The sequence below is a fragment of the Stenotrophomonas sp. FBCC-B152 genome, assembly GCF_059134105.1.
On record NZ_CP101442.1, the window covers coordinates 558,905 to 782,897 of the forward strand.

Genomic DNA, 223,993 nt, shown 5'->3' on the forward strand with positions numbered 1-223,993 from the left:
TACAGCCAGCGCGCAGCGATGCAGTGGATGGCGATGAAGCCGCAGATGGCCGCGAACGCGCCGCTGCCCAACGTCCAGCGCCGGTCCACCCACCACAAGGCAACCAGCCCGATCACGGTGAGGCTGCTGTGCAGCCCTTGTTCGAGCGGCCACAGGGGCTGGATCCAGGTCAGCACGAATACCGCGAGCACGCAGGCGAACGCGACCTTCTTGGCCGGCGCCATGCGCTGCGCACGGGCCACGCCGGACACGGGCAGGGCACTGCCGTCGCTCATGCCGCGACCGTACCGTCTGAAGCGCTGAAGCTGGCCACCACTTCCGGGCGCAACAGCACGATCAGGGCGTACACGCCCAGCGCGATGCCGAGCGCGCCGGCCAGGCAGGCCGCACCGGCGGCGATCTTGCACAGCTTGTGCGAACGGCGCTCGGCCATGCGCCGCGCGCCAAGGATGTTCAAGGTGCCCAGCCCGGCGAAGATCGCGCCGGCCCCGACCATGATCGCCGCCAGCAGGGCCGGTTGGGCGTTGGGATTGGCGCTGTTGCTTTCGCTGATGTAGCCACCGGCGGCACCCAGCACCAGGATCGGCACCAACAGCAGTTCCAGCACGCCCAGGATGTAGAACAGGATCTTCAGCGTATGCAGGTGCGAGGCGACCTGATGCGGTGTCCAGCCGCGCGGAAAGTCCAGCGGCGGGGGCGTGGAAGACATCGGTGAACCTCAGGAGTAGGGGGTGGGGGTGGGGGCGTCGAATGCGGCCTTGACCGCCGGTCGCAGCAGCACGATCAGGGTGAACACGCCCAGCACCGTGCCCAGCGGCATCAACATGCACGACAGCGCGGCCACCATCAGGCACAACCTATGCCGACGCTGGCGGGCCAGGCAGCGCCCGGCGTACGCCATGAACGCGGCCAATGTGAGCCCGCACACGATCATGATCGACCCGATCACGATGGCCAGCCAACCAAGCAGACGGGCTTCATCGGGGGATGCGGGCTGGCCGCCCACGTTCACCGGGACCGCCCCGTTCAGCGTGCCGATCCCCATCCCCACGTAAATCAGGGGGAATAGCGAGAACAGCGCGGTCAGACCGGCCACGACGTAATGGAAGATCGACAGCAGCCGTAGTTGCGAGGCGTCTTCAAGGGATAGGTCAAGGGCTGTCGGCTCAGGCGCTGTCATCAGACGTTCCGCTCGAAAGTAGCCTTGACCGGTGTACGGGTCAGCAGGATGACCGTCGGAATGGCCAGCACGAATGCCGGGCCACAGAAGATCGCCACGCAGGAGGCCACCATGCACAGCTTGAAGCTGCTACGCCGGACAAGACAAAAGCCCACGGTGGCCAGCACGGCGGCAAAAATCGCAGGCACGGCCGTCATGAACCAAAGGATGAGCATGGACCACGGCGCTTCCGGGCGCACCTCGATGGGCATGTCCATCATCATCCGGTTGACGATCCACCACGACGGAACGGTCCACAACAGCAGCAGTGCTGCGGCCGCGAAGTACAGTCGTGGCAACCAGCGCAGCATGCGTACGTCGCCCTGGCTGAGGCCAGGGCGAGAAGGTGGAAGGGGAATCGGTGCATCCATGCGCAACTCCTTCAGTGGAATGTCAGCCGATCCGCACGCGTTCGGTGCCGTCGGCCTGGGTGACCTTGCCGATGGTCCACTGCGCCAGGCCCTGGGCCTCGACGGCGGCGGCCACGCTGGCCACCTGGTCCGCGGCGACGATCAGCACGAAGCCGATGCCGCAGTTGAAGGTGCGCCACATTTCGCTGTCGGCCACCGCGCCTTCGCGCTGCAGCCACTGGAACACCGGCGGCAGGGTCCAGGACGACGCGTCGATGTCCAGGCCCAGGCCCTCGGGCACCACGCGGATGATGTTCTCGGTCAGGCCACCACCGGTGATGTGCGCCATGCCGTGGATGGCCGCGCCGTGGCTCTTGAGCAGGGCCAGGATCGGCTTCACGTACAGGCGGGTCGGCGCCATCAGCGCATCGACCAGCTTGACCCCGCCTTCCAGCTCCAGGTCGGCCGGGCGGCCGGCGCGGTCGTAGATGCGGCGGACCAGCGAATAGCCGTTGGAATGCGGGCCGGAGGAGGCGATGCCGATCAGCACGTCGCCTTCAGCGACGCTGGCGCCGTCCTTCAGTTCGCTCTTCTCCACGCCGGCCACGGTGAAGCCAGCCAGGTCGTACTCGCCCGGGGCATACATGTCGGGCATTTCAGCGGTTTCGCCGCCGATCAGCGCACAGCCGGCCTCGGTGCAGCCGTTGGCGATGCCGCCCACGACCGCCGCGGCGGTGTCGATGTCCAGCTTGCCGGTGGCGAAATAGTCCAGGAAGAACAGCGGCTCGGCGCCCTGCACCAGCACGTCGTTCACGCACATGGCGACCAGGTCGATGCCGATCGTGTCGTGGCGGCCCAGCTGTTGTGCCAGCTTCAGCTTCGTGCCAACGCCATCCGTACCCGACACCAGCACCGGCTCGCGGTACTTGCTGGACAGGTCGAACAGGGCCCCGAACCCGCCCAGGCCACCCATCACCTCGGGCCGGAAGCTGCGCTTCACCAGCGGTTTGATGCGCTCGACCAGTTCATTGCCCGCGTCGATGTCGACGCCGGCGTCGCGGTAGGTCAGGGGGGAGGGGTTGGACGGGGAATTGGTCACGGGCGTCGGCGCTGCGCTGGGGTGAAAGGGGGATTTTAACAGGCCACGTTGGCGCGCAGGCCCTATTCGGGCAACAATTCCCCCCGGATACGCTCAATGGAAGTCCTGATGCGCCGCAGCCTCTTTGTAATGATGTTCCTCGCGCTGTGCCTGCCGGTGGCCACGATGGCCCAGAGCGGCCTGCGTACCGAAGGCGACGTGGCCACGGCCAGCGGGGCCTACGAGGCCGAAGTGCCGGTCAACAGCCAGGGCGAGTCCGACCGCAACGGGGCCCTGGCCCGCGCGCTGGGCAACGTGCTGACCAAGCTGTCGGGCGACCGCAGCGTGCTGTCCCGCCCGGGCGTGATGCAGGCCCTGCGTGATGCGAAGAACTACGTGGCCAGCTATGACTACCGCCAGGACCAGAGCACCTCGGCCAGCGGCGCCCCCAGCTACCGCACCATGCTGGTGGCCCGGTTCCGCCAGGACGACGTGGACGGCCTGATTTCGGCGCTGGGCCTGCCGCTGTGGCCGCAGCCGCGGCCCAAGCCGGTGGTCTGGCTGGCCATTGATGACGGGACCGGCCCGCGGCTGGTCACCGTGCAGCAGGCCAATGCAGCCCGCCCGTTGCTGAACCGGGCCATTGAGCGCGGCTTCAAGCTCGGCCTGCCCACCGGCAGTGCCGCCGAGCAGGCCGTGGTCGGCTCGATCTGGCGCCAGGACACCGCCGCCGTGGCCCGCGCGTCCTCGCGCTATGCCCCGCCGATGCAGCTGGTCGGCAAGCTCTACCGTGATGCCACCGGCGGCTGGGTGGCCGACTGGGTGTTCGTGGATGGCGGCAAGGAGCTGAACAAGTGGACGGTCAAGGACAGCGATGCCCGCCGTGCGATGTCCAGCGGCGCCGACGGCGCGGCTGACGCGCTGGTCAAGCGCTACGCCAAGGCCGGTGCGGCCACCGGCGCGGCCGGCACCTACACCATCGCCGTGATCGGGATCGACAGCGCCGAGGACTACATGCGCCTGGCCGCCGGCCTGCGCGAGAACCCGGTGGTGCGCAACATCACCCCGCTGCGCGCCTCGGGCAACCGCCTGGAGCTGTCGCTGGAGATGACGGCCGGCCTGGCCGGGCTGAACCGCATGCTGGGCGACAACGGGGTGATCGTGCCGCTGGCCCCGCTGCCGGTGCCGATCGACGAGGATGCCGCGCCCGGCACCCCGCCGCCGCCTGCCAGCAACGAGTACCGCCTGCGATGATCCTCACCCCGGAAGCCGAAATCGCGCAGTTCCTGCGCCGCATCAAGTACATCCTGTTCGCGCTGGCGGTGGGCTGGGTGGTGTGGCTGCTGGCCCCGATCCTGACCCCGTTCGTGCTCGCCCTGGCGCTGGCCTGGCTGGGCGACCCGCTGGTGGACCGGATCGAGGCCAACGGCCGCTCGCGCAACACCGGCGTGGTGCTGGTGTTCGTGGCGATGGTGCTGGTGATCACCGCCGCGCTGCTAATCCTGGTGCCGATGATCGAACGCCAGATTTCCACCCTGATCGCGGCCATTCCGCAGGCCCAGCAGTGGCTGATGGAGAAGGCCATTCCGTGGTTCGAGCAGAAGACCGGCATGGAAATCATGCCGTGGCTGGAGCCGGACCGCCTGATCGACTGGGTGCGCAGCCATTGGGAACAGGCCGGTGGCTTCGCCAAGACCTTCTTCGGCTACGTGTCGCGCTCCGGCTTTGCGATGGTGACCTGGGTGGTCAACATCCTGCTGCTGCCGATCCTGGCGTTCTACTTCCTGCGCGACTGGGACAAGCTGGTCGAGCGCGTCGCCTCGACCATCCCGCGCAACCACGTGGGCACCATCACCAAGCTGGCGCGTGAATCCAACGAAGTACTGGGCGCGTTCATCCGCGGCCAGTTCCTGGTGATGGTCGCACTCGGGCTGATCTACGCCATCGGCCTGTCGCTGGTGGGCCTGAAGCTGGGCCTGCTGATCGGCCTGATCGCCGGCCTGATCAGCTTCATCCCGTACCTGGGCGCCACCACCGGCATCGTCATGGCGGTGCTGGCCGCGCTGGTGCAGGCGCAGGGCTTCGACCTGAAGCTGCTGATCCTGGTCGGCGTGGTGTTCACCGTGGGCCAGCTGCTGGAAAGCTACGTGCTCACCCCGCGCATCGTGGGCGACAAGATCGGCCTGCACCCGGTGGCGGTGATCTTCGCGGTGATGGCCGGTGGCCAGCTGTTCGGCTTCCTGGGCATGCTGCTGGCGCTGCCGGTGGCGGCGGTCAGCAATGTGCTGCTGCGCTATGCGCACCTGCGCTACCGCGAGAGCGAGCTGTATGCCGGCGAGAAGACCGCGATCGTGCTGGATTCGTACATCGACAAGCCGACCCTGATCGTCGATGCGCCGAAGGGCCCGGACCTGAAGTGAGCGTAGTGCCGCAGCTGCCGCTTGCCCTGCGCTACCCGCAGGACGAGCGGCTGGAAACCTTCATCGGCGCACCGGATGGTGCGCTGGCGCAGCTGCGCGCCATTGCCGTGGGCGAGGACCAGCACTGGGTGTACCTGGAAGGGGCGGCCGGCACCGGCAAGACCCACCAGGCGCTGGCGATGTGTTCGCTGGCCGAACAGGCCGGGCGGCAGCCGACCTACCTGCCGCTGAAGGCGGTGGTGGGGCGCACACGCGCGGCGCTGGAATCGCTGGAGGGCCGCGACCTGGTGGCGCTGGATGGGCTGGACGCGGTGGCCGGGAACCGCGACGACGAAGTGGCCTTGTTCGATTTCCATAACCGCGCGCGCAGTGCCGGCATCACCTTGATGTACACCGCGCAGCACGCGCCGGACCAGCTGGGCCTGGTGCTGCCCGACCTGCGCTCGCGCCTGCAGCAGTGCGTGCGCGTGGTGCTGCAGCCACTGGATGACGAAGGCCGCGCAGCGGTGCTGCGTGAGCGCGCGGCGCGGCGGGGGTTGTCGATTGATGAGGCCGCTATTGAGTGGCTGCTCACCCGCACCGGGCGGGAGCTGGGCAGCCTGGTGAGCCTGCTGGACTGGCTGGACCGGGAGTCGCTGGCCGCGCAGCGGCGCATTACCGTGCCGTTTCTGCGGCAGGTGGTGGAAGAGGGCTCTCACCGGTTGTAGAGCCAAGCAGGGCGTGGCTCTACGCCAGGGTTGCGTCCAACGCTGCCAGGCGTTCGGGTGTGCCTACGTCGGTCCACTTTCCTTGGTGGTGTTGCCCGGTTACCCGGCCGTTTGCCATCGCGTGGCGCATCAGTGGTGCGAGACCGAACTGCGGCGGGTTCGCTGAGGCGCCCTCCGTTGCGCCGATCACCTCGTGCCATCCGTCCAGGATCGACGGGCGATACACGCCCACACCGGCATACGTCAGCCGCGGTGCATCGCCTTCGTCACTGACCGTGCCATCCGCGTGCAGGATGAAATCCCCGCGCGGGTGCTGCACCGGGTTGTCGACCAGCACCAGGTGCGCATCGCCCTGCGGCTGCCCTGGCAACGTGCTGAAATCCACGTCGGTCCACACATCGCCGTTGACCACCAGGAACGGCGCATCGCAGAGCAGCGGCAACGCATTGAGGATGCCGCCGCCAGTCTCCAGCGGCACCGCGCCTTCGTCGATGAAGTGCAGGCGCAGGCCCCAGCGTCCGCCATCGCCCAGCGCGGGCTCGAACTGGTCGCCCAGCCACGAGGTGTTGATCACCACCTCGTTGAATCCGGCCGCCGCCAACCGTTCCAGGTGCCACACGATCAGCGGCTTGCCACCGGCCACCAGCAGCGGCTTGGGCGTGGTGAGCGTGAGCGGGCGCATGCGTTCGCCCTTGCCGGCACTGAAGATGATCGCCTTCATGCCCGGCTGGACACCGGCAACGCCAGCGCGGCCATCGCCGGCTTGATCCGTTCCTGCAGCAGGCTGTTCAACCCGGCCAGTTCCGGATGGCGCGGCAGCACTTCATCCAGGTAGCGGATGAAGCGCGGCGCGTCGGCGAAATAGTGGCCCTTGCCGTCGCGGTCGCGCAGGCGCACGAACAGGCCCAGGATCTTCAGGTGGCGCTGCACGCCCATCCAGTCGGCATCACGCAGGAACTGCGGCCACGGCCGCACGGGCAGTCCCGCCGCCTGCGCCTGCGCGTGGTAGCGCGCCAGCCAGGCATCCACGCGCTCCAGCGGCCAGCTCAGGAACGCATCCTTGAACAGGCTCACCGGGTCGTAGGCGATCGGGCCGCGCACCAGGTCCTGGAAATCCAGCACGGCCGGGCCCGGTTCGGTCGGCATCAGGTTGCGCGGCATGAAGTCGCGGTGGGTGAGCACCTGCGGCTGCTGAAGCGCGTTGTCCATCAGCCGGCGATGGGCGAGCTGCAGTGTTTCCAGTTCGCCGCAGTCCAGCTCCAGGCCCAGGTGGCGCTGCAGGAACCATTCGTCGAACAGTCCGGCATCGCGCTGCAGCAGGGCCTCGCCGAACGCACCCATGCCCTCGGGCACCGGGATCTGCTGCAGGCGGATCAGCTGCGCGAAGGCGGCATCGAACCACGCGTCGGCGTTGGCGTCATCGATATGCCGGGCCAGGGTCGGGCCGCCGAGATCTTCCAGCAGCAGGAAACCCTGTTCCTCGTCGCGGGCCAGCACGCGCGGAACGCGCACGCCGTTGGGTTCCAGCAGGTCATGCATGCGCAGCCACGGGCGCACGTCTTCCAGGCCGGGCGGCGAATCCATCACGATGTGGCTGCCGTGCACGCTGGTGGCGCGCCAGTAGCTGCGGAAGCCGGCGTCCACCGACGCGCGGTCCAGGTGCAGGTCGGGGTCGCCCAGCGCGGCGCAGGTCCACTGCCGGCGAAGCTCGGCGCGCAGCGGGTCGGAAGCAGGATCGTTCATGGACAGGTACGTCGAAGCGGCGCCCTGCGGCGCTCGGGAAGAAGGGGGGTAAGGGCGTTCAGCGCTTGCTGCTGAACAGGCGGAGCAGGGCCAGCACCGCGATGGCGCCCAGCAGCGCGCCGATGAAGCCGGCCGGTTCGCCGCGCGCATACCAGCCCATGTACTGGCCGAACCAGCCGGCCACCAGTGCGCCGACGATGCCGAGCACGATGGTCAGCAGGCAGCCCATGCGGTTGTTGCCCGGCATGAAAAAGCGCCCGAGCAGGCCGACCACGAAGCCGACCAGGATGATGTAGAGCCAGCTGGTGCTGCCGAACAGACCATTCATTGCGCTGTTTCCCGCAGAAGATTGACGCAGCCTACCAAGGGCAGGCTGCGTCCGTCATCGTCGCTATCAGCAGCAGCCGTGGCCGCCGTGGCGGGTGCCGCTGTCGGCGGCCACCGGCGAACCGCTGGTCTCACCGCGCAGGCTGGCCGCGTAGTGCTCGCTGATCACCTTGGACACGCACGAGGTGACGCGCTTGCCCATCGGGATGTGCAGGAACTCGTTCGGGCCGTGTGCGTTGGAATGCGGGCCGAGCACACCGGTGATCATGAACTGCGCGCCGGGGAACTTCTCGCCCAGCATGCCCATGAACGGAATCGAGCCACCTTCGCCCATGTACATCGCCGGCTTGCCGAAGAAGGTCTGGCTGGCTTCGTCGATGGCCTGGGTCAGCCACGGCGCCATCGCCGGGGCGTTCCAGCCCGAAGAGGCTTTTTCCAGGTCCAGCTTCACTTCCGCGCCGTTCGGCGGGTCGCGCAGCAGGGCTTCCTTCAGCAGTTCGCCGCAGGCCTTGCCGTCGGCGGTCGGCGGCAGGCGCAGCGACAGCTTCACCGCGGTATGCGGGCGCAGCACGTTGCCGGCCGACGCCAGCGGCGGCATGCCGTCCACGCCGGTCACCGAGAGGGCCGGGCGCCAGGTGCGGTTGAGCACCAGTTCGGTGAGGTCGTCATTCATCGGCGTGAGGCCGTCGACCATCGGGAATTTTTCGAAGATCTCGGTATCCACCACCTCGGCAGCGCGCTTGGCCTGGGTCTGGCGCTCTTCCGGGATCTCCACATGCATGCCGTCGAGCAGGATGCGGCCGGTGTTTTCGTCTTCGATGCGCGACAGCAGCTGGCGCAGCAGACGGAAGCTGGACGGCACCACGCCGGAGGCATCGCCCGAATGCACGCCTTCGTTGAGCACCTTCACCGAGAAGTTGCCGCCGGTCAGGCCGCGCAGCGAGGTGGTGCACCACAGCTGGTCGTAGTTGGCGCAGCCCGAATCCAGGCACACCACCAGCGACGGCTTGCCGATGCGGTCGGCCAGGTGGTCCACGTAGGCCGGCAGGTCGTAGCTGCCCGATTCCTCACAGGCTTCGATCAGCACCACGCAGCGGGCGTGCGGCAGGTTCTGTTCCTGCAGCGCCAGCACCGCGGCCAGCGAGCCGAAGATGGCGTAGCCGTCATCGGCGCCGCCGCGGCCGTACAGCTTGTCGCCGCGCAGCACCGGCACCCACGGGCCGAGGTCGTCGTCCCAGCCGGTCATTTCCGGCTGCTTGTCCAGGTGGCCGTACAGCAGCACGGTGTCGTCGCCGGTTTCGGCGCCGGTGGCGGGAATTTCCAGCAGCAGCAGCGGCGTGCGGCCTTCCAGGCGCACCACCTCGACCTTCAGGCCCGGCAGCTTCTGCGCCTTGGCCCAGGTTTCCATCAGGGTGACGGCCTGCTCCATGTAGCCGTTTTCGACCCAATTGGCGTCGAACATCGGCGATTTGTTGGGAATGCGGATGTATTCGACCAATTGCGGGACGATCTCGCTGTCCCACTTTTCACTGACGAATTGGCCGAGCTTGGCGCTGTCCATCTGGTACTCCGAATGCATGTGGCTGATCCCGCCATTCTACGCCTGCGCAGGGGGTAGGGATTTCCCTACATCACGTCAGGTATTTGGCTGGCTGTGTGAAGGTGATGTGGACGATAGGCTGTGTGTATGTGGCGAGGGACACTGACTGCTCCGACGGGATGCCGGCAGGAGTCGGTCCGACGTCACAGGGAGCTACACGGTGGGGCCTTGGTTTTCGTGGAAGGCGCTTGCGCTGGCACTGCTGTTGATCGGAACCGCCTCGGCGGCCGACCGCATCAACATCAATACGGCAGATGCGTCGACGCTGCAGCAGGGATTGACGAACGTGGGGCCCCACAAGGCCCAGGCGATCGTAGCGTACCGGCGACAACACGGACCTTTCCTCCGGGTCGAGGATCTGGCACGGGTGAAGGGGATAGGGACAGCAACGGTCGAACGGAATCGACGACGGATGACGGTGGGGGCCATGACGGCGCCCACGGTGGCACCGCCCAGGAGGGCAGTGCCGGCACCCGTACCAAGGCGCTGACACAACAGGATGGGTCGCGACCGGCATGACGCCGATCACGGTAGCCAGGCAGGAGCCGGCCACCTCGACAGCCGCAGGGACGGGGCACGCAGGGACGCAGCGCGGAAGGATTGGCGCGGATCCACCAGGACGGTGGCATCCATACCCGGGAAGGGGAGGGATGGCGGAACAACATACGGCCGAGTGCATGGAGCATGGCCGGCACCCACACTGGGCAGGACGCACAGGGGGAAGGCGGGATGCCGACAAGGACGTGACGATTGCCCGGTCCGCACAGGGATGTGTGACCGGGCAATTTTGTTTGGCACCTGCGGTGCCAGGCATGTTCTGATTTGACACGCATGGCGTGTCGCTACGACCTTCTACGTGCGCAGGACGATGGCGCTGGCCATCATGCGTAGCGACACGCCATGCGTGTCCTCGACCCACCCGAAGGAAGGCCACATGCTCACACGTCGCACGCTGTTGACCCACATCGCCGGTTCGCTTATCGCCGTCATGGCACTCCCGGCGTGGTCCGCGCCCGAGCCTGCCGGCCCCACCGATCTCAAGCCGGGCCAGTTCCTCTGGCATCCGGAAATCTCGCCGGCCGGGCCGATCGTGCTGGTGGTCAGCCTGGATGAGCAGCGCGCCTACGTGTACCGCAACGGCATCGCCATCGGCCTGAGCACGATCAGCTCGGGCAAGGCCGGGCATGAAACGCCGACCGGGGTGTTCACCATCCTGCAGAAGGACAAGGACCACAAATCCAACCTCTACAACAGCGCGCCCATGCCCTACATGCAGCGGCTGACCTGGGACGGCATCGCGCTGCACGGCGGCAACCTGCCAGGGCACCCGGCGTCGCACGGCTGCGTGCGCCTGCCGCAAGCCTTCGCGCAGAAGCTGTTCGGCGAAACCAAGCGTGGTGACACGGTGGTGGTGGCCGATGCCAAATCCGCGCCGATGACGCTGGCCTACCCGGCGGTACTGGCCCCGGTGAACAGCGTGGGCAAGACCCTGCTGGAGACCACCGACGCGCCGGACCAGTACTGGAATGACAGCGCCGCGCCGTCGGGCCAGGTGGGCATCCTGGTCAGCCTGCACGACCAGCGCCTGTACGTGCTGCGCGATGGCGTGCTGATCGGCGAATCGCGGCTGGAAGCCAAGGCGCTGCCGGCGTTCGAAGGCACCACGCTGTTCGTGATGCAGGATGGCTATTCGGACACCGCCAGCCCGCTGGATGCAACCCAGAAACTGCACAAGTGGACCGCCTACCCGCTGCTGGGGCAGAGCGCCGGCAACGCCAGCCCGGACCTGCTTGCCACGCCCAGCCTGCCGATGGCGCTACCGCCGTCCTTCGCCGCGCAGCTGTACAAGGCGCTGGTGCCGGGCACCACGCTGTTGGTGACCAGCCTGCCGGCGGTTCGCCCGGTGGCGGATGAACAGAACCTGCAGCCGGTCTTGGAATCCGACGCGGGCGGGGCCACCTTGTAGGGATGGCCCTGCCGGTACCGCGTTGATGCGTTCCATTCCCGTTTCGATTGCCACCGTTGCCCTGTGCGGGCTGGCGCTGACCGCGCCGGCTGGCAGCGCCTGTGCGGCGACCACGCCGCCACCCCGCACGCTGCCGCCGGCCCAGCTGGCCGACATGCTGGCGCGCGCCGCGCCCAATGCGGACCGCAAGGTGCTGCAGCTGGCCGCCAACGCGATGACCTGCGCCCTGCGCAGGCCGGAGCTGGGCGTGGATCCGGGCCGCTTGAGCGTGATCGATTACTCGCGTCCGTCCACCGAACAGCGCATGTGGGTGTTCGACCTGGCCCACCAGAAGCTGCTGTTCGAGGAGTGGGTGGCCCATGGCCGCAACAGCGGCGGCAACGCCACCGAACGCTTCTCCAACCGCGATGGCAGTTTCATGTCCAGCCTGGGCGCGTTCACCGCCAAGGAAACCTACATGGGCGGCAACGGCTATTCGCTGCGCCTGGAGGGGCTGGAACCGGGTTTCAACGACAAGGCGCGCGACCGCGCCATCGTCATCCACGGTGCGCCGTACGTGAACCCGACCATCGCCCGGCTGCAGGGCCGGCTCGGCCGCAGCCTGGGTTGCCCGGCGGTACGCCTGACCGTGGCGCGGCCGCTGATCGACAGCCTGCGCGGTGGGGCGATGGTATTCGCCTACTACCCGGACAAGGAGTGGCTGGCGCACTCGCAGCTGCTGGAAGCGGACTGCGGCGGCAAGCCCGGCTGAGGCACAATGGCGGCATGTCGACCGCCACCGCATTGAGCGCTGCCACGCGCGTCATTCCGAGCTTTGAATACCGCCGCGAACGCTGGCGGAATGGTCTTGGCTGGACGCGGGAAATCCTGCGCGTGCCGGACAACGACGCGTGGCAGGTTCGGTTGTCGATTGCCGAGATCGAGCAGGATGCGGCGTTCTCGTCGTTCCCCGGCATCGACCGCGAACTGGTGCTGCTGCGCGGCGAAGGCCTGCGCCTGCGCTTTGCCGATGGCGCGCTGCATACGTTGCTGCCACCGCACGATCGGCTGCGTTTTGCCGGCGAAGCGGAGATCCATGGCGAGCTGGTGGATGGGCTCACCCATGATTTCAACCTGATGTGGCGGCGTGACCAGCTCGATGCCGAACTGCTGCACCGCCCGCTGGTGGGCAACATGTTCTTCTTCACCGAGCCGGGAACGGCGTGGGCGATCCATCTGTTGGCGGGGCAGGCCGGGTTCGAGGGCGAGCCGGACCTGCCGCCGCTGCAGCAGGGCGATACCGCGTGGCTGGCGGCAGGACCGCGCCGGCGCTACGCATTGCGTGGTGGCGGCGAGCTGCTGGCGATCCGCCTGGACCAGCGCGGTCAATAAACGTCGCGGCGGTAACGGCCGGCGACGATCAGGGCTTCTTTTCCTTCGCGGCCCAGTGCCTGTTCGATCACCGCGTCCACTGCGGGGGCCATGCCCTGCAGGCTGCCGCAGACCAGGATGGTGGCGCCGTCGCGGACCCACTGGCGCAATGTGTCGAGCTGCGCGAGCAGGCGATCCTGCACGTAACGGTGCTCGCCGCCATCGCGGCTGAACACGGTATCCAGTCGCGCGATCATGCCCTCACCCTGCCAGCGCTGCAGGTCGTCCTTGAAGTAGAAATCATGCGCGGCGGTGCGTTCGCCGAACACCAACCAGTTGCGCCCCGCACCACGCTCGGCCCGTGCCCGCAGGTGCGCGCGCAGCCCGGCAATGCCGGTGCCGTTGCCGATCAGGATCAGCGGTGCGTCAAACGCCGGTGCGTGGAAGTTCGGATTGCTGCGGAAGCGCAGGTCGATGCGCCCGCCCAGCGCCGCGTGATCGCACAGCCAGCCGCTGCCCAGCCCCGGCGTGCCATCCGGGCGCAGCAACCGGCGCAGCAGCAACAGCACCTCGCCTTCGGTCGGCATGCTGGCAATGGAATACTCACGATGCGGCAACGGCTTGAGCGCGGCCACGAGCGCCGCTTCATCGGCCGGCACCGCATCGGGCAACACCGGCAGGTGCGAACGCGCCAGCCACTCGCGCAGCGGCTTCCCCTCGACCACGGCCGCGCCATCGCGTGCGTGCGTGGCCAGCCAGGCATCGACCTCGGCCGGGCTGTGCTGCGGCCCAATCTCCGCCACATCGCCGGCCTGCCACGCCGGCAGCACGCCATCAGCCGGCACCAGGCTCACCCGCCACGTCGCCGCGCCCGGGCTGCCGGGATTTTCCTGGCGGCGCGCGTGCAGCTGCCAGGGCTGGTACTGCGCCGGCGCCCAGTCGGGCAGCTCGGTGGCGTTCCCGCCCAGCTGGCCCAGCAGCTGCTGCCAGTGGCGCAGCGCGGCCGGGTCGGCGTTGTCCACTTCCACCGTATCGAACAGCGGATGCGCGCCGTGCTGGCGCAGCCACGCATCGAGCTGGTGGCCGAACGCGCAGAAGTGCCCGTAGCTGCGGTCGCCCAAGGCCAGCACGCCGTAGTGCAGCTGCGGCAGTGCCAGATCCTGCGGCATCACCCGGCGCAGGAAGGGCAGGGTGTGGTCGGGCGGATCGCCTTCCCCCGTGGTACTGGCAATCAGCAGTAACCGGGTGGTCTGCTGCAGCACTGCGGCATCCACCTGGTGCAGGCCGCGCACGCGCACCGGCAGGCCGGCCGCGCGCAGGACCTCGGCGCTGCGCTCGCACAGCTGTTGGGCGAACCCGGTCTGGCTGGCCCAGACCAGCAGCGTCGGTGCTTCGCCGGCGGCGTTGCCGGCATCGTCGCGGGTTCGGCCGCGCCACCACAGCAGCGTGCACAGCGCGGTGTAGGCGGCGAGGCTGCCTGCCGCCCAGCGCCAGTGCGAGGCAAGCGGCGCGCCCAGCCACCAGTCTTCCTGCAGGTGCAGGCGCAGCAACCACCACGCCAGCACGGCCAGCACGGCCAGCAGTGCCATCACCAGCCCATTGCCCACTACCGCGCGCGACGGGCCGCCTTTCATGCAGCGGCATCCTGTTCGGTGAGCAGCGCGGAAAACGCCGTGCTCAGGTGTTCCTCGACGCCCTGCGCGCCCCGGGTGATGAAGCGTGCCGCCAGTCCCTGCGCATTGGCGAACGCAAGCCCGGGCGCAACACCCATCACGGTCAACGCCGTGGCCCAGCCATCGGCCTGCATGGCATCGTGCGCGACCACCGTCACTGCTGCGGCCGCGCGTCCCACCGGTGCGCCCACGCGCGGATCCAGCGTGTGGCTGAACTGCGCACCGTCCTGGGTGAACTGATGCCAGCGGTCGCCCGACGTGGCCACGGCCAGGTTGTCGAGCGCCAGCACGCGCGGTGGATGCGCGAGTGCGGCTTCTTCTTCAGGGCCGGCTTCCACCAGCACGCGCCACGGCTGCCCATCGGGCTTGCGGCCTTGGCCGTGCAGCTCACCGCCTACTTCCACCAGTGCCGCATCAATCCCCTGGCCGCGCAGCCAGCGGCTCACCAGGTCCACCGCGAAGCCCTTGGCGATGGCCGAAAGATCCAGTTCCAGTCCGCCCGGCTGCAGCAGGCGGCCATCCTGCCAGTGCAGCCGCTGCCAACCGCAGCGTGCCCGCGTGGCGGCCAGCAGGGCCGCATCGGGAACGCGTTGCGCGTGTGCGTGCGCACCGAACCCCCACAGGGCGACCAGCGGGCCGACCGTGGGGTCGAACGCCCCTTCGCTGCGCCGGGCGATATCGAGCGCGCAATCGATCACCTCGGCGAACAGGCCGGGCAGCGGCAGCGATGTGCCGGCCGCTGCGCGGTTGAACGCGGTGATGTCGCTGGCCGCTTCCCAGGTGCTCATCTGCGCCACCACCGCATCCAGCTGCGCCTGGATGCCCGCATGCAGCGGGTGCAGGTCGCGGCCGGGCGCGGTGGTCAGTTTGACCTGCCAGGTGGTGCCCATGGTGTGGCCACCGAGGCTGGCGATGTCGTGCAGGCTGGACATGGTTACAGCGGCAGCACTTCCAGCGTGGCGACGTAGTTCAGGCGGCGCGTCTTGGCCTGCTTGAGCGTGGTCTTCTTGTCCTCGCTGCTGGTTTCCAGCCAGTACATGCCGGCTTCGGGCCAGGTGACGGAGAACTCGCCCTTCTTGTCGCTGGTCACCTTGATCTCTTCCTGGGCGTTGCGGTAACGCGTGCCGCCACGGGTGATCTCGAAGGCCAGGCCGGCGCGCGGCTTGCCGTCGACCAGCACGCGGAACTTCGCTTCTTCGCCGGCGGCCAGGTCGTTGGGGTGGCCCAAGGCGACCAGCTCGATGCCCGACTTGGTCGGTGCGAGTGCGGTGGCGTTCGGGGTGCCGTTGGTGACGAAGGTTTCGATGCGGTTGACCGACTGGCTCACCTGCAGCTTCTTGGCCTTCTTCGGCACTTCGGTGGCGAAGGTCGCCACGGTGCCTCGCCAGCGCTTGGGCTTGCCGTCTTCTTCCCAGCTGGCCGACAGGCCGTTGTTGACCGAGGCCAGACGGTAGGTGCCCTGCTGGGTCAGCTCGAGATCGAACACGCTGCGGAACTTGCCGGTGGAGGCGTTCTGCGGCTGCACGGTGGTGCCGTCCGGTGCGGTGATGACCAGGCTTTCCAGGCGCAGCGGCACGTGGTTGAAGTAGAACAGGTCGTTGGACACCGCCGCATCGACGGTGATCCACGGATGGTCACCGGCGATCACGGTCTGCGAGGGCTGCAGCCAGGCCTTGTGGGCCAGGGCGGAGAACGGAAGTGCGGCGGCCAGGGCGGCGGCTAGGACGAGCGAGCGCTTCATCAACAACTCCAGGTACAGGTTAAGGGTGCCCTCGACGGGGAGGGCAGTGGAACATCAGGGCTTGGACGACAGCGTGACCAGGCCCAGCTCGGTGCTGCCCTGGGCCTTGCCGCTCTGCGGCGCGGTGGCCGGCCAGGTGAAGGGAATCTTGACCAGCTCGCGGCCGCCGACTTCGCGTACCGCTTCCACCACCAGCGTGTAATTGCCCGGTGCCAGCGCCTTCAATGCCGGCTGCTTGTCGGTGAACGACAGCGCGTGGGTGCCGGCCGGCTTGGTCGGCCCGGTCACGCCGTCCACCGGCAGGTCAAGCGTGCGGCCGCTCTTGCGCCACCACTGGCGCAGGTCGGGCAGCCACTTGGTGCCGTGGCCTTCGCTGTTGCCGGTCTGCTGGTACCAGACCGCCAGGTTGGCGGCGACCTTCTGGTCGGCGCCTTCCAGCCACACCGCCACATACGGGCGGTGGTACTCGGCCACGTTGAGCTTGGGCACCTCGACGTTGATGTCCAGGGTGGTGGCATAGGCCGGCGAGGTGGCCAGCAGGCCGCTCAGGGCGATGGTGAGGGTGACGCGCATGGGTGCGGCTACGGGAAGGGGGAAGGCGAGGGAAGTCAGTGGATCAGGATCAGGGCGATCAGCAGCGGCACCATCAGGCCCAGCCCGACCAGCGGCCAGGTCATGCGGCGCTGGCGGGCATGCAGGTGCAGCAGGAACAGGCCGGTGATGCAGAACACCAGGCAGGCCACGGCGAACACATCCAGGAACCAGCCCCAGGCCGGGCCGGCATTGCGGCCCTTGTGCAGGTCGTTGAAGTAGGACACCCAGCCGCGCGAGGTGGCTTCGTATTCCACCGCGCCGCTTTCGCGGTCGATGCTCAACCAGGCGTCGCCGCCGGGGCTGGGCATGGAGAGATAGATTTCCTCGGCCGACCATTCGGCCGGGCGACGGCCGATGGAAATGCCCAGTTCGCGGTCCAGCCAGCGCACGGCCGGGCGGGGCACCGGGGCGTTGCCGTCGGTGCGGTCCCCCAGCTGGCCCAGCAGCTCGGCCGGCAGCTCCAGCTGGCGGTTGACCACCTGCGGCGTGGCCTCGATCTTCGCCGCATGGTTCAGCGTGATTCCGGTGGCGGCGAACAGCAGCATGCCGATCAGGCACACCGCCGAACTGATCCAGTGCCACTGGTGCAGGGTGCGCAGCCAGAAGCCACGGCTTTGCTGTTGCTGCACGGCAGAGGAGGGGGAAGGGGCGGCCACGGTCACGGAAGAGAGAGCGAATACCGAATTACACCATTGATGAGAATGGTTCGCAATTGTTGGTCGCGCGCCCGTCCGGTAGCGCCCGACCGTTGGTCGGGCGGCGGGCGGGCGTCAGAACTTCGCGTTCAAAGAAATCCAGTAGCTCCGCCGCTGGTCCTTGGTCGCGTAATCGTCCACGCAGTTGTATTCGCTGTCGCTGATCAACACGCACGACTGCGAGACGAAATCCTTGTCGAACAGGTTGTTCACCCGTGCGTTCACGGTCAGCCACGGGTTGATGTTCCAGCTGCCGCCCAGGTGGAAGATCGTGTAGTCGTCGTAATACCGCACCTGCGACGAGCTCACCCCACCCACGTTGGAAACCAGCGTGTCGCGGTACCGGTCGTACCGCCCTTCGCCGATCAGCGACAGGCTCACCGCCTCGCTGACCTGCCAGTTCAGGCTCGCATTGGCCATGTGCCTGGCCGGCGTGGTGGTTCCGCCCACCGGCTTGCCCTTGTCCACGCCGCTGGTCTGCTCGGACTTCGTATAGGTGTAGTTGCCACGCAGCTGCAGGCTGTCCAGCAGGTCCACGTACGCGGCCCCTTCCACGCCCCGCGTTTCAGCGGTATCGATGTTCACGCTCTGGCTGAAGGTGCTGTAGCCCAGCGCCGCCCAGCCCGGGCCCACATCCACGCAGTAGCCGCTGCCGGCCGGGGCCACTTCGCAGTTCGGGAAGGTGCCACCACTGGCGATCTTGTCGTCGAACGTGTTGAAGAACCCGGTGAGGTTGAAGCCCCAGCGCTCGCCCTCGTAGTAGCTGGCGATTTCATAGTTGGTGCTAGTTTCCGGCTGCAGGTTGGGCGACCCCACCAGCGGCAGCACGCCCTGGCCGCCGAAGCCGGTCACGCCGGGGAACAGCTGGTCCGGGCGCGGGGTCTTGTAGCCAGTGCTCACGCCGCCCTTGAAAGTCCACGCATCGCTGGCGTTCCACACCAGGTAGGCGCGCGGGCTGACGTGGCTGCCGAAGATGTTGTGGTCGTCGTAGCGCACGCCCACCGTGGCGGTCAGTGCATCGGTCAGCGCCCAGTTGTCTTCGGCGAACACCGACCACATGCGGTGCTTCTGCTTGACGTTGTCGCGGTACCCGGCGCCATCCATGCCGAACACCCCGTCCACCATGTCGGTGTCGGTGTACTGGCCGCCCACGGTCAGCTTGTGCGCGTCGAAGCTCATGTCCAGCATGGTGTCCAGCACGTAGCCTTCCAGCTCCATGGTGCGCAGCGGGCGTGGCAGGAAGGCTTCCAAGCGCGCCAGCTCGGTGGGGTTCAACGCGGTGAGTGCATTGGTGCGGCCGGCGGCACAGTTGCTGGCCGCGCCGGTGCGCAGGCAGACATCGTTCCACAGCGTCTGCAGGTCGGCGCGTTCGTCCAGGGTCAGCGGCAGCGAGCGGCCCAGGTTGTTGCTCTTGGTCTGGGTCAGCGTGGTCTGCCAGGTGCCGAACGAATAGCGCCCTTGGTGGCTCAGTGCCAGCTGGTCGCGCTCGTAGCGCTGGTAGGCGGTGTAGCCCACGCGCGGCTGCACCACGCGGCGGGTGAGGGTGCCGGTGCCGTTCGGATTCGGGATGGTGGCATTACCCACGCGCCACAGGCTGGCCAGGCTGTCCAGCGTGCCGGTCTGGCCTTCGCTGTTGTCGTACTTCTGCCGCGACACGTCGTAATCCAGCGACAGGTCATGGTCGTCATTGATCGTGAAGCCCAGGCGCACGCCGGTGTTCCAGTTGGTGTTGGCCACCGCCTTGCCGCCGCCGCCGAAGCCGATGCTGCGCGCCCACAGGGTGCCGTCGGGCAGCGGCAGGTCGTCCCATTCCGGGTTCGACGCCTTGGCATCGTAGTAGCTGCCGCGCACGGCCAGCGCCACGCGGTCCTTCACCAGCGGGCCGGTGAGGTATACATCGGTGGTGCGCGCATCGCCGAACTGGTCGTCCTGCTGCACGGTGAAGCCCTGGGTGACCGAGCCGTGCCAGCTGTCCTGGTTGCGCCGGGTGATGATGTTGATGACGCCTCCCATGGCGTCGGAGCCGTACAGCGTGGACATCGGGCCGCGCACCACTTCGATGCGCTCGATCGCATCCAGCGGCGGCAGGTAGGCGAACTGGCCGCCGCCGAAGTTGTTCGGGTACAGCTGGCCCACGTTGCTCTGGCGGCGGCCGTCGATCAGCACCAGCGTGTATTCGGACGGCATGCCGCGCATGGAAATGGTGGCGCGGCCGTTCTTGTCGGTGGTTTCCATGCCCACGTCGATGCCTTCCACGTCGCGCAGCGCATCCACCAGGCTGGTGTACGGGCGCTTGGCCAGTTCCTCGCGGCTGACCACGCTGATGCTGGCCGGGGCGTCGGTGATCTTCTGTTCGAAGCCCGAGGCGGTGACCACCACCTGGTCCAGGGTCTTGGGGTCGCCCGCGACATCGCCGGCGGCGAAGGCGGGGCCGCTGAGCGCGCCCAGCAGGGCAACGCTCAACGAGCAGCGGGACAGGGACGTGCGACGACGATGGCGCTGGGCCATGGGAAGTACCTCGAAAAGGGTGCGAACGCGGGAACGCCGTGGCCGGCGGCCGCAGCGGAATCTTGAAATCGTCAGGAGCCTGCGGGGCAGGTAGCAGCGGTGCGCTCAGCGACGGTCGTGCAGGTGCAGCGACGCGGACGCGGGCGGGATCAGCCCTGCGGAGGGGCCTGGCCGCGCTGGACGCGCAACCCGGGGGGCGCCGGCAACGGCGTGGCCGGGGCGGAATCGATGGTGGGCATCACCTGCGGCGGCAGCTCGGCCAGGGTGCCCAGCAGGGCATCCAGCGAATCGGTCAGCGGCGGCTGCGGCAGGCGCGGCGGCGTGGCCGCCGGGCGGGCACTGGCCATCCGGCGCGGCTTGGCCGGGGCTTCTTCCTGCAGGCGGTTGTCGCCGGGACGTTCTTCGGCTGGCTGCTGCAGCACCAGCGCGGCAGTGCCGGGCAGGCGTTGTTCCAGCAGCGGCAGGCTACCCAGCAGCATCGAGAGCAGGGCCAGCCACGCCAGTACCGTCGCCAACGCCGGGCGCTGCCCGCGCATGGCGGGGGCAAAGCTGCGGTGGCGGTGGGGGTGGCGCAAGACGGGATCCCTTCGACAGCGCACCAGCAGTCCTGGCGCGGCGGGGATTGTAGAGAGCGGTTGTAACAAACGCAAATAGGAATGATTTACAACGTCAGGTCTCGGTCCAGCGCCGCAACAGGTTGTGATACACCCCGGTCAACTGCAGCACCGCCCCCGGATCGCCGCCGGTCACGCGCAGCTTCTCGATCGCGCCATCCATCTCCAGCAGCATCCGCCGTGCACCATCGTCGCGGACCATGCTCTGCACCCAGAAGAACGAGGCCAGCCGCGCGCCCTGTGTGACCGGGTTGACCTTGTGCAGGCTGCTCGACGGGTATAGCACCAGGTCGCCGGCAGGCAGCTTCACCTCATGCTCGCCGTAGGTATCGCTGATGACCAGTTCGCCACCTTCGTAGTCCTCCGGCGCGTTGAGGAACAACGTGCATGACACGTCCGAGCGCAGGTGGCTGCGCACGCCCTGGCTGTCAGTGATCATCACCGCGCCATCCACATGGAAGCCATACTCGCCACCGCCCTGGTAGCGGTTGAAACGCGGGGGCAGGATACGCAGCGGCAGCGCGGCGGCGAAGAACAGCGGGTGCCGTTCCAGCGCCGCCAGCACGATCCTGCCCAGCTCGACCTTCAGCGGCGCGGCGTCAGGCAGCTGCTGGTTGCGCTTGACCTGCGCGCCCTGCACGCCCACGGTCTCGCGGCCGTCGGCCCAGTCCGCCGCCGCAAGCGCGCGCTGCAGGTGGGCCAGTTCGTCGGCAGTGAGGACATCGGGAACGTGCAGGAGCATGGCAGGGTCCTTGGTGGATCAGAAGCGGAAGTCCGCGCTGAACAGCACGCTGCGCGGGGCGCCCGGGGTGTAACGGTAGCCGCTCTTGTTGATCGCGGCCACATAGTCCTTGTCGAACAGGTTGTAGGCGTTCAAGCGCAGCACCAGGTGCTCGTTGATTTCATACGAGGCCACTGCGTCGTACACCGTGTACGACTTGGTGAACGCCGGGGTGCCCACCGCGCCGTCGGTACCGCGGTGCATGCGGCCGGCGTAACGCACGCCACCGCCCACGGTCAGCCCGAACGGGAAGGTGTAGCTGGTCCAGCTGGTGAAGGTCGCACCTGGCGTGTAGGTCAGGTTGCGGGTGCCATCGGCGGCCACGTTGGCGCCTTCCTCCACTTCGGTATCCAGGTGGCTGTAACCGGCCGACACCGACCAGTTGTCGGTGATGCGGCCCACGGTGGACACCTCGATGCCCTGGACCGACTTCTTGCCGGTCTGGGTCGGATTGCCGGCATCATCCAGCACCTGGGTGTTGATCTCGTTGCTGACTTCGGTCTTGAACAGGGCCACGTTGAAGGCCAGTGCATCGTCGAGGAAGGCCCACTTGGTGCCTACTTCAAGCGTCTTGGCCTTCTGCGGGTCCAGGCTGGGGTTGTCGGCGCTGCTGGCCGAGCTGCTCAGCTGGAAGTTGCTGCCGCCCGGGGGCTGCTGGGACAACGCGTAGTTGCCGTACAGGCTGACGATGTCGCCGACCTTGTACACCGCGCCCAGCTTCCAGTTGAGCAGGGTGTCGGAATGCTCCAGCGACGGATTGGGAATCACCGTGCCCACCGGATTGCTGCCGCACGCCGGGCCGCGCCCGCCGCACACCACCGCGCTCTGGTACTCGGTCTTGTAGTGGTCCGCGCGCAGACCGGCGGTGACCAGGAAGCTGTCGGTGAAGTTCAGCGTGTCGAACAGGTACACCGACGAGGTGGTGGTCTTGCCGCGGCTGTCGGCGCCGTTGTGCGCCCAGGTCAGGCCGGTGGCGTTCCAGTCCGGGTTGTACAGGTTGGCCGGCGACCAGGTGGTGCCGTTGGTGGCCGCCTGCCCGAAGGTCTTGAGCTCTTCACGGGTGAACTCCACGCCGGTGCTGAGGTTGTGCACGATGGCGCCGGTGCTGAAGTCCGCGCGCAGGTTGAGCTGGTCGGTGAGGATGGTGTTCTGCTGGTCCTTGAAGGTCGGCAGGCTGCGCGCGATGGTGTAGGTGTCCAGGTTGTTCGGGTCGGTGTAACGGATGTTGCCGCTGGGCGCGCCGTTGGCACCGCGCGTGCCGGTGCCCATGAAGGCCGTGAGCATGTAGTCCTGGTCGGTGCGGCCCCAGCGTGCGGTGTTGGTCAGGCGCACGTTGTCGTTGAAGTCGTGCTCGATGCGGAAGGTGGCCATCTTCGCGGTGACATCGTCATGGTCGGCGCGGGTGCCGTAGAAGTTCTCCGGGTTCACCGGATGGCCGGCCAGCTGTTCCAGCGTGGGCTGCGGGGTCCAGCCGGGCAGGCCCAGGGTCGGCACGCCGCCGTCGGGAACGTTCTGCTGGTCCACGTACAGCAGGTTGAGGATATAGCGGGTGCTGGTCCCCAGCCCGAACGCCAGCGATGGGGCGATGCCCCAGCGCGAGTTGTTTACGTGGTCACGGCCCGGCTGGTCGCTGTCCTGCCACATGGCATTCAGGCGCAGCGCGCTGGTCGCGCCGAGGGATTGGTTCCAGTCGGCCGACGCGCGCTGCTGGCTGTCGCTGCCGACCGACACGGTGCCGCTCACCGCGTCATGCAGGTTGGCCTGCTTGCTCACCATGTTGATCGAACCGGTGGGTGTGGAGCGGCCGTTGTCGGTGCCGGCCGGGCCCTTGGACACTTCCACCTGTTCGGTGTTGAACACATCGCGCGAGATCGAGCCGACATCGCGCACGCCGTCCACGAAGATGCTGCTGGAGGTATCGAACCCGCGCATGAAGATGCTGTCGCCGGTGTTGGTGTTGCCGTTCTCGCCGACATAGAACGTGCCCACGCCCGGGCTGTTGCGCAGCGCATCGGTCAGCGTGGTGGCGCCCTGCTGGGTGAACAGGTCGCGGCTGATGATCTGGATGGTCTGCGGGGTGTCCTGCAGGGACTGGGTGAACTTGGGCGAGGCGACCTTGTCGACCTTGAAGCCGCGGGCGGCCTGCACCTGCACCTGGTCCAGCGTGCGCGGGGTGTCACTGGCCGACTCGGCCTGGGCGGCCACCGGCAGCATGGCCAGGCTGAGGCCGGTGACGAGGCTGGCGGTGGCCAGGCTGGCGGCACTGCGGGTGGGGAAGGAATGCTTGCGGCTCTTGATCATGGTGGTGGTAGACCTGGAAACGGAATGAGGAATGCCGCCGGGCGCGCAGCGTGGGGCGCGCACGCAGGGGCGTGGACGGGAGATCGGGTACGGGGGTGCGACGTGCGGAAAAGCAGTCAGGAACTACGCGCGGGCCGGTGGGGCCTGGGACAGGTGCGAACGCAGCGTGCGCGCGGGGATGGGGGTTGAGCCCCACGGAGCAGGCGGTTGGGTGGCGGTCGGGTGTGCCGCCGTTGCTGACGCGGTGGCATGCGCGGGCGCCTTGCCCTGGCGACCGGCGTCGGGATCCTTTTCCACGAGCGCTGCGGCGTGCAGGCTGACGTCCAGCCGGTCGGGTCCCGGTTTTCCGGATTGCAGCGGCGAGCCTGCCGAGACCACGGGGCCGGGCGCCTGGGCAGGGTGGTTCGATCCGTGAGCGCCAAGCCAGCCGACGATGCCAACCAGCAGGCATGCCAGCAGCACCGCACTCAGCAGGAGCGGAAACGGGCGGGCAGCGGTGGCGTCACGGGCGATGGCCATGACAATAAATTAACATAAACGATAATGATTCGCATCCGCCGCCTGGTGCTAGGCGTCACAGAACCGGTCCCGGGCGTGGACCGGGTATTCAGTTCTGTGAAATCAGTCGCGGTCGTCGCGGGTCCACACGGCGTCGTGCTCCCGCTTCACCGGAAACTTCGGCACCGCCGTATAGGCCGGGGCACACAGGGCACGGCCATCGCGCACATCGAAGCGCGCGCTGTGCAGCACGCATTCGATGCTGCCTTCCTCCGTATCGAACGTGCCCGAGGACAGCTCGAATTCCTCGTGGGTGCACTGGTCTTCAAGGGCGTACAGCTCGCCGTCCAGGTTGAACACCACGATCGGCGTCCCGGTGACCTCGTCGAAGGTGCTCTTCATCTCGCCCGGCAGCAGCTCGGCCGTGGCGCAGACGAAGGTCCAGGTCTCGCTCATGCGTGGGCCGCCAGCGGCTTTTCCAGGATCTCGAAGCGCAGGTCGTCGCGCTTGGGAATGCCGAAGCGCTCATCCCCATACGGGAACGGCTTCTTGATGCCGGTACGCTGGTAGCCACGGCGTTCGTAGAACGCGATCAGCTCGTCGCGGATGTCGATCACCGTCATCTGCATCACCGGCACGCCCCATTCGCGCGCGGCGTGGGCTTCGGCGGCGTCCATCACCTGCTTGCCGATGCCGCCGCCCTGCTGGGCCGGGTCTACCGAAAACATGCCGAAGTAGCCCTTGCCGTGGTCATCGGCCACATGCGCGCAGGCCAGCAGCTGGCCGTCGCGTTCGGCCAGCAGGACGGTGCTGCGCGGGCGCTCGATATCGGCTTGCAGGCCGGTTGCGTCAATGCGCGCGCCGTCCAGCATGTCCGCTTCGGTGGTCCAGCCGGCGCGGCTGGCGTCGCCACGGTAGGCCGAGGTGACCAGGGTGATGAGGGCGGGAATGTCGGCCAGCGTGGCCGCACGGAAGGTCAGGGTGCTCATGCCGTCATTCTAGAGCGGGGCGCCGGTGGCGGGTAGCAGTGGCGCTGCCTATGCAATGCCGCTTTTTGATAGGAACGGTGTGTTGGCCGTGCGGGCCGGGCACTGTCAGGATCGTGCGGCTATGAAGTCCATTCTCCTGTCCTGCGTGTTTCTGTTGGCGCTGCCCGGCTGCGGTGAAGGCCCCCCGACGGACGACCGCTACCTGTCGCCCCGCCAGTTGGCCGTGGTGACCGCCGCCGCCAAGGATGACGACCTGGTGGCGATCAAGCGGCTGATCGCGCACTACGAAGCCACCCCCGGCAATGACGTGCCGGCCGCGCGCTGGCGGCAGCGTGCGCGCGACCTGGGCGATGTCCAGGAGCTCTACTACCAGGCGGCGTCGCGTTTCGCTTCCGCGCGGGTGGCGGAGAGTGCCGAGGCGCGCTTCCGTCTGCTGGCCGAAGCCCAGGACGCGGCCAAACGCGCCTATGAGCGCGAGCCGGTGCACGCCAACCTGCTGCTGGTCGAACAGATCGAGCGCGAGATGCGCACGGCGCTGACCGAATAGCACGCCTGCGCGGGCGCTCAGCGGATGAAGAACTCCACCGGGAACGACAATTCCACCGGTGCCGGCCGGTCATCCGGCACGGCCGGCAACGGTGCCGCCCGGCGGAAGGTATCCAGCGCGGCCTGGTCCAGCATCGCGTAGCCCGAGCTCTGCTCCACCGCCAGCGCCAGCAGCTGGCCGTCGCGGGCCAGGCTCACCCGCACCTGCACGATGCCCTCATGGCGGCGCGCCCGCGCGGCGTGGGGGTAGCGACGGAAGCGTTCCAGCCGCGCCATGACCCGGCCTTCCCAGCTGTCGCGTCCGGGCGTGGTCTCGCTCGGGCCGGGCGGCAGCGGTGGGCTGGGCGGCGAGGCGGCGACCGAGGCCTGCTGCTGCAGCGGCGCTGGCGAATCCGGCTTGGGCTGCGGCGGGGTCGGTGGCGGGATCACCCAGTGGGCCGTCTCGCGGGGCGGCGTCCGGGGCAGGTCGCGCGGGGGTTCCGGCTTTTGCTGCTGGAGCGTGGCGGCCGTGCTGGGGGTGGGCGCGATGATGTCTTCCAGCGGTACTTCCGGCGCGCGCGGGGGCAGCAGCACCAGCTGGGTGCGGTCGGCCGGCGGGGGCGGCAGCACCGGCGTGCTGGGAACGTGGGTCCAGAGCAGCAGCGCGATGGCGGCAGCATGGGCCAGCACGGTCAGGCTGCCAGCGAGCGTGCGCGCATGGCGTTCGGTGAACGAGGCGCGTGCCCGCGCATGGCCCGGCGGGGCCTGCAGGTATGCGTGCAGCGGTGAGGTGCTCGCGGCACTGGGGGCGACCGACGACATCCAGTGACATTAATGAGAAGGGTTCTCATTATGGCATACGCGCTTCGTCGTCTGCCTGGGAGGAGGGCAATCAACCTTCAGCATGTGACAGCGCGTTCTGCGCACTTGCGACCCTGACATCGCTCGGTAGCAAGATGGGAGCATCCCCGGGGGGGCGTCTAAACGAAAGAGGCGGCTGGCAAGCCCTGCAACGTCAGGCAGCCACTCTGAATGGCTGGATTGTCATGCACGATTGCATTCCAAGGACTCGTGATGAATGCAGTGAAGGTTGTGAAGGATGGAGAGAGGGAATCGCGCGTCCCCGACGCATGGCGCCCGACCCTGTCCTCCATTGTGGACGCGCTGGTCATCGGGAATGAGCCTCAGCTTCCTCGCGTTTCATTTCGCACACCAGATGCCTGGGGTCGTATCAAGTCAAACATTCAAGAATATGGTGCCCATCTGATTGGGTTGCCTGAAGCGTCATGGGATTCATCCGTATGCATCTGGGTCGGAGAATTCTGGGAGGTCTTGGTGGATCTTTACACTGGAGAGGAAGGACGGAGCGATCTTGTCCTTCAAGTGCATGTCCGGGAAGGCCAGGACGGGTACATGTACCAGGTTGTACTCGTCTATGTTCCTTAGGACTAAGGAGCTCGTCCGTTGTGATCAGCTCTTTACTCCACTGCACACCCTCGACCGGCGGCCTCTTGACCTCACCGGCCTAAGGGGCCATACAAACGGTCAGGGAGGGCGCCGGATGGGTCTCAAGACGCAACGCGGGGAAGGGAGAACGGCGTGGTGTCTCGGCGTCGTCGGGGTGCTGTTGTCGACCGTGCTGGGTGCTGAGTGCAGGAAGCCATGAGCAGGCTCCGCTGCTGGGCGGGTTCTCTGTGTCTGTTGCCGCTGGCTGGATGCGGGGGCGATAGTTCGGAGGGCCGGTACCTTCCCCCGTCAGCGCCGGAGGAATCACGCGCATTGTGGAATGACAATGACGCATTGTCGTTTGTACTTGCCGGGCCGAGCGCTGTCGAGGTCGCCGTAGTCACGCCCGACAAGCGGTTCGTGATGCTGGCATCGGCGGACTTCCTGTGCCAGGGAGTTTCAAGGGATGGCGGGCGTCTGAGGATCGATCCGTCCGAAGCGACGGGCTACTACTGGAATGCGGAAGGTCGGAAGGAAGAGGTAGTTGCGTTCGCGAAGGTGGGTGCGTACGAAGTTCTTGTGGCAGACAATCTGGAAACCGAGTTGGATGGCACCGAATCCGTGATGACCTATGCGAATGCCACGCCCAATGAGTCTTCGGCCAAGGGTACCTGCAACCCCCTAAGAGGTGCTGCAACGGATGACAACGTTGATGAAGTTCTCTGAGATTCCCGAGCTGGAGCGAGAGGCGATCATCAGGTATCTGATTGAGGCTGATGGCGTACCAGAAGAGCTGAGGGCTCAGATTGAGAGCGTCCGCACTGTCGCGCGATCGGAAAGTAGCGTGGGCGTGTATGTCGATTTCGATCTGGACGGGGAAGTGCCGTTGCCCGCCGGCGAGGCGGACTTTGAGATTGCGGGGCTATCGGCGACCGGGTCAGGGGGCGATGAAGTAGAGTTCATTCTGTTCGTGCGGGGTGGCCGTCTCTCTTGCCTGGAGGTCTATACGGTGCTTCCGAAGCTTCCGCCATACGCATCGCTCATGCTGACCCCTGGTTCCGACATGGGGATTCAGCGTTGATCGGTTTCACCTCATAGGGCAGTGGCGGTTCATCTACTCACTCTTCCATGCTTTGAACTGGCATCGAGGCCTCTTGTGTTGGCTGAAATATCGTCTGATTGGAAGGTCGGATCCGGCGGGCGATCAGGATTGCTTAAGGGAGGCAGCATTGGACGTAACGGGCGTTATCGCGTTTGGGTACTACGATGGAGTGACCGAAGGCGTCGCCAGGCAGGCGTTTGGCACTGACTACTGCTATTTCAAGGTAATCGCCTGGGATGGTGGTCAAGATGATCGCCTCCGTGCTGTCGTGGAGATATCGGCGGCGGCCTATCTGCGCATTGCTTCGCTTCTGGAAAGTGCGCTGGCTGTTCCCGATCTGCATGCCCGGCTCCCCGCATGGGATCTCCTCGCAGAAGCGGATCGAACTGAGCTCGAAGCGATCTTGAAGCGCTTGCAGGATGATCTGCTGCTGAAAGGTGCCCTGGTGTACTCGAGAGGGATTGGGCAGAGGGAGGCGTTGAGGGTTGCAATTGACGCCTCGAACGCAACGCGCGTGGGCGCGGCTCTCCTCGAAGACGCTCCGGGGGACATCGCACAATGGAAGCGCGAGTTGTAGCGGAACTCGGTATCGGCGGTGTCTTTGAGGTGACAACACTTCTGTTCGAGGGCGGAAAAAGTGGAGAACGATCGCTGGGATGAGGTGCGTAAGCGGCGAATGTTGCTGGCCGATGAGAGGGAGCGTGCGCATCTGCGGCTACGCCACGGCGCTGCTCTGGTCCAGGCTATCAATGAAGCAGCCTTCTGCAGCCTGCGTATCGAGGACTTCCGGGCCAGGTCATTCGAGGGGGACATTGTGTGGCCGCGGGATATTCGCGATGCCCCTGGCCTCGTTCGTGCCTATGTCGGCCTGGCCGAAGCGCTCAGGGTCATGCGCTGCGTAGAGCGCAGACTGGGTCCCCTTGAAGGCGAGATTGGCTTTCACGAGAAGGACTATCTTGGATTTGCGCCCGTGAGCGGGTTCACCGTCACCTCCATGGTGGCGGTTGCGGCCTTCACCGGGGACTCGGCCCTGTTCCACGCTGAAGCTGCCGGGGTCGTGATACTCGTGGACTGCTATGGAAACAATGCCGAAGAGCAGTTCAGCGTGGTGATCCAGGGGGCAGGGGTGCCGCCAGATCTTGACCTTGTCCCCAACGATGAGCGTGGACGAGATGGCTGATCATTCCCCGGAAGCCCTTGGGCAATCCCCGACGGCTGCTTGGCTGAACTTCATCGAGTCCATCGTATTGCCGACGATGCCCCCTGATCTGCCCTTCGCGATCCAGGGCTGGGCTGGAATGGCCTTTGACTGAACTTCCTATGAGGATCTGGCACCAGATAGCGTGTGGGAATGCTGGATGGCGGTGCACAACCAGGCGGCCGGGTATCCTTCGGGACTCGGTGCAGTCAGATACAGGAACGCCTCTGATCTGTTGAGCGGCGTCCACATCAAGCCGGATATGGAATCCATTCGCACGTACTGGGACGAGAATTACAGTTTCCTGCGCGACCACTACGTATTCTCTCTCGACCGGCAATGGATCATCCGGCTGGATCAGGATACAACGCTGTTCATGGGGGAATTGGACTTCATGCGATCCGTGGTGGAAAGGCTGGGCGGGGTGGCGGAAGTCAGGAAGGTGATGGACGACGATCTCATCGGTGGTTTCGACGATGTGGTCGTTCTTGGTGACTATATTGATGGGCTGCTCGCCCCGCTGTCTTAGCTCTGACGAAGCATGGGAACACGTGCATTGTGCTGGTCTCGAACTCCCTTCCCGATGGACCAATGGTGTGGCGTGATGAATGCAATCCTTCGCCCTTGCCTGCCTCTCTTCGTGCTCTTCGCGCTTGCCGGCTGTGACGGCATTCAAGGGGATGGGAATGCCAGCCAAGTGCCCAGTGCCTGCAAGATGCGCGGGAACGGGGATGGCCAACCGACGTGCGTGACGTCGCTCTCGAGTATTCTTGCGTCTCCGGATCGATTTGACGGGATGAAGGTGTCGGTTGGGGCGTGGGTGGATGAGGTGAACGACGTTGTTCTCCTTTTTCCGACCCTTGAAGCGATGAGGCTCAGGGATTCCGCCAGCTCCTTGGTCGTGTATCCGGGGAGGAATGTGGGCGGTGACAGGTTTTCACCGAAGGATCTGCCCGAGGACCTCAGATTCCTGCGGGTGACGGGGGTTTTCCATTGGATACGGGATGGCGTTGGAAGCCCTCACGCTGATCCGGTTGATTCGAACCGGATGGGGGTGCTGGAACGGGCCACCCTTGAACGTTGAACTGACTGGGTAGCGCCCAGACTCGGCACATCTCCGAGGCGAGATTGACAGGAGTTTTTCGGTCATGAGAAAGGTCCATCAGAACTTCAGGATCGGGGTTCGCCTCCTTGAAAAAGGGCAGGCGGCTCAGGCGCTTGCGCTTGCAGAGGAACTGATCAGATCCGAGGACGAGATGGATCGCCTTGACGGGTACTCGTGCCGCGGGATGGTCTTCGAAGACGGCGGTCAGGACGTCTCCGTTGATCTGGATAGATCAATTGACAGCTACCGAAGGGCTTCACTGATCGCCCCAAACGCCGTCACGTTCCTGCACTTGGCGCGCGTAACCCTGAAGAGGAAGGAGTTTTCCCAGTCCCTCAGGTTCCTTGAGATATCTGCGGGCTATGAGGAAACCCCGGAAATCCTGCTGGGCTTCGCACAATGGTTTGAAGAGTCCGATCCGCCAGATTACGGAATGGCAAAGTCCTACTACGCAAAGGCGGCTCTCAGAGGGCGGTTCGCAGGATTCTTCGGCTACTCACGGGTGGCACGCGCGGCCGGACAGCCCCTGCGTGCACTGGTCGTAGACATTGCGCGCAACCTGTCCGGGCCACTCATCGCGTTGGCCATCGGCACACGCGCACGCTTTCAGTTCTAGGAAAAGGAGGGCGTCAAGTGAAGCTTCTCTGCATGGTTGCCACGCTTTTGTTGACAGTCGCCGCTCTGGCGGCATGCAACGCCGGGAGTACGGCGCCAGGAATGAAGGAGGCCTTGCGTGGCGGACTTCAGTAAGTTGCTGGACAAGCTGTATGCGATTTCGGGCGTGCACACGGCGGATCCAGGCGCGGAGAACTACCTTTTGGTCTCCCGGGCATTTCATCATGTTGACGCCGAAGTCCGCGAACGCGCCATTTTCATCGGTGCCCTGCGATGGATGGATCGCACGATGCTCGGGTACACCTTCGCAGCGTTCCAACTCGAGCTTGAGCCGGTTGATGACAATCGCAGGCTCATGGTGGAGGCGCTTGTGTCTGCAGCGTTGCGCGGCGGGTTCGAATCAGGGGCATTGGAACTGGCGTTGGTCGAGCGCCTTGGTGGCTGTGACCCGTCCAGTCTTGAGGCTAAAGCGGCTTACGTGGGAATTCTTCGGTTGCGCGGGGAAGTCACCGTCGCAGAGTGGGCTGTGATGGACTACGAGAAGGTTGAGGTCAAGTAAAACGCCGCGGTTTCCCGCGGCGTTGGTCCTTGTGTCCATCGGTAGTTGCGAGGCGGCGCCCCGTATCAGCCCAGGAGCCTGCGAACCTTGTTCAGCGCTGCGATGAAGCGCTCGATCTCGGCGTGCGTGTTGTAGAACGCGAGAGACGCGCGGCAGGTGGCCGCCACGCCGTAGTACTGCAGCAGCGGGTGCGCGCAGTGCTGGCCGGAGCGGATGGCCACGCCTTCCAGATCCAACAGGGTGGCCAGGTCGTGTGCGTGCGCGCCTTCGATCAGGAAGGAGACCACCGCCGCCTTGTCCGGCGTGGTGCCGAAGATGCGCAGGCCGTCGATCTTGTTCAGTTCTTCGGTGAAGTGCGCCAGCAGCTCGCTTTCGCGCGCTTCCACATGCTCCAGGCCCAATGATTCGAGGTAGTCCACCGCCACGCCGAGGCCGATGAAGCCGGCGATGTTCGGGGTGCCGGCTTCGAACTTGTGTGGGGCATCGTTGAACACGGTGCCCTCGAAGCTGACTTCCTTGATCATCTCGCCGCCGCCCAGGAACGGCGGCATGGCATCCAGATGCTCGCGCTTGGCCCACAGTGCGCCGGTGCCGGTGGGGCCGCACATCTTGTGGCCGGTGATGGCGTAGAAATCGCAGCCGATGGCGGCAATGTCGACCTTGCGGTGCGGCACGGCCTGCGAGCCGTCCACCACGGTGATGATGCCGCGCTTGCGTGCTTCCCGGCAGATCTCGCGCACCGGGTTCACCGTGCCCAGCACGTTGGAGACGTGGGCTACGGCAAGCAGCTTGACCTCGGGGGTCATGGCCTTGCGCAGGGCATCCAGGTCCAGCGCACCTTCGGGGGTGATCTCGGCCACGCGGATGGTGGCGCCGGTACGCTGGGCCACCAGCTGCCACGGCACGATGTTGGCGTGGTGCTCCATGCGCGATACCAGGATGACATCGCCGGCCTTCAGCCGCGGCAGGGCCCACGAATAGGCCACCAGGTTGATGGCAAAGGTGGTGCCGCTGCACAGGATGAGTTCGCTGGCGCGCACGTTGAGGAAGCGCGCCAGCTTGCTGCGTGCGCCTTCGTAGGCGTCGGTGGCCTCGGTGCCCAGCGCGTGCACCGCACGGCTGACGTTGGCGTTGTAGCGGCGGTAGAACTCATCCACCGCGCCGATCACCTGCACCGGCTTCTGGCCGGTGTTGGCGTTGTCGAAGTACACCAGCGGCTTGCCGTGCACTTCCCGCATCAGCAGCGGGAAGTCCAGGCGCACGCGGTCCCAGTCGGGGGCGGCGACTGGGTCGGCCACCGGGCGCGGGGTGGAGAGGTTCATGCCACGCCTGCCTTGGCCAGCGCGAGGTCCAGCTGGCGGCGCAGCTGTTCGGTCAGTCGCGCGTCGAGCACGTTCAGCGGCTCGTGGCAGAACGCGGCGCTGAGCAGCTGCTGCGCCTGCTGGGCCGGCAGGCCGCGCGAGCGCAGGTAGAACAGGGCGTTGGCATCGAGCTGGCCGACGGTGGCGCCGTGTGCAGCCTTCACCTCGTCGGCGTCGATCACCAGCGTGGGCTGGGTATCGATTTCGGCGTCGGCCGAGAGCAGCAGGTTCTTGTTGGAGAGGTTGGCGTCGGTGCCATCGGCGCCGGCACGGATGTGGATGCCACCGTGGAAGACCACGCGGCTGCGGTTGGCGGCCACGCCGCGCCACACCATCTCCGAGGCGGTATCGCGCGCGATGTGTTCGATGCCCAGGCGGGTATCGACATGGCGGCGGCCGTTGCCGAGCAGCACGCCGTTGGCGGTCAGCTGGGCGTTGTCGCCTTCCAGGCGCACGTTGAGTTCGTGGCGGCTGAGCGCGGCGCCCAGCTCCAGGTCCACGCGGCGGTACTGCGCGTTGCGGGCCAGCACGGCATCGGTGCGCAGCAGCGCGGTGGCGCGGCTGCCATCGGCCTGCACGCGGGCGTGCGAGAGCACCGCGTCCTGGGCCAGGTGCACGTGCACCAGGGTGTTGCCCAGGTGCGCGGCATCGCCGGCATCCAGGTGATGCTCGACCACGCCCAGCGCGGCACCGGCCCGCAGTTCGATCAGGTGGCGGTGATGCCAGGCCAGGTCGCTGCCACCGGCGGCGCTGATGAAGACCAGCTGCAGCGGGGTTTCAACCTGCACGCCGTCGTCCACGCGCACCAGCACGCCTTCATCGGCGAGGGCGGCGTTGAGGCGGGCGAAGACTTCTTCGCTGCGCTCGAAGCGGCGGCCCAGGAAGCGCAGGGCTTCCTCACCGGCGGCCAGCGCCGAGGACAGCGTCTGCACCTGCACGCCGGCCGGCAACGCCGACACGTCACTGTGCGCGACGGACGGGCGGCCGTTGACGAACACCAGCCGCGGCGACGGAATGTCGGCCAGCAGGGCAGGGTCGATCTCGGGCGCGGCCAGCGGCGCAGGCTGGAACGTACGGCGTTCGAGCTGGCGCAGCGAGGTGTACTTCCAGGCTTCGCTGCGCGGGCCCGGCAGGCCGGCCTGCAGGGCGGCATCGAGCTCGGCGCGGCGGGCGTCGCTGCCGCAGAAGCCGGCGGCGAGGGAATCGAGCAGGGCGCTCATCAGACCGCTGCCTCCGGCACCACGCGGTCCTTCAGGAAGTGGTAGCCGTGGGCTTCCAGTTCCAGGGCCAGTTCGGGGCCGCCGCTCTGCACGATCTTGCCGTCAGCCAGCACGTGCACCACGTCCGGCTTGATGTAATCGAGCAGGCGCTGGTAGTGGGTGATGACCAGGAAGGAGCGGTCCGGCGAGCGCAGCGCGTTCACGCCGTCGGCCACGCTCTTGAGCGCGTCGATGTCCAGGCCGCTGTCGGTCTCGTCCAGGATCGCCAGCTTCGGCTCGAGCACGGCGAGCTGGAAGATCTCGTTGCGCTTCTTCTCGCCACCGGAGAAGCCTTCGTTGACGCCACGGTGCAGCAGCTCATCCTTCAGGTGCAGCACGGCCAGCTTCTGGCGCACCAGCTTGAGGAACTGCATGGAATCGAGTTCTTCCTCGCCACGCGCCTTGCGCTGGGCATTGAGCGCGGCGCGCAGGAAGTAGGTGTTGTTCACGCCGGGGATTTCCACCGGGTACTGGAAGGCAAGGAACAAGCCGGCGGCGGCGCGTTCTTCCGGCGCCAGCTCCAGCAGGTCGCGGCCTTCGAACTGCACGCCGCCTTCGCTGACGTCATAGCCTTCGCGGCCGGCCAGCACGTTGCCCAGCGTGGACTTGCCCGCGCCGTTGGGGCCCATGATGGCGTGCACCTGGCCCGGCTTCACGTCCAGCGACAGGCCCTTGAGGATTTCCTTGTCGCCGATGCGGGCGTGGAGGTTGTCAATCTTCAGCATGATACGAATCCAGTAGTGCCACGCCATGCGTGGCAAAAAAATCAAACGAAGGCGCGACCGGTCAGCCCACGGAACCTTCAAGGGAGACTTCCAACAGCTTCTTGGCTTCCACCGCGAACTCCATCGGCAGCTCGCGGAACACCTGCTTGCAGAAGCCATCCACGATCATCGAGACCGCGTTTTCCTGGTCGATGCCACGCGCGCGGCAATAGAACATCTGGTCATCGGAAATCTTCGACGTGGTGGCTTCGTGCTCCACCGTAGCGCTCGGGTTCTTCACCTCGATGTACGGGAAGGTGTGCGCGCCGGAGGTCTTGCCGATCAGCAGCGAATCGCACTGGGTGTAGTTGCGCGCGCCATCGGCATTGCGGTCCACCTTGACCAGGCCACGGTAGGTGTTCTGGCCACGGCCGGCGCTGATGCCCTTGCTGACGATCTTGCTCTTGGTGCGCTTGCCGATGTGGATCATCTTGGTGCCGGTGTCGGCCTGCTGGCGGTGGTGGGTCAGCGCCACGGAGTGGAACTCGCCCACGGAGTCATCGCCCAGCAGCACGCAGGACGGGTACTTCCAGGTGATCGCCGAACCGGTTTCGACCTGGGTCCAGGTGACCTTGCTGCGTGCGCCACGGCATTCGGCACGCTTGGTGACGAAGTTGTAGATGCCGCCCACGCCGTTCTCGTCACCGGGGTACCAGTTCTGCACGGTCGAATACTTGATCTCGGCATCTTCCAGCGCCACCAGCTCGACCACCGCGGCGTGCAGCTGGTTCTCATCGCGCATCGGCGCGGTGCAGCCTTCCAGGTAGGACACGTACGCCTTGTCCTCGCAGATGATCAGGGTGCGCTCGAACTGGCCGGTGTGGCCGGCGTTGATGCGGAAGTAGGTGCTCAGTTCCATCGGGCAGCGCACGCCCTTGGGGATGAACACGAAGCTGCCGTCGGAGAACACCGCCGAGTTCAGCGCGGCGAAGTAGTTGTCGCCCACCGGCACCACGCTGCCCAGGTACTGCTTGACCAGCGCCGGGTGTTCCTTGATGGCTTCGGACATGGAGCAGAAGATCACGCCCTTTTCGGCCAGTTCCTTGCGGAAGGTGGTGCCGACCGAGACCGAGTCGAACACCGCGTCCACCGCCACGCCGGCCAGCTTGGCGCGCTCGTGCAGCGGCACGCCCAGCTTGTCGTAGGTGTCCAGCAGTTCCTTGGGCACGTCATCCAGCGAGGCGTACTTCGGGCCCTTGGGCGCGGAGTAGTAGCTGAGCGCCTGCAGGTCGATCGCGGCGATCTGCAGCTTGGCCCAGTTCGGCATCGGCATGGTTAGGAAGTGGCGGTAGGCGTCCAGGCGCCACTGCGTCATCCATTCCGGCTCTTCCTTCTTGGCCGACAGGGCACGGATGGTGTCCTCGTCCAGGCCAGGCGGCAGCGAATCCGATTCGATGTCCGTGATGAAGCCGGCCGAGTACTTGCGGCCGAGCTGCTCGTGGATCTCGCGGTTGGGGGTGTCGCCGGGGGCGACGGTGTCGAGGGTATCGGTGGCCATGGGGGCTGCCTGTGGATCAGGAGACGACATCCGCCGCGATCACGCGGCGGGGGGCGTCAACAAGGGGAAGAGGGGGCAGGATCTGCGCCAGGGTGACCTTGCGCAGTGCGTCGGACACCACGTCGTTGATCATCCGCCAGCTGCTGCGCGCGCCGCACTGCAGCTCGCGTCCGCACTGGCTGTGGTCGTGCGCGCACTCGGTCAGGCCCAGCGGGCCCTCCATGGCTTCGACGATCTCGAACAGGCTGATCTGGTCGGGGCGGCGGGTCAGCCGGTAGCCGCCGCGCACGCCGCGCAGGCCTTCCACCAGGCCGGCCTGGGCCAGCGGCTTGAGCAGCTTGCTCACGGTGGGCGGCTCGAGGCTGGCAAATTCGGCCAGTTCGGTCGCGCTGAGTACCTCGCCCGGGCGAGCGGCAAGGACGGTCAGGACGACGGTGGCGTAATCGGTAAGCTTGGTGACGCGGAGCATGGGGAGGGCAGAGCCATAAAGCGGACTGAAATTGTACGCTTTTATCCCCGGGCGTCCAACCCGTCCTGTTCAGCTGGCCACGATCACGGCGATTAAGCGAGAATCGAGCATCCCAACGTAACGGCCAGCCAGATGCCCAAGAAGATCCAAGCCCGCAAGTCCACCATTCACGGCAATGGCGTGTTCGCGCTGGCGCCGCTCAAGAAGGGTGAGCGGGTCATCCAGTACAAGGGCCTGCTGCGCAGCCACGCCGACGTGGATGCCGATGATACCGGGGATGTGGAAAGCGGTCACACCTTCCTGTTCACCCTGAACGACGATTACGTGATCGATGCCAACTACAAGGGCAACGACGCCCGCTGGCTCAACCACAGCTGCGACCCCAACTGCGAGGCGGTGATCGAGGAAGCCGAGGGCGACAACCGCCGCGAGGACAAGGTGTTCATCGAGGCCATCAAGGACATCAAGCCGGGCGACGAACTGACCTACAACTACGGCATCACCCTGGCCGAGCGCCACACCGCGCGCCTGAAGAAGATCTGGGAGTGCCGCTGCGGCTCGAAGAAGTGCACCGGCACGATGCTGCAGCCGAAACGTTAATTGCCCAGCACGCCCGCCGGCACCAGCGCGTCCAGGTCCTGGTTGAAGGTGACCACCAGCTTGCCGTTCTGGACTTGGGCCGACTGCACCTGCAGCGCGCCCAGCAGGGCGGCCACGGTCGGGTCGATCTTGTAGATCGGCTCGCGGCGGGCGTAATCGACCAGGAACGTGTTGAGCAGGCCGCGCGTGCGCGAATCGAGCTTGCCGCCGTTGTTGGCCGGGACGAAGTCGTCCACCGTGGGCTGGTCCAGGTGGAAGCCCTGGGTCTGCGCGTCGTAGCGCAGGCCGCTGCTCAGCTTGACCTTGCCCAGCGGGGCCGGCGCGCTGCCGGCCGTGGCCAGCGCCACGTCAAAGCCCAGATCCAGGCGGTTGCCCTGCGGCAGGGTCAGCTTGGGGTGGCTCATGGTCATCGCGATCAGGCCGCCCAGGGCGTCCTGGGTGCGCGGGAAGCTGCCGTCCAGGTACTGCTGGACATCGGTGGCACCGACCGACAGTTCGCGGCCGGAAATGCTCGGCGCGGCCTGTGCGCCGACGGCGGCGGCAATCAGGACGGCACAGGCGGCAATGCGGGTGAACACGGGGCGTAGCTTCATGGTGGCCGGGCGCGGGAGGGAGACACCGACACGATAGCGCGTTGGCCTGAATCGGCGCTTCATGGCCGCAGCCACGCAGGGCGTGGCTCTACCAGCGGATTGCGCCGTAGAGCCACGCCCTGCGTGGCTGCGCCGCGCTCAATCGAGCGCGGGCTGCAGCGAGGCGCTGAGAATTTCCCAGCCGCTGCCGTCGGGGCGCGGTTGCAGGCGGTACCAGCCGGTGTAACGGAACGTGCCCTCGGCGGTGATGGCGCGGATGCGCACCGGTACTTCGCGCAGGCGCGACGGCTGGGCCGTGTCGCGGGCGATGGGGCTTTCGGTGTCCAGACGCAGGTTGCGCAGCTGCGGGATGCTGCGCAGCACGGCGTCGTCCGGGCGTGCGCTGGTGTGGCCGCCGCTCCAGAACGCATCGGAGCTTTTGCGGTCGCTGCCCAGCAGGGCGTAGATGTAGTTGCGGACGGTGATGGTTTCGCTCGGCGCATCCGGTGCCACCGCGCTCAATACCGGCGGGGCCATGGCGGCCAGGCCTTCGCCCTGCGCCGGAGCCGGTTCGGCGGATGCGGCGGCAGGGTCGGTCGCCGCCGTGCCTGCGGGGGTTTCCGCGGTCGACCGATCGGGCTGGCAGGAACATCCGGCAAACAGCAGCGGCAACAGGAACACGACTCGACGCATGGCACACCCTCCCCGGTGGAGGGGAGAGTGTAGCGGTGGTTCAGGGCGTGCGCTGGATCGCATCCAGGGCGCTGAGCACCTCGTCCAGTTTGGGCTGCAGCGCGGTCAGCGGGTGCGTGGGTTCGTCGGCATGGCGCTGGGCCAGGTCCTGCAGCAGCTGGGTGGCGACGATGGCCGCGGCGCGTTCGTCGCCGCTCAGTCCGGCCGGGCGGCGGGCCGCTTCCAGCAGCCGCATCCAGTCCTGCTGGGCGCGGTGTTCCAGTTCGATCGTGCAGCGTCCGCTGCACTGCAGCCCGTCCTTTTCGATCGGGGTAACGGTGATGCGATAGCGTTGCGAGGGGCTGGCCATGGCGGTGCACTGTGGGGGGATGGGCCCACCTTAGGCGTGGCGACGGGGCCGGGCGACAGGCGCGGCCGCACGCAGTGTTCCACCTTGTACGTTCCGGGTTTGCGCGTAGTGGCTGCGAGGGCCGTGGCAGCTGGGTCTGCGCGGGCGTACCCGGCGCAGGCAGGGTTTGGCAACGCTGTGTTTCGCTGCGCGTGCACTGCCCCAAAAGAGAACGGGACGGCCATGGCCGTCCCGTCCGGGTGCTGCAGGAAGCGCGCTGATTAGAGCGCAGCGTCCTTGAGCTTCTTGAGCGGACGCACCTTCAGCTTGGTGGTGGCCGGCTTGGCGGCGAACCACTGCTCTTCCTTGGTGAACGGGTTGATGCCCTTGCGCTTCGGCTTGGCCGCGACGCTGACGGTGGTGATCTTCAGCAGGCCCGGCAGGGTGAAGCTGCCCGCGCCCTTCTTGTGCACCGAGGAGGCCACTGCGGTTTCCAGCGAGGCCAGCACAGCGCGGACGTCCTTGGCGACAACGCCAGAGGCTTCGACGATGTGTGCAACCAGGCCGGACTTGGTCAGCACTTCCTTGATCGGCTTCGGAGCGGCCGGCTTTGCGGCGGCCTTCGTAGCGACTTTCTTCACTGCCTTCTTCGGGGCAGCCTTCTTAGCGGTCTTTGCCATGGTTTCCTGTTCCGTGATCGGTTGGTTGTGTGGTCGCGCCGAACCCATCGGCAAGCGAAATGTAGGGCAACAATGCGGCGCCGCCAATAGGCAAACGCATAAAAATTCGGCTTTTCTGCGTTTGCGGTTACTGCAGTGCATCAGGACATGCCCAAAAAAACGGTCCGTTCGGCGGGGTGGGAGCCGTTGGCCGGGCCAGGCGGGCGGGTAGGGATCGTGCGGAAATGCCTTGAAAACAGCACTTTGCAACACGGCGAGGGTGACGCGTGCCTGGCAAGGGGGTGGCCAGGTGCGGCCGCACGCCGCAGGCCGGCACGGCCAGACACGGTGCTAACGCCCGACGGTCTACGCTGGTGCTGCCATTCACCCACTAAGGATCCAACGATGGGCATTTCGCGTCACGCCACTGCGCACTGGGAAGGTGACCTCAAGACAGGCAAGGGACAATTGAGCACGCCGCAGAGCGGCCTGCTGGACAAGACCCGCTATGCCTTCAGCAGCCGCTTCGGCGATGAAAAGGGCACCAACCCGGAAGAACTGATCGCCGCCGCACATGCCGGCTGCTTCACCATGGCGCTGTCGGCCAAGCTCACCGAGGCCGGCTTCGTGCCCACCTCGCTGGACACCGAAGCCAAGGTCGACCTGTCGATGGAAGGCGGCCCGCAGCTGTCGCAGATCACCCTGAAGGTCAAAGCGGTGGTTCCCAACATCGACGCGACCCAGTTCCGCGCCATTGCCGATGATGCCAAACAGAACTGCCCGGTATCCAAGGCGCTGAGCGCGGTGCCGATCAGCCTGGAGGCCGAGCTGGCGGGCTGAAATGTTCAGGGTGCCGACGCCACGTCGGCACCTTTGGAGTTCCGCGTAGAGCCACGCCCTGCGTGGCTGCGCGCGGTGCCGTAACGACGTGCAGCCACGCAGGGCGTGGCTCTACGTCGCCGGGGTTTCACCAGTGGATCGTTCCTTCGATCACCGTCTGCACCTGGCCACCGGACCACACCTCGCCTTCGGCATCCACATGCAGGGTCAATCGCGCGTCGTGGCCGACTTCGCGGCCCTGGCTGACCACGTAACTGCCGTCCACGCCCGGCAGGGCACCGCGGCTGTCCAGCCACGCGGCCAGCACCGCATTGGCCGCGCCTGAAGCGGCATCCTCGAATCGCCGGCCGTTACCCACGAACGCGCGCACCGCCAGCTGGTAATCGCCGCCGGTGCTACGCGCATAGGCGAACACCCCCATGCTGTCGGTGCTTTCGGCCAGCGCGGCCACCGCGTCCCAGTCCGGTGACAGGGCGCGCAGCGTGGCTTCATCGGCCAGTTCCACCACCCACCAGCTGCGCCCGCCGGACATGCGTGCCGGCGGCAGTTCGCCCAGCGCCCAGCCGTCCAGTGCCGCCTGCAGGCGCGGATCGGCCGCCGTGGTCACTTCGGCCACCGCTGCGCGCGGGGTGCGGATGGCGATGCTGCGCGTGGCCCCTTCGCCCACCACCCGCAGCGGCAGCGCGCCGGCGATGCCGTCCTGGACCAGCACGCCGTCCACCGGTGCGGCCAGGCCGGCATCCAGCACCGCATGCGCGGTGCCCACGCTGGGGTGGCCGGCGAACGGCACTTCCTTCTGCGGGCTGAACATGCGGATGCGGTAGCTGGCGCCCGGCGCCTGCGGGGCGAAAACGAACGTGGTTTCCGGCAGGCGGGTCCAGCGGGCGATGGCCTGCATGCGCGCGTCGTCCAGGCCCTCCGCGTCCAGCACCACGGCCAGCGGATTGCCGGCACCGGGATAGGGGGAAAACACGTCAAGCTGCAGGAAACGGCGGGCGGTCATGGCGGATCGGTCTGGCGGAACGGTCTGGCAGCTTAACAAGCCCTGCCGGGGCGTGGCTTGGCATAGAATCAGAGGTTCGGCCCGGCGTGCCGGGTCGATCCCCCCACTACCTACCCATTCTTACCTCCATGTCAGCTTCCCCCCTTGTCGAACGCTGGATCGTACTGAAGTTCGGCGGCACCTCCGTGTCGCGTCGTCACCGTTGGGACACGATCGGGAAGCTGGCGAAAAAACGTGCGGAAGAAACCGGTGCGCGCGTGCTGGTGGTGGTGTCGGCCCTGTCCGGGGTCACCAATGAACTGACCGCGATCGCCGATGGCGCCGCCGACAGCCGCGCCCGCGTGGATGCGCTGGTGGCCCGCCACCGCGAATTCCTGGCCGAGCTCGAGCTCGACGCCAGCGCGCTGGATGTGCGCCTGGCCGCGCTGCAGGGCCTGCTGGACGAGCCGCGCGCTGCCGCGCGCCCGCTGGAATGGCAGGCCGACGTGCTGGGCCAGGGCGAGCTGCTGTCCTCCACCATCGGCGCGGCCTACCTGCGCGCCAGCGGCCTGGATTTCGGCTGGATGGACGCCCGTGAATGGCTGCAGGCGCTGCCGCCGCAGCCCAACCAGAGCGACTGGTCGCAGCGCCTGTCGGTGAACTGCCAGTGGCGTTCGGACGCCGAGTGGGCCGCCGGCTTCCGCGCCCAGCCGACCCGCATGCTGATCACCCAGGGCTTCATTTCGCGCCACGCCGATGGCGGCACCGCCATCCTCGGCCGCGGCGGCTCGGATACCTCGGCCGCGTACTTCGGTGCGCTGCTGGGTGCCAGCCGCGTGGAAATCTGGACCGACGTGCCGGGCATGTTCAGCGCCAACCCCAAGGACGTGCCCGACGCGCGCCTGCTGACCCGCCTGGACTATTACGAAGCCCAGGAAATCGCCACCACCGGCGCCAAGGTGCTGCACCCGCGTTCGATCAAGCCGTGCCGCGATGCCGGCGTGCCCATGGCGATCCTGGACACCGAACGCCCGGAACTGCCGGGCACCAGCATCGACGGCAACGCCGCGCCGGTGCCGGGGGTGAAGGCGATCAGCCGCCGCAACGGCATCGTGCTGGTGTCGATGGAAGGCATCGGCATGTGGCAGCAGGTCGGCTTCCTGGCCGACGTGTTCGGGCTGTTCAAGAAGCATGGGCTGTCGGTGGACCTGATCGGTTCGGCCGAAACCAACGTCACCGTGTCGCTGGATCCGTCCGAAAACCTGGTCAATACCGATGTGCTGGCCGCGCTGTCGGCCGACCTGTCGCAGATCTGCAAGGTCAAGATCATCGTGCCGTGCGCGGCGATCACCCTTGTCGGCCGTGGCATGCGTTCGCTGCTGCACAAGCTGTCGGACGTGTGGGCGACCTTTGGGCGCGAGCGCGTGCACATGATTTCGCAGTCGTCCAACGACCTCAACCTGACCTTCGTCATCGATGAAGCCGACGCCGACGGCCTGCTGCCGATCCTGCACGCCGAGCTGATCGACAGCGGCGCGATGCCGGTGGAAGAGGGCGAGGTGTTCGGCCCGCGCTGGCGCGAGATCGCCGGCACCATCCGCCCGCGCGAAACCGCCTGGTGGCGGGGCCAGCGCGAGCACCTGCTGCACCTGGCCCAGGCCGGTACGCCGCGCTATGTGTACAACCTGGCCACGGTGCGCGCCCGCGCCCGTGCGCTGGCAGCGATCAAGCCGATCGACCAGCGTTACTACGCGATCAAGGCCAACAGCCATCCGGCCATCCTGGAGCTGCTGGAGCAGGAAGGCTTCGGCCTGGAATGCGTGTCGCACGGCGAACTGAAGCACGTGTTCAACGTGCTGCCGACGCTGTCGCCGCGCCGGGTGCTGTTCACCCCCAGCTTCGCGCCGCGCACCGAATATGAAGCGGCGTTCGCGCTCGGCGTGACCGTCACCGTGGACAACGTGGAAGCGCTGCAGCGCTGGCCGGACCTGTTCCGCAACCGCGAGCTGTGGCTGCGCGTGGACCTGGGCCGTGGCGAAGGCCACCACGCCAAGGTCCGCACCGGCGGCAAGGATTCCAAGTTCGGCCTGCCGATCGCCCGCGTGGACGAGTTCGTGCGCCTGGCCGAAGACCTGGGCACCCGCGTGGTCGGCCTGCATGCGCATCTGGGCAGCGGCGTGGAAACGGCGCAGCACTGGCGCCTGATGTGCGACGAACTGGCCGGTTTCGCGCGCCGGATCGGCAGCGTGGAAACCATCGATATCGGCGGCGGGCTGCCCATTCCCTACAGCGATGACGATGAACCGTTCGACCTGGACGCCTGGGCCGTCGGCCTGGCCGAGGTCAAGGCGGTGCACCCGGCGTTCCGCCTGGCGATCGAACCGGGCCGCTACCTGGTGGCTGAATCGGGCGTGCTGCTCACCACCGCCACCCAGGTGGTGGAGAAGGACGGCGTGCGCCGGGTGGGCCTGGATGCGGGCATGAACACCCTGATGCGCCCGGCGCTGTACGACGCCTGGCATGACATCGAAAACCTGAGCCGCCTGGGCGGGTATGCCGAGGCACTGTTCGACGTGGTCGGGCCGATCTGCGAATCCAGCGATGTGTTCGGCAAGCGCCGCCGCCTTCCGGTGTCCACCGCGCCGGACGATGTGATGCTGATCGCCGATGCCGGCGCCTACGGGTACGTCATGGCCAACACCTACAACCAGCGCGAGCTGCCGCGCGAGGACATCATCGACGATGTGCCTTGAGCGCCTCCCGTTGGTTTCCCTTATTGCCTCACCGGATACGCCATGACTGCTTTCGATAAACACCAGGTTGCCTGCTTCCGCTTCGTCCGCTGCGATTTCGCCGCGGACACCGGCGTGGCGCAGCTGGTCTACGCCTTCGACAACGGCCCGGAGCTGGTCGAGACGGTCAGCATTCCCGGTGCGCCGTTCGTGCTGGACGGTGCCCGCGCCGAAGCCGTGCAGCGGGCGCTGCGCCTGCTGCACCTGTTCGCCGGCGTGAGCTATTACAAGGCCGCGGTGCCGGAGCAGGTGCGGATCGACAGCTACAGCATCGATGCCGATACCGCCGCGCTGGTGGAAACGGTGTACCTCAACGGGCTGGGCGAGTTCGCCTACCGCAACGGCCTGAACCTGCGCGGGCGGTTCCGCCTGCCGGTGGACGGCCAGGCGTTCGACGCGCCGGCCGTGGGCCTGCGCGAGCACGCGCTGGTGGCCATCGGCGGCGGCAAGGATTCGCTGGTCAGCATCGAAGCGCTGCGCACGCTGGGCATCGCCGAAACGGTGACCTGGATCGGCGGTTCGCAGCTGATCCGTGCCTGCGCCGAACGTACCGGCCTGCCGACGCTCAACATCGGCCGCACGCTGGCCCCCGAGCTGTTCGAGCTCAACCGCCAGGGCGCGTGGAACGGGCATATCCCGGTCACCGCGGTGAACTCGGCGATCATGGTGCTGGCCGCGCTGCTGCAGGGCGTGGACCAGGTGGTGTTCTCCAACGAGCGTTCGGCCAGCTACGGCAGCCAGATCCCCGGCACCGGTGAAGTGAACCACCAGTGGTCCAAAGGCTGGGCCTTCGAGCAGGCCTTCGGCGAACACCTTGAAAAGCATGTGGCGGCGGACCTGCACTACTACTCGCTGCTGCGCCCGCTGTCGGAGCTGGCGGTGGCACGCCAGTTCGCCAAAACCGATTTCTACGACGCGCATTTCTCCAGCTGCAACCGCAACTTCCACATCCTGGGCGAGCGCCCGGTGAACCGCTGGTGCGGCGTCTGCCCGAAGTGCCACTTCGTGTTCCTGGCGCTGGCCCCGTTCATGCCCAAGACCCGGCTGGTGCGCATCTTCGGCCGCAACCTGCTGGACGACATGGAGCAGGCCGGCGGCTTCGATGCGCTGCTGGAATTCCAGGACCACAAGCCGTTCGAATGCGTGGGCGAAGGCCGCGAATCGCGTGCGGCGATGGCCACCCTGGCGGCACGCCCGGAATGGAACGAGGACGCGCTGGTGAAGCGCTTCATCCAGGAGATCCAGCCGCAGCTGGACGGCGCCGAGCTGCAGATCGAACCGTTGCTGGTGCTGGAAGGCGAGCACCGGATTCCGGCGGCGATCTGGGAGCGCCTGCGTGCGAATTTCGCAGCTTGAAGGCAAGCACGTAGCGCTGTGGGGCTGGGGGCGTGAGGGGCGCGCGGCATTCGCCGTCCTGCGCCAGCGCCTGCCCGCGCTGGCCCTGACCCTGTTCTGCCCCGAGGCCGAGGCCGCCGCCGCGCGCGCCGAGGCCGGCGATGCGCTGCAGGTGCGTTCGGATGTCAGCGGCGATTCCCTGGCCGCCTTCGAGGTGGTGATCAAATCGCCGGGGATCAGCCCCTACGGCGACGCCGCCGTTGCGGCGGCCGCGCAGGGCACGCAGTTCATCGGCGGTACCTCGCTGTGGTTCGCCGAGCATGCCGATGCCGAGGGCACCGTGCGCGACACCGTGTGCGTGACCGGCACCAAGGGCAAGAGCACCACCACCTCGCTGCTGGCCCATCTGCTGCGCGCCTCGGGCGCGCGTACCGGGCTGGTGGGCAACATCGGCCTGCCGCTGCTGGAGGTGCTGGAGCCGCAGCCGGCGCCGGCGTACTGGGCGGTGGAGCTGTCCAGCTACCAGACCGGCGAAGTGGCGCGCAGTGGCGCGCACCCGCAGGTGGCGGTAGTGCTGAACCTGTTCCCCGAGCACTTGGACTGGCATGGCAGCGAAGCGCGCTACATCCAGGACAAGCTGGCGCTGGTGACCGGCGCGGCACCGCGCATCGCCGTGCTCAATGCCGCCGACCCGCACCTGGCCGCGCTGTCGCTGCCGGACAGCGAGGTGGTGTGGTTCAACCAGCCGCAGGGCTGGCACATGCGCGGCGAGTGGGTGTATCGCGGCGGGCAGCAGGTGTTCGATACCGCGAACACGCCGCTGCCGGGCCGGCACAACCGCGGCAACCTGTGCGCGGTGCTGGCGGCGATCGAGGCGCTGGGCCTGGATGCGGTGGCGCTGGCGCCGGCCGTGCAGGAGTTCCGGCCGTTGCCCAACCGCCTGCAGACCATCGGCAGCCGCGACGGGCTGCGCTTCGTCAATGATTCGATCAGCACCACCCCGCACGCCAGCCTGGCGGCGCTGGAATGCTTCGCCGGCCAGCGCATCGCGCTGCTGGTGGGCGGGCATGACCGGGGGCTGGACTGGCAGGATTTCGTGGACCACATGGCGCACGACGTGCCGCCGGTGGAGATCGTCACCATGGGCGCCAACGGCCCGCGCATCCACGCGCTGCTGCAGCCGCTGGCCGATGCCGGGCGGTTCGGCCTGCATGCGGCGGGGGACCTGGATGAGGCGGTCCGGCTGGCGCGTGCCGCGCTGGGCGGGCAGGGCGGGGTGGTGTTGATGTCGCCGGGCGCACCGAGCTATGGCGTGTACCGCGATTACGTGGCCCGCGGCCGCCATTTCGCCGAACTGGCCGGGTTCGACCCGGACCAGATCACCGCGATCCCGGGGATTGGGATCGCCTGACCCCACGCGGCGTCACACCCCCTGTGCTTTCATTAGGCACTTTCCACAGGAGGCAGGCGCATGAAGCAGCAATGGCAGTGGGGTGCGGCACTGGTACTCGGCCTGACGGCGTTGCCGGCGGTGGCGGCGATGCAGGCCAAGCCGGTGGAGTGGAAGCACGAAGGCACCACCTTCAGCGGGGTGCTGGTCTACGACGACGAAGACAACGACAAGCGCCCCGGCCTGGTGATGGTGCCGAACTGGAAGGGCGTGAACGAATCGGCCATCGCCAAGGCCAGGCAGTTGGCCGGCGACGATTACGTGGTGCTGGTGGCCGACGTGTATGGCAAGGGCGTGCGCCCGAAGACCGACGCCGAAGCCGGCCCGGTGGCGACCCAGCTGCGCAATGACCGCCCAGTGCTGCGCGCCCGCGCGCTGAAGGCGCTGGAGGTGCTCAAGGCCCAGGCCGGCAACGCGCCGCTGGATGCCTCGAAGATCGGTGCGGTCGGCTTCTGCTTCGGTGGCACCACGGTGCTGGGGCTGGCCCGTGCCGGTGCGCCGCTGGCCGGCGTGGTCAGCCTGCACGGCGGGCTGGGCTCGCCGTTGCCGGCCAAGGCCGGCGGTACCCATCCGTCTGTGCTGGTGCTCAATGGCGCCGACGACAAGGGCATCAGCAAGGACGACATTGCCAGCTTCGAGCAGGAAATGAACGCGGCCAAGGTCGATTGGGAGTTCACCAACTACAGCGGTGCGGTGCACTGCTTCGCCGAAGCCGATGCCAACAACCCGCCGGGCTGCCTGTACAACGAGCGGGCGGCGAAGCGGGCGTGGAAGTCGATGGACACCTTCTTTGAAGGGTTGTTCGAAAAGCGGTAACCGGAGAGCTGGAAATCGGTAGCGCCGGCCGTTGGCCGGCCCACGGATCGCCTGGGCCGGCCAACGGCCGGCGCTACCGGAATGTCACGGTCCCCGCGTTCCGGTCAATGCGAGCGCTGCACCGCGTAGCGGGCCAGGCCGCGCAGCGCGGCCACGGCATCGTTGTCGGCCAGGCCGTCGAGCGCGCGCTCGGCGGCGTCGGCGTATTCCTCGGCGCGGCGGCGGCTGTATTCCAGCCCGCCGGTGGCGTGGATGGCGGCCAGCACTTCCGGCATCGCATCCGCATCGCCGTCCTGCACGATCCCGCGCAGACGCTCACGGGTGGTGGCGTCGGAATGGGCCATGGCGTGGATCAGCGGCAGGGTCGCCTTGCCTTCGGCCAGGTCGTCGCCCAGGTTCTTGCCCAGCTCGTCGGCGTTGGCCGAGTAGTCCAGCACGTCGTCGGCGATCTGGAACGCGTAGCCCAGGTGCATGCCGTAGTCGTACAGGGCCTGCTGGGTGGCCGCGTCCACGCCGCTGGCCAGGGCGCCCAGGCGGGTGCCGGCGGCGAACAGCACCGCGGTCTTGCGCTCGATCACGCGCAGGTAGGCCGCTTCGTCGGTGTCCGGGTTGTGTACGTGCAGCAGCTGCAGCACTTCGCCTTCGGCGATGCGGTTGGTGGTGTCGGCCAGGATCTGCATGACCGGCATGCGGTCCAGTTCGACCATCAGCTGGAAGCTGCGCGAGTACAGGAAATCGCCGACCAGCACGCTGGGGGCGTTGCCCCACAGCGCATTGGCGGTGCTGCGGCCGCGCCGCAGGCTGGATTCGTCCACCACGTCGTCGTGCAGCAGGGTCGAGGTGTGGATGAACTCGATGATCGCCGCCAGCTGGTGGTGCTCCGGGCCGGCCTGGCCGACCGCGTGGCCGGCCAGCATGACCAGCATCGGCCGCAGGCGCTTGCCGCCGGCGGAGATGATGTGGTCGGCGATCTGGTTGATCAGCACGACATCCGAGGACAGTCGGCGGCGAATCAGCGCATCCACGGCGGCCATGTCGGGCGCGGCGAGCGACTGGATCTGGGGCAGGCCCAGCGCGGGGCGGGTGTCTTCGGTGATGGTCATGCGGTCTGACTTTCAGGCTTGGGCGGAATTATAGGCGGTGCGGACGTATTCCGCCCGCGAAGGCGTTCCGGGGGGCGGGCAGGGCGTGAATACGTATGCAAGCGGCGCCACCGCCGAGGGTGCCCCGCTAAGCTTGTCGGGTACGTTCTGGCGCCCTGGGAGGGCGCCCTGGAAGCCCGGAGGGGGGCCCTCGATGACGCAGACTCCATGGTGGCGCGGTGCCGTCATCTATCAGATTTACCCGCGCAGTTTCCTCGATGCCAACGGTGATGGCGTGGGCGACCTGCCCGGCATCATCGAGCGCCTGGACTACGTAGCCTCGCTGGGCGTGGACGCGATCTGGATTTCGCCGTTCTTCACCTCGCCCATGGCCGACTTCGGCTACGACATCGCCGACCACCGCGATGTGGACCCGCTGTTCGGCACCCTGGCCGATTTCGACCGGTTGCTGGCCAAGGCGCACGCGCTGGGCCTGAAGGTGATGATCGACCAGGTGTTCAGCCACACCTCGATCGAGCACGCCTGGTTCCGCGAGAGCCGCCAGGACCGCACCAATCCCAAGGCGGACTGGTACGTGTGGGCCGACCCGCGCGAGGACGGCACCCCGCCCAACAACTGGATGTCCATCTTCGGGGGCGTGGCCTGGCAGTGGGAGCCGCGCCGCGAGCAGTACTTCCTGCACAACTTCCTGGCCGACCAGCCGGACCTGGATTTCCACAATCCGGCCGTGCAGCAGGCCACCCTGGACTACGTGCGTTTCTGGCTGGACCGCGGCGTGGATGGCTTCCGCCTGGATTCGATCAACTTCTGCTTCCACGACAAGCAGCTGCGCGACAACCCGGCCAAGCCGCTGGAAAAGCGCCTGGGCCGGGGCTTCAGCACCGACAACCCGTACGCCTACCAGTACCACTACTACAACAACACCCAGCCGGAGAACCTGCCGTTCATCGAGCGCCTGCGCGGGCTGCTGGACGAGTACCCGGGCGCGGTCAGCCTGGGCGAGATCTCCGCCGAGGATTCGCTGGCGACCACGGCCGAATACACCGCGCCGGGCCGCCTGCACATGGGCTACAGCTTCGAACTGCTGGTCAAGGATTACAGCGCGGCCTACATCCGCGACACCGTGTCGCGGCTGGAAGCGACCATGACCGAAGGCTGGCCGTGCTGGGCGATCTCCAACCACGACGTGGAGCGCGCGGTGACCCGTTGGGGCGGGCACCCGGCGCAGCCGCGGCTGGCGCGCCTGCTGGTGGCGGTGCTGTGCTCGCTGCGCGGTTCGATCTGCCTGTACCAGGGCGAAGAGCTGGGCCTGGGCGAAGCGGACGTGCCGTTCGAGGCGCTGCAGGACCCGTATGGCATCACCTTCTGGCCGAACTTCAAGGGCCGCGACGGCTGCCGCACGCCGATGCCGTGGCTGGATGCGCCGCTGGCCGGGTTCACCCGTGGTGAGCCTTGGCTGCCGATTCCGCAGGAGCACCAGGCCAGCGCGGTCGCCGTGCAGGAGCACGACCCGCATTCGGTGTTGAACGCGTTCCGCCAGTTCCTGGCCTGGCGCCGCACGATGCCGACCCTGCTGCTGGGCGACATCCGGTTCCTGGACACGGCCGAGCCGGTGCTGATGTTCGAACGCGTGCATGCGGGCGAGACGCTGCTGCTGGCATTCAACCTGTCGGCCGAGGCGGCGCAGGTGGCGTTGCCGGCAGGGCAGTGGCACGCGCTGCATGTGCCCGGCCCGGATGCAGGCCAGGCCGACGGTGGCGTGTTGCACCTGCCGGCGCAGGCGATGTACTGCGCACGCCGCGCCTGATACGAGATTTCCGGTGGTTTTGATGGGCGGAGCCGAAAGGTTCCGCCCTTTTTTTTGGTTCATCGCGAGCGTTGAGAGCCCCGCCGCGGCCGGCAGGCCCCTGTGCAAATGTCCCCCGGCGGTCGCCCTGCGGCGACGGCCTCCTCCTTTACTTTGCCAGGAGCCTGCCGGCCGCGACGGGGCAAGGCTCGCGGTTCGCGATGGAAAAGCAGAAGGCGGGGTGCAACGCCGGTGGATCGAGTGCCGGGGCGGCATACCCTTGGAGGCGAAGTAAAGGAGGAGGTGTCGGCCTCTGGCCGACGCCGGGGGACATTCGCCGGAAAGGGTATGCCGCCCCGGCGCTCGATTCACCGGCAGCCGCGTTTGATTCACAACGAACCCACAACAAAAAACCCGCTGCTCGCGCAGCGGGTTCTTCGTTCGTGCTTCTACACTGGGATCAGAACTTGTAGTTCACGCCCAGCATGTAGGTACGGCCCCACTCGATGTATTCCAGCGGGCGATCCTTGGTGCCGGCGTACGTGCGGTACGGCTCGTTGGTCAGGTTGCTTCCCTGCAGCAACAGGGTCAGGCCGTGCAGCGCGCTGTCGTCGGCGAAGGTGTAGCTCACCTGCGCGTCGGTCACGTTCTCGCCCACCACGTAACGCAGCGTGCGGTTGCCGTTGAAGTTGCCGATTTCACCGATGAAGTCCGAACGACGACGCTGGCTCACGCGCGCTTCAAACCCATTGCGCTCGTAGTAGGCGGTGAAGTTGTACACGCGCTTGGACAGGCCCGGCAGGCTGATCGGATCGGTACCCACGCTGGAGGCGCTTTCCGGGTCCATGATCTTGATGTCGCTGTCGTTGAACGTCGCGCTGGCCTGCACGCCGAAGCCCAGCAGCGGGTCGGCCAGCATTTCCAGCGGGAACGAGGCGGTCAGTTCCAGGCCACGCAGGGTGCCGCCCTCGCCGTTCTGCGGCGCCGAGAAGGTGCCGGTGGTCTGCACCGGCACGATCATGCCCGGCGGCGGCACGTAGCTGGCCAGCAGGTTGCTGAAGTCGTAGTCGTCCACCGACTGGGTGTAGACGTAGCTCTTCAGGTCCTTGTAGAACACCGCCGCCGCCACGTACGCCTTCTCGCCGAAGTACTTCTCGTACGACAGGTCGATGGCATTGGCGCGCCACGGATCCAGCAGCGGGTTGCCGCCGCTGCCGCCCGGCTTCCCGGTGGCCGTATCCACGCCGAACTCCAGGCCGGCGCGCATCTGGTCCACGCGCGGGCGCGCGACCTGCTTGGCCACCGCGAAGCGCAGGGTCTGCTGGTACGGGAAGGTGAAGGCCAGGTTCAAGCTCGGCAGCCAATCGGTGTACTTCTTGCCTTCATCGATCGGCAGTACTTCCTGGCCGGCCGGACGCGAGCGGTCGAAGTAGTTCGACTGCGAGCTCTGGTCGGTGGTGATCATCTGCACGCCGATGTTGCCGCGCACGCGCACGTCACCGATGTCGGTGTTGATGTTGGCGCGCACCCAGGCGGTGGTGGTCTTTTCCTGCACCACCCACGACTTGGGAATCAGGTAGTCCAGGTTGGTGACCGGGTTGAACGTCATGTAGCGGTCCACCGCGGCCGGTACGTTCCAGGCCGGGATGTAGCCGATGCCGGCAAAGCCCAGGTTGACCGGGGCGTACTGCAGGTCGCCGGCGACGTTGGCATCGCCCTGCGCGCCGAGCAGGATGTTGCCTTCGGCCTGGGTCTTTTCCTTGCGGCGGTCGGCGTAATTCACGCCCACGTCCACGTCCTGGAACCACGACAGCGCTTCGGGCATGTTGAACGTGCCCTGCAGGCGCCCGCCCTTCAGGCGGTCTTCCACCTGCGGCACCTTGCCGTAGCCGGAGCCGTAGATGGTGTTGGTCAGGTACAGCGCTTCGGGGTTGGAGTAGTCCAGGCCCGGGCGGATCTGCGAGAAGCCATCCGGGTTGATGGTCAGCCCGATGGTGTCCAGCTGCGGCATCGGGGTGAGCTGCAGGTTGTTCTCCAGGTTCAGCTCATCGCGGGTGGCCTTGGAGTAGTTCACATCGGCGGTGAGCTTGAAGCTGTCGAAGGTCAGCTCGTTGTTCCAGCCGAACGCGTCGATCTTGTCTTCGCGCTTGTTGTACATGCCGCGCACCAGCGGGTACACGCCGCTGGCGGTGCCGCCGGTGAAGGTGCCGTTGCCGTTCACCTGCGGATTGGTGATCAGCAGGCCCGGGGTGTAACCGCCGTTGTAGTTGCTGAGGTTGACCTCGAACTGGTTGGCGGTGTCAATTTGCTCGGCTTTGGTGTGGAACATGTCCAGCGTGCTGGTCCACACGTTCGACGGGCGGAACTGCACGGTGGCCATGTAGCCGTCACGCTTGGCGTTGCCGGTACGGCGCAGCGCCTTGATGCCGTCGGAGAACGCGGTGCCCGGTGCCACGCCGGGGCGGTTGCCCTGGTCGGTCTGCTCGGTGGTCCACGGCTCGTACAGGCCGACCTGGTTTTCCTGGATCGGGTTGTCGCTGTGCGCGTAGCCCAGCGCGATGCCCCAGGTGTCTTCGGCGAACTGGTCGATGTAGCTGGCGCTGAAGCGGTTGCCGAACGCGTCCACGTTGGCGGCCTTGCCCAGCGAGTTCTTCGAATAGCGGCCGCTGAGCGCGATCACGCGCTCGCCGAACGCCAGCGGGCGCACGGTCTGCATGTCGATGGTGCCCGACAGGCCCTGGCCGACCAGCGCCGCATCCGGGGTCTTGTACACGGTCACGCCGTTGACCAGCTCGGACGGGTACTGGTCGAACTCCACGCTGCGGTTGTCGCCCGTGCTGACCAGTTCACGCCCGTTGAGCAGGGTGGTGGCGAAGTCGGGCGACAGGCCGCGCACGCTGATCACCTGCGCACGGCCGGCCACGCGCTGTGCGGCCAGGCCGGGCAGGCGGGCCAGCGATTCGGCAATGCTCACATCCGGGAGCTTGCCGATGTCTTCCGCCGAGATCACTTCGACCACCGAGGTGGCGTCCTGCTTGATCGCAATGGCGTTTTCAATGCCGCGGCGAATGCCGGTCACCTGGATGGTATCCAGGTCGGTGGCGGCGGTACCGGCCGGCGGGGTGGTGCCCGGATCGGTGGTGGTGGACTGCGCCAACGCCAATGACGGCGTCAGGGCGACGGCCAGCGCGATACTCAGCGCGCTGCGCTTGCGATTCAACATTTTCCCCTCCCAGGCAATGTTGCCAAACTGAATTGTGGTTGCCCGGATCACCCGGGCGCGTCTTGGCGCGGTGGCCGTTGACTGCGTGGCTATGGTAGGCAGCGGCTTCGCGCGGCGAATCACCCTGCATACGTATTCAATGCAGATGCCGACCGTGGAATCGATTACATCATCAGCACGACCAACGGTCGTGCCCTACCGCGGTAGGTAACGACCGTTGGTCGTTACGCATTTACATCGGGGTAAACCGAATGGCCTGCCCACCGCCCGGTGCCAGCACGATGTTCATGGTGTCCGAACTGGTGACCTCGCGGGTTTCGCGCTTGAACGCGAACGGGTTGCGCTGGTAATCGGCACCGTCTCCGTCGCGGTAGATCTCGGCGCGGTAACGCACGCCGGGCTCGAGGAACGACAGCGGCACCGGCAGCGAACGGCCGTGCTCATCGGTGATGCTGCCCAGGAACCAGTCGCGGCTGTGGCGGTCCTTGCGCGCGATGGTCACGTAGTCGCCCACCTCGCCATCGAGCACGCGGGTGTCATCCCAGTCCACGGCGACATCCTCGATGAAGCGGAACGCCTCGCGGTGCTGTTCATAATGCTCGGGCAGGTCGGCGGCCATCTGGATCGGGCTGTAGATCACCACGTACAACGCCAGCTGGCGGGCCAGCGTGCTGGGAATCGCCTGGCCGTGGCGGCCCTTCAGGCTGAGGATGCCGGGGGTGTAATCCATCGGCCCGGACAGCAGCCGGGTGAACACCAGGTTGACCTCGTGTTCGGGCGGGTTCGGCGGCTGGCCCCAGGCGTTGTACTCCATGCCGCGTGCGCCTTCGCGCGAGATCCAGTTGGGGTAGGTGCGGCGCAGCCCGGTGTCCTTGATCGGCTCGTGCGGATTCACCGCGATGTGCCGTTTGGCTGCTTCCTGCACCACCTTCAGGTGATGGCGGGCCATGAACTGGCCGTCGTGCCACTCGCGCCACAACGGGCCGCCGGCCGGATTGCGCCGGTCCACCTGGCCGTCATCGCAGACATAGCCGCTCTTGAACGAATCCACGCCCAGCCGCGCATACAGGTCCAAGGCTGCGCCCAGCTGGTCTTCGTAGTGCTCGATCGCGCAACCGGTTTCGTGGTGGCCGATGAGGTGCACGCCTTTTTTCGCGCCGTAGGCCGACAGCGCCTCGATGTCGAAGTCCGGGGTGGCGCGGGTGAAATCGAAGTCGTAGCCGTTGCCGACCCAGTTGCCATCCCAGCCCGGGTTCCAGCCTTCCACCAGCACGCCGCGGAAGCCGTGCCTGGCGGCGAAGTCGATCACCTTCTTCGTCTTTGCCGTGGTCGCCGCATGCTTCGGGCCGGTGGCCCAGCTTTCTTCATCCAGGTGCATCGACCACCACACGCCCAGGTACTTGGACGGCTTCACCCAGCTCACATCGCCCAGTGCGTTGGGTTCGTTGAGGTTGAGGATCAGGTTGGATTCCACCAGCCCGCCGGCGGTGTCGCTGATCTGCAGCGTGCGCCAGGGCGTATCGAAGGGCAGGGTGCGGCGCACCTTCCAGCCTTCGGCTGACGGCGACAGCTGGGCGCGAAGGCGCTGGCCCTCCGTGCGCCGCAGCCACATGCCGGCGTAATCGACCAGTGCCGCCTCGTGGATCGCCACGTGCAGGCCGTCGCGGCTGCGCAGGGTGAGCGGGGTATGTGCCAGCGGCACCTGGTCCAGCGGCGTGCGCTGGTACAGGTATTCGTAATGGATCGGCTCGCCGGCCGGGATCCACCAGGCGGTGGATTGCGGGGCAATGGCGAACTCGGTCAGTTCGTCATCGATGATCGCTTCGCGCAGGCCAGGCTGCTGCGGGAAGTGGTAGCGGAAGCCCAGGCCGTCGTCGTAGACGCGGAACACCACGTCCAGGCGGCGCTTGGCACCGCCGCGCTCGGCCAGGTGCACGGTGACTTCGTTGTAGTGGTTGCGCACGCTGCGGCGCTCGCCCCAGGGCTGTTCCCAGGTGTCATCGACTTTGCGCGTGTCCTGCCCGAGCACCGCCAGGTCGCGGTCCAGGCGGCCGTCGCGCAGCTGGAAGCCCAGTTTCGATTCAGCCACCACGGTCTGGCCCAGGCGCTCGACCCGATAGCTGGGGTTGCCGCCATCCAGCTGCAGCGAGACCTTCAGGATGTCGCCGGGTGAGCTGGCGCTGGCCACCGTGACCGGTTCAGCGTGTGCGGCGGTGGTGCAGACCAGCAACGACAGTGCCAGCCAGGCCAGCGGGCGGGGCGCGGCAACCGCGCGCAACAACGGCAAATCCAGTGGCATTTCCCCTCCCAGGGCAGTGCATGTCTGCCCCGGACTATATCCACGCGTGCCACGGCCTCACCGCGCCACGCCATGAATACGTATGCAAGCGGGCACCGATGTCATCTGTGCAGTGCGACGGGCGACGGTCGTCGCCTACCATGCAGGCAGGCACCCTGGGAGGGGGCCGCGACGACAGCGCCCCGGCGCTGGCGAACCATACCGCGTGCAAGAAGGGAGGAAGGCCGACGGGCGCAAGCCGGTCCGCCGCTTTTCGATGCTGAAAACGATCTGCCTGACCGCTGCCCTCGGGGCGGCGCTGGTATCCACCGCTGCGGCGGAGGACCTGACATTCGATGGCCGCACGGCGCGCGCCATCGCCGCTGCCGACGGCAGCTTCCAGCTGCTGGCCCATGGCAAGCCGGTGGCGATTGCCGCCCAGCCGATGCGCAGCCGCACCGACAGCGTGATGTTCGATGCGCTGTTCGCGCTGGCCCAGCAGGACATGGCGGCCGACCGCGTGGACGCGATCCGCGACCCGGCCTTCAACTTCGGCAACCCGGTGGACTGCGAGTGCTTCCAGACCGGCGAGCGCTGGCCCTATGTGTGGACGCGCGATGTAAGTTTCGCCGCCGACCTGGCGCTGGCCCGGCTGGAGCCAATCCGCGTCCGCAATTCGCTGCAGTTCAAGCTGTCCAAGGCGCGCGACGGCATCACCCCCGGGCTGTTCGTGGCCCAGGACACCGGTTCCGGCGGCAGCTGGCCGATCAGCAGCGACCGCGTGGTGTGGTTCCTGGCGGCGCGCGACCTGCACGACAGTTCCAGCTTCATGACCGAGACCTGGCAGGCCCTGCAGGCCACGCTGGCGCAGGACCGGGCAATGGTGTTCGATCCGCGCACCGGGCTGTACCGCGGCGAGACCTCGTTCCTGGACTGGCGCGAACAGACCTGCCCGGACTGGACCCGCAACGACGTGCGCTTCATCGGCGACTCCTTCGCGCTGTCCACCAACGTGCTGCACTACCAGGCGCTGCGCCTGGCCGAGAAGTATGCGCGTGAGCTCGGCGACGGCCGCGCCACCGAGTACGCGGCCTGGGCCGACGCGCTGGCCACGCAGATCGACGCCCGTTTCTGGCGCGAAGACGCCGGCATGTACATGAGCTACATCGGCGAAGCCGCGCACCCGGTGCCCTACGCCAAGTACGACCTGCTGGGCATCTCGCTGGGCGTGTTGGCCGATGTGTTCCCGGCCGAGCGCGCCCGACGTTCGCTGGCCAACTACCCGTACGTGGAGGGTGGCAGTCCGGTGGTGTGGCCGCAGGAAGCGCAGCAGCCGATCTACCACAACCGCGCGGTGTGGCCGTTCGTCAGCGCCTATTCGCTGCGTGCGGCGCGCAAGGTGGATGATGCCACCCGCATCCAGCGCGAGATCGAATCGCTGATGCGCGGCAGCGCGCTGGCCGGTTCGAACATGGAGAACTATGAGATGCGCACGCTGGCCGTGCACGTCGACGAAGGCCCGTTGAGCGGCCCGGTGGTCAACTCGCCGCGCCAGCTGTGGTCGGTGGCCGGGTACCTGTCGATGGTGCTCGAAGGCGTGTTCGGGGTGGAGGCGGACGGCACGGTGGCGCCCAAGCTGCCGGTGGCACTGGTCCCGCAGCTGTTCGGCACGCGCGACAGCATCGAGCTTGACGACGGCACCACCCGCTACATCCTCAAGCGCCCGCGCACCCTCGACGGCGACCTGCTCGCAGCAAAGACAATCGAGCGCAAGGGCAACACCGTAACCGTCCAGCTCGCGCCGCGTAGGGACACGCCACGCGTGTCCGCTTTCCGCGCAGACCCGGCAAACCCCAACGCCTTCGCTCCCGCCACCCCCGCCGCCCCGAAACCGCAGAAGCGCGGCAACACCTGGACGATCGCCGTCCCCGCCAACCACCAGCTCTGGCAGGACGGCATCGCGGTGGGCAGCTCGGCCACCCACACCGTCACCAACGACGGCCACCAGCACTGCCTCAGCTTCACCCGTCGCGAAGGCGCCCTCGAATCGCTGCACAGCCCGATGACCTGCATCGGCCCGCAGCAACGCCTTCCCGGCGCAACCCACTGGACGTGGACCGCCGGCACGCCCACCCGCGTGCGCATCCGCCTGCACTACGACAACCCCAACGGCCCGATCAACACCGGCGTCACCGCTGCGGTGAAGCAGCTGGCCGTGCACTGCGCGGGGCAACCGGTCCAGCGCGCCACGATCGTGATGCCGCACAGCGTTGGCCCGCAGGATTCCACCGCCGCCGAATTCGACCTGCCCAAGGGCGGCTGCCGCTTCACCCTGGAGCCGGGTTTCAACATGAGCGCACTGGAACACTTCGCCCAGTACAACGGCGGCAAGGGCGGGCGCGACGGCGTGCTCAACGCGGCCACCGTCAGCGCGCTGCTGGTCGCACCGGTAGCCGGCGACGCGGAGGCCACCCGATGAGCCGCACCGCCAAGCCGACCCTGTCGTTCTGGCAGATCTGGAACATGTGCTTCGGCTTCCTCGGCATCCAGTTCGGGTTTGCCCTGCAGAACGCCAACGCCAGCCGCATCTTCGAAACGCTGGGCGCGCCGATGGATGCCGTGCCCGGGCTGTGGATCGCCGCACCGCTGACCGGCCTGCTGGTGCAGCCGATCATCGGCTACCTGTCCGACCGCACCTGGACCCGCTGGGGCCGGCGCCGGCCGTACTTCATGATCGGCGCGGTGTTCACCACGCTGGCGCTGCTGGTGATGCCGAACTCGCCCACGCTGTGGATCGCCGCTGGCACGCTGTGGGTGCTGGATGCCTCCATCAACGTCTCGATGGAGCCGTTCCGCGCGTTTGTCGGCGACAAGCTGGCCCCGCGCCAGCGCCCGACCGGCTACGCGATGCAGAGCTTCTTCATCGGCGTGGGCGCCATCGTGGCCAGCTTCCTGCCGTTCATCCTGGCCCACTTCGGCGTGGCCAACACGGCTCCGGCCGGTGAAGTGCCGCCCACGGTGCGCTATGCGTTTTACTTCGGCGCCGTGGTGCTGTTGGCCTCGATCGCCTGGACGGTGTTCAGCACCCGCGAATACTCCCCGGGCGAGCTGGCCAGCTTCGACGACGCCGAACCGCCGGCCGTGCACCAGGCCGCGCCTGTCGCCGGGCCACCGCCGATGCTGCAGATCGGCGGCTGGATCGCGCTCGGCTTGGCGCTGGCTGCGGCCATCGCCTGGCGCAACGGCGACAAGATGCTCTACGTGCTGGCCGGGCTGTGCGTCGCCTACGGTCTGCTGCTTGGCGTGGCGCGGGTGCTGCCGGGCCCGCACATGCTGGCCACCATCGTCGATGACCTGCGCAGCATGCCGCGCACCATGCGCCGGCTGGCCTGGGTGCAGTTCTTCTCGTGGTTCGCGCTGTTCGCGATGTGGATCTACACCACCGCCGCGGTGGCCGGTACCCACTTCGGTTCCACCGATCCGGGCTCGGCCGCCTATAACGAGGGCGCCAACTGGGTGGGCGTGCTGTTCGGTGCGTACAACGGCTTTGCCGCACTCGCCGCGCTGTTGATCCCGCTGATGGTGCGCCTGATGGGCCTGCGCATGAGCCACCTGGTGAACCTGTGGCTGGGCGGCCTCGGGTTGATCTCGCTGATGCTGATCGACGACCCGAAGTGGCTGCTGCTGTCGATGGTCGGGGTCGGCTTTGCCTGGGCCTCGATCCTGTCGCTGCCGTATGCCCTGCTGTCCGACAGCGTGCCGGCGGCCAAGATGGGCGTGTACATGGGCCTGTTCAATTTCTTCATCGTCATCCCGCAGCTGGTCGCGGCCAGCGCCCTGGGCTTCATGCTGCGCCTGTGGCTGGGCGGCAACCCGATGCACGTGCTGGCGCTGGGTGGCGTCAGCCTGTTGCTCGCCGGGTTGTGCGTGCTGCGGGTACCGTCCCACCAGGAGGTTGTCTGATGCTGTCTCGTTCGCGTTTGTGGCTGGGCCTTTCGTTCGCACTGCTGGCCGGTAATGCCGTTGCTGCCCCGGGCCCCGATTACGTGGGCACGCTGGAGCCGTTCGCCAGCGATGCGGTGTACTTCGTGGTCACCGACCGTTTCGTCAACGGCGACCCGTCCAACGACCACCGCGACCAGGGCGGCAAGCACCGCACCTTCGACATTCCGGTGCCGTGCCCGGACAAGGTCGACGGCAACATCGGCTACCTCGGCGGCGACTTCAAGGGCGTGCTCGACAATGCCGACTACATCCGCAACCTCGGTTTCGGCGCGGTGTGGATCACCCCGATCATCGACAACCCGGATGAAGCCTTCACCGGCAGCAAGCCGATCAGCTGCACCAGCACCCTGACCGACCGCGGCAAGACCGGGTACCACGGCTACTGGGGCATCAATTTCTACAAGCTCGACGAGCACCTGCCCAGCGCGGACCTGGACTTCGCCGGGCTCACCCGCGGCCTGCACGATGCCAAACTGAAGGTCGTGCTGGACATCGTCGGCAACCACGGTTCGCCGGCCTGGACCATGCCGGTCAAGCAGCCGCAGTTCGGGCAGATCTTCGACAAGGACGGCAAGCTCATCGCCGACCACCAGAACCTGCCGCCGCAGCAGCTGGACCCGAAGCACAACCCGCTGCATGCGTTCTACAACAACATCGGCCCGGTCGATGCGGGCAAGGGCTCGATCTTCGACGGCAACCTGGCCGAGCTGGGCGACTTCAACCAGGACAATCCGGCGGTGATGGAGTACCTGGTGGGCGCCTACCTGCAGTGGACCGCACAGGGCGTGGATGCGCTGCGCATCGATACCATCGGCTGGCTGCCGCACCCGTGGTGGCATGAGTTCGTCAACCGCATCCGCGCCGAGCACCCGGGCATGTTCATGTTCGGCGAGGCGTTCGACTATGACGCCGGCAAGATCGCCGAGCACACCTGGCCGACCAACGCCAACGTGAGCGTGCTGGACTTCCCGCTGCGTGGCGCGATGTCCAGCGTGTTCGGAAAGGAGCAGAAGGGCTTCGAAGCGCTGGCCGAGCCGTTGCACCTGGTGGGTGGGCCGTACGCCAACCCGTACGAGCTGATGAGCTTCTACGACAACCACGACATGGCGCGGCTGGATGCCACCGACAACGGCTTCATCGACGCGCACAACTGGCTGTTCACCGCGCGCGGCATTCCGGTGCTGTATTACGGCTCGGAAACCGGCTTCATGCGCAGCCGCGCCGAACATGCCGGCAACCGTGCGTACTTCGGCCAGCCGCGCGTGGACGCCGCCCCGCAGAGCCCGATCTTCGGGCCCCTGCAGCGGATCGCCAAACTGCGCGAGGCCACCCCGGCCCTGCAGCGCGGGCTGCAGGTCAACGAACGGCTGCAGGGCGACCAGGCGGTGTTCTATCGCGTCCTGCAGCACGGCGACACCGCGCAGACCGCGCTGGTGCTGCTCAACAAGGGCGACACCGCCAGCACGTTCGAGGTCAGCCGCTACCTGCAGCCGGGCACCTGGCGTGATGCGCTGGGCGGCAGCAGCCAGACGGTCAACCGCAGCCTGAAGGCCGACGTCCCCGCGCACGGGGTGAAGGTGTACCTGCTGGATGCGGCGATGAACCAGAAGGAACTGCAGGCCGAACTGGCGAAGGCGGTGGCGGACCAGCAGGCCAGGACGGAGCGTCTCTCCCGGTAGGTACCGACCGTTGGTCGGTACACCACGGCCACCGACCAACGGTCGGTGGCTACCATCGGGGTAGAATTGCCCCATGACCGAGCTCGCCCCGCAGACCCCCATTGAGATCCTTCTCCAATCCGCCATGGACGGGAAGACCCCGATCGGTGCCTTCATGAAGGCCTTCGTCGCCTCGGACGTGGTGCTGCTCACCGGCAGCCTGGTCACCCCCGACGGCAGCGGCTTCGACCCGCTGCTGTTCGACAAGCAGGGCACGCTGCACGTGGCGGTGTTCACCCACATGGAGCGGGTGGGCTTCCACAGCCAGCAGGCGCCGCACACGATCCGCATGCAGATGCTGGAGGTGCTCAAACGTGTGCCGGGCGGTTACGGTGTCGTGGTCAATCCCGGCACGTCGCTGGGTCTGGAACTGTCCCCGGCGGGCATCGGCGAGATCCTGAAGGATTTCGCCTGATTCACCGGCCGTGATGCACGCGCTGCACGCAGTTTGCACATTGCTGAAGTGGACTTAATGTAGAGACGGTGGTCACACAATCTCTACACATTGCCGGTTGCTAGACTCCGCCGTCAAAACAGGGGTCTTGCATGCAGACAGAGTCTTCGCGCGTCACCACCGGTGTACAGGGCCTGGACACCATTCTTAGCGGCGGCTTGCCGCAAGGGCGCCTGTACCTGCTGGAAGGGCCACCCGGTTCGGGCAAGACCACGCTCTCACTGCAGTTCCTGCTGCAGGGCCTCAAACAGGGCGAGCGCTGCCTGTACGTGACCCTTTCGGAAACGGCGGAGGAGCTGCGCGAGGTTGCCAGCGCGCATGGCTGGTCGCTCGAGGGCCTGCACCTGTTCGAGCTCGGTTCGGCGGAAGATGCGCTGGGCAACGGACGCCTCCAGTCCGTGCTGCATTCGTGGGAAGTGGAGCTGGATGAAACGGTCAACCTGATCCTGGGCGAAGTGGACCGCATCCGGCCCAGCCGCGTGGTGTTCGATTCGCTGTCCGAGCTGCGGCTGCTGGCCCAGGATTCGCTTCGCTATCGCCGCCAGATCCTGGCACTGAAGCAGTACTTCGCGCCACAGAGCGCCACTGTCATCCTTGTCGACGACCTGACCGCGGGTGCGGACGACCGCGACGGCCAGCTGCACAGCCTCTGCCACGGCGTGATCTCGCTGGAGCGGCTGACCCTGGATTTCGGTCCGGCGCGGCGGCGGCTGCAGGTGCAGAAGCTGCGCGGCGTCAACTTCGTCGCGGGCTACCATGACATGGTCATCCGTAGCGGCGGCCTGGATGTGTTTCCGCGCCTGATCGCGTCCCAGCACCATGAACAGTTCGGCGTGGAAACCATCGGAAGTGGTGTTCCCGAGATCGACAACCTGCTGGGTGGGGGACCCCTGCGCGGGACCAGCACCCTGCTGACCGGTCCTGCGGGCAGCGGCAAGACCAATGTCGCGCTGCAATACGTGTGGGCCGCGTGCGAACGGGGCGAGAGGTGCTGCATCTTCGAGTTCGACGAACGCGTGGGCACGCTGCTCACCCGGGCCAAGGCACTGGACATCGACCTGCAGTCGCATATCGAGGCCGGTCTGCTGGAAATCATGCAGATCGACCCGGCCGAGATCTCGCCGGGCGAGTTCTCCTGGAACGTGCAGAAGGCGGTCGAGCAGCGCGGCTGCAGCGTGCTGGTGATCGACAGCCTCAACGGCTACGTGGCGGCCATGCCACAGGAAAAGCAGCTGATGCTGCAGCTGCACGAGATGCTCTCCTACCTCAACCACAAGGGCGTGGCTACTTTCCTGGTGAACCCGCAGCATGGGCTGGTGGGCAGCATGTCGACCGGCAACCTCAATGTCTCCTACATCGCCGATGCCGTCATCCTGTTCCGCTTCTTCGAAGCGCAGGGGAGGATCCGCAAGGCGATCTCGGTGATCAAGAATCGCGGCGGTGCGCACGAGGACACCATCCGCGAGCTGAAAATCAACGGCAAGGGGCTGGCGCTCAGCGGGCCGTTGAAAGAGTTCAAGGGCATCCTGACCGGTACCCCGGAGTTCGTCGGCGACTCGGCATCCTTGCTGAGCCACCCCTATGCAGGATGACGGCAGCGGGGGCGTGGTCCATGTCGTCGCGCCCTTCGGGCGTGATGCGGCCAGCATCGCCGCGGTGCTGGCGACGGCGGGCTTGAATACCCGTGTTGCCTCTACGTTGAGCGAGCTGGCCGGTATCCTTGACGACCAGGCCGGCGTCGCACTGATCACTGAAGAAGCGGTGGCCTGCGGGACCGAAGCGCTGTTGGCCACCTTGACGGGCCAGCCCACCTGGTCAGACCTGCCGGTGATCCTGCTGCGCTCCCCGCGCGCCCATCGGCGCTCGCCCTTCGAGAGCCTGCTGCCACGCTCGGTGAACGTGGTGGAGCTCGACCGGCCGCTGGGCAGCATTTCGCTGCTCAGCGCAGTGCAGGGCGCCCTGCGCGCCCGCGCAAAGCAGTTCCTGGTGCGCGACCAGATGCGCGCGCTGGCCGACAGCCGCAGTGCGCTGGAACGCAGCGCGAAGGAAGCACTGGAAGCCAGCCGCCAGCACGCACTGGAGCTTGAACGGGTGGTTGCCGAGCGCACCCTGGAGCTGAAGGCACAGATGGCTGCGCGCGAGGCCAGCGAAGCCGCGCTGCGCCAGTCGCAGAAGATGGAAGCCATCGGCCAGCTCACCGGCGGCATCGCCCATGACTTCAACAACATGCTCACCGGCATCCTGTCGGCATTGGACATCGTTCGGCTGCGCCTCGAGATGGGCAGGGTGGACGACCTGGAGCGTTTCCTGGACACCGCGACAGCGTCCAGCCAGCGCGCCGCCGCGCTGACACAGCGCCTGCTGGCCTTCTCAAGGCGCCAATCACTGGACGCGCGTCCGGTGGAAATCAACGCACTGGTGGGTTCGATGCAGCACCTGCTACGCAGCACGCTGGGTGAAGCAGTGCGCATCCGCACCGAAGTAGCCGATGGCCCGTTGCATGGGGCGCTCGACATCAACCAGTTCGAAAGTGCGCTGCTCAACCTGGCCATCAACGCCCGTGATGCGATGCCCAACGGCGGTGAGCTGGCGCTGCGGACCTTCCCGCTGCGGCTGGCCGACGGCGAGCGCGCCAGCGTGCCTGCAGGCGATTACGCCGTAGTGGCGGTGTCCGACACCGGCACCGGCCTGCCGCCGGAAGTGGTGGAACGCGCCTTCGAGCCGTTCTTCACCACCAAGCCGATCGGCAAGGGCACCGGCCTGGGCATGTCGATGGTGTATGGCTTCATGCAGCAGTCCGGGGGCCATATCGCCATCGATTCAACGCCGGGGCAGGGCACCACGATCTCATTGTTCATTCCGCAGGTGGAGGCGGACGCCGACCCGGAGCCGGCCGCACACGCGGCGCCGGTGGCATTGGGGGCGGGACAATCGATCCTGGTGGTCGAGGATGACCCGCAGGTGCGCATGCTGGTGACCGTGGTGCTGGAAGACCTGGGCTATGCGGTGGAGGTGGTCGGTGATGCCGATGGTGCGTTGCCGGTGCTGGCATCCTCGCGGCGCTTCGACCTGTTGGTCACCGATGTGGGCCTGCCCGGCATGAACGGTCGGCAGCTGGCCGAGATCGCCCGCCAGTCGCGGCCCGAGCTGCCCATTCTGTTCATGACCGGCTATGCGGAGAAGGCACAGGAGCGCTCGGCCTTCCTCGAGCCCGGCATGAGCATGATCGCCAAACCGTTCCTGCTCGAGGCCTTCAGCGACGCGGTGCGCGGCGCGCTGGCCGATGCCGTCAGTGACGCCAGCGCCTGAGGCCCTGACCAACGGCACCCTGACCACCGTCACGCGTCGGCGGGGCCCATAGTGACCCACACTGCCTGCATCGACGGATTGAGGGTGCTGGCATGCAACGCAGGTTATGGATCACAACGCTGTTGGCTTCCGCCTTCCCATCGCTGGCCGCCGTGCCGGTCGATCTGGCCACGCTCGACCGGGAAATGACCGGCCCGCGCACCCAGGTACTGGTGCTGGGCAGTGTTCACCTGAGCGAAGTGGAAGGCGGCATCCAGCCCGGTGCGCTCGATCCCCTGCTGGAGAAGCTGGCCGCCTTCAAGCCGGACATCATCACCGTGGAAGCCATCAGCGGTGAGCAGTGCGATCTTGCCGAGCGCCATGCCAGCGTCTACGGGCCGGACTACTGCGCGAGCACCGACGTGGCACGCACGGCCACCGGCCTGCAGATCCCGGCTGCGATAGAGAAGATGAACGCCGCCCTGGACACGTGGCCGAAGGCACCCACGCCCGCCCAGCGCCGCCAGTTGGCGGCATGGATGCTGGCCGCCAACGAGCGGGCCTCGGCCCACACCCAATGGCTGCAGCTGCCCCCGGCGGAGCGGCGCGCCGGCGATGGATTGGATGCCACCCTGGTTGCCCTGCTGAACACCATTGCCACCCGCCAGAACGAGAACTACCTGATCGCCGCGCAGCTGGCCGCGCGAATGGGCCTGCCGCGCGTGTACGCCATCGACGACCACACCGGCGACAACATCCAGGTCAAGGATCGCAAGGCGTTTGGCACCTCGCTGGAACAGGCGTGGAACGCTGGCAAGGCAGAGCTGGACAAGAACACCGCCATCGAAGACACGATGGCGAAAGCGCGCGACCTGCTGCCGCTGTACCGCTTCATCAATGCGCCCGAACGGCTCAACGTACTGACCGATGTCAACGTCGGCGCCACCCTGCGTGCGACATCAGCCGAGCATTACCCGCAGATCTGGGTCAGCGGCTGGGAGATCCGCAACCTGCGCATGGTGGCCAACATCCAGCAGACGTTCCGCGAACGCCCGGGCGTGCGCGTGCTGTCGGTGGTCGGTGTCTCGCACAAGCCGTGGTTCGACCAGTGGCTGGGCCAGATGCAGGGAGTGGACATCGTGGACGCGGAGCAGGCGCTCCGGTAACGGGCTCAGCGCCGCGCCAGCGACGATTCCCGCAGCACCAGCTTCACTGGAATGGTCTGGCTTTCCACCGCCTCGCCCTGGATCAGCGCGAGCAGACGCTCCACCAGCAGCTGGCCGGCCTGCTTGGTGTCCTGCTGCACGGTGGACAGGGTGGGCGACACCGATGCCGCCAGCGGAATGTCGTCGAACCCGGCCAGCGCCACGTCCTGCGGAATGCGCAGGCCGTGCTCGCGCAGCGCACGCATCGCGCCGATGGCGATCAGGTCGCTGGCCGCGAACACCGCATCGATGGCCTGCCCATCGGCCAGCAGCGCCTGGCAGGCGTCGTAGCCGGACAGCTCGGTGGTGATCGCATCGAACTGCAATGCCGGGTCGACCGGTACGCCGCGCTCGGCCATCGCCGCCACATAGCCGCGATAGCGTTCCTCGAACTCCGGGTAATGGCTGGACGCATGACCAACGAACGCGATGCGCCGGCAGCCCTGGTCGAGCAGGTGGGCGGTGATGTCGAAGCCGCCCTGGAAGTTGTCGCAGCCAATCGACACCCCGGGCTGGTCCGGCAGGGCCGCGCCCCAGCGCACGAAATGGGTGCCTTGCTCCACCAGCCGCTGCAGCCGCTCGCGTGACTCGTGGTAGTCGCCGTAGCCGAGCAGGATGATGCCGTCGGCCTTGTTGCTGTCTTCGTAATCGGCCTGCCAGTCGGTGGACAGCTGCTGGAACGACACCAGCAGGTCGTAGCCGCGCAGCGCGCAGGCGCGGGTGATCGAGCCCAGCATGGCGTGGAAGAACGGGTTGATCAGCGAATCGTCGTTGGTGGGGTCTTCGAAGAACAGCAGGGCCAGCGTGCCGGCATTGCGCAGGCGCAGGCTGGAGGCGTTCTTGTCCACCTTGTAGTTCAGCTCCCGGGCGATCTTCAGGATCCGCTCGCGGGTTTCCTGGTTCACCATCGGGCTGCCACGCAGCGCCCGCGACACCGTGGGCTGGGAAACCCCGGCCAGGTGGGCGATGTCCAGGGAAGTGGCTTTGCCGCGGATGGTCATGGAGGGCAGGGCTGTGACGACGGAAGCCATGATGCCATGGGACGCGGGACCGTGGTTTTACCCCCGGTTTTCGGCCAGCATGTTGCAGAACAACGCACCCTGTTCAATCGCATCATCCAGCGCCACGTGGGTATGCGGCAGCCGGTCGAACCAGCGCTTGGGCATGCTCCGCTTGGTAACGCTGCGGTAGTCCTTCTTCAGCATCGCCATCGCAAAGGTCTTGATATCCAGCGCTGAATGCGAAAACGGGCTCTCCGCGGCAAACCGCATCAGGTACCAGTACACGAACAGGAAGTCATACCCGGCCGGATACCCCACGAACACCGGCTTGCCCGGCAGCGCCTTCAGCCAGGCGAGGTAGCGGCGCATTGCCGCCTCCGGCGCCTCGCAATCGCGCCGGCAGGCCGCCCACGCCACCGGTTGGGTCGCCCACCAGGCCATCGTGTCGGGATGGCCCTGCGCGTCGGGGAGCGTGTCCAGATTGGCCGAAAAGGTCGCGACGAGGGTCTTGTCGGCCAGATAGGCGGCGGACCCGAAGCTCAGCATGGAATGCGGGCCGGGGATGGGGCCATCTGCCTCCACATCGGTACTGACGTAGATTTCCTGCCTGTTGGCGCGGGGTGGAGTTCGTGGTAACTGGTTCATCGGTGCTCACGGACGAACGAGGGAGATGGCATGAATCTGCCGATCAGGGTAACGCTGCTGGCGGTCGCATTGGGCTACAGCGCCAACGCAATGGCCGACGCCCGCCTGCAGGCCGAGATCCTCCCGGTGAGCGATGGGCGCGGGACGTCGATCGAACTGAAACTTGTCAATCTGGGTGACCGGGCTGCAGTGGTGTGGGGTCCCTCTCTTCCGCAGCCCAATGCCCGGGGAATGCTGCTGGACGATTTCTTCGTGGTGACGCAGCCGGATGGAGGCGAAGCCGAGTACGTCGGGATCCTGTCGGACACCTTGCCAGTCGCCCCCACCCTTGTTCCCCTCCCTGCCGGTGGCACGTTCCGAGTGCAATTAGCGCTGGACAGGAGCTATCGCCTCGCGCCAGGAGCGGGTTACAGGGTCGCCTTGCGTACCCCTGTCGGCTATCGCAGCGATGAAGCGCCGGACGGCGCGTGGACACCCGTTTCTCCCGTCCCCCTGCTGATCGTGGTGCCGAAAGGAGCTCCAGGCACGCGGTAAGGCCGATGACCGGCTGGACCCGCGCCGTGGTTGCCCAGACGAGGGCGCTGACGGGTACAAGCCCAATCCTTACAAGGGCTTGGCAGGAATCCGACCTCCAGCGGGGGCGATCCTGACGGGGGCGGGGCGGGCAGGGATGGTAGAATGCCCCGTTCTGCAATCCTACCCAGATCACACGCAGGGCAGCCCCCGTATCGGCACCGAACAGAGTGTGATATCTGTCGGGCCTGCCCTCGGACAACGGAAGAGCAACCCTATGGCGCGCGGCATCAATAAAGTCATCCTGGTCGGCAACCTCGGCAACGACCCGGACGTGAAGTACACCCAAGGCGGCATGGCGATCACCCGCATCAGCCTGGCCACCACCAGCGTCCGCAAGGACAAGGATGGCAACCAGCAGGAGCGCACCGAATGGCACCGCGTGGTGTTCTTCGGCAAGCTCGGCGAAATTGCCGGCGAATACCTGCGCAAGGGCAGCTCGGTCTACGTCGAAGGCAGCCTGCGCTACGACAAGTACACCGGCCAGGATGGCGTGGAGAAGTACTCCACCGACATCATCGCCGACGAAATGCAGATGCTGGGTGGCCGCGGTGAAGGTGGCGGCGGTGGTGGCGGTGGCGGTGGCAATTACGGCGGCGGCGAACGTCCGCAGCGCCAGCAGGCCCCGCGCCAGGAATACGGCGGCGGTGGTGGTGGTGGTGGCGGTCAGCGCGGTGGCGGTGGCGGTGGCTACGGCCAGCAGCAGCGCCCGCAGCAGCAGCCGCAGCAGTCGGCTCCGCCGATGGACGACTTCGCGGACGACGATATTCCGTTCTAGACAACACCTATTTACAAGTGTTGATAAAGATCTTCACAAAGCCCCGCCTAGCGGGGCTTTTTCTTTCTTGAAGAGTTGTTGTGTAATTAAAAAAGCTCGTTATAGTCATGCACACGTAGATTCAGGTGAGCAATGGTTGATGCCCAGGCTATCGGTCCATGTGCTAGGCGAGGGCGAGCGTGTCCCGATGCTCCATGACGAGCGGGGGCTGCCGCTTTTCTACCCGACCCTGTTCGCCACCGCCCAGCTCCGCAACGCCGGGGCCGCTGTCAATACGATCCGCAACAAGATGGCTGATCTCGTGGTGCTCCTGCGGTGGGAGCAGGTTCATGGACGCGACTTGATTTCAGAGTTCCGCAGCGGACGCTTTCTCACTGTCGCCGATGTGGTTTCGCTGCGGGATTTCGCCAAGCTCGACATGCGGGATCTGAAGTCTGCCAGGGAGAGGACAAAGGAGCGGAGCGATGGAGTCGTGGATTTCCTAGAGGCGAGAGTTGCCTTGATCCCGGCCCGGGCGGCCATCGGCGGGCAGCAGCACTTCAATCGCATCAGCACGTTCGCCGACTACCTGGAATTTACGGCGTCTGTCGTGACTCAGTACCAAAACTCGCCCCAGGCCTCCCATGAGATCGCACGGATGGCAGGGACTCTCCGAAAGCATCGGCCGCGTGGGTTGGCAAAGCTGTGGGACAATGATCGGGATCTGCGCTCACCGCCTTCGGAGTTGGTTGAGCGCTTCGTAGCGACCGGTGCCGAAGGTGACGCGCGGAATCCTTTTCGACACCCGGATGTCCAGCTCCGAAACGCTATCATCTTTGGGCTACTGCGATATACCGGGATCCGGCGCGGGGAGCTGTTGAGCCTGCGCCTCGATCAGTTTGATTTGGGGCATGAGCCGCACGTCTGGATTCGGCGCAACCAAGACGACAAGCATGACTCGCGGCGCTACCAGCCGGTCGCCAAGACCAAGGAGCGCCCCCTGCCACTGCCCGACTCGCTCGCCGGCCAGATCAACCGTTACATCCTAAAGGTGCGATCCAGCATCGGCCCCGCCAAGCGTCACCCTTACCTGCTCGTGTCGCACCGGAAGGGGAGCACGTGGGGCAAGCCGCTGTCGGTGTCTGCCCTCAACAGCCAGATTTTCGCCCGAATGCGCGCAGCGGACCCCGCCTTCGAAGCCATCCATCCTCACGCCTTTCGGCACCACTTCAATTACGAGCTTTCTGTCAGCATTGATAAGCACAATGCGAAGGCGCGGAAAAGCACTGACGGCACGCATACTTCGCCGATAAGCGAAGCTCGGGAACTGGATGTTCGGGCCTTTCTGAACGGACATCGTAGTAAGGCCTCGGGAGCAGCTTACAACCTGCGCCACCTCCGCGAAGCCAGCGATAAGGCCATTCGCCAGGTGCAAGCGGGTCTCCACCGTAGTGAAGACGGAAAGGACGACGGCGATGAGCAGCGTTAAGTCCAAGCAGCTCGATGTCGAGAGGAAGCCCGCAGTTCCGGCTGTGTCCAAGGACGGCTATCCGATTGATTCTTCGGGTGACCATTGGCGCCTGAACAAGGACGTGCAGATCGCAGTAGCCCTTCCGAGGGCTATTGACCCAATAACTGAAACAGGTTTTCGCTTGGCGTTGTTGCGGTATGCGGAAGAAGCGTCTGCGCGACACACCGAAAACATGGCTACGCGATTCAGGCGATACCTGCGGGACACCGGAGCGTCGCAGGTAACGGTGGCAGACCTCATCAACTGGCGCGCCAGCCTTGGGCCAGCCGACCAATGGCAGTTGGGCGGGTTGAAGGGCTTTCTGCTGGCTTGGCACGACTACGGGTTTGACGGGGTGTCCGAAGAGATCGTCGAGCTGCTGCAAGGTTGGCGAATCCAAGGGAACGAAAAGGGAGTGGCCGTCTCAAGTGGCTGCACTGAGAGCGGGCCTCTAACCGATCTGGAAGTGGGGGCACTGCTGGATTGGGCGAACCTGGCAGTAGCACGCAAAGACATCGTCTTCGAGGACTATGCTTACCTTCTTACCTTGGTGATGACGGCGCGGCGCCCGGTCCAGATCGCAGCGCTCAGGGGGCGGGACCTCGTTAAAGAGCCTGGGGAGGGGCCGCCTCTGTTCAGACTTAGCATCCCGCGTGCCAAGCAGCGCGGCCAGGGGTTTCGAAGCGCGTTCCGAACGCTGGCCATCATTGAAGACCTCCATCTGGTACTTCAGCAGCAACATCGACGATCTGTGGCTGCAGCATGCGAGGTGATCGGGCAGGAGCTGGATCCAGAACTGGCCGGTGAAATCCCAATCTTTCTCAATCGGGAGCGGATTGTGGGCATCGGCCATGCCGACGAACTCACAGACCTCCTGTTGGGAAGGGCGCCTGACCGATTGCACGCAACGACTGCCGCCCTGAGATCCGCCTTGACTCGTTGCGCGAGAGCCTCTACAGCGCGCTCGGAGCGTACCGGTGAATTCATTCGCCTCTCGGCCATGCGATTTAGGCATACCCGTGGTACCAAACTCCGACGCGAAGGCTTCGGCGCCTTCATCATTGCCGAGTTGCTGGATCATTCAGACATCCAGAACGTGGCGTGCTACACCGAAAACACAGCCCAGGAGGCGGTGGTCATTAACGATCTGGTGGGTGCCCAGTTAGCCCCTTTTGCTCAAGCCTGCCTTGGCAGATTGGTTCACTCAGAGCGCGAGGCTATCAGAGGCGACGACCCGCGCAGCCGCGTGCCGAACAACCGGCAGGCGGCGGTGGGGACCTGCGGAAACTATGGTTTTTGCGCTAGTGGCTACCGAGCTTGTTACACCTGTTATCACTTCCAACCATGGGTCGACGGCCCGCACGGAGAAGTGCTGGCGGATCTTTACGCCGAGAAGGAGCGTGCCCGAGCGGCAGGCTGCGCGGATGTTGTGGTGAATGCCAATGACCACTTGATCCTCGCCGTTGAGCACTGTGTCTCGATGTGTGAGGGTGCCGGGGCGCGGGTGCCTGAAACGGGACTCCTAGAGACGAACCGTCATGGGTGAGGTCATCCAATTCGTACCTCGCACCGGACACAATGCCGGCAAGAATCTCGCCGATTTCATTCGCCTCGCGAAGGAGGACCTAACTGCCTTCGGCAGCGGCGGTGCTTGGGACAGCGATAAGTGGCAGCACGACGAAACGGTGGTTGTCTTCGCTACCAAGACGGCGCCGCTTGACGCCTACTCCTTTACGCCCATGGATGAGCCGTTCAAACAGTTCGCGAAGGCGTATGTCCGGTACAGATACAGTCACAAGCCGGTCAAGAGTTTGGCGATGATGGTTCAAGCGCTTCGGTGCGTGGAGGCGGGGCTGCTGGCCGCCTGTGGCCGCGCAGAAATTGGGCTGCTGAGCGGGGCGGCGATGGATGTTACCGCTGGCAAGTGCAGGGAGTTCTATTCCAGCGAGGATGTGCACCACAAAACGGGGCTTCAACTACAAGCGATCTTCGACTTCGTACGTGAGAAACGCCTGGTTCCATCGCTTCCGACCTGGAAGTCACCCTTCAAGAAGCAGACCGTCCTGACCGAGCATCTGGGCGACGCGGGGGACGCACACCGTCAAGCAAAGCTTCCCTCGAATGAAAACATGCTGGCAATCGCCGATCTTTTCGCGCAGGCGGATGATCCCAAAAGCAAATTCTACTCTTCGATTTTCATACTCTTGATGGCTGCCCCGGGCCGCGTTTCCGAAGTCTTGCGACTTCCCATCGATTGCATTCAATGGGAGGGAGATGGCGCTGGGAAGTCCCAAATGTTTCTGCGCTGGCATGCTGCCAAGGGCAAAGGAGCAATGAAAAAGTGGGTCGTGCCCGTCATGCATGATGTCGTACAAGAGGCGGTGCGACGGTTGGTCGAGATTGGCGGGCCGGCACGAGAGGCAGCACGAAACGCGTTCGACTGCTCGCCTGGATCGGCAGGAGGGGGCGGCGCATCCGCCCTCATCGAAAAGTTTGGGGGACTTTACTGGCCCTTCATTGACAACAAGAAAGCGGTGAAAGCTTGGGATGCGCTATGTCTCCATCGGGAGAACGAGTTCAGTGGGCAGAGGGCCACCCGGACGAACACATGGCGGATTCCCAATGCGAGCGAAGTGAATGTTCGTCTCGGTGCTAAGACACCTTCGTCGCTCTTCGAGCGCGCTGGCATGCGAAATGGTAACGGAACTCGCATAAAGCTGACCTCCCACCAGCTCCGTCACTGGCTCAGTACGATGTCCGAGCGCGCGGGTATGGACGACTACACCTTGGCGCAATGGGCAGGACGCGCACGAGTTGCTGACAATCACCATTATGACCATCGCTCTCCTGAGGAGCGCTTGGAGACGGCAAGAGAGCTGCTTCCAATCCAGCCGGCGCCGTTACTTGAGCGTATAAAGCACCGCCAGCCGGTGACGTATGAGGAGCTTGGGGTAAATCGGCTCGGAACGGCTAAAGCTACACTCTATGGTATGTGCGTTCATGACTACGCTATGGCGCCCTGCCAGAAGCAGCGCGAATGCATGACCTGCAAGGAACACGTCTGTATCAAGGGCGATCACATCACGCTCGAACGTATTCGCCTGCTGGAGGAGCAGACCGAAGACCTGCTCCAGAAGGCCCGGGAAGCCCATGCGGATGGCGATTTCGGTGCTGATCGCTGGATCGACAATCACAAGTGGAAGCTCGCTCACGTGAGAGCCATGCGAATAGCTTTGGAGCATCCGGATGTCCCAGTGGGCTCCGCCCTCAGTATTCCCGACGGGCACGACCCCTCCCCTGTTCGCTGTGCGCTTATGGGCCTCGGCATGGTGGAAGAGGCCTCCACGCAGGCGCTCGGCCCGCGGGTTGTTCCCTCGACGCAGACATAAATTGCCATGCCTAAGAAGATCATCACCAAAGCCACACTACCCAAGGTCATGCGTGAACTGGATCGTTGGGAAGGCAAGCTCACCTGGCCGCTTTTTTGCGATCGTGTTGCCAAGGTGCTGAATGTTCCCTCTATCTCGAAGCACACGATGTACCTATACCCCGCCATCAAAGTGCGGTTTCAGCAGCGCCAGAAGGATCTGCGGGAAACCCGAGACGCTCTTCCCAGAGACTTCACGATGGACGCTGCAAATCGTCGCGTCTCCGACCTTGAAGCGCAGGTAAAGCGACTCGAGGAGTCAAACAGCCTCTTGCTTGATCAGTTTCGCCGCTGGCAATACAACGCGTATTCGAACAATGTCCGTATGGACATCCTCGCTTGGGACAAGCCCTTACCGGAAGTCAATCGATCTGGCAGAACTCGCTCACTGAAGAAAAGTTCGGCCGGGCGCAAGTAGAGTTGTGGCCGTCTCGATCTGTGTCCGGTTAGGCCAGAATGTCCTGCCACTCATAAGCCCCCAGATACCCGATTCTCTCCAGTCGAGCTCGCACCTGACGCGTCGGCGCCTTGGTGAGAAAAATTCGGCGGTGGCCTATCACCAGGCCAAGACCTTACAAGTGGCCGGGCTGGAGCCAAGCGGCTGCCAACACCGGTAGTTGGAGGCTGAGCGCCGGCTAAGTAGTGTCGCTTCGACCTCCGAACGCTGGCGCCCGCCTACGCCGGCGGCAGGCTGTCAGAGTACGCCAGCCAACCTATTCGTAGCGCCTTAGCATCCACCAGCGCGTGATGCCGCATTTCCTGGTGCTCGGCATGGCTAGAAAACCACCCCTCAACGGCCATCCTGAGACCAAGGTCGTCTGCCAATTGGGTCTCGAAGTCCGGCAACGGGCCGCACGCGTCGACCTGTTCGTCTGGTAGCTCGAATCCAGCAAGCACGAACTGCAACAATGCGATGTCGTTGAAGTAGTCAGCAATTACACGGGGTGATTCTGCATCAGCGAGAAAGGCTCGCAAGGCCGTCGTCATTTCCCTGTCGGACATTAGACATGCGCCGCCTTCCAATAGCGGGAAAACAACATGGCGCACGAAGTCGCTTGTGGTCTGGGGCCGCGGGTCGCGCTCTGCGTAGAACTGTTTCGATCCATCCTCACTAATCAAGCCGATGCTGATCAGATCGGCGCCGAGTACATCGGCCCATTCGGTGTCCAGGAAGAATCTCATGTGCGCAACCTTGCTTCCTCTGCATGCAAAAATGCGTGCAGGCCGATCTGCTGCAGAACGTTGTGCACGTCACTGGGCTCCTTCGGGAGATGTTCAATCTTGCGCGACCCTAACGGACAGGGTTCATTGCAGGTTGTTAAGGTTGAACCTAACCCACGGTCGAAAATCTCACGACCGCACAGTTGTGCGCTGGCGTGGTGCCCCTGGCCGGGCTCGAACCGGCACTTGCCGCTTATCTGGCGCTGACGGGATATAAATCCGCTGCTCTACCCATTGAGCTACAGGGGCGTGATCATTCTTGGGCGATCACGCCGGTATTCGGGCAGGCGACAGGTGCAGGAAATTCATAGTGTCACCGTAGCACAATCAATTCGGCTGTGAGCCCCGCTTTATGGGGCGTCGTACTCGTAGCGAGTCACGAAGAAGCGCAATGTCCCGGCGTCGAGCAAGGCAGCCTTTGGGATGGCGACTCCTTCACTACGGACGATGCGCAGCGCACTACGCAGATCAGTAATGCGCAGATTCCGCGGGCAGTCGTCAGACAGGATGTCTCGCATGAGGGCATCAAGAATGTCCTGGACCGCCTGACGGTGCACTGCGTCAGCCAGGCCACTCTCGACCTCTACTTGGCGCGACAGGAGGCTGGGGTAAGCCTCATCAGATAGGGGTAGCTCAATGCTTGGACTCATTGGGGCGGTTGGCCGGGCGGGTACCTCGAGCCAGTATTCCATTTTGGACTATTTCAGCGCTGACTCTAGCTTACCGGCATCCAACCGGCAAGTAAGATGTCAGGTTTCAGCGAACGCCATCCCTATTCGGTGCTGCTTACTCACTTGCGCCGCATGCGACTCGAGTCCGGGCTGACGCAAGTCGAGCTGGCGAAGGTCTGGGGCACTTCGCAAGCGGTGACCTCCAAGATTGAACGCGGCGAGCGGCGTTTGGACCTAGTGGAGTTCATTTCGCTCTGTAGAGCTATGGGGTTACCGGAGCAGGAACAGTTGTCGCAGCTGCTAGTCGACTTTGACGCGCTTCCGGCGCGGTCCTGGCTGCTACTGCGCGGGATCAGCTCGGAACCAGAGTAGTGTCCAGATAAAGTTCATGAGGCTCGGGCTCACCTCTTGCCGATTGCAGGGCGACCAAATCCGTGATCCGTTAGGGCGGGAGGTTGCTGCGCCTCGGGCTTCGATTTAGACGTGCGTCAACAGAGCGGTCAAGTAGCCGGCGACATTGTCGCAGTCACCAGTTCGCTCCCGCACTCCAAGATGAAAAGTCCTGCTTGGCTGCCTCTAGGACGCGATCAGGGTCTTCAGCTAGCATCTTGGAGGGAGTGGCTCCGCCCAACAGCGCATGCGGAGCGATTAGCCACTCAACTTCCTCCCAACCGGATGTCGCGTGGCCTTGTGCGACACCATATGAGCCGCGCAGAAGCGAAAGAAGGTAGGCAAACCCAGGCAGAGGTTTCCTCGAAGGACTCAGTTGCCATTGTGGATAGAGATAGCCTCCCTGCTCTGGAATCCATACGCCAAGGATCCTGCCCGATTGCCTAAATTGGCTAAGCGTTTGCCCTTCAAGGGTATCTGGGGTCAGAAAGGCTTCGAACGTCTCGGCATCGAGCCACCCTGCCGATACCGTCGCTCTCGCTCGAACAGACGACGGGCTGTCCGGAGGGAAATATTTACTCATAGGTCGCGTGCCATGTGTGCTACTTAACTTAGGACTGCAACAGGAAGTCTGTTACACCAAACTGCGGGCTGAACTTCCGCGATCTGGGCTTAGGGCGCAGTTAGAGTCTGATTCGCCAAGCGGGAGAGGGAAAAGTCTCATGTCCACAGCACGGACGCCGACTCGCGGCATCCGTCGGGGTGCAGGATCTCGTTCCTCAGGCATAGGATAGTGATTCGGATCCTAATGAGACAGTGTGGACCGGCCAAGCTGCAGGACTATCCCAATCCGCCCTTGCTGCGACGTTGGGTTGGCCGCAGCAGCGCCTCTCGGTTATTGAGGCCGGGGCCCGCAGCCTGGAGGTCATGGAGTTCCCGCACCTCACGGGGCGCTCGTCCTGTCCCCGCAGGCGGCCGTCCAATTGGTAGTTCCCGAGGCCCGTCGACGAGATCGCGCCAAGTCCGGAAGAGGGGCTGATTCGGGTCTGATCCTAATGGGTGCGACTGCCTTGCTTTAGCGTGCTGCTCCTGGCGTCGGACGGTTGATCGCCTCCTATTGCGGTGTACGCTCAAAATGCAGTACATTGGCAGTACATTTCGGCTTTGGGGATGCCGCATGAAGCGTCTGAAGAACGAGACCCTGTCGATCCGTACATCGACGGAGATCAAGGATCTGCTCCGGCTGGCCGCCGAGCGTGAGCGCCGTTCGGCCGCTTCGATGATCGAATCCCTGATCCTTGAGTATGCGCAGGAGCACGGGATTACCCAAGCCAAGCCGGCCGCCAAGGGCAAAGCGGGGACGGCGTGAACAAGAAGGCCCTGTCCGAGCGGGACATCTGTACCAAGTTCATCACCCCGGCCCTTGAAAAGGCGAACTGGGACATCGCAACCCAGATCAGGGAGGAGTTCCCGCTGACCAAGGGGCGCGTGATCGTGCGCGGGCAAATGCATACCCGTGCCCAGCCCAAGCGCGCCGACTACGCGTTGTTCCATAAGCCTGGCCAGCCGATTGCAGTGATCGAGGCCAAAGACAACAAGCACAGCTTGGGCGATGGTATGCAGCAAGCGCTGGCCTATGCCGAGATGCTGCAAGTCCCCTTCGTGTTCAGCAGCAATGGTGATGGCTTCCTGTTCCATAACCGCATCGCCAAGGATGGGGTAATCGAACGCGAACTGGCCCTGCACGAATTCCCCAGCCCGCAAGTCTTGTGGCAGCTCTGGGCGGAGCACCAGGGCCTGACTGAGGCCCAGAAGCAGGTTGTCACCCAGGACTACTACAGCGACGGCAGCAACAAGACCCCGCGCTACTACCAGCTGTTGGCAATCAACAAGACCATCGAGGCCATCGCCAAAGGGCAACAGCGCCTGTTGTTGGTCATGGCCACCGGCACCGGCAAGACCTATACCGCCTTCCAGATCATCTGGCGCTTGTGGAAGTCGCGAGCCAAGAAGCGAATCCTGTTCCTGGCCGATCGCAACATCCTGGTCGATCAGACCATGACCAACGACTTCAAACCATTTGGTCCGGCGATGACCAAGATCGTCAAGCGCCAGGCGAACAAGTCCTATGAGATCTATCTCTCCTTGTACCAAGCGGTGACTGGCACCGAGGAAGAGAGGAACATCTACAAGCAGTTCAGCCCGGACTTCTTCGACCTGATCGTGATCGATGAATGCCACCGCGGCAGTGCAGCCGCGGATTCCGCCTGGCGCGAGATCCTCGAATACTTCTCCAATGCCACCCAGATTGGCCTGACCGCCACGCCGAAGGAAACTAAGGACGCTTCCAACACCGATTACTTCGGAGAGCCGGTTTACAGCTATTCCCTACGACAAGGCATCGAAGATGGCTTCCTCGCGCCATACAAGGTGGTGCGCATCGATATCGACAAGGACCTGACCGGCTGGCGGCCGGACAAGGGCATGTTGGACAAGCACGGCAATGAGATCGAGGACCGCATCTACAACCAGCGGGACTTCGACCGAAATCTCGTGTTGGAACAGCGCACCCGGCTTGTGGCGAAGAAGATAACCGATTACCTCAAAGCCAGTAGCCGTTTCGACAAGACCATCGTGTTCTGCGACAACATCGACCACGCGGAACGCATGCGTCAGGCGCTAGTGAACGAGAATGCCGACCTGGTCGCGTTGAATTCAAAGTACGTGATGCGCATCACCGGCGACAACGAGGAAGGCAAGCAGGAGCTGGATAATTTTATTTTCCCCGAGAGCAAGTATCCGGTTATCGCCACCACCTCCAAGCTCATGACCACCGGGGTAGACGCGCAGACCTGCAAGTTGGTAGTGCTGGATCAGCGCATACAGTCCATGACCGAGTTCAAGCAAATCATTGGCCGTGGCACCCGTATTAACGAGGACTACGGCAAGTACTGGTTCACCATTCTCGATTTCAAGAAAGCCACTGAGCTTTTCGCTGACCCGGCCTTCGATGGCGACCCTGTGCAGATCTACGAACCCAAAGGGGACGACCCCATCGTGCCGCCGGAGTCCACGCCTATCGACGGCGCCAACACGGCAGACCCCAGTCTCGATCCCGATGGCAGCTACCCGCAAGGCTTCAGCTACAATCCCCAGCCTGTTAGCGACGGCGACGAACACGACAAGCCACGACGCTATGTGGTCGCCAACGTCGAGGTCAACGTTTTGGCTGAACGTGTGCAGTACTTCGACGCCAACGGTAGGCTGATCACCGAGTCGCTGAAGGACTACACGCGCAAGACCGTCGGCAAGGAATTCGCTAGCCTCGGTGACTTCCTCAAGCGCTGGAATGGTGCACAGAAGAAGCAAGTGGTGATCGATGAGCTGGCCGAGCAGGGTGTGTTCTTCGATGCCCTTGCCGAGGAGGTAGGGCAAGTCGGCAAGAGCTACGACCCTTTCGATCTGCTCTGCCATGTGGCTTGGGGCCAGCCCCCGCTAACACGCCTTGAGCGCGCCGAGAACGTGAAGAAGCGGAATTACTTCGGCAAGTACGGCGAACGGGCTCGGAGCGTGCTCGAGGCCCTGCTGGATAAGTACGCCGACGAAGGCGTCGGGCCAATTGAAGAGTCGCAAATCCTCAGCATTGCCCCGATCAATCAGCTCGGTACACCAATCGAGCTAATTCGTGCTTTCGGCGGCAAAGAAAAATACCAACTGGCCTTGGCTGAGTTGGAACAAGTCCTTTATAGCGCCTGATGCGCTGACTCATTCAAAAAGACCCACGCAACATGACCATTACCACGCTTATCAAGTCCATCCAGGACATCATGCGCAAGGATACGGGCGTCGACGGCGACGCCCAGCGTATCAGTCAGATCTGCTGGCTACTGTTCCTGAAGATCTTTGACGACAAGGAGCAGGAATGGGATGCCATCCAACCCAACTATCGTTCCCCGCTGCCGAGCCGCTTCCGTTGGAGCAACTGGGCCAAAGATCCAGAAGGCATCACGGGCGAGGAGCTGATCGACTTTGTTAACAACGACTTGTTTCCTTCACTGAAGGCGCTGGCTACGCGTGCTGGGGTGTCCCGCCAGGGCAAGGTTGTAGGCGCGGTGTTCGAGGATGCCTACAACTACATGAAGTCGGGCACCCTGCTTCGGCAGGTCGTCAACACGATCGAAGAGGACGTGGACTTCAACTCGTCCAGCGACCGCCATCTGTTCAATGACATCTACGAGAAAATCCTCGCCGACCTGCAATCGGCGGGAAACGCCGGTGAGTACTACACCCCACGCGCCGTCACCCAGTTCATGGTGGACGTGCTAAACCCACAACTGGGTGAAAGCATTCTGGACCCAGCATGTGGCACCGGGGGCTTCCTCACTTGTGCCATCGAGCATTTGAAGAAGCAGGTGAAGACTCCTGACGATCAGGAGCGCCTTCAGGACAACCTCCACGGCGTGGAGAAGAAACCCCTGCCGCACATGCTGGCCATGACCAACATGATGCTGCACGGCGTCGACGTGCCAACCAATATCCGACACGACAACACTTTGAGTCGACCTTACAAGGATTATTCCCCGCGCGAGCGGCTGGACATCATCATCACCAATCCACCGTTTGGCGGGATGGAAGAAGACGGCATCGAGAAGAACTTTCTGGCCAAGCACCAAACCCGCGAGACCGCCGACCTGTTCATGGCGCTGATCATGCACCTGCTCAAGCACGATACGGGTCGCGCGGCGGTAGTTCTGCCTGATGGCTTTCTATTCGGCGAAGGGGTGAAGACCACGCTCAAACGCGAACTGCTGCAGGACTTCAACCTGCACACCATCTTGCGTCTACCCAAGGGTGTGTTCGCCCCCTATACCAGCATCGCTACCAATATTCTGTTCTTCGACAAGGGCGGCCCAACGAAAGATGTGTGGTTCTTCGAGCATCCCTATCCGCCGGGATACAAGAGCTATTCGCGCAGCAAGCCGTTGACAATCGCCGAGTTCGACCTGGAAAAGAAGTGGTGGGGTGGATCGACGCGCAAAGGCCGAAAGACCACCGAGCAAGCGTGGAGGCTGAGTGCGGCTGAGATTGAGGCGCGGAACTACAATCTGGATTGCAAGAACCCGCACCAAGTCGATGTGATCCACGCCGAGCCGGAAGACTTGCTGGCCGAATACCAGCAACTCTCGGTCCAAGTGCAGGCTGCTCAGCAAGCCCTAAAGGCGACCTTGCTGGCGGCATTGGAGCGCGGCGCATGAATGCAGTGCTGGCCGAAGCCGGCGGCCGCGGTGCGTGGCTGGAGCCCTTATTCGACGTGGCTTTCACCGCGCCGAACGGAGTGGCGCGTTTGCGTCAGCTGATTCTGACGCTGGCGATGCAGGGTAAGTTGGTGCCGCAAGATCCCACGGATATGCCGGCGGCGGAATTGCTCGAGCAGATCGCGGCGGAGAAAGCCACGTTGGTGAAAGCCGGGAAGATCCGTGCTCCCAAACCACTGGAGCCGATTGCGGAGGCCGAAAAACCTTATGGGATTCCGGCGGGCTGGGAGTGGGTGCGGCTGGGTGAAATCGGCGTTTGGAAATCTGGCACAACACCAAGTCGTACGAACAGCAAGTATTACGGAGAAAAAATTCCTTGGGTGAAGTCAGGTGAGGTGAAGCAAGGTCGCATCATTGCAACGGAAGAAAGCATCACGCCACTTGCATTGCAGAAATGTTCGTTACATCTGAATCCAAAAGGTTCCGTCTTGGTTGCTATGTACGGTGCAAACATCGGCGAAGTTGGGATTCTGGACATAGAGGCAACAACGAATCAGGCGGTTTGTGCTTGTCAAACCTTCACGAAGATCGATGAGCGATACCTTCTTAACCTGATTTCGTCATTGAAGCCGCATTTCATCGCACAAGGTGCGGGTGCTGCACAGCCCAATATCTCCCGAGAAAAAATTATTGCCACGGTAGTTCCATTGCCGCCGTTGGCAGAGCAGAGGCGCATTGTCGCTCGCATCGACGAGCTGATGTCTCGCTGCGACAAACTCGAATCTCTGCGCTCAGCCCAAGATTCCAAACGCCGCGGAGCCGGCGCAGCCGCCGTGCGCCAGTGGCTGGCCGGCGACGATGCCGCTGCCGTGCTATTGGGCGAACACTTCGCCACACTAATCAGCACTCGCGAAGACGTTGCCGAACTCCGCAAAGCAATTCTGCAATCGGCAGTGATGGGCAAGCTGGTGTCGCAAGATGCGAGCGATGTGCCGGCATCAGAGCTGCTGAAACAGATTGCGGCAAAGAAGGCCGCGCTGGTGAAAGCCGGGAGGATTCGCACACCAAAGCCGCTGAAATCGATTGAGAATGCCGAAAAGCCTTACGCGATTCCGGCAGGATGGGAGTGGGTGCGGTTTGGTGAGCTCGTCGAAGTGTTGAACGGTCGTGCCTATAAGCAGAACGAGCTGCTGGATAAGGGAACCCCAGTGCTTCGCGTCGGGAATTTGTTTACATCGAAGCACTGGTACTACTCGAATATTGAGCTCGAAGATGACAAGTACATCGATCGCGGCGATTTGATCTACGCATGGTCGGCTTCGTTCGGGCCGTTCATTTGGGATGGTGAGCGCGTCATCTACCACTACCACATCTGGAAGTTGCGATTCTTTGTTGAAGGCTCGCCGGTCAAACGATTTCTCTATAACTTCTTGATGAATGAAACTGAGGCAATCAAAAGCTCCGGTAATGGCATCGCCATGCTTCACATGACCAAAGAGCGCATGGAAAAATTGTCGGTTCCGTTGCCGCCACTAGCGGAGCAGAAGCGCATCGTCACTCGCATCGACACCTTGATGCACCTCTGTGACACGCTGGAACAGGGCATTGATACCGCCCAAGGCAAGCAAACCGAGCTTCTTGGTGCAGTGATGGCGAGAGTGTATTAAGCGGAGGATCTACACCAATCGCGGCGAGGCACGAGCCGACGTCTTCCATTACATCGAGTTGGTCTACAACCCAAAACGCCGGCGCAGTTTCAACGACGGGCTGTCCCGGGTGGAGTTCGAGAAGGAGTGCGCACTAAACGACTTACGACTATCCACAAAACCCTGTGCGATTCACCTCGAAACAAGTGCCTTTCAATGATGAGGTTGCTTAGAGCAAAGAGGGAGTCAGCCCCCAAAGCGCACAGGGCGCGTGGCTATTGTGGAGTGGGATGGCCGCCACTTGGCATCGAGCGAGTAATTAGATTAGATGAAGCGTGTGGTGCAGACGGGCTTGAAGGCCAAATCGTTCGGCAGCTCAAGCCGCTTTTGATTGGAGGGAAAGTGGTATGCTAAGTCATGTGCTTTTGTTCCAAACAGAGGTTTTATGAAAGAAATTACCTTGGTGATGTTTGATAAAAAGGTTAACTCGCAAAATATTCAATTTGTTATGGATATTGCGACGTACGCCGAGCTTGCTGCGAATATAATAAACAACAACCCGTATCAGCGAAACAGGGTGAGTAAGAGTGGCAGTATATATAATCTTCTGAAGGAGGATCTGCTCAAAGAGTGCATAATCCCTCCCATTGTTCTGGCGTCCACGTCAGAGTTGGATCCGGAAAGATCGCCGCAGGATCGATTGGAAGAGGTTTTGGCTGATCATGGTAACTTGAAGATTTTGGATGGGTTGCAAAGGTCGCTATCCATAATGGATGTTTATGCCAACAACCAGGCGCACTTTGATGCCCTTCAGAATAAGTATCTTATAAGGGTTGAGGTTTATCTTTCAATCAGCGATACAGGAATCTTGTATCGAATGCTAACGTTGAATACTGGGCAAACGCCTATGACCCTCCGCCATCAACTGGAGATACTTTTCTCAAAGTATGCAGAAGGTGGGATGGATGGTGTTCAGATTCTGCGAGAAGTTGATGAGGCGTCTGTGCGCTCTATCGACATGTATAGGTTCTCGGACCTAATCGAGGGCTACACATCATTCCTGGAAAAGAATGAGCTCCCTATTGACAGGTTTGACATTCTCCAGACGGTAAGAACTATTAAGTTCATTTCCGACGAGGGCTCTGAGAAGATTGAATTCTCTGACTTTCTGAAGTCATATCGATCTTTGTCTCTTGCCTTTGAAAATCGCTTCCCGGGCTGGAGTTATCCTGCTGAAGTAGACGATGACATGCGTACGGCGGCTAACCCCTTTGGTCGCGAGGTTTACAAGATTTTCAACAAGAGTCAACCGTTGACTGGGTTTGGTGCCGCCGTTGCAGAGCTAATTGCGGCTGGATCTTTTGCAGGGCTTGGTGATATTGAAGGCATCGTCCCTGATCTGCAATTTGCAGACGATGATCTACTTCGTATAAATAAGTTCTTGGATGACATTCGCGGTGAGTCTAAGAAGATTGGTAACGGGCAGCGGATCTTCTTCAAGCTGTTCTTCAAGTATCTATTTGATCGTGATGGTAGTTCATTTTTAGTGGTTTCCGATTCTTTGGAGAGGGCTAAAAATCGCGCCATGGCTGAGGTCTGATGTCATGGTTGAGCTAGTAAGGATTTCGAATGAAAGCGTTCCTTCGGCCTACAGGGTGGACTCGCTTCCAGAAGTGCAGGCGGAGTACGGTGTGAGGTTGTACACCAAATCTGTTCCTGATGAAAAGGAGATTTCGCAAGTCTTTGTACGCGCGCAGTCGGATTTGCGGATTGGATGGCTTATCCCCGTCATTTCCATGATTTCCTCAGAGCACGAGTATTTCGAGGATAAGTACTTCAGGAAACACGTTTATGAGGCGATGAAGTTCCTGGAGGGTAAGGAGCTTCACGAGAGCATCTATGTTCTGGTTTACAGTAAACGCCTTCTTGTTGAGGCGGGCATCAAATCCGACGGAGAGCTATCTTTATCTTTCATGCTGTATGGGCTGTATCCATACTTTGGGCGTCATTCTGTAGTGGGCGTCGAAAACAAGATGCATTTGGAGCCCAATCTGAAAGTTTCTGGAGGCTTTGATTTCGATTGCTCCGTGGGCTTCTTTAAGGCTCTAGTACATGATCTACTACCGGCTGAGCGCAACGGATACGCTAGATTCATGTTCTTCTATCAGGTATATGAACTTGCAATGGAGATGGTCTTCTATAAGAAGGTCAACGATCTGAAGATATCTAGGAGCCATCTTGGAATCATCAGGAAGAAGATTGAAGACTATTCTTCCGAGGGGAAGCTGATTGGGGTTCTGTATGCTGAGATGGGCAGGGATCAGAATGATTCCTCGTTGGCTGCGGTGTCAAGGAGTATATTTGAAGACTTGAAAGACGAAGATTATTATCTTGCCACAAATAAGTCGGCTATGCTCTATGATATTAGAAACACCTTGGTTCATAGTTATTATAGATACAGCGTTGAAGGTAATATTTCCTATCTGGCTTCATATATAGAGGATGAGGCTTTTCATGTTTTGAAATACATCCATTCTATTCAAGGCATGAGGGAAGAGGTGGAAGGGAAGTACTTTATCGATCGACATTGAATGCGTCGACTGATTTGCGTACCTATGAATCGCTCAGGGTTCCGTAGACACCTTGCAGCCATAAACTATGGCTTAGGCGGGGGTGGTTATGAGCACGAAGCGGTACACCGATGAGTTCAAGATCGAGGCGGTCCGGCAGATCGTTGAGTACGGCCGTCCGGTAGCGGAGGTTGCCTAGCGGCTGGGCGTGTCGATCCACAGTCTTTACGGCTGGAAGCGGCAACATGGCAAAGGCGATGTTGGCCGGCGTGTCGAGCAGGACCAGAACGCGGAAGTGCGCCGCCTCAAAGCTGAGCTACGCCGGGTCACTGAAGAGCGAGACATCCTAAAAGAAGGTTCTTCTCCCATCTGAGGGGAGAGGCTCACGGCCGACACGCTAGATTGTGGTTGTCGAGACTACAAACTGGGGCCGGCCGTGGCCAAGCTGGATTGTATGCCGTTGTTGGGGGGGGGGAGGGGGCTGGGCGGGGTATCGACTGGATGATTGGAGACGCGAGATTCGTGGTGGAGTCTCGTGGCTGGTGCTTTCGCTGCTCCCCGACGGACGCCGTAGGCGCCGCTGCAGCGGTTGTTCCAAGTGGGTCATCCCTATCCATGACCATGTGATCCGGCGCGTCCGTGATCTGCCCGTATTCGACGAGCCGGTCGAGTTGGAGGTGCAGCGGCGGCGCGCGGCCTGTCCTCGTTGCGGGCCAAAGCTGGAACACTTGGACTGGCTGGATCGGCACTCCCGGGTCACGCAACGACTCGCAAAGAGCGTTGCACAGATGTGCGCAACCACTTCGATCCATGCCACAGCCAAATGGCACGGGCTGGACTGGAAAACCGTCAAAGCGCTTGATTTCAGGCACTTGCAGCAGACGCTGGGACCGGTTGACCTTTCCGGAGTCCGTATTCTTGCAATGGACGAATTCGCGATCCAGAAGGGCCATCGCTACGCCACGGTGATAGTAGAGCCGTCGAGTGCCGTACCGCTGACGCCAGAAGCTCTACTTTAGAAATGTCTGCTTGACGGGGGAGCTTACGATCGCAGCGGCTACTACGCCTGGCTCAAAGAGCCGGCAAGCGATCGCGACAAGGACGATCAGCGATTGCTTGGGCTGATCAAGCACAGCTGGCTGGAAAGCGGCTCGGTGTATGACCACCGCAAAGTGACTACAGATCTGCGCGAGCTTGGCGAGACGTGTAGTCGGCATCGCGTGGCGATTAAGCAGAGGAGCGGATTGACCTTTTATGAGCGCGTTCAGCAGTGCGTGCAACCTCTAGCGGCTCATCGGATCTAGGTAGAGGATGGGTAAAACGGTGGTGAACTCAACGATTCAGGTCATTGCTTGGCCTTCTGCTGCTCCGGGCGGGCGTTAGAGATAGCACGCGGGCGTCTGACACGGGACTGTCGATCCTAAAGCTGGTTGGCGCAGACGGGTTTGGCTGTCGCATCTTGGGTTCTCAACCTTTTCACCGTTGGTGGTTGAGATCAGTGCTTGGTCGTCGGCCACAAGTGACCTTCCTGTGCGGGTTTCCGACATGGGAGCCAAAGCGTTGGCTTCCGAATAGTGTGCACAACCCTTCTGAGTCGCACTGCACCGCGTTGGATCAGAAAGGCCCGCTTTTCAGCGGGCCTTTTTTGTTTCTGAGGTCACATGCGATCTGTTGCCTGATAGGCAACAGTTGTCGCCTGATGAGCAACACTTCGCCAATGGTGTGCATTGGGTTCCGACCACCCGCGATTCATCTATGCCGTCTGGCATTGCAAACACGGTGCGGCAGCGGGGCGCGGCATCCAAGCGCGTCGGTTGCCTTTGTGCCCTGCAGCATTGATTTTCGTGCACTGCGTCTTGCAAAAAAACGATTTCCTCCCCTATGGTGCAATCGATTGCATTTCCGTAAATCGTTGCGTTTGATACCGGTTGGGAGGCCGGCAAGCGGATGTCCATCCACCCGATTGGATCGATCCAAGGCGTGCGCCTTACGCGGCGTGATGCGCTGCGCATGGCAGTCGCCGGAAGCATTGGCCTGGGCGCCGCAGGCGTGCTGCCCGCGATGGCCGCCACCGCGCCGCTCAAGGGCAACATGAAGCATTCGGTCGCCCGCTGGACCTTCCCCCAGTTATCGGTGGCCCAGCTCTGCCAGACGGTAAAGGGCATCGGGTTTGCCGCCATCGACCTGGTGGGGCCGGAGGACTGGCCCACGCTGAAGGCGCATGGTGTCTACAGCTCGATGTGCAACGGCGCGGAGCTGGGCCTGACCAAGGGCTTTGCCGGCCGCGAGTTCCACGACCCGCTGGTGGAACGCTACACCCGGCACATCGACCTGGTCGCCGATGCCGGCTACCGCAATCTCATCTGTTTCTCCGGCAACCGCAACGGCATGGACCCGCAGCAGGGCCTGGCCAACGCCGAAGCCGGACTCAAGCGCATCCTGGGGCATGCCGAGAAGCGCGGCGTGGTGCTGGTGATGGAGCTGCTGAACTCCCGGGTCGATCATCCTGACTACCTGTGCGACCACTCGGCGTGGGGCGTGGAGCTGTGCCAACGGCTCGGCTCGGATCACTTCGGCCTGCTCTACGACATCTACCACATGCAGATCATGGAGGGCGACATCATCGCCACCATCGGCAGGCATCACGCGCATTTCAAGCATTACCACACCGCGGGCGTGCCGGGCCGGCACGAGATCGGAGACCAGCAGGAACTCCAGTATCCCGCCATCTGTCGCGCGATCCGCGACACCGGTTTCGATGGGTATCTGGCGCAGGAATTCATGCCTGCGGCACCCGACCCCATCGGTTCGCTGCGCGAGGCGATCCGCCTCTGCGACGTCTGAAATTGATATCCACCCAGGTGAAGTAGAACCCATGGCAGACAATCATTACGACGCAATCGTCGTCGGCTCCGGCATCAGTGGCGGTTGGGCGGCGAAGGAACTGACCGAGAAAGGCCTCAAGGTCCTCATGCTCGAACGCGGACGCAACATCGAACACGTGAAGGACTACGTCAATGCGATGAAGGAACCGTGGGACTTCCCACACCGCAACCGGCCCACCCAGGCGATGAAGGCCGCCTTTCCGGTACTGATGCGCGACTACGCGCTGGCCGAGAACCTCGAAGGAATGTGGGCCGACGAACAGGAATCGCCCTACATCGAGACCAAGCGCTTCGACTGGTTCCGTGGGTATCATGTCGGCGGTCGCTCGTTGATGTGGGGGCGGCAGAGCTATCGCCTGTCGGACCTGGATTTCCAGGCCAACCTCAAGGACGGCATCGCCACCGATTGGCCGATCCGTTACGCCGACATCGCGCCCTGGTACGACCACGTGGAAAAGTTCGCCGGCATCGCCGGTACTCGCGAGGGGCTGGACGTGCTGCCCGATGGCGAGTTCCTGCCGCCGATCCCGCTGAACATCGTTGAAAAGGACGTGGCCGCGCGGATCAAGCAGGCCTTCGGTGGCACCCGGCACATGATCCATTCGCGCACCGCCAACATCACCCAGCCCAAGCCCGAGCAGGGGCGCGTCAACTGCCAGTACCGCAACAAGTGCATCCTGGGCTGTCCGTTCGGCGCCTACTTCTCGACCCAGTCGGCGACGCTGCCTGCCGCCATGAAGACGGGCAACCTCACCCTGCGGCCGTTCTCGATCGTCAAGGAAGTGCTCTACGACAAGGACCGCAAGCGCGCACGCGGCGTGGAGGTGATCGATGCCGAGACCGGGCAGACCTACACGTACACGGCCAAGGTCATCTTCCTCAACGCCTCCTCCTTCAACTCCACCTGGCTGCTGATGAACTCGGCCACCGACGTGTGGGAAGGCGGGCTGGGGTCGTCGTCCGGCGAGCTGGGGCACAACGTGATGGACCATCACTTCGGCGCCGGTGCCTCCGGCCGGGTAGAGGGCTACGACGACAAGTACTACTTCGGCCGGCGTCCCTGTGGCTTCTACATTCCGCGTTTCCGCAACGTGGCCGCCGACAAACGCGGCTACCTGCGTGGCTTTGGCTACCAGGGCGGCGCCAGCCGCAACGGGTGGTCGCGCGAGATCGCCGAGCTCAACATCGGTGCCGACCTGAAGGAGGCGTTGACCGTGCCGGGCGACTGGCGCATCGGCATGACCGGCTTCGGCGAAATGCTGCCGCACCACGACAACACGATCCGCCTGGACCCGGACCGCAAGGACAAATGGGGGCTGCCGGTGTTGGCGATGGACGTCTCCATGCGCGCGAACGAGAAGGCCATGCGCAAGGACATGGCCGCCGATGCCGCCGAGATGCTGGAGGCCGCCGGGGTCAAGGACGTGGAGATGCACGACAACGACTACGCGCCGGGCAAGGGCATCCACGAAATGGGCACCGCACGCATGGGCCGTGACCGGAAGAATTCGGTGCTGAACCAGCACAACCAGGTCTGGGATGCGCCCAACGTGTACGTGACCGACGGTGCCTGCATGACCTCCAGCGCCTGCGTGAATCCCTCGCTGACCTACATGGCGCTGACCGCACGCGCGGCCGACCATGCGGTGCGCGAGCTGAAAGCGGGGAACCTGTGATGGAACGTCGCGACCTGTTGAAGATGATTGTCGCCGCCACGGGTGCGGCCCTGGTCGGCCTGCCTGCACTCGCCAGCGGCCCGGTGCCGGCGGCGGGGGCGAAGACCGCCTTCTCCGCCGCCGATATCGGCACGCTGGGCGAGATCGCAGAATCCATCCTGCCGCGCACGAAAACGCCGGGCGCGAAGGACGCCGGCACCGGTGCGTTCATGGCGAGGTTCGTCACCGACTGCTACACCGCCCAGCAGCAGGCGGCCTTCCATGCCGGCCTGGCCGACATCGACAAACGTGCCGGTGGAAGCTTCGTGGCGCTCTCGCCGCAGGCCCGCACCGAGCTGCTGCGCACGCTGGATGCGCAGGCCCGGAAACGCGCCACCGAAGTGAGCGAGACCGGTACCGCCGAAGGCGGCGAAGCGACGCCACACTACTTCACGATGATCAAGCAGCTGGCCATCTTCGGCTTCTTCACCTCGAAGGTGGGGGCAACGGAAACGCTGCAGTACGTCGCCGTGCCGGGTCGCTACGACGGCGACCTGGCCTATGTCCCCGGTACCCCTGCGTGGGGCACCAGCTGATGAGGAACCCGATGAGCAAGCCCTTGCTGATGGCGGCCTGCGTGCTGGCTGCAGCGCCTGCGTTCGCGCAGGCCGATGACCCCGCGCGCGATCCGACGAAGACCGAAGTGTGGAAGCCGGTGCCCGCAACCGTGGCCACGCCCGCGAACGCCGCGCCGTCCGACGCGATCGTGCTGTTCAATGGCAAAGACGTTTCCGCGTGGGAGTCGGAGCAGGGCGGACCCGTGCCCTGGAGCGTTGCCAACGGCGCGCTGACCGTGGTGCCGGGCAGCAAGGGCATTCGCACCAAGCAGGATTTCTGCGACATCCAGCTGCATGTCGAGTGGCGCGCACCCACTGCGACCAAAGGCTTCGACGGCCAGCATCGCGGCAACAGCGGCATCTTCCTGCAGGAAGTGTATGAGCTGCAGGTGCTCGACAGTTACAACAACCCCACCTATGCCAATGGCCAGGCCGGCTCGCTCTACAAGCAGGCTATTCCGCTGGTGAACGCCTCGCGCAAGCCGGGCGAATGGCAGGCCTACGACATCATCTGGAAGGCGCCGCGCTTCTCACCGGGCGGCGGGCTCGCGTCACCGGCCCGCATCACCGTGCTGCACAACGGCGTGCTGGTACAGAACGACACGGTGCTGTCGGGCAAGACCGAGTACATCGGCGCGCCCTCGTATGCACCGCATGGGTGCGCGCCGCTGTACCTGCAGGAGCATGATTCCAAAGTCAGCTACCGCAACATCTGGGTGCGGAAGCTGTAGTGGGATCCTATTTCGCCAGGTAGCTGGCGAGGTTGCCGATGTCCTGTTCGGAGAGCTGGGAGAAGGGCGGCATCAAGCCGCCGCCCTTCTTGATCTTTTCCTTGATCTGCGCCGAGTCCAGCCGCTTGGCGACATCGGTGAGCGCGGGGAACGTCGGCGGAACGCCGGCCCGGTTCGCGCCATGGCAGGCAACGCAGTGCGTCGTGTAGAGCTGAGCTCCGGCGGCGGGGTCGTCCTTGGACCACGCCGCACTCGCAAACGTGGTCCCACACAGAACCACGGCCATTGTCAGGATCGTTTTCAAGCAGGGCTCCTTGGCTGGCTAGCGCTGTGCGCTGGCGGGCAGGCGGGCGGTGAGGTGGTGGCGCAGGTAGTCCGCGCCGGTCTTGATGACGGTGGCCGGATCGCGCGGCTGGTCGTGTTCGACGATGTACCACTGCACCCCGGCAGCGGCCGCAGCAGGCAGGATCGCGTTCCAGTCCAGCACGCCCTGGCCGACGGCGGCGAAGCCGCCCTCGTCTTCGGCCTGGCCCTTGGGGGCATTGTCCTTGGCGTGCACCGCGAACACGTGGCCGCGGAACTTGCCCAGCATCACCACCGGGTCATGGCCGGCACGTGCCACCCAGGCCAGGTCCAGTTCGGTCTGCAGGTCGGGGCCGGCCGCGGCGAACAGCAGTTCCAGGCCGGTCTTGCCGTCGAAGTCGACCAGCTCGAAGTCATGGTTGTGGTAGGCCAGGTGCATGCCCTGGGCTTTCGCCTGCGCCGCGATCCGGCCCAGTTCCTCGCCCAGCGCGGTCCAGCCGGCGGCATCGGTCGGCCGATCCTTCTTGTCCAGGTACGGCACCACCAGCGTGGTGTTGCCGATCGCGCGGTTGAACGCCACCACGCCCACCAGGTCATTGCGCAGATCGGCCAGCTGCACGTGCGACGAAACGGCCTTGATCGAATAGCGGTCCAGCAGCTGCTTGAGTTCGGCGGCGCTGACGTTCTGGGTGCCGACCGTTTCCACCGCGCCCACGCCCGCGTCATGCACGATCTTCAACTGCTGGTCGAGCGTGCCGGCGTTGCGCAGCGTGTACATCTGCACCGCGATGGGCGGCTGCGGGCCGGCCGCGTCGCCGGCGAAGGCGGGCAGGGCGGCGAGCAGCAGCAATGCGAGGGTGGTGGTCCTGCGTGCAGCGATTTTCATCAACACATCCTCCCGAAGTTCAACCGATGGTGGTCCAGGCGCGCGACCTGGCCGATGCAATGACGCGGTCGACAATCAGCGCCGAACGCAGGCCGTCCTCGAAGGTGGGCAGGCCCTGTGGCCGCTCGCCGTCGATGGCGTGATAGGTGTCGGCGACGAACGCCTCGAAGCACTGGGCGTAGCCCTGCGCGTGGCCGGGCGGCAGCACCGCCAGCCGGCGTTGTTCGGGACTGCCGGCGCCCGGGCCGCGCACGAAGGTTTCCTCGCGCTGGTCGGGCCGGCCGATCCACAACCGCTCCGGGTCTTCCTGGTTGAACGAAACGCTGGCCTGGGCGCCGTCGATCTCGAACCAGAGGCGGTTGTGGCGCCCTGCCGAGACCTGGCTGACCGTCAACGAGGCCAGCGTACCTGCGCCGGTCTTGAACATCGCCGCGGCCACGTCCTCGCTGGTTACCGCCTGCATCGCGCCACCCGCCGCCGGCGTGCTGAAGCTCTGCGCGCCCACGGCGCCGCGCTCGGCCACCACGGTGGCGAACACCGCGCTGACATCAATGAAGCGCTCGCCGCTGACCCATTCCACCAGGTCGCACCAGTGCGAGCCGATGTCGGCGAACACGCGCGAGGCACCGCCCAGTGCCGGGTCCACCCGCCAGTTGTTGCTGGCCGGGTCGAGCAGCCAGTCCTGCAGGTAGCTGCCGTGGATCAGGTGCAGTGGCCCCAGCTCGCCCTGCGCGATGCGGGCGCGGGCCTCGCGCACCACCGGGTGGTAGCGGTAGACGAACGGCACCGTGGCGACCAGCCCGGTCGAGGCGGCCAATGCTGCCAAGGCCTGGGCGTCTTCCAGCGTGGTGGCCAGCGGCTTCTCGCAGATCACATGCTTGCCGGCTTCCAGCGCCGCCTGCGCCATGGCGCGGTGCAGGTGGTTGGGGGTGCACACGTGCACCACCTGCACCTGCGGATCGGCGACCACCTCGTCGATGTCTCGATAGCCGCGCGGAACATTCCATAAGCGCGCCACGTCCTCTGCGCGTTGCGGCGACGAGGCGACCACGCCGCGGATCTCGGCGCCGGCCAGCAGCGCCGCGCGACGGTGCACGGCGCCGATCATGCCCGTGCCCACAATGGCGATTCCAAGCTTGCGCATCGGGTCGATTCCTCAGTGCGTGGTGGGCGCGGCGGCAAGCGCCGGCCGGTCGCGGAACAACAACAGGAAGGCGACCAGCACCACCAGCGCCACGCCGGCCGGGAACAGCCAGATCCGCTGCCAGTCCGGGCCCGCCGCCGTGGTGTAGTGCTCCACCACCGCGCCGGACAGGAACGTACCGATCAGCATGCCCACGCCGTACGTGGCCAGGGTGATGAAGCCCTGCGCACTGCTGCGCGCGGCCGGACCGGCATGTGCGTCGGTGTAGATCTGGCCGGTGACGAAGAAGAAGTCGTAGCAGATGCCATGCAGCACGATGCCGATCACCAGCAGGGAGAAGCCGCCGCCCGCATCGCCGAAGGCGAACATGACATAGCGCACCACCCACGCGGCCATGCCCACCGCCAGCATGGTCTTGACCCCCAGCCGCACGAACAGGAACGGCATGGCCAGCATCAGCAGCACTTCGGAGACCTGGCCCAGCGATTGCAGCCCGGCCGCGCCGCGCACGCCCAGGTCGTTGAGGTAGGGGTTGGTGAAGTTGTAGTAGAACGCCAGCGGAATGCAGATGGCGATGGAGGCCAGGAAGAACACCAGGTAGGAGCGCGACTTCAGCAGCCGCAGCGAATCCAGCCCCAGCACCTGGCCCAGCCCGGCGTCGCGCTGCTGCGCCAGCGGCGGCGTGTGCGGCAGGGTGAACGCATACAGGCCCAAGGCCAGCGATGCCATCGCCGCCATCCGGAAGGTCAGTTCAAGCGTATGCGCCTGTTCCCAGCCCAGCCAGCCGATCAGCACGCCGGCCACGATCCAGCCGACGCTGCCGGCCACGCGCACGGGCGGGAACTGCTTCTCCGGCGATTGCATGTGCCGCATCGCCACGCTGTTGGCCAGCGCCAGCGTCGGCATGAACAGCAGCATGTAACCCATCACGCAGGCGAAGAACGTGTTGAAGTCCGTCGCCGTGGATGCCAGCCACATCATTACCGCACCGGCCAGGTGCAGCACGCCGAGAATGCGCTGCGCCGCGAAGTAGCGGTCCGCGATCAGCCCGACCAGGAACGGCGCCACGATGGCGCCGATGGACTGGCTGAGGAAGGCCGTGGCCACCTGGCTGGCGCTGGCTTGCAGCGGGCCCTGCACCAGGTACGTGCCCAGGGTCACGAACCATGCGCCCCAGATGAAGAACTGCAGAAACATCATCGCGCCCAAGCGCGACATGGCGTGCCTCATGGCTTGCCCTCCCAGGCGGTAATGGCTCAGATACCCAGCATGCGGCGCAGCGATGCACGATCCGCACCGCTGTCGGCAAAGTCGTCGAAGGAACGTTCGGTCACGCGGATGATGTGGTCGCGGATGATGGCGGCGCCCTCGCGCGCGCCGTCTTCCGGGTGCTTCAGGCAGCACTCCCACTCCAGCACCGCCCAGCCCGGGAAATCGTACTGCGCGAACTTCGAGAAGATCGCCTTGAAGTCGATCTGGCCGTCGCCGAGCGAACGGAAGCGCCCGGGACGATCGATCCAGTCCTGGTAGCCGCCGTACACGCCACTGCTCGCACTGGGGCGGAACTCCGCGTCCTTGACGTGGAAAATGCCGATGCGCGGGTGGTAGCGGTCGATGAAGCCCAGGTAGTCGATCTGCTGCAGCAGCAGGTGGCTGGGGTCGTACAGCATCTTCGCGCGGGGATGGTGGTCGACCACGTCGAGGAAGCGCTCGAAGGTCGCGCCGTCGTGCAGGTCTTCGCCCGGGTGGATCTCGAAGCACAGGTCCACGCCGCAGGCGTCGAAGGCATCCAGGATCGGGCGCCAGCGGCGGCCAAGTTCGGCGAAGGCTTCTTCCACCAGGCCCGGCGGGCGCTGCGGCCAAGGGTAGAAGTACGGCCAGGCCACCGCGCCGGAGAAGGTGGCATGCGCGGTCAGCCCCAGGCGCTGGCTGGCCTTGGCGGCCAGCAGCAGCTGCTCCACGGCCCAGGCCTGGCGAGCGGCAGGGTCGCCGCGCTTGTCCGCGGGCGCGAAGCCGTCGAACAGGGTGTCGTAGGCGGGGTGGACCGCCACCAGCTGCCCCTGCAGGTGGGTGGACAGCTCGGTGATCTGCACACCATGCCCGGCCAGCATGCCGGCGATGTCGTCGCAGTACGCCTGGCTGCGCGCGGCCTCGGCCAGGTCGAACAGGTGCGGCGCGCTGGTGGGCACCTGTACGCCAGAATAGCCCAGGCCCGCGGCCCATCCGGCCAGCGTGTCCAGCCGGTTGAAAGGCGGTGTGTCACCGATGAACTGCGCCAGGAACAGCGCCGGACCCTTGAGCGTCTTCAACGTGATTCACCCTGATGCAATCGATTGCATTACCCTAGCAGGACGTTCCGCAAAACCTGTTGTGCACTGCACAGCGAAAACAAGAACCCAGTAACCATGGCAACCATCTACGACATCGCAAAGCACGTCGGCGTTTCCGCAGGGACGGTGTCCCGTGCGCTGTCGCGGCCGGACAAAGTCCTGCCGGCCACCCGTACGCGCATCGAGCAGGCCGCCGCCGCGCTGGGCTATGTGCCCAATACGGTGGCCAGGACGCTCAAGACCCAGCGCAGCGGCAAGCTCCTGGTGACCGTGCCGGACATCGCCAACCCGTTCTTCGCCCAGATCCTGCAGGGCGCGGAAGAGGCAGCGCAGGCGGTGGGCTACGCGGTACTGCTGGGCGATACCCAGCATCGCCCCGAGCGCGAAGAGCGCTATGCGCAGATGCTCCGCCGCAACGAGGCCGACGGCATGATCGTGCTGGGGCATCGCCTGCCGCCGACGGCGCGCGAGATCGTGCAGCAGCAGGGCGCCACCGCGCCGGTGGTCAATGGCTGCGAATTCGACCCTGCGCTGGGCATCCCCAGCGTGCACATCGACAACGCCGCCGCCGCGCACGCGGTGATGGAGCACCTGTACGGCTTGGGCCATGAGCGGATCGCCGTGGTCGGCGGGCCGCCCGACAATCCCCTGCATGAGCAGCGGCTGGAAGGGGTGCGGGCTGCCGGCAAGGCGCGCGGTCGCCTGCGCAGCCTGAGCGTGGTACCGGGGGATTTCTCCGTGGAATCCGGTCATGCGGCGGCAATGGCGCTGTTGGCCGGCGCGACCGTGCCTACCGCCATCTTCTGCTTCAGCGACCAGATGGCGCTGGGCGTGCTGGCGGCGTGCCGCGATCTGGGCATCCGCGTGCCCGATGCGCTGTCCGTGGTCGGCTTCGACGACCTGGCATCGTCCCGCTACCTCACGCCCGCGCTCACCACCATCCGGCAACCGATGCGCGAGATCGGCGAGCGCGCGGTCAACCTGCTGCTGGCCATCATCGAAGGCGTGGATGTGCCGCTGCAGCAGACGCTGGAATTCAGCCTGATGGTGCGGGGCTCCACCGGGGCACCCAGGTAGAGCCACGCAGGAACGGCTCTACCGGCGAACGCAGCTTGCTCCCGATTTGCCCAGGCTGGGTTCGAACTCCAGACCCACGCGAGTGTCTTCGTTTTCTCTGTAGATCAGCGACCTGCAGCGTTCGCCCTCGGCCTCGAAGTCCTGGTAATAGCGGGCGCCGGCCTCCGGCGCAACACTGACTGCTGCGCTGCAACTGATGGTGACGTAGCCGTTGCTGGATACGAAGTTGCTGCCGATCGTCACGCGTTCCCCCGCAGGTATGCTCGCCCGCCCGTCCCGGGCGGGACGCAGGATCTGCGGCGCGCTGTTGGCGCAGATCCACGTCACGCCACCGGGGGCCACGCGCAGCGATGCGGCGGGCTTGCCCTGGGGCAGGCGGTAAGTGCCCATGCAGCCAGTGGCAAGCAGCATGAGCACGGCCGGCCCGAAGAAGCGCAGGGTTGCGTTCAAGACGACTTCTCCTGCGCTTGGCCGGGCTTGACCAATGGCCCGAGTCGCGCGATGAGTTCAGCGCTGGACAACGCCGAGGGTTCGCCCGCCGCTACGGGCAGAATGTAGGCAAACGTTGCCGGCTTGCCGAAGGTGGACTTCACCGTTCGGCCGCTGCTGCGTTTGTCGGCGACTGCGTCGGGAAGGGTGGCGTACAGCACGAAGTGACTGGCGCCCTCGCGCTTGGCTACCTCTGCGCAACGGTACAGCAGGAAATTCTCGACCATTTCGTTTCTGCTGAAGCTGTTGGCCGAGAATCCCACCTTGATCAAGCGGCCCGGGCCCGGTTCGTCCCAGTAACCGCCGGCAAAGCCCAGGATCGGGTTGCGCGCATCGTGATAACCGGTCGCGCACCCGCACAACGCCACGGCGATCATCGCCGCCGCGATCAGATTTCCTTTCACTGGTTGTCCCCTGTACGCGCTTGCGCGGCGGAAGGCCGGCCCCTGCGCAGGCCAGATTATCTGCACGTCGCAGGCTGGCCCGCAAGAGGGACGTGGCGCTCACCAGTCAACGCGGCTCAGTAGGGATGCGCTTTCCCGCAGGCCAGCACGTGGTTGTAATCGCTGGACATGCACTGGTAAAAGGCGCGTTTGTTGCCTTCGGCCGCTTCGCAGTCGGCAGTGGTGAGCTGCGGCAGCAACGCACGCAATGGCGCGGCGGAGGCGTTGAACTGCTCCGCCTCCAGGTAACCGCCGCGCACGTTCTTTTCGCCCACTTCCAGCATGGTTTCCACGCCGTACCGCGCGTTCTCAACAGCCTTGGCGCAGTTCAGTTCGTTCTCGCCGTCGCGCACCTCCAGAAGCTGTTGCGCAATCTGGTCTGCATCGGCCACTGCGCGGTCGCGGGCGCTGGGCGCGGCGGTAGTGGCATCGGCGGCAGACACCATCGGGCCCAGCGCCAGCAGCAGGAATACCGCCGCCGCGCGGCCGGTCCAGCGGGTCGAATGGTTGGGCATGCGGTGACTCCAGGGCGGGAACGCGCGATGATACCGCGCCCCTGTGCTGGGGTATCTCGTTCGCAGTTTCTCCTGCCAACCTCTGGAATCCACCATGATGCGATTCGTCTTGTGCGTACTTTCGCTGTTTGCGTTCGTTGCCCCCGTCGGGGCCCGGGATTTCGTCAAGAAAAGTGCCACGCAGTCGGTTTCCCTCCCGGAGCCCGACAAGGCGCAGCTGATCTTCCTGCGCCCGTCCTCGCTGTTTGGCGGCATGTACACAATGTTGAGCGAGGTAACCCCCGACGGCGACCGTTTCATCTCGGCCATCGGCGGCAAGGACAAGGTGGTGTACTCCACGGCCCCCGGCAGGAAGATGTTTGTCTCCAACGATGGCATGCGCGTGCATTTCATGGACGCCGACCTGGAGGCAGGCCGGCGCTACTACGTGCTGGTCCGTCCCGTGTATGGCAATGGCTACCAGCTGCGGCCGATCCGCCGTGATGCGGGCAGCGACTACAGCATGGACAACCCGGATTTTATCAACTGGGTCCGGCAGAGCCGGCGCGTGGAAGCATTGGGCAGCGAGCCGCCGATGCCGGCGCGGGCCTTGCCGCAGCTGGCAAAGGCCCGTGAGCCGGGCTGGGCCAGCTGGCTGGCCAAGACGCCGGCCGAGCATGCCGAGCTGACCCTGGAGCGCGCCGACGCTGTTGATCGTTGATCACCCAATGGGTCATCGCCAGCCTGCCCGTGAACGGGTAGGCTGCGCGGGACAGATTCCAAGGGAGTGGAGCGTATGTGGCGACAGATGGCAGCGGTGCTGGTGGTGATGGGGCTGGTGACCGGGATCACCCATTTCTTCAGGGTTTCCTTCGTCGCCAAGGCCTCGTTCGCCTTCGAGGCCGGTGATGTGATGGCGGCCATGGTTGGGATGTGGATGGCGCTGCTGGGTGGGCTCATCTCACGCCGCTACGGGTTCGCCCTTGCCGTTGCGGGCATGTATCTTTTGATGTGCTGCCTGGCAGTGCACTTCGTCAGCCGGTTCATGGACGACGGCTTTGCGGGTGCCTTCCTCTTGAACGGCTGGAACATCGCGGCCTACGTTTTCAGCGGCATGCTGGGTGCCTGCGTCGGCGTGTTCATCGGTAGTGGCAGGCGACGCGCCCGTGGGCGCGTCCTGCCCGGCGCCTGAGCAAGGCAGGCTCCACTCAGCGCGTGCTGCCCGCCACGACGCCGCTGCCTTCGCTTTCCGTCGCCGCCAGCGCACGCCACCACGGTGTGCCCGCATGCGGCGCGGAAAGATCCATGCGTTCGCCCATTTCCGGCGTGGACAGCGCGATGCCACGGTCCTTGGCCAGCGCGCTGACCCGCTCGAACGGTTCTTCCCACCGGTGCATGGCCAGGTCGAAGGTGCCGTTGTGGATCGGCACCAACCACTTGCCGCGCAGGTCCTGGTGCGCCTGCACGGTCTGTTCCGGCTGCATGTGCACGAACGGCCACTTGGCGTCGTAGGCACCGGTTTCAACGAAGGCGACATCGAACGGCCCATAGCGTTCGCCGATGCGCTTGAAGCCGTTGAAGTAGCCGGTATCGCCACTGAAGAACACGCGCAGGTCACTGTCCAGGATCACCCACGAGGCCCACAGCGTGCGGTTGCCATCGCGCAGCCCGCGGCCGGAGAAATGCTGGGCCGGGGTGGCGGCGAAGCGCACGCCATCGACCTGGGTTTCTTCCCACCAGTCCAGCTGCACCACGCGGTCCTGCGGTACGCCCCAGTCGATCAGGCGGTCGCCCACGCCCAGCGGCGCCAGGAACACCTGCGCACGCGTAGCCAGGTACTTGATGGTCGCGCGGTCCAGGTGGTCGTAATGGTCATGCGAGAGCAGCACGCCACGGATCGGCGGCAGGTCCTGCAGCGCGATCGGCGGGGCGTGGAAACGCTTCGGGCCCATCCATTGCACGGGCGAGGCGCGCTCGGAGAACACCGGGTCGGTCAGCCACCAGCCACCGCGCAGCTTGATCAGCAGGGTGGAATGGCCCAGCCGGTACATGCTGCGGTCCGGCGCTTCGGCCAGCGCCTGCGCGGTGAGCGCGCGCACCGGTGGCGCCTTGGGCGGGGTGGTGCCCGGCGGGCGGTTGAACATGAACTCCCAGAACAGCTTGAGCGTGGCGCCGAAGGATTCCTTCGGCTTGGCGGCCACGTTGGTGAACTGGTCGTCGGCGCGTTGCGGCGAGGTGTCGTAAGAGGCGATAGGCACGGTGAAGGTCATCCCGATCAGAACGGTGAGGGCGAAGGCGGCAGCGAGTACAGGCAGGATGCGCATGCGTCTCCTTTATGGTGAGTGCGTACGCACTCATTTAATGGGTACGAAGAATCAACGTTGAATGCCCTTCCAGAACAGGTCGAAACCGGCCTGCTGCAGGGTGTCGCGTTGGTCGGGCTGGGCGGCCATGGCCTCCAGGGTGGTTTCAAGCAGGCTGATCAGCACCCGGCCCAGGTAGAACGGAATGCGATCCGGGTCGATGTGGCGGGCCAGGCTGGCTTCCAGCGTCTGCAGCGTGGTGCCGAACAGCCCGGCGCAATGGGTGCGGGTGCAGTCGGTGATGCGTTCGGACACCTTCAGCTGGCGCAGTGCCATGCGGTCGATCGGATGCGCCGCGCCCCACACCAGCAGCGCGTTCCAGACATGCTGCAGCTGGTCGCGGACCTCGGCATGGGCCGGGAAGGTGCCACCCACCGCCAGCGCCAGGCGCTCTTCAAGGCGCACGAACAGCGCATTGAGCAGCGCGTCCTTGGTCTCGAAGTAGGTGAACACCGTGCCCTCGGCGACCTTGGCCGCCTTGGCGATCTGCGCGGTGGACGCGCCCACGCCCTGTGCCGCCACCAGTTGGGCGGCAGCCGCCAGGATCGCATCGCGTTTCGCTTCGCTGAGGGGGCGGGCCATGACGGAATATAAGTGAGTGACCACTCATTTATAGGGCGCCGGCCGCCGGGATGCAAGGGGGCAGCGCACAGGACGGGGCGAGCGTTCAGCTCGCCCCTCGGCCCGTGGCGGCCCATCAGTTGGTGCGCAGGGTCTCCAGTTCCTTCAACCGCTTCATCGCATCCTGCGCCTGCAGCAGGCTGTAGTTGATGCCGCTCGGGTTGAGCGTGCTGCCGGGCTGGTACGGGTAGCTGGCGAAGTCGGAGAAGAACGACTTGATCAGCCCCTGGATGGGCACCAGCAGCCACATCTGCTGGCCAATGAAGCCCATCGCGCCGCCGCCTTCCTCCAGCCCGCGCTCGTAGGGATCCATGCGCAGGTTGGTGATGGTCGCCCACGCGGTGACCTCGCGCTTGGCGGTGGCGATGTTGCCGTGGCTGGCCACCGCGAAGCTCACCTTCCAGTCGGCATAGCGCACCGCGTTGAGGTTGCCGCCCTGGTCGAAGTAGTACAGCGCCTGCCGTGGGCCGGCATCCACCTTGCCGTGGAAGTACGGGCCGAAGTCATAGCCATCCAGGTGTACCTTGAAGGTCTTCTTCTTTGTCTTGAAGCCCTTCTTCATCTTGCCCACTACATCGTCCACGCCGGCGGCCGCACACAGGGTGGGGAACCAGTCGATCAGCGAAATGATGTCGTTGTAGGCGGTACCCGGTTCGATCACGCCCGGCCAGCGCACCATCATCGGGATGCGCATACCGCCTTCCCAGGTAGTGCCTTTCTCGCCTCGGAACGGCGTCATCGCGCCGTCCGGCCACAAGGCGATTTCCGCGCCGTTGTCGGTGGTGTACAGCACGATGGTGTTGTCGGCGACGCCCAGCTCGTCCAGGTGGTCAAGCAACTGGCCGACGTGACCGTCGTGCTCCACCATGCCATCGGCATGCAGGCCCTTGCCGCTGAGCCCTTCGGATTCCGGCTTGAGGTGGGTAAAGATATGCATGCGCGTGGTGTTGAACCAGACGAAGAACGGCTCATCGTTCTCCACCGCATCGCCAATGAAGCTCTGCGCGGCGTCCAGGAATTCTTCATCCACGGTGGGCATGCGCGCCTTGTTGAGCGGGCCGGTGTCCTGGATCTTGCCGCCGGCATGCGAGTGGATCACCCCGCGCGGGCCGTACTTCTTCTTGAACGCCGGATCCTTGGGGTAGAAGTAGCCCTCCGGTTCTTCTTCCGCATTGAGGTGGTACAGGTTGCCGAAGAACTCATCGAAGCCATGGTTGGTGGGCAGGTGCTGGTCCTGGTCGCCCAGGTGGTTCTTGCCGAACTGGCCAGTGGCATAGCCTTCGGTCTTGAGCACATCGGCAATGGTCGGCATCCACTCGGCAATGCCGTGCGGGTCGCCCGGCATGCCGATGGTGAGCAGGCCGGTGCGGAACGGCTCCTGCCCGAGGATGAAGGACGCGCGCCCGGCGGTGCAGCTCTGCTGGCCATACGAATCGGTGAACAAGGCACCTTCGTTGGCGATGCGGTCGATGTTGGGCGTCTGGTAGCCCATCAGGCCGCGCGTATAGGCGCTGATCTGCGGAATGCCGATGTCGTCACCGAAGATGACCAGGATGTTGGGCTTCTTCGCCTTGGTCGCCTTGAGTGCCTTGGACGCCTTCTTGGGTGCCTTGGATGCCTTCGTAGCCATGGTGTCTGCGCCTGCGGTGGGTGTGCGGGAGGAGGGTTGATCGTGGCCCGGGTGGCATGTCTGCTGCATCGGTAATCTCCCGCAAACGGCTCAGTACTTTTGCGGTGCCCGCCACTGCCATCACGTTGCTGACTCTGCGGCGAACCGGCTATAACGCGCCCAGGCACCTGTATGGGCATCGATGTGGCAACTACCCGACGCAAGGCCGTTCCCGCCCCACCTACCGGAACCCCGCGCCTGCTGGCCGGCGGCAACCCGCAGATTCCCAAAGGCGAGGGCGATGCCCCCGTGCAGGCGTGGATCGCGGCAATACCCGACTGGAAGCGCGACGCGGCCCGGCAGCTCGATGCGCTGGTCGTGGCGGCGGTGCCGGGCGTGCGCAAGGCGGTAAAATGGAACTCGCCCCTCTATGCAGCTGGCGATGACGGCTGGTTCCTGAGCATGCATTGCTACGCGCGCTACATCAAAGTGGCGTTCTTTCGTGGCAAGGCGCTGGATCCGGTGCCGCCGGAGGCTTCCAAAAGCCAGGACACGCGCTACCTGCACGTTGTCGAGGACGCGCCGCTGGATGTGAAACAGTTCACCCGCTGGGTGAAGCAGGCCAGCCGGCTTCCCGGCGAACGGATGTAACCAATCCCTTTCTTTCAACGTTGATCAGGACCCGGTCATGCCCCGTGCCAGCACCCGCAGCAAGCCGATCGCCACCGCCACCGCCGCACCGGAAGACGCCGCGCAGCAGATCGATGCAAAGATCGCCGCGCTCGACGACTGGCGCGGCAAAACCCTCGCGCAGCTGCGCAGCATCATCCACAAGGCCGATCCCGACGTGGTAGAGACCGTGAAGTGGCGCGGGGTGCCGGTCTGGGAGCACGACGGCATCCTCTGTACCGGCGAAACCTACAAGGCTGCCGTGAAGATGACCTTCGCCCACGGGGCCAAGCTGGACGATCCGAAGGGGCTGTTCAATTCCAGCCTGGAAGGCAACACCCGGCGTGCCATCGACGTGCATGAAGGCGAGAAGATCAACGAGGCGGCGCTGAAGGCCCTGGTCCGGGCGGCGGTGGCCTTCAATACGGCCAAGGCAAAAGCGAAGGAATCACCCTCTCGCTGATCGCGGCGCGCTGCGCCGCCGCCCTACCAACGGTAGGGCGCTACCGCCGTGGCTGCCACGGTAGGTACCCACCGTTGGTGGGTACGGATCCTGGAGGTGGCACCTGTCGTCAACTTCGGCAAAGATGGTGCACTGCACGATCGCCGCGCGCGCCCGTGCATCCCCCATGGAACCTGGAATAGCCTGTGCTGAGTGTTGTTGGAGTAGTGCTTGCGTTGTACGTGGTGTGGCGCTTGATCTGGCCGCTGAAGGTGCCGGTGTCGGTGCGTGGCCCGCTGGGGTTGCTGGTGCTGGCGCTGGCGCTGCACCACCGGATCGTGGCGCGGTTCGCCGGCACGATGGCCTCGCCGGAGATTCCCAAGGCGGCCCTGGTGGTGCTGGCCAGCGGCTTCACCGCCCTGCTGCTGGTGGCGGTGTTCCTGCTGGTGCTGGATGCGCTGCTGCTCGGTGCGCGCCTGCTGCGGCTGCCGCGCGCTGCCGACGCATTACGCCGCGGCTGGCTGCGCCCGGTCGCCGGTGGGCTGGCGCTGGTGCTGGGCATCTGGGGCGTGCAGCAGGGCATTGCCGTGCCGCAGACCCGCCAGATCGACGTGACCATTGCCGGCCTTCCGCAAGCGTTCGATGGGTATCGCGTGCTGCAGCTCACCGACATCCACGCCAGCCGCCTGCTCACTGGCGACTGGGTGGCCAAGGTGGTGGCCGAAAGCAACGCGCTGAAGCCGGACCTGGTGGTCATCACCGGTGACCTGGTCGATGGCAGCGTGAGCGCCCGTGCCAACGATGTGCGAAGCCTGGGCCAGCTGCAGGCGCCGGACGGGGTCATCGCCATCACCGGCAACCACGAGTACTACGGCCAATACGCGCAGTGGATGCAGGCGTTCCGCGGGCTGGGCATGCAGGTGCTGGAGAACAGCCACACCCAGGTAACGCGCGATGGCGCGGTGCTGACCATCGCCGGCGTCACCGACCCGGTGGCGGCGCGCTACGGCCTGCCGATGCCGGATCTGGCCGCGGCGCTGGCGGGCGCGGATCCTGCCGCACCGGTGATCCTGCTCGACCACCGCCCGGGCGAGGCCCAGGCCAACGCGGCCAAGGGGGTGAAGCTGCAGTTGTCCGGGCATACCCATGGCGGCCATATCGTCGGCATGGACCAGCTGGTAAAGCGGGCAAACGGCGGCTATGTGTCCGGGCGCTACGAGGTCAGCGGGATGACCCTGTATGTCAGCAACGGCGCCGGCTTGTGGCCGGGGTTTGCCGCCCGCATCGGCGTGCCGTCGGAGATCACCTTGGTGACGTTGCGGGCGCGCTAGACAGCGTGCCGACCAACGGTCGGCCCCTACCGAGCATGGTGGCCTGCACCAGCTCCGGTGCCAGCGCGTGGGCCACGGCCATGCGCAGCATTGCCGGGCTGATATGCCGGCGGTGCACGTGGTCGATGGCGGCCATGTACAGGCGACCGAAACGGTTATGGGTGCGCACCCGCGTGCCCAGCGCGATCACTGCCGCGCCATCGTCCAGCAGCTGCACCCGCACGCAGGAACGGAACCGCAGGTGGCGGTCGTCGGCGCCCAGCAGCACTTCGGCGCTGCGGTCGCCAGCGTCCACGCGCTGCGCATGCACCGGGAAGCGCCCGGCGAACAGCGTGCTGCGATCAGTGGACAGCAGCGAGGAGACCGGGCAGCCCAGCGGTGAGGTACGCAGCTGCAGCGGGGCCACCAGCACGTTGCGCAGCGCCATCAGGCGCCCCACGCTGGGCGGCGGATTGAGCAGGAAACCGTCCAGCACCGCTTCCAGCACCGCGCTGGCCGAGCGGCTGGCCACGCTGTGCGCGGGTAGGGTAAGCGTGTTGTAGTCCTGGTGGTCGTTGCCTTCCACCAGCGCCTGCTGCAACAGCGAGTCGGCCGGCGGAGCGGGCAGCGCCTGCACCGGATGCGGCGCCGCGCGGCGCCCGATGTAGCCGTGCGCCGGGCGCAGCCGGCCCAGCAGCACCCGCAGTGGGCCGACCAGGTCACGGGTGCGCGCGCACAGCCCGGCCAGCATCGACCGCGAGGGCGCCCGCAACGACAGGCTCACCACCGGCACGCGGGACAGGTCCGCCTGCGCCAGCAGCTGCTGCAGCGCGGGCGGCAGCGTATCGGTGAGGCTGGGGATGTCGGCGTTGTCGGCATCGATCTGCGCGCGCTGCGCCTCGGTCAACGCACCGCTGCGTTCGTTGGCATGGCACGACAGCGCGAACAGCGCCGGGTGGCGCGGGTGGCGCGAGACGAACTGGTGCCAGGTGCCGCTGCCGAAGCGCACCGTGAACAGGCAATCGGGCGGGATGTCCACGCAGCGCAGCGCATGCAGGAACGCGGCGGGGTCGCGCTGCAGCTGCGCATCGGACGCGGTGGAAAAGCGCAGCTGCGCACCGCCGCTGCCGGCGATGGCGGTGAACATGCGCGGCCCGGCATGGCGGTGGAATGGATGCCCCTGGCGCCCGACCGAGAACGAATACAGCGACGAGGCATCGTCATGGGCCAGGTGCATGCCGCCCAGCCGTGCGGACGGCTCGTCCAATGCGTCCACGAAGGCCGGGTGCGCGGCCTGGCGCAGCCCGGCATCGCGCAGCAGCTGGTCGCCAGCCCCGATCCCGAGCTGGGTGATCAGGGCCACTTCAACCGGGCTGCCATCGCCGTAAGAAGGCAGGCTGATGCTGGGGAACGAACGACTCACGCGGTGGGTGTCCAGCATGCCGGTCTCCTGGTGGCAGGGCTCAGGTCGAAGGGGTGGGTTTGCGTTTGGCGCGCGCGCGGCTTTCGCGCTGCAGCGGGCCGCCGACCGGGCAGACTTCGGCGGCCCAGGCGAACAACGTGTTGGTCAGGCGGTCGGGCACCTGGCGGAAATACACGAACTGGCCGCGCTTCTCGCGTTCGATCAGCCCGGCATCCTCGAGGATGCGCAGGTGGCTGGACAGCGCCGGCTTGCTGAAATCGAAGCGTTCGCCCAGTTCGCCCGCAGTCAACTCGCCACCGTTGAGGTAGGCCAGGATCTGCCGGCGCGCGGTGGAGGCCAGGGCCTCGAAGATGCGGTCCATTCGGATAGTTAATTAATTCGTTAACTAATCCTGCGCCGCCGCGCGCGGGCCTGTCAAGTGCCTGGGCCAGCGCCGCACCGTCACCAGCGCGTAATACGCAGCGCTTACCTTGCGCCGCACTTCAGGGGTTGGGGCGGCACAGTGGCCGAGCAGGCAAGAGGGCGGCTGGCGCGGATGTTCGTGGAACACGCGCCGGTGCTTCGGGGGTTCTTCGTGCGCCGGGGGGCGCGACAGGACGCCGAAGACCTGGTGCAGGAGACGTACCTGCGTCTGCTGCGTGCGCACGCGGGGCCGGGCGAGTCCATCGCCAACCCCGAGGCGTATCTGTTCACCGTAGCGCTGAACCTGGCGCGTGAGCAGGCCAGCCGCAGGCGCTGGTCGACCCTGCCGATAGAGGACATCGAACAGCTGGGCCAGGGCCTGGCCAGCGGGGAATGCGTGGAAGATGCCGCCGAACGCGAACAACGCAGCCAGCGCCTGCAGGCGCTGCTGGCCACGCTGCCCGAACACACCCGCGCCGTGCTGGTGATGCAGTACCGCGATGGGCTGAGCTACAAGCAGATCGCCGAACGCCTGGGCGTCTCCTCGCACATGGTGAAGAAGCACGTCGTGCGCGGGCTTGCCGTGTGCCGGCGTGCGATGGCTGAGCGCGAGGTGGCGCGATGAGCGAACCGTCGCTGCACCCCTCCGCCTTGACCCAGGCGGCCGCGCAGTGGCATGCGCTGCAACGCCAGGGCGATGTACCGCCCGCGCAGCAGCGCGCCTTCATGGACTGGCTGCTGGTATCGCCCGAGCACCTGCGCGAATACCTGGTGATCAGCGAAACCGCAGGCGCGCTGGGGGAGGCGCTGCGCGCGATGCCGATCGACCTGGATGCGCTGCTGGCGGCACCGGCAGCGCAGGGCACGGGCGACAACGTCGTGCAGCTGCCGGCGCGTCCGTCGCGCGCGGCAGCGCCTGCGCCGGCCCGACGTCGGCGGCTTCCTGGTATCGCTGCCGCGGCCGCGCTGTTGCTCGCGGTGGGCGTCGGCACGCCGCTGGCGTGGCCGCATACCACCCGCTATGTGGCCGCCCATGGCGCGCCGCGCCAGATCGAGCTGTCCGACCACAGTGTGCTTCATCTCAACGCCGAGAGCGAAGTCTCGGTGCGGATGAGCCTGTTCGGTCGCCGCGTTGAACTGGAACGCGGCCAGGCCAGCTTCGTGGTCGCGCCGGACCGGCGACCGTTCGCCGTGCACGCCGGCGGCCTGCAGGTGACCGACATCGGCACTACCTTCGATGTCTCGCTGCTGCGCGAACAGGCGCGCATCGCGGTGAGCGAGGGTCGCGTGCAGGTGCATGGCGATGGCGGGCACGGTCGCCTGCTGGCCGATCTGCCGGCCGGCAAGGTGGCCCAGGTCGACTACCGCGACCAGCGCGTGCAGCTGCGCGATGAGGACGCCGCCAGCATGACCGCGTGGTGGCAGGGCCGCATCGTGTTCCGCGACGAGCCCCTGCGCGAAGTGGCCGATCGCTTCAACCGCAGCAACGTCCTGCGCCTGCGCGTCAGCGATGACGCCGGCGCGCTGCGCCTCACCGGCAACCTGCGCGCCGATGACCTGGGTTCGCTGCGCGCGTTCCTGGACCAGCAGCCGGCGCTGGTCATCCAGCAGCGTGCCGATGGCATCCACGTACGCATGCGCGGCGTGGCCGACGGCGCTGTCAAAAAAAATTCATCGAATTAGCGGTGCCCGATCCACGCCTTGCCGCGTCGTAGTTGGGGAACGCCACCGCCATTCCCTTACTGGATCCCACGATGCGCTGCACTCTGTTCCTTTCGATCGCCCTTGCCCTGCAGGTCACCGCGACGGCCACCGCTGCAGAACCGGCCCGTCTTGCCGCCGATGCCATCGCCTCGCAGCCGCTGGACATGGCACTCAACGCACTGTCGCGCCAGACCGGCCTGCAGTTCGTCTACAACGCGCAGGTGGCCGGCAACCCGCGCACCCCGGCAGTGCCGGCGGGCCTGAGCGCGGAGGCGGCCCTTGACCGCCTGCTGGCCGGCACCGGGCTGCGCTACCGCTACCTCAATGCAGGTACGGTCACCATTGAAGCCGCCACGGCGGGCAACGAGCCCACCTCCGGGGTCATCGCGCCGATGGCCGTGGCCGATGCCGGGGCGGCGCCGCTGCAGGCCTCGGCGGGTGACGTCGCCGCGCCGGGCGCGCAGAACCTGGAAACCATCCAGGTGACCGGCAGCTACAGCCGCAGCCTGGAACAGGCGGTGGACCTGAAGCGCAACAACATCGGCTTTTCCGATTCGATCGTGGCCACCGACGTGGCCGACTTTCCGGAACAGAACCTGGCCGAAGCACTGCAGCGCGTTCCCGGCGTGACCATCGAGCGCAGCAAGGGCCTGGGCACCAAGGTCAACGTGCGTGGCCTGCCGTCGGAATACACGTACGTGTCGATCAACGACCTCGCCACCGCCTCCGGCAGTGGTGGGCGCGATGTGGAGTTCGACATGTTCGCCTCGGAGATCATCCAGCAGGTCACGGTGCAGAAGTCGCCCACCGCTGCCGATGAAGAGGGTGGCATCGCCGGCTCGGTGAAGATCACCACCGCGCGCCCGTTCGATTACAACGAGCGCAAGCTGGTGCTGTCGGCCGAAGGCGCGCACAACAGCATTTCCGAAGAAGTGGACCCGCGCTTCGCGTTCCTGGCCGCCGATACCTGGGGCGACTGGGGCGGCCTGGTGTCGTACTCGCAGTCCAAGCGCACCAACCGTACCGATTCCACCTCGGGCATCAACTTCCGCCCGATGTCGCGTTTCCTTGGTGCGTCCGGCACGCGCGGTACCCAGGCCCAGGCCGTGCTGGCCCGCGATGCCGGTGTGAACATCGTCAACCGCACCGACACCGATGAAACCAACCTGGTGGTGTTCCAGGACAAGGTCGGCGACCGCGTCTACCTCAACGAGCAGGACAAGTGGGGCGCCACCGCGTCGTTGCAGTACAAGCCGAGCAGCAGCTTCAGCCTGACCTTCGATGCGATGCTGGGCGGCTACGATTCGACCGAAGACGAGTACGACGCGGCCGCCTATTCGGCGTCCAGCCGCAGCACCCTCGACACCATCCACGAATACGATGCCAGCACCCTGTCCGAGTACGGCATGGTGGTGCTGCGCGATGTGTCCTACACCGCCACCCAGCACGAAATGCTGAGCAAGGAGCGGATCAACAAGACCGATTACAGCCAGTACAGCGTGGCCCTCGACTGGAAGGGGCAGGACTGGTACATCGACGCCATGGCCGGCTACTCCGGTGCGGAGAAGACCTCGGACTTCTCCAACCTCAAGCACGTTGCCTACGCACCCTCGCGCACCCGCTGGACCGGCCGCAGCGGTGAAACCATCCCCAGCACCCCGGGCGGTTTCGACATGTACAACGCCTCGGACAAGTACCTGTTCGAAGCCTATGAAACCACGCTGGAGAAGGTGGACGACGACAAGTACGCCGCCCAGGTCAACGTGACCCGCATGCTGGACCTGGCCTTCCTGCCGGCACTGCGTGACGTGAAGTTCGGTGCGCGCTACACCGACCGTTCCAAACAGCGCCAGTACGGCGAACTCAAGATCACCGGGCCGACCGCCGGCAGCAGCGCCTGGGTGAACACCCGTACCCTGGCCGACAGCCCGCTGCAGTGGATCGGCGACATTGTTCCCGGTGGCGACTACACCATCAAGGATCTGGACTGGCAGCAGGTGTCCAACGATTACGCGCGCCGTGCCTTCCGCTACGACGGCTTCTACACTCCGTTCGACGCTGGCCAGTTCTACCAGGTCGATGAGAAGGTGACGAGCGTGTACGCGATGGCGGACTTCGCCTTCGATATCGGCCACGTACCGGTCAACATCAACGCAGGCGCGCGTTACGTCGATACCAGCGTCACCTCGTTCGGCTACCACCCCATCCAGCGGCCCGATGGCAGCACCGGCTACACCGATACCCCGGTGTCCAAGGATGGCAGCTACGACGACCTGCTGCCCAGCTTCAACATGACCGCCGAACTGGCCCAGGGCCTGCTGCTGCGCGCGGCCGCGTCCAAGACCATGATGCGCCCGGCGCTGACCGACATCGCCTACAAGCGCACCGCCAGCTGGAGCTCGTACCGCTTCACCGATGGCAACCCGGAGCTCAAGCCCACCTACGCCAAGCAGTGGGAAGTGGGCCTGGAGAAGTACCTGGACAACGGCGCGCTGTTTGCCGCCTCCTACTTCCGCAAGAACATCGACGGCGTGGTGATCAACTCGCTCACCGGCGTGGTCGAGGATGTGGCGGTGTACAACGCCAACGGCACCCTCAACGGCATCTTCGATTTCGACGTGTACCAGCCGGTCAACGCCAAGGGCTCCTACCAGGTGGACGGCGTGGAGCTGGTTGCGCAGCTGCCGCTGGGCATGTTCCACCCGGTGCTGGAAGGCTTCGGCGTGAACGCCAACTACACCGTGCTGGACAGCTCGCTGGCCGGTGAATCCGACCTGGGCATCCGTACCCCGATGCCCGGCCTGGCCGAGAAGACCTGGAACCTCACCGCGTACTATGAGAATGACCGGTTCGATGCCCGCGTGTCCTACAACCATAAGGACGAGTACGTGGAATCGATCGGCTACGACATGTACCCGATCTGGCGCGATGCCTACGGCCAGATGGATGTGTCGATCGGCTACCGGATCACCGACAACATCAAGGTCAGCCTGAAGGGCATCAACCTGACCAACGAGATCACCAGCGGCTACACCATGGATCCGTCGTTCCCGACCATGTACGAAGCCTCGGGCCGCCGCATCAGCCTGGGCCTGCGCGCGGACTTCTGATCATGCAAACCCTTCTTCTGCTGGCGCTGCTTGCGGCGCCGGCCACGGCATCGCCTGCCGATCCTGATGCCGGCCGCGATTGGCAGCCCGGCGACCACCACGTGCACAGCGAATGGAGCGTGGACTGGGACCGCAGCACCACGCCGCCCACGCCCATCCGTGGCGGCGACTCGACCTACACCCGCAGCCACAACGCCGGGCGCGCGCGCCATTTCGGGCTGCGCTGGATGGTGCATACCGACCACGGCGGCCCCGGCCACTCGGCGGTGACCCGCGACCATGCCTATCCGGCGCTGCTGCAGGCCCGGCAGGACGTGCCTGAGGTCATCCAGTTCAACGGCATGGAATTCGATGTGCCGGCCGGTGAGCACGCCTCGCTGATCATCGCGCCGGGCGCGCGCGAAGCCGAACAGCTGGTGACGATCGAACGCGACTACAGCCGTGGTGAGCCGCTGCAGGAGGGCAGTCGTGATACCCACCAGCACATGCTGGATGCCTTGGCCCACATGCGCGGGTTGAGTCCGTTGCCGCTGATGCTGATCAACCATCCCTCGCGAACCACCACCGGGGTAGGGCAGTGGGGTGAAGTTGAGCCGGCTGAGCTGAAGGCCTGGCACGCCGCTGCGCCGCAGGTGCTTGTGGGCATGGAGGGTGCCCCTGGGCACCAGGCCACCCGCACCGAGCGCGGCCTGTACCGGAATGCGGCGGCACCGACATTCGGCGGCTTCGACCAGATGACCACGCAGGTGGGTGGCGTATGGGACCAGATGCTGGCCGATGGCACCCGCTTCTGGATCACCGCCAGTTCCGATTCGCACGTGAACCAGCGCGATGGGGGCAGTGACTTCGATCCGGGTGAGTACAGCAAGACGTATGTGTGGGCGCGTCCGGAGGCCGATGACATTCTCGGTGGCGTGCGCGGCGGCCGCATGTTCGCGGTGACCGGGGACCTGATCGATGCGTTGGAGCTGACCGTGCAGGCGGCCGATGGCAGCGGTGGGGTGGGGCGCATGGGCGAAAGCGTGGCAGTGGCAGCAGGCACACCGATGCGCGTGCAGTTGCGGGTGCGAACGCCCGAGCGCGCCAATGCAATCGGGCAGCATCCAGCGCTGCGTCAGCTGCAGTTGATCGTCGGCAGCGGCAGCGGACAATCGCCGCAGATGCAGACCCGGCGTTTCACCGCGAAGGACTGGAAGCAGGAAGGCCAGTGGTACGAAGTGACGTGGACACTGCCGGCACCGCTCGGCGGCGGATTCGTACGTGCACGCGGCAGCAACACGGATGAGCCGACGCCTCTGGCCGACATCAAAGGCGAAGATCCCTGGCAGGACCTGTGGTTCCATTCCAACCCGGTGTTCATCGGCAACACCGCACTGCCGTGAACGCCACGGCAGGGCCCGTGCACGATCCGGTCACGGGGCCCGGCCGAGGCTGGGAGCACCCGAATCCTGCACGGACCCTGCCATGACCACCCTCACCCTGCACGACCTGGCCAAGAAAATGGCTGGCATCGACTTCACCATGCTGCAGACTTTCGCCGACAACGGCGAGATCTCCGGCCGCCCGATGAGCAACAACGGCGATGTCGATTACGACGGTGACAGCTGGTTCTTCGCGCTCGATAGCACCGACATGGTGCGGGAGCTGCAGGCCGAACCCAAGGTCGCGCTCAGCTTCACCGGCAGCAAGGGCCTGCTCGGCAAGCCGCCGCTGTTCGTGTTCGTGCAGGGCAAGGGCCGCATCATCCGCGACAAGGAAGTGATGCGCGAACACTGGCAGAAGAGCCTGGAACGCTGGTTCGAACAGGGCGTGGACACCCCCGGGCTGGTCCTGATCCACGTCCACGCACACCGCATCCATTACTGGGACGGCGAAGACCAGGGCGAGATCCAGGCCTGAGGAACGACGGACATGCACGCCTCCTCCGGCCCGCTGGTCGGCTGCGCGGGCTGGTCCATTCCAGGTCACTACGCCGATCTGTTCGGCCCAGGGGAGAGCATGCTCGCGCGCTACGCCACCCGGTTCCCGGTGGTGGAGATCAATTCCTCGTTCCATCGGCCCCACAAGCCCGGTACCTACGAGCGCTGGGCGGCCAGCGTGCCGCCCGCGTTCCGTTTCTCGGTCAAGATCCCGCGCACGATCTCCCACGATTCGGCATTGGTCGGCGTGGGACCGTTGCTTGACCGCTTCCTGGACGAGTCCAGCGCGCTGGGCACCAAGCTCGGTGGACTGCTGCTGCAGCTGCCGCCCTCATTGGCGTTGGACACCCGCCGCGCCTCAAGCTTCTTCCGTGCGCTGCGCAGGCGCAGCGAGGCGCCGCTGGCGTGCGAGCCGCGCCATGCCAGCTGGTTCACCGACGCGGCCGACGCGTTGCTGCTGCGGCACGGCGTCTCGCGGCTGGGCGCCGATCCAGCGCGTGTGCCGGCGGCTGCGCAGCCGGGCGGTGCATCGACATGGCGCTATTGGCGCTGGCACGGCGCACCGCGCATGTACTACAGCGATTACGACGATGCGGCGTTGGACGCGCTGGCAGGCCAGGTGCGCCAGGCACGTGGACCCCGCTGGGTCATCTTCGACAACACCGCGCACGGCTTCGCCGTTGCCAACGCCGCGCGCCTGCAGGAGCGGTTGAATGCCTGAAGGTCCCTCGATCGTCATCCTGCGCGAGGCGGCGGCGAAGTTCCGTGGCAAGACCGTGCGGCGCGCGCTCGGTAACAGCGCCTTGGACCTCACCCGCATGGAGGGCCGGCGCGTGGTCGCGCTGCGCAGCTGGGGCAAGCATTTCCTGGTCGAGTTCAGCGGCTTCAGCCTGCGCGTGCACATGCTGATGTTCGGCAGCTACCGCATCGACGAACGCAAGCCGTCGCCCCCCCGGGTTTCGCTGCAGTTCGACAACGGCGAGCTGAACATCTATGCCTCGTCGCTGAAGTACATCGAAGGCAGGCTGGACGAAACCTACGATTGGCGCACCGACGTGATGAACGATGCGTGGGACCCCCGGCTGGCCCGGCGCCGGCTGAAGCAGCAGCCAGAGATGCTGGTCTGCGATGCACTGCTGGACCAGGAGCTGTTCGCCGGCGTCGGCAACATCATCAAGAACGAAGTGCTGTTCCGCCAGCGGGTGCACCCGGAAAGCACGGTGGGAGCGCTGCCGCCGCGGGTACTCGGCAGGGTCATTGCCGACGCCCGCGCCTACAGCTTCCTGTTCCTGGAATGGAAGCGCGCCTTCGAGCTGAAGAAGCACTGGCAGATCCATACCAAGCGGATCTGCCCGACCTGCGGCGGCCCGGTTTCCAAGACCTACCCCGGCAAAAGCCGGCGGCGCACCTTCTTCTGTCCAAATTGCCAGATCCGATACTGAGTGAAGGGCGGAAACCGCCCGTCCTGTAGGATGGCTGCGTCCCACGCCGTTTCGCGCGTCCTGCGCGGCCACTACGGTCGCCCGCTTCGCTCCCCATTTGAGCCGTCCCATGGAGCGCACATGCCGGGCTATACCACCCGCATTCTCACTATTGCCGTCAATGGCCACGAGTTCCGTATTCGTGCCCTGAGCGACCTGCAGCAGTTCGCCGATCCCACCGGCCGCGCCGAACGCGCCGGCATCCATTCCTCGCTGTGGAGCCTGTTCGGCCAGATCTGGCCCGCCGGCCGGGTGCTGGCCGAGACCATGAGCCAGTACGAGGTGGCAGGCAAACGGATCCTGGAGCTGGGCTGCGGGTTGGGTCTGTCCAGCCTGGTGCTGGCCCATCGTGGCGCCAACGTGGTGGCCAGTGACCACCATCCGCTGGCCGAATCGTTCCTGGCCTACAACGCCGGGCTCAACGACCTGCCGGCCGTGCATTACCGCGACCTGCCCTGGGAGATGCCGGATACGTCACTGGGTCGTTTCGATCTGATCATCGGCAGCGACGTGCTGTATGAGCGCGGCCATGGCGTACAGATTGCCGCGATGATGGAACGCCACGCCAAGCCCACCGCCGAACTGCTGCTGACCGATCCCGGTCGGGGCAACATCGGCGGCTTCTCGCGCGCCATGGCCCTGCAGGGGTATGAAGCCACCGAACAAGGCGGCTTCGGCGAAGACGAAAGCAGCTCGCCAGGGCGCGGCCGCCTGTTGCGCTACGCCCGTACCGCGTAGAGCCACGCCCTGCGTGGCTGCAGGGTGTCCGACGAAGCGCAGCCACGCAGGGCGTGGCTCTACGACGACACGGTCTGCAGATCGTTTGTCGTAGGCTCCGAACCCATGACCAGCCCACCCCCGGCCACACCCACCCGCTCCATGATCGTCGCCGGCCTCTCCACCGTGGTCGAGTGGTACGACTTCACCCTGTACCTCTACCTGGCCACCGTGCTGTCGCGGGTGTTCTTTGGCGGCGGCGACAACGCCCTGCTGGCCACCCTGGCCGGATTCGCGGTGAGTTACCTCATGCGTCCCCTCGGCGCGCTCTGCTTCGGCCACCTCGGTGACCGCTTCGGCCGGCGCTACATGCTGCTGGCCTCCATGGCCCTGATGACCGTGGCGATGCTGGCCACCGCGCTGCTGCCCACCTTCGACAGCATCGGCGCCACCGCCGGCGTGCTGTTGCTGCTGCTCCGCTGCGTCATGGCGTTCTCGGTAGGCGGCGAATACACCGGCGTGGTGGCCTACCTGCTCGAAAGCGCACCCCTGCGCCGGCGCGGACTGGTCACCTCGCTGGCCTCCGCCGCGAGCGAAGTGGGCGCCCTGCTTGCCGTGGCACTCTCGGCACTGACCGTGGCGCTGCTCAGCAGCGCCCAGCTCGATGGCTGGGGCTGGCGCATTCCCTTCTTCATCGGCGCCGCCCTGGCTGGCGCGATCCTGCTCGCGCGCTCGACCATGCACGAATCGCCCGAGTTCGAACGCCAGGTGGCCGCCGGCACCGTACCCACCTCGCCGATCCGCGACACCTGGCGCTTCCACCGCGGCGCGGTCGCGCGCACCTTCGCCATCTCCGCCCTGGGCTCCATCACCTACTACGTAGGCATCACCTACGTGCCCGCGTTCCTCGGCTCGGCCAGCGACATCGGCGAATCCAAGGCACTGTGGCTGTCCACCATCGCCGCCGTCGCCGTGATCGGCGTGACCCCGCTGGCCGGCGCATTGTCCGACAAGGTCGGGCGCCGACCGGTGCTGATCGGCCTGGCGCTGCTCTCTGCGTTGCTGCCGCTGACCATGTTCGGCCTGATGGCCACCGGTAGCGCCGTCCAGATCGCCTTGGCCGCCGTCGTGCTGGCCTGCCTGGCCGGCGGCGTCAGCGCCGTCGCCGCACCGGCCACCGCCGAACAGTTCCCCGGCGAAGGCCGGCTCAGCGGCCTGGCGCTGGGCGTGACCATGGCCACCGCCTTCTTCGGCGGCGCCACCCCGTTGCTGGCCGAACTGCTCGTACGCCACACCGGCTGGGCGGCCGCACCCGGCGCGATGATCGCCGCCGTCGCGCTGCTGGTATTGCCCGTGCTGTGGGGCCTGCGCGAAACACGCCCGACGTAACGCGGGGTTACGTGCCGCCTTGCGTGGGTAACGGGGCGGGGACGTTCAACAATCCCCCGGCTGCCACATACGCGGCCAACGCCTGGCCCTGGCTCAGCAGGTGCCGTTCCATCGTGCGCTCGGCCGCCTCCGCATCGCGCCGGCGGAAACATTCCATCAACTCGCGATGCTCCGCCAGCGACTGCGCCGTACGCCCCGGCGTCAACAACTGCCGGCCGCGATGCATCTTCAGAATGCGGTGCAGATCATGCGTGATCCGGATCAACCACGGATTACCGGCGTAGTGCTGCACCGTCTCATGGATCAGATAATTGTTGCGGTAGTAGTCAGCGATGTTGCCTTCCGCCGCCGCCGCCTCCATCGCCGCATGCAGCGCCTCCAACTGCTGCACCCCCGCATCATCGATGTGCTTCACCGCCTCATGCGCGCAGCGCCCCTCCAGCATCGCCATCACCGGAAACAGCTGGTTCAGATCCTCCAGCGTCAGCCGCGTCACCCGCGCCCCACGCCCCGCATCGATCTGCACCAGCCCCTCCGCCGCCAGCAGCTTCAGCGCCTCACGCAACGGCGTACGGCTGATGCCCAGCTCCTCGCAAAGCCCCGGCTCATCAATCCACTCACCCGGAGGCAAGCGATAGTCATAAATGCGCTCACGCACATGCTCGGCAACCTCTTCATAAAGAGGCGCGCGCTTCTTGGGCGAACGAGGAGCAGGAGCAATAGCCATGATCGAATTGTATTCGCTCTTCCCTAGGGCCACCAAAACACCGTCAAAGGCGGGTCGGGGCGGGTTTGCGGGGGTGTGAGCCGCATGGATGCGGCGACCAAGCCCCCATGGACGGGTTCACGGCGTCCCCCGCAAACCCGCACCGTCCCGCCAAGCCGCGGAGGCCTTGGCAATGGGCTTTTGCCGTTGCTGTTGCTTTCGAAGTTGCTTCAGCTCTACATCCAGCCAGGAACAACAAACAGCAGCCATGCCAACAGCGGCCCAAACACCACCACCAGCCCGCTGTACACCAGGAACCGGCGGAACAGCGACTCGCGCTCTTCCTTGGCCGCCGACGCCACCACCAGCGCACCGTTGGTCGAGAACGGACTCACATCCACGATCGTCGACGACACCGCCAGCGCGCAGATCACGCCCGCCGCGCCCAGATGCCCCTGCAGCAGGAACGGCACCGCCAACGGAATCGTCGCGCCCAATACCGCCGCCGACGACGCAAAGGCCGACACGATCCCGCCCACATAACAGACCAGCAGCGCCCCCAGCAGCGGAATACCGATGTTCGACACCCCGTTGCCGATGAAGTCCACCGAACCGGCCTTCTCCAGCACCCCCACATACGTCACCACACCGCAGATCAACAGCACCGTCGACCAGCTGATCCCATCCACCGCACCCTTCTGGCTGGCCGGCGACAACAGCGCCAACACCACCGCCACCGTGATCGACACCAGCCCCACATTGAGGTTGTAGATCAACGCCGCCACGCCCAACCCGACCAGCCCCACCAGCGTGAACAGCCGCTCGCGCGTGATGCCCACCGCCTCCAGCGCATCCGGATCGTTCGACAACGTCCCGCCGCCCGCCGACACCAGCGCCCCGTGGCCCTCGATCGCGAACTGGCGCGACGACGCCTGCGGCCCACCGGCCAACGCCAGCTCACCGCCGCCCATCGCCACCGCACCGCGCCGCATCAACGCTACCCCGCCGAACGCGAAGAAACAGATCGTCGCCATCATGAAGTTGAAGCCCAGGCTGGTCAGGAACACCGCCATCTCCGTCACTTCCAACCCCGCCTTCTGCACCACCCCGTTGGTGATGCTGCCGTACACACTGATCGGCGAGAACCCACCCGCCTGCGCGCCATGGATCACCAGCAGGCCCATCATCAGCGGGTTGATCTTGTATTGCTTCGCAAACCGCAGCGCCACCGGCCCGATGATCGCCACCGCCGCCGGACCCAGCGCACCGAACGCCGTCAGTACCGCCGTGACCACGAACATCACCCACGGAATGGCCACGATCCGCCCGCGCACCGCCCGAACCGCCCAGTGCACCAGCAGATCGATCGTCCCGTTCTTCTGCGCGATCGCAAACAGATACGTAATGCCGACCAGGGTCAGGAACAGATCGCCAGGGAAGCCGCCCAGCACCTCCTTGCCTTCCATCCCCACGAAGATGCCGCCGATGATGAAGGCCAGCGCAAACGCTACCGCACCCATGTTGATCGGCAGGGCAGTGGCGATGATGAACATGATCACCAGACCGATGATCGTTGCAATTTGTGGACTCATGCGCCCTCCCAGACACGTGATTCGCGTACCGCACGGATGGGAACCCGCCATCCACGGGGTGTGGCGTGCTACAGGTGGAGCCAACCGCTCATTGCAGGCGACCGAGTGCGCGTTGCACCCAGTCCGCCGCACCGTCCAGGTGCTGGAATTCTTCGGCCGCGCGGACCTCGCAGCACGGATACGCGCTGGCTACCATGCGCGCCAGCGCGGTGCCCGGGCCCAGTTGCAGGAACACCCGCGCACCGCGCTCGAACAGCTGGCGCATCACCTGCGCCCATTCGATGGTCCGCGCCAGCTGTGCCGACAACGTGTGCACGCTGCCGGCGTGGTCGCGCACCACGCGCCCATCGATGCCTGCCAGCACCGGCAGGCCCGGCGGCTGCCACGCCACCGCCTCCAGTGCAGCGGCGAAGCGCGGAACCGCCGCCTGCAGCAAGGGTGTATGCGAGGGCACGTGGACCGGCAACGGGCGAATCTCGGCGCCAACCGCGCGCGCTTCGGCGGCCAGCGCGTCCAGCCCAGCCAGCGCACCCCCCACGATGAAATGATCATGGCCGTTGACGATGGCGATATACGCGCCATGCACCGCGCACAGCGACTGCACCCGCGCGCGGTCCAGTCCCAGCACGGCCTGCATGCCTGCACCGGCCGGGCTGGCGGCATCCATGTACCGCGCACGCTGCGCCGCCAAGGCCAGGCAGGCGCGTGTATCGAAACTGCCGGCAATGGCATGTGCCGCCAGCTCACCAATGCTGTAACCGGCCACCATGCCCGGCACCGGCAGCCCAGTGCGAAGCGCCTGCCAGTGCGCCAGGCTCGCCGCACACAGCAGCGGCTGCGCCAGCGCGTTATCAAAACGCGCCTCCGCGCCTGCCGCCGCGAACACGTCCTGGCCCAGCAGCTCACTTGCGCCGTCAAGCACCTCACGCGCCGCCGCGTTGTCGCGCACCCGGTCGAACATCGCCGGGTGCTGCGCGCCTTGGCCGGGGCAGAGCAGTGCGAGGCTCATACCGCCTCCTGCTGCAGCAGGAAAACGCTGCACGCGAGCAGGTCGGCACTGCCCCCCGGGCTCAGCCGGCGGGCCACGAACGCCTCGCCCAGCTGCTGCAGGCGCGGGCGCCAACCGGCGGCGAACGCACCGCCATCGGCCATGAACGTGGCCGCATGGGTGCGGGCCCAGTGCAGGCCATCGGCACCGCCACGATGCAGCAGGTTGATGTCATCCAGTTCGGCCACCAACGCCATCAGCGTGTGGCACAGCGCGGCCTCGCGTGGAAGACCGGCCGCCAGCGCTTCGCGCAGGGTCGGCAGCGCCAACGTGCGCAGCATCGGATACCCCGCGGCCGCCTGTTCGCGCACCCCGGCAATGCCATGCCGGGCGCGCACGCGCTGGCCCGGGCTGTGCGGATCCAGCGGCGCGGCCAGCAGCTCAGGCGACCAGTGCCGGACGCCCAGGCAGACCTGCTCGGCCGACACCGGCAGCCCCATGCTGCGGCAACGCGCAGCCGCCGCCACCAGCAGCCCAAGACTGAAGATCGCACCCCGGTGCGTATTGATTCCCCCGGTGGCGCGCAGCATCGCCGCCTCGGCCTGGATGCCCAGCGCGCGCAGCGCAGGGAACGGCGCATCCTCCGCACCGGCCAGCGCGATATCGCGGAAGTAGTGGCGCAACGCAAACAGGCTGCGCAGGAAGGTACCGGCATCCATGTCGTCATGGCTGCCCGGATCGAACGGCGTCACCAGCCCCGGCTTCGGCGCCAATGCCAGCTCCGCATGCAGGCTGCCCACCGCCAGCCGCCCCAACCGCGCCGAATCGACGCAAGGCCGCAGGATGTTCATGACCGCGCTCACGAGGCGACCCCGTAGTGCCACGCCCTGCGTGGCAACCCCACACACCCAAACAGGTTCGACCGCAACTCCAACCCGGCCCCATCCACCCGCTTCACCAGCACCTGCCGCGACCCACCGCCATACTCGCGCCAGTTCACCGCCCCGCCATCGGGCAGGCTCAGCTCACCATCCACGCGCCGGCCAAAGCGCAGCTCCCACGCTTGCAGGGCAGCGACCAGCGCGTCGGCATCCGGCGCGGTTTCGACATCCCACAGCAGGTCGATATCCGACCGCGCATGCACGTACTCCACTCCGGTCAGCACCTGCCAGGCAAACGCGCCGAACACCCGGGCGGGCGCCAACCTGTCCAGCGCCGCCAGCGCGGCGTGCCACGCCTCCGGCACGCCCGCGTGCACCCGCACCTCCGCCAGTTCCAGCGGCGCCTGCTGGCGCACGATGTCGCCCAGCGGTACCCGCAGGCCCAATCGCTGCTTGCCCTCGGCGGGGGGGAGGGGAACACCGAGGCGCACGCGGGGATCGGGATCATCGGCAGCGCGGCGCGCCACCACGGCGGGCCAGCCCTGGGCAAACCACGCCGCCAGGCGCGCGTCATGCGCGGCCACGTCAGCCCGCCAATCGGCCTGCGCCGACAGCCAGACCAGCGCGTGGCGGGCAGGCCGGTCAGGCATCGCCAGCGGCCACCTGTGCAGCCACGCGCGCGGCCAGGGTACGGCCACCACGCTCGGCACCGCGCTGCGCGCGGCGGTCGCCGTCGGCCGGCGTGCGCAGTGCGTCCAGCAAGGCCTGGGAAAGTTCGCCGTGCCACACCGACTGCACCGCGCCCATTGCAACGTAGTTCTCCACGCCCGGCGCGAATACCGGCGAGCTCTGGCTCAGCGCCTGCAGTTTCTCCAGCGGCTGCTTGGTCACCCGCGCCATCGCGCGCAGGTCCATCACCCGCACCTGCGCATCGGGCAGGGCATGGATGTGGTCGGCCATCAGCCCGAACGACAGGAAACCACCGCTGACCGATTCGCCGTACACCAGCGTGACCAGGCGCGCGCCACGGCGACGGGCCAGGTCGAGGCTTTGCGCCAAGTGCGCGAAGTAACCATTGATGCCCAGCAGTTCATCGCGGCGCGCCAGTCGCTGGCCGGCGGTATCGACCAGCATCACGATCGGGCGCTGCGGATGCGCGGCGGTGCTCGCCAATACGGTTTCGGCCAGCACCAGCGCGTGATCCACGCCCACCTCGATCTTGTCGGTGGTGCCGATCACCGTCACCTCGCCGTCGTCGGTGGTGGCGGTGCCGGTGCCGGTCAGTACCGAATCGGTGACAGTGATGGCGTGCCCGCGCGGAAACAGCGTGTCGAGCAGGGCATTGAGTGGCGCGGTCATGGCAGGCTCCGGTCAGCGGTGGCGGCCAGGAAGTCATCGGTATCCAGCAGCGGCAGCCGCTGCGGCGCGTCGATACCGAGCCGTGCCCAGATCTCCAGCCCATCGCGGCAATCGCCCCAGGCCTGCGCGCGCGCCTTGAGGGCGGCGTGGCGGGCCTGCAGCGCGGCAAGGGCGGTATCGGTGCCGGTGCTGGCGGTATCCGGCTGCAGGGCATCCCATGCCGCCTGCGCGAACGCCTCGATCGCATCGGGTACCAGCACCTGGGCCTGGTCGATCAGGTAGCGGTGCTTGCCGCCGGTGACCCGCCAGACCAGGGCGCGGTCGCGCGCATCGAACTCTTCCACGCCGCGCACCGTTTCGATCACCTCCGGGCCGGACAGCGAGAGCCGGCCTTCCTCGGACATGACCACCGTGGTGCAGCAGCGGGCCACGATGCCCATGCCACCGAACGCGCCGTTGCCGCTGCCGATCAGCGCCAGCACCGGTACCCCGGCGGCGCGCGTGGCCAGCACCGCGCGCATGATTTCGGAAATGGCGATCAGCCCGGCGTTGGCCTCATGCAGGCGCACGCCGCCGGTATCGAGCAGCAGCAGCACGCCCTCGGGGCGGGTCTGCACCGCGCGTTGCAGCAGGCCGGTGAGCTTGGCGCCGTGCACTTCGCCCACGCCGCCGCCCATGAACTGGCCCTGCTGCGCGGCTACCAGCACGCGCCGGCCGCGCAGTTGGCCCTCGCCCACCACGATGCCGTCGTCGAACGCGGCGGGCTGGTCCAGCTGGGCCAGGTGCGGACTGATCGCGCGCTGCGCAGGCCCCAGCAGTTCCTTGAACGAGCCGCTATCCAGCAGGCCGGCGATACGCTCGCGCGCGTCGGCTTCGTAATAGCTGTGGCGGTGGGCCAGGCTCATGCGCTGTCTCCGGCGTGCAGGGTTTCCACTGCCTGGTCCAGCCGCAGGCTGACCACGGCGGGGGTGGCGCCGGCGTCGTTGATCGACACCTGCACATCGCGCAGCGGGTGGCGGCGGGCGAAATCGGTGATCACCGCTTCCCAGATCGCGCCGAAACCGCGCGCGGCGGTGATGATGCGCACCGCCATCGCGCCGTCCAGCGCGGCCGGTTCCAGCAGGATTTCCAGGTTGCCCGAGGCCAGCACGCCGACCAGCACCGCATCGGTGGGGAAGTGCACGGCCTGGGTGCCGGTGAAGCGATAGTCGAGGGTTTCCATGGCAGGTTCCCTTACCAGTTGCGGAAGCGCTTGGGCGGGTCATACAGGCCGCCGGACCAGCGCACGAGGTCTTTCACCGAGCGCGCGGCCAGCAGGTCGCGGCTGGCATCGCGCACGTGGATGCCCAGGTCGGCCGGGCGCTGGATCACGCCCCGGTCGCGCAGGTTCTCGACCATGGCGCGGTCGCGGCCCAGGCCCACGGCGGTGTAGCCGGCCACGCCGCGGATCGCCTGTTCGCGTTCCTCCGGGGTGCGGCACAGGAGCAGGTTGGCGATGCCCTCTTCGGTAAGCACGTGGCTGACGTCGTCGCCGTAGATCATCACCGGCGGCAGCGGCATGGCCGCGCGTTCGGCAAGCTCCCAGGCATCCAGCCGATCCACGAAGGCCGGGGCCATGTGTTCGCGGAAGGTTTCCACCATCTGCACCACCAGCTTGCGTCCACGCGGCATTTCACCGGGCCGCGCGGCCTGCTGGCCTGCTTTCAGCCAGGCGTCGCTGGCATGGCGGCGGCCGCGCGCGTCCGAGCCCATGTTGGGCGCGCCACCGAAGCCGGCGATGCGGTCGCGGGTGGCGGTGGAGCTGTTGCCCTGCAGGTCGATCTGCAGGGTGGAACCGATGAACATGTCGCAGGCATACAGCCCGGCGGTCTGTGAGAACGCGCGGTTGGAGCGCATCGAACCATCGGCGCCGGTGAAGAACACATCCCCGCGCGCGGCGATGTACTTCTCCATGCCCAGCTCGGAGCCGAAGGAGTGCACGGATTTGACGAAGCCCGATTCGATCGCCGGGATCAGCGCCGGGTGCGGGTTGAGCGCCCAGTGCTGGCAGATCTTTCCCTTCAGCCCGAGCGATTCGGCGTAGGTGGGCAGCAGCAGTTCAATGGCGGCGGTATCGAAACCGATGCCGTGGTTGAGCCGGTTGACCCCGTATTCGGCGTAGATGCCCTTGATGGCCATCATCGCCATCAGCACCTGGATCTCCGAGATCTGCGCGGGGTCGCGGGTGAACAGCGGTTCGATGTGGTTCGGACGCGGCGCCTGCACCACGAAGTTGACCCAGTCGGCGGGAATGTCGATGCGGGGCAGGGTGTCGACGATCTCGTTGACCTGGGCGATGACGATGCCGCCGCCGAACGCGGTGGCTTCGACGATCACCGGGGTGTCTTCGGTGTTGGGGCCGGTGTAGAGGTTGCCGTGGCGGTCGGCGGCCTGGGCGGCAACGAGCGCGACGCGCGGGGTGAGGTCGATGAAGTAGCGGCCGAACAGTTCCAGGTAGGTGTGGATGGCGCCGATCTGGATGCGCCCGTCGGCGACCAGGTTGGCCAGCCGCACCGACTGCGGGCCGGAGAAGGAGAAGTCGAGCTTGGAGGCGATGCCGCGTTCGAACACATCCAGGTGCGAGGGCAGCGACAGCACCGACTGCACCATGTGCAGGTCGTGGACCCGGGCCGGGTCGAGGTCGGCCAGGCACTGGGCGAGGAAATCAGCCTGTTTCTGGTTGTTGCCCTCCAGGCAGACCTTGTCGCCCGGCTCCAGCAGCGCGTGCAGCAGGGCGATGGCATCGTCGGCGGCGACGTTGCGGCCACGCGCCCAGGGGGCGGCGCGTTCAAGCCGGGCCTGGCGGCCGCGCTCCAAGGTGTCCCAACTGGGGTTCATCGACGGGCATCCGAATGGCGTTTCGGTAATTACGCCATAATTACGGACAGCGGTGCAACCCGCAGCGCAGCAAAAAAAAAGGGCCGCGCCCCAGTAACCCGGCGGCAACTGTTCAGATGAACGCGTCGCCACGCGCCAGCGACCCAGAGGCGCCCATGAAAAAGGGCCCGCCAATGGCGGGCCCTCGGCGTCGGACTGTTTCCGACGTTCGGTGCGTTACGAGATCAGTATTTCCAGCGCAGGCTCGCGGAAATGAAGCGCGGTTCGCCGTAGTTGTTGTAGTCCAGGTTGGCCCAGTAGGTCTTGTCCAGCGCGTTGCGCACGCTCAGGGTGGCGGTCCAGCTGTCGCTGATCTGGTAGTTGGCGTGCAGGTTGACCAGCATGTAGGCCGGCTGGCGCACGGTGCGGGTGCCGCCCAGCGGGTAGGGGATGTTGTAGCCCTCCACTTCGCTCTGCCAGGAGAAGCCACCGCCCACGGTCAGGCGGTCCAGCATGCCGGGCAGGCGCACGCTGGTGCTGAGCTGCAGGAAATCCTCGGGCAGGTTGGCGTAGATCAGGTCGGTGGCCGCGCGGGTCACCTTGACGTGGGTGTAGCCGGCATTGACGGTCCAGCCAGGGCGGATCTCGCCGTTGATGTCCATTTCCCAGCCGCGCGACTTGGTGCCGTTGACGCCGATGTAGGCCGAGCTGCCATCGCTGAGCGAGCCATCCGGCAGGCTCATGTCGCGCACGGCGTAGTTGTCCTGCTTGGCTTCGAAGATGGCGGCGTTGGCGGTCAGGCGGCCGTCGAACCACTGCGACTTGATGCCGGCCTCCAGGTTGGAGCCTTCCACCGGGGCGAGCAGGTTCTCGTTGCGGTCTTTGTAGTTCTGCGGGTTGAAGATTTCGGTGTAGCTGGCGTACACCGAGAAGTCGGGCACGATGTCGTAGACCAGGCCGACGTAGGGGGTGACTTCGTCGGTGACCTTGTACTGGCCGCTGGTGCCGGTATAGGTGCCGGCGGCGTTGTAGGCGCGGGTCAGGGTTTCCCAGCGGCTCAGGCGCGCGCCGGCGATCAGCGAGAGCGGGTCGGCCGGGCGCAGGCGGGTGGAGGCGTACACGCCGCTCTGCCGGGTGCGGGCGATGCGGCGGGCGCCGGTGCGGCTGGCGGTCAGCTCGGGAATGTCGCCGTTCCAGTTGCGGATGTCGGGGATGTTGTAGCGCCAGTTGGCCACCGAGGTGAGGGTCCAGGTGGTGGCTTCGAGGTCGGACCAGCTTCCACCGACGACGACATCATGTTCGCGGCCGAAGGCGGGGAAGGTGCCGGACAGGAACAGGTCGGCGCCCTTGCGGGTGTCTTCGGCGTCGCCGGCACCGGCGAGCAGGTAGGTGCCAGCACCGGTGACGGGATCGGGGTAGCCGCTGCCGTAGACGCGCACGTTCTGGACGTTGCCGCGGGTGTAGGCGGTGTTGAGCTTGAGCAGCCAGTTTTCACCGAAGCGCTGTTCGAGGTTGGCGAAGGCGGTGCTGGTTTCGCGCTGCCAGTAGCTCCACTTGGGGGCCATGTTGGTTTCGCGCGGGAGGTGGGCGAAGGTGCCGTCGCTGTTGAAGAAGGGCACGGTGCCCCAGGTGGAGCCGACCGGGTTGTTGTCCTGGCGCTGGTAGCCGACGGTGACGGTGGTGGAATCGGTCAGGTCGCCTTCGAGCACGGCCATGCCGGCCATCTTGTCTTCTTTGTAGCGGTCGTAATACAACTCGCGATCGGTGTAGGCGGCAACGACGCGGCTGCGGAAGCGGCCGTCGCTGGTCAGGGGGGCGTTGACGTCGGCTTCCATGCGGCGGAAGTCCCAGCTGCCGGCGCTGATGGCGAAGGAGGCGTCGAATTCCTTGCCGGGGCGCTTGCGCAGCAGGTTGACGGTGGCCGAGGGAATGCCGGCGCCGCTGAGCAGGCCGTTGGCGCCGCGGATGACTTCGATGCGGTCGTAGAAGGCGGTGTCGTATTCCTGGTTGGTGGAGCCGCTGTAGGTGGGCAGGCTGTCGACCTGGAAGTCGGTGATGGTGAAGCCGCGCGCGTAGTACAGGGGGCGCTGGGTGTCGTAGAAGGAGACGTTGACGCCGGTGATGTTGCGCATGACGTCGTTGATGGAGAACAGCGATTCGTTCTGGATGCGGTCGAGGGCGAGGACGCTGGTGGACTGCGGGGTTTCCTGCAGGGTGATGGGCAGGCGGTTGGTGCTGGACGGCGCGCGCTGGGTGCCGACGACGTTCACCTGTTCCAGGGTCTTGGCGTCGGCGGCGCCACCGGCATCGACGGTGTCAGCCAGGGCCAGGGGCGAGGCCAGCGACAGCACGGAGAGCAGGGCCAGGCCCAGCGGGGCGTGGCGGAACGAAGCGGACGGCAGGTTGCGGAAGGACATGCGGGGTCTCGGCGGAGGCGGTGGGGGTGCACAACGGGACGCAAATGTAAATCGTTCGCATTCTAATTACAATAATTTAACGAGCCGACCCCTACCGCCCCGCGCCCCCGATGATTCCGGGTGGCGGTTGACAGAGGCAAATGCAAAAAAAAACCGGCCCGCGAGGGCCGGTTGTAGGGACACGCCATGCGTGTCTACGCGGTGCCGGAACAGGCTTACAACGCCTGCAGTTCCTCGTTGGCGTTGCGCTTTTCCTTTGCCGGGGCTGCCGGCACTGCCGGGGTCACCGGCGGCGGGGTGAGCATCACGGCCGGGCTGGTCTCCACCGGCACGTCCAGGTACGGCAGGCGCAGGGTGTCGCTGGTCTGGCGGCGGATCTCGTTGGTCAGGGCCGGGCTGTCGTTGAGCTTGCGCCCGTACGACGGCACGATCTGGGCCAGGCGGGCTTCCCAGCCGGCGGCCATCTGCTCGGGGAAGGCCTTCTTGAGCAGGTCCAGCATGATCGGCGGGGAGGTGGAGGCACCCGGGGAGGCGCCGAGCAGGGCGGCCAGGGTGTGGTCCTTGTCGGTCACGATCTCGGTGCCGAACTGGAGCACGGCGCCCTTTTCGGGGTCGTGCTTGATGATCTGCACGCGCTGGCCGGCGGTAACCAGTTCCCAGTCTTCGCGCTTGGCGTTGGGGAAGTACTTGACCAGTTCGGCCTGGCGGTCGTCGTCGTTGAGGCGGGCCTGGCCCATCAGGTACTTCACCAGGTCCAGGTTCTCCGCGCCCACGTCGAGCATGCCGGCCACGTTGTTGTGGTTGACCGAGGAGTAGAGGTCGAACCACGAGCCGTGCTTGAGGAACTTGGTGCTGTACAGGGCGAACGGGCCGAACAGGACCACCGGCTTGCCATCGAGCTTGCGCGAATCCAGGTGCGGCACGGACATCGGCGGCGAGCCGGTTTCGGCCATGCCGTAGGCCTTGACGCTGTGGCGGCCGGCGATGGCCGGGGACTTGAAGGCCAGGAACTGGCCGCCGACCGGGAAGCCGGCGTAGTTCTTCGATTCGGGAATGCCCGACAGCTGCAGCAGCTTGAGCGCGGCGCCGCCGGCGCCGATGAACACGAAGCGCGACTTGAGGGTGGACTCGGTGCCGGCGTTGAGGTCCTTGACCGTGACGTTCCAGGTCTTGTCGTCGTTCTGGCGCAGGGCGCGGACTTCATGTTCCAGGTGCAGGCTGAAGTTCGGGTTGCGCTGCAGGCCGGCGGTGAGCTGGCGGGTGATCACGCCGAAGTTGACGTCGGTGCCCAGCGGCATCCAGGTGGCGGCGACCTTCTGGTTCGGGTCGCGGCCTTCCATCAGCAGCGGGGCCCAGGCCTTGATCTGCGCCGGGTCTTCGGAGTACTGCATGCCGTAGAACAGCGGGTTCCTGACCAGCGCCTGCTGGCGCTTGTGCAGGTAGGCGATGTTGTCATCGCCCCACACGAAGCTCATGTGCGGGGTGGGGTTGATGAAGTCGGACGGCTGGCTGAGCCGGCCTTCCTTGACCTGGTGCGACCAGAACTGGCGCGAGATCTCGAACTGCTCGGCGATGCCGACCGCGCGCTTGGTCTCGATGCTGCCATCGGGCAGTTCAGGCGTGTAGTTCAGTTCGGCGAAGGCCGAATGCCCGGTGCCGGCGTTGTTCCAGCCATCGGAGCTTTCCAGGGCCACGCCGTCGAGGCGCTCGAACACCTGGATGTTCCAGTCTGGCTGCAGTTCCTGCAGGAAGGTGGCCAGGGTGATGCTCATGATGCCGCCGCCGACCAGCACGACGTCGACCGGCTTGTCGTTGCCCGCGGCCGGAACCGAACGCTGGTGGAGGGGCCAGTAGAGGAAAACGGCCGCTGCGATCAGCAACAGCACGAGCAGGCCGAGGACGACCTTCGCTAACTTTTTCATGGATATCTCATATGGGGAGATGAGGGCAGGATGACGGCGCTTCGTGGAAGAAGCGTGAAGAAACAAGCTCTTGGCGCATCCAGAGCGCAATTTTAGCCCGAAACGGTACGGATTTGGTGCAACGCAGCATCACGCCCATCGTTCCGAGGGATTGCACCGCCCGACCCACATCACGTAGAGCCACGCCCTGCGTGGCTGTGCCACCGGAGCCGATCAATCCGACCCCAACGTGAAATATTCAGCAAGGAAATAACCGCACTGGTAAACAAGCGCTCCCACGGCCAGCCCCAGGTGCACCCGCCGCGAACTGCTGGCAATGCCCACCCCGGCAATCACCAGCATGATCCCCGTATGCACCGGATATGCCTCGCCCAGCATCTGCCAGCGGCTGTGGCCCTTGATCGCCGTGTCGCCCAGGTCCAGCAGGGTCACCAGCGCCAGCATCCCGAAGAAGCCCGCGCGCCGTTCCAGCAGGTACTTCTCGTAACTGCCGAACTCGCGCAGGTCATCGGGCAGCAGCAGCACGCACAGCATGTACCAGCTGGCGCAGTAGCCGATCACGAACAGATACAGCCCGAACGTCCACTGGCGCACCCCGGCCAGCCGGAACTCCCACCACCAGAACGTCACCACCGACACCAGCGTCCACAGCAGCCAGCACAGATGGATGCCCGACCACCCGCCACGCCGGGCCGGGTGCTCGATGATCGACGCCAACCCCTTCACCAGCGTGGTGATGCTCAACCCCAGGATGATGCTCAGCACCACCCGGATATGCAGATAGACCGGATCCGATTCCATCGCCGTTCCCCGCAGTGGATGCATGATCGTGCCGTCACAGACGTCATCAAGGCGTGGAGTTGGTTTTTCCGCTTTCCGTTGGCAGCCGACCAGGTATCGGAGGCGCGGCGGGGGTGCGGTAGCGGGACCGTAGAGCGCCATGGATGGCGCGAACGAGCCCCCATGGACGGGTTCACGGCGTGTCCCGCTACCCCACCCCCGTCGCGCCACCACGCAGGAAGCCAACCGCCGCCGCTTTGGACGTTGGGCCTTGGCCTTTGATCAGCGGCGCTTTCGGATCAAGGTTGCCGACGCCGTCAGCACCGCCTTGGTCAGCAGCGCCATCGTCTGCACATCGCCCTTCCAGTGCTGCCAGTACAGCGGCACGTCTTCCCACGCGCGCGGCTTCATCAGCACCAGCCGCCCGGCATCAAGATGGCGCTTGACCAGCGGCAGCGGATTCATCGTCCAGCCCAGCCCGCCCACGTTGGCCTGCACGAACGCCCGCGTCGACGGCACCCACCAGGTGGGCGCCGTCATCGGCAGGTCGTCGCCCGCCAGCCGCCGCGCGAACCGCGCCTGCATGTCGTCCTTGCGGTTGAACACCAGCACCGGCGCCTGCGCCAGCGACTGCGCGTTCACCCCCTTTGCAAAGTAGCGGTCGTGGAACGCCTGCGTGCACGTGGCCGCATAGCGGATGCTGCCCAGCGCGTGGATCTGGCAGCCCTGCACCGGCTCGTCCAGCGTGGTCACCGCGCCCAGCACCGCGCCCTGGCGCAGCAGTGCCACCGTGTGGTCCTGGTCTTCCGAACGCAGGTCCAGCGTCGTCCCCGTCTGCCGCGCGAAACTCAGCGCCGCCTCCGGGAACCAGGTTTCCAGGCTGTCGTGGTTCACCGCCACCGGAATGCTCGCGTGCGGCAGGTCCTCGTCGGCAATGCCCATCCGGTGCAGCGCATCGTGCTCCAGCAGCGCCGTCTGCTCGGCCAGCTGCACCAGCACCTGGCCTTCCGGCGTGGCCACCGCCGGCGAAGAGCGCTTCACCAGCAGCCGCCCGACCCGGTCCTCCAGCGCCTTCACCCGCTGCGACACCGCCGAGGCCGTCACGTTGAGCGACTGCGCCGCCCGCTCGAAACTGCCTTCGCGGATCACCGCCGCCAGGGCGCGGAGCTGGGCATGGTCAATGCGCATCGTATTAAGTTCCGCTAAAGATGGTTAAGTAAGTTTAGCTCTACTTTTCCATGTTGCGGCGCGACAATACGCGCCATCACGGTGCTGTACGCCTTGGCGAGGCACCGCCCCCCAGCAAGACAGGTGGTATCCCATGTTCTCCTTCATTTCCGGCGGCCCCGGTCTGGCCGCGTGGCTCAGTGGTGCCGCAGCCGGCATCGGCCTGTTCGCCGTGGTCGGGGCCCAGAGTGCCTTCATCCTGCGCCAGGGCATCCTGCGCAAGCACATCGTGCCGGTCGTGGCGACCTGCGCCGCGATCGATGCCGTCTTCATTTTCGCCAGCGTGGCTGGCCTGCGCACCCTGACCCAGGCGCTGCCGTGGCTCACCACCGTGGTCCTGTGGGGCGGCGTGGCCTTCCTCAGCTGGTACGCCTGGCAGTCCGCCCGACGCGCGCTGGCCGGTGGCGGCGGCATGCAGGTCGATGACGGCGACAACACCTCGCGCCGCGCCGTGCTGACCGCCGCGGTCGGCTTCTCGCTGATCAACCCGCACTTCTGGCTGGACATGATGGTGATCGGCTCCATCGCCGAAAACTTCGGCAATGCCCGCATGGCCTTCGCCGCCGGCGTGGTCACCGCCAGCTGCCTCTGGCTGACCGCCCAGGGCCTCGGTGCCCGCCTGCTGGCCCCGTTGTTCACCAAACCCCGTACCTGGCGGATCCTCGACGGCACCATCGCCGTGATCCTGTCCATCCTGGCCCTGAGCCTGGCGTTCCGCGGCGTGCATTGATCTCTCTCTCTCCGTCAATGCTCGTCTAAATGGCACCGTTCGCGGTGCCATTTTTCTTTCCGGGCCGCAAGCGCCCGGGAGCGTCGCCACTGGCCTGTCCCACGTCGAACTGTCTAGAATCGCCGATCACGGACAAGGTGTCTGGTTGGAGGGGGAAGGATGAAGTACTCGACATGGGCGGCCCTGGCCGTCGTGGCCCTGCTGTTCGGGCCGGTGGGGCAGGGTTCCGCTGCGGACCTGGACCTTGAGCGCTATCTCAAGCGCGACACGTTCACCGACATCAAGCTGTCCCCGGGCGGGGACTACTACGCGGCCACCGTGCCGATGGAAGACCGCACCGCACTGGCGATCCTCAGCCGCGCCACCGGCAAGGTCACCGGCTCGTTCGTGCCGCCGCGCAACAACCACGCCACCAGTTTCTACTGGGTCAACAACGAGCGCGTGCTGATCGGCCTGGCCGAAAAGTTCGGCAGCCTCGACCAGCCCCAGCTCACCGGTGAGCTGTATGCCATGAATGCCAATGGCGGCCGTGGCGAACTGCTGGTCGGCTACCGGGTGGAGGGCAAGGGACCCGGCACCCGTATCCAGCCCAAGAAGGTAGAGGCCGTGGCCGCCTTCCTGATCGATTCGATGCCGCAGGACGAGCGCAACGTACTGGTCACCGTGTGGCCGTTCTCCGAAGATCCCTTCACCCGTGTCGATCGCATGGATATCGCCAGTGGCCGTCGCGTCACCGTGGCCCGGTCGCCGGTGCGCCGCGCCGATTTCACCAGCGACCCGAGCGGGCAGATCCGCTTCGCCCATGGTGCCGGCACCGACAACGTCAACAAGCTCTACTACCGCGATGCCATCGGCGATACCTGGAAGCTGGTCAACGATGAAGCCGATACCGGCCGCATCGAAACCGCGCTCGGTTTCTCCGAAGACGGCAAGACCGCCTACCTGCAGGTGCAGCACGCCAACGGCCCCGATGCCATCGTGACCTGGGACCCGGCCACCGGCACCCGCAACCCGCTGCTGCGTGACCCGGTGGTGGACCCGGACCGGCTGATCTACCGCCCCGGCACCCGCGTTCCGGTGGGTGCGCTCTACCTGGGCGACAAGCCGCGCACCCGCTTCTTCGACGAAACCTCGGCCGACGCCCGCCTGTACCGCAGCCTGGAAGCAGCGTTCGGCGGCGATGCGGTGTTCATCGCCTCCAGCACGCGCGATGGCCGCAGCGTGCTGGTGGAAACCTGGTCGGGAAGCAATCCGGGTGACTTCTACATCTTCGACACCGTCGCCAAGAAGGCCGAGCACCTGATCAGCCGCGGCGCCTGGGTCGACCCGGACACCGCCGCCAAGGTCCAGCCGTATGCCTTCAAGGCGCGCGACGGCATGGAGCTGCACGGCTACCTCACCCTGCCGGCCGCGTCGGCAGGGGCGAAGCCGCCGATGGTGGTGATGCCGCACGGCGGCCCCTTCGGCATCTTCGACGACGGCAGCTATGACGCGGAAGCGCAGATGCTGGCCGGGGCCGGTTACGCGGTGCTGCAGGTCAACTTCCGGGGTTCGGGCAACTTCGGCCGCGCCTACCAGCATGCCGGCGCCAAGCAGTGGGGTGCCGCCATGCAGGATGACGTGACCGATGCGACCCGCTGGGCGATCAGCCAGGGCCACGCCGATCCCGCCCGGGTCTGCATCTATGGCGCCAGCTACGGCGCATACGCGGCGATGATGGGCGCGGCCCGCGAACCGGGCATGTACCGCTGCGCCGCCGGCTATGTCGGCGTGTACGACCTGCCGATGATGCACACCACCGGCGATGTCCAGCGCAGCGGCTCGGGCAGCACCTACCTGAAGGAATGGCTGGGCAGCCCCAACGACGTGGCCGCCGTTTCGCCGGTCAACCTTGCCGACCGCATCAAGGTGCCGGTGTTCCTGGCGGCGGGCGGCGAAGACGAGCGCGCCCCGATCCAGCACACCAAGCGCATGGAAGCGGCGCTGCAGAAGGCCGGCGTGCCGGTGGAATCGCTGTACTACTCCACCGAAGGCCATGGCTTCTATACCGACCCGCACCGCCGCGAGTACTACGGCAAGCTGCTGGCATTCCTGTCGCGCAGCCTGGGTGGCAAGACCGCGGGCGCGGCGGCCGCCGCCTCGCCCTGAGCGCATCCACGATGACGCACGAACGGCACCTGCGGGTGCCGTTCGTGTTTCTGGCCGTGGGCGGATGGCGCCGCACGCGCGGTTCTGTCTAGAATCTGCGACCCGGACAGGGGGTCCGGACCAAGGGGGAAGGATGCGCAAGACACTGATGGCCGCGCTGCTGGGCGCCGGCTGTGCGTTGCTGTCGGCGGGGGCCGGCGCGGTCGACCTGGAGCGCTACCTGCGCGACGATGCGTTCACCAACATCAAGATTTCGCCGGACGGCACCTATGTCGCCGCCAGCGTGCCGCTCCAGGACGCGACCGCCATCGCGATCCTGCGCACGTCCGACATGGCGATGGTCGGCTCGTTCCGCCCGCCGCGCGACAACCACGCCGGCAGCTTCGACTGGGTCAGCAACCAGCGCCTGGTGATCGGCCTGGCGCAGAAGTGGGGCCGCCTGGACAAACCCCGCCCGACCGGCGAGCTGTACGGCATCAACGCCGATGGCAAGAGCGGCGAGCTGCTGGTCGGCTATCGGGTCGGTGGGCTCAACGACAGCCAGGTGTCGGCCTTCCTGACCGACGATCTCGTCGATGACGAGCGCAACGTGCTGATTGCCGTGTGGCCGTTCGCCGAAAATCCCTACACCCGCATCGAACGCATGGACGCGATCACCGGGCGACGGATCGTGGTGGCGCGCTCACCCGTCCAAGGCGCGTACTTCACCACCGACAACAGCGGTGAAGTGCGGTTCGCACTGGGTTCGGGCTCGGACAACGTGCAGAAGCTGTACTACCGCGTGCAGCGCGGCGACGACTGGGTGCTGCTCAACGATGAAGCGGTCAGCCGGCGCGTCGAGAAGCCGTTGGGCTTCTCCGCCGACGGCAGCCTGGCCTACCTGTGGATCGAGCAGACCGAGGGCCCCGATGCCATCGTCAGCTGGAACCCGCAGACCAACGAGCGCCACACCCTGCTGCGCGACGAGGTGGTGGACCCGGGCCTGGTGATCTACCAGCCGGGCACCCGCATTCCGGTGGGCGCGCTCTACTACGGCGACGTGCCGAAGGCGCGCTTCTTCGACGACACCTCCAGCACCGCGCGGCTGTACCGCAGCCTGCAGGCGGCGCTGCGCAGCCCGGTGTACATCACCTCCAGCACCCGCGACGGGCGCATCGTGCTGGCGCAGACCTGGTCGGGCAGCAACCCGGGCGACTTCTACCGCTACGACACGGTGGAGAAGAAGGCCACGCTGCTGGCCAGCCGCAGCAGCTGGATCGATCCGTCACAGAGCGCACAGGTGCGCCCGGTGGCATTGAAGGCGCGCGATGGCCTGCCGTTGCATGGCTTCCTGACCGTGCCCAATGGCAGGGACGCGCGCCGGCTGCCGATGGTGGTGGTGCCGCATGGTGGGCCGATCGGCGTGTTCGACGAAGGCGGCTATGAGCATGAAACCCAGCTGCTCGCGGCGGCCGGGTATGCAGTGCTGCAGATCAACTTCCGCGGCTCGTCCAACTATGGGCGCGCGCACACCGCTGCGGCCAAGCACCAGTGGGGCCTGCGCATGCAGGACGACGTGACCGATGCCACGCGCTGGGCGATCGAGCAGGGCATTGCCGATGAAAAGCGCATCTGCATCTACGGCGCCAGCTACGGGGCCTATTCGGCGTTGATGGGCACCGTGCGCGAGCCGGGGCTGTACCAGTGTGCGGCCGGCTACGTGGGCATCTACGACCTTCCGCTGATGTTCGAGCGCGGCGACATCCAGAGCGACCGTTCCGGCATGACCTACCTGCGCGACTGGCTGGGCGCGCCGGAAGCGTTGGGCGAGCGTTCGCCGGTGAACCTGGCCGCGCAGGTGAAAGTGCCGGTGTTCCTGGCCGCCGGCGGCGAAGACAAGCGCGCCCCGATCCAGCACACCAAGAAGATGGAAGCGGCGCTGCGCAAGGCAGGCAGTCCGGTCGAAGCCCTGTACTACAAGAGCGAAGGCCACGGCTTCTACACCCCGGAGCACCAGCGCGAGTACTACACCCGCCTGCTGGCCTTCCTGGCGCGCAGCCTCGGCGGCCAGACCGCTTCAGCCGCCCAACCCTAGGGTTGGGCGGCCACGCGCCGCATCAGAACGCCATGCGCACCTGCATCTGCGCCTGCACATCGCGAACGCCCATCAACCGCTCCGCCATCACCGCGCCGCCAAAATCGGCGCGCAGGTAACGATAGTCGGCGCCCAGCATCACCCGGTAATCCATGCCTGAAGGTGCCAGCCCCGGCACCGCGAACGCCTGCCCGCCTGCACCGTGCAGCGTTGCGCTGCGCACATCGGCGCGATAGGCCATCGAACGGAACATCGCGGCATCACCCCGCACCGACCAGCCGTGGCCCAGGCGACCACGGAAGGCGCTGCCCAGCTCCAGCTGCACACCGCTGCGCGTTCCCGCGCCCACCGACAACCCGAAGGCGTCGGCACCGTACTCATGGAAGGCCGCTTCGCGGGCGTGATACGCCGTTGCGCCCAGCCGCGGCTGCCAGCGCAGCCCACCGGCCGCCAATTCCGTGCTCAGCGTGCTGCCCAGCCGGGTGCGCGACAGCGCGCGCTGGCTGTGTGCGCTCATGCGCGTGCTGCCCCAGTGCAGCTGGCGCTGGCCATCGGTCTGGTGCCATTCGTTGCCCAGCGTGTGCTGCAGGGTGAACGCGCCCAGCGGCTGGGCCATGCCAATGCCGGCAAACCGCGACTGCGAGCGGGCTTGGCCGCCATCGGTGGAGAAGTCCGAGCCGAGCAGGCCGGTACTCAGCTGCAGCTGCCGCCCACCTCCCAACGCCAGCGCCACCTGCATGCCGGTGCCGGTGCCCTGCACGCCGGAGGCCGTGGCCGACCCGGGCCCGAACGCCACCACGCCGGTGCCGGTGCCCGGCGTGGCGCGGGCCAGGCTCGACCAGAACGCGTCGCCATTGGCGGTCAGGCGCATCCCGGCCGCCGCCAGGCCGCTGCCGGACAGCTGCCGCAGCGCGTGGTTGAATTCGGCGGCGCTGGCCACTTCCAGGCTGTGGTACAGCGCGTTGTTGGCGTAGCCCGATTCCAGCGCGGCGGCGATGTCCTGCGTGCCGGTCCCGGCGATGTCGCGATAGTCATTGCGGGTCATCACCACGTCGACATTGCCGGCCTCGTCGCGCTCGGCCTGTGCCTGCCAGACCACGGTGGCGCTGGTGATGTTCTGTTCGCCGCCGTCCGCGCCTACGAATACCTTTTCCAGGCGGACCTGCGAGGCGTCGGTGCCGCGGGTGAATCCGGTATCCACGTTCACGTCGGACAGTTCGCCCCCTTCATGCAATACCATCTGCCCGGCACTGCCGTCGGCGTTGGTGCCTACCGTGTAGCCCGAAACGCCGCGTGGTGGCTGCCAGCCCAGGTCCGGGGCAGGGCGATCGGCGTCATGGCTCGCCTGGTCGGCGTGTACGCCGCTGCCACGGCCATACACATTGACCTGCCCGTTGTTGACCAGGCGGCCGCCGCCACCGGCGCCCATCTGGAAGGCGTGCGAGTTGTCGGCATGGATGTTGATCAGCCCGCCGCGGCGGTTGTTGAGCGTGGCCGAGCCGTCGGACTGCATGGCCACCATGTTCTGGCCGTTGTTGCCGCCGGCCACGCCGAGGTTGATCACCCCGTCGTTGATCAGCGTGGCGCCGCGCGCGCCGGACATCGCCACCGCGCCGTCACCGGTGACGGTCAGCGTGCCCTGGTTGAGCAGGGTCGCCTGCGCGCCTTCGGCGTGCAGCGCCGACTGTCGCTGGGCGTGGCTGATGATCTGCGCGCCGGCGCGGTTGATGCCGGCGCTGGCATGGCTGTCGGCAATGAGGGTCAGCACGCGCGCATTGCCCTGCAGCGTGACCAGGCCATGGTTGTCGAACGCTTCGATGAGGTCGCGCTCGTTGCCGACGCGTGCGGTCACCGCATGCACCAGCGAACCCTGGTTGAGCGTGCCGCTGGCGTTGACGGTGCCGTGGTTCTTGAACTCGGCCATGCCGGTGAGCGCGAAGCCGCCGCCCTGTACGCTGAGCGTGGCGTTGCGGCGGCGTTCGCCGTTGTCGAATTCGCTTTCGCCACTGAGCGTGACCCGCGTGTCGCGCAGCTGCATGTCGCCGAGATTCTCGAGCTCGGCATCGCCTTCCAGCTGGATCGTTGCATCCTGCGCCAGCAGGGTGCCGTGGTTTTCCAGGCTGCCATCGCGGCGCAGCTGCAGCCGGCCGTGGATTTCCAGCGTGCCATGGTTGTCCAGGTCGCCATCGTTCTCCACCACCAGGCTGGCCGCCTGGCCGATGCGCAGGCTGCCGGTGTTGCGCAGGTGGCCGTCATTGCGCACGCTGAGGGTGCCGGCGTTGATGCGCAGGCTGCCTTCGTTGCGCGCCGCGCCGGTGACGCGGGTTTCCACGTTGCGGTCCCAGCTGATGTCGCCGCCCGGTCCGGCCAGGAACTGGTTGCCGCCGTACTGGCCGCCTTCCGAGCCCGGCGGGACGCCGCCTCCACCGCCGCCGCCGTCACTGCCCCCACCGCCGCCCCCACCCCCTGCCGCCGCTGCGGCCGCACCTGCCAGCGCGACGCCGCCAATCAGCCACGGGGTGGTGCTGGACGATGCGTCGTCCTGTGCCTCACACGCGCTGTGGTCAGGATCGATGTCGCAATCGACAGCTTCTGCATCGGCGTTGCCCGCAAATGCGGGCAACGAAAGCGAGGTGCACAGTGCCAGCGCGATGAGTACGGCGAGCGGGCGGTGGGGCGGAGCAGCGTGACGCATTGGGAAAGTTCCATGAACGCAGGGAGCGCCATGGTGGGGAGCGATGGAAAACGTGTATCTACAACTTGCTTCAACGCGGCCGGACTGTGACCGGATCGAATGGTGTTAGGAAGTGTTTATGTGCATGGGGTGCGGCGGCTTACTTGACCCCGTGCATCATCCGCTTCAGCAGGGGCGAGCCGGCGAACGCCACGGCGGCACAGCCCAGGCCGATCCACATCAGCAGCCAGAACAGGTGTTCGTAGCTGGCGGCGGCCGCGGCGATGTTCATGGTTTCGCCTTCGGGCACTTCAATGGCGGCAAGCTTGCCGAACAGCGCGGCGAGGGTTTCGGAGAACGCGGTGGCCAGGAACCAGGTGCCCATCATCAGGCTCACCACGCGCGGGGCGGCGAGCTGGGTGACGGCGGACAGGCCCACCGGCGAGAGGCACATTTCACCGATCTCCAGCACCAGGTAGGCGAGCACCAGCCACCACACGCTGGCCATCTGGCCGGTGCTGCCGACCTGCTGGGCCGCGAGGGCGAGCGGGATGAAGGAAAGTGCGGCAAACACCAGGCCGAGCGAGGATTTGACCGGCTTGGAGGGATCCAGGCGGCGCTTGTCGAGCCATGCCCACAGCACGGCGAACAGGGGGGCGAGCACGACCAGGAACAGGCCGCCCAGGTAGGTGAGGGAACCGGCGGTCTGCGGAATCACCAGGCAGTCGCGGATCAGCAGCACCAGCATCAGGGCGACGATGGCGATGAACAGGGTGCGCGGTGCGGTGGACCCGGGGCGGCGTTCGGACAGGCGTGCGGCGACCACGAAGCCGAGCGGCGCCAGCAGCAGGGAGGCGATCGACCACGGGATCGGGGTGCCGCCCTGGATCACCAGCGCGGGAACGAGGTCCTTGGTGAGCATGCGGTCGGTGAAGGTGACCCAGGAGCCGTAGGTCTGCTCGTAGAGGGTGAAGAACACCAGGGCCATGAAGATGAGGGCCATAAGGGCAATCATCTGCTGGCGCTGCACGGGGGTGCAGCGGGTGCCGGTGAACCAGGCGAACCAGAGCAGCACGCCGCCAAGCACGACGACCATGAGCAGCAGGGCGAGGCTGATTTCGCCGCCGATGGCGAAGGCGCCGTTGGCGGCGGACCACATGAGGGCGGCGACGGGAAGGACGCCGAGCACGGCGATGCCGTAGATCAGCCATTCGCGGGGGATGCCGGCAATGCGCTGGCGCAGGGCGGCGACGTTGGTGGGTTCGGCGTGGCCCTGCAGGTACTTCTGGCCCCAGAGGAACATGGCCAGGCCGATGACCATGCCGATGCAGGCGGCGCCGAAGCCGTATTTCCAGCCATAGGCTTCGCCGAGGAAGCCACAGACGAGGGAGGCGAACAGGGCGCCGAGGTTGATGCCGGCGTAGAACAGGGAGAAGCCGGAATCGCGGCGGGGGTCGCCTTCGGGGTAGAGCTTGCCGACGATGGTGGAGATGTTGGGCTTGAGGAAGCCGACGCCCATGATGATGAGGGCAAGGGAGAGGTAGGTGATGCCGAGGGCGGCATCGTCGCGCACGACCTGGCCGTCGATGCGGGTGGCGGCGTGGCCTTCGAAGGCCATGCCGAGGTGGCCGAGGACGAGCAGGATGCCGCCGAACACGACGGCTTTGCGCATGCCCAGCCAGCGGTCGGCGAGCAGGCCGCCGAACACGGGAATGCAGTAGACCAGGCCGCCGTAGGCGCCGAGCAGGTCAAGGCCGGCCTTGTCGCCGAACAGGTGGTACTTGGTGAGGTACAGCAGCAGCAGCGCCTTCATGCCGTAGAACGAGAAGCGCTCCCACATCTCGGTGAAGAAGCAGACGTAAACGCCTTTGGGGTGGCCAAGGAAGTCGTCGGAAGCAGGCAGGGCGGTGGCGGTCATCGGGCGATATGCGACAAAACAGGTCGCGATTATCACCCAGAGGGTCCGCGCCAAGAGCGCGGCGTTTCGGTTGTTACGGCGCGGGCCGAGGGCGGGGGCACCCTGGCCGGACGCGCGTGAACCCATCCATGGGGCTCATCGCAGCATCCATGCTGCTCAAGGTCCGGCCAGGGTGCCCCCGCCCTCGACCCCTCAGACTCTCACGCAGGCGGACCGGTAGAGCCACGCCCTGCGTGGCTTACAGGTACCGCAACCAGGCCAGGTCTTTGCGGCGCGCCTTCAGGCGCGCGAACGCGCGCGTCGGCCCATACAGGGCCAGCGCCAGCGCGGCGGTGACCAGCCACAGCATCCACATGTGGTCCACGGCGAAATAGGCGCCGTGGGTCTGGCCCCAACGCGCTTCGGCGGCGACGTACAGCAGCTTCAGCACATACAGGTGCAGCAGGTAGAAGAACATCGGGGCGGCGCCGATGTTGGCCAGCGGGGCCAGGGCGCGGGCGATGCGGGGCTGTTCGTAGAGGCGCAGGAGCAGCAGGCCGATGCCGAGGGTGAGCAGCAGGAACAGCAGGGACGGGGGGTACTTGGTGACGTTGAAGACGCTCATCAGGGTCTGGCCGGTGCTGGCCATGGCCTGCCAGGGGGCGTCGCCGTAGACGTTGGCGGCACGTAGCAGGGCGAAGCCGAGCAGGGCGCCGCCGCCGGCCCACAGCAGGCGGCGTTGGCGTTGGGCGGGGTCGCCATTACGGGCGAACCAGGGGCCGAGGGTGTAGCCGAGGGCGATGACGGCGATCCAGGGCAGCACGGGGTAGGAGGTGCGCAGGCGCAGGGCATCGCCCAAGGCGATCCAGTCGCGCTGGTGCAGGATTTTCCAGAGCACGGCGAGCGGGCCGTCGCCGCTGGCGTGGATGCCGTCGAGCAGGTTGTGGCCGGCAATCACCACCAGGGCCAGGGCGGCGAGGGCGGGGCGGGGCAGCCAGAGCAGGCCGGCCAGGGCGACCATGCTGATGCCGATCGCCCAGATCACCTGCAGGTAGAGCACGCTGGGCGGGAACTGCAGGGTCCAGGCGAAGTTCACCACCAGCAGTTCCAGCAGGATCAGGAACAGGCCGCGCTTGAGCAGGAAGGCGGAGGCGGCGCGGCGGGGGTTGGCCTGGCCGCTGCCGTACAGCCACGCGGACAGGCCGGTGAGCAGCACGAACACGGGAGCGCACAGGTGGGCGAGCAGGCGGCTGACGAACAGGGCGGGCTCGACCTGGTCCACGACCATCGGGTCGGGTACCTGCTGGTGCAGGTAGAAGGTTTCGCGCACGTGGTCCAGCAGCATCAGCACGATCACGGTGCCGCGCAGCTGGTCGATGGAGGTCAGGCGGGGAGAGGCTGGGGCCACGGGTGCGCCGGTCGGTGGCGTGACAGGATATAACATTACAAAACAGGTTGCGCGGCCATTTCCCGGGGTTTACCGATTACGGCGACCGGCGCTACCCGCCTTGCGTTACCACTGCATGAAGGCTAGGTTTGACAGGATTTTTTGCCAGCAGGGGCTTCCATGAACAACGACGACGCTGCGCCCAAACAGCTCACATTCCGCGCGGTGGTGCTTGCCATCGTGCTGGCGGTGATCCTGTCGGCGGCCAACGCCTACCTGGGTCTGTTCGCAGGCCTGACCATCGCCACGGCCATTCCGGCGGCGGTGATTTCCATGGGGGTGCTGCGCCTGCTGGGCGGCGGCACGATCCTGGAAAACAACATCGTGCAGACCGGCGCTTCGGCCGGTTCGTCGATCGCCGCCGGTGTGATCTTCACGATCCCGGCGCTGGTGATCATGGGCTACTGGCCGGACTTCAAGTACTGGTGGGTGCTGGGCATCGCCGGCCTGGGCGGCCTGCTGGGCGTGCTGTTCTCGGTGCCGCTGCGGCGTTCGATGATCGTCGAAGACCCGCTTCCGTTCCCGGAAGGCAAGGCCGCGGCCGAAGTGCTCAAGGCCGGTGAAAATCCGGGCCCGGGCCTGAAGATCCTGGGCCTGTCGGCGGTGATCGGCGCGGTGGTCAAGCTGGCCGCGGAAAGCGGCATGCGCCTGATTCCCGATGCCTGGGCCACCTCGGCCTACGTGGGCAGCTCCAAGATCACCGCCTTCATCGGCACCAACCTGTCGCCGGCGCTGCTGGGCGTGGGCTACATCGTCGGCCTCAACGTCGGCATCGTGGTGGTGTCCGGCTCGATCCTGACCTGGCACATCGCCATTCCGCTGTACCAGGCGTTCTTCATGAACACCGACCCGGCCCTGGCCGCGTCGATCGCCACCGCCTCGTCCACCGAGGCGGCGTTCGCCATCTGGGGCGCGAAGATGCGCTACCTGGGCGTGGGCGCGATGCTGATCGGCGGCGTGTGGACCCTGATCTCGCTGCGCAAGTCGCTGCTCAACGGCGTCAAGAGCGGCTTCGCCGCCGCGCGCAAGAGCAGCGGCCCGGCGCTGGCGCACACCGAACGCGACCTGCCGATGAAGTGGATGCTGGTGGCGCTGGTGGCCTTCACCCTGCCGCTGCTGGCGCTGTACCAGGCCATCGTGGGCCAGTGGCACGTGTCGATCCCGATGACCCTCATCATGATCGTCGCCGGCTTCCTGTTCGTCTCGGTCTCGGCCTACCTGGCCGGCCTGATCGGTTCGTCCAACAACCCGGTCTCGGGCATCACCATCTCCACCATCCTGTTCGCCTCGGCCGTGCTGGTGGTGCTGCTGGGCAAGGACGGGCTGACCCCGGTCGGCGTCGGTGGTGCACCGCTGGGTGCGGTGGCCGCGATCATGATCGGCGCGGTGGTGTGCTGTGCCGCCGCTGTCGGCGGTGACAACCTGCAGGACCTCAAGGCCGGCTACATCGTCGGTGCCACGCCGTGGAAGCAGCAGCTGATGCTGGGCATCGGTGCGTTCTCCTGTGCGCTGATCATGGCGCCGGTGCTGAACCTGCTGGCTACCGCGTACGGCATCGGCGTCAAGTCCGAGCTGCACCCGAACGCGCTGGCCGCACCGCAGGCCAACCTGATGGCCTCGGTGGCCAAGGGCCTGTTCGGTGGCGAACTGCCGTGGACCTTCATCGGCATCGGTGCCGTGGTGGGTGCGGCGATCATCGCCTTCGACAGCTGGCTGAAGTCGCGCAACGCCCGCTTCCGCGTGCCGGTGCTGGCCGCCGCCATCGGTATCTACCTGCCGCTGGAACTGATGGTGCCGATCTTCCTGGGCGGCCTGATCGCCTACCTGGTGGAGCGTTTCCACAAGGTGCGCGCCGACGATGAAGAAGGCCGCGACCGCGTGCACAAGCCGGGCGTGCTGTTCGCCGCCGGCCTGATCACCGGCGAAGCGCTGATGGGCATCGCCATCGCCGTGCCGATCGTGGTCAGCAGCCGTGCCGACGTGCTGGCCGTGCCGTTCCACCTGCCGGCCGCGCAGTGGATCGGCCTGGCGGTGCTGTTCGTGGTGGGCTGGCTGATCTACCGCACGGGCAAGAAGGCCACCGCGGTCTGATTGCGCGCCAATCTGAACGTGAAAAACCCCGCCTCGGCGGGGTTTTTCGTTTCCATGACGTGTGGCCTTTGCTTCACGGGGATGACAGGGCCTACCATCGGCGTTTTGCCGTTCCGCGGAGAACCCGATGAAGCTTCGTTACGCCCTGTTGCCGTTGTGCCTGCTGACCGCGCTGCCGTCGCTGGCTGCCACGCGTGGCCTGGATGTGCGCGACATGATCGCGCTGGATCGGGTTTCGGCCCCGCTGCTGACCGCCGATGGCGGCAACGTGGTGTTCGCCAAGCGCGTGCTCGGCAGTGACAGCAAGGCCAGCACCGGCCTGTTCATCCGCAACCTGCGCACCCGCGATGCAGCCGCGCCCAAGCCGCTCACCCCGGCCGGCTGGAACGTCAACTCGGCCGCGCTGTCGGCCGATGGCCAGACCGTGTACTTCCTCAGCGCCAAGGGCGGCAGCCAGCAGCTGTACGCGATGCCGCTGGCCGGCGGCACCCCGCGCCAGCTGACCGATTTCGCGGTGGACGTGGACAGCTTCCAGATCTCGCCGCAGGGCGACCGCGTGGCCTTCAGCGCCGGCGTGTTCCAGGACTGCGGTTCGGACCTGGCCTGCACCAGCAAGAAGCTGGACGCGCACAAGGCGCGCAAGAACACCGGTGAAGTGTTCGACAGCCTGTTCGTGCGCCATTGGGACACCTGGAACGACGGCCGCCGCAACACCCTGTTCGTGGCCCCGCTGCCGGCCGGCAAGGCCGCTGCGGTCAAGGGCGCTTCGGCGATCAGCGCCACGCTGGCCGGCGATGCGCCGTCCAAACCGTTCGGCGGCAATGACGATTTCACCTGGGCGCCGGACGGCAAGAGCGTGGTGGCCAGCATCCGCGTGGCCGGCCGCGAAGAAGCGTGGTCGACCAACTTCGACCTGTACCGCCTGGATGCCGAGGGCAAGCAGGCGCCGGTCAACCTGACCGCCGCCAACCCGGCTTGGGATGCCGGCCCGGTGTTCAGCGCCGACGGCAACACCCTGTACTACCGCGCGATGAAGCGCCCGGGCTTCGAGGCGGACCGTTTCGGCGTGATCGCGCTCGACCTGGCCTCGGGAAAGACCCGCGAAATCGCCCCGGACTGGGACCGTTCGGCCGGTGAAGTGGTGCTGTCGCAGGACGAAAAGAGCTTCTACACCGCCGCCGATGACCTGGGCGAGCACCGCCTGTTCAACATCGACATCGCCACCGGCAAGGCCACGGTCGTCGCCGAAGGCGGAAGCATCGGCTCGCCGGTGATCGCCGCCGGCACGCTGGCCTACACGAAGAACAGCCTGAAGAGCGGCGACCAGATCGTGGTGGCCCAGGCCGACGGCAGCAGCCCGCGCGAGATCACCCCGAGCGCCGGCCAGATGCTGCCCGACGTGGCCTTCGGCGATTACGAGCAGTTCCAGTTCAAGGGCTGGAACAACGAAACCGTGCACGGTTACGTGGTCAAGCCGTACAACTACCAGGAAGGCAAGACCTACCCGGTGGCCTTCCTGATCCACGGCGGCCCGCAGGGCAGCTTCGGCAATGGCTGGAGCTACCGCTGGAACCCGCAGACCTACGCGGGCCAGGGCTACGCGGTGGTGATGATCGATTTCCACGGTTCCACCGGCTACGGCCAGGCGTTCACCGATGCGATCAGCCAGCACTGGGGCGACCGCCCGCTGGAAGACCTGCAAAAGGGCTGGGCGGCGGCGCAGAAGCAGTACCCGTTCCTCAACGGCGACAAGGCCTGTGCGCTGGGCGCCAGCTACGGCGGCTTCATGGTCAACTGGATCGCCGGCAACTGGAACGAGCCGTGGAAGTGCCTGGTCAACCATGACGGCGTGTTCGACCAGCGCATGATGGGCTATGCCACCGAAGAGCTGTGGTTCACGGAGTGGGAGCAGGGCGGCACGCCGTTCGACAAGCCGCAGAACTACGAGAAGTTCAACCCGGTCAACCACGTGGCGGACTGGAAGAAGCCGATCCTGGTCATCCACGGCCAGCTCGACTTCCGCATCCCGGTCGAACAGGGCCTGGGCGCGTTCACGGCGGCGCAGCGCCAGGGCATCGAGTCGAAGTTCCTGTACTTCCCGGACGAGAACCACTGGGTGCTCAAGCCGCAGAACAGCGTGCAGTGGCACGACACGGTAAACGGCTGGCTGAAGCAGCACATCGGCGAGTGATGTGGAAAGCGCCGCCGAAAGGCGGCGCTTTCATATGTGGTTACCCAACGCGCACGCGCGCACCCCATTCCAGGCGCTCCATTCCGTGAAAGCACCCGCTCTGATCCAGAACGACATCGTAGTTTTCGGCCTGATCGCCGCCACCCTGGGTGCCGTGTTCTGGACCGCCTCACGCGAGACGGGGCTGTGGAAACGCTTCTACACCTTCGTGCCGGCGCTGCTGCTGTGCTACATGATTCCCGGCATCTACAACACGGTGGGCCTGATCGACGGGCAGAACACCAGCCTGTACAACCCGATCGCGCGCGACATCCTGCTGCCGGCCGCGCTGGTCCTGCTGACGCTGGCGGTGGACATCAAGGGTATCCTGCGGCTGGGCCCGAAGCTGATCGTGATGTACCTGGGCGCGTCCTTCAGCATCATGATCGGCGCGGTGGTGGCCTTCATGCTGATGAAGTGGGCACACCCGGAGACGGTCGCCGGCGATACCTGGGCGGGCATGGCCGCGTTGGCCGGCAGCTGGATCGGCGGCGGCGCGAACATGCTGGCCATGCGCGAGGTCTTCGACGTCAACGCCACCACCTTCGGCCAGTTCGCGGTAGTAGACGTGGGCGTAGGGTACGTGTGGATGGCGGTGCTGATCTTCATGGCCGGCCGCGCGGCGAAAATCGATGCGCGCACCGGCGCGGACACGTCGGCGATCGATGAACTGAAACTGCGCATCGAAAAATTCCAGGCCGAACACGAGCGCGTGGCGAGCCTGACCGACCTGATGCTGATCGTGGCGGTAGCGTTCGGCACGGTGGGCCTGTCGCACGCCATCGCCGGCCCGGTATCGGCGTGGTTCAAGGGCCACGTGGCCTGGGCCTCGCAGTTCAGCCTGGACGCGCCGTTCGTATGGGTAGTGGTGATCTCCACCACCTGCGGCCTGGCGCTGAGCTTCACCCGCGCACGCAACCTGGAGGGCGCGGGCGCCTCGAAGCTGGGCTCGCTGCTGCTGTACTTCCTGATCGCCTGCATCGGCATGCAGATGGACCTGCTGGCGCTGCTCGAACGCCCGTGGCTGTTCGCACTGGGCCTGATCTGGATCGCCGTGCACATCGTGCTGCTGCTCGCACTGGCCATGGCGCTCAAGGTGCCGTTCTTCTACTTCGCCATCGGCTCGCAATCCAACATCGGCGGGCCGGCTTCTGCGCCTGTGGTTGCGGCTGCCTTCCATCCGTCCCTTGCCCCCGTTGGCGTGCTGCTCGGGACCATGGGTTATGCGACTGGTACGTATCTCGCCTACATCGTTGGCATCACGCTGCGGGCTTTGGCAGGCGGCTGAGTTCTCCCGCGTAGAAGCGCTGGCGTTTTCATTCTCTGCGCGCGGGGGCGCGGGGGTGGAGGGGATAGCGGGGCACGCGTGAACCCATCCATGGGGCTTATCGCAGCATCCATGCTGCTCAAAGCCCCGCTACCCCCTCCACCCCGCTCCCCCAGACGGTCATGCGTCAGCGGACGGGAAATCAAAGGCAGTTGGCATATGGTCGAGCGACTTGTTGCGCCGTAGAGCCACGCCATGCGTGGCTGAGCGGCAGCGCGAATGTGCTTGGCGGAGACGCTCTTGATTTCGTATCCGGTCGTCGCAGAGAACTGAGGGGGCGAGGGCGGGGATGCCCTGGCCGGACTTTGAGCGGCATGGATGCCGCGATAAGCCCCATGGATGGGTTCACGCGTGTCCGGCCAGGGCATCCCCGTCCTCGCCCCGCGCGGGAAGAACCGAACAGCCAACGCTCTACGCGAGGACAAGAAACCGCCAAGAGCGTTTCTTCGCCGAGGTGCAATGCGTCGCCGTGCGGATCGTTCGTAACGGCAGTCGTCTGACGACCGACCCTACCGTGCGCTCGTACAACGTTTCAGGCGGCGAGTAGTCCGCGCTCGATCAACCAGGCTTTCGCATCTTCCGCATCCTGTTCGAACCAGGCGCGCGTGGAGCCGAGGCGATAGGTGTAACCCCAGGCATCCATGTCGGCCATCAGCTGCGCGCTGCCTACGCCCGGCAGCTGCCCGGCCAGCACGATCTGCAGGTAACAGGTGGCGTCTTCTTCGGGAACCGAATCGGTTGCGTCGGTGTGCACCAGCGCGCGGCGTTCGGGGGGCAGCACGATCAGGTGGCAGGCCTCGTGCAGCATCGAGTGCACGGGCGTGTCGTTACGTACATAGACGTCGCTGGCGATGATGCCCGCTTCGGGCTCGCCCCAGTAACTGCCGGGAATCGGCGCGCCATCGGCCACGTGGTGCAGCTGCAGCGCGTGGCGGGCCAGCAGGGCCGCCGCATCCTCGAAGGCGATGTCGCCCACCCGGGTGACCTGTGGTTCTGCTTCGGCGGCGGCGGTGTTCATGGCGTGTGCGTCCTGCGCCCCTTCCCGGTGGGGAAGGGGCCTTTGCGATCAGGGCTGCTGCGGGCCTTCCGGCAGCGCCACCGAAATGTCCAGCACGTCGTGCTCGCCGTCCTTGACCAGGTCAACCTTGACCGCGTCCGCGTCGATGTTCACGTACTTCTTGATCACTTCCAGCAGCTCGCGCTGCAGCAGCGGCAGGTAATCCGGGCCGCCACGGTGGCTGCGTTCCTGCGCGATGATGATCTGCAGGCGGTTCTTGGCCGTTTCGGCGGTGGTCTTCTTCGTCTTGAGGAAATCGAACAGGCCCATGCTTACCCTCCGAACAGCTTGCTGAAGAAGCCCTTCTTCTCAACAACGGTGAAGCGCATCGGGCGCTCTTCGCCGAGGATGCGGGCCACCGCATCATCGTATGCCTGGCCTGCGGGCGACTCTGCATCCAGGATCACCGGCTCGCCCTTGTTGGACGCGTTCAGCACGTCACCCGATTCCGGGATCACGCCGATCGCCTTCAGCCCCAGCACCTCTTCCACGTCCGTGATGCTCAGCATCTCGCCCGACTCAACCCGGACCGGGCTGTAGCGGGTCAACAGCAGGAAGGCCGGCACGTTCTGGCCCGATTCGGCCTTGTGCGTCTTCGAATCCAGCAGGCCGATGATGCGGTCCGAGTCGCGTACCGACGACACTTCCGGGTTCACCACCACCACCGCGCGGTCGGCGAAGTACATCGCCAGGAACGCACCCTTCTCGATGCCCGCCGGCGAATCGCAGATGATGTAATCGAAGCCGTCCGCCGCCAGGTCCTTCAGCACCTTGCCCACGCCTTCCTGGGTCAGCGCATCCTTGTCGCGCGTCTGCGATGCCGCCAGCACGTACAGGTTGTCGAAACGCTTGTCCTTGATCAGGGCCTGCTTGAGCGTGGCCTCGCCGTGCACGACATTCACGAAGTCGTACACCACGCGCCGCTCGCAGCCCATGATCAGGTCGAGGTTGCGCAGGCCGACGTCGAAGTCGATCACCGCCACCTTCTTGCCCCTGCGCGCAAGGCCGCAGGCAAGGCTTGCGCTGGAAGTGGTCTTGCCGACGCCGCCCTTGCCAGAGGTGACTACGATGATTTCAGCCAAAGGACTTCTCCTGATGATTCTGTTGGGTTGCCGCGTCAGTCCAGCGCAGCGATCTTGATCTGGTCCTGTTCCAGCCACACCTGCACGGCCTTGCCGCGCAGGTTGTCCGGGACATCGTCCAGTACCTTGTAATGGCCGGCAATGGCGACCAGTTCAGCGTGGAAGTCACGGCAGAAAATGCGCGCCGTGGTGTTGCCCTGGGCACCTGCCAGGGCACGGCCCCGCAGCGTACCGTAAATATGGATGCTGCCATCGGCGATCACCTCGGCGCCCGCGCCGACCGTGGCCATCACCGTCAGGTCGCAGTTCTCCGCATACAGCTGCTGGCCCGAACGCACGTTGCTGGTCTGCATGCGGCCCGGCTTGGGCGCATTGCCCGCATCCACCGCCGCGGCCGGGGCCGGGGCGGCCGCACGCGCGCGGCGTGCCGGTTCCGGGGCCGGTGCGGCTGCAACGGGCGCAGGTGCCGGCTCGGCCTCGGCACGCTCGTACTGGGCGCGGAACTTGGCCAGCAGCGGCAGCCCCAGCTGCTGCGAGAGCAGGTCCGTTTCGTTGCTGCCGTAAGCCAGCGCCACCGGCAGCACGCCGGCACTGCGCAGGCCATCCAGCAGGGCCTGGGCCGTGGCCACGTCGGGCATCTGGCTCAGGCCGCCGAAGTCCAGGATCACCGCCGCGCGGCCGAACAGCTTCGGCGCGCGGGCCACGCGGTCGTGCATTTCGCGGGTAAGGCGTTCCACATCGAGGGTGCGGATGCGCAGGTTGGCGATGCCCACCTGGCCGATCTTCAGTTCACCGGCCTGTTCAAAATCCATGTTCGCCGCCACCTCAGGTCCCCGTCGGTCGATGCGCGCGCAGCGGCTCGCGACGATGGCCCACCCAGGGCACGTCCGGCAGCGCGTCGCCGTAGGTGTCGTGCACCCACTGGTAACTGCACAGGTCCTTGAGCAGCATGCTGGCCCGCACATCCACGTGCGGCATGTTGTTCTGCCCGACCTCGCGGAAGCCGAAGCTGCCGTGGAACAGCAGCGCCGCATCGGCGCCGTGGTCCAGGAACACCTCGCAGGTCAGCTGCGGGTAGCGCAGCTCGGCGTAGCTCTGGGCATCGGCGTAGAACGCGCGGCCCACGCCACCGCCACGGCGGCGGCTGGCCACCACGATGCGGTCGATGTAGAAGAATTTGCTGGTCAGGTGCTGCTGGAACCAGGCGAAGTTGCTGCTGTCGTGCTGGCTGTCGCTGCCGAAACCGATCAGGAAGCCGGCCAGGTTGCCGTCGCGCTCGGCGACGCGGAAATATTCAGCGGTTTCATAGAACAGGCGCAGGCGGGCGGCATCCAGCGGAAGGATGGCCAGGCCGGCGTTGTTGTTCAGGGCCAGGACGGAATCGAGCTCGTGCTCGCGCACGTCGCGGATGACAATCGACATTGTGACTCCGTGGGGTAACGCGGTTGGCCCGTCTAGGGGCCCTGCCGGTGATTATTGCATGGGTGGCCGGGCAGGGCACAGGCCAGCCATTACTTATGTCCGGGTGCAGCGGCGCAGGTTCAGCCTAAGATGCGTCCATGTTGGGATACCTCAGCCAAACCCGAGTACTGCGACTGGCCGGCCTGTTCACCTGGGTCATGCTTGGCTTGCCGCTGGTCTATTCCCAGTACGAAGCGGTCCGCCGCAGCGGCGGCATCGACGTGCCGCCCCTGCTGCTGTTCGTGTCCTACCTGGCCTTCGGTGGCGGCTACCTGTGGCTCACCCGCGGCCTGCGCAACGGCGGCCATTCGGCCTGGTACGACCGCGCCATCCTGGTCCTGCTGACCATTTCGGCCCTGGCCGTGAGCTTCCTGAGCGGCTCGGGCCTGGGCAGCATCCTGATGATGGTGGCCGCCGGGGTCATCCCGTGGATGCTGCCGGCGCGGGTCGGGGTGATCTGGCTGCTGGTCAGCCAGCTGGCGGTGGCCCCGGTCTATTACCTGTTCCTGCCGTTTTCGCTGTTCGAGGCGGTCATGCAGTCGCTGCTGTACGGCGGCTTCTCCATGTTCATCTTCGTGACCAGCCTGGTCGCCCGCCAGCAGACCGATGCCCGCGAAGAGCAGCGCCGGCTCAACACCGAGCTGCGCGCCACCCGCGTGCTGCTGGCCGAAAGCGCCCGGGTCAACGAGCGCACCCGGATCTCTCGCGAGCTGCATGACCTGCTCGGCCACCACCTCACCGCCCTCAGCCTGAACCTGGAAGTGGCCGGCCACATCACCGAGGGCCAGGCCCAAGAGCATGTGCACCAGGCCCATACCCTGGCCAAGCTGCTGCTCACCGACGTGCGCGAAGCGGTCAGCCAGCTGCGCGACAGCGGCGCCATCGATTTGGCCGCCGCGCTGCGCCCGCTGACCGAACAGGTGCCCTCGCTGGCCATCCACCTGGACATCGAAGAACCGCTGAGCGTGGAAGACCCCGAACAGGCCCACGTGCTGCTGCGCTGCACCCAGGAGATCATCACCAACGCGGTGCGCCATGCCCGGGCCCGCAACCTGTGGATCGAGGTGTTCCGCGAGCCGCCGGGGCAGGTGGTGGTGCAGGCGCACGACGACGGCGTGGGTGCCGATGGCATCGTGATCGGAAATGGCTTGCGTGGCATGCGCGAACGCCTGCAACAATGCGGCGGTGAGCTGCAGATTGAAACCCACCGGGGTCAGGGCTTCCGCCTGCGCGCCTCGGTTCCCGGCGTGCCAGTGCTGATGCTGGGTGCCATCCTGGAAGGAGTGCGTTGATGATTCGCGTCTGCCTGGTCGACGACCAAACCCTGGTGCGGCAGGGAATCCGCTCGCTGCTCGCCCTGGATGACGGGATCGAAGTGGTGGCCGAAGCCGCCGATGGCCGCCAGGCCGTCGAGGTGGTGCCGCAGACCCGCCCCGACGTGGTGCTGATGGACATGCGCATGCCGGTGATGTCCGGGCTTGAGGCGCTGCAGTCGCTGTCGCGGCTGGGCCAGCTGCCGCCGACCATCATCCTCACCACATTTGACGACGACCAGCTGGTGCTGGCCGGGCTGAAGGCCGGCGCCAAGGGCTACCTGCTCAAGGACGTGACCCTGGAACAGCTGGTCGGTGCCATCCGCACCGTGGCCGATGGCGGTTCGCTGGTGCAGCCGGCCGTCACCCAGCGCCTGCTGTCGGGGCTGGAGCACATGCGCAACGAGTTCGTGAGCCTGGACCGGCCCGACCCGCTCACCGACCGCGAGACCGAGATCCTGCGGCTGATGGCCAGCGGGTTCTCCAACAAGGAGATCGCCAATTCGCTGGGCGTGGCCGAAGGCACCATCAAGAACCACGTCTCCAACATCCTGTCCAAGCTGGGCGTGCGCGACCGCACCCGGGCCGTGCTGAAGGCATTCGAGCTGCAACTGGTGTGAACATGAACGCCAGTTGAAAGCCTTGTGTGGCAAGGCCTGCGGCGGTCGTCGCAGGCCACCTTGCCGAAACCGGCAAATAAATATGGCCAACGGCCACATGCTGGCCCGCGCGATGCGCTATCTTTCCGCTCCTTGTCTATTCAAAACCGCTGCCGGTATGGAAACCGGTGCGCCAATCCTGATCAACAACACCCGCGAAGCCTGCTAGGATTGGCGCTTCGCTTCAATCAACCCGGCCGTGGGATCGGCCCCGGAGACTCCTGAATGACCCGTATTATCGAGTTCCTGATCGCCTTGGGGATCGTGGCTGGCCTGTTCGTCATCATTGGCGTTGTGCTGCCGGGCGAGCGTCACATTACCGAAAGCATCGAGACCAACCGCAAGATGACGATCGTGTACGACACGGTCAACAGCCTGCGCCGCTTCAAGGACTGGAACCCGCTTGTCCTGCGCGATCCCGCCATTGAACTGAAGCATTCCGGCCCCGCCTCCGGCGTGGGTGCACGCCTGGACTATTCCTCCAAGGAATCGTCGCTGGGCCAGGGCAGCTGGGAAATCACCGAGTCCGAGCCGAACAAGCGCGTGGCCATCGCCATCGAGGACCCGACCAAGGGCCACGACAAGAAGACCAGCTTCACGCTTGAGCCGACCGGCAAGGGTGGCCGCAACGTCAAGATCACCCAGGACTACAGCATCAAGTACGGCTGGAACCTGTTTGGTCGTTACGCGGGCCTGTACGTCAGCCGTCACGTCGGTGACGACCTGAAGCTGGGTCTGTCGCGCATGGCCAACATGCTGGCCACCGTGCCGAACATCGACTACCGCACCGCCGAAGCCCCGCTGGTCGACCTGGCCATCATCGATGCCCCGGCCGAAGACCTGCTGGTCGTCACCGCCGGTAACGTCGATCGCGGCGAAGCGACCATCACCAAGTCCATCAAGGACAACCAGGAGTGGATCAAGCGCGTGATGGAGGCCAATGACCTCGAAGCCGCCGGTCCGTTCCGCATCATCACCACTGACTTCGGTCAGGAAAAGTACGCCTTCGACGTGGCCCAGCCGGTCAAGAAGAAGGGTACCGAAGGCGCTTCGGCTGAAGCCCTGACGGTGAAGATCGATGGTGGCGCTCCGGTCAAGTACGTGCACGTTGCCCCGCACCGTACCGCCCACGCCAAGTACACCGGCCACATGGCTGGCCTGGACATCGCCCGCAACGCACTGCGTGCCTGGGCTGTGACGGGCGGCAACGAAGTGATCGATCGTCCGTACGAAACCTGGAACGGCGGCTTGGAAAAGTCGTTCACCCAGGACGGTACGTACGACATCTACTGGGCCGTCAAGTAAACCGACGGTTGCCACGGATGTAACGTAGAACAGAAAACGCGCCGCTTCCTGCGGCGCGTTTTTTTTTGGAGGATGCAGCCATGCTCAACCTGGAACGACGCGCGCGTAAACCTTCGCTGCTGGCCTGCCTGGGCGGCCTGCTGGCGGCCACGGCCGTAGGCCTGTCGGCCTACGCCTCGCACGGCATCGCCGAACCGCTGGCGCAGTCGCACGTGAACACCGCCGCGCTGTTCGCGTTCGGGCATGGCGTGGCGCTGGCGGTGCTGGGCCCCACCCAGCAGAACAGCGTGGGCAAGCTCGCGCTGTACGTGCTGCTGCTGGGCACGCTGCTGTTCTCGGGCAGCCTGGTGGCCGGCGCGTTGTGGCAGTTCCGCACCGGGCTGGCCCCGGTGGGCGGCACGGCATTGATGGTCGGTTGGGTGGTGTACGGGCTCAACGCCCTGAGGCGCTGAGATGCCGCGCTTCCGCCGCGGCTTCGATGTACAGGAGGCGCACGACTGGCTGTCGCGGCGCGACCGCCGGCTGGGCACCTGGATGAAGCGGCTTGGGCCGGTGGAGGCGCCGCCCGGGTGGGCGCGCAGCTTCGACCCGGTCGATGCGCTGGCCCGCGCGATCCTGTTCCAGCAGCTCAGCGGCAAGGCCGCCTCCACCATCGTGGGCCGGGTGGAGGCCGCCATCGGCAGCACCCGCCTGCACGCCGACACCCTGGCGCGGATCGACGCCCCCGGCCTGCGCACCTGCGGCGTCTCCGGCAACAAGGCGCTGGCCCTGCGTGACCTGGCCCGGCGCGAGGCGGCCGGCGAGATTCCCGACCTGCGGCGGATGTCGGTGATGCCGCATGACGCGATCATCGACGCACTGGTGCCGATCCGCGGCATCGGCCGCTGGACCGTGGAAATGATGCTGATGTTCCGGCTCGGTCGCCCCGACATCCTGCCCATCGACGATCTGGGCGTGCGCAAGGGCGCCCAGCGGGTGGACAAGGCCGAGCTGATGCCGACCCCGAAGGAGCTGGCCGCCCGCGGCGAAAAGTGGGGCCCGTTCCGGACCTACGCCAGCCTGTACCTGTGGCGCATCGCCGATTTCACCGAAAGCCCGAAGGCCACTACCAACCGCTCGCAGGACTGAGCCACGCAAGGCGTGGCTCTACGGTTGGGGTCTGGCCCAGCACCAATGCCAAGGCTCGTACACGATGCCGTGGGGGTTATCGCGCGGATAACTCAGGTGGAAGCCGTAGCTCCCCGCGTGCTCCAGCAGCCACGCGAACGCAGCGGTGGCCTCGAAGCTCTCCTCCGCGGCCGGTTCCCCCGGGCTGCTGATATCCAGCGCACGCCCGCTGTGGTGTTCGCTGTACCCCGGCGCGGCGTTGACCTGCAGGATCGCGTCCACGTCCAGCCCGCGCGCGCGTTTGCGCGCGAAGATGCCCAGCTGGTAATCGTGGCTGCGGTAGCCCGAAATGGCCTCCAGCACGATGCCCTCGCGCGCGGCCTGCTGCTGCATGCGCTGCCAGGCGCGCGAGGCGCCCTGCTGCAGCCACAGCGGCCGGCGGTAACGGTCGAAGCCGGCCAGTGCCAGCCGTTCCGGTTCGGCTTCCAGCGCCAGCGCGGTGTCCTGCTCATAGCGCGTTGCATCGATGCCCAGCTGTTCCAGCCGATCCTGCAGCCCGCTCAGCGGCAGCAGGGCATCGGCCGCATGCGCGCGCTGCGTGCCATGCAGCGCCAGGTCCATGGCATCGAGTGCTTCCTCGATCCCCGGCTCGCGCATCAGGTGCGGCACCAGCGGCAACAGGCCGTGCGCGGTGGCGGCGGCCAGGTACTGCCCGTCACGCTTGCGCCGCAGCACCCAGCGGGCCCGCGCCAGCGCCCGTGCATCGGCGTTGCTGCGCGCACGCAGCAGGCCGCCGGGCCACAGTTCGATGTCGGCGGTATTGATCAGCAGGGCAGGGTAGCGGCGCATGCCCCCAGCTTAGCGCGTGGCCTGCGCGTTCAGCGCATCCAGCAGGGCCCGGGGCTGTTCCGGGCTGAGCAGCAGCACGCTGTCATCGCGCAGCGGCAGGTACAGCACGCGGCTGGCGTCGGTGATCAGGCAGAACGCCTTGCGCCGGCCGCCCATGCGGTAGTGGCCGGACTGGAAACCGGGCATGCCATAGCCGTTGATCTTCAAGCCGGGCTTGAATTCGGTGTGCTCGGCCAGGTCCACGATGCGCGCCTTGTCCAGCTGCAGCGAGGCTACCGCGGTGCGGCGGCGGTAGAACGTGGAGGTGACCACCAGTTCGCCGTGCTGCAGCTGGATGCGGCGGCGGAAGAAGCCCCAGCTCAGCACGGCGGTGACCAGCAGCAGGAACGGCACCGTGTAGCCGAGTTCCATCGGCGTGCGCTGTTCGTGCTGCAGCGTGGTGCTCACGATCAGCACGGCGATGCCCAACATCGGCACCCACAACCACAGAAGGCGCCAGATCGGCGCAGGCGCGACGGCGAACTCGGTGGGCGTGGCCGCCATCTCACAGCTCCTTTTTGAAGAACAGCAGTGCCGAACCCATCTGCAGGGTCAGCACCACGTTGACCAGTTCCCAGCCAAGCTGGCCGTGGCGGTTCATCTCGGCCTGCATTTCGTCGGGTTTCAGGCCGGTCCAGCCCGGCTTGATCTCAACGGTCAGATAGCTCCAGCGCTTGCTCATTCCTTGCTCTCCGGGTCCTGTTTGGGTTTGGGAAGGCGTCCCGCCTTGCGCAGTGCGTCGCGCAGCACGTACTCGATCTGCGCGTTGAGGCTGCGCAGCTCGTCGTCGGCCCAGCGCTGCGCCGCTGCCAGCACGTCGGCATTGATACGCAGCGGGTAGGCTTTCTTTTCACTCATGCTCAGTACAACGAGCCGGCGTTGACGATCGGCTGGGTGCCCCGATCCGAGCACAGCACGGTGAGCAGATTGCCCACCATCTGCGCCTTGCGCTCCTCATCCAGCTGCACCACGTTGTTCTTCTGCAGTTCGGCCAGCGCCATTTCGACCATGCCCACCGCACCGGCCACGATCCGCGTGCGCGCGGCGATCACCGCGTTGGCCTGCTGGCGCTGCAGCATCGCCTGGGCGATTTCCGGGGCGTAGGCCAGGTGGCTGATGCGCGCGTCGAGCACCTGCACGCCGGCATCGGCCAGGCGTTCGGCCAGTTCGTCCTTGAGGTGCTGGGAGATCTCAGCGGCGTGGCTGCGCAGCGACAGCTGGCCGTCCTCGTGCTGGTCGTAGGGGTAGCTGGTGGCCATCGCGCGCAGCGCCGATTCGGACTGGATGTGCACGAAGCTTTCGTAGTCGTCCACGTTGTAGACCGCCTCGGAGGCGTCCACCACCTGCCAGACGATCACCGCGGCGATCTCGATCGGGCTGCCATCGAGCTCATTGACCTTGAGCTTGCCGCTTTCGAAGTTGCGCACGCGCTGGCTGACCTTCTTCTTGCTGAAGAAGGGGTTGTTCCAGCGCAGGCCGTTGTCCTTGACGGTGCCGATGTACTTGCCGAACAGGCTCAGTACGGCGGCCTGGTTGGGCTGCACGGTGTACAGGCCGGTCAGGCTGAACAGGGCCACCAGGCCCAGCAGCAGGCCGCCCAGCACCAGCCCCAGGTTCACGTTGCCGCGCTCCACGCCTGAGAAGAACAGCCACGCCGCCACGGCCAGCAGGACGAGGACGCCCAGCAGGAAGGGCAGGCCGGAGAGCGAGCGGACGGGCTTTTCTTTCATGGTGGGCATCCTTTGCGGGTGGGTTTTTAATATTGATATCAAAGTGATATCACATCCGTAAGGCCCCCATCCCATAAAATGGCGGCCCCGCCTCTGATGTCCGGAATATCGCCATGATCACGCTCGGCACGCCGCTGTCCCCCTCCGCCACCCGCGTCCTGCTGCTGGGCTCGGGCGAACTGGGCAAGGAGGTCGCCATCGAGCTGCAGCGGCTGGGGGTGGAGGTGATCGCCGCCGACCGCTATGCCAATGCCCCGGCCATGCAGGTGGCGCACCGGTCGCACGTGATCGACATGCTCGATGCGATGGCGCTGCGCGCGCTGATCGCCGAGGAGAAACCGCACCTGATCGTGCCCGAGATCGAAGCCATCCACACCGAAACCCTGGTCCAGCTGGAGCAGGAAACCGGGCAGCGGGTGGTGCCCACGGCGCGCGCCGCGCGCCTGACCATGGACCGTGAAGGCATCCGCCGCCTGGCCGCCGAAACCCTGGGCCTGCCGACCTCGCCGTACCGCTTCGTGGACACCGAGGCCGAGTACCGCGCGGCCGTGGCGGCGATCGGGCTGCCGTGCGTGGTCAAGCCGGTGATGTCCTCCTCGGGCAAGGGACAGAGCACGCTGCGCAGCGAGGCCGACATCGCAGCGGCCTGGGAATACGCGCAGACCGGCGGCCGTGCCGGTGCCGGCCGCTGCATCGTGGAAGGCTTCATCGATTTCGATTACGAGATCACCCTGCTGACCGTGCGGCATGCCGGTGGCACTTCGTTCTGCGCGCCGATCGGGCATTGGCAGAAGGACGGCGATTATCGCGAAAGCTGGCAGCCGCAGCCGATGTCGCCGGCCGCGCTGGCGCGTGCGGAAGAGATCTCGCAGGCGATCACTGATGATCTGGGCGGCTGGGGCCTGTTCGGGGTGGAGCTGTTCGTGAAGGGCGACGAGGTGTGGTTCAGCGAAGTCTCGCCGCGCCCGCATGACACCGGCCTGGTCACGCTGGCATCGCAGGAACTGAGCGAATTCGCGCTGCACGCGCGCGCCATCCTGGGCCTGCCGATCCCGCTGATCCGCCAGAGCGGCCCGTCGGCATCGTGCGCGATGCTGGCGCACGGCGAAGGCGTGCCGGTCTTCAGCAACGTCGACGCTGCGCTGGTACATCCGGACACGGCGCTGCGCCTGTTCGGCAAGCCCAGCGTGCACGGCCACCGCCGCGTCGGGGTCACCCTGGCGCGCGGCGAAGACATCGACCAGGCGCGGAAGATCGCGCGCGAGGCGGCAGAGGCTATTTCGATCGAGTTGCGCGCGTAAAGCACGGCGCTTTGGTTGTTACGTGCTGGGGCGACCGTCGGGTAGCCCCGCTCCGGGACACGCCGTGAACCCATCCATGGGGGCTGCTAGAAAACATCCATGTTTTCTAGCGTCCCTCCGGGGGCTACCCGCCGGTCGCCCCCGATGGATCGCGCAGTGCGGACGGAAGAGCGTTACTTCACGTCCACCCACACCAGGTGGTGGTCGCTGCCGTCGGCGATCTTTGCTTCCGGCGTTTCATTCGCCGGCCAGAACACGCCGCTGCCGATGTAGCTGAAGCCGACCGACGGCAGCACGTAATCCAGCCGCATGGTGCCGGATTTCGGGCCGAAATCACCGGTGGCGTGGAACGGGGCGCCACGGCGCACGATGCCCTTTTCGGCGTAGGCCTTGCTGGTCTGCTCGGCGCCCACGCTGCGCGGGGTCGGGTAGCGCAGCACGCGGGCGTTTTCGATCAGTTCCACGATGGCATCGTGGCGGCCATCGCCATCCACCGGGTCGTTGTTGAGGTCGCCCAGGATCACGAAGCGCGCGTCCTGTGCCAGGCCGCCGCAGGTGCCCTTGTCATCGCACAGCCACGGCTTGTCGCCGGCCGCCAGGTATTCCTGCCACAGCCGCAGTTCGTCGTGGTTGCGGGCCGCGTTGCGCTTTTCCGGGCCGTCGAACACCGGCGGGGTGGGGTGCGAGACCAGCGCATGCACCACGCCGTTGGGCGTGGTTACCGGCACGTCCCAATGCGACTTGGACGACAGCCGCAGCTGCGACCACACGTGGTCGTTGTAGAACGATTTGCCGCTGCGCGGGTCGATCGGGCGCAGCGCGCCGGGCAGGGTGCTCCACTTCAGCAGTTGGAAGCTGCGCACCTTGGCCTCGTCGATCGGGTAACGCGACAGCACCAGCATGCCGTACTGGCCCGGGTGCAGGCCGTAGCCCCAGGCATCGTTGCCGCGGTTGCGGCCGTCGCCGCCGATCTGGCCGTTGTTGTCCAGGTCCAGCCCGCTCTGCACGCCGGTGTTGACCGGGGCCAGGTAGCGGTAGGCGAAGTGCAGCGGCTCGCCGCCGCCCGGCTGGGCCACTTCCAGGTAACGCTGCTGGAACAGGTCGGCGGCGCGGTGGGCGTCGTCGTAGTCGAATTCGTTGAGCAGCACCAGGTCCGGGCGGACCTGCTGCAGCACGGCGGCGATCTTGCGCGCGTGCGCGCTGTCGCCTTCCAGTTCGGCGATCAGCCCGCCGGTCTCGTCGCTGTACAGCGAGGTGTTGTAGGTGGCGATCCGCAGCGGCGCGGGCGTGGACTCCGGCATGGCGGCGGTCTTGGTCGGGGTTTGGGCGCAGGCGCCGCAGAGCAGGGCCAGGGCGAGGATCAGGGGATGGGCTTTCATCCCACTATTTTGCACGGGCGGGCATTGCAATGGCGGGTCAGATGCCGTCCAGCGCCTCGTCGAACTCGTGCCAGCGGCGGCCGTCGTAGGCCTCCAGCGGCCGGAAGCGGCGCTTGTAGTCCATCTTGCGGTGGCCGCGGATCCAGTAGCCCAGGTACAGGTGCGGCAGCTGCTCGCGCCGGGCCCAGGCGATCTGCTGCAGGATCGCGAAGGTGCCCAGCCCACGCTTGGCGTGGTCCGGGTCGAAGAAGGTATAGACCGCCGACAGCCCCTGCGGGGTGACATCGGTGACCGCCACCGCCAGCAGCGGGCCACGATGGCCATCCTCGGACGGCCCGCGGATTTCCAGGAAGCGGCCCTGCGACCACTGCCCGATCAGGAACTGGTCGAACTCGTGCGGGCCGTGTTCGTCCATGCCGCCCTGGGCGTGGCGATGGGTCAGGTAGCGGTGGTACAGCGCGAACTGCTCATCGGTCTGCTCGGCGGCCACGATGCGCACTTCCAGGTCGTCGTTGCGCGCCAGGCAGCGGCGCTGGCTGCGGTCGGGTGCGAAACGGGCCACCGGCACCCGCACCGACACGCAGGCATGGCAGTTGGCGCAGTGCGGGCGGTAGACCAGGTCGCCGGAGCGGCGGAAGCCCCAGCTGAGCGCCATCGGGTACAGCGTGCCCAGCCGCTGGTCGTGCGGGTCCAGCACCAGGTCGCGCGCAGCCCGCTCCGGCCAGTAGCCACAGGGATGGTCCCCGGTCTGGAACAGGCGCAGCTCGTCGTCGCGGTCGGTGTGGATCGCCATGCCCACAGCATAGCGCCGGGGCGTCGCAGGCGCCGCGACTGTCTGGCGAATGAACACGGCCGGCGGCGCTGTCAACGCGGCCGGCGCCCGCGCGTTTTCTCTCCCGTGGGTGCCGACGCACCACACGAAGCATCCCCCAAACACCGGAGTGACCCATGCGCAACCGCAAACCCCTTCTGCTGCTGGCCCTGCTGATGACCACCGGCGCTGCCGGCCTGGCGGTGGCCGCCGATACCCCGGCCACGCCCACCAAGCCGGCCCGCGCGACGCTGGACACCAATGGCGACGGTTTCGTCGACCGTGCAGAGGCCGCCAAGGCACCGCGCCTGGCCGAAAAGTTCGACAGCCTGGACACCAACAAGGATGGCAAGCTGTCCCGCGAGGAAATGCCGCGCTGGCACGGCAAGCGCCACGGTCGTGGCCCGGGTGGCGGCCATGAGCGCCTGGAAAAGCTGGACGCGAACAAGGATGGCCGGATCAGCCGCGACGAAGCCAAGGCCGACCCGAAGCTGGCCGCGCGCTTCGACCAGATGGACCTCAACAAGGACGGTTACCTGGACAAGGCCGACCGCGAGCTGGGCATGAAGCAGCACCGTGATGCGTGGTTCGCTGCGGCCGATACCAACAAGGACGGCCAGCTCAGCAAGGCCGAGTTCGACGCGGCCAAGGGCCCGTTCGGTGGCCCGCGCGGCGAACACCGCGGCGACAAGCCGCCGATGCCGCCGAAGGCAAAGTAACGTAGTGCCGGGCCCTGCCCGGCAACCCCAAAAGCGCCGGTCACCGACCGGCGCTTTTTCATGCGTCAGATCAACCCGCGCTCGCGGGCCACGGTCAGGATCAGGCCGACGACCACCAGGTTGGTGACCAGCAACGCAGGTCGTCCGTACATCGACTGGTACACCCAGCTGGGTCCCGCGCGTCCCTTGCGTGCGGCATCACGCGCGATCATCGGCGCCATGATCCGTTGCAGCGGCACCAGGATCTGGTAGTTCACCAGCGCCGTGCCCAACACCATCGCGGCCAGCGACAGATACACCGGTGCATCCAGCACCGTCAGCGCCAGCACCGCCGCGCAGACCAGCATCGCGGTGAACGTGCTGTAGTGCACGAAGCGATGCACCGCCGCGCGCTCGGCCAGTGTCTGGGTGTAGCAGAGCAGGTAGCGGCCACCGAGGTAGCTGCCGATCACGCCGCCGGCCATCGCCGCGATGGCGATGCTCCAGTTGAACTCCGGGCCGAGCAGGTGGCTCTGGCTGGCCGCCGCACCCAGCGAGCCCATCGCCGCACCACCGGACAGGCTGGCACCGCCCAGGCCGAGCTTGCTGCTGCCCACGCCCACGCTGGTGCCCAGCAGGATCGCCGCGCTCGCCGTGCCCGGTGCGGCCACCATCACCATCGACACCACCGCAGTGGCGAAGGCCGCGCTGGGCGCGCTGCCGCGCGCGAACTCGCCGAAGCGGCGCAGCATTTCCTCGCGCACGCTGGCGCGTGCCCGCGACAGGCGCTTGCGCACGGCGGCGTCGCTCAACCCCAGCAGGTTGGCCACCTGCTGCGAGCTCTGGCCTTCGCGGTAATACAGCAGCAGCGTTTCGCGGCTGTCCTCGGGCAACGCGGAGATGATCTCTTCGGCAGCCACTTCCTCCTCCACCCGCTGCAGGTATTCCGGCGCGGAGGGGCTCGGGTCGGCGGCCATGCTGATGGCGATCTCGGCGGCCTCGCCCGACAGCGGCCGGCCGCGGTTGGCGCGCAGCCAGTCGCGGGCCAGGTTGCGGGTGATCTGGCGCAGCCAGGGCAGGAAGCTGGCGTGGTTGTGCAGCTGGTTGAGCTGCTGCCAGCCCTTGATGAAGGCTTCCTGCGCGATGTCCTCGCTGGCCTGCACGTCGCGGGTGATCGCCAGCGCGATCGCGGTCACGGTGTTCTGGCAGGCCAGCACGATGCGCCCGTACGACTGCTGGCAGCCGCCGGCGGCGGCAGGCAGTTCGCGGTCCAGCGTGTCGGTCAGCGGCAGCGTGGTCATGGCGTCGGTCCCTGGGGATGGTGACATCATGACGGGGTGGGGCGGGGAATGTGACCGGGGCTTACGGTTGGTTCGTCGGAGGCGTGATCCGGACGCGGACCTCTTCCTCTTCCGGCGCCGGTTGGGTGGCCGGGGCCTGCGGTTGGGCCTGCTGCACCGGTGCCGGCGCAACGGTGGGCGCGGCGCGGTGGCGCATCACCACCACCATTGCCACGGCGGCGATGATCAGCAGCAGGCCGATGCGGATGCGCCAGGCCCAGTTGCGGCGCGGGGCCACGTCGGCGGCCTGGTCGCGGAAAGCGAATTCGGCGGTGGGGTGGTCGCGCCGGGTGGTTTCCAGCAGGCGGGCATCGCGCAGGATTTCGCGCGCGCGCGGCTGGTCGTTGGCATGCACCACCCACAGGGTGGGGTGGGTGGTGGCCTTGCTGGTGTCCAGGTAACTGAACTGGCTGCCGCGCTTGCTGTGGTACGAGCGCCCGTTGGTGATGCGCACCTCGATGCCGGCATCGCGCAGCAGTTTGGCCACGCCTTCCACGGTTTCCACGCGCTGGCTGGTGAAGATCTGACGCATATCGAATTATTCCTTGGCCGGTACGGCAGCGGCCGCGGCACTGTCATCCACCACGCGGATCAAGCCTTCCTGCGCGGTGCTGGCAACGAGTATGCCGTTGCGGGTGAAGAACTGGCCACGGGCCAGCCCGCGCGAATCCTGTGCGCTGGGGCTGTCCAGCGAATACAGCAGCCAATCGTCGGCGCGGAACGGGCGGTGGAACCAGATCGCATGGTCCAGCGAGGCCATCTGCACATGCGGCTGGTAATAGCTGATGCCGTGCGGGAAGGTTGCGGTGCCCAACAGGTGGAAGTCCGACGCATAGGCCAGCAGCGCCTGGTGCAGTTCGGGTGCATCGCCCACGGTTTCATTCAGGCGCAGCCACACCTGGTGGTAGGGCGGGCGCTTGGGCGGGTGCAGTTCATCGCGCGGGTACACGTGGCGGAACTCGAACGGGCCGCCGCGCGAGAGCCAGCGCTGCACCTTGATCGGCAGGCGCTCCAGCACGTCGGGCGGCAGCGGGCGGTTCGGTTCGATGTCTTCCGGCTGCGGCACTTCGGGCATCTTGTGCTGGTGCTCGGCCCCGCTTTCGGCCTGCTGGAACGAGGCAGCGCAGAAGAAGATCACCTTGCCGTGCTGGATCGCGGTGACCCGGCGCACGGAGAAGCTGCCGCCATCGCGGGTGCGGTCCACGTCGTACACGATCGGGTGGTCGATGTTGCCGGCGCGCAGGAAATAGGCGTGCAGCGAATGCACATGCCGGCCGTTCTCGACCGTGGCCTGCGCCGCCGACAGCGCCTGGCCCAGCACCTGGCCGCCGAACACGTACTTGGTGCCGATGTCACGGCTCTGGCCCCGGAACAGGTTGTCTTCCAGGCGCTCGAGCGTGAGCAGGTCGATCAGCTCGGAAACGACGGGTTCTTGCGGCTGGGACAAGGAAATAGCCTGGCAGTCTGCGAAACGCAATTATAGCGGGCGTGGGCCGGCCAACGGCCGGGAGAACCGGAACGCCTCTGGAGGGAATGCCCCCTGAGTCAGGGGGCTGCCGCGAAGCGGCGGGGGTGTGGGTGGTGGTAAGAGGGGCCCGCAGTTTGCGAAGCGAACTGTGGGGCGGCAGCGCGCATGCGTTGACGAGTACCTCAGGCCTTCCCCAACCGTGCCACCAAGGTCTGCAACGCCTGCTGGGCGTCGGGGGCATACCAGGCCTCGACGAAGCGGTCCAGCCGGATCAGGTCGGCATGCAGCGCTTCATGCAGGTCTTCGCGGGCAATCGCGCGGGTGAGCAGCATCGGCTGGCGCGGCAGCTTCAGCAGGCGGCCCAGCCAGGCCACCGCGCGCGGCACCACATCGGCCGGGGCGGCCAACTCATCCACCAGCCCGATCTCCAGGGCGCGTTCGGCCGGCACCATCTCACCGCCGATCAGCAGCTGCGAGGCGCGGTGGTGGCCCACCACCCGGCGCATCAGGCGCTGGATGCCTTCCGGCGCCACCAGCCCCACCTGCACCTCGTTCAGGCCGATCACCGTGGGCTGGGCCGGGTCCGGGCTGCGCGCCAGGATCCGGTAATCGCAGCACAGCGCCAGCACGCAGCCGCCGGCCGGCGCGTGGCCGGTCAGCGCCGCCACCACCGGCACGCGGCTTTCGGCCAGGGTGCGCACCGCGCCGAAGAACGCCTGCCAGCTGTCCAGCAGCTTGTGCCGGTCCTCGCCGTGGCTGAGCAGGTGCGGCACGTCCATGCCGGCGCTGAAGATGCGCTCGCTGCCCGACAGCACAATGCCGTGTACGTCATCGGCCATGGCCTGGTTGATGTCGTGGATCAGCTGGCGGCACAGCTCGGTGTCCAGTGCATTGACCGGCGGGCGGGCCAGCCGCAGCTCGCGGATGGGGCCATGGTTGATCACCTCGGTAAGCGTCGTCATGCTGCGATCTCGTTGCGGGCAGGGAACTGAGGCGATGATAACCAAACCATTCGTGTGCGTATTGTTGGCGATGTGTGCGGCCGCAGCATCGGCCGGGGCGGCCGAACCGTCGTGTGTGACAGTGCGCGAGGGCTGGGTGCGGCTGCCGCCGGGCAGTGCGCCGATGGCGGCCGGCTACGGCGTGATCCACAACGGCTGCAAGGCGCCGGTGACGGTGGTGGCAGCGGGCAGCAAGGCGTTCGGCGAGGTGTCGCTGCACGAAACCACGCTGGTCGACGGCGTGAGCCGCATGCGTGCGGTGGAACGGTTGCCGATCGCGCCCAATGCGAGCGTGGCGCTCAAGCCCGGCGGCCTGCACCTGATGTTGATGCAGCCGGAAGTGCCCCTCGCGAAGGGCGGCCAGGTGCCGCTGCGTCTAAGCCTGGAAGACGGCCGCAAAGTGGATGGCACCCTGCAGGTCCGGTAACACAGCTCCCTGAACGAAACAGGCCGCCCATGGGGCGGCCTGTTCGATGTCACACCAACAACGCGCGATCAGCTTGAAGCGCTGCGGATCGCGTCCGGCAGCGGGGCGCTCCTGCCGGTCTGGGTGTCCATCCACACCACCACCACGTTGCCGTCCGAATACAGCGTGCTGTCGTTCTTCTGGTCCACGATGCGGTGGCCGATGGTCACGCTGCTGTTGCCCAGGCGTTCGACGAACAGCTCCACCACGATGTCGTTGGGCCACACGATCGGCAGGCGGTAGTTGACGTTGGTCGCCGCCACCACCGGGGCGATGCGGTCGGTCATTGAAACGCCTTCCACGCCCAGCATCCAGCGCACGCGCGCCTCTTCCAAGTAGGAAATGTACTTGGCGTTGTTGACGTGGCCCATGCTGTCCATGTCGCGCCAGCGCACGCTGATCGGTACGCGGGCCAGGATCTTGTGTTCGCTGCTCATTACTTCTTCTTCGCCTTCGTGGTCTTGGCAGGGCTGGTCTTGCTCGGGGTTGCCGCACGCTTGGCGGCCACCGCCTTCTTGGCCACCTTGGCCGGCTTCTCCGGCTTGGCCTTGCGCGGCGGGCGGGCGTCGGGCTTGTTGGCCACCGCCGCCGGGCGTTCCGGGCGCGCGCTGACCGAGGGCAGCATCTTGGCCAGGAACTGGCCGGTGTACGAAGTGGGGCAGGCCGCCACGTCTTCCGGCGTGCCGGTGACCAGGATGGTGCCGCCGCGGTGGCCACCTTCCGGCCCCAGGTCGACGATCCAGTCCGCGGTCTTGATCACGTCCAGGTTGTGCTCGATCACCACCACCGTGTTGCCTTCGTCGCGCAGCTTGTGCAGCACGCCCAGCAGCGCTTCGATGTCGTGGAAATGCAGGCCGGTGGTCGGCTCGTCCAGGATGTACAGCGTGCGCCCGGTATCGCGGCGCGACAGTTCCTTGGACAGCTTCACGCGCTGCGCTTCACCACCGGACAGCGTGGTCGCGCTCTGGCCCAGCTTGATGTAGCTCAGGCCCACGTCCACCAGCGTTTCCAGCTTGCGCGCGATGCTCGGCACTGGTTCGAACAGCTTCAGCGCATCTTCGACGGTCATCTGCAGCACGTCGTTGATGTTGTAGCCCTTGTACAGGATCTCCAGCGTTTCGCGGTTGTAGCGCTTGCCGTGGCACACATCGCAGGGCACGTACACGTCCGGCAGGAAGTGCATCTCCACCTTGATCAGGCCATCGCCCTGGCACGCTTCGCAGCGGCCGCCGCGCACGTTGAAGCTGAAACGGCCCGGCGAATAGCCGCGCGCGCGTGCTTCCGGTACCTGCGCATACAGCTCGCGCAGCGGGGTGAACAGGCCGGTGTAGGTGGCCGGGTTCGAACGCGGGGTGCGGCCGATCGGCGACTGGTCGATGTCCACCACCTTGTCGAACAGGTCCAGCCCTTCCACGTCCTTGTAGGGTGCGATCGGGTGCGAGGAGCCGTTGATCTCGTTGGCGGCCAGCGAGAACAGGGTGTCGTTGATCAGGGTCGACTTGCCCGAACCGGACACGCCGGTGATGCAGGTCAGCAGGCCCGACGGAATGTCCAGGTCCACGCCCTTGAGGTTGTTGCCGCTGGCACCGCGCAGGTGCAGCGTCATCTTCGGGTTCGGCTTGTGCCGGCGCGCGGGAATCTCGATCGCGCGCTTGCCCGACAGGTACTGGCCGGTGAGCGAACGCGGCGCGTCCAGGATGTCCTGCAGCGTGCCCTGGCCGACGATCTCGCCGCCGTGCACGCCCGCGCCCGGACCGATGTCCAGCACGTAGTCGGCCAGGCGGATCGCGTCTTCGTCATGCTCGACCACGATCACCGTGTTGCCCAGGTCACGCAGGCGGGTGAGGGTGCCCAGCAGGCGCTCGTTGTCGCGCTGGTGCAGGCCGATGGACGGCTCGTCGAGCACGTACATCACCCCGACCAGGCCGGCGCCGATCTGGCTGGCCAGGCGGATGCGCTGGGCCTCGCCACCGGACAGGGTGTCGGCCTTGCGCTCCAGGGTGAGGTAATCCAGGCCCACGTCGACCAGGAAGCCCAGGCGCTCGCCGATTTCCTTGACGATCTTGCCGGCGATCTCGCCGCGCCAGCCGGGCAGGGTCATGCCGCTGAAGAACTTCAGTGCCTCATCGATCGGCAGCACCACCAGTTCCGGCAGCGCACGGTCGGCCACGAACACGTTGCGCGCGGCACGGTTCAGGCGCTGGCCCTGGCATTCGGGGCAGTTGCGTTCGCTGATGTACTTGGCCAGCTCTTCGCGCACCGCCGCCGATTCGGTTTCCTTGTAGCGGCGTTCCAGGTTCGGAATGATGCCCTCGAAGCGGTGCTTGCGCTGGGTGCGGCCACCGGCTTCGGTGAAGTAGGTGAAGGTGATGGTTTCATCGCCGCTGCCGTACAGCACCGCCTGGCGCACATCCTCGCCCAGGCTCTGCCACGGCGCGTCCACGTCGAACTTGTAGTGCTTGGCCAGCGAGGCGATCAGCTGGAAGTAGTACGCATTGCGGCGGTCCCAACCGCGCACGGCACCGGCCGACAGCGACAGCTCCGGGTGCACCACCACGCGCGAGGGATCGAAGAACTCGGCCATGCCCAGGCCATCGCAGCCCGGGCAGGCGCCCACCGGCGAATTGAACGAGAACAGGCGCGGTTCCAGCTCCGGCAGCGAGTAATCGCAGACCGGGCAGCTGTACTTGGACGAGAACAGGTGGGCCGGGGCGTCTTCCACATCCAGCGACTGCACCGAGACCATGCCGTCGCCCAGCTTCAGCGCGGTTTCAAAGCTTTCGGCCAGGCGCTGCTTGATGTCTTCACGCGGGCGGAACCGGTCGATCACCGCTTCGATGGTGTGCTTCTGGCGCAGCGCCAGCGGCGGCACCGCATCGATTTCATGCAGCGCACCGTCCACCCGCACGCGCACGAAGCCCTGCGCGCGCAGCTGGTCGAACACCTGGGCATGCTCGCCCTTGCGCTCGCGGATCACCGGGGCCAGCAGCATGTAGCGCTGTTCCGGGTCCAGGGTCAGCACATGGTCCACCATCTGGCTCACGGTCTGCGCTTCCAGCGGGTAGCCGTGGTCGGGGCAGCGCGGGCTGCCCACGCGGGCGTACAGCAGGCGCAGGTAGTCGTAGATCTCGGTGATGGTGCCCACGGTCGAACGCGGGTTGTGCGAGGTCGACTTCTGCTCGATGGAGATCGCCGGCGACAGGCCTTCGATATGGTCCAGGTCCGGCTTTTCCATCACGCTCAGGAACTGGCGGGCATAGGCCGACAGCGACTCCACGTAGCGGCGCTGGCCTTCGGCGTAGATCGTGTCGAACGCCAGCGAGGACTTGCCCGAGCCGGACAGGCCGGTGATGACAATGAGCTTGTCGCGGGGCAGGTCGAGATCGATGTTCTTGAGGTTGTGCGTCCGCGCGCCGCGGATGCGGATGAAATCCATCGCCATGGGGGATCCGTTGAAAGTGGGGCAAGCGGAGACGGCAATCGGTCAGCCTACCGAGCTTGGGATTTGGGGGCAATCGGCGACATTGCCAGCCCCTTGTCTCATCTATTGAGACCGCCACCCCCTGAACCTGAACGGGGTTCAGGGGGTGGCGGTCAAAAGCAGGGGGTGGGTTGACCCGGGCCGGGGTGAGTCATTAAAATCCCGCTTCTGTCCGCCCTCGATGGCGGCAGTCCATAGACCACAATAACTACAGAGGAAGTCTGGTCATGTACGCAGTACTGGTAACCGGCGGTAAGCAATACCGCGTGGCGCAGGGCGAAACGCTCCGCGTTGAAAAGCTCGAAGTCGAAGTCGGCAACGAGATCAAGTTCGAAGAAATCCTGATGCTGGGTGACAGCGATGGCATCAAGCTGGGCGACGCTCTGAGCGGCGCTTCGGTCACCGCCAAGGTCGTGTCGCAGGGTCGTGCTGACAAGGTCCGGATCATCAAGTTCCGTCGCCGTAAGCACCACATGAAGCGCCAGGGTCACCGTCAGTACTACACCGAAATCGAGATCACCGGCATCGCCGGTGGCAGCAAGTAATAAGGAGAAGCAGTCATGGCACATAAAAAGGGCGTAGGCTCATCGCGCAACGGTCGCGACTCCAACCCGAAGTACCTCGGCGTCAAGATCTTCGGTGGCCAGGCCATCGATGCCGGCAACATCATCGTGCGTCAGCGCGGCACCCAGTTCCACCCGGGTACCGGCGTCGGCCTCGGCCGTGACCACACCCTGTTCGCGCTCGTCGACGGCAAGGTGGAGTTCTCGGTGAAGGGCCCGAAGAAGCGTCGTACCGTCAGCGTCGTCGCCGAAGCCTGATCTTCGCGATACGCAGGCGCCCCCGCCCCGGCGTGGGGCCGCTGACGAAAGCCCCGCTTCGGCGGGGTTTTTGTTTTTCACGTTAGACTCTGCGGTCGGGCGCACCCGTTGCCCACCGCCTCCAGTTGGCATCCAGAATCATGAAACTTGTAGACGAAGCAGAAATCCAGGTTACCGCCGGCAATGGCGGCAACGGCTGCGTCGGTTTCCGTCGCGAGAAGTTCATTCCGCTGGGCGGCCCGGACGGCGGCGACGGCGGCAATGGCGGCAGCGTGTACATCCGCGCCGACGAAAACCTCAACACCCTGGTCGATTTCCGCCACGAGCGCATTTTCAAGGCGCAGCGCGGCGAGAACGGCATGGGCCGCCAGGCCTATGGCAAGGGCGGCGAAGACCTGGTCATCACCGTGCCGGTCGGCACCGTGGTGATGAACGTGGCCACCGACGAAGTGATCGGTGACCTGACCCAGCACGACGACATCCTGCTGGTGGCCAAGGGCGGCAAGGGCGGCCTGGGCAACATGCACTTCAAGAGCTCCACCAACCGTTCGCCGCGCCAGTCGCTGCCGGGCGAGGAGGGCGAAGAGCGCCTGCTCAAGCTGGAGCTGAAGCTGCTGGCCGACGTGGGCCTGCTGGGCTTCCCCAATGCCGGCAAGAGCACCCTGATCCGCGCCGTGTCCGCTGCCACCCCCAAGGTGGCCGATTACCCGTTCACCACCCTCTACCCCAACCTGGGCGTGGTGCGCGTGGAGAACTACCGCAGCTTCGTGATCGCCGACATTCCCGGCCTGATCGAAGGGGCCGCCGATGGTGCCGGCCTGGGCGCGCAGTTCCTGCGCCACCTGCAGCGCACCCGCCTGCTGCTGCACCTGGTGGATATCTCCCCCATGGAAGGCGGCGTGGAGATCTCGCCGATCGAGCAGGTCCGTGCGATCGAGCGCGAGCTGGCCAAGCATGACCCGGAGCTGCTGGAAAAGCCGCGCTGGCTGGTGCTGAACAAGGCCGACCTGATGTTCGAGGACGAGGCCAAGGCCGCGGCTGAGAAGATCATCGCCGAGCTTGGCTGGACCCAGCCGTGGTACCTGGTCTCGGCGCTGGGCCGTGAAGGCACCTGGCCGATCATGACCAACATCATGGCCTTCTTCGACCGCCAGAAGGAAGACGAAGCGGATGCGCGCAACGCGCTCTGACGCTGACGTTGCTTCCTCGGGAAACCCGGCTTCGGCCGGGTTTTTCCGTTGCGTAGTGCCACGCCATGCGTGGCTGCCATTTGTCCGCAAGCACGGAAAAACGCGGGGCAACGCAAAAAACCCGGCCTGGGCCGGGTTCTTGTACCGCACGCCGCGCCAGGCGCGGCGTTGCGCCGTATCAGGCGGCCTTGAGGGCCTTGATGCGCGCGGTCAGGCGGCTCTTATGGCGAGCAGCCTTGTTCTTGTGGATCAGACCACGCGAGCTGAAACGGTCGAGGATCGGCTGGGCGACGGCAAAGGCTGCCTCGGCGCCGGCGGCATCGTTGGCGTCGAGCGCCTTGATCACCTTCTTGACAGCGGTGCGCAGCATCGAACGCTGAGCCGTATTGCGCGCGTTGCGCACGACGGTCTGCTTGGCGCGCTTCTTGGCGGACTTGATATTGGCCACAGTGGTGGTTTCCTGAAAAATCGGTGTAATGGGAACAGCAAGCTGGAAAGTATGATGGCTCGAAAAATGTACGTCAAGTCAATTGTCAAGAGGAAACACGGGTGAGTTCACCAAGGATGTTGCGCGGGCTGCTGTCTTTCAGCAGCATGACCATGATTTCGCGGGTGCTGGGGCTGGTCCGCGACCTGGCCGTCACCACCACGTTCGGCACCAACGCGGTGACCGACGCCTTCTGGGTCGCCTTCCGGGTGCCCAACTTCCTGCGCCGCCTGTTCGCGGAGGGCTCGTTCGCCACCGCCTTCGTGCCGGTGTTCACGGAGGTGAAGGAAACCCGTTCACATGAGGAGCTGCGCGAGCTGATGTCGCGCGTGGCCGGCACCCTGGGCGCGGTGCTGCTGCTGGTCACCGCGCTGGCGCTGATCTTCGCCCCGCAGCTGGCTACCCTGTTCTCCAGCGGGGTCGACACCGACCCGGCCAAGCACGGCCTGCTGGTGGACCTGTTCCGGCTGACCTTCCCGTTCCTGCTGTTCGTGTCGCTCACCGCGCTGGCCGGTGGCGCGCTCAACAGCTTCCAGCGCTTCGCCATGCCCGCGCTGACCCCGGTGATCCTCAACCTGTGCATGATCGCCGGCGCGCTGTGGCTGGCGCCGCGGCTGGGCGGCACCCCGGAAAAGCAGATCCTGGCGCTGGGCTGGGCCGTGCTGGCCGCTGGCGTGCTGCAGCTGCTGTTCCAGCTGCCGTCGCTGAAGGGCATCAACCTGCTCACCCTGCCGCGCTGGGGCTGGAAACACCCGGGCGTGCGCAAGGTGCTGACCCTGATGGTGCCGACCCTGTTCGGCTCCTCGGTGGCCCAGATCAACCTGCTGCTGGATACCGTGATCGCGGCCAAGCTGACCGACGGCTCGCAGTCCTGGCTGTCGCTGGCCGACCGCTTCCTGGAACTGCCGTTGGGCGTGTTCGGGGTGGCGCTGGGCACGGTGATCCTGCCGGCGCTGGCCCGCCACCATGTCAGTACCGACAAGGCCGGCTTCTCCAGCGCGCTGGACTGGGGCCTGCGTACCACGCTGCTGATCGCCGTGCCGGCCATGCTGGGCCTGATGCTGCTGGCCGAGCCGCTGATCGCCACGATCTTCCAGCACGGCCAGTTCACCGCCTTCGATACCCGCATGACCGCGCTGTCGGTGTACGGCCTGAGCTTCGCGCTGCCGGCCTTCGCCCTGCTCAAGGTGGTGCTGCCGGCGTTCTACGCCCGCCAGGACACCCGCACCCCGGTGCGGGCCGGCCTGGTCGCGCTGGTGGCCAACATGGTCTTCAACTTCGTCCTGCTGGCCGTGCTGTACCACGTGATGGTGCCCGAAGCGCTGAAGGCGCAGGGCGTGTGGGTGGCGCTGGGCAAGCAGCCGGGCCTGCACCTGGCGCTGGGCATTGCTAGCGCGCTGTCCAGTTACCTGAATCTTGGCCTGCTCTGGTACTGGCTGGGCAAGACCGACGTGTACCAGCCCAAGGCCGGCTGGGGCGGCTACGTGACCCGCCTGGGCCTGGCCTGCGCGGCCATGGTGGCGGTGCTGCTGGGCCTGCTGCAGCTGATGACCGACTTCACCGACATGGACAAATGGCACCGGATCGGCAACCTCGCGCTGCTGGTCGGCGGCGGCGGCCTGACCTACCTGCTGGCCCTGGTCGCCATGGGCTTCCGCCCGCGTCACCTGCGCGAGCATTGATCCAAGCCCCAGCCATCACCATCTCGGGCAAAGCGGGTAGAGCCACGCCCTGCGTGGCTGCCCCGGACACCCGGCTATACTTGCCGGTCATGCATTGCAACAGATGGGCCCGGGTGGGCCGGATTCCGATCAGATGACCAGGTTGTTCAGAAGCATCGAAGGCGGGCCTTTGTTCCCGCACGGAAGCGTGGTCTGCATCGGCGCATTCGACGGCCTGCACCTTGGCCATCGTGCGCTGGTGCGGCATGCGGCGGCGCGTGCCCGCGCGCTGGGCGTGCCCGCCGTGGCGGTCGCGTTCGAACCGCTGCCGCGCGAATACTTCGCCCAGGGCGAGCCGCCGCCGCGGCTGACCCTGGCCCGCGACAAGGTCACGATCCTGCGCGATTTCGGCGTGGATGCCATCGGCCTGCTGCGTTTCGATGCGGCCATGGCCGCCATGCCGGCCGAAGCCTTCGTCGAACAGCTGCTGGTCAACCGGCTGGGCGCGCGCGAAGTGTGGATTGGGCCGGAATTCTGCTTCGGCAACCGCCGTCGCGGTGACCTGGCCCTGCTGCAGGCCATGGGCGCCGAACGCGGCTTCACCGCCGGCGAAATCGACCCGGTGGATTTCCACGGCGAGCGCATCTCCGCCACCCGCATCCGCCAGCTGCTGCGCGAAGGCGATTTCGCCCATGCCGCAGACCTGCTCGGCCGCCCGTATGCGATCGGGGGCAGGGTAGTGCGCGGGCGCCAGCTCGGCCGCACCCTCGGCTTCCCCACCGCCAACCTGCGTTTCCCGAAAACGCCGGCGCTGGCGGGCATCTATGCCACCTGGGTGCACGGCGTGTTCGACCAGCCGTGGCCGTCGGTATCCAGCTTCGGCACCCGTCCCACCGTGGACGGGGTGGAGCCGCTGCTGGAAGCGCACCTGTTCGATTTCCAGGGCGACCTGTACGGTCGGCATATCCAGGTTGAGTTCGTCGCCAAGCTGCGCGACGAAGAGAAGTTCCATGATCTGGCGGCATTGACCGACCAGATGCACCGTGACGCCGATCAGGCCCGTCACATCCTTTCCGAACACAGATTGCGAGCCACTGCGTGAGCCAGGACTACAAAGCCACCCTTCATCTGCCGGCAACCGAATTCCCGATGCGCGGCGACCTGCCCAAGCGCGAGCCGGGCATTCTGTCGCGCTGGGAAGACGAGGGCCTGTACGCCCGCCTGCGCGAAAACGCGCAGGGTCGCCCGCTGTTCGTGCTGCACGACGGCCCGCCGTACGCCAATGGCCAGATCCACCTGGGCCATGCGGTCAACAAGATCCTCAAGGACATCATCGTCAAGTCGCGCTACCTGGCCGGCTTCGATGCGCCCTACGTGCCCGGCTGGGATTGCCACGGCCTGCCGATCGAAATCGCGGTCGAAAAGAAGTGGGGCAAGGTGGGCGTCAAGCTCGATGCCGTCGCGTTCCGCCAGAAGTGCCGCGAATACGCCGAAGAGCAGATCGAACTGCAGCGCCGCGACTTCAAGCGCCTGGGCGTGATCGGCGATTGGGACAACCCGTACAAGACGTTGAGTTTCGATTTCGAAGCCAATGAAATCCGCGCGCTGTCCAAGATCTTCGCCAATGGCCACATCGTGCGCGGCGCCAAGCCGGTGCACTGGTGCTTCGACTGCGGCTCGGCGCTGGCCGAAGCGGAAATCGAGTACCAGGACAAGACCTCGCCGGCCATCGACGTGGCCTACGTGGCGCGCGATTCGGCGCAGCTGGCCGCGCGCTTCGGCGTGAGCCTGCCGGCCGATGTCGAGGTCGCCGTGCCGATCTGGACCACCACCCCGTGGACGCTGCCGGCCTCGCTGGCGGTGTCGCTGGGCGCGGATATCCAGTACGCCCTTGTCGAAGGCCCGGCCCACGCCGGCAAGCGCCGCTGGCTGGTGATCGCCGCCAGCCTGGCCGAGCGCGCCCTGCGCCGCTATGGCGTGGAAGACGTCGTGGCGCATGGCCATGCCGCCGGTGCCGCGCTGGAAAACCTGCTGCTGGCCCATCCGTTCTACCCGCAGCGCGATATCCCGCTGCTCAACGGCGCGCACGTGTCCGATGAAGACGGTACCGGTGCGGTGCACACCGCTCCCGGCCACGGCCAGGAAGATTTCGTGGTCAGCCAGCAGTACGGGCTGATGGACAACTACACCGCCGCCCAGATCAACCCGGTCGACGGCCGTGGCGTGTACCTGCCGTCCACCCCGCCCGCGGGCGAAGTGGTGCTGGCTGGCGTGCACCTGTGGAAGGCGCAGCCGCTGATCGTGGACGTGCTGCGCGATTCCGGCGCGCTGCTGTCGTTCGTGGAAATCGTGCACAGCTACCCGCATTGCTGGCGCCACAAGACCCCGGTGGTGTTCCGCGCCACCCCGCAGTGGTTCATCTCGATGGACAAGGCCAACCTGCGCAGCGATGCCATGGCCGCCATCGACAACGTCGGCTGGTTCCCGAGCTGGGGCAAGGCACGCATCGGCAGCATGGTCGATGGTCGCCCGGACTGGTGCATCAGCCGCCAGCGCACCTGGGGCGTGCCGATCGCACTGTTCACCCACCGCGAAACCGGCGAACCGCACCCGCGCACCGTCGAGTTGATGCAGCAGGTGGCCGACCGCGTGCAGGTTGGCGGCATCGACGTCTGGTACGCGCTGGACGCGGCCGAACTGCTGGGCGATGAAGCGGCGCATTACGAGAAGGTCACCGACATCCTCGATGTCTGGTTCGACTCGGGCGTCACCCATGAAGGCGTGCTGCTGGAGCGTGGCTTCGGCAAGCCGGCCGACCTGTACCTGGAAGGTTCCGACCAGCACCGCGGCTGGTTCCAGTCCTCGCTGCTCACCGGCGTGGCCATCGACAAGCACGCGCCCTACAAGCAGTGCCTCACCCACGGCTTCACCGTGGATGAGAAGGGCCGCAAGATGTCCAAGTCGCTGGGCAACGGCATCGAGCCGCAGGACATCATGAAGACCCTGGGCGCGGACATCCTGCGCCTGTGGATCGCCTCGGCTGACTACAGCAACGAAATGTCGCTGTCGCAGGAAATCCTCAAGCGCAACGCGGACGCCTACCGGCGCCTGCGCAACACCGCGCGCTTCCTGCTCGGCAACCTGGACGGCTTCGACCCGGCCCAGCACCTGGTGGCCCCGGCCGACATGGTCGCGCTGGACCGCTGGATCGTGCACCGCGCCTGGGAAGTGCAGGAGAAGATCAAGGCGGCGTACACCGGCTACAACATGGCCGAGATCGTGCAGCTGCTGCTGAACTTCTGCAGCGTGGACCTCGGCTCGCTGTACCTGGACGTCACCAAGGACCGGCTGTACACCATGCCGACCGACTCGCGCGGCCGCCGTTCGGCGCAGAGCGCGATGTACCACATCGCCGAAGCGTTCACCCGCTGGATCGCCCCGATCCTGACCTTCACCGCCGATGAGCTGTGGGGCTACCTGCCGGGCGAGCGCAAGGAAAACGTGCTGTTCGCCACCTGGTACGAAGGTCTGGTGCCGCTGCCGGCCGATGCCGCGATCAACGCCGCCGACTTCGACCAGCTGCTGGCCCTGCGCGAGCAGGTGGCCAAGGTGCTTGAGCCGATGCGCGCCAACGGTGCCATCGGTGCCGCGCTGGAAGCGGAGATCACCGTCGCCGCCAACGAGGAAACCGCTGCGCGTTGGCAGCCGCTGGCCGAGGAACTGCGCTTCCTGTTCATCAGTGGCGATGTCAGCGTGCGCCCGGCGACCACCGACGAGGTGTTCGTCAGCGCCCAGCCGACCACCAAGCAGAAGTGCGTGCGCTGCTGGCACTACCGTGCCGACATCGGCAGCGTGGCCGCCCACCCGGAACTGTGCGGCCGTTGCGCAAGCAACGTCGACGGTGCCGGCGAAGACAGGAAGTGGTTCTGATGGCCGCCGTACGTCCGCGTCCCAACGCACTGGTCTGGCTGCTGCTGTCGGCCGCCATCATCGGCCTGGACCAGTGGAGCAAGGCCTGGGTGCTTTCCAGCCTGCCCGAGTACCAGCCGGTGGCCGTCATCGACGGCTTCTGGAACTGGTACCGCACCTACAACACCGGCGCAGCGTTCAGTTTCCTGAGCGACGCCGGTGGCTGGCAGCTGTGGTTCTTCACCGCACTGGCGGTGGGCATCAGCGGCCTGATGGCCTTCTGGCTGTCGCGCACCCCGCGTGCCCACTGGCGCAGCGCCGTGCCGTACGCCCTGGTGATCGGCGGGGCCATCGGCAACGTCATCGACCGCCAGGTGCACGGCCACGTGGTCGATTTCATCCAGTGGTACGTGGGTGAGCACTACTGGCCCTCGTTCAACATCGCCGATGCGGCGATCGTGGTCGGCGCCGTGGGTATTGCGGTGTTTGGCCTGTTCGACGGCAAGACCGAGAAAAAAGCGGGATAATTCCCTCCAGTTCCCTGTATCAACCGGCCCCGGCCGGCCGGAGTATCTGACCGATGGATGTGTTGCTCGCCAATCCGCGTGGTTTCTGTGCCGGTGTCGATCGTGCGATCGAGATCGTCAAGCGCGCGATCGAGACCCTGGGTGCGCCGATCTACGTGCGCCACGAGGTCGTGCACAACCGTTTCGTGGTCGATGACCTCAAGCGCCGGGGCGCCATCTTCGTTGAAGAACTCGACGAAGTGCCCGATGGCAACACCGTCATCTTCAGCGCCCACGGCGTTTCCCAGGCCGTGCGCCAGGAAGCCGAGCGGCGCGGGCTGAAGGTGTTCGACGCCACCTGCCCGCTGGTGACCAAGGTCCACCTGGAAGTGGCGCGGCACTGCCGTGCCGGCCGCGACGTGGTGCTGATCGGCCACGCCGGGCACCCGGAAGTGGAGGGCACCATGGGCCAGTGGAGCCGCGAACGCGGCACCGGCACCATCTACCTGGTGGAAGACGTCGAGGACGTTGCCACCCTGGTGCTGGACCAGCCGGAAAACTTCGCCTACACCACCCAGACCACGCTGTCGGTGGATGACACCCGCGGCATCATCGAAGCCCTGCGCACCCGCTTCCCGGCCATGCAGGGCCCGAAGAACGACGACATCTGCTACGCCACCCAGAACCGCCAGGATGCCGTGCGCGACCTGGCCAAGCGCTGCGACCTGGTACTGGTGGTGGGCTCGCCGAACAGCTCCAACTCCAACCGCCTCAGCGAACTGGCACGCCGCGATGGCGTGGAGTCGTACCTGATCGACGGCGCCGACGAGATCGACCCGGCCTGGGTGCTGGGCAAGAAGCACATCGGCCTCACCGCCGGCGCCTCCGCGCCGCAGGTGCTGGTGGATGGCGTGATCGAGCGGCTGAAGGAGTTGGGTGCCACCGGCGTCGGCGAACTCGAAGGCGAACCCGAATCGATGGTGTTCGCACTGCCCAAGGAGCTGAGGCTGCGCCTCATCTCCTGACCTACCCGGTAGGGTCGCATCCCAATCGACCGCCGATAACAACGCCTCGCGCGACGAAGGCATGACCTTTGGCCATGGGGCTGTGCATCTTCGAGGTCTAGCATCGATCAATTCGAATGCCGGAATCCCCCTCGATGAAACTGCGTGCCGCCGTCCTCTCCGTGCTTCTCGCCGCCACCGCCACCGGTGCCCAAGCGCAGACGCCACCGCCGCAGGACGTCGCCTTCCCGGGCACCCTGCGCATCGACGTGGACGCACGCGACATCGGCCGCCGCATCTTCAAGGTCAAGGCCACCGTGCCGGCCCAGCCGGGCCCGCTGACCCTGCTGTACCCGCAATGGCTGCCCGGCGCGCATTCCCCCAGCGGCCCCATCGATAAACTCGCCGGCCTCGTCGTCACCGCCAACGGTAAACCGCTGGCCTGGAAGCGCGACCCGTACAACGTCTACGCCTTCACCGTGGACGTCCCGCAAGGCGCCAGTGAGGTCGTCGCCAACTTCAACTTCCTCTCCTCGCAGGGCGCAGGGCAGGGCCGGGTGGTCATGACCCCGGAAATGCTCAACCTGCAGTGGAACGCCAACTCGCTGTACCCGGCCGGCGTGATCACCCGCAACATCCAGGCCCAGGCCAGCGTCACCCTGCCGCCGGGCTGGGCCTACGCCACCGCGCTGGACACCGAGCGCCGCGACGGCGACACCGTGGTATTCAAGCCGATCAGCTACGACCACCTGGTGGATTCGCCGCTGTTCGCCGGCCGCCACTACCAGCAGTTCGACCTCGACCCCGGCGCCAAGGTGCCCGTGCACCTCAACGTCTTCGCCGACGATGCCAAATCGCTGGTGGCCAAGCCCGAACAGCTGCAGGCGCACCGCGCGCTCGTGCAGCAGATGTACAAGCTCTACGGCGCGCGTCACTTCGACCGCTACGAATTCCTGCTCGCGCTCACCAGCAAGCTCGGCGGCATCGGCCTGGAGCACCAGCGCTCCAGCGAGAACAGCGGCGACACCGGCTACTTCACCGACTGGGACAAGACCTGGCTCGGCCGCGACCTGCTGCCGCACGAATTCAACCACTCCTGGAACGGCAAGTACCGCCGTGGCGCCGACCTGACCACCGCCAACTTCAACGTGCCCATGGGCGACAGCCTGCTGTGGCTGTACGAAGGCCAGACCCAGTTCTGGGGCCACGTGCTGGCCGCGCGCTCGGGCCTGTGGAGCACCGACCAGACCCGCGACATGCTGGCGAATGTCGCCGCCACCTATGACCGCGGGCGCCCCGGCCTGGCCTGGCGCAGCCTGCAGGACACCACCAACGACCCCACCATCGCCCAGCGCCGCGCCCTCGCGTTCCGCAACTACCAGATGAGCGAGGACTACTACTCCGGTGGGCAGATGGTGTGGCTGGACGTGGAAGGCAAACTGCGCGCCTTGACCGGCAACAAGCGCAGCATCGATGATTTCGCCAAGGCCTTCTTCGGCATGCACGACGGCGACTGGAACGTGAACCCGTATACGTTCGATGAAGTGGTCAGCACCTTGAACGGCATCGCCCCGTACGACTGGGCGGGCTTCCTGCGCGAGCGCCTGGACGGCCACGGCCCGCTCACCGGCGGGCTGGAAGCAGCGGGCTGGAAGCTGGTCTACACCGACACCCCGAACGATGCCTACAAGGCGCAGGAAACCCGCGCCAAGAACACCAACCTGCTGTACTCGCTGGGCGTGGCCGTCACCGACGGCGGCGCCATCACCGACGTGCTGTGGGACAGCCCCGCCTTCAACGCCGGCCTGGCCCCGGGCATGAGCGTGCTGGCGCTCAACGGCCGCGTGTTCAAGGGCGAAGACCTGAAGGACGCCGTGGCCGCCGCCAAGACCGACAAGGCGCCGCTCACCCTGCTGGTGCGCAACTTCGACCGCATCGACACCATCAAGCTCGATTATCACGGCGGCCTGCAGTACCCCTCGCTGCAGCGCATCGCCGGCAAGCCCGACCGCCTGGCCGAGCTGTGGAAGGCGCGATGAACCCGCGCCGCGACGTGCCGATTCTGCTGGCGGCGGTGGCCGCCATCATCGGCGCGTCGCTGGATGGCGACGGCCGCTGGCTGCACTGGATCGCCAAGCCGCTGGCCACGCTGCTCATCGCCGCCATCGTCTGGCGCGCCGATGCCGCACCGCCGGGTTACCGCCGCGCGATCCTGCTCGGCATGGCGTTTTCCTGCATCGGCGACATCGCCCTGATGCTCCCGTTCGACGCCTTCGTGCCGGGGCTGATCGCCTTCCTGCTCGCACACCTCTGCTACATCGTCGCCTTCCGCGCAGGCTTCAGGGCAGGGCGCGGCCTGCTGATCGCAGCCGCATTGCTCGCAGTATTCGCCGGCATCAACCTGGCCGGCCTGTGGCCGCTGCTCCCCAACGACCTGCGCATCCCGGTAGTGGTTTACGTAGTGGTGCTCGCGCTGATGGCCACACTCGCCCTGGCGCGCGCGTGGACGAAGAACGCGGCAACCCCCTCCGCAGGCACAAGCGCCCGCTGGGCCGCCATCGGCGCAGTCCTGTTCGTCATCAGCGACTCCGTACTAGCCTGGGACCGCTTCGGCGGCGGCCTCCCAGCCGCAACCCTGTGCGTACTAAGCACCTACTACGCAGCGCAATACTGCATAGCCCGCTCGGTGCGGTAACCGCGTCGGCGGCGCGGCTCACTGCCCAACATCCCCCGCCGACTCACACCGCTTCCCTTCCGCACACAACCGATCCAACAACGCCAACGCCACCCCATTGCTCCACCCAAACCCATCCTGCAACGGATACTCACCACCGCCGCCTCCGCCGGCCGACCCATCCACCACATACTTCTCCACCAACTTCCCCTCACGGTCATACACCGTCTGCACCGTCCGCAGGAACCGCACGCCAATCTGCCGCGCCAACGCATCCTGCCGATACCGCTGCAACCCATCCACCGCCACCCACTGCAACGGCGCCCACCCATTCGGCGCATCCCATTGCTGCCCGGTGTTCTCGGTGGTGGTCAACAACCCACCCGCACGCACCAACTGCGTCTCCACCGCCTCCGCAGTACGCCGCGCCTGCACCGGGCTCGCCACCTCCAACCACAACGGAAACAGCGCCGCAGCCGTAAGCGCAGGGCGGGGCGTACCACGCTCCAGATCCCGATCCGCATACCACCCCTGCCGCTCATCCCACAGCAGCGCGTTGATCGCCTGCTTGCGCTGCTCCGCCTGCCGCGCGAAATCCCGCGCCGCCGAACGCTCCCCGGCCGCACGACTCGCCCGCGCAATCGTCGTCTCCAGATGGAACAGCAGGCTGTTCAGATCCACCGGCACGATCTCCGTGGTGTGGATGCTTCCCAGCTCCGCCGGATGCACCAGCCACCGCGAACTGAAATCCCATCCCGATTCCGCCCCGGCTCGCAGATCGCGATACACCTGCGACGGCGCCCGATCCGGCACCGTGGCGGCCGTCGCCAGATCATCCGTCCACGACTCGGTACGCGGCACCGCCCGCGCATCCCAGTAGCGGTTGAGCAGGCTGCCATCATTCATCCGCACCACACGCTCACTGGCCGCCCCAGGCGCCAGCCCTTCCGCCCCACGCATCCAGAACGCATGTTCCGTGCGCAGCTGCGGCAGATACCGGCGATACGCCTCATCCCCCTCATGCGTAGCCAGCAGATCCACCATCAAGCTGAAGAACGGCGGCTGCGACCGGCTCAGGTAATAGCTGCGGTTGCCATTGGGAATGTGCCCGTACTGGTCCAGCTGCCAGGCAAAGTTGTCCACCATGTCGCGCACCTGCTGCCAGCGCCCGCTGGAGGCCAGGCCGAGCAAAGTGAAGTAGCTGTCCCAGTAGTACACCTCGCGGAAGCGCCCGCCCGGCACCACATACGGCTTGGGCAGCGGCAGCAGCGAACCGCGCGGGTCCACGGTGTCGGTGGTCCGGGTCAGCACCGGCCACAGCCCCTCGATATGCGCGCGCAGGGTTTCCCCGGCAGGTGGCACGTAAGCGGCTGACTCCGTGGGGACGGTGAAGTGCGTGGCCACGAAGGCGGGCAGGGCGTAGTCCGGTTGGGCCTGGGCCTGCCCCCATTCCGCCAGCAGCGCGTCGGCATCCGACTTCGGCACCGCATCGGCGAAGGTCTTCTGATCCTTGAACAGGCGGGCCCGCTGCACCTGCTGGAACAGGGGCTGCCACTGCTGGTCCGGCGGCTGTGGGGCTTGGACGGGCGCCTGGGCACCGGCGGAGGCGGAATAGAGCAGCGACGCCAGCAGTAGGCCGGCCAAGCGGGGGCATGGGTTCATGGGCGGTTTCCAGACGGCAACAGCCCGACTGTAGGGGCGGGAGCGTCAACAAAGGGTGCGCCGGGGCCGCCAATTGACCCGCCCGGCCGCTCCCCTTAGAATTGCCTGCTCAGCCGGAATAGCTCAGTTGGTAGAGCGGCGCATTCGTAATGCGTAGGTCGTAGGTTCGATTCCTATTTCCGGCACCAGTTCCAGCAAAAGCCCCGGCCTTGGTCGGGGCTTTTTGTTTTCCAGGATCCCTGGGTCACCTGCGCTCCCCGGGGGACATGGTCACGCCGGGATCGCCCCGATATTTTTTCTGGGTGCTAGCATCCCACGCATGACGCCATCCAGGTGTTTAGTTGCGTGTCTACGGCGAACTGGGGCGCGGTGCGTGTCGAAATGCACGAGGTAGGGTTTATGCCGGGGAAATTGCCATGATGCTTATGATCATCTTTTCAGTAGCATTCGTATCTGTCGTCAGTTATCTGATTCTGTTCTTTCGGTTCAGTAGTCGATTTCCCCGGATGTATCCCGAGTTGTGGAAAGACCTGGGCTGCCCTGAATCGCTGGGATTGAGTGGCCAGTCAACTTACCTTGCCGTCGTGCTGGGGATGGAGAGCAGGGCGCCGTTACACGCGTTGCAGAAAGTTCGCAGCGAGATGCTGCTCATACGCGTTCTATTGGGGCTGACCGTCGCAGCTTTCGTTGCGGCCGCGTTTATGACCGCATAGTTCATGGCACACCAGTTCAAGGTGAAGTTATCAATGCACGATTGGACGCTCTTGGATATGAGGGTTGATTGGGGTAGCAGCGAGGTCGAGCTTGGCGTGCTCGATGGATCGTCTTCGCATCGATCGATAGTGTTCAAGGGTCTGCGCGAGCTGTCGGTAGACAGGCGTGAACACTGGGGTCCAAGTCGCTCGGTCAATGACGCTTCCTGGATCAGTGCGGAAAGCGAAGATGGCATCTCAATGAAGTTTGAAATGCAGACCGGCGGGATCATCAGCATCTCCGCGGCCTCATGCGAAGTGGATGGTATGCCCCACACGGGCGTCTTCCGGGAGTGATTGGATGGCGAAACGTATCCGAATCCTCGTTTGGGGTCAGGCGCGAGCGATGGGCAGGACTCTGGCCGTCGTGGTGCTGTGCATGGCCACGGGTGCGTGCGTGGGCCCCACCCGTTACGCAGCGCCGGGCAGCTTCAGTCTTTCGGTAACGGACAATCCGGCAGACAAGCAATTCGACCTGGTCCTGAACTCCGCCGCCAATGCGCCCCTTTGTCTTGCGAAGGAAACGTGGCCGGCAGAATCCGGCGTACCATTGGGCTTCGATGGCGCGGTTCTGCAGGCGCCTTCCGGTTCAAGGTCCCTACAGTCCACCGGCAGCGCTTACTGCCCGGGCGGATGCGGCGAGCTGCGGATCGAGCCGGGCCGGCCCTTGCGTGGGGTGGTGCCGTATCGGCTCTTTGGGGATGAAGGGGCTATCGGTGCGGAAGCGCAGCGCACGCTTCGGTTTGAAGTTCACCCCTGGCTCTGCGGGCGCTGAGCCTTCACGCCCGCCGCGCAGCCCGGTACCATCCAAATACACCGCATGGCGCTGGGGAGCGGCCTGCGTTGATCCGTTCTGCAGTTGCCCAAAGGAGTGGCATCCATGGAAGCACCGTGTCGCGCAATCATCACTGCGGTCCTGTCGCTCGGCCTGTGCGCATCGTCGGCCGCACTGGCAGACGTGGCGCCATCAGCGTCCGCGAAAGCGGAAGGCACGCTGGATGTGGCCACCGTGCTCCGCCAGACCCGCGAGCTGGAACGCGCACCGGCCAGTGCTGATGCGGAGCAGAAGCGCATGGTGCTGGCCCGCTGGTTGCAGGATACAAAGGATTACGAGGTCCTGGTCTGCGAAATACTCCCGTTGCCACAGGCCGAGAACGGTGCACCAAGCCCGATCGGCGCGGAACTTATCGTGCAGATGATGCTGGGCAACGCTGCCTACCAGATAGAGCACGGCACCGGCACTGACGAGTTTCCCCGTCAGGTGGCCGGGGTGAAGAGCCTGCTGCGAGCCTACAGCGCTTATCTGGCAAACGATCCAGCATTGCGTTTGTCGGCGCTGGACCGGCTCGTCGAAATCCAGAAGGCCGGCAATCTGGAGGGGGCGCTCAAGCCCGCGTACGAGGCGAGCTGCGCGAAGGGCAAGGAAACGCCGTTCCTTGGCGGCTATCTGCGTGAATCCCATGTGGTGTACCCGCTCGGTATCGGCGCCTGGAAGATGGTCGGCGAGCGGCGGTATGACGAACCCGAGGCGGGTGCTTCGGTACGCTATCAGCGGGACGGGGACACTTCGGGCTGGATCGACGTGTTCTTCTATCCGGTAGGCGCGATTTCCGCCGAGCAGGTCGCACAGGTCGCAGCGTCCGAGCGTGCGGGGCTATTGGAATCCTGGGCCAAGGAACTCGGTGGCAAGCCAATGACGTCGTTGTCTACCTTCACCATGCCGTTGGCCAAGGGCGAGGTGAGCGCCACCCAATCGCCGCGCCCGGCGAACGTCACCGCGCGTGCAGTGGACTTTACCTATACGCGCAAGGACATCACCTACGGTTCCGCGATGGTGTTCCTGGTGGATCGCCTGTACGCCATCAAGTTTCGCTACAGCGCCGATGCGTCTGCCATCCCGCGCAAACAGGTGCGCCGTGATCTTGAGGCATTCTCGCGGCAGCTGGTTGCCGGCCTGGACATCAGCAGTACAGGTGCCTGCGGACAGCCAGCGATGTTCGACAACGGGAAGCGTGCGGATGGCTGTGTGGGGGTGGATGCGATCCAGCCGGTGGTGAATGAGGGCTGGCGCGAGCTGCGGTTCGAGTACGGCAGCAGGTAACAGGCTTGGCCCGCTTTATCGACGATTGCCCAGTCGGCCAAACAGCAGTTGCCTGAGGTAGCCGCCCATGAAGCCTGCCACGGCGGCCCCGGCCCCAAGGCGGATGATGCGTAGTGGCCCCGCCGCGTGCGCCCGCAGCCATGGCAGCACGGCCACCAGTTGCGCGCCCAGCAGCAGCGCCAGGACGTCCAGCCCGATGGTATCCAGCAACAGTGCCAGCGGCAGCAGCTCAAGATTGCAGGCGAGCAGCAGCACTACCACTGTGGTGGCGGCGGCCAGCAGCTTGGCTCTGGAGATCTTCGACATCGGGGGCTTCCCAAGGGCGGTGATATTGCAGTGGGGGCAGGTGGGGGCGCTTCAATGTCCGGTTTGATGCTACGCCAGCCATCGGGTTACTGTCTGGGCGTACCCGCAGAGGCTCCCCCATGAAAACCGCCGTCTTCAGCGCTCGTCCTTACGACCGCCGCTTCCTTGAGGAGGCCAATGCGCGCGACCATTCGGGGCAGGGCTTCGAGTTCGCCTATTTCGATGTGGCGCTGGACGCCTCCACGGTGGGGCTGGCCCAGGGCTTCGATGCGGTCTGCGTGTTCGTCAACGACCGGCTGGACGCGCCGGTACTGAATGCCCTGCACGCGCTTGGCGTGCGCGCGGTGCTGCTGCGCTGCGCCGGCTTCAACAACGTGGATATCGCCACTGCCGGGAAGCTGGGGTTGTTCGTCGCCCGCGTACCGGCTTATTCGCCCGAGGCCGTGGCCGAGCACGCGCTGGCGCTGATCATGACGCTCAACCGGCAGACCCACCGCGCCTACAACCGGGTGCGCGAGGGCAACTTCATGCTCGATGGGCTGCTGGGCCGCACGCTGCATGGCAAGACGGCGGGCATCGTGGGCACCGGCAAGATCGGGCTGGCCACGGCGCGCATCCTGCATGGCATGGGCTGCACGGTGCTGGGCTTCGATCCGTACCCGTCGCCGGCATTCGATGCCTTCGGTGAAAGCGTATCGCTGGAAACGTTGCTGGCCCGCTCGGATATCGTCTCCCTGCATTGCCCGCTCACCCCGCAGACCCATCACCTCATCAACGAGGAATCGCTGGGGCTGATGAAGCCCGGCGCGATGCTGGTCAATACGTCGCGCGGCGCCTTGGTCAACACCGATGCGGTGGTGCGCGCGCTGAAGTCGCGGCATCTTGGCCACCTGGCCATTGATGTGTACGAGCAGGAAAGCGCGCTGTTCTTCCAGGATCTGTCCGGCGAGATCATCGATGATGATCTCTTCCAGCGCCTGATGACCTTCCCGAATGTGCTGGTCACCGGGCACCAGGGCTTCTTTACCGTTGAAGCGCTGCAGGAGATCTGCGGCATCACCCTGCGCAACCTGTGCGATTTCGCCAACGGGGCGGAATGCCAGAACAGGGTGGTGGCTGCCTAGGCTGGCCCTGCAGGGCTCAGGCCAGCTTGTCGGGACACGTAGCAACCATCGTCGCGCTGTTCTGCACCGGTACCCAGGAGCGTGAACTGCCGTTTTGCGTGGTTTCCATGTACTTCTCCGTTACCTGGTAGACGCGGAGGTAGCCACTGCTCTTTCCGCACCACTGGCTTACCCGGGTAGATCCCGGCTGCCACCGCGCATCCGTGGTTTTCGGCGGGTAGGAGAACTGCTCGATAAGGCCAGTAATGCCCGGCTGCTTGATGGCGTCCAGGTACTGGATGCCTGCGGCACGTGCCTCGGTGGATTCCGAGGCGGCCATCGTCTGGAAGGTCGTGGTAAGCCGTTCGACAAAGGACGCCTTGTCGACGTCCGTTGAAACCTGCGTTGCTGCGAGCGAGGTTTGTTCAACCGGTGCGGCTGCGGTGGCTGCCCCCGGGATTGAGGCCAGCAAAATCGTTCCAATCAATAGTGAGTTGCCAATCAACGTTACGTTCATTGAGACTTCCTGGTGTCTGGACGCGGGAACGGCAGCTCGGACGCTAGGTCAGTATCCGGGGGGCTGTCAAATGATCCCCGGTTATCGATCTTCCACTTCGACATAGCGCACGACGGGCTTCTCGACATTCTCACGGACGGGCGGGTCGTCGTTCCACAGCGGGCGCAGGAGAATCTGGCCGGGAGTGGCTTCAATTCTTACGTGCACGCCCACCTCGAAGCCGAACTTGCGCAGCCAGGCGCCGCGCAGGGTAACCATGGGGTAGGGGCCGAAGTGGTCGCGGTCGTCCTCACCCAGTTGAGGCACGGCGCGTACGTTGTGGTGATAGCTGGGGGTGTAGCTGGGTGCGCAGCGGGGTAACAGCAGGATGACTTCTTCTTCGTCTTCGGGCCACTGGACGGGTTTGGGTTTCATCTTCGCTCCTCCAACAGGGAATGGCCCTCGCCGGTCAGGGCGAGGGCGTCGGGAGGTCAAAACCGTGCAAGCCAGACGGCGGGTGTATTCCCCCGTGAGGGGTCTTGTATTAGCCACCCTCCCGACATGGGACATCCTCAATTTTGGCTCACCGGAGTTTTGAGCTCCGGGGAGAACCTTGCCCGCGGACGTCGAAGAAGCGAAATCGATTGTGTCTCTTGGGTTTGCGATTTCAGTAGGCTGTATCTACTGGTTGTCGGGTGTGGCACGGAAATGCGGGAAATGCGGTGTTTGTGTGTGAGCCAGGGCACAAAAAATGTTGTTCGCCGGCGTGCATCATTTGGTTTGGAGGGTGTTTCGGGGCGTCGTAATCGGTCCGGTGGGCGCGAGTGGCGCGTGGGGTGGGTGAGATCAAGAGCAGTTTTGATCGGGGTTCATGCGTTACCGGGTGTGGGTGGTGCGAGGGCAGTCGTTTGGGAACCGACCCTACGGCGCCTCGGGGTCCGACGGCCTTGTGCCCGGCCCGGCAGTCCGGTGTTCGTTCGCGGTGTACCCGGTTGCGCGCGCGAGGGCGGGTTGGGGTGGTCTGGCGGCCGGGCAGGGTCGGTGGCACCGATCGCCGGCGTGAACGATTCATGTCTATACATGACGGCCAAGGTGTGCCGATCCGGGCAGTCTGCGCGCAGTGCGACAACGTGTCGCAGCCGTTTCCGGGCCTTTCCTGCGCCAGATCATTGTCAATGCCTTTCTTAAATGGTGCGTGACGGCATAAAATTAGGGGGCTGACATGAACGTCCTCCGTGCCGCCCCCTTGGGACCGGTACACCCGGCTTTGGCCGGAGGGGCGCGCTTGAGAAGGCATTCCCTACGCAATTGGATCGACCGATGATTCCGTTGAAATCCCTTGGGCGCTGGCTGCGCCCGGGCCTGCTGTTCGCGTTGTCCGTGTTCATGACGGGCTGCAGCTCGGCCATTCTGGCCCCGAAGGGCCAGGTCGGCCACGATCAGAAGACCCTTCTGATCACGGCCACCGTGCTGATGCTGCTGGTCGTCGTGCCGGTCATCATCATGACCCTCGCCTTCGCCTGGAAGTACCGTGCCTCCAACACCAAGGCCCGTTACGAGCCGAAGTGGTCGCACTCCACCGCGATCGAAGTGGTCGTCTGGTCGATCCCCTGCATGATCGTGCTGGTGCTGGCCGTGCTGACCTGGCGGTCTTCGCACTCGCTGGATCCGTACCGTCCGCTGGAGTCCGATACCAAGCCGGTGGTGATTGAAGCCATTTCGCTGGACTGGAAGTGGTTGTTCATCTACCCGGAAGAGAACATCGCGACGGTCAACGAAATCACCTTCCCGGTGAACACCCCGCTGAACTTCAAGATCACGTCCGATTCGGTGATGAATGCCTTCTTCATCCCGCACCTGGGCAGCATGATCTACTCGATGACCGGCATGGAGACCAAGCTCCATCTGATCGCCAACGAGACCGGCACCTTCCCGGGCATGTCCTCGCACTACAGCGGCGCGGGCTTCAGCAAGATGCATTTCGACGCCAACTCGGTGACCGAAGCCGAATACCAGGCATGGCTGGCCAAGGTGCGTGCGCAGAGCACCCCGATGGACCAGGCCGCCTTTGGCGCGCTGGTGGCCGACAAGAACCACGACTGGCACCCGGTGACCTACTTCGGTACCACCGAAACCGGTCTGTTCGACTGGGTCGTTGCCCGCCACATGGGTGACAACCAGCACTACGGCATGGACCACAAGGCCATGGATCACAAGGGCATGTCGCACGGCGCCGAGGGCGAAAGCCACGAAGGCCACGAGATGCCGGCCGGTGCCCATGACATGCCGGCCGACCATGCCGAACACACTGCAGACGAGCACGCCGCCGCCGGTCACGCCGGCCACGCAGGCTCGGGAGAATAAGCATGAATCCGTTGGGCAAACTGACATTCGCTGACATCCCGCACGACCCGATCATCATCTCCACGCTGGTTGGCGCGGGGATCGGTGGCCTGCTCGTGCTGGCCCTGATCACCAAGTTCAAGCTGTGGGGCTATCTCTGGAAAGAGTGGTTCACCTCGGTTGACCACAAGAAGATCGGCGCGATGTACCTCATCGTCGCCTTCGTCATGCTGCTGCGCGGCTTTGCCGACGCCATCATGATGCGTACCCAGCAGGCCATCGCCGCCAACGGCGCCGAAGGCTTCCTGCCGCCGCACCACTACGACCAGATCTTCACCGCCCACGGCGTGATCATGATCTTCTTCGTGGCGATGCCGCTGATCACCGGCCTGATGAACGTCGTGGTGCCGTTGCAGATCGGCGCGCGCGACGTGGCCTTCCCATTCGTCAACTCGCTCAGCTTCTGGCTGTTCGTGGCGGGCGCGGGCCTGGTGATGATCTCGCTGGGCGTGGGTGAATTCGCGCAGACCGGCTGGCTGGCCTTCCCGCCCTTGTCGGGCAAGGAGTTCAGTCCAGGGGTAGGTGTCGATTACTACATCTGGGGCCTGCAGGTAGCAGGTCTAGGCACCACACTGAGCGGTATCAACTTCTTCATCACCATCCTGAAGATGCGTACCCCGGGCATGAAGCTGATGCACATGCCGGTGTTCACCTGGACCGCGCTGGTCACCAACGTGCTGATCATCGCCGCCTTCCCGGTGCTGACCGTCACCCTGGTGCTGCTGACCCTGGACCGTTACCTGGGCACGCACTTCTTCACCAATGACGGTGGCGGCAACGCCATGCTGTACATCAACCTGATCTGGATCTGGGGTCACCCGGAAGTCTATATCCTGGTGCTGCCGGCCTTCGGCGTGTTCTCCGAAGTGATCGCCACGTTCTCGCGCAAGGCGCTGTTCGGCTACAAGGGCATGGTGTACGCCACCGCCTGCATCGGCGTGCTGTCGTTCATCGTGTGGCTGCACCACTTCTTCACCATGGGTTCGGGTGCCAACGTCAATGCCTTCTTCGGCATCACGACGATGATCATCTCCATTCCCACCGGCGTGAAGATCTTCAACTGGCTGTTCACCATGTTCCGCGGCCGCGTGCAGTTCACCAGCCCGGTGCTGTGGACGATCGGCTTCATGGTCACCTTCACCATCGGCGGCATGACCGGCGTGATGCTGGCGATCCCGGCCATCGACTTCGTGCTGCACAACAGCCTGTTCCTGATCGCCCACTTCCATAACGTCATCATCGGCGGCGTGGTGTTCGGCATGTTCGCCGGTATCACCTACTGGTGGCCGAAGATGTTCGGCTTCCGCCTCAACGAGGCCTGGGGCAAGCGCGCGTTCTGGTGCTGGTTCATCGGCTTCTACGTGGCCTTCATGCCGCTGTACATCCTGGGCTTCATGGGCATGACCCGCCGCATGCAGAGCTACCCGAACCCGGAATACCAGCCGCTGCTGGTCATTGCGATGGTCGGTGCGTTCATCATCGGTGCCGGCATCCTGTGCCAGATCATCCAGGTGGCCGTGTCCATCCGCGACCGCAAGAAGACCGCCGACCTGACCGGCGATCCGTGGGATGCCCGTACGCTGGAGTGGGAAACCTCTTCGCCGCCGTCGTTCTACAACTTCGGTTCGCTGCCCAAGGTCACCGAGCTGGACGACTTCTGGGAGCGCAAGCAGCGTGGTGAGGCGTGGGAACGCCCGGCCAAGTACACCGACATCCACATGCCGCGCAACACCGGTACCGGTGTGGTGATTGGTGCCTTCAGCCTGGTCTTCGGCTTCGCGATGATCTGGCACATCTGGTGGCTGGCCATCGTTGGCCTGGTCGGCATGATCGGCACCTTCATCTGGCGCACCTTCGACAAGGACGTGGATTACTACGTGCCGGCTGCCGAAGTGGAGCGGATCGAAAATGAGCACCGCCGTCACCTGCAGGCGCAGGGTCTGGTGAAATCGGAGTTGCAGGCATGAGCAGCACTATCGCCAACAACGTGAACCACGGGCACGCCGCACACGCGGCGGCCCATGGCCATGATGACCACGAGCACCACGACACCGGCGAGAACACCGTCTTCGGTTTCTGGGTGTACCTGATGAGCGACTGCCTCATCTTCGCCAGCCTGTTCGCGACCTACATCGTGCTGGCCGGCGGCACCAACGGTGGCCCGGGTCCGAAGGACCTGTTCGACCTGACCTTCGTAGCGTGGGAAACCACGCTGCTGCTGGTGTCCTCGCTGACCTTCGGCCTGGGCATGATCGCGCTGCACAAGCACAAGGTTGGCCAGATGTACCTGTGGCTGGGCCTGACCTGGCTGCTGGGCTTCGGCTTCATGGTCATGGAAGTGTGGGAGTTCAACCACCTCATCCATGAGGGCTTCGGTCCGGACCACAGTGCGTTCCTGTCGGCGTTCTTCGCGCTGGTGGGCACCCACGGCCTGCACGTGAGTGCCGGCCTGCTGTGGCTGCTGATCATGTTCATCCAGATCAAGCAGAACGGCCTGACCCCGACCAACAAGACCCGCATGGCGTGCCTGAGCCTGTTCTGGCACTTCCTGGACCTGATCTGGATCGGCGTGTTCTCCGTCGTCTACCTGAAGGGAGCGCTGTAATGGCCGCACATGACAATCACGCACACGACCACGGTCATGGCGCCGCCGGCGAAAGCCACGGCAGCGTCAAGTCCTACCTGGTTGGTTTCCTGTTGGCCGCGGTGCTCACCATCATTCCCTTCTGGGCGGTGATGAAGGGCGGCCTGCCGGTCTTCACCACGGGCGTCATCATCGTGGTGGCGGCCATCCTGCAGATCTTCGTGCACCTGATCTTCTTCCTGCACCTGAACCGCTCGTCGGAACAGCGCTGGAACGTCAGTGCGGCGGCCTTCACCGTCGTGGTGATCGGCATCATCGTCGCCGGCACGCTGTGGGTGATGCACAACATGAACGTGCACATGATGCATTGAGGTCCACCGACCGCATGCATGCAGAAAGGCCGCCCCAAGGGGCGGCCTTTTTGTTTGGGTCGGCGTTGGGTTGCGGGGTTACGCGGCGTTGCGCAGGAACTCGTCGGCGGCCACCGGCTTGCCCAGGTGGTAGCCCTGAAGGAGGTCGCAGCCCAGTGCGTTGAGGTAATCGCGCTGGCCGGCCGTTTCCACGCCTTCGGCCACGATCTGCAGCTGCAGTGAACGCCCCAGCGCGATGATCGAGGACACAATCGCGGCATCTTCAGCGTTGTCTTCCAGATCGCGCACGAACGCACGGTCGATCTTCAGTTCGGTGGCCGGCATGCGCTTGAGGTACAGCAGGCTGGAATAGCCGGTGCCGAAATCATCGATGGAGATGTTCACCCCCATCGCGGTCAGCCCGTGCAGGATCTGCAGGCTGGCTTCCACATCCTGCATGGCCGTGGTTTCCGTCACTTCCAGGGTGAGGTGGTGCGGGGCCAGGCCGTGCCTTTCCAGCGTGCGCTTCACCGTTTCCAGCAGCGTGGTCGAGGCGAACTGCAGCGGCGAGAGGTTCACCGCCATTGACCACGTCACGTGCCCGGCGTCATGCCACTGCCGCAGCTGCGCGCAGGCCTGGTCCAGCACCCAGTCGCCCAGCGGCAGGATCAACCCGCTGCGTTCGGCAATGGGAATGAAAGTGTCCGGGCCCAGCAGGCCCAGTTCGGGGTGCTGCCAGCGCACCAGCGCCTCGGCACCGATCAGCCCGCCGCCATCGGCCCGGAACTTGGGCTGGTAATGCAGCACCATTTCATCGCGCTGCACCGCGCGGCGCAGTTCCTGCAGCAGCTTGAGCTGGCGGTTGGCGCTGACGTGCATCGACTCGGTGAAGAACGTATAGCCGTTCCGCCCGGAATCCTTGGTGTGGTACATGGCCGCATCGGCGTGCGCCATCAGTTCGCGTTCGGTGGTGGCATCGGTGGGGTACATCGCGATGCCCAGGCTGGAGGTGACGTGCAGGTCATGCCCATCGATCTCGAACGGCTCGCCCACGCAGGCGATGATGCGCTCGGCCACCACGGCGGCATCCTCGGGCACATCCAGCTGGAACACGATGACGAACTCATCGCCGCCCAACCGCGCGAAGGTGTCGTGCCCGCGCAGCAAGCCGCTGACGCGCTGGCTCACTTCGATCAGCAGCTTGTCGCCCAGCTGGTGGCCGTAGGCATCGTTGATGGCCTTGAAGCCGTCCAGGTCGCAGAACATCACCGCGAAGCTGAAGTTGCGGCGCTTGGCCTTCTCAATGGTCTGTTCGATGCGGTCCTGCAGCAGCATGCGGTTGGGCAGCTGGGTGAGCGGGTCGTGCAGCGCGGCCTGCAGCAGCTTCTCGTTGGCCTGGGCCAGCGAATCGGCCAGCAGGCCGGTGCGGGTACGCATCTGGCGGTCGAACAGCGAGGCGATCAGCGCGATGCCCAGCGTGGCCAGGGTGGTGACGATGACCAGCACCGCCAGCCACTTGGTATCCAGGCCGTTGGCGTACACCGCGCCGCAGATGCTGCCTTCCGGGAAGTTGGCGGCGGCCATGCCGGTGTAATGCATGCCTACGATGGCCAGGCCCATGACCAGCGAGGCCAGCCCGCGCAGCAGCCCGGTATGGCGCTGCTGGCTGCGCAGCCGGAAGGCGATCCACAAGGCGGCACCGGCGGCGACGATGGCAATGAGCAGCGAAGCGGTGAACCACAGCGGGTCGTAGTCGATGCCGGGCTCCATCCGCATCGCGGCCATGCCCAGGTAATGCATGCAGGCGATGCCCAGGCCCATCAGCACCGCGCCGGCCACCAGGCGCGGCCACGGCAGTTCCGGGCGCGACACCAGCCACAACGCATATGCCGATGCGCCGACCGACGCGGCCAGCGAGTACAGGGTAATGGCGAGGTCGTAACCGACCGGGATCGGCAGGTGGAAGGCGAGCATGCCCACGAAGTGCATGGACCAGATGCCCAGGCCCATGGCGGCAGCGCCACCGGCCAGCCACCAGCGGGCCACACGGCCTTCGGTACTGGCCAGCCGGCCGGCCATGTCCAACGCGGTGTACGAGGCGAGGATGGCAACCAGCAGCGAGAAAACGACGAGACTCTGGCTGTAGGTGCCGGTCATGGAAAAGCCTGGGGGTACATGGGGAAGGGAAAGGCGCGGGCGCCCGCCACGGTATCGGCCGGGGCGGGGCAAGGTTGAGCGGGGGCGTTCAGCCGGCGGTTGGGCGCGCGTCTCGGTTGCTGCGACGCGGCTCGGCTATCCTGCCCGACAGACGATGAATTGGATTTGACATGGCCAAGCGGCTCACCGCCTACGTGTGCACCGAATGCGGCGCGGAATACAGCAAGTGGCAGGGGCAGTGCACCGAGTGTGGCGCCTGGAACGTGCTGAGCGAGATCACGCTGGAAAGCGCTGCGGCTACCAAGTCGCCGGCCGCGCGCCGCTCGGGCTGGGCCGGCAAGGTCGATGCGCCGAAGATCATGGCGCTCAAGGACGTGCAGCAGACCGAGCACCTGCGGGTAAGCACCGGCATCGGCGAATTCGATCGCGTGCTGGGGGGCGGCCTGGTCGAAGGCGCGGTGGTGCTGGTGGGCGGTGACCCGGGCATCGGCAAATCGACCCTGCTGCTGCAGGCGGTGGCGAAGATGGCCGCCACGCTGCCGGTGCTGTACATCACCGGCGAGGAATCGCTGTCGCAGGTGGCCGGCCGCGCGGTGCGGCTGGACCTGCCGCTGGACAACGTCAACGCGCTGGCCGAAACCCAGGTGGAAGCGATCCTGCAGCACGCCAGCGCGGCGCGGCCGAAGCTGATCGTGGCCGATTCGGTGCAGACGCTGTGGACGGAATCGCTGACCGCCGCCCCGGGCTCGGTCAGCCAGGTGCGCGAGAGCGCGGCGCGGCTGGTGCGCTTTGCCAAGGAAACCGGCACGGCCGTGTTCCTGGTGGGGCATGTAACCAAGGAGGGCGGCATCGCCGGCCCGCGCGTGCTCGAGCACATGGTGGATGCGGTGCTGTATTTCGAAGGCGAGAGCGGCAGCCGCTTCCGCCTGCTGCGCGCGTTCAAGAACCGCTTCGGTGCGGTGAACGAGCTGGGCGTGTTCGCGATGGGCGAGAAGGGGCTGAAGGAAGTCTCCAACCCCTCCGCGATCTTCCTGTCCGGTGGCAGCACCCGCCAGCCGGGCAGCTGCGTGATGGTCACCCGCGAAGGCACCCGGCCGCTGCTGGTGGAAGTGCAGGCGCTGGTGGATGCCTCACCGCTGTCGAACCCCCGCCGGGTGGCGGTGGGCCTGGAGCAGAACCGTCTGGCGATGCTGCTGGCGGTGCTGCACCGTCACGGCGGGGTGCTGGTGGGCGACCAGGACGTGTTCGTGAACGTGGTGGGCGGTATCCGCGTGCAGGAAACCGCCGTGGACCTGCCGGTGCTGCTGGCGGTGTTGTCCTCGCTGCAGGACCGGCCGCTGGCGGAGAAGACGATTGCCTTTGGCGAAGTCGGCCTGTCCGGCGAGATCCGCCCGGTGCCGAACGGCGAGGACCGCCTGCGCGAAGCGGCCACCCACGGCTTCAAACGCGCCATCGTGCCCAAGGCAAACGCGCCCAAGACGGGCAGCGTGAAGGGCATGGAAGTCATCGCCGTAGAGCGCCTGTCAGAAGCCATCGACGCGATCTAGCGGAATCGGCAGGTGCCGACCGTTGGTCGGTACGCGCTTACCGGGTATGCCCGAATACCAGTTCGATCACGAACTGGCTGCCGAAGAACGCCAGCAGCAGCAGCGCCATCGCGGTCAGCGTCCAATGCACCGCCTTGGCGCCGCGCCAGCCATACCGGCGGCGGCCGATCAGCAACGTGCCGAACACGATCCACGACAGCACGCTCAGCACGGTCTTGTGCACCAGCTTCTGCGCCAGCAGGTCGTCCACGAACAGCACCCCGGTCACCAGGGTCAGGGTGAGCAGGGCAAAACCCACCGCGATCACCCGGAACAACAGCGATTCCAGGTCCGCCAGCGGCGGCAGGGCACGCAGCCACGGGCGGAAATCGCGGCGGCGCAGGGCGCGTTCCTGCAGCCACAGCATGATCGCCAGCAGCGCGGCCACGCTCAGGGTGGCGTAGGCCAGCAGCGCCATCCAGGCGTGGGTGGCCAGCTGCCAGCCCAGCGGCCGGCTCGGTGCATGCCCGTAGCCGTGGTAGACGCACAGCACCGCTGCGGCCATCGGGAACACCAGCACGCCCAGCGCGGCCATGCGCCCGCGCGCGGCCACCAGCGAGGTCAGCCAGGCCATGCCCAGCCCGACCAGCGACAGCGCCGCGAAGAAGTGCATGTCCGGCCCGCCGCTGGTGTGCAGGGCCACCAGTGCGTGGTAGCTGCCGTGCAGGACCATCGCCGGCACCGCCGGCCACAGCCAGGTGGGCGAGCGGTTGGCGTCATCGCGCACCACCGCGCGCACCAGCAGGGCGGTGGCAGCCAGGTACAGGAGGGTCGCGATGAGAACGATTGTCATCGTGTCAGTTTCGCATACCCCCGGGCCGTCGGGGGAGTGCGGCGGACCCGCTATACTGTGCGTCTCTTTGTCTTTCGTTCTGAACAGGTTGCCTCCATGTTCGAGTCCCTGACCCAGCGCCTCTCCGGCACCATCGAGCGGCTGCGTGGCCGCGGTCGCCTCACCGAGGAAAACATCCGCGAGGCCACCCGCGAAGTCCGCATCGCGCTGCTGGAAGCCGACGTCGCCCTGCCGGTCGTGCAGGCCCTGGTCGAGCGCATCAAGGTGCGCGCGGTTGGCCAGGAAGTGCTCAAGTCGCTGACCCCGGGCCAGGCGCTGATCAAAGTCGTGCGCGACGAGCTGACCGCTGTGATGGGCTCGGCCGCCTCCGACCTGAACCTCAACGTGCCGGCCCCGGCCATCATCCTGATGGCGGGCCTGCAGGGTGCGGGCAAGACCACCACGGTGGGCAAGCTGGCCAAGCACCTGAAGGAAAAGCGCAAGAAGAAGGTGATGGTGGTGTCGGCCGACGTCTATCGTCCGGCTGCGATCGAGCAGCTGAAGACCCTGGCCGACCAGGTGGGCGTGCTGTTCTTCCCGTCCAGCGCCGACCAGAAGCCGGAAGCCATCGTGCGCGCGGCCATCGATGATGCGCGCAAGTCGTTCGTGGACGTGCTGCTGGTCGATACGGCCGGCCGCCTGGCCATCGACGAAGCGATGATGGCCGAGATCAAGGCCCTGCACGCGGCGGTGAACCCGGCTGAAACCCTGTTCGTGGTCGATGCCATGACCGGCCAGGACGCGGCCAACACCGCCAAGGCCTTCGGCGAAGCACTCCCGCTGACCGGCGTGGTGCTGACCAAGACCGACGGTGACGCCCGTGGTGGTGCCGCGCTGAGCGTGCGCTACATCACCGGCAAGCCGATCAAGTTCGTCGGCGTCAGCGAAAAGCCGGACGGCCTGGACGTGTTCCACCCGGACCGTATCGCCAGCCGCATCCTGGACATGGGCGACGTGCTGTCGCTGGTGGAGCAGGTCGAGCAGCAGGTCGACAAGGACAAGGCACAGAAGCTGGCCGAGAAGGTCGCCAAGGGCAAGAAGTTCGACCTGAACGACATGCGCGACCAGCTCGAGCAGATGCAGAACATGGGCGGCATCGGCGGCCTGATGGACAAGCTGCCGGGCCTGGGCCAGATCCCCGAGCACCTCAAGCAGCAGGTCAGCCAGGGCAAGGAAGTGCCGCGCATGATCGCCATCATTAATTCGATGACCAAGAAGGAACGCCGCAACCCGGGCCTGCTCAACGGCTCGCGCCGTGCCCGCATCGCGCGCGGTTCCGGCCTGACCCCGGCCGACGTCAACAAGCTGATGAAGCAGTATCAGCAGATGGAAAAGATGATGAGCAAGATGGCCGGCGGCGGCATGAAGGGCATGATGCGCAGCATGAAGGGCATGATGGGTGCCATGGGCGGCCGCGGCGGCCTCCCGTTCCGCTGAGCCCGCGCCATGCGGCGATCATGCGTAGGGACACGCCATGCGTGTCCACGGGACACCCGGCGTAGACTGTAAAGGTCGACCCCCAAGGTGCGCCCCGCATGACCGACCCGCGAATCCTCGAACGCGCCGACAACTTCTGTCGGCGTTTTTTATTGCAGTCCCCGATCCTGCTGGCCCCCATGGCGGGCGCTTGCCCGGTGACGTTGTCGGCCGTACTGGCCAACCACGGCAGCATGGGCGCCATGGGCGCGGTCCTCTCGCAGCCGCAGGACATCGTGGCGTGGATGGACGCCTTCCGCTCCCAGTCCACTGGCCCGGCACAGGTCAACGTGTGGATTCCGGACGCTGCGCCCGAGCGCGATGCCAGCGCCGAAGCAGCCACCCGCACCTTCCTCGCGCAATGGGGCCCGGAAGTCCCGGCAGACGCCGCCGACGCCGGCCCGGCCGATTTCGACGCGCAGTTCGACGCACTGATCGCCGCGAAACCTGCAGTCGCCTCCACCATCATGGGCGTCTTCAGCGCCGCCCAGGTGCAGCGCCTGAAAGACGCCGACATCGCCTGGTTCGCGTGCGCCACCACCTTGGCCGAAGCGCTGGCCGCCGAAGCAGCCGGTGCCGATGCGGTAGTGGCGCAGGGCTTCGAGGCCGGCGGCCATCGCGGCGCGTTCGACCCGGCGGCTGCCGAGCGCCAGCTGGTGGGCCTGTTCGCCCTGGTGCCGCGCCTGGCCGACCGCCTGCAGGTGCCGGTGATCGCCGCAGGCGGCATCGCCGACGGGCGCGGCATCGCTGCCGCGCTGATGCTGGGGGCCAGCGCGGTGCAGATCGGTACCGCGTTCCTGCGCACGCCCGAATGCGCGATCGACCCGGCCTGGTCGCAGGCGCTGGCCACCGCCGAACCCGAAGACACCTGGCCGACCCGTGCCTTCAGCGGCCGGCTTGGCCGTGGCCTGGCGACGCCTTATGTGCGTGCAGCCGCTGATCCAACCGCGCCGCCGCCGCGCCCGTACCCGGTGCAGCGCGGCCTGACCGCGCCGATGCGTGCCCAGGCCAACCGCGAACACCGCATCGACGCGATGCAGGCGTGGGCCGGGCAATCGGCCTGGATGGCTGCCGACAAGCCGGCGGCCGAAGTGCTGCGCACATTGTGGGCTGACGCGCGCGGATTGCTGGGATGAGCGTGTACTGCAACGGCCACCGCGCCAGCGCCGACGAACTGGCCGGCGCGCTGGTCAACTACGGTCACTTCACCTCGCTGCAGGTGCGTGGCGGTGCGGTGCAGGGGCTGGACCTGCACCTGCGGCGCTTGCGCCAGGGCACGGCGGAACTGTTTGGCAGCACGCTGGACGGCACCCAGGTGCAGGCCTGGATGCAGGCGGCGCTGCAGGCTGAAGGCGTGGCCGACGCCTCGCTGCGGGTGACGGTGTTTTCCCGCGCGTTCGATTTCCGCCAGCCGCTGCAGCCGGTACCGGTGGATGTGCTGGTCGCGGTGGCGCCGCCGGCATCGGCACCTTCATCACCGCGACGCGTGTGCAGCGTGCACTACCAGCGCGAGCTGCCGCACCTGAAACACGTTGGCACCTTCGCGCTGTTCCAGCAGCGCCGCCAGGCGCTGCAGGCCGGTTTCGACGACGCGCTGTTCGTGGATGCGCACGGGCTGGTCAGCGAAGGCACCACCTGGAACGTGGCCTTCGCACGCAACGGCGAGGTGGTCTGGCCGCAGGCACCGGCACTGCGCGGCACCCATGAGCGCCTGCTGCAGGCGGGGTGGGGCGGGGCACCGACACTTGAAGCGGTGGGCCTGGAGCAGCTGGGCGGGTTCGACGCGGCGATAGGCCTCAACGCCACCGGCGTCTGGCCGATTGCGGGCATTGATGGGTACCGGTTTGCCGAGTCCGAGGCGCTGGCGAGGCGCGCAGGCGAAATCCTTGCCGCCCAAGCGTGGACGGCCCTGTAGAGACACGCCATGCGTGTCCCGCACGATCCCGAACTGAGCCGGTTTTCCGTGGGACACGCATGGCGTGTCGCTACGCGGGGTCCCATTCAGGTTCAGCATCCTCCTCGGGCTTGGAATGCCCCGGACCCGCCGCTATAATCGCCGGCTTACCGCGCCATCCTGGCGACTGGGCAATAGAGGAAGCAACACCATGGTCAAGATCCGACTGACCCGCGGCGGCGCCAAGAAGCGTCCGTTCTACCACATCATCGTGACCGACTCGCGCAGCGCGCGTGACGGCCGCAACATCGAGCGCGTGGGTTACTACAACCCGGTTGCCCAGGGCGCCGAAGCCCGCATCGTGCTGGATATCCCGAAGGTCGACGCATGGGTTGCCAATGGCGCCCAGCTGACCGACAAGGTTCGCAACCTGTACAAGGAAGCGACCAAGGCCCAGGCCGCTGCGGCCTGATCCTGAAGGGCCGCGCCTGGCGCGGCCCGTCGGCATATACAGATGAAAGATACCGAGCGCCGCATCCTGCTGGGCAGGATTGTCGGCGCTTTTGGTGTGCGAGGCGAGATAAAGCTCGAGTCCTGGACCGAGCCGCGTACCGCCATCTTCAACTATCAGCCCTGGATCCTGCGCTCGCCCGCCGGCCAGGAGAGCACCCTCAAGGGCGCGCGCGGACGTCAGTCCGGCAAGCACCTGGTAGCGGTGTTTCCCGATATCACCGACCGCGATGTGGTCGAGTCGATGTACGGAACCGAAGTCTATGTAGCACGCAGCGCACTGCCGCCGCCGAAGGCCGACGAGTATTACTGGGTCGACCTGGAAGGCCTGCAGGTGCGTACCGTTGATGGCGTCGAACTGGGGCGGGTCTCGCACCTGTTCTCGACCGGCTCCAACGACGTGGTGGTGGTGCAGGGCGACCGTGAGCGGATGATTCCGTTCGTGCAGCCGGACTTCGTGAAATCGGTGGATTTCGAGGCCAACCTGGTCATCGTTGATTGGGACCCGGAGTTCTGACCGGTGCGCATTGACGTCATCACCTTGTTCCCGGAATTCATGGCGCAGTCGGCCGCGCTGGGCGTGGTCGGCCGTGCAGCCGAGCGCGGCCTGCTGGACCTGCATGGCTGGAATCCGCGTGACTACGCCGAGGGCAACTACCGCCGGGTGGACGACCGTCCGTTCGGGGGTGGCCCGGGCATGGTGATGCTGATCGAGCCGCTGCGCGCCTGCCTGGCGGCGGCCAAGGCGGCCGACCCGGCGCCGGCCCCGGTGATCTACCTGAGTCCGCAGGGCAAGCCGCTGACCCAGGCCAAGGTCCGGGAACTGGCGGCACTGCCGCGCATGATCCTGCTGTGCGGGCGCTATGAGGGCGTGGACGAGCGCTTCCTGGCGGCCGAGGTCACCGAGGAAATCTCGATTGGCGATTACGTCCTGTCCGGCGGTGAGCTGGGCGCGGCGGTGATCGTGGATGCCGTCACCCGGCTGCAGGAAGGCGCCTTGAACGACGCCGAGTCTGCCGCCCAGGACAGTTTCGAAGGCCCGCAGGGGCTGCTGGACTGCCCGCATTTCAGCCAGCCGGCACAACATGAATGGGGCAATGTCCCGGACGTGCTGCGCTCGGGCAACCACGCGGCCATCGCCCGCTGGCGTCGCCAGCAGTCGCTGCTGCGGACCTGGCTGCGGCGCCCGGACCTGCTTGACGAGGCCAGCCTGTCCAAGGCCGACCGGATCCTGCTGGACCAGGCCAAGGCCGAACTGCCGTAACGCCTGGCCGGGGTGGTAACCGCCCCCAGATGTGGTTAGAATTGCGGATTCCCATCAGGCCTTTCACGCCTGACGGTGGAAACCCTACAAAAAACGTGCAGCACAGTCCGGTGACTGCATGAGCCTACGTTGTCGAAATGACACGCCCACCCGAACGAACACAATCGGTGCACCCATGAGCAAGCTGAACAAATCCATCCTCTCGGACTTCGAATCCGCCCAGATCACCCGCGAGCTGCCGAAGTTCAGCCAGGGCGACACCATTGTCGTGAACGTGAAGGTGAAGGAAGGCAACCGCGAGCGCGTCCAGGCGTACGAAGGCGTCGTGATCGGCACCAAGAACGCCGGCCTGAACTCCGCGTTCACCGTCCGCAAGATCTCGCACGGCTACGGCGTCGAGCGCGTCTTCCAGACCCACAGCGCCATCATCGACTCGGTCGAAGTGAAGCGTCGTGGTAAGGTCCGCGCCGGCAAGCTGTACTACCTGCGTGGCCTGGAAGGCAAGGCTGCCCGCATCAAGGAAGATCTGGCTGCTGCTGCGCAGGCCAAGGCCGCGCGCCTGGCTGCCAAGGCTGCCCAGTAATACCGGCCGACAACCTCGGTTGTCGCGTCAGCAAACGGCCACCTTCGGGTGGCCGTTTGCGTTTCCGGCATTACGATGCCGGGCGCGGGTCCGGATCGGCGACCGGCGACGGCGGCGATGCGGGTATTTCCGCCGGCGCCGCCATTTCCTCACGATGGCTCGGCAACATGCGCGCCTTGCGCCAGCCGCCCCAGCGGTAATACGCCAGCGACATCAGCATCGCGCAGAACGAACTCACCGGGAAACTCCACCACACCGCATCGGCACCCAGGCGGTCCTGCAGCAGCTCGGCGAACGGCACGCGGATGCCCCACAGCGACACCGCCAGGATCAGCAGCGGCGGAATCACCGCACCGGTGGAGCGCACCACACCTGAAATCACGAAGTTCACGCCGAAGAACAGGAACGACCACACCGCGATGTGGTTGAGGTGGCGCGCCACGTCCAGCGCTTCGCTGCCGGTGGGCAGGAACAGTGCCAGCGAGTAACGGTCCAGCAGGATCAGCGGCAGGATCAGCACGCCGGTCAGCAGGAAGTTGTACAACACCCCGCTGCGCGCGGTACCGCGCACGCGCGACCAGTTGCCCGCGCCCACGTTCTGCGCCGCCATCGACGAACACGCCGCACCGATGGCCATCGCCGGCATCTGCACATACGTCCACAGCTGCAGCGACGCCCCATAGGCCGCGGCGGTATCGGTGCCGTAGCTGTTGACCATGGTCATCATCATGATCATCGACAGCGAAATCAGCACCATCTGCAGGCCCATCGGCACGCCCTTGACCACCAGCGCACGCAGGATCTCGGTGTCGATCTTGAACAGCCGCATGTCCTTGCGGCCCAGCCACAGCACATGGCGCTTGTTGCGCATGTACCAGAGCAGGCCGATCAGCGACAGCGTCTGCGCGATCAGCGTGGCCCACGCCGCACCGGCAATGCCCAGCTTGGGGAACGGCCCGATGCCGAAGATCAGCAGCGGGTTGAAGCCGATATCCAGCACCACCGAGAGCAGCAGGAAGCGGAACGGCGTGCGCGAATCGCCGACGCCGCGCAGCGCCGAACTGAGGAAGGCGAACGCATACAGCGTGGGCATGGCCAGGAAGATGATGCGCAGGTAGGCCTCGGCCAGCGGCAGTGACGCAGCCGGTGTGCCCATCGCCGCCAGCAGCGGATGCGACAGCCACCAGCCGGCGATGGCGATCACCACCGACAGCCCGATGAAGAAGGTAGCGCTGGTGCCCATCACCCGCCGGGCCTGTGGGATGTCCTTGGCGCCCATCGCCTGGCCGATCAGGATGGTGGCGGCCATGCCGATGCCGAACACCGAACCGATCAGGAAGAACATGATGTTGTTGGCGTTCGCGGTGGCAGTCAGCGCCGCCTCGCCCAGGAAGCGGCCCACCCACACCGCATTCACCGAGCCGTTCAACGACTGGGCGATGTTGCCCGCCAGGATCGGCAGGGCGAACAGGAACAGATTGCGCCCGATCGGGCCGGTAGTCAGGTCAAGCGGCGCTTTGGCCATGTGCTCTGGAGATCAAGCCCGGAGAGCGGCACACTAGCACCAACCCCGTAACCGGGATATCGCGATGCGTACACCTGACCGGTTCATCCCCGCACTGGCGGCAGTCTTGATTGCCGCGCTGCTGCCCGCATGTTCGTCTACAGACGACCGCCTGCGCGATGCGCAGGTAAGGCCGATGGACCGACCGGAATGCCAGGTCGGCAGCCAGCGCCGCGATCTGGATGCGGGGGTACCCGTGCTGATCGGTGGCACCGGGTGCCGTGGCAACCCCTCGGCGCCGCAACCGCTGAACCGACGACCGGCAGAGCCGGGGAGCTGAACCGCCCGCATGACCGAAGCAACTACGCTGGTGCCCGCCGCCGTGCGGCTGGATGTGTGGCTGTGGGCCGCACGCTTCTTCAAGACCCGCAGCCTGGCCAAGCAGGCCGTGGAAACGGGCAAGGTGGACGTGGCCGGGCAGCGCCCGAAATCCTCGCGCGCGGTGCGCGTGGGCGAGCAGCTGCAGATCAGCCGTGGCGATGAGGTGTATGACGTGCAGGTGCGCGGCTTGAGCGACCTGCGTGGCCCGGCGCCGGTGGCGCAGCAGCTGTATGAAGAGAGCGAGGCCTCCCGCGCGCGGCGCGCCGAACTGCGGGCGCAGCGTGCGGCCGCGAAGAATGGCTACCAGCCGCCAGAGCACCGCCCGGACAAACGCGCGCGGCGGTTGATCCGCGCGCTGGGCGACATCGACGCGATCTGAAGCAGGAAAGGCGCCCCGAAGGGCGCCTTTCGCATCACCGGTGCAGGTCGTACCGGTCCAGCTCCATCACCCGTGCCCAGGCGGCGACGAAGTCCTGCACGAACTTCTTCTCGCCATCGGCGCTGGCATACACCTCGGCCACCGCACGCAGCACCGAGTTGGAGCCGAACACCAGGTCGGCACGGCTGCCGGTCCAGCGCTTGCCGCCGCCGTTGCGGCTGCTGCCTTCATAGCCGTCACCGCTGGCCTTCCACTGCGTGCCCATGTCCAGCAGGTTGACGAAGAAGTCGTTGCTCAGCGTGCCCGGGCGGTCGGTCAGCACGCCCTGGGTGTTGCCATCCACGTTCGCCCCCAGCACGCGCAGGCCGCCTACCAGCGCGGTCAGCTCCGGCCCGGTCAGGGTGAGCAGCTGCGCCTTGTCGATCAGCAGCGCCTCGGCCGGCACGCTGTAGCGGCCCTTCACGTAGTTGCGGAAACCATCGGCATACGGCTCCAGCACCGCGAACGACTCAACATCGGTCTGTTCCTGGCTGGCATCGGTGCGGCCCGCGTTGAACGGCACGCTGACGTCATGGCCGCCGGCCTTGGCCGCCTGCTCCACGCCGACATTGCCGGCCAGCACGATCAGGTCGGCCAGCGACACCTGCGCGCCGCCATCGCCCTTGAAGCCGCCCTGGATCTTCTCCAGCGCCGCCAGCACCTTGGCCAGCTGCCTGGGCTGGTTCACGGCCCAGTCTTTCTGCGGGGCCAGGCGGATGCGCGCGCCGTTGGCGCCGCCGCGCTTGTCCGAACCGCGGAAGGTGGATGCCGAGGCCCATGCAGTGGAGACCAGCTCCGCCACGCTCAACCCGGCAGCCGCGATCTGCTGCTTCAGTGCGGCCACGTCGCCCGCGCTGATCTGCGACTTCGGCGCTTCCGGCACCGGGTCCTGCCAGATGAAGGTTTCGGCCGGTACTTCCGGGCCCAGGTAGCGGGCACGCGGGCCCATGTCGCGGTGGGTCAGCTTGAACCACGCCCGCGCGAACGCGTCGGCAAACGCCTGCGGGTCTTCGAGGAAGCGGCGCGAGATCTTCTCGTAGGCCGGGTCCAGCCGCAGCGACAGATCGGTGGTGAGCATGGTGGGGCGGTGCTTCTTCGACGGGTCGTGCGCGTCGGGAATCACGGCCTCGGCATTCTTGGCCACCCACTGGTGGGCGCCGGCCGGGCTCTTGGTCAGTTCCCATTCGTTGCCGAACAGGATCTGGAAGAAGTCGTGGCTCCACTGCGCCGGGGTGCGGGTCCAGGTCACTTCCAGGCCGCTGGTGATGGTGTCGCCGCCCTTGCCGCTGCGGAACTTGTTGGCCCAGCCCAGGCCCTGGTGTTCCAGGCCTGCCGCTTCGGGTTCCACGTCCACGTTGTCGGCCGGGCCGGCGCCGTGGGTCTTGCCGAAGCTGTGGCCACCGGCGATCAGGGCCACGGTTTCCTCGTCATCCATGGCCATGCGGCCGAAGGTGTCGCGGATGTCGATGGCGGCCTTGATCGGGTCCGGGTTGCCATCCGGGCCTTCGGGGTTCACGTAGATCAGGCCCATCTGCACGGCGGCCAGCGGGTTTTCCAGGTTGCGCGAGTGGATGTCACCGTCGGCATCGTCATCGGACACCAGCACGCCATGGTCTTCGACCACGCCTTCGGAGCCGTGCGCGTAGCGCACATCGCCACCCAGCCAGGTGGTTTCGCGGCCCCAGTACACGTCCTGGTCCGGTTCCCAGGTATCGGGGCGGCCGCCGGCGAAGCCGAGCGTCTTGAAACCCATCGATTCCAGCGCGACGTTGCCGGTGAGGATCAGCAGGTCGGCCCAGGAAATGGCCTGGCCGTACTTCTGCTTGATCGGCCACAGCAGGCGTCGCGCCTTGTCCAGGCTGACGTTGTCCGGCCAGCTGTTGAGCGGGGCGAAGCGCTGCTGGCCGCGGCCGCCGCCACCGCGGCCGTCACCGATGCGGTAGGTGCCGGCGCTGTGCCAGGCCATGCGGACGAACAGGCCGCCGTAGTGGCCGAAGTCCGCCGGCCACCACTCCTGCGAATCGGTCATCAGCGCGGTGAGGTCGGCCTTCAGGGCAGCGTAGTCGAGCTTGGAAAACGCCTGGGCGTAATCGAAGTCAGCGGCCAGCGGGTGCGAGCGCGAGGAGTGCTGGTTGAGCAGGTCCACGCGGAGCTGGTTGGGCCACCAGTCGCGGTTGGTCGTGGCATCGCCGACAAGGGCGTGGTTGAACGGGCACTTCGCTTCGCTTTTCATGGGTAGTTACCTGTGGACTGGCGAATGTGGAATGGGCCCCGCGGAAGGACGCGAGGGCAGCCCAACTACCCTATGCGCCGTTCGGCGGTTGGTAAATTCAATTGAACTAACCGAAGTGATAGGCACGGACTATTGAAAGGTCGCCGGCCATGGGAGGCCGGCGACGGGGGCAGGTCAGCGCTTGCTGAGAATGCCCATGACATCGCTGAGGCCGAACTGGCCGTCGCCATCCTGGTCGAACGCGTTGAGCAGGCCGCCAATGCCGCCGGCAGCTGCCGGTGGCGCTTCGGCGCCGAGCGCCTGGCCGAGTTCGTTGGCATTGCCCTGCTGGGCAAACCGTTGGGCCAGGAATGACATGACGATGGGCGCCAGGATTGCCAACAGCTGGCCGGCGCGGCCACTGTCGAGGCCGGTCTTGTTGCCCAGCACCTGGGCCGCCTGATTGGTCTGGCCGCCAAAGACGTGGCCGAGGATGCCAGCGCCGTTGGTGGCCGCACCTCCGCCGCCGCCCCCGAGCACGGCACCAAGGATGCCGCCAAGGTCGAAACCGCCGCCGCCGCTCCCGCCGCCGAGATGATCTTTCTGGAGCGCATTGAGCAGCGACTGCGCGCCCTGCGGCTGGCTGGCATTGCTGCCGAGCGCGCCCATCAACAGGGGCAGGGCGGCGCTGACCGCCTGGGTGGCCTGGTTCTGGTCCAGGCCGAGCTGCTGGGAGACCTGTTGGACGCCAGTGCCCTGCAACTGCGAGAAAAGGGATGCGGTGAGCGAGTTCGTATTCACGATCGACTCCTTCGACCCGGGATGGGACCGGCGGAGCATAACGCCGCGTGCACGAAGGGAATGCGAAGGCTTCACGCGCCCCCGCGCCCGGCCTACACCAGCGCCTTCAGCCGGTACAGCGCCTCCAGCGCCTGCTTCGGGGTCAGCTCATCCGGGTCGATCGCCGCCAGCGCCTCCTGTGCCTTGCTGGAGGGCGCGGTGAACAGCCCGAACTGCTGCGGTGCATCCAGCGCCTGCGGGGCCATGGTGGCGGCCACGGTCTCGCCGCCGCGCTGCTCCAGCTCGGCCAGCCGGCGCCGGGCCTGGGCCACGGTGGCGCGGGGCAGGCCGGCCAATGCGGCCACCTGCAGGCCGAAGCTGCGGTTGGCCGGGCCGTCCTTCACCGCGTGCATGAACACCAATGCCTCGCCGTGCTCCACCGCGTCCAGGTGCACGTTGGCAATGCCGCTGATGCCGCCTTCGTGCTGCTCGTCGGCCAGCGCGGTGAGCTCGAAGTAGTGGGTGGCAAACAGCGTGTAGCAACGGTTCTCGTAAGCAAGGTGGCGGGCCACCGCATCTGCCAGTGCCAGGCCGTCATACGTGGAGGTGCCGCGGCCGATTTCGTCCATCAACACCAGCGACTGCGCGGTGGCGTGATGCAGGATGTAGCTGGTTTCGCTCATCTCGACCATGAAGGTCGACTGCCCGCGTGCCAGGTCATCGCCGGCGCCGATGCGGGTCAGGATGCGGTCGATCGGGCCGATCACCGCGCGGCTGGCCGGCACGAAGCTGCCGATGTGGGCCAGCAGCACGATCAGCGCGTTCTGGCGCATGTAGGTGGATTTACCGCCCATGTTCGGGCCGGTGATGACCAGCATGCGGCGGTCGGCGTGCAGGTCCAGGTCGTTGGGTTCGAACGGCTGCTCGCGCACTGCTTCCACCACCGGGTGGCGGCCGCGCTCGATGCGCAGGCACGGGGCGGTGTCCAGCTCCGGGCGCGCCCAGTCCAGCGCCTGCGCGCGTTCGGCGAAGCCGGCCAGCACGTCCAGTTCGCTGAGCGCGGCGGCGCACTGCTTGAGCGGTTCCAGTTCGCCGGCCAGCGTATCGAGCAGCTGTTCGTACAGCAGTTTTTCGCGCGACAGCGAACGTTCGCGCGCTGACAGTACCTTGTCTTCGAACGACTTCAGTTCTTCGGTGATGTAGCGCTCGGCATTGGTCAGGGTCTGGCGGCGGGTGTAATGCACCGGCGCCTTTTCGCTCTGGCCCTTGCTTATTTCGATGTAGTAGCCATGCACGCGGTTGTAGCCGACCTTCAGCGTGGCGATGCCGCTGCTGGCGCGTTCGCGCTGTTCCAGGTCGATCAGGAACTGGTCGGCGTGGGTGGACAGGCGGCGCAGCTCGTCCAGCTCGGCGTCATAGCCTTCCGCGATCACGCCACCGTCGCTCAGCTTCATCGGCGGGGCAGGGGCGATGGCCGAGGCCAGCAGGTGCGCGCATTCGTCATGCGAGCCCAAGGCCTCGCGCAGGGCGACCAGGCGCGGCGAATCCAGCGGCGCCAGCACCGCGCGCACCTCCGGCAGCAGGCCCAGGCCATCGCGCAGCGTGGAGAAATCGCGCGGGCGCGCCGAACGCAGCGCCACGCGGGTGAGGATGCGTTCAAGGTCGCCGAGCGCACGGAAGGCTTCGCGCACGTCGCTGTCGGCACCGCGATCAATCAGCGTGGCCACTGCATCGTGGCGCTGCACCAGCACCTCGCGAAGGCGCAGCGGACGGTGCAGCCAACGGCGTAGCAGGCGCCCGCCCATCGGGGTCACGGTGGTATCGAGCACGCCCAGCAGCGTGTTGCGGGTATCGCCGTCCACGCGCGTATCCAGCTCGAGATGGCGGCGGGTGGCCGCGTTCATCGCGATCGCTTCGCTCGCCGTTTCGGTGGAAATGGAGGTCAGGTGCGGCAAGCGCTGCTTCTGGGTTTCTTCGACATAGCCGAGCAGTGCGCCGGCTGCAGCGGTGGCGCGCGGCTTGTCGTCGATGCCGAAGCCGGTCAGGTCATGCAGCTTGAAGAAGGCCAGCAGCTGCCGGCGGCCGCTGTCGGCATCGAACAGCCACGGCGCGCGGCGGCGGATGCCGCTGCGGTGCTTGAGGAATTCCGGCCAGTTCTCTTCATCCGGCACCAGCAGCTCGGCCGGCTCCAGGCGGGCCAGTTCGGCTTCCAGCGCGTCGTCGGAATCGACCTCGTTGACCAGGAAGCGGCCGCCGGCCAGGTCGGCCCAGGCCAGCCCGTAGCCGTTCTTGCCGCGCGAGAGCGCCATCAGCAGGGTATCGCGGCGCTCATCCAGCAGCGCCTCGTCGGTGACGGTGCCGGGGGTGACGATGCGCACCACCTTGCGCTCGACCAGGCCCTTGGCCAGCGCCGGGTCGCCGATCTGCTCGCAGATGGCCACCGACTCGCCCAGCGCCACCAGCCGTGCCAGGTAGCCCTCGTAGGCATGCACCGGCACCCCGGCCATCGGGATCGGCGCGCCACCGGAGCTGCCGCGCTGGGTCAGGGTGATATCCAACAGCCGCGCCGCCTTGCGGGCGTCGTCGTAGAACAGCTCGTAGAAGTCGCCCATGCGGAAGAACAGCAGCAGGTCCGGGTAGCCGGACTTGGCGGCAAAGAACTGCTTCATGGCCGGCGTGTGTTCTTTAGATGCTTTGCTGTTGTTGCTTTGTTCTATTAAATCAGTCACTTGATGATTTGGCCGGTGATGTCAATGACGGTGGATGGAGGCGATTGGCGGCGAGTGAAGGTGTTTTGTGTAGCAATGATGTAGCAACTCGACTGATCATTGGGCAGGACGCGTGTAGCAACGTGGTGTAGCAATGGCCATTGGCGTGCGCTAATGTAGCTATCCCAGTATTCGGAGGGGCGTGTGTTGAAGATTCCAGCGTCGAGCAGGAAGGCGGGTTCTCTGAAGTTTAGTTTGACCTACGCCCAAGTGCTGGCGTTGTCGGTCACCAAAGGGCCCGGCTTGGATGCTCAAGGGAAAGTTAGGATGCTTGATCGGTCGGACGGCGGGCCCTACGTGGTGCTGGACAGCGGGCCCGGTGCGCCCACCGGGTTTGGCTTCCGGGTTGGCAAGACCATGACCACTTACGTGGGGCAGAAACGAGGGCCGACTGGAACCCCGGTTCGCTTCACTTTGGGGAATGTGTCCGACATGGGGCTGGACGAGGCCAGGGAAGCCTGTAGGGAACACTTGGCGGTGCTCAAGGAGTCGGGAAGGAACCCCGTCCACGTCAGGCGTGAGCAGCTGCTGGAAGCGCTGGAAAGGGAATCGGAAAAGGAGTTTGGTGATCTGACCTTGCGCGAGGGAATGGGGCGTTACATCGCCCACCTGGACACCCGTGCAAAGAACAAGAAGATCAAGCCGGCCAGCGTTGAAGCGGTGCGTGACAGCTTGTCTCGGCTCTCGCGGCCCACGGTTGGGTTGGCGGACAAAACCCTGAACCAGCTCCAGTTGGAGGTCATCCAAAAAGCCTTTGACGCTTGTCGCATTAGTTCCATGCAACTGTCCAACCGCATCCCCCGGGACATGAGCAAAAAGCTGGCGGAGGTTGAAGACTGGGCAAAGCTCACTGTTTCAGAGCTTGAAGCGTTGGGCATCACGGGAAAATATATACAGCGAGTGCGAGCTGCAGGGTTGAGTTCGACGGAACATACGTTTTCAGACGCCAGGCGAGCGGTGGACTTCCTCATCGATGAGGAAAAAGCCCGCGATCATCAGTTCGGCCGGCCACAACGCCAGTTCTACAACCCGTTGGTCGTCATCCACACCCGGGACATGCTTAGAGAAGCGCACGAACTGCGCAACCATTACAGCCGCGCCGAGGTTCGCAATCCCCTGGACGACAAAACCCTGCCCAAGGTCCTCAAAGCCATTGCGGCACGGCGGGATGAACAAGGTGGGCGCAACGCGGCCGGGGCGGACTATTTGCTGCTGACCTTGCTTTGGGGAACCCGGCGCAGTGAGGCTGCCCCGTTGCGGTGGTATGACCGCTGCACCCCCGGAGAGTTGTCGCAGGAAATGGTGTCCTGGGTCTGGCTGGCGGGGCCAGAGGACATCAACCCGACCACCAAGCGGGCGGGCAGCCAAGTCTACCTTTTCGAGACCAAGAACAAGGAGCAGCGGTTCTTGCCCGTCACCTACTTTGCCGACCGCGTCCTGCAGCGGCGCTTTAACGAGCGCGCGGACGATACGGGGGGCAAGCAAGGATTGGAGGCCGCCAAGGCCGCGCTGAAAGCAGCGAGCAAACGGGGTGGGCAACGGGGGCTGATCGACGCCTTGGAGGCGGCGGTGGCTGACGCCGAGCACGCGTTAGATCGAACCCGGTTCGTCTTTCCGGCAAGGTCGCGGCGCAGCAAAACCGGTCACTACTCCGACAGCAAGTCCATTATTGCCAACGTGCGTCGCGACGCTGGGCTGATCGATTTGCGCGAGGAGGTGGACATCGGCCTGACCCCCCATGATTTACGCCGCACGCTGGGACGCTACGCAGAGCGTGTTCACAGCGGCAAGGCAAGGGTTGTGTCGCAAATGCTCCATCACAAGGTCAAGGACAAAGATTCCGCGGCCACTGATGCAATCTACACGGAACAGGAGTGGTCGGTCCTAAGGGAGGCCTTGGGCACCACAGAGGAATACATGATGGCCACCAGTCCCCGGGTCTGGAACCGCTGGAAGGGCACGGACAAGCCGCGGCTGGATGAGGTCAACGACCCGCCAGTGACGATTTTTGCAGCACGCAACCAGAAGGTGGCGCTCGATGACGAGCATTGAACCCATCCGCACCGAAGAATCGTTTCTTGCCAAAGTCGAAGCGTCGTGGAGCGGGGAGTTGGTCCGTGCGAAGAACGCGGGCGGAGGGATGATCTCCGCGAAAGCTGCAGCATGGTTCCTCGGCATCCACGCCGACACGCTTGGCGACTGGCGACGTCGCATTCCGCCCATGGGCCCTCGCTTTCAAAAGGCTTTGGGCAGTGCCGTTAACGGCCCTAATCAGCGGGTGAAATACGATTACGACGAGTTGGTGGCATGGAAGGACGGACAGCAGGGCAGGACAGCGAAAGAGCGTCGGTTGAGCGCTGAGCTGGAGCGCTTGAGCCAACAGCAGCGAGAGTTGGAGCTAGAGCGGCAGATCCACGAGGCCAAGGTGGCATTGGAAAAGCTGCGCAAGAACGCTGGGCGCTTCACTGCGTTGATCACGTCCCACCAAGGTTGGGCCATTCCCCACCCATGGGCGGTGGTGGGAGGGCTGATAGCCGGGCATGTGCTCTCAGTGGACGAGGACACCCTGGACCGTGCCCTGGCAGAGGGCGAAATCTGGGAGGCCCCCTTGGCCGAGGCGCTGCTGGAGCCTTGGACCAGCGTCGCGGCGCGCGAGCCATTCGATGACGTGATGGAGGCGGCACAATCCGCGTTTCAGGCGGCGTGGAGCGAGGTCCGGAACCAAGCCCGTGCTCAAGGCTTGGACGACGGCCTGCCGCCCGCTACGGGCCCCAGCACTCGGAAGCCGTTCCGCCTCTAACCGGCTACCATCTGATCAACGGTTTGAGGGGAAGCAATGAGCTACACGCGCGCAGAATGCGAGACCGTTCTCCTCAAGAGGCACTGGTCTCTCCACGTCAAACCGCGAAACCGCGAGTTGACGCAAAAGGGTGGGAGGCTGGACGCAGACGTGCTCGCGTCGGTTCGGAGCTGGGAGGACGGCGCCACCTGGAGCCAGGTCTACCAAGGCATCCAGGAAGACGTAGAGCGAGGGAAGCAGGCCGATCCCATGACCCTTGCCGAAGCGGCCGGACTCTTCAATATGCCCAGCAGGCAGCTGATGGGGATCATCAAAGACGGCTTGCTTCAAGAGGAGCTGTTGGGGGGAATCCCCCAGCGGTGGAGCTTTTCGGACGTGGCAGCAGTGATGGGGGTAAGCCAAGACGAGTGCGAGGCGCTCAAGGCGAGCGCCGAGCCCGAGCCGCTGCTGTTCACTCCCTCAAAAGGAACGGTGTCGCTCAAAGAAAAGGCGCGCTTGGAGCGGCTGGAGAAAGCCGCGCAGGGAACGGCCTCGATTGAATCTGCGAAGACTCAGGCAAAGGCCAAACCTGACAAGCCGAAGCTGAAGCAGGGGGAGGCAAAGCGACAGCTTGAGATCCTTAAGGATGCCCAAGGCGCGTTGAACGACCGTCTTTCTGAAGACCAAACGAGGCGCCGGGGAGAAGGCAGCAAAGAGCGGGTATTGCCTTGCGACTTGATTTCCTGGGCCGACCAACATCCGGTTTTGAAAGACTGGAGGGCCTTTCGCGGGGAAGCTGACCCCGTTGGAAGATCGATCGTTGTCCATGGGCAACCGAAGACCCTCAAGCCATCGAAAATCATTGGCTACATCCAGGTGCTGGAAAAAGGTGCCATCCGGGTCTTCTTTGAGGGAAAGAGCGGCCCCTCGAAGATCATCGACATCGATCTCACCAACAACCAGCGAATCCGGAAGGCGATGATCAAAGAGGGGTATGCGCAAGTGGACCCTTTGGGAAACGTCTTGAAGTTGGAATCGCGCGAGCAAACTCTCCCCGAAGCCTTGAGCTTGGACTGGCTAGACAACCTCAGGCGAGAACAGCTGCTGAAGGATTACATCAGCGCACTGGGATTCTGGGGGGATGAGCTTTCCCGCGCTGCGAACCAAGCGGTGACGGCCATCGAGGGTTGGAAGCAAGAGCAGCAGGGCGACCGCGTCACAGCGAAGCGAGTGGCGTTGCTGGATCAGAAAATCCAGGACGCACTGGATGAGGAGAAGATGGCTCGGGAATGGAGCGCCCGTGCGCGCAGAGCGAGCTTTGAAGCGAGTCTGCCGCGAGCGGAGGTGACGACGAAGCCCGCCCCGTTCCGGTTCTAAGCCTGCTCGCCGGCTGCCCGCCGGCTCGGTCTTGGAAGAAAAGCAGGGAGGCCGCGGCTTCCGCCGCAGCCCAGGTCATCCCCCCAAGCCCCAAGTCACCCCTGGGGTTTTTTCATGCCCCATGGAAAAAGGGGCAGGTGCCCTTTTCTGGGCGGATCGGCATTGCCCAAATCCGGATGATCACACCATCCCAGCACGGACACGCCGACATGCAGCCCCTCATTCTCGCGATTCACCCCGCCCTCGTGGCCCACATTCCCACCCTGACCCCACAGGCCTTCGCTGACGCCCTTGCCGACGCCTTGCCCCAAGGCCTGGCTCAGCTCGCCGCTGACTCCAGCACGGCCGCCATCGTCCAGAACCGCGACATGCGCGGCCTCCACCCTTCGCAGGTGCTCACCCTGCAGCTGGCAACCCTGGATAGCTTCCTGGACGTCCAAGACGCCGCCAACGGCTAAGCCAGCAGCGCAGCAGTAACCCGGGCCAGGTCTGGCCCAACCCCCTCAAAAACCTTTCGCGAAACGCGGCCAACCAGCCGTGCTGGCGGAGCTTTGCCCCAAAAAACTCAAACCTGGAGATTTCCCATGAACGCTGTTGCTCGCCCCCTCCCTGTTTCGACCAAGCCGAAGAAGCCCGCGAAGAAGCCCAAGCCGACCAAGCTTGCGGTCGCCCTCGCCAAGAACGTGGGCTACGACCGGGCGCCTGAAGGCATTACCACCGAAACCTGGCTGACGCCGCCGAAGCTGATCCACGGCGATCCCGCAAAGGGCCACACGGGCTTGGGGCCCTTTGACCTGGATCCGTGCACCCCCGAGCAGGGGATGCCTTGGCGGACCGCCAAAAAAATGCTCAAGCCCATCGATGACGGGCTTAAGAGCCCTTGGCCCAAGACGGCGTTTGTGTGGATGAACCCGCCTTACGGCGGCCACAAGAACAGCCCGACCTCGCAGCATCGCTGGATGGAAAAGGCTGCAGAGCACGGCAACGGGATTTCCCTGGTGCTGGCTCGGATGGAAACCGGCTGGATGCAGGATTCGGTGTTGAACCACCCCAACGTTTCCTCGGTGGTGTTCACCAAGGGACGCCTGTCTTTCTGCCGCCCGGATGGAACGCCTGGCAACAGCTGCCCCGCAGGATCAGTGTTCGTGGGTTACGGCGCTGAAGCGGCCCGCCGGCTCAAGCGGGCGGTCAAAGAGGGCCTGATTCGGGGCACCTACCTGGAAATGGCCCGCGTGGGTCGGGTGTCGAGCGCTGACCTGGGGGCGGCCAACGATGAGTGAGGTCACTGCGCTTGTGAAGGCCATCCGAGCCATTCCTTCCACTCCTGGCAAGCCGTGGAATCCGCGGGTTGCAGTCGAAACGTTTGTTCAGCATGCACTGATGTCAATCTGGCGTATCCAGGTGGACGCCAAGGCTTGCCTTGACCCCAAAGTCCTTGCGTTTGTCCCCTTGCAACAAAATGCCGAAGCAGTGCCCGAAGTGGCGGCAGCAATCACCGCCTACCTCAATGCAGTCACCGCGAGCAGGCCATTCGAGGATGTGCTGGGACGGGTCCATGCCGAGCTGCTGGCAAGGAGGGGTGGGGAAGGGCTAGGGCAGTTTTTCATCCCCGGCGATCTTCTCAATCTGGCTCAAGCCCTCGACACAAGGCATCGCCCTGGTGGGAGCGGGGTCAAGTTCTACGACAGCTGTTGCGGTGCGGGTTCGCTGGCCCTTGCCGCGATCAGGGGTCGCCTGAAACACACCACGAGCGAAAAAATCCTGGTGCTGGCAGGGGACATCGATCCGTTGTGCGCAGCGATGACGGCTTTGCAGATCCACGCGAATCAAACCTTTCATCTTCTGCCGCTTGGGGCGGTCAAAGTCACGGTTGGGAACGAATTGGTCGGTGAAAGGCACCCTGGTTACTGGTCCCACTCCTGCAACTACGAGTAGGCCGGAGGTCCGGCCTTTCCATCCCAAGACTCGGCGGCGAGTAGCCGCCGGCTCTTGCTTCAAGCCGCTTTTGCTCTTGTTTTTCCTAACAGGTAACAAGAACCCGTTACCCCCTTGTTACCCGTGAAAGCCTTGTCCCATAAGGAGGTAGCAAGGGGTAACAGGGTAACGGGTGGATCGAGAGCTCCCGATAGATGTATGCATGGATGTTGCGGGATGCAGGAATGCGTTTTTCTTGCGTGGATCTCTTAAACCACTTGTTACCTTGTTACCGCCTGTTACCTCCAATAAATATAAGGGTGTGAAGGGTAACAAGTGGGTAACAAGCACTTGTTACCTCCCGGGCAAATCTTTGAGCTGATTCAATCTTTCAGTTGTTTCTGAAGGAGGTGAAGCAGAAATCAACATTGGCTGGTGTCAGAGCTTGCCAGTTCTGAAGAGTCTGCTTTGATGGATTTGTGGTCACAACAGGACCACAAATCAAGAAACGGAGCAGGCAGTGAAGACGAAACGTGAAAAGACCGCACGGGATGAGTTGTTGAAGGCCCGGGTCAGCAAAAGTTTTAAGGCGTTGGTGGAGGAGACGGCGGTGGCCCGTGGGCAAACCCCTTCCGAAGCCATGCGTCAGGCGCTTCAAGAGTGGGTGCATCGACCCAGTCAAGCGGCATAAAAAACCCCGGGTGCGAACCGAGGCGTTTACAACTAAGGATTACAGGATGAAGAGTAAAGCGAACACTGGCGCTGTCAAGCGCGGGGAGGCCAATGGCGACGCCGTTGATCAGGCTCCGAAGAAAAAGGGTAAGGCCTATAGGGCCGACGCCAACCCGAACGGCGCCACGGATGACCTGGGCATCGTGGGCGAAGACCTCTCGTTCGAGCTGGCCTATGCCGACGACCTGCGACGCGGCAACCAGTTCCGCATTGGCGGCAAGATGGACAACGGCGAGATCGATATTTCCCTGTATCAGTGGAACGAAGCAGAAGGCATCTGGGCTCTGCAAGCTACTCGGGAAGTTGAGGCCCACGCCTTGGATTGGATGCGCATGCACGCGCCCGAAGACGCCAAGCAGAGCACCGCGGCCAGCTGCGTTAAGACCGCGATCTTGGAGATGATTCGCTTGCCGGGAATGAAGCTGCCCGAAAGCCAGCACCGGGCCATCGTGCCGCTGAAGGGCGGCTACTTGGAGATCCTCAAGGACGCCAACAAGAAAGCCTACATCGAATACCTGCCGGCCGACCCCAAGCACGGGATTACCTCTCTGGTTCCAGCGAAGCTCAACCTAGATCAGGTGCGCGACGGGCGCTACACCCCCAAGCCGTTGGACCCCAAGTCTCGCTGGGCCAAATACCTTGTCCGCTTCATGCCGGATATGGCCGTGCGGGGGCTGCTTCAAGAGGCGATGGCGTCTTCGGTCATGCCGATGTGCCTGGAGAAAGCCTTCCTGCTGCTGGGCAGCGGCAGCAACGGGAAGAGCACCTTGCTTCATGTTCTCCGCGCAATCCACCCCAAGAACACCGCGGTTCGCATCGACAAGCTGGATGGGCAGTTCGCGATGGCCCCCCTTGCTTCCAAAACTCTTTATCTGGCGACAGAGGCGCCCAAGGTCCTTTCCGATGCTATCCAGCAAGTCATGAAGGCCCTCATCTCACGTGACCCCATGTCTGCCGAGAACAAGGGCAAGGATGCTTACACCACGGTGCCGCGCGGCACGCTCTTCCTCGCCCTGAACGCCATGTTCTCGGTCACGAGCCATGAGCACGGCTTCTGGCGAAAGATCTGCATGATTCCGTTCAACGTGCGTCTGGCCGAAAACGACAAGGACCGCGATCCCGACTTCCACAAAAAGCTGACCGAAGACCCGGCGGAGATGGCCGTGATCATCGACTGGCTTCTGGAGGGGGCTCTGCGCCTCATCGAGCGCGGCGGCTTGCCCGAGGAAATGCCCGAGGCTGTCAAGGCGCTTGCCGAACAGACCCGCCAGGAGACGGATACCACCGCGTCATACTTCGCCGAGCGGATGGTGATCGAAGAAGAAGGCACCTGGACCGACAAGAACGACATCTACGACGACTACCGCAACTACGTGCTGGATGAGTTGGGCCGTAAGCCGGTGGGCGCGGAGGAGCTCTGGAAGCGCGTGCGCGAACGCATGCCGGGCATTCAGCAGAAGCAGAAGAAGGCCACGAAGAGCGCCAAGGCCGAGCGCTGGGTCAATCTGCGTGTTGGCGGGTTGAAACCGCGCATGGAGTCGGCCCGCGGACAAGGCGCCGCCGATGAGGACGTGCCCTTGGGTGACTGCGCGCGTCCCTGCAAAGAGGCTCTGGAAGCTATTGAGCTTCTGTCGGACGGCCGCTTGGCCGAAGCTGCCTAGGGCTTTACATCCGCCGCAGGTGAGGTATTGCAAAGGGGTATCCCTCAGAAAAGGAACCCCTCCTATGCCATCGCCGACCCCCAACATCCCAGACGACGCTTTTCACGAAGAGGCCATCACCGCCGCCGATCTGGGGCAAGAAGGCCCAGAGTTTGACCCGCAATACCTGCTGGTCCAGTCCGTGTTCGGCCTTCACGTCAAA

At 65.8% G+C, this 223,993-nt stretch carries 212 protein-coding genes, 2 tRNA genes and 3 pseudogenes (2 of these 217 cut by a window edge); 120 read left to right on the forward strand and 97 right to left on the reverse strand.

From position 1 onward, the window contains the following. The 5 genes in view from NMB40_RS02750 to purM are tightly spaced (at most 47 nt apart) and all read right to left on the reverse strand, a layout consistent with a single transcriptional unit that may run on beyond the window. Nucleotides 1-224: the beginning of a DUF2238 domain-containing protein gene (locus NMB40_RS02750; RefSeq protein ID WP_282246265.1), read on the reverse strand. It extends 388 nt beyond the left edge of the window; 224 of the gene's 612 nt are visible here — the first part of the coding sequence; it begins with the start codon at nt 222-224; its stop codon lies beyond the left edge, outside the window. Nucleotides 225-271: 47 nt separating this feature from the next. Continuing rightward, nucleotides 272-709, reverse strand: a complete 438-nt coding sequence (locus NMB40_RS02755; protein WP_282246227.1) for a hypothetical protein — start codon at nt 707-709, stop codon at nt 272-274. 9 nt (nt 710-718) lie between these two features. Continuing rightward, nucleotides 719-1,180 (reverse strand): hypothetical protein, encoded by a 462-nt coding sequence (locus NMB40_RS02760; RefSeq protein ID WP_494360058.1) that lies wholly within the window; start codon nt 1,178-1,180, stop codon nt 719-721. Continuing rightward, nucleotides 1,180-1,590 carry a hypothetical protein gene (locus NMB40_RS02765; RefSeq protein ID WP_494360059.1) on the reverse strand — a complete coding sequence of 137 codons (411 nt, stop codon included), beginning with the start codon at nt 1,588-1,590 and terminating at the stop codon, nt 1,180-1,182. Before NMB40_RS02765 ends, NMB40_RS02760 begins: the two co-directional genes overlap by 1 nt. A 22-nt stretch (nt 1,591-1,612) precedes the next feature. Continuing rightward, on the reverse strand, nt 1,613-2,638 hold the full coding sequence (purM, locus tag NMB40_RS02770) for a phosphoribosylformylglycinamidine cyclo-ligase (protein ID WP_494361027.1): 1,026 nt from the start codon (nt 2,636-2,638) through the stop codon (nt 1,613-1,615). A 138-nt stretch (nt 2,639-2,776) separates the two neighbouring features. Here purM and NMB40_RS02775 point away from each other — a divergent pair, with 138 nt between their 5' ends. Genes NMB40_RS02775 through hda form a run of 3 tightly spaced genes read left to right on the forward strand, consistent with a single transcriptional unit; the run spans nt 2,777 to nt 5,774 of the window. Continuing rightward, nucleotides 2,777-3,901: a DUF2066 domain-containing protein gene (locus NMB40_RS02775; protein ID WP_282246231.1), complete on the forward strand. Its 1,125-nt coding sequence runs from the start codon at nt 2,777-2,779 to the stop codon at nt 3,899-3,901. Beyond that, nucleotides 3,898-5,067, forward strand: a complete 1,170-nt coding sequence (locus tag NMB40_RS02780) for an AI-2E family transporter (protein WP_494360060.1) — start codon at nt 3,898-3,900, stop codon at nt 5,065-5,067. The genes NMB40_RS02775 and NMB40_RS02780 overlap by 4 nt, the downstream gene beginning before the upstream one ends. Then, entirely contained in the window at nt 5,064-5,774 is a 711-nt protein-coding gene (hda, locus tag NMB40_RS02785) for a DnaA regulatory inactivator Hda (RefSeq protein WP_282246235.1), read from the forward strand. The genes NMB40_RS02780 and hda overlap by 4 nt, the downstream gene beginning before the upstream one ends. Nucleotides 5,775-5,793: 19 nt before the next feature. Here the strand turns inward: hda and murU are convergent, their stop codons facing one another. The 4 genes from murU to NMB40_RS02805 all read right to left on the reverse strand — a co-directional run bounded on the left by murU (nt 5,794) and on the right by NMB40_RS02805 (nt 9,405). Beyond that, entirely contained in the window at nt 5,794-6,495 is a 702-nt protein-coding gene (gene murU / locus NMB40_RS02790) for an N-acetylmuramate alpha-1-phosphate uridylyltransferase MurU (protein WP_494360061.1), read from the reverse strand. Further along, the gene (locus tag NMB40_RS02795; protein WP_494360062.1) at nt 6,492-7,517 is read right to left on the reverse strand and encodes an aminoglycoside phosphotransferase family protein; all 1,026 of its coding nucleotides are present in this window, start codon (nt 7,515-7,517) and stop codon (nt 6,492-6,494) included. Before NMB40_RS02795 ends, murU begins: the two co-directional genes overlap by 4 nt. 58 nt (nt 7,518-7,575) lie before the next feature. After that, nucleotides 7,576-7,845: a GlsB/YeaQ/YmgE family stress response membrane protein gene (locus NMB40_RS02800; RefSeq protein WP_282246242.1), complete on the reverse strand. Its 270-nt coding sequence runs from the start codon at nt 7,843-7,845 to the stop codon at nt 7,576-7,578. 66 nt (nt 7,846-7,911) lie between these two features. Continuing rightward, nucleotides 7,912-9,405 carry a M20 family metallopeptidase gene (locus NMB40_RS02805; protein WP_494360063.1) on the reverse strand — a complete coding sequence of 498 codons (1,494 nt, stop codon included), beginning with the start codon at nt 9,403-9,405 and terminating at the stop codon, nt 7,912-7,914. A gap of 325 nt (nt 9,406-9,730) precedes the next feature. Here NMB40_RS02805 and NMB40_RS02810 point away from each other — a divergent pair, with 325 nt between their 5' ends. From NMB40_RS02810 to NMB40_RS02825, 4 genes are all read left to right on the forward strand, one after another. Beyond that, nucleotides 9,731-9,934: a ComEA family DNA-binding protein gene (locus NMB40_RS02810; protein WP_494361028.1), complete on the forward strand. Its 204-nt coding sequence runs from the start codon at nt 9,731-9,733 to the stop codon at nt 9,932-9,934. A 444-nt stretch (nt 9,935-10,378) separates the two neighbouring features. After that, nucleotides 10,379-11,410: a L,D-transpeptidase gene (locus tag NMB40_RS02815; protein ID WP_494360064.1), complete on the forward strand. Its 1,032-nt coding sequence runs from the start codon at nt 10,379-10,381 to the stop codon at nt 11,408-11,410. Nucleotides 11,411-11,435: 25 nt separating this feature from the next. Then, nucleotides 11,436-12,161 carry a murein L,D-transpeptidase catalytic domain family protein gene (locus NMB40_RS02820; protein WP_494360065.1) on the forward strand — a complete coding sequence of 242 codons (726 nt, stop codon included), beginning with the start codon at nt 11,436-11,438 and terminating at the stop codon, nt 12,159-12,161. Between the two features lie 14 nt (nt 12,162-12,175). Then, nucleotides 12,176-12,781, forward strand: a complete 606-nt coding sequence (locus NMB40_RS02825) for a HutD/Ves family protein (protein WP_448142173.1) — start codon at nt 12,176-12,178, stop codon at nt 12,779-12,781. Here the strand turns inward: NMB40_RS02825 and NMB40_RS02830 are convergent. The 12 genes from NMB40_RS02830 to NMB40_RS02885 form a co-directional block, all read right to left on the reverse strand. Continuing rightward, on the reverse strand, nt 12,775-14,394 hold the full coding sequence (locus NMB40_RS02830; protein WP_494360066.1) for a sulfite reductase subunit alpha: 1,620 nt from the start codon (nt 14,392-14,394) through the stop codon (nt 12,775-12,777). The two genes, NMB40_RS02825 and NMB40_RS02830, sit on opposite strands and share 7 nt — an antisense overlap. Then, the gene (locus NMB40_RS02835) at nt 14,391-15,365 is read right to left on the reverse strand and encodes an FAD:protein FMN transferase (RefSeq protein WP_494360067.1); all 975 of its coding nucleotides are present in this window, start codon (nt 15,363-15,365) and stop codon (nt 14,391-14,393) included. The genes NMB40_RS02830 and NMB40_RS02835 overlap by 4 nt, the downstream gene beginning before the upstream one ends. Before the next feature lie 2 nt (nt 15,366-15,367). Beyond that, nucleotides 15,368-16,174 carry a DUF4198 domain-containing protein gene (locus tag NMB40_RS02840; protein WP_494360068.1) on the reverse strand — a complete coding sequence of 269 codons (807 nt, stop codon included), beginning with the start codon at nt 16,172-16,174 and terminating at the stop codon, nt 15,368-15,370. 54 nt (nt 16,175-16,228) lie between these two features. Then, nucleotides 16,229-16,747, reverse strand: coding sequence for a DUF2271 domain-containing protein (locus NMB40_RS02845; protein ID WP_494360069.1), 519 nt, complete (start codon nt 16,745-16,747; stop codon nt 16,229-16,231). Between the two features lie 35 nt (nt 16,748-16,782). After that, a complete protein-coding gene (locus NMB40_RS02850) occupies nt 16,783-17,424 on the reverse strand; it encodes a PepSY-associated TM helix domain-containing protein (protein WP_448143968.1) in 642 nt (213 codons plus the stop codon). 114 nt (nt 17,425-17,538) lie between these two features. Continuing rightward, nucleotides 17,539-19,971 (reverse strand): TonB-dependent receptor domain-containing protein, encoded by a 2,433-nt coding sequence (locus NMB40_RS02855; RefSeq protein ID WP_494360070.1) that lies wholly within the window; start codon nt 19,969-19,971, stop codon nt 17,539-17,541. Between the two features lie 149 nt (nt 19,972-20,120). Continuing rightward, nucleotides 20,121-20,546 (reverse strand): hypothetical protein, encoded by a 426-nt coding sequence (locus NMB40_RS02860; protein ID WP_494360071.1) that lies wholly within the window; start codon nt 20,544-20,546, stop codon nt 20,121-20,123. Between the two features lie 94 nt (nt 20,547-20,640). Further along, nucleotides 20,641-21,327, reverse strand: a complete 687-nt coding sequence (locus NMB40_RS02865; RefSeq protein ID WP_494360072.1) for a Fe2+-dependent dioxygenase — start codon at nt 21,325-21,327, stop codon at nt 20,641-20,643. Nucleotides 21,328-21,345: 18 nt separating this feature from the next. Then, on the reverse strand, nt 21,346-23,667 hold the full coding sequence (locus tag NMB40_RS02870) for a catecholate siderophore receptor Fiu (RefSeq protein ID WP_494360073.1): 2,322 nt from the start codon (nt 23,665-23,667) through the stop codon (nt 21,346-21,348). Nucleotides 23,668-23,790: 123 nt separating this feature from the next. Then, the gene (locus NMB40_RS02875) at nt 23,791-24,186 is read right to left on the reverse strand and encodes a hypothetical protein (RefSeq protein WP_494360074.1); all 396 of its coding nucleotides are present in this window, start codon (nt 24,184-24,186) and stop codon (nt 23,791-23,793) included. 102 nt (nt 24,187-24,288) lie between these two features. Then, a complete protein-coding gene (locus NMB40_RS02880; protein WP_494360075.1) occupies nt 24,289-24,621 on the reverse strand; it encodes a non-heme iron oxygenase ferredoxin subunit in 333 nt (110 codons plus the stop codon). Next, complete coding sequence (locus tag NMB40_RS02885; protein ID WP_095363751.1) at nt 24,618-25,154, reverse strand: GNAT family N-acetyltransferase; 537 nt, start codon at nt 25,152-25,154, stop codon at nt 24,618-24,620. Before NMB40_RS02885 ends, NMB40_RS02880 begins: the two co-directional genes overlap by 4 nt. 121 nt (nt 25,155-25,275) lie before the next feature. Between NMB40_RS02885 and NMB40_RS02890 the strand changes: the two genes are divergently transcribed. After that, nucleotides 25,276-25,701, forward strand: a complete 426-nt coding sequence (locus NMB40_RS02890; RefSeq protein WP_494360076.1) for a hypothetical protein — start codon at nt 25,276-25,278, stop codon at nt 25,699-25,701. 17 nt (nt 25,702-25,718) lie between these two features. Here NMB40_RS02890 and NMB40_RS02895 read toward each other — a convergent pair whose 3' ends face one another. Beyond that, entirely contained in the window at nt 25,719-26,501 is a 783-nt protein-coding gene (locus NMB40_RS02895; protein ID WP_494360077.1) for an energy transducer TonB, read from the reverse strand. Between the two features lie 252 nt (nt 26,502-26,753). Here NMB40_RS02895 and NMB40_RS02900 point away from each other — a divergent pair, with 252 nt between their 5' ends. From NMB40_RS02900 to NMB40_RS02940, 9 genes are all read left to right on the forward strand, one after another. Next, nucleotides 26,754-27,125 carry a DUF7668 domain-containing protein gene (locus NMB40_RS02900; RefSeq protein WP_494360078.1) on the forward strand — a complete coding sequence of 124 codons (372 nt, stop codon included), beginning with the start codon at nt 26,754-26,756 and terminating at the stop codon, nt 27,123-27,125. A gap of 333 nt (nt 27,126-27,458) precedes the next feature. Then, the gene (locus tag NMB40_RS02905) at nt 27,459-27,851 is read left to right on the forward strand and encodes a hypothetical protein (protein ID WP_494360079.1); all 393 of its coding nucleotides are present in this window, start codon (nt 27,459-27,461) and stop codon (nt 27,849-27,851) included. Then, a complete protein-coding gene (locus tag NMB40_RS02910; RefSeq protein WP_494360080.1) occupies nt 27,838-28,206 on the forward strand; it encodes a hypothetical protein in 369 nt (122 codons plus the stop codon). The genes NMB40_RS02905 and NMB40_RS02910 overlap by 14 nt, the downstream gene beginning before the upstream one ends. A gap of 190 nt (nt 28,207-28,396) precedes the next feature. Then, complete coding sequence (locus NMB40_RS02915) at nt 28,397-28,804, forward strand: hypothetical protein (protein WP_494360081.1); 408 nt, start codon at nt 28,397-28,399, stop codon at nt 28,802-28,804. A gap of 99 nt (nt 28,805-28,903) precedes the next feature. After that, nucleotides 28,904-29,407, forward strand: a complete 504-nt coding sequence (locus tag NMB40_RS02920; RefSeq protein WP_494360082.1) for a hypothetical protein — start codon at nt 28,904-28,906, stop codon at nt 29,405-29,407. Nucleotides 29,408-29,585: 178 nt separating this feature from the next. Continuing rightward, the gene (locus NMB40_RS02925) at nt 29,586-29,954 is read left to right on the forward strand and encodes a hypothetical protein (RefSeq protein WP_494360083.1); all 369 of its coding nucleotides are present in this window, start codon (nt 29,586-29,588) and stop codon (nt 29,952-29,954) included. Between the two features lie 75 nt (nt 29,955-30,029). After that, the gene (locus NMB40_RS02930) at nt 30,030-30,509 is read left to right on the forward strand and encodes a hypothetical protein (RefSeq protein WP_494360084.1); all 480 of its coding nucleotides are present in this window, start codon (nt 30,030-30,032) and stop codon (nt 30,507-30,509) included. A gap of 64 nt (nt 30,510-30,573) precedes the next feature. Continuing rightward, nucleotides 30,574-31,146 (forward strand): hypothetical protein, encoded by a 573-nt coding sequence (locus NMB40_RS02935; protein ID WP_494360085.1) that lies wholly within the window; start codon nt 30,574-30,576, stop codon nt 31,144-31,146. Nucleotides 31,147-31,263: 117 nt separating this feature from the next. After that, the gene (locus NMB40_RS02940; protein WP_494360086.1) at nt 31,264-31,704 is read left to right on the forward strand and encodes a hypothetical protein; all 441 of its coding nucleotides are present in this window, start codon (nt 31,264-31,266) and stop codon (nt 31,702-31,704) included. Between the two features lie 65 nt (nt 31,705-31,769). Here the strand turns inward: NMB40_RS02940 and NMB40_RS02945 are convergent, their stop codons facing one another. The 5 genes from NMB40_RS02945 to NMB40_RS02965 form a co-directional block, all read right to left on the reverse strand. Next, nucleotides 31,770-33,026 (reverse strand): cysteine desulfurase, encoded by a 1,257-nt coding sequence (locus NMB40_RS02945; RefSeq protein ID WP_494360087.1) that lies wholly within the window; start codon nt 33,024-33,026, stop codon nt 31,770-31,772. After that, nucleotides 33,023-34,285, reverse strand: coding sequence for a Fe-S cluster assembly protein SufD (gene sufD / locus NMB40_RS02950; protein ID WP_494360088.1), 1,263 nt, complete (start codon nt 34,283-34,285; stop codon nt 33,023-33,025). The genes NMB40_RS02945 and sufD overlap by 4 nt, the downstream gene beginning before the upstream one ends. Beyond that, the gene (sufC, locus tag NMB40_RS02955; protein ID WP_068854574.1) at nt 34,285-35,049 is read right to left on the reverse strand and encodes a Fe-S cluster assembly ATPase SufC; all 765 of its coding nucleotides are present in this window, start codon (nt 35,047-35,049) and stop codon (nt 34,285-34,287) included. The genes sufD and sufC overlap by 1 nt, the downstream gene beginning before the upstream one ends. A gap of 61 nt (nt 35,050-35,110) precedes the next feature. Next, complete coding sequence (sufB, locus tag NMB40_RS02960) at nt 35,111-36,586, reverse strand: Fe-S cluster assembly protein SufB (RefSeq protein WP_184125138.1); 1,476 nt, start codon at nt 36,584-36,586, stop codon at nt 35,111-35,113. 16 nt (nt 36,587-36,602) lie between these two features. Further along, on the reverse strand, nt 36,603-37,055 hold the full coding sequence (locus tag NMB40_RS02965; RefSeq protein ID WP_282246891.1) for an SUF system Fe-S cluster assembly regulator: 453 nt from the start codon (nt 37,053-37,055) through the stop codon (nt 36,603-36,605). Nucleotides 37,056-37,187: 132 nt separating this feature from the next. Here NMB40_RS02965 and NMB40_RS02970 point away from each other — a divergent pair, with 132 nt between their 5' ends. Beyond that, a complete protein-coding gene (locus tag NMB40_RS02970; protein ID WP_068854575.1) occupies nt 37,188-37,655 on the forward strand; it encodes an SET domain-containing protein in 468 nt (155 codons plus the stop codon). Here NMB40_RS02970 and NMB40_RS02975 read toward each other — a convergent pair. From NMB40_RS02975 to NMB40_RS02990, 4 genes are all read right to left on the reverse strand, one after another. Continuing rightward, nucleotides 37,652-38,248 carry a DUF1439 domain-containing protein gene (locus tag NMB40_RS02975; RefSeq protein ID WP_494360089.1) on the reverse strand — a complete coding sequence of 199 codons (597 nt, stop codon included), beginning with the start codon at nt 38,246-38,248 and terminating at the stop codon, nt 37,652-37,654. The genes NMB40_RS02970 and NMB40_RS02975 overlap by 4 nt on opposite strands. A gap of 138 nt (nt 38,249-38,386) precedes the next feature. After that, the gene (locus NMB40_RS02980) at nt 38,387-38,920 is read right to left on the reverse strand and encodes a hypothetical protein (protein ID WP_494360090.1); all 534 of its coding nucleotides are present in this window, start codon (nt 38,918-38,920) and stop codon (nt 38,387-38,389) included. 40 nt (nt 38,921-38,960) lie between these two features. Then, nucleotides 38,961-39,269, reverse strand: coding sequence for a DUF3861 family protein (locus NMB40_RS02985; protein ID WP_282246894.1), 309 nt, complete (start codon nt 39,267-39,269; stop codon nt 38,961-38,963). A gap of 260 nt (nt 39,270-39,529) precedes the next feature. Then, nucleotides 39,530-39,928, reverse strand: a complete 399-nt coding sequence (locus NMB40_RS02990; RefSeq protein WP_068854576.1) for an HU family DNA-binding protein — start codon at nt 39,926-39,928, stop codon at nt 39,530-39,532. Between the two features lie 384 nt (nt 39,929-40,312). On the opposite strand from NMB40_RS02990, the gene NMB40_RS02995 reads away from it, so the two are divergent. Further along, on the forward strand, nt 40,313-40,747 hold the full coding sequence (locus NMB40_RS02995) for an OsmC family protein (RefSeq protein ID WP_282246895.1): 435 nt from the start codon (nt 40,313-40,315) through the stop codon (nt 40,745-40,747). A 127-nt stretch (nt 40,748-40,874) separates the two neighbouring features. Here NMB40_RS02995 and NMB40_RS03000 read toward each other — a convergent pair whose 3' ends face one another. Further along, nucleotides 40,875-41,750, reverse strand: coding sequence for a PhzF family phenazine biosynthesis protein (locus NMB40_RS03000; RefSeq protein ID WP_494360091.1), 876 nt, complete (start codon nt 41,748-41,750; stop codon nt 40,875-40,877). A 128-nt stretch (nt 41,751-41,878) separates the two neighbouring features. Between NMB40_RS03000 and NMB40_RS03005 the strand changes: the two genes are divergently transcribed. The 4 genes from NMB40_RS03005 to NMB40_RS03020 are packed head-to-tail and all read left to right on the forward strand — an operon-like array spanning nt 41,879 to nt 48,122. Beyond that, complete coding sequence (locus tag NMB40_RS03005; protein WP_494360092.1) at nt 41,879-44,482, forward strand: bifunctional aspartate kinase/diaminopimelate decarboxylase; 2,604 nt, start codon at nt 41,879-41,881, stop codon at nt 44,480-44,482. Nucleotides 44,483-44,524: 42 nt separating this feature from the next. Continuing rightward, nucleotides 44,525-45,877 (forward strand): UDP-N-acetyl-alpha-D-muramoyl-L-alanyl-L-glutamate epimerase, encoded by a 1,353-nt coding sequence (gene murL / locus NMB40_RS03010; protein ID WP_448142203.1) that lies wholly within the window; start codon nt 44,525-44,527, stop codon nt 45,875-45,877. Beyond that, nucleotides 45,858-47,267: a UDP-N-acetylmuramoyl-L-alanine--D-glutamate ligase gene (murD, locus tag NMB40_RS03015; protein ID WP_494360093.1), complete on the forward strand. Its 1,410-nt coding sequence runs from the start codon at nt 45,858-45,860 to the stop codon at nt 47,265-47,267. Before murL ends, murD begins: the two co-directional genes overlap by 20 nt. Nucleotides 47,268-47,327: 60 nt before the next feature. After that, nucleotides 47,328-48,122, forward strand: coding sequence for a dienelactone hydrolase family protein (locus tag NMB40_RS03020; RefSeq protein ID WP_494360094.1), 795 nt, complete (start codon nt 47,328-47,330; stop codon nt 48,120-48,122). Between the two features lie 104 nt (nt 48,123-48,226). Here the strand turns inward: NMB40_RS03020 and NMB40_RS03025 are convergent, their stop codons facing one another. Further along, a complete protein-coding gene (locus tag NMB40_RS03025) occupies nt 48,227-49,225 on the reverse strand; it encodes a polyprenyl synthetase family protein (protein WP_494360095.1) in 999 nt (332 codons plus the stop codon). Between the two features lie 193 nt (nt 49,226-49,418). On the opposite strand from NMB40_RS03025, the gene NMB40_RS03030 reads away from it, so the two are divergent. Continuing rightward, nucleotides 49,419-51,032: an alpha-amylase family glycosyl hydrolase gene (locus NMB40_RS03030; protein ID WP_494360096.1), complete on the forward strand. Its 1,614-nt coding sequence runs from the start codon at nt 49,419-49,421 to the stop codon at nt 51,030-51,032. Between the two features lie 439 nt (nt 51,033-51,471). Here the strand turns inward: NMB40_RS03030 and NMB40_RS03035 are convergent, their stop codons facing one another. Both NMB40_RS03035 and NMB40_RS03040 read right to left on the reverse strand, forming a co-directional pair. Continuing rightward, nucleotides 51,472-54,234, reverse strand: coding sequence for a TonB-dependent receptor (locus tag NMB40_RS03035; protein ID WP_494360097.1), 2,763 nt, complete (start codon nt 54,232-54,234; stop codon nt 51,472-51,474). A 232-nt stretch (nt 54,235-54,466) separates the two neighbouring features. After that, nucleotides 54,467-56,533, reverse strand: a complete 2,067-nt coding sequence (locus tag NMB40_RS03040) for a glycoside hydrolase family 97 protein (RefSeq protein ID WP_494360098.1) — start codon at nt 56,531-56,533, stop codon at nt 54,467-54,469. 256 nt (nt 56,534-56,789) lie between these two features. On the opposite strand from NMB40_RS03040, the gene NMB40_RS03045 reads away from it, so the two are divergent. From NMB40_RS03045 to NMB40_RS03075, 7 genes are all read left to right on the forward strand, one after another. After that, on the forward strand, nt 56,790-58,991 hold the full coding sequence (locus NMB40_RS03045; protein ID WP_494360099.1) for a glucosidase family protein: 2,202 nt from the start codon (nt 56,790-56,792) through the stop codon (nt 58,989-58,991). Next, nucleotides 58,988-60,475 (forward strand): MFS transporter, encoded by a 1,488-nt coding sequence (locus NMB40_RS03050; protein WP_494360100.1) that lies wholly within the window; start codon nt 58,988-58,990, stop codon nt 60,473-60,475. Before NMB40_RS03045 ends, NMB40_RS03050 begins: the two co-directional genes overlap by 4 nt. After that, nucleotides 60,475-62,196, forward strand: a complete 1,722-nt coding sequence (locus NMB40_RS03055) for an alpha-amylase family glycosyl hydrolase (RefSeq protein ID WP_494360101.1) — start codon at nt 60,475-60,477, stop codon at nt 62,194-62,196. The genes NMB40_RS03050 and NMB40_RS03055 overlap by 1 nt, the downstream gene beginning before the upstream one ends. Before the next feature lie 73 nt (nt 62,197-62,269). Next, complete coding sequence (locus NMB40_RS03060; RefSeq protein ID WP_494360102.1) at nt 62,270-62,650, forward strand: SseB family protein; 381 nt, start codon at nt 62,270-62,272, stop codon at nt 62,648-62,650. Nucleotides 62,651-62,781: 131 nt separating this feature from the next. Beyond that, on the forward strand, nt 62,782-64,281 hold the full coding sequence (locus NMB40_RS03065; RefSeq protein ID WP_494360103.1) for a DUF7125 family protein: 1,500 nt from the start codon (nt 62,782-62,784) through the stop codon (nt 64,279-64,281). Continuing rightward, nucleotides 64,271-65,998 carry a response regulator gene (locus tag NMB40_RS03070; RefSeq protein WP_494360104.1) on the forward strand — a complete coding sequence of 576 codons (1,728 nt, stop codon included), beginning with the start codon at nt 64,271-64,273 and terminating at the stop codon, nt 65,996-65,998. The genes NMB40_RS03065 and NMB40_RS03070 overlap by 11 nt, the downstream gene beginning before the upstream one ends. 92 nt (nt 65,999-66,090) lie before the next feature. After that, a complete protein-coding gene (locus tag NMB40_RS03075; protein ID WP_494360105.1) occupies nt 66,091-67,143 on the forward strand; it encodes a DUF5694 domain-containing protein in 1,053 nt (350 codons plus the stop codon). Nucleotides 67,144-67,148: 5 nt separating this feature from the next. Here NMB40_RS03075 and NMB40_RS03080 read toward each other — a convergent pair whose 3' ends face one another. Further along, complete coding sequence (locus NMB40_RS03080; RefSeq protein WP_282247163.1) at nt 67,149-68,183, reverse strand: LacI family DNA-binding transcriptional regulator; 1,035 nt, start codon at nt 68,181-68,183, stop codon at nt 67,149-67,151. A gap of 57 nt (nt 68,184-68,240) precedes the next feature. Further along, entirely contained in the window at nt 68,241-68,828 is a 588-nt protein-coding gene (locus tag NMB40_RS03085) for a 3'-5' exonuclease family protein (RefSeq protein WP_494360106.1), read from the reverse strand. A gap of 30 nt (nt 68,829-68,858) precedes the next feature. On the opposite strand from NMB40_RS03085, the gene NMB40_RS03090 reads away from it, so the two are divergent. The 6 genes from NMB40_RS03090 (at nt 68,859) to NMB40_RS03115 (ending at nt 75,513) form a co-directional block, all read left to right on the forward strand. Then, complete coding sequence (locus NMB40_RS03090) at nt 68,859-69,362, forward strand: hypothetical protein (protein WP_494360107.1); 504 nt, start codon at nt 68,859-68,861, stop codon at nt 69,360-69,362. A gap of 256 nt (nt 69,363-69,618) precedes the next feature. Then, nucleotides 69,619-70,179 (forward strand): single-stranded DNA-binding protein, encoded by a 561-nt coding sequence (locus tag NMB40_RS03095; protein ID WP_494360108.1) that lies wholly within the window; start codon nt 69,619-69,621, stop codon nt 70,177-70,179. A gap of 187 nt (nt 70,180-70,366) precedes the next feature. Then, complete coding sequence (locus tag NMB40_RS03100; protein WP_494360109.1) at nt 70,367-71,647, forward strand: site-specific integrase; 1,281 nt, start codon at nt 70,367-70,369, stop codon at nt 71,645-71,647. Continuing rightward, the gene (locus tag NMB40_RS03105; RefSeq protein WP_494360110.1) at nt 71,634-73,214 is read left to right on the forward strand and encodes a site-specific integrase; all 1,581 of its coding nucleotides are present in this window, start codon (nt 71,634-71,636) and stop codon (nt 73,212-73,214) included. Before NMB40_RS03100 ends, NMB40_RS03105 begins: the two co-directional genes overlap by 14 nt. Continuing rightward, complete coding sequence (locus NMB40_RS03110; protein WP_494360111.1) at nt 73,207-75,057, forward strand: hypothetical protein; 1,851 nt, start codon at nt 73,207-73,209, stop codon at nt 75,055-75,057. The genes NMB40_RS03105 and NMB40_RS03110 overlap by 8 nt, the downstream gene beginning before the upstream one ends. A gap of 6 nt (nt 75,058-75,063) precedes the next feature. After that, nucleotides 75,064-75,513 (forward strand): hypothetical protein, encoded by a 450-nt coding sequence (locus tag NMB40_RS03115; protein WP_494360112.1) that lies wholly within the window; start codon nt 75,064-75,066, stop codon nt 75,511-75,513. 257 nt (nt 75,514-75,770) lie between these two features. Here the strand turns inward: NMB40_RS03115 and NMB40_RS03120 are convergent, their stop codons facing one another. Together NMB40_RS03120 and NMB40_RS03125 are read right to left on the reverse strand one after the other, a co-directional pair. After that, nucleotides 75,771-76,277 (reverse strand): 3'-5' exonuclease family protein, encoded by a 507-nt coding sequence (locus NMB40_RS03120; protein WP_494360113.1) that lies wholly within the window; start codon nt 76,275-76,277, stop codon nt 75,771-75,773. Nucleotides 76,278-76,472: 195 nt separating this feature from the next. Continuing rightward, nucleotides 76,473-76,565 (reverse strand) — tRNA-Ile (locus tag NMB40_RS03125). 497 nt (nt 76,566-77,062) lie between these two features. Here NMB40_RS03125 and NMB40_RS03130 point away from each other — a divergent pair. The 15 genes and pseudogenes from NMB40_RS03130 (at nt 77,063) to NMB40_RS03200 (ending at nt 92,736) form a co-directional block, all read left to right on the forward strand. Further along, nucleotides 77,063-77,359: a helix-turn-helix domain-containing protein gene (locus tag NMB40_RS03130; protein WP_494360114.1), complete on the forward strand. Its 297-nt coding sequence runs from the start codon at nt 77,063-77,065 to the stop codon at nt 77,357-77,359. Between the two features lie 1,195 nt (nt 77,360-78,554). Continuing rightward, nucleotides 78,555-78,746, forward strand: coding sequence for a hypothetical protein (locus NMB40_RS03135; RefSeq protein ID WP_494360115.1), 192 nt, complete (start codon nt 78,555-78,557; stop codon nt 78,744-78,746). Then, the gene (gene hsdR, locus NMB40_RS03140; protein WP_494360116.1) at nt 78,743-81,133 is read left to right on the forward strand and encodes an EcoAI/FtnUII family type I restriction enzme subunit R; all 2,391 of its coding nucleotides are present in this window, start codon (nt 78,743-78,745) and stop codon (nt 81,131-81,133) included. The genes NMB40_RS03135 and hsdR overlap by 4 nt, the downstream gene beginning before the upstream one ends. A gap of 32 nt (nt 81,134-81,165) precedes the next feature. Further along, nucleotides 81,166-82,632, forward strand: a complete 1,467-nt coding sequence (locus tag NMB40_RS03145) for a type I restriction-modification system subunit M (protein WP_494360117.1) — start codon at nt 81,166-81,168, stop codon at nt 82,630-82,632. Nucleotides 82,633-82,784: 152 nt separating this feature from the next. Beyond that, nucleotides 82,785-84,299, forward strand: a complete 1,515-nt coding sequence (locus tag NMB40_RS03150) for a restriction endonuclease subunit S (protein WP_494361029.1) — start codon at nt 82,785-82,787, stop codon at nt 84,297-84,299. Beyond that, nucleotides 84,286-84,498: pseudogene (locus NMB40_RS03155) on the forward strand (IS3 family transposase); the annotation flags it as partial. The gene NMB40_RS03150 and the pseudogene NMB40_RS03155, both read left to right, overlap by 14 nt. A 225-nt stretch (nt 84,499-84,723) precedes the next feature. Next, nucleotides 84,724-85,878 (forward strand): hypothetical protein, encoded by a 1,155-nt coding sequence (locus NMB40_RS03160; RefSeq protein ID WP_494360118.1) that lies wholly within the window; start codon nt 84,724-84,726, stop codon nt 85,876-85,878. Between the two features lie 4 nt (nt 85,879-85,882). Continuing rightward, a complete protein-coding gene (locus NMB40_RS03165; protein ID WP_494360119.1) occupies nt 85,883-86,869 on the forward strand; it encodes a hypothetical protein in 987 nt (328 codons plus the stop codon). Nucleotides 86,870-86,957: 88 nt separating this feature from the next. Further along, nucleotides 86,958-87,206 (forward strand): annotated as a pseudogene (locus NMB40_RS03170) (transposase); the annotation flags it as partial. A gap of 184 nt (nt 87,207-87,390) precedes the next feature. Beyond that, a complete protein-coding gene (locus NMB40_RS03175) occupies nt 87,391-87,867 on the forward strand; it encodes a helix-turn-helix domain-containing protein (RefSeq protein ID WP_494360120.1) in 477 nt (158 codons plus the stop codon). A 30-nt stretch (nt 87,868-87,897) separates the two neighbouring features. Next, nucleotides 87,898-88,089, forward strand: a pseudogene (locus NMB40_RS03180) (IS3 family transposase); the annotation flags it as partial. Between the two features lie 706 nt (nt 88,090-88,795). After that, nucleotides 88,796-89,692 carry a hydroxypyruvate isomerase family protein gene (locus NMB40_RS03185; protein ID WP_494360121.1) on the forward strand — a complete coding sequence of 299 codons (897 nt, stop codon included), beginning with the start codon at nt 88,796-88,798 and terminating at the stop codon, nt 89,690-89,692. A gap of 31 nt (nt 89,693-89,723) precedes the next feature. Then, nucleotides 89,724-91,409 (forward strand): GMC oxidoreductase, encoded by a 1,686-nt coding sequence (locus tag NMB40_RS03190; protein WP_282244472.1) that lies wholly within the window; start codon nt 89,724-89,726, stop codon nt 91,407-91,409. Continuing rightward, nucleotides 91,409-91,984: a gluconate 2-dehydrogenase subunit 3 family protein gene (locus NMB40_RS03195; RefSeq protein WP_494360122.1), complete on the forward strand. Its 576-nt coding sequence runs from the start codon at nt 91,409-91,411 to the stop codon at nt 91,982-91,984. The genes NMB40_RS03190 and NMB40_RS03195 overlap by 1 nt, the downstream gene beginning before the upstream one ends. Nucleotides 91,985-91,995: 11 nt before the next feature. Further along, nucleotides 91,996-92,736 (forward strand): 3-keto-disaccharide hydrolase, encoded by a 741-nt coding sequence (locus NMB40_RS03200; RefSeq protein ID WP_494360123.1) that lies wholly within the window; start codon nt 91,996-91,998, stop codon nt 92,734-92,736. Between the two features lie 7 nt (nt 92,737-92,743). On the opposite strand, the gene NMB40_RS03205 is transcribed toward NMB40_RS03200, so the two are convergent. The 5 genes from NMB40_RS03205 to NMB40_RS03225 are packed head-to-tail and all read right to left on the reverse strand — an operon-like array spanning nt 92,744 to nt 97,378. Continuing rightward, entirely contained in the window at nt 92,744-93,040 is a 297-nt protein-coding gene (locus NMB40_RS03205) for a c-type cytochrome (protein WP_494360124.1), read from the reverse strand. Between the two features lie 18 nt (nt 93,041-93,058). Then, a complete protein-coding gene (locus NMB40_RS03210; RefSeq protein WP_494360125.1) occupies nt 93,059-93,925 on the reverse strand; it encodes a sugar phosphate isomerase/epimerase family protein in 867 nt (288 codons plus the stop codon). A 19-nt stretch (nt 93,926-93,944) separates the two neighbouring features. Beyond that, nucleotides 93,945-95,069, reverse strand: coding sequence for a Gfo/Idh/MocA family protein (locus NMB40_RS03215; protein ID WP_494360126.1), 1,125 nt, complete (start codon nt 95,067-95,069; stop codon nt 93,945-93,947). Between the two features lie 12 nt (nt 95,070-95,081). Further along, entirely contained in the window at nt 95,082-96,299 is a 1,218-nt protein-coding gene (locus NMB40_RS03220) for a nucleoside permease (RefSeq protein WP_494360127.1), read from the reverse strand. 26 nt (nt 96,300-96,325) lie between these two features. Beyond that, entirely contained in the window at nt 96,326-97,378 is a 1,053-nt protein-coding gene (locus NMB40_RS03225) for a sugar phosphate isomerase/epimerase family protein (protein ID WP_494360128.1), read from the reverse strand. Between the two features lie 96 nt (nt 97,379-97,474). Between NMB40_RS03225 and NMB40_RS03230 the strand changes: the two genes are divergently transcribed. After that, nucleotides 97,475-98,476, forward strand: coding sequence for a LacI family DNA-binding transcriptional regulator (locus NMB40_RS03230; protein WP_494360129.1), 1,002 nt, complete (start codon nt 97,475-97,477; stop codon nt 98,474-98,476). An 18-nt stretch (nt 98,477-98,494) separates the two neighbouring features. On the opposite strand, the gene NMB40_RS03235 is transcribed toward NMB40_RS03230, so the two are convergent. The 3 genes from NMB40_RS03235 to NMB40_RS03245 all read right to left on the reverse strand — a co-directional run bounded on the left by NMB40_RS03235 (nt 98,495) and on the right by NMB40_RS03245 (nt 99,923). Continuing rightward, a complete protein-coding gene (locus NMB40_RS03235; protein WP_494360130.1) occupies nt 98,495-98,926 on the reverse strand; it encodes a hypothetical protein in 432 nt (143 codons plus the stop codon). Next, a complete protein-coding gene (locus NMB40_RS03240) occupies nt 98,923-99,369 on the reverse strand; it encodes a CC0125/CC1285 family lipoprotein (RefSeq protein WP_494360131.1) in 447 nt (148 codons plus the stop codon). The genes NMB40_RS03235 and NMB40_RS03240 overlap by 4 nt, the downstream gene beginning before the upstream one ends. Before the next feature lie 116 nt (nt 99,370-99,485). Further along, the gene (locus NMB40_RS03245; protein WP_494360132.1) at nt 99,486-99,923 is read right to left on the reverse strand and encodes a hypothetical protein; all 438 of its coding nucleotides are present in this window, start codon (nt 99,921-99,923) and stop codon (nt 99,486-99,488) included. 94 nt (nt 99,924-100,017) lie between these two features. Between NMB40_RS03245 and NMB40_RS03250 the strand changes: the two genes are divergently transcribed. Continuing rightward, a complete protein-coding gene (locus tag NMB40_RS03250) occupies nt 100,018-100,623 on the forward strand; it encodes a hypothetical protein (RefSeq protein ID WP_494360133.1) in 606 nt (201 codons plus the stop codon). 87 nt (nt 100,624-100,710) lie between these two features. Next, on the forward strand, nt 100,711-101,094 hold the full coding sequence (locus tag NMB40_RS03255) for a hypothetical protein (protein ID WP_494360134.1): 384 nt from the start codon (nt 100,711-100,713) through the stop codon (nt 101,092-101,094). 16 nt (nt 101,095-101,110) lie between these two features. Here the strand turns inward: NMB40_RS03255 and NMB40_RS03260 are convergent, their stop codons facing one another. The 3 genes from NMB40_RS03260 to NMB40_RS03270 all read right to left on the reverse strand — a co-directional run bounded on the left by NMB40_RS03260 (nt 101,111) and on the right by NMB40_RS03270 (nt 104,516). Continuing rightward, a complete protein-coding gene (locus tag NMB40_RS03260; RefSeq protein WP_494360135.1) occupies nt 101,111-102,226 on the reverse strand; it encodes an MBL fold metallo-hydrolase in 1,116 nt (371 codons plus the stop codon). Between the two features lie 51 nt (nt 102,227-102,277). Then, a complete protein-coding gene (locus NMB40_RS03265; protein ID WP_494360136.1) occupies nt 102,278-102,847 on the reverse strand; it encodes a TetR/AcrR family transcriptional regulator in 570 nt (189 codons plus the stop codon). 115 nt (nt 102,848-102,962) lie between these two features. Then, complete coding sequence (locus NMB40_RS03270; protein ID WP_494360137.1) at nt 102,963-104,516, reverse strand: arylsulfatase; 1,554 nt, start codon at nt 104,514-104,516, stop codon at nt 102,963-102,965. A 171-nt stretch (nt 104,517-104,687) separates the two neighbouring features. On the opposite strand from NMB40_RS03270, the gene NMB40_RS03275 reads away from it, so the two are divergent. From NMB40_RS03275 to NMB40_RS03285, 3 genes are all read left to right on the forward strand, one after another. Beyond that, nucleotides 104,688-105,146 carry a DUF1801 domain-containing protein gene (locus tag NMB40_RS03275; RefSeq protein WP_494360138.1) on the forward strand — a complete coding sequence of 153 codons (459 nt, stop codon included), beginning with the start codon at nt 104,688-104,690 and terminating at the stop codon, nt 105,144-105,146. Between the two features lie 37 nt (nt 105,147-105,183). After that, nucleotides 105,184-105,627, forward strand: coding sequence for a DUF1801 domain-containing protein (locus tag NMB40_RS03280; RefSeq protein ID WP_494360139.1), 444 nt, complete (start codon nt 105,184-105,186; stop codon nt 105,625-105,627). 185 nt (nt 105,628-105,812) lie between these two features. Beyond that, nucleotides 105,813-106,937: a metallophosphoesterase gene (locus tag NMB40_RS03285; RefSeq protein WP_494360140.1), complete on the forward strand. Its 1,125-nt coding sequence runs from the start codon at nt 105,813-105,815 to the stop codon at nt 106,935-106,937. Here NMB40_RS03285 and NMB40_RS03290 read toward each other — a convergent pair. Further along, the gene (locus tag NMB40_RS03290; protein WP_494360141.1) at nt 106,909-108,357 is read right to left on the reverse strand and encodes a DUF2867 domain-containing protein; all 1,449 of its coding nucleotides are present in this window, start codon (nt 108,355-108,357) and stop codon (nt 106,909-106,911) included. The genes NMB40_RS03285 and NMB40_RS03290 overlap by 29 nt on opposite strands. A 22-nt stretch (nt 108,358-108,379) precedes the next feature. Beyond that, nucleotides 108,380-108,700 carry a metalloregulator ArsR/SmtB family transcription factor gene (locus NMB40_RS03295; RefSeq protein ID WP_068850041.1) on the reverse strand — a complete coding sequence of 107 codons (321 nt, stop codon included), beginning with the start codon at nt 108,698-108,700 and terminating at the stop codon, nt 108,380-108,382. Nucleotides 108,701-108,874: 174 nt separating this feature from the next. Here NMB40_RS03295 and NMB40_RS03300 point away from each other — a divergent pair, with 174 nt between their 5' ends. The 9 genes from NMB40_RS03300 (at nt 108,875) to NMB40_RS03340 (ending at nt 119,061) form a co-directional block, all read left to right on the forward strand. Continuing rightward, a complete protein-coding gene (locus NMB40_RS03300) occupies nt 108,875-109,366 on the forward strand; it encodes an RNA polymerase sigma factor (protein ID WP_494361030.1) in 492 nt (163 codons plus the stop codon). After that, nucleotides 109,363-110,424, forward strand: coding sequence for a FecR family protein (locus NMB40_RS03305; protein WP_494360142.1), 1,062 nt, complete (start codon nt 109,363-109,365; stop codon nt 110,422-110,424). The genes NMB40_RS03300 and NMB40_RS03305 overlap by 4 nt, the downstream gene beginning before the upstream one ends. A 71-nt stretch (nt 110,425-110,495) precedes the next feature. Next, on the forward strand, nt 110,496-113,555 hold the full coding sequence (locus NMB40_RS03310; RefSeq protein ID WP_494360143.1) for a TonB-dependent receptor: 3,060 nt from the start codon (nt 110,496-110,498) through the stop codon (nt 113,553-113,555). A 2-nt stretch (nt 113,556-113,557) separates the two neighbouring features. After that, the gene (locus NMB40_RS03315; RefSeq protein WP_494360144.1) at nt 113,558-114,937 is read left to right on the forward strand and encodes a CehA/McbA family metallohydrolase domain-containing protein; all 1,380 of its coding nucleotides are present in this window, start codon (nt 113,558-113,560) and stop codon (nt 114,935-114,937) included. Between the two features lie 82 nt (nt 114,938-115,019). Beyond that, complete coding sequence (locus NMB40_RS03320; protein WP_494360145.1) at nt 115,020-115,454, forward strand: pyridoxamine 5'-phosphate oxidase family protein; 435 nt, start codon at nt 115,020-115,022, stop codon at nt 115,452-115,454. A gap of 12 nt (nt 115,455-115,466) precedes the next feature. Continuing rightward, entirely contained in the window at nt 115,467-116,195 is a 729-nt protein-coding gene (locus NMB40_RS03325) for a DUF72 domain-containing protein (protein WP_494360146.1), read from the forward strand. Beyond that, complete coding sequence (locus tag NMB40_RS03330; protein WP_494360147.1) at nt 116,188-116,916, forward strand: DNA-formamidopyrimidine glycosylase family protein; 729 nt, start codon at nt 116,188-116,190, stop codon at nt 116,914-116,916. Before NMB40_RS03325 ends, NMB40_RS03330 begins: the two co-directional genes overlap by 8 nt. A gap of 120 nt (nt 116,917-117,036) precedes the next feature. Next, entirely contained in the window at nt 117,037-117,693 is a 657-nt protein-coding gene (locus NMB40_RS03335; protein ID WP_494360148.1) for a class I SAM-dependent methyltransferase, read from the forward strand. A 105-nt stretch (nt 117,694-117,798) separates the two neighbouring features. Then, a complete protein-coding gene (locus tag NMB40_RS03340) occupies nt 117,799-119,061 on the forward strand; it encodes an MFS transporter (protein WP_494360149.1) in 1,263 nt (420 codons plus the stop codon). A 7-nt stretch (nt 119,062-119,068) separates the two neighbouring features. Here the strand turns inward: NMB40_RS03340 and NMB40_RS03345 are convergent, their stop codons facing one another. The 13 genes from NMB40_RS03345 to NMB40_RS03405 all read right to left on the reverse strand — a co-directional run bounded on the left by NMB40_RS03345 (nt 119,069) and on the right by NMB40_RS03405 (nt 133,750). Next, on the reverse strand, nt 119,069-119,788 hold the full coding sequence (locus tag NMB40_RS03345; RefSeq protein ID WP_494360150.1) for a GntR family transcriptional regulator: 720 nt from the start codon (nt 119,786-119,788) through the stop codon (nt 119,069-119,071). Between the two features lie 215 nt (nt 119,789-120,003). Further along, nucleotides 120,004-121,359, reverse strand: coding sequence for an SLC13 family permease (locus tag NMB40_RS03350; RefSeq protein ID WP_068850068.1), 1,356 nt, complete (start codon nt 121,357-121,359; stop codon nt 120,004-120,006). An 88-nt stretch (nt 121,360-121,447) separates the two neighbouring features. Continuing rightward, a complete protein-coding gene (mdcH, locus tag NMB40_RS03355) occupies nt 121,448-122,368 on the reverse strand; it encodes a malonate decarboxylase subunit epsilon (protein ID WP_494360151.1) in 921 nt (306 codons plus the stop codon). Further along, complete coding sequence (gene mdcB / locus NMB40_RS03360) at nt 122,365-123,198, reverse strand: triphosphoribosyl-dephospho-CoA synthase MdcB (protein ID WP_494360152.1); 834 nt, start codon at nt 123,196-123,198, stop codon at nt 122,365-122,367. Before mdcB ends, mdcH begins: the two co-directional genes overlap by 4 nt. Nucleotides 123,199-123,206: 8 nt before the next feature. After that, nucleotides 123,207-123,878 (reverse strand): malonate decarboxylase holo-[acyl-carrier-protein] synthase, encoded by a 672-nt coding sequence (gene mdcG / locus NMB40_RS03365; RefSeq protein WP_494360153.1) that lies wholly within the window; start codon nt 123,876-123,878, stop codon nt 123,207-123,209. Further along, nucleotides 123,871-124,587 (reverse strand): biotin-independent malonate decarboxylase subunit gamma, encoded by a 717-nt coding sequence (mdcE, locus tag NMB40_RS03370; protein WP_494360154.1) that lies wholly within the window; start codon nt 124,585-124,587, stop codon nt 123,871-123,873. The genes mdcG and mdcE overlap by 8 nt, the downstream gene beginning before the upstream one ends. Continuing rightward, nucleotides 124,584-125,492 carry a biotin-independent malonate decarboxylase subunit beta gene (locus NMB40_RS03375; protein WP_494360155.1) on the reverse strand — a complete coding sequence of 303 codons (909 nt, stop codon included), beginning with the start codon at nt 125,490-125,492 and terminating at the stop codon, nt 124,584-124,586. Before NMB40_RS03375 ends, mdcE begins: the two co-directional genes overlap by 4 nt. Continuing rightward, nucleotides 125,489-125,809 carry a malonate decarboxylase acyl carrier protein gene (gene mdcC, locus NMB40_RS03380; protein ID WP_494360156.1) on the reverse strand — a complete coding sequence of 107 codons (321 nt, stop codon included), beginning with the start codon at nt 125,807-125,809 and terminating at the stop codon, nt 125,489-125,491. The genes NMB40_RS03375 and mdcC overlap by 4 nt, the downstream gene beginning before the upstream one ends. An 11-nt stretch (nt 125,810-125,820) precedes the next feature. Beyond that, entirely contained in the window at nt 125,821-127,464 is a 1,644-nt protein-coding gene (gene mdcA, locus NMB40_RS03385) for a malonate decarboxylase subunit alpha (protein ID WP_494360157.1), read from the reverse strand. A gap of 224 nt (nt 127,465-127,688) precedes the next feature. After that, nucleotides 127,689-129,860 (reverse strand): TonB-dependent siderophore receptor, encoded by a 2,172-nt coding sequence (locus NMB40_RS03390; RefSeq protein WP_494360158.1) that lies wholly within the window; start codon nt 129,858-129,860, stop codon nt 127,689-127,691. Between the two features lie 215 nt (nt 129,861-130,075). Further along, a complete protein-coding gene (gene mqo / locus NMB40_RS03395) occupies nt 130,076-131,782 on the reverse strand; it encodes a malate dehydrogenase (quinone) (protein ID WP_282247718.1) in 1,707 nt (568 codons plus the stop codon). A gap of 213 nt (nt 131,783-131,995) precedes the next feature. Beyond that, a complete protein-coding gene (locus tag NMB40_RS03400; protein ID WP_494360159.1) occupies nt 131,996-132,583 on the reverse strand; it encodes a hypothetical protein in 588 nt (195 codons plus the stop codon). A gap of 261 nt (nt 132,584-132,844) precedes the next feature. Further along, nucleotides 132,845-133,750 (reverse strand): LysR family transcriptional regulator ArgP, encoded by a 906-nt coding sequence (locus NMB40_RS03405; protein ID WP_494360160.1) that lies wholly within the window; start codon nt 133,748-133,750, stop codon nt 132,845-132,847. 133 nt (nt 133,751-133,883) lie between these two features. Between NMB40_RS03405 and NMB40_RS03410 the strand changes: the two genes are divergently transcribed. The 3 genes from NMB40_RS03410 to NMB40_RS03420 all read left to right on the forward strand — a co-directional run bounded on the left by NMB40_RS03410 (nt 133,884) and on the right by NMB40_RS03420 (nt 138,741). Then, nucleotides 133,884-134,519: a LysE/ArgO family amino acid transporter gene (locus NMB40_RS03410; RefSeq protein WP_282247715.1), complete on the forward strand. Its 636-nt coding sequence runs from the start codon at nt 133,884-133,886 to the stop codon at nt 134,517-134,519. A gap of 159 nt (nt 134,520-134,678) precedes the next feature. After that, nucleotides 134,679-136,667, forward strand: coding sequence for an alpha/beta hydrolase family protein (locus NMB40_RS03415; RefSeq protein ID WP_494360161.1), 1,989 nt, complete (start codon nt 134,679-134,681; stop codon nt 136,665-136,667). 133 nt (nt 136,668-136,800) lie between these two features. After that, nucleotides 136,801-138,741 carry an alpha/beta hydrolase family protein gene (locus NMB40_RS03420; protein WP_494360162.1) on the forward strand — a complete coding sequence of 647 codons (1,941 nt, stop codon included), beginning with the start codon at nt 136,801-136,803 and terminating at the stop codon, nt 138,739-138,741. Between the two features lie 22 nt (nt 138,742-138,763). Here the strand turns inward: NMB40_RS03420 and NMB40_RS03425 are convergent, their stop codons facing one another. From NMB40_RS03425 to NMB40_RS03435, 3 genes are all read right to left on the reverse strand, one after another. Then, nucleotides 138,764-141,436: a hypothetical protein gene (locus NMB40_RS03425; RefSeq protein ID WP_494360163.1), complete on the reverse strand. Its 2,673-nt coding sequence runs from the start codon at nt 141,434-141,436 to the stop codon at nt 138,764-138,766. A gap of 139 nt (nt 141,437-141,575) precedes the next feature. Further along, nucleotides 141,576-143,333, reverse strand: coding sequence for a peptide MFS transporter (locus NMB40_RS03430; RefSeq protein ID WP_494360164.1), 1,758 nt, complete (start codon nt 143,331-143,333; stop codon nt 141,576-141,578). 238 nt (nt 143,334-143,571) lie between these two features. Then, the gene (locus tag NMB40_RS03435) at nt 143,572-144,756 is read right to left on the reverse strand and encodes an acetyltransferase domain-containing protein (protein ID WP_494360165.1); all 1,185 of its coding nucleotides are present in this window, start codon (nt 144,754-144,756) and stop codon (nt 143,572-143,574) included. Nucleotides 144,757-144,879: 123 nt separating this feature from the next. Here NMB40_RS03435 and NMB40_RS03440 point away from each other — a divergent pair, with 123 nt between their 5' ends. The 3 genes from NMB40_RS03440 (at nt 144,880) to NMB40_RS03450 (ending at nt 150,368) form a co-directional block, all read left to right on the forward strand. Continuing rightward, the gene (locus NMB40_RS03440; RefSeq protein ID WP_282248286.1) at nt 144,880-146,850 is read left to right on the forward strand and encodes an OPT family oligopeptide transporter; all 1,971 of its coding nucleotides are present in this window, start codon (nt 144,880-144,882) and stop codon (nt 146,848-146,850) included. A 127-nt stretch (nt 146,851-146,977) separates the two neighbouring features. After that, nucleotides 146,978-149,041 (forward strand): dipeptidyl-peptidase 5, encoded by a 2,064-nt coding sequence (locus tag NMB40_RS03445; protein WP_494360166.1) that lies wholly within the window; start codon nt 146,978-146,980, stop codon nt 149,039-149,041. 85 nt (nt 149,042-149,126) lie between these two features. Continuing rightward, nucleotides 149,127-150,368, forward strand: coding sequence for a DUF819 family protein (locus NMB40_RS03450; protein WP_184125277.1), 1,242 nt, complete (start codon nt 149,127-149,129; stop codon nt 150,366-150,368). Nucleotides 150,369-150,939: 571 nt separating this feature from the next. Here the strand turns inward: NMB40_RS03450 and NMB40_RS03455 are convergent. Genes NMB40_RS03455 through NMB40_RS03475 form a run of 5 tightly spaced genes read right to left on the reverse strand, consistent with a single transcriptional unit; the run spans nt 150,940 to nt 153,968 of the window. After that, complete coding sequence (locus NMB40_RS03455; RefSeq protein WP_494360167.1) at nt 150,940-151,425, reverse strand: hypothetical protein; 486 nt, start codon at nt 151,423-151,425, stop codon at nt 150,940-150,942. A gap of 48 nt (nt 151,426-151,473) precedes the next feature. After that, complete coding sequence (minE, locus tag NMB40_RS03460) at nt 151,474-151,734, reverse strand: cell division topological specificity factor MinE (RefSeq protein WP_068850125.1); 261 nt, start codon at nt 151,732-151,734, stop codon at nt 151,474-151,476. Between the two features lie 2 nt (nt 151,735-151,736). Next, complete coding sequence (minD, locus tag NMB40_RS03465; protein ID WP_184125282.1) at nt 151,737-152,546, reverse strand: septum site-determining protein MinD; 810 nt, start codon at nt 152,544-152,546, stop codon at nt 151,737-151,739. A gap of 35 nt (nt 152,547-152,581) precedes the next feature. Next, complete coding sequence (gene minC / locus NMB40_RS03470; protein ID WP_068854585.1) at nt 152,582-153,358, reverse strand: septum site-determining protein MinC; 777 nt, start codon at nt 153,356-153,358, stop codon at nt 152,582-152,584. Nucleotides 153,359-153,371: 13 nt separating this feature from the next. After that, nucleotides 153,372-153,968: a GNAT family N-acetyltransferase gene (locus NMB40_RS03475; RefSeq protein WP_448142260.1), complete on the reverse strand. Its 597-nt coding sequence runs from the start codon at nt 153,966-153,968 to the stop codon at nt 153,372-153,374. A 137-nt stretch (nt 153,969-154,105) separates the two neighbouring features. Between NMB40_RS03475 and NMB40_RS03480 the strand changes: the two genes are divergently transcribed. The 5 genes from NMB40_RS03480 to NMB40_RS03500 all read left to right on the forward strand — a co-directional run bounded on the left by NMB40_RS03480 (nt 154,106) and on the right by NMB40_RS03500 (nt 158,412). Continuing rightward, the gene (locus tag NMB40_RS03480) at nt 154,106-155,299 is read left to right on the forward strand and encodes a sensor histidine kinase (protein WP_448142261.1); all 1,194 of its coding nucleotides are present in this window, start codon (nt 154,106-154,108) and stop codon (nt 155,297-155,299) included. Then, nucleotides 155,299-155,940, forward strand: coding sequence for a response regulator (locus NMB40_RS03485; RefSeq protein ID WP_494360168.1), 642 nt, complete (start codon nt 155,299-155,301; stop codon nt 155,938-155,940). Before NMB40_RS03480 ends, NMB40_RS03485 begins: the two co-directional genes overlap by 1 nt. A gap of 264 nt (nt 155,941-156,204) precedes the next feature. Beyond that, nucleotides 156,205-157,284 (forward strand): polyketide cyclase, encoded by a 1,080-nt coding sequence (locus tag NMB40_RS03490; RefSeq protein ID WP_448142262.1) that lies wholly within the window; start codon nt 156,205-156,207, stop codon nt 157,282-157,284. 80 nt (nt 157,285-157,364) lie between these two features. Further along, nucleotides 157,365-157,736 (forward strand): DUF423 domain-containing protein, encoded by a 372-nt coding sequence (locus NMB40_RS03495; protein ID WP_282247553.1) that lies wholly within the window; start codon nt 157,365-157,367, stop codon nt 157,734-157,736. A gap of 1 nt (nt 157,737) precedes the next feature. Continuing rightward, nucleotides 157,738-158,412 carry a DNA-3-methyladenine glycosylase family protein gene (locus tag NMB40_RS03500; protein WP_494360169.1) on the forward strand — a complete coding sequence of 225 codons (675 nt, stop codon included), beginning with the start codon at nt 157,738-157,740 and terminating at the stop codon, nt 158,410-158,412. 18 nt (nt 158,413-158,430) lie between these two features. Here NMB40_RS03500 and NMB40_RS03505 read toward each other — a convergent pair whose 3' ends face one another. From NMB40_RS03505 to NMB40_RS03525, 5 genes are read right to left on the reverse strand one after another with little or no spacing between them, the layout of a single operon-like run. Then, nucleotides 158,431-159,240, reverse strand: a complete 810-nt coding sequence (locus tag NMB40_RS03505) for a M15 family metallopeptidase (RefSeq protein ID WP_494360170.1) — start codon at nt 159,238-159,240, stop codon at nt 158,431-158,433. A 9-nt stretch (nt 159,241-159,249) separates the two neighbouring features. Further along, the gene (locus tag NMB40_RS03510; protein ID WP_494360171.1) at nt 159,250-159,783 is read right to left on the reverse strand and encodes a PH domain-containing protein; all 534 of its coding nucleotides are present in this window, start codon (nt 159,781-159,783) and stop codon (nt 159,250-159,252) included. A 1-nt stretch (nt 159,784) separates the two neighbouring features. Further along, complete coding sequence (locus NMB40_RS03515; protein WP_282247559.1) at nt 159,785-159,961, reverse strand: DUF4177 domain-containing protein; 177 nt, start codon at nt 159,959-159,961, stop codon at nt 159,785-159,787. Continuing rightward, nucleotides 159,958-160,137: a type II toxin-antitoxin system antitoxin gene (locus tag NMB40_RS03520; RefSeq protein ID WP_282247560.1), complete on the reverse strand. Its 180-nt coding sequence runs from the start codon at nt 160,135-160,137 to the stop codon at nt 159,958-159,960. Before NMB40_RS03520 ends, NMB40_RS03515 begins: the two co-directional genes overlap by 4 nt. 2 nt (nt 160,138-160,139) lie before the next feature. Then, nucleotides 160,140-161,009, reverse strand: coding sequence for an SPFH domain-containing protein (locus tag NMB40_RS03525; RefSeq protein WP_494360172.1), 870 nt, complete (start codon nt 161,007-161,009; stop codon nt 160,140-160,142). Nucleotides 161,010-161,122: 113 nt separating this feature from the next. On the opposite strand from NMB40_RS03525, the gene purT reads away from it, so the two are divergent. Next, a complete protein-coding gene (purT, locus tag NMB40_RS03530; protein ID WP_494360173.1) occupies nt 161,123-162,310 on the forward strand; it encodes a formate-dependent phosphoribosylglycinamide formyltransferase in 1,188 nt (395 codons plus the stop codon). A 173-nt stretch (nt 162,311-162,483) separates the two neighbouring features. Here purT and NMB40_RS03535 read toward each other — a convergent pair whose 3' ends face one another. Both NMB40_RS03535 and NMB40_RS03540 read right to left on the reverse strand, forming a co-directional pair. Further along, nucleotides 162,484-163,689, reverse strand: coding sequence for an endonuclease/exonuclease/phosphatase family protein (locus tag NMB40_RS03535; RefSeq protein WP_494360174.1), 1,206 nt, complete (start codon nt 163,687-163,689; stop codon nt 162,484-162,486). A gap of 37 nt (nt 163,690-163,726) precedes the next feature. Then, nucleotides 163,727-164,482 carry an arginyltransferase gene (locus NMB40_RS03540; RefSeq protein WP_494360175.1) on the reverse strand — a complete coding sequence of 252 codons (756 nt, stop codon included), beginning with the start codon at nt 164,480-164,482 and terminating at the stop codon, nt 163,727-163,729. Nucleotides 164,483-164,637: 155 nt separating this feature from the next. On the opposite strand from NMB40_RS03540, the gene NMB40_RS03545 reads away from it, so the two are divergent. Further along, on the forward strand, nt 164,638-165,219 hold the full coding sequence (locus NMB40_RS03545; RefSeq protein WP_282247566.1) for an EF-hand domain-containing protein: 582 nt from the start codon (nt 164,638-164,640) through the stop codon (nt 165,217-165,219). Nucleotides 165,220-165,284: 65 nt separating this feature from the next. Here the strand turns inward: NMB40_RS03545 and NMB40_RS03550 are convergent, their stop codons facing one another. The 4 genes from NMB40_RS03550 to NMB40_RS03565 form a co-directional block, all read right to left on the reverse strand. Beyond that, entirely contained in the window at nt 165,285-166,499 is a 1,215-nt protein-coding gene (locus tag NMB40_RS03550; RefSeq protein WP_494360176.1) for an RNA polymerase sigma factor, read from the reverse strand. 61 nt (nt 166,500-166,560) lie between these two features. Next, nucleotides 166,561-167,070, reverse strand: a complete 510-nt coding sequence (locus NMB40_RS03555) for a putative signal transducing protein (protein WP_282248365.1) — start codon at nt 167,068-167,070, stop codon at nt 166,561-166,563. Nucleotides 167,071-167,076: 6 nt separating this feature from the next. Beyond that, nucleotides 167,077-167,985 (reverse strand): acyl-CoA thioesterase II, encoded by a 909-nt coding sequence (gene tesB / locus NMB40_RS03560; protein WP_494360177.1) that lies wholly within the window; start codon nt 167,983-167,985, stop codon nt 167,077-167,079. 203 nt (nt 167,986-168,188) lie between these two features. After that, nucleotides 168,189-168,968 (reverse strand): enoyl-CoA hydratase/isomerase family protein, encoded by a 780-nt coding sequence (locus NMB40_RS03565; protein WP_494360178.1) that lies wholly within the window; start codon nt 168,966-168,968, stop codon nt 168,189-168,191. Between the two features lie 34 nt (nt 168,969-169,002). Between NMB40_RS03565 and NMB40_RS03570 the strand changes: the two genes are divergently transcribed. Further along, entirely contained in the window at nt 169,003-169,434 is a 432-nt protein-coding gene (locus NMB40_RS03570) for a copper chaperone PCu(A)C (protein WP_494360179.1), read from the forward strand. 68 nt (nt 169,435-169,502) lie between these two features. Here NMB40_RS03570 and NMB40_RS03575 read toward each other — a convergent pair whose 3' ends face one another. Together NMB40_RS03575 and uvrA are read right to left on the reverse strand one after the other, a co-directional pair. Next, entirely contained in the window at nt 169,503-169,910 is a 408-nt protein-coding gene (locus NMB40_RS03575; RefSeq protein ID WP_494360180.1) for an acyl-CoA thioesterase, read from the reverse strand. Then, nucleotides 169,910-172,915: an excinuclease ABC subunit UvrA gene (uvrA, locus tag NMB40_RS03580; protein ID WP_494360181.1), complete on the reverse strand. Its 3,006-nt coding sequence runs from the start codon at nt 172,913-172,915 to the stop codon at nt 169,910-169,912. Before uvrA ends, NMB40_RS03575 begins: the two co-directional genes overlap by 1 nt. 266 nt (nt 172,916-173,181) lie before the next feature. On the opposite strand from uvrA, the gene rplU reads away from it, so the two are divergent. From rplU to cgtA, 3 genes are all read left to right on the forward strand, one after another. Continuing rightward, entirely contained in the window at nt 173,182-173,499 is a 318-nt protein-coding gene (gene rplU, locus NMB40_RS03585) for a 50S ribosomal protein L21 (RefSeq protein WP_214900886.1), read from the forward strand. A gap of 15 nt (nt 173,500-173,514) precedes the next feature. Further along, a complete protein-coding gene (rpmA, locus tag NMB40_RS03590) occupies nt 173,515-173,775 on the forward strand; it encodes a 50S ribosomal protein L27 (protein ID WP_019184517.1) in 261 nt (86 codons plus the stop codon). 140 nt (nt 173,776-173,915) lie between these two features. Continuing rightward, on the forward strand, nt 173,916-174,965 hold the full coding sequence (gene cgtA, locus NMB40_RS03595; protein ID WP_068850197.1) for an Obg family GTPase CgtA: 1,050 nt from the start codon (nt 173,916-173,918) through the stop codon (nt 174,963-174,965). Nucleotides 174,966-175,143: 178 nt separating this feature from the next. Here the strand turns inward: cgtA and rpsT are convergent, their stop codons facing one another. Then, nucleotides 175,144-175,413 carry a 30S ribosomal protein S20 gene (gene rpsT, locus NMB40_RS03600; protein WP_017354922.1) on the reverse strand — a complete coding sequence of 90 codons (270 nt, stop codon included), beginning with the start codon at nt 175,411-175,413 and terminating at the stop codon, nt 175,144-175,146. Nucleotides 175,414-175,529: 116 nt separating this feature from the next. On the opposite strand from rpsT, the gene murJ reads away from it, so the two are divergent. The 7 genes from murJ (at nt 175,530) to NMB40_RS03635 (ending at nt 185,227) form a co-directional block, all read left to right on the forward strand. Then, on the forward strand, nt 175,530-177,134 hold the full coding sequence (gene murJ / locus NMB40_RS03605; protein ID WP_282246055.1) for a murein biosynthesis integral membrane protein MurJ: 1,605 nt from the start codon (nt 175,530-175,532) through the stop codon (nt 177,132-177,134). A gap of 133 nt (nt 177,135-177,267) precedes the next feature. Then, nucleotides 177,268-178,215 (forward strand): bifunctional riboflavin kinase/FAD synthetase, encoded by a 948-nt coding sequence (locus tag NMB40_RS03610; RefSeq protein ID WP_448142275.1) that lies wholly within the window; start codon nt 177,268-177,270, stop codon nt 178,213-178,215. Next, nucleotides 178,212-181,043 carry an isoleucine--tRNA ligase gene (gene ileS, locus NMB40_RS03615; RefSeq protein ID WP_494360182.1) on the forward strand — a complete coding sequence of 944 codons (2,832 nt, stop codon included), beginning with the start codon at nt 178,212-178,214 and terminating at the stop codon, nt 181,041-181,043. Before NMB40_RS03610 ends, ileS begins: the two co-directional genes overlap by 4 nt. Then, nucleotides 181,043-181,549, forward strand: coding sequence for a signal peptidase II (gene lspA, locus NMB40_RS03620; protein ID WP_494360183.1), 507 nt, complete (start codon nt 181,043-181,045; stop codon nt 181,547-181,549). Before ileS ends, lspA begins: the two co-directional genes overlap by 1 nt. A gap of 53 nt (nt 181,550-181,602) precedes the next feature. Further along, entirely contained in the window at nt 181,603-182,553 is a 951-nt protein-coding gene (gene ispH / locus NMB40_RS03625; protein WP_282246010.1) for a 4-hydroxy-3-methylbut-2-enyl diphosphate reductase, read from the forward strand. 134 nt (nt 182,554-182,687) lie between these two features. Further along, nucleotides 182,688-184,571: a M61 family metallopeptidase gene (locus NMB40_RS03630; protein ID WP_494360184.1), complete on the forward strand. Its 1,884-nt coding sequence runs from the start codon at nt 182,688-182,690 to the stop codon at nt 184,569-184,571. After that, nucleotides 184,568-185,227 carry a lysoplasmalogenase gene (locus tag NMB40_RS03635; protein ID WP_494360185.1) on the forward strand — a complete coding sequence of 220 codons (660 nt, stop codon included), beginning with the start codon at nt 184,568-184,570 and terminating at the stop codon, nt 185,225-185,227. Before NMB40_RS03630 ends, NMB40_RS03635 begins: the two co-directional genes overlap by 4 nt. 18 nt (nt 185,228-185,245) lie before the next feature. Here the strand turns inward: NMB40_RS03635 and treA are convergent, their stop codons facing one another. Further along, entirely contained in the window at nt 185,246-186,868 is a 1,623-nt protein-coding gene (gene treA / locus NMB40_RS03640; protein ID WP_494360186.1) for an alpha,alpha-trehalase TreA, read from the reverse strand. A 112-nt stretch (nt 186,869-186,980) separates the two neighbouring features. Here treA and NMB40_RS03645 point away from each other — a divergent pair. The 5 genes from NMB40_RS03645 to NMB40_RS03665 all read left to right on the forward strand — a co-directional run bounded on the left by NMB40_RS03645 (nt 186,981) and on the right by NMB40_RS03665 (nt 189,721). Further along, nucleotides 186,981-187,056, forward strand: a tRNA-Thr gene (locus NMB40_RS03645). Nucleotides 187,057-187,284: 228 nt separating this feature from the next. Further along, entirely contained in the window at nt 187,285-187,581 is a 297-nt protein-coding gene (locus NMB40_RS03650; RefSeq protein WP_494360187.1) for a hypothetical protein, read from the forward strand. 3 nt (nt 187,582-187,584) lie between these two features. Continuing rightward, nucleotides 187,585-187,917, forward strand: a complete 333-nt coding sequence (locus tag NMB40_RS03655; protein ID WP_494360188.1) for a hypothetical protein — start codon at nt 187,585-187,587, stop codon at nt 187,915-187,917. 4 nt (nt 187,918-187,921) lie between these two features. Then, complete coding sequence (locus NMB40_RS03660) at nt 187,922-188,395, forward strand: hypothetical protein (RefSeq protein WP_494360189.1); 474 nt, start codon at nt 187,922-187,924, stop codon at nt 188,393-188,395. 105 nt (nt 188,396-188,500) lie between these two features. Continuing rightward, entirely contained in the window at nt 188,501-189,721 is a 1,221-nt protein-coding gene (locus NMB40_RS03665; RefSeq protein WP_494360190.1) for a hypothetical protein, read from the forward strand. Nucleotides 189,722-189,736: 15 nt separating this feature from the next. On the opposite strand, the gene NMB40_RS03670 is transcribed toward NMB40_RS03665, so the two are convergent. Continuing rightward, complete coding sequence (locus NMB40_RS03670; protein ID WP_494360191.1) at nt 189,737-190,027, reverse strand: hypothetical protein; 291 nt, start codon at nt 190,025-190,027, stop codon at nt 189,737-189,739. Nucleotides 190,028-190,146: 119 nt separating this feature from the next. Here NMB40_RS03670 and NMB40_RS03675 point away from each other — a divergent pair, with 119 nt between their 5' ends. Next, nucleotides 190,147-191,151 carry a 2-hydroxyacid dehydrogenase gene (locus tag NMB40_RS03675; protein ID WP_494360192.1) on the forward strand — a complete coding sequence of 335 codons (1,005 nt, stop codon included), beginning with the start codon at nt 190,147-190,149 and terminating at the stop codon, nt 191,149-191,151. Between the two features lie 16 nt (nt 191,152-191,167). Here NMB40_RS03675 and NMB40_RS03680 read toward each other — a convergent pair whose 3' ends face one another. Both NMB40_RS03680 and NMB40_RS03685 read right to left on the reverse strand, forming a co-directional pair. Then, nucleotides 191,168-191,647 (reverse strand): hypothetical protein, encoded by a 480-nt coding sequence (locus tag NMB40_RS03680; RefSeq protein WP_494360193.1) that lies wholly within the window; start codon nt 191,645-191,647, stop codon nt 191,168-191,170. 81 nt (nt 191,648-191,728) lie between these two features. Next, nucleotides 191,729-192,061, reverse strand: a complete 333-nt coding sequence (locus NMB40_RS03685) for a SymE family type I addiction module toxin (RefSeq protein ID WP_282245990.1) — start codon at nt 192,059-192,061, stop codon at nt 191,729-191,731. 885 nt (nt 192,062-192,946) lie between these two features. Between NMB40_RS03685 and cyoA the strand changes: the two genes are divergently transcribed. From cyoA to cyoD, 4 genes are read left to right on the forward strand one after another with little or no spacing between them, the layout of a single operon-like run. Beyond that, nucleotides 192,947-193,990, forward strand: coding sequence for a ubiquinol oxidase subunit II (gene cyoA, locus NMB40_RS03690; RefSeq protein WP_282245988.1), 1,044 nt, complete (start codon nt 192,947-192,949; stop codon nt 193,988-193,990). A 2-nt stretch (nt 193,991-193,992) separates the two neighbouring features. After that, on the forward strand, nt 193,993-195,996 hold the full coding sequence (cyoB, locus tag NMB40_RS03695; protein ID WP_478064519.1) for a cytochrome o ubiquinol oxidase subunit I: 2,004 nt from the start codon (nt 193,993-193,995) through the stop codon (nt 195,994-195,996). Then, on the forward strand, nt 195,993-196,634 hold the full coding sequence (cyoC, locus tag NMB40_RS03700; RefSeq protein WP_068850257.1) for a cytochrome o ubiquinol oxidase subunit III: 642 nt from the start codon (nt 195,993-195,995) through the stop codon (nt 196,632-196,634). The genes cyoB and cyoC overlap by 4 nt, the downstream gene beginning before the upstream one ends. Then, complete coding sequence (gene cyoD / locus NMB40_RS03705; RefSeq protein ID WP_282245983.1) at nt 196,634-196,984, forward strand: cytochrome o ubiquinol oxidase subunit IV; 351 nt, start codon at nt 196,634-196,636, stop codon at nt 196,982-196,984. Before cyoC ends, cyoD begins: the two co-directional genes overlap by 1 nt. Nucleotides 196,985-197,062: 78 nt before the next feature. On the opposite strand, the gene NMB40_RS03710 is transcribed toward cyoD, so the two are convergent. Beyond that, complete coding sequence (locus NMB40_RS03710) at nt 197,063-199,120, reverse strand: putative bifunctional diguanylate cyclase/phosphodiesterase (RefSeq protein ID WP_494360194.1); 2,058 nt, start codon at nt 199,118-199,120, stop codon at nt 197,063-197,065. A 170-nt stretch (nt 199,121-199,290) separates the two neighbouring features. Between NMB40_RS03710 and radA the strand changes: the two genes are divergently transcribed. After that, nucleotides 199,291-200,667 carry a DNA repair protein RadA gene (radA, locus tag NMB40_RS03715; protein WP_282245979.1) on the forward strand — a complete coding sequence of 459 codons (1,377 nt, stop codon included), beginning with the start codon at nt 199,291-199,293 and terminating at the stop codon, nt 200,665-200,667. Nucleotides 200,668-200,704: 37 nt separating this feature from the next. Here radA and NMB40_RS03720 read toward each other — a convergent pair whose 3' ends face one another. Beyond that, nucleotides 200,705-201,499: a cytochrome C assembly family protein gene (locus NMB40_RS03720; RefSeq protein WP_282245977.1), complete on the reverse strand. Its 795-nt coding sequence runs from the start codon at nt 201,497-201,499 to the stop codon at nt 200,705-200,707. A gap of 96 nt (nt 201,500-201,595) precedes the next feature. On the opposite strand from NMB40_RS03720, the gene ffh reads away from it, so the two are divergent. The 7 genes from ffh to rplS all read left to right on the forward strand — a co-directional run bounded on the left by ffh (nt 201,596) and on the right by rplS (nt 207,265). Further along, nucleotides 201,596-202,975, forward strand: a complete 1,380-nt coding sequence (gene ffh, locus NMB40_RS03725) for a signal recognition particle protein (RefSeq protein ID WP_282245975.1) — start codon at nt 201,596-201,598, stop codon at nt 202,973-202,975. Nucleotides 202,976-203,073: 98 nt separating this feature from the next. After that, on the forward strand, nt 203,074-204,150 hold the full coding sequence (locus tag NMB40_RS03730; RefSeq protein ID WP_494360195.1) for an NAD(P)H-dependent flavin oxidoreductase: 1,077 nt from the start codon (nt 203,074-203,076) through the stop codon (nt 204,148-204,150). Continuing rightward, nucleotides 204,147-204,929: an aminotransferase class IV gene (locus NMB40_RS03735; protein WP_494360196.1), complete on the forward strand. Its 783-nt coding sequence runs from the start codon at nt 204,147-204,149 to the stop codon at nt 204,927-204,929. The genes NMB40_RS03730 and NMB40_RS03735 overlap by 4 nt, the downstream gene beginning before the upstream one ends. 190 nt (nt 204,930-205,119) lie before the next feature. Beyond that, nucleotides 205,120-205,380: a 30S ribosomal protein S16 gene (gene rpsP, locus NMB40_RS03740; RefSeq protein ID WP_068850278.1), complete on the forward strand. Its 261-nt coding sequence runs from the start codon at nt 205,120-205,122 to the stop codon at nt 205,378-205,380. A 42-nt stretch (nt 205,381-205,422) separates the two neighbouring features. After that, a complete protein-coding gene (gene rimM / locus NMB40_RS03745) occupies nt 205,423-205,935 on the forward strand; it encodes a ribosome maturation factor RimM (RefSeq protein ID WP_068850280.1) in 513 nt (170 codons plus the stop codon). A gap of 3 nt (nt 205,936-205,938) precedes the next feature. Next, nucleotides 205,939-206,682, forward strand: a complete 744-nt coding sequence (gene trmD, locus NMB40_RS03750) for a tRNA (guanosine(37)-N1)-methyltransferase TrmD (protein ID WP_282247132.1) — start codon at nt 205,939-205,941, stop codon at nt 206,680-206,682. A 175-nt stretch (nt 206,683-206,857) separates the two neighbouring features. Next, the gene (gene rplS / locus NMB40_RS03755; RefSeq protein WP_481444471.1) at nt 206,858-207,265 is read left to right on the forward strand and encodes a 50S ribosomal protein L19; all 408 of its coding nucleotides are present in this window, start codon (nt 206,858-206,860) and stop codon (nt 207,263-207,265) included. A 70-nt stretch (nt 207,266-207,335) separates the two neighbouring features. Here the strand turns inward: rplS and NMB40_RS03760 are convergent, their stop codons facing one another. After that, nucleotides 207,336-208,790 carry an MATE family efflux transporter gene (locus tag NMB40_RS03760; protein ID WP_282247130.1) on the reverse strand — a complete coding sequence of 485 codons (1,455 nt, stop codon included), beginning with the start codon at nt 208,788-208,790 and terminating at the stop codon, nt 207,336-207,338. A gap of 64 nt (nt 208,791-208,854) precedes the next feature. On the opposite strand from NMB40_RS03760, the gene NMB40_RS03765 reads away from it, so the two are divergent. Together NMB40_RS03765 and NMB40_RS03770 are read left to right on the forward strand one after the other, a co-directional pair. Then, nucleotides 208,855-209,109, forward strand: a complete 255-nt coding sequence (locus tag NMB40_RS03765; protein WP_494360197.1) for a hypothetical protein — start codon at nt 208,855-208,857, stop codon at nt 209,107-209,109. A gap of 9 nt (nt 209,110-209,118) precedes the next feature. After that, on the forward strand, nt 209,119-209,529 hold the full coding sequence (locus NMB40_RS03770) for an RNA-binding S4 domain-containing protein (RefSeq protein ID WP_282247128.1): 411 nt from the start codon (nt 209,119-209,121) through the stop codon (nt 209,527-209,529). A gap of 34 nt (nt 209,530-209,563) precedes the next feature. On the opposite strand, the gene katG is transcribed toward NMB40_RS03770, so the two are convergent. From katG to mutS, 3 genes are all read right to left on the reverse strand, one after another. Then, nucleotides 209,564-211,801, reverse strand: coding sequence for a catalase/peroxidase HPI (gene katG / locus NMB40_RS03775; protein ID WP_494360198.1), 2,238 nt, complete (start codon nt 211,799-211,801; stop codon nt 209,564-209,566). Between the two features lie 174 nt (nt 211,802-211,975). Further along, a complete protein-coding gene (locus NMB40_RS03780; protein ID WP_494360199.1) occupies nt 211,976-212,581 on the reverse strand; it encodes a DUF937 domain-containing protein in 606 nt (201 codons plus the stop codon). A 92-nt stretch (nt 212,582-212,673) separates the two neighbouring features. Continuing rightward, entirely contained in the window at nt 212,674-215,229 is a 2,556-nt protein-coding gene (gene mutS / locus NMB40_RS03785; protein WP_494360200.1) for a DNA mismatch repair protein MutS, read from the reverse strand. A 243-nt stretch (nt 215,230-215,472) separates the two neighbouring features. Here mutS and NMB40_RS03790 point away from each other — a divergent pair, with 243 nt between their 5' ends. From NMB40_RS03790 to NMB40_RS03830, 9 genes are all read left to right on the forward strand, one after another. Next, a complete protein-coding gene (locus tag NMB40_RS03790) occupies nt 215,473-217,380 on the forward strand; it encodes a site-specific integrase (protein WP_494360201.1) in 1,908 nt (635 codons plus the stop codon). After that, nucleotides 217,367-218,128, forward strand: a complete 762-nt coding sequence (locus NMB40_RS03795; RefSeq protein ID WP_494360202.1) for a nucleotide-binding protein — start codon at nt 217,367-217,369, stop codon at nt 218,126-218,128. The genes NMB40_RS03790 and NMB40_RS03795 overlap by 14 nt, the downstream gene beginning before the upstream one ends. A 36-nt stretch (nt 218,129-218,164) precedes the next feature. After that, nucleotides 218,165-219,484 (forward strand): hypothetical protein, encoded by a 1,320-nt coding sequence (locus NMB40_RS03800; protein WP_494360203.1) that lies wholly within the window; start codon nt 218,165-218,167, stop codon nt 219,482-219,484. Between the two features lie 209 nt (nt 219,485-219,693). After that, nucleotides 219,694-219,942, forward strand: coding sequence for a hypothetical protein (locus tag NMB40_RS03805; protein WP_494360204.1), 249 nt, complete (start codon nt 219,694-219,696; stop codon nt 219,940-219,942). Between the two features lie 126 nt (nt 219,943-220,068). After that, nucleotides 220,069-220,764, forward strand: a complete 696-nt coding sequence (locus NMB40_RS03810; protein WP_494360205.1) for a DNA N-6-adenine-methyltransferase — start codon at nt 220,069-220,071, stop codon at nt 220,762-220,764. Then, nucleotides 220,757-221,419 (forward strand): DNA methyltransferase family protein, encoded by a 663-nt coding sequence (locus NMB40_RS03815; RefSeq protein ID WP_152620587.1) that lies wholly within the window; start codon nt 220,757-220,759, stop codon nt 221,417-221,419. The genes NMB40_RS03810 and NMB40_RS03815 overlap by 8 nt, the downstream gene beginning before the upstream one ends. Nucleotides 221,420-221,918: 499 nt before the next feature. Beyond that, nucleotides 221,919-222,089: a ribbon-helix-helix protein, CopG family gene (locus NMB40_RS03820; RefSeq protein ID WP_140222693.1), complete on the forward strand. Its 171-nt coding sequence runs from the start codon at nt 221,919-221,921 to the stop codon at nt 222,087-222,089. Between the two features lie 46 nt (nt 222,090-222,135). Further along, nucleotides 222,136-223,791 (forward strand): DNA primase family protein, encoded by a 1,656-nt coding sequence (locus tag NMB40_RS03825; RefSeq protein WP_394161557.1) that lies wholly within the window; start codon nt 222,136-222,138, stop codon nt 223,789-223,791. Nucleotides 223,792-223,855: 64 nt separating this feature from the next. Further along, on the forward strand, nt 223,856-223,993 hold the 5' portion of the coding sequence (locus NMB40_RS03830) for a hypothetical protein (protein WP_421568861.1). It continues 108 nt past the right edge of the window; only the first 138 of its 246 coding nucleotides appear in the window; it begins with the start codon at nt 223,856-223,858; its stop codon lies off the right edge, out of view.

Excerpts from the sequence above, each read along its gene's own strand:
- NMB40_RS02755 (WP_282246227.1), bottom strand. The coding sequence starts at position 709 with ATGTCTTCCACGCCCCCGCCGCTGGACTTTCCGCGCGGCTGGACACCG.
- NMB40_RS02760 (WP_494360058.1), bottom strand. The coding sequence starts at position 1,180 with ATGACAGCGCCTGAGCCGACAGCCCTTGACCTATCCCTTGAAGACGCC.
- NMB40_RS02765 (WP_494360059.1), bottom strand. The coding sequence starts at position 1,590 with ATGGATGCACCGATTCCCCTTCCACCTTCTCGCCCTGGCCTCAGCCAG.
- NMB40_RS02775 (WP_282246231.1), top strand. The coding sequence starts at position 2,777 with ATGCGCCGCAGCCTCTTTGTAATGATGTTCCTCGCGCTGTGCCTGCCG.
- NMB40_RS02780 (WP_494360060.1), top strand. The coding sequence starts at position 3,898 with ATGATCCTCACCCCGGAAGCCGAAATCGCGCAGTTCCTGCGCCGCATC.
- murU (WP_494360061.1), bottom strand. The coding sequence starts at position 6,495 with ATGAAGGCGATCATCTTCAGTGCCGGCAAGGGCGAACGCATGCGCCCG.
- NMB40_RS02795 (WP_494360062.1), bottom strand. The coding sequence starts at position 7,517 with ATGAACGATCCTGCTTCCGACCCGCTGCGCGCCGAGCTTCGCCGGCAG.
- NMB40_RS02800 (WP_282246242.1), bottom strand. The coding sequence starts at position 7,845 with ATGAATGGTCTGTTCGGCAGCACCAGCTGGCTCTACATCATCCTGGTC.
- NMB40_RS02805 (WP_494360063.1), bottom strand. The coding sequence starts at position 9,405 with ATGGACAGCGCCAAGCTCGGCCAATTCGTCAGTGAAAAGTGGGACAGC.
- NMB40_RS02815 (WP_494360064.1), top strand. The coding sequence starts at position 10,379 with ATGCTCACACGTCGCACGCTGTTGACCCACATCGCCGGTTCGCTTATC.
- NMB40_RS02820 (WP_494360065.1), top strand. The coding sequence starts at position 11,436 with ATGCGTTCCATTCCCGTTTCGATTGCCACCGTTGCCCTGTGCGGGCTG.
- NMB40_RS02825 (WP_448142173.1), top strand. The coding sequence starts at position 12,176 with ATGTCGACCGCCACCGCATTGAGCGCTGCCACGCGCGTCATTCCGAGC.
- NMB40_RS02830 (WP_494360066.1), bottom strand. The coding sequence starts at position 14,394 with ATGAAAGGCGGCCCGTCGCGCGCGGTAGTGGGCAATGGGCTGGTGATG.
- NMB40_RS02835 (WP_494360067.1), bottom strand. The coding sequence starts at position 15,365 with ATGTCCAGCCTGCACGACATCGCCAGCCTCGGTGGCCACACCATGGGC.
- NMB40_RS02840 (WP_494360068.1), bottom strand. The coding sequence starts at position 16,174 with ATGAAGCGCTCGCTCGTCCTAGCCGCCGCCCTGGCCGCCGCACTTCCG.
- NMB40_RS02845 (WP_494360069.1), bottom strand. The coding sequence starts at position 16,747 with ATGCGCGTCACCCTCACCATCGCCCTGAGCGGCCTGCTGGCCACCTCG.
- NMB40_RS02855 (WP_494360070.1), bottom strand. The coding sequence starts at position 19,971 with ATGGCCCAGCGCCATCGTCGTCGCACGTCCCTGTCCCGCTGCTCGTTG.
- NMB40_RS02865 (WP_494360072.1), bottom strand. The coding sequence starts at position 21,327 with ATGCTCCTGCACGTTCCCGATGTCCTCACTGCCGACGAACTGGCCCAC.
- NMB40_RS02870 (WP_494360073.1), bottom strand. The coding sequence starts at position 23,667 with ATGATCAAGAGCCGCAAGCATTCCTTCCCCACCCGCAGTGCCGCCAGC.
- NMB40_RS02875 (WP_494360074.1), bottom strand. The coding sequence starts at position 24,186 with ATGGCCATCGCCCGTGACGCCACCGCTGCCCGCCCGTTTCCGCTCCTG.
- NMB40_RS02880 (WP_494360075.1), bottom strand. The coding sequence starts at position 24,621 with ATGAGCGAGACCTGGACCTTCGTCTGCGCCACGGCCGAGCTGCTGCCG.
- NMB40_RS02885 (WP_095363751.1), bottom strand. The coding sequence starts at position 25,154 with ATGAGCACCCTGACCTTCCGTGCGGCCACGCTGGCCGACATTCCCGCC.
- NMB40_RS02890 (WP_494360076.1), top strand. The coding sequence starts at position 25,276 with ATGAAGTCCATTCTCCTGTCCTGCGTGTTTCTGTTGGCGCTGCCCGGC.
- NMB40_RS02895 (WP_494360077.1), bottom strand. The coding sequence starts at position 26,501 with ATGTCGTCGGTCGCCCCCAGTGCCGCGAGCACCTCACCGCTGCACGCA.
- NMB40_RS02900 (WP_494360078.1), top strand. The coding sequence starts at position 26,754 with ATGAATGCAGTGAAGGTTGTGAAGGATGGAGAGAGGGAATCGCGCGTC.
- NMB40_RS02910 (WP_494360080.1), top strand. The coding sequence starts at position 27,838 with ATGAAGTTCTCTGAGATTCCCGAGCTGGAGCGAGAGGCGATCATCAGG.
- NMB40_RS02920 (WP_494360082.1), top strand. The coding sequence starts at position 28,904 with ATGTTGCTGGCCGATGAGAGGGAGCGTGCGCATCTGCGGCTACGCCAC.
- NMB40_RS02925 (WP_494360083.1), top strand. The coding sequence starts at position 29,586 with ATGGCGGTGCACAACCAGGCGGCCGGGTATCCTTCGGGACTCGGTGCA.
- NMB40_RS02930 (WP_494360084.1), top strand. The coding sequence starts at position 30,030 with ATGAATGCAATCCTTCGCCCTTGCCTGCCTCTCTTCGTGCTCTTCGCG.
- NMB40_RS02935 (WP_494360085.1), top strand. The coding sequence starts at position 30,574 with ATGAGAAAGGTCCATCAGAACTTCAGGATCGGGGTTCGCCTCCTTGAA.
- NMB40_RS02945 (WP_494360087.1), bottom strand. The coding sequence starts at position 33,026 with ATGAACCTCTCCACCCCGCGCCCGGTGGCCGACCCAGTCGCCGCCCCC.
- sufD (WP_494360088.1), bottom strand. The coding sequence starts at position 34,285 with ATGAGCGCCCTGCTCGATTCCCTCGCCGCCGGCTTCTGCGGCAGCGAC.
- sufC (WP_068854574.1), bottom strand. The coding sequence starts at position 35,049 with ATGCTGAAGATTGACAACCTCCACGCCCGCATCGGCGACAAGGAAATC.
- sufB (WP_184125138.1), bottom strand. The coding sequence starts at position 36,586 with ATGGCCACCGATACCCTCGACACCGTCGCCCCCGGCGACACCCCCAAC.
- NMB40_RS02965 (WP_282246891.1), bottom strand. The coding sequence starts at position 37,055 with ATGCTCCGCGTCACCAAGCTTACCGATTACGCCACCGTCGTCCTGACC.
- NMB40_RS02970 (WP_068854575.1), top strand. The coding sequence starts at position 37,188 with ATGCCCAAGAAGATCCAAGCCCGCAAGTCCACCATTCACGGCAATGGC.
- NMB40_RS02975 (WP_494360089.1), bottom strand. The coding sequence starts at position 38,248 with ATGAAGCTACGCCCCGTGTTCACCCGCATTGCCGCCTGTGCCGTCCTG.
- NMB40_RS02980 (WP_494360090.1), bottom strand. The coding sequence starts at position 38,920 with ATGCGTCGAGTCGTGTTCCTGTTGCCGCTGCTGTTTGCCGGATGTTCC.
- NMB40_RS02985 (WP_282246894.1), bottom strand. The coding sequence starts at position 39,269 with ATGGCCAGCCCCTCGCAACGCTATCGCATCACCGTTACCCCGATCGAA.
- NMB40_RS02990 (WP_068854576.1), bottom strand. The coding sequence starts at position 39,928 with ATGGCAAAGACCGCTAAGAAGGCTGCCCCGAAGAAGGCAGTGAAGAAA.
- NMB40_RS02995 (WP_282246895.1), top strand. The coding sequence starts at position 40,313 with ATGGGCATTTCGCGTCACGCCACTGCGCACTGGGAAGGTGACCTCAAG.
- NMB40_RS03000 (WP_494360091.1), bottom strand. The coding sequence starts at position 41,750 with ATGACCGCCCGCCGTTTCCTGCAGCTTGACGTGTTTTCCCCCTATCCC.
- NMB40_RS03005 (WP_494360092.1), top strand. The coding sequence starts at position 41,879 with ATGTCAGCTTCCCCCCTTGTCGAACGCTGGATCGTACTGAAGTTCGGC.
- murL (WP_448142203.1), top strand. The coding sequence starts at position 44,525 with ATGACTGCTTTCGATAAACACCAGGTTGCCTGCTTCCGCTTCGTCCGC.
- NMB40_RS03020 (WP_494360094.1), top strand. The coding sequence starts at position 47,328 with ATGAAGCAGCAATGGCAGTGGGGTGCGGCACTGGTACTCGGCCTGACG.
- NMB40_RS03025 (WP_494360095.1), bottom strand. The coding sequence starts at position 49,225 with ATGACCATCACCGAAGACACCCGCCCCGCGCTGGGCCTGCCCCAGATC.
- NMB40_RS03030 (WP_494360096.1), top strand. The coding sequence starts at position 49,419 with ATGACGCAGACTCCATGGTGGCGCGGTGCCGTCATCTATCAGATTTAC.
- NMB40_RS03035 (WP_494360097.1), bottom strand. The coding sequence starts at position 54,234 with ATGTTGAATCGCAAGCGCAGCGCGCTGAGTATCGCGCTGGCCGTCGCC.
- NMB40_RS03040 (WP_494360098.1), bottom strand. The coding sequence starts at position 56,533 with ATGCCACTGGATTTGCCGTTGTTGCGCGCGGTTGCCGCGCCCCGCCCG.
- NMB40_RS03045 (WP_494360099.1), top strand. The coding sequence starts at position 56,790 with ATGCTGAAAACGATCTGCCTGACCGCTGCCCTCGGGGCGGCGCTGGTA.
- NMB40_RS03050 (WP_494360100.1), top strand. The coding sequence starts at position 58,988 with ATGAGCCGCACCGCCAAGCCGACCCTGTCGTTCTGGCAGATCTGGAAC.
- NMB40_RS03055 (WP_494360101.1), top strand. The coding sequence starts at position 60,475 with ATGCTGTCTCGTTCGCGTTTGTGGCTGGGCCTTTCGTTCGCACTGCTG.
- NMB40_RS03060 (WP_494360102.1), top strand. The coding sequence starts at position 62,270 with ATGACCGAGCTCGCCCCGCAGACCCCCATTGAGATCCTTCTCCAATCC.
- NMB40_RS03065 (WP_494360103.1), top strand. The coding sequence starts at position 62,782 with ATGCAGACAGAGTCTTCGCGCGTCACCACCGGTGTACAGGGCCTGGAC.
- NMB40_RS03070 (WP_494360104.1), top strand. The coding sequence starts at position 64,271 with ATGCAGGATGACGGCAGCGGGGGCGTGGTCCATGTCGTCGCGCCCTTC.
- NMB40_RS03075 (WP_494360105.1), top strand. The coding sequence starts at position 66,091 with ATGCAACGCAGGTTATGGATCACAACGCTGTTGGCTTCCGCCTTCCCA.
- NMB40_RS03080 (WP_282247163.1), bottom strand. The coding sequence starts at position 68,183 with ATGACCATCCGCGGCAAAGCCACTTCCCTGGACATCGCCCACCTGGCC.
- NMB40_RS03085 (WP_494360106.1), bottom strand. The coding sequence starts at position 68,828 with ATGAACCAGTTACCACGAACTCCACCCCGCGCCAACAGGCAGGAAATC.
- NMB40_RS03090 (WP_494360107.1), top strand. The coding sequence starts at position 68,859 with ATGAATCTGCCGATCAGGGTAACGCTGCTGGCGGTCGCATTGGGCTAC.
- NMB40_RS03095 (WP_494360108.1), top strand. The coding sequence starts at position 69,619 with ATGGCGCGCGGCATCAATAAAGTCATCCTGGTCGGCAACCTCGGCAAC.
- NMB40_RS03100 (WP_494360109.1), top strand. The coding sequence starts at position 70,367 with ATGCTCCATGACGAGCGGGGGCTGCCGCTTTTCTACCCGACCCTGTTC.
- NMB40_RS03105 (WP_494360110.1), top strand. The coding sequence starts at position 71,634 with ATGAGCAGCGTTAAGTCCAAGCAGCTCGATGTCGAGAGGAAGCCCGCA.
- NMB40_RS03110 (WP_494360111.1), top strand. The coding sequence starts at position 73,207 with ATGGGTGAGGTCATCCAATTCGTACCTCGCACCGGACACAATGCCGGC.
- NMB40_RS03115 (WP_494360112.1), top strand. The coding sequence starts at position 75,064 with ATGCCTAAGAAGATCATCACCAAAGCCACACTACCCAAGGTCATGCGT.
- NMB40_RS03120 (WP_494360113.1), bottom strand. The coding sequence starts at position 76,277 with ATGAGATTCTTCCTGGACACCGAATGGGCCGATGTACTCGGCGCCGAT.
- NMB40_RS03130 (WP_494360114.1), top strand. The coding sequence starts at position 77,063 with ATGTCAGGTTTCAGCGAACGCCATCCCTATTCGGTGCTGCTTACTCAC.
- NMB40_RS03135 (WP_494360115.1), top strand. The coding sequence starts at position 78,555 with ATGAAGCGTCTGAAGAACGAGACCCTGTCGATCCGTACATCGACGGAG.
- NMB40_RS03145 (WP_494360117.1), top strand. The coding sequence starts at position 81,166 with ATGACCATTACCACGCTTATCAAGTCCATCCAGGACATCATGCGCAAG.
- NMB40_RS03150 (WP_494361029.1), top strand. The coding sequence starts at position 82,785 with ATGCCGGCGGCGGAATTGCTCGAGCAGATCGCGGCGGAGAAAGCCACG.
- NMB40_RS03160 (WP_494360118.1), top strand. The coding sequence starts at position 84,724 with ATGAAAGAAATTACCTTGGTGATGTTTGATAAAAAGGTTAACTCGCAA.
- NMB40_RS03165 (WP_494360119.1), top strand. The coding sequence starts at position 85,883 with ATGGTTGAGCTAGTAAGGATTTCGAATGAAAGCGTTCCTTCGGCCTAC.
- NMB40_RS03185 (WP_494360121.1), top strand. The coding sequence starts at position 88,796 with ATGTCCATCCACCCGATTGGATCGATCCAAGGCGTGCGCCTTACGCGG.
- NMB40_RS03190 (WP_282244472.1), top strand. The coding sequence starts at position 89,724 with ATGGCAGACAATCATTACGACGCAATCGTCGTCGGCTCCGGCATCAGT.
- NMB40_RS03195 (WP_494360122.1), top strand. The coding sequence starts at position 91,409 with ATGGAACGTCGCGACCTGTTGAAGATGATTGTCGCCGCCACGGGTGCG.
- NMB40_RS03200 (WP_494360123.1), top strand. The coding sequence starts at position 91,996 with ATGAGCAAGCCCTTGCTGATGGCGGCCTGCGTGCTGGCTGCAGCGCCT.
- NMB40_RS03210 (WP_494360125.1), bottom strand. The coding sequence starts at position 93,925 with ATGAAAATCGCTGCACGCAGGACCACCACCCTCGCATTGCTGCTGCTC.
- NMB40_RS03215 (WP_494360126.1), bottom strand. The coding sequence starts at position 95,069 with ATGCGCAAGCTTGGAATCGCCATTGTGGGCACGGGCATGATCGGCGCC.
- NMB40_RS03220 (WP_494360127.1), bottom strand. The coding sequence starts at position 96,299 with ATGAGGCACGCCATGTCGCGCTTGGGCGCGATGATGTTTCTGCAGTTC.
- NMB40_RS03230 (WP_494360129.1), top strand. The coding sequence starts at position 97,475 with ATGGCAACCATCTACGACATCGCAAAGCACGTCGGCGTTTCCGCAGGG.
- NMB40_RS03245 (WP_494360132.1), bottom strand. The coding sequence starts at position 99,923 with ATGCCCAACCATTCGACCCGCTGGACCGGCCGCGCGGCGGCGGTATTC.
- NMB40_RS03250 (WP_494360133.1), top strand. The coding sequence starts at position 100,018 with ATGATGCGATTCGTCTTGTGCGTACTTTCGCTGTTTGCGTTCGTTGCC.
- NMB40_RS03255 (WP_494360134.1), top strand. The coding sequence starts at position 100,711 with ATGGCAGCGGTGCTGGTGGTGATGGGGCTGGTGACCGGGATCACCCAT.
- NMB40_RS03260 (WP_494360135.1), bottom strand. The coding sequence starts at position 102,226 with ATGCGCATCCTGCCTGTACTCGCTGCCGCCTTCGCCCTCACCGTTCTG.
- NMB40_RS03265 (WP_494360136.1), bottom strand. The coding sequence starts at position 102,847 with ATGGCCCGCCCCCTCAGCGAAGCGAAACGCGATGCGATCCTGGCGGCT.
- NMB40_RS03270 (WP_494360137.1), bottom strand. The coding sequence starts at position 104,516 with ATGGCTACGAAGGCATCCAAGGCACCCAAGAAGGCGTCCAAGGCACTC.
- NMB40_RS03275 (WP_494360138.1), top strand. The coding sequence starts at position 104,688 with ATGGGCATCGATGTGGCAACTACCCGACGCAAGGCCGTTCCCGCCCCA.
- NMB40_RS03280 (WP_494360139.1), top strand. The coding sequence starts at position 105,184 with ATGCCCCGTGCCAGCACCCGCAGCAAGCCGATCGCCACCGCCACCGCC.
- NMB40_RS03290 (WP_494360141.1), bottom strand. The coding sequence starts at position 108,357 with ATGCTGGACACCCACCGCGTGAGTCGTTCGTTCCCCAGCATCAGCCTG.
- NMB40_RS03295 (WP_068850041.1), bottom strand. The coding sequence starts at position 108,700 with ATGGACCGCATCTTCGAGGCCCTGGCCTCCACCGCGCGCCGGCAGATC.
- NMB40_RS03300 (WP_494361030.1), top strand. The coding sequence starts at position 108,875 with ATGTTCGTGGAACACGCGCCGGTGCTTCGGGGGTTCTTCGTGCGCCGG.
- NMB40_RS03305 (WP_494360142.1), top strand. The coding sequence starts at position 109,363 with ATGAGCGAACCGTCGCTGCACCCCTCCGCCTTGACCCAGGCGGCCGCG.
- NMB40_RS03310 (WP_494360143.1), top strand. The coding sequence starts at position 110,496 with ATGCGCTGCACTCTGTTCCTTTCGATCGCCCTTGCCCTGCAGGTCACC.
- NMB40_RS03315 (WP_494360144.1), top strand. The coding sequence starts at position 113,558 with ATGCAAACCCTTCTTCTGCTGGCGCTGCTTGCGGCGCCGGCCACGGCA.
- NMB40_RS03320 (WP_494360145.1), top strand. The coding sequence starts at position 115,020 with ATGACCACCCTCACCCTGCACGACCTGGCCAAGAAAATGGCTGGCATC.
- NMB40_RS03325 (WP_494360146.1), top strand. The coding sequence starts at position 115,467 with ATGCACGCCTCCTCCGGCCCGCTGGTCGGCTGCGCGGGCTGGTCCATT.
- NMB40_RS03330 (WP_494360147.1), top strand. The coding sequence starts at position 116,188 with ATGCCTGAAGGTCCCTCGATCGTCATCCTGCGCGAGGCGGCGGCGAAG.
- NMB40_RS03335 (WP_494360148.1), top strand. The coding sequence starts at position 117,037 with ATGCCGGGCTATACCACCCGCATTCTCACTATTGCCGTCAATGGCCAC.
- NMB40_RS03340 (WP_494360149.1), top strand. The coding sequence starts at position 117,799 with ATGACCAGCCCACCCCCGGCCACACCCACCCGCTCCATGATCGTCGCC.
- NMB40_RS03345 (WP_494360150.1), bottom strand. The coding sequence starts at position 119,788 with ATGGCTATTGCTCCTGCTCCTCGTTCGCCCAAGAAGCGCGCGCCTCTT.
- NMB40_RS03350 (WP_068850068.1), bottom strand. The coding sequence starts at position 121,359 with ATGAGTCCACAAATTGCAACGATCATCGGTCTGGTGATCATGTTCATC.
- mdcH (WP_494360151.1), bottom strand. The coding sequence starts at position 122,368 with ATGAGCCTCGCACTGCTCTGCCCCGGCCAAGGCGCGCAGCACCCGGCG.
- mdcB (WP_494360152.1), bottom strand. The coding sequence starts at position 123,198 with ATGAACATCCTGCGGCCTTGCGTCGATTCGGCGCGGTTGGGGCGGCTG.
- mdcG (WP_494360153.1), bottom strand. The coding sequence starts at position 123,878 with ATGCCTGACCGGCCTGCCCGCCACGCGCTGGTCTGGCTGTCGGCGCAG.
- mdcE (WP_494360154.1), bottom strand. The coding sequence starts at position 124,587 with ATGACCGCGCCACTCAATGCCCTGCTCGACACGCTGTTTCCGCGCGGG.
- NMB40_RS03375 (WP_494360155.1), bottom strand. The coding sequence starts at position 125,492 with ATGAGCCTGGCCCACCGCCACAGCTATTACGAAGCCGACGCGCGCGAG.
- mdcC (WP_494360156.1), bottom strand. The coding sequence starts at position 125,809 with ATGGAAACCCTCGACTATCGCTTCACCGGCACCCAGGCCGTGCACTTC.
- mdcA (WP_494360157.1), bottom strand. The coding sequence starts at position 127,464 with ATGAACCCCAGTTGGGACACCTTGGAGCGCGGCCGCCAGGCCCGGCTT.
- NMB40_RS03390 (WP_494360158.1), bottom strand. The coding sequence starts at position 129,860 with ATGTCCTTCCGCAACCTGCCGTCCGCTTCGTTCCGCCACGCCCCGCTG.
- mqo (WP_282247718.1), bottom strand. The coding sequence starts at position 131,782 with ATGAAAAAGTTAGCGAAGGTCGTCCTCGGCCTGCTCGTGCTGTTGCTG.
- NMB40_RS03400 (WP_494360159.1), bottom strand. The coding sequence starts at position 132,583 with ATGGAATCGGATCCGGTCTATCTGCATATCCGGGTGGTGCTGAGCATC.
- NMB40_RS03405 (WP_494360160.1), bottom strand. The coding sequence starts at position 133,750 with ATGCGCATTGACCATGCCCAGCTCCGCGCCCTGGCGGCGGTGATCCGC.
- NMB40_RS03410 (WP_282247715.1), top strand. The coding sequence starts at position 133,884 with ATGTTCTCCTTCATTTCCGGCGGCCCCGGTCTGGCCGCGTGGCTCAGT.
- NMB40_RS03415 (WP_494360161.1), top strand. The coding sequence starts at position 134,679 with ATGAAGTACTCGACATGGGCGGCCCTGGCCGTCGTGGCCCTGCTGTTC.
- NMB40_RS03420 (WP_494360162.1), top strand. The coding sequence starts at position 136,801 with ATGCGCAAGACACTGATGGCCGCGCTGCTGGGCGCCGGCTGTGCGTTG.
- NMB40_RS03425 (WP_494360163.1), bottom strand. The coding sequence starts at position 141,436 with ATGCGTCACGCTGCTCCGCCCCACCGCCCGCTCGCCGTACTCATCGCG.
- NMB40_RS03430 (WP_494360164.1), bottom strand. The coding sequence starts at position 143,333 with ATGACCGCCACCGCCCTGCCTGCTTCCGACGACTTCCTTGGCCACCCC.
- NMB40_RS03435 (WP_494360165.1), bottom strand. The coding sequence starts at position 144,756 with ATGTTATATCCTGTCACGCCACCGACCGGCGCACCCGTGGCCCCAGCC.
- NMB40_RS03440 (WP_282248286.1), top strand. The coding sequence starts at position 144,880 with ATGAACAACGACGACGCTGCGCCCAAACAGCTCACATTCCGCGCGGTG.
- NMB40_RS03445 (WP_494360166.1), top strand. The coding sequence starts at position 146,978 with ATGAAGCTTCGTTACGCCCTGTTGCCGTTGTGCCTGCTGACCGCGCTG.
- NMB40_RS03455 (WP_494360167.1), bottom strand. The coding sequence starts at position 151,425 with ATGAACACCGCCGCCGCCGAAGCAGAACCACAGGTCACCCGGGTGGGC.
- minE (WP_068850125.1), bottom strand. The coding sequence starts at position 151,734 with ATGGGCCTGTTCGATTTCCTCAAGACGAAGAAGACCACCGCCGAAACG.
- minC (WP_068854585.1), bottom strand. The coding sequence starts at position 153,358 with ATGGATTTTGAACAGGCCGGTGAACTGAAGATCGGCCAGGTGGGCATC.
- NMB40_RS03475 (WP_448142260.1), bottom strand. The coding sequence starts at position 153,968 with ATGTCGATTGTCATCCGCGACGTGCGCGAGCACGAGCTCGATTCCGTC.
- NMB40_RS03480 (WP_448142261.1), top strand. The coding sequence starts at position 154,106 with ATGTTGGGATACCTCAGCCAAACCCGAGTACTGCGACTGGCCGGCCTG.
- NMB40_RS03485 (WP_494360168.1), top strand. The coding sequence starts at position 155,299 with ATGATTCGCGTCTGCCTGGTCGACGACCAAACCCTGGTGCGGCAGGGA.
- NMB40_RS03490 (WP_448142262.1), top strand. The coding sequence starts at position 156,205 with ATGACCCGTATTATCGAGTTCCTGATCGCCTTGGGGATCGTGGCTGGC.
- NMB40_RS03495 (WP_282247553.1), top strand. The coding sequence starts at position 157,365 with ATGCTCAACCTGGAACGACGCGCGCGTAAACCTTCGCTGCTGGCCTGC.
- NMB40_RS03500 (WP_494360169.1), top strand. The coding sequence starts at position 157,738 with ATGCCGCGCTTCCGCCGCGGCTTCGATGTACAGGAGGCGCACGACTGG.
- NMB40_RS03505 (WP_494360170.1), bottom strand. The coding sequence starts at position 159,240 with ATGCGCCGCTACCCTGCCCTGCTGATCAATACCGCCGACATCGAACTG.
- NMB40_RS03510 (WP_494360171.1), bottom strand. The coding sequence starts at position 159,783 with ATGGCGGCCACGCCCACCGAGTTCGCCGTCGCGCCTGCGCCGATCTGG.
- NMB40_RS03515 (WP_282247559.1), bottom strand. The coding sequence starts at position 159,961 with ATGAGCAAGCGCTGGAGCTATCTGACCGTTGAGATCAAGCCGGGCTGG.
- NMB40_RS03520 (WP_282247560.1), bottom strand. The coding sequence starts at position 160,137 with ATGAGTGAAAAGAAAGCCTACCCGCTGCGTATCAATGCCGACGTGCTG.
- NMB40_RS03525 (WP_494360172.1), bottom strand. The coding sequence starts at position 161,009 with ATGAAAGAAAAGCCCGTCCGCTCGCTCTCCGGCCTGCCCTTCCTGCTG.
- purT (WP_494360173.1), top strand. The coding sequence starts at position 161,123 with ATGATCACGCTCGGCACGCCGCTGTCCCCCTCCGCCACCCGCGTCCTG.
- NMB40_RS03535 (WP_494360174.1), bottom strand. The coding sequence starts at position 163,689 with ATGAAAGCCCATCCCCTGATCCTCGCCCTGGCCCTGCTCTGCGGCGCC.
- NMB40_RS03540 (WP_494360175.1), bottom strand. The coding sequence starts at position 164,482 with ATGGCGATCCACACCGACCGCGACGACGAGCTGCGCCTGTTCCAGACC.
- NMB40_RS03545 (WP_282247566.1), top strand. The coding sequence starts at position 164,638 with ATGCGCAACCGCAAACCCCTTCTGCTGCTGGCCCTGCTGATGACCACC.
- NMB40_RS03550 (WP_494360176.1), bottom strand. The coding sequence starts at position 166,499 with ATGACCACGCTGCCGCTGACCGACACGCTGGACCGCGAACTGCCTGCC.
- NMB40_RS03555 (WP_282248365.1), bottom strand. The coding sequence starts at position 167,070 with ATGCGTCAGATCTTCACCAGCCAGCGCGTGGAAACCGTGGAAGGCGTG.
- NMB40_RS03565 (WP_494360178.1), bottom strand. The coding sequence starts at position 168,968 with ATGACGACGCTTACCGAGGTGATCAACCATGGCCCCATCCGCGAGCTG.
- NMB40_RS03570 (WP_494360179.1), top strand. The coding sequence starts at position 169,003 with ATGATAACCAAACCATTCGTGTGCGTATTGTTGGCGATGTGTGCGGCC.
- NMB40_RS03575 (WP_494360180.1), bottom strand. The coding sequence starts at position 169,910 with ATGAGCAGCGAACACAAGATCCTGGCCCGCGTACCGATCAGCGTGCGC.
- uvrA (WP_494360181.1), bottom strand. The coding sequence starts at position 172,915 with ATGGCGATGGATTTCATCCGCATCCGCGGCGCGCGGACGCACAACCTC.
- rplU (WP_214900886.1), top strand. The coding sequence starts at position 173,182 with ATGTACGCAGTACTGGTAACCGGCGGTAAGCAATACCGCGTGGCGCAG.
- rpmA (WP_019184517.1), top strand. The coding sequence starts at position 173,515 with ATGGCACATAAAAAGGGCGTAGGCTCATCGCGCAACGGTCGCGACTCC.
- cgtA (WP_068850197.1), top strand. The coding sequence starts at position 173,916 with ATGAAACTTGTAGACGAAGCAGAAATCCAGGTTACCGCCGGCAATGGC.
- murJ (WP_282246055.1), top strand. The coding sequence starts at position 175,530 with ATGTTGCGCGGGCTGCTGTCTTTCAGCAGCATGACCATGATTTCGCGG.
- NMB40_RS03610 (WP_448142275.1), top strand. The coding sequence starts at position 177,268 with ATGACCAGGTTGTTCAGAAGCATCGAAGGCGGGCCTTTGTTCCCGCAC.
- lspA (WP_494360183.1), top strand. The coding sequence starts at position 181,043 with ATGGCCGCCGTACGTCCGCGTCCCAACGCACTGGTCTGGCTGCTGCTG.
- ispH (WP_282246010.1), top strand. The coding sequence starts at position 181,603 with ATGGATGTGTTGCTCGCCAATCCGCGTGGTTTCTGTGCCGGTGTCGAT.
- NMB40_RS03630 (WP_494360184.1), top strand. The coding sequence starts at position 182,688 with ATGAAACTGCGTGCCGCCGTCCTCTCCGTGCTTCTCGCCGCCACCGCC.
- NMB40_RS03635 (WP_494360185.1), top strand. The coding sequence starts at position 184,568 with ATGAACCCGCGCCGCGACGTGCCGATTCTGCTGGCGGCGGTGGCCGCC.
- treA (WP_494360186.1), bottom strand. The coding sequence starts at position 186,868 with ATGAACCCATGCCCCCGCTTGGCCGGCCTACTGCTGGCGTCGCTGCTC.
- NMB40_RS03650 (WP_494360187.1), top strand. The coding sequence starts at position 187,285 with ATGATGCTTATGATCATCTTTTCAGTAGCATTCGTATCTGTCGTCAGT.
- NMB40_RS03655 (WP_494360188.1), top strand. The coding sequence starts at position 187,585 with ATGGCACACCAGTTCAAGGTGAAGTTATCAATGCACGATTGGACGCTC.
- NMB40_RS03660 (WP_494360189.1), top strand. The coding sequence starts at position 187,922 with ATGGCGAAACGTATCCGAATCCTCGTTTGGGGTCAGGCGCGAGCGATG.
- NMB40_RS03665 (WP_494360190.1), top strand. The coding sequence starts at position 188,501 with ATGGAAGCACCGTGTCGCGCAATCATCACTGCGGTCCTGTCGCTCGGC.
- NMB40_RS03670 (WP_494360191.1), bottom strand. The coding sequence starts at position 190,027 with ATGTCGAAGATCTCCAGAGCCAAGCTGCTGGCCGCCGCCACCACAGTG.
- NMB40_RS03675 (WP_494360192.1), top strand. The coding sequence starts at position 190,147 with ATGAAAACCGCCGTCTTCAGCGCTCGTCCTTACGACCGCCGCTTCCTT.
- NMB40_RS03680 (WP_494360193.1), bottom strand. The coding sequence starts at position 191,647 with ATGAACGTAACGTTGATTGGCAACTCACTATTGATTGGAACGATTTTG.
- NMB40_RS03685 (WP_282245990.1), bottom strand. The coding sequence starts at position 192,061 with ATGAAACCCAAACCCGTCCAGTGGCCCGAAGACGAAGAAGAAGTCATC.
- cyoA (WP_282245988.1), top strand. The coding sequence starts at position 192,947 with ATGATTCCGTTGAAATCCCTTGGGCGCTGGCTGCGCCCGGGCCTGCTG.
- cyoB (WP_478064519.1), top strand. The coding sequence starts at position 193,993 with ATGAATCCGTTGGGCAAACTGACATTCGCTGACATCCCGCACGACCCG.
- cyoC (WP_068850257.1), top strand. The coding sequence starts at position 195,993 with ATGAGCAGCACTATCGCCAACAACGTGAACCACGGGCACGCCGCACAC.
- cyoD (WP_282245983.1), top strand. The coding sequence starts at position 196,634 with ATGGCCGCACATGACAATCACGCACACGACCACGGTCATGGCGCCGCC.
- NMB40_RS03710 (WP_494360194.1), bottom strand. The coding sequence starts at position 199,120 with ATGACCGGCACCTACAGCCAGAGTCTCGTCGTTTTCTCGCTGCTGGTT.
- radA (WP_282245979.1), top strand. The coding sequence starts at position 199,291 with ATGGCCAAGCGGCTCACCGCCTACGTGTGCACCGAATGCGGCGCGGAA.
- NMB40_RS03720 (WP_282245977.1), bottom strand. The coding sequence starts at position 201,499 with ATGACAATCGTTCTCATCGCGACCCTCCTGTACCTGGCTGCCACCGCC.
- ffh (WP_282245975.1), top strand. The coding sequence starts at position 201,596 with ATGTTCGAGTCCCTGACCCAGCGCCTCTCCGGCACCATCGAGCGGCTG.
- NMB40_RS03730 (WP_494360195.1), top strand. The coding sequence starts at position 203,074 with ATGACCGACCCGCGAATCCTCGAACGCGCCGACAACTTCTGTCGGCGT.
- NMB40_RS03735 (WP_494360196.1), top strand. The coding sequence starts at position 204,147 with ATGAGCGTGTACTGCAACGGCCACCGCGCCAGCGCCGACGAACTGGCC.
- rpsP (WP_068850278.1), top strand. The coding sequence starts at position 205,120 with ATGGTCAAGATCCGACTGACCCGCGGCGGCGCCAAGAAGCGTCCGTTC.
- rimM (WP_068850280.1), top strand. The coding sequence starts at position 205,423 with ATGAAAGATACCGAGCGCCGCATCCTGCTGGGCAGGATTGTCGGCGCT.
- rplS (WP_481444471.1), top strand. The coding sequence starts at position 206,858 with ATGAGCAAGCTGAACAAATCCATCCTCTCGGACTTCGAATCCGCCCAG.
- NMB40_RS03760 (WP_282247130.1), bottom strand. The coding sequence starts at position 208,790 with ATGGCCAAAGCGCCGCTTGACCTGACTACCGGCCCGATCGGGCGCAAT.
- NMB40_RS03765 (WP_494360197.1), top strand. The coding sequence starts at position 208,855 with ATGCGTACACCTGACCGGTTCATCCCCGCACTGGCGGCAGTCTTGATT.
- NMB40_RS03770 (WP_282247128.1), top strand. The coding sequence starts at position 209,119 with ATGACCGAAGCAACTACGCTGGTGCCCGCCGCCGTGCGGCTGGATGTG.
- katG (WP_494360198.1), bottom strand. The coding sequence starts at position 211,801 with ATGAAAAGCGAAGCGAAGTGCCCGTTCAACCACGCCCTTGTCGGCGAT.
- mutS (WP_494360200.1), bottom strand. The coding sequence starts at position 215,229 with ATGAAGCAGTTCTTTGCCGCCAAGTCCGGCTACCCGGACCTGCTGCTG.
- NMB40_RS03795 (WP_494360202.1), top strand. The coding sequence starts at position 217,367 with ATGACGAGCATTGAACCCATCCGCACCGAAGAATCGTTTCTTGCCAAA.
- NMB40_RS03800 (WP_494360203.1), top strand. The coding sequence starts at position 218,165 with ATGAGCTACACGCGCGCAGAATGCGAGACCGTTCTCCTCAAGAGGCAC.
- NMB40_RS03805 (WP_494360204.1), top strand. The coding sequence starts at position 219,694 with ATGCAGCCCCTCATTCTCGCGATTCACCCCGCCCTCGTGGCCCACATT.
- NMB40_RS03810 (WP_494360205.1), top strand. The coding sequence starts at position 220,069 with ATGAACGCTGTTGCTCGCCCCCTCCCTGTTTCGACCAAGCCGAAGAAG.
- NMB40_RS03815 (WP_152620587.1), top strand. The coding sequence starts at position 220,757 with ATGAGTGAGGTCACTGCGCTTGTGAAGGCCATCCGAGCCATTCCTTCC.
- NMB40_RS03825 (WP_394161557.1), top strand. The coding sequence starts at position 222,136 with ATGAAGAGTAAAGCGAACACTGGCGCTGTCAAGCGCGGGGAGGCCAAT.